Origin of the sequence: Streptomyces netropsis (assembly GCF_014203545.1) — a bacterium.
In the GTDB taxonomy this organism is placed as follows: Bacteria; Actinomycetota; Actinomycetes; order Streptomycetales; family Streptomycetaceae; genus Streptomyces; species Streptomyces netropsis.
Map to the genome: position 1 here is coordinate 186,513 of NZ_JACHJG010000005.1, position 228,976 is coordinate 415,488.

Here is a 228,976-nt window from a genome sequence, read left to right on the forward strand (position 1 = left end):
ATCGCGGCGGTCTCGGGCCGAAGCCAGGGGAGCGGCTATCTGCTGACGCCCCGGCTGGTGCTGACCGCAGCACACGTGGTGGGTGATGCGCCCGCACCCCAGGTCGTCGTGCCCGGAGGCGTCGGGCCCGTGCGGTGCAAAGTGGTGTGGGCGCGGGACGAGAAGCGAAGGTGCGACGCCGCCCTGTTGCTCGCCGAGCGGGACCTCGTGGCCGAGGACGTGGCGGGCGGCTTCGATCCGTTGCTGTGGGGGCGGGCCCGGGACCTCAGGGCTCTGCCGGGTGCGCAGGCCGTCGGGTTTCCGCAGGTGCAACGGGACGCGGACGGTGAGCTCGACACCGAGCAGGTCGTGGGGTCGCTCAAGCCGGGCAGCAATCTCCTCAGCGGTCGCCATGTGCTCGACAGTGATCACGGGGCCCCGGAGGCGCTCGCCGACGGGGGCTCGCCGTGGGCGGGGATGTCCGGGGCCGCCGTCTTCGTGGACGGGCTGCTCGCCGGGGTGGTGTGCGCGGACCCGAAGGGCTGGAACCACGGACGTCTGATGGTGACGTCCTCGGCGACGCTCTGGTCGCACTTCGACTTCCTCAGCGAGTGCCTTCGCGCGGGGCACAAGCCGGAGACGCGCCCCCTCACCTCCTCCCGCCAGCTCGAGATCGAGGCATTCGAGCGGAGGCTCCGCGACTACATCGTCGGCAAGGTCGGCGAACTGACCATCGTGGGTCTCACGCTCTCCGACGGCGAGGGCGAGACGTGGCCGCTCGACGCCGCCTACCTCAGCCTCGAACTGACCGGCGTGCCGCGCTCCACGCGTGCCGGGGGCTTCGGCGTTTCGGACGGGGACGCCGCCGTACGGCCGTCGCCGAGGCGGGCCGAAGACGCGCTGGCCGGGCAGAAGCGGGTGCTGCTGCGGGGTGCCGCCGGCTCGGGCAAGACCACGCTGCTCCAGTGGCTCGCGACGATCAGCGCACGCGGCGACCTGCCCCCGGGGCTGAGCCACCTGAGCGACTGCGTGCCGCTCACCCTGCCCCTGCGATCGCTGATCCGGAACGGCGAGCTGCCGCAGCCGGAGGAGTTCCTGGCCGCCGCCGCCCGTCCGCTGGCCGGGCTTCCCGCCGCCGCGGGGTGGGTGACCCGCAGGCTGACCGAGGGCAGTGTGCTGTTGCTGATCGACGGCGTGGACGAGGTGCCCGAAGCCGACCGCCGACGCACACTGGCCTGGGTCAAGGACCTGCTGGCCGCCTACCCCGACGCGCGGTACGTCATCACGACCAGACCGTCCGCGGTGCGCGAGGGCTGGCTGTCGGACGCGGGCTTCACCGAGCTGGAGCTGCTCCCGATGAGCCGGGGCGACGTCGCGGCCTTCATCGACCGGTGGCACACGGCCGCCGGAGCACGGCAGAACGCACAGTTGCGGGCCTTCCGGGACGCGCTCACCACGGCGGTCGTCGCCAAACCCGACCTGGGGCGCCTGGCCACCAACCCGCTGATGTGCGCGCTGATCTGTGCCCTCAACCGTTCCCGCCGGGGGTACCTGCCGCACGGCCGGATGGAGCTGTACCGCGCCGCGCTGGAACTGCTGCTCGTACGGCGGGACCGCGAGCGCGAGATCGTCGCCGGCCGGGACGGGATGGAGCTCGAACACACCCATCAGGTGGCGCTGTTGCAGAAGATCGCCTACTGGCTGATCCGCAACGGCCGGTCCGAGATCGCATGGCACAAGGCCGTCGAGATCCTCGAACGGGCGCTCCCCGCCATGCCCTCCGTCGCCGCGCGCGGCGACGCCGAGGAGATCCTGCGCCATCTCGTCCTGCGCAGCGGCCTGTTGCGGCGGCCCACCAGCGAGACCCTGGACTTCATCCACCGCACGTTCCAGGACTACCTGGGGGCCCAGGCCGCCGTGGACGACTGGGACTTCGACGTCCTCGTCAACCACGCCCACGACGACCAGTGGGAGGACGTGCTGCGCATGGCCGTCGGCCACGCCCCGCCACGCGCGCGTGCCGAGCTGCTCGACATGCTCCTGAAGCGCGGCGACGGGGAGGAGCACAACCGGTACCGGCTGCACCTGCTGGCCGCGGCCTGCCTGGAACACGCCACCGAGGTGGAGTACGACGTACGGGCACGGGTCGAGAAGGCGGCCGCGGAGCTCGTACCTCCGCGCGACCAGGAGTCGGCCAAGGTGCTGGCGACGGCGGGCCGGGTCGTGCTGGACCTGCTGCCGGGGCCCGAGGGGCTGGGCAACGAGGTGGCCCACGCCGTCGTCGTGGCGGCGACCCTGGTGGCGGACGACCGGGCCATCCCCCTGCTGTCCCGGTACGCCACCCATCCCTCCCTGGAGGTCCGTTCCCAGCTCGCCTGGGCGTGGGACCGCTTCGACACCGAGCAGTACGCGGAAGCGGTGATCGGCAAGCTCTCGTACGAGCCCAGGGGAACGGCCTCGCTCGCGTTCGTCGCGAAGACCCGGGAGCACCTGGCCGTGCTCAAGAGACTCGGCGGGCGGCCCGACGTGCAGTGGCGGGGCCCCGCCGCCCCCGAAGACCTGGCGGAGCTGGCCACACCGGCACTCAAGGACCTCTCGCTCCGCGGCTGCCAGGAGATCATCGACCTGCGAGCCCTGCGGGACTGCCCGCCGCTGCGCTCGCTGCGGATCACCGAGTCCGAGGGCGTTGCCCACCTGGGGGCGCTGAACGGCGAAGCGCTCCGGATCCTCCAGCTCTCCCTGTTCGGGTTTCCCCGGGATCTGGAGGCGGTGGCCGGTCTGGAGCGGCTGGAGTCGCTGGACTTCGAATGCACCGATCCGGGTGTCCCCGACGGGCCGGACGGTGAGCTGCCGCTGCCGCCCCGGCTCACGTCCCTGGCCCTGGGACGTGACGCGGCCGGCCTGCGGCTGGTGGGGTTGAGCCGGCACCCCCGGCTCGAAATGGTGGCCCTGAACAACCCCGAACTTCCCCTGTCGGCTTTTCCTCTGGCCACGCTGCCCCGGCTCAGCGCGTTGGGCATCCGGAGGATGGACCTGACCACGCTGCGGCACGGGGAGCCGCTGCCCGGCGTGTCCGACGTCGTCCTGTCCGGCGTCATCGGTCTGGCCGGGCTGGCTCATCTGCCGGAGATCTTCCCGGGCGCCCGGACACTGACCATCAGCAGTCACCCGCGTGCTACCAAGGAAAACCTCGACCTGGCCCACTTGGAGGGCTTGAGCCTGGAGAGCCTGTACCTCCACCACGCCGGCCCGGTCCACAACGTGGATCTGCTGCCGAGCGGCTGCGATCTCTACCGCACGTCACCTGAACTCTCACTCTGACACCCGCCGCCACACCCCCGGCAACGCCCCCGCCACCCCCATCGCCGTCAGCGGCGCCGAGCCCAGCGACCGGGCCGCCAGGCCGTGCAGATACGCCCCCACCGACGCCGCGTCCCGCCCCGGCAGGCCCGCCGCCAGCAGGGAGCCCGTCAGCCCCGACAGGACGTCCCCGCTGCCCGCCGTCGCCAGCCACGGTGTCCCCGTCGGATTCACCCGCACCGCCTCGCCCGAGGCGCAGGCCACCACCGTCGTCGAGCCCTTGAGCAGCGCCGTCACGCCGAAGCGCTCCGCCAGGGCCCGTGCCGATTCCAGGCGGGCCGACTCGACGTCCTCGCGGGAGCGGCCGAGGAGTGCCGCCGCCTCGCCGGCGTGCGGGGTGAGGACGGTCGCGGCGGACCGGGCGCGCAGGGCGTCGACGGAGACCAGGTGCAGGCCGTCCGCGTCGACGAGGACCGGGACGTCCGAGGCCAGGACGTCGTCGACGGCCCGGCGGGCGCGGGCGTCGTCGCCGAGGCCCGGGCCGACCACCCACGCCTGGACCCGGCCCGCCTTCGACGGGGGGCCCGCCGAGACCAGGGTCTCGGGGAAGTGGGCGATGACCGCGTCGGCCGCGGGGCCGACGTAGCGGACCGCGCCCGCGCCGCCGTGGAGGGCGCCCGCGACGGAGAGGACCGCCGCGCCCGGGTAGCGGTCCGAGCCGGCCACCACGCCCACCACGCCCCGGCGGTATTTGTCGCTCTCGGCGGACGGGCTGGGCAGCAGCCCGGCGACGTCCGCGTGCTGGAGCGCCTCCACGTCGGGCCCGTCCGGCAGGCGGAGACCGATGTCGACCAGGCGCAGGGCGCCCGCGTGCTCCCGGGCCGGATCGATGAGCAGACCCGGCTTGTACGTGCCGAAGGTGACGGTCGCGTCCGCCCGGACCGCCGTGCCGCGCACCTCGCCGGTGTCCGCGTCGACGCCGCTGGGCAGGTCGACGGCGACCACCAGGGCCCCTGCCGCCGCCGCGACCAGGGATTCCGCCGCCGGGCGCAGCCCGCCCCTGCCGCCGATGCCGACGATGCCGTCGACGACGAGGTCCGCGCGCCGGACCACGTGGTCGCCCTCCTCGGCGGAGGCGACCCGGCCGCCCGCCGCCCGCAGCGCCGCCAGGCCGCCCGCGTGCGCGCGGTCCGGGGCGAGCAGCACCGCGCTCACCCCGGCGCCGCGCCGGGCCAGGCGGGCGCCCGCGTACAGGGCGTCGCCGCCGTTGTCCCCGCTGCCGACCAGCAGGGCCACCCGTGCCCCGTACACCTTCCCCAGCAGGTCGGCGCAGGCGGCGGCGAGCCCGGCCGCCGCACGTTGCATCAGGGCGCCCTCGGGCAGCTCGGCCATGAGCGCGCGCTCGGCGGCCCGTACGGTCTCGACGCTGTAGCCAGTCCTCATGCCTTCAGTGTGGCCGCCGACGCTTCCGCCCGCCCGGAACATGACACCCGCGACGCCGCCCCGCGGGGGCCTGAGACACTGACGGGGATGAGTGAGACACCGATGCCGATGCGCGCCCGTGCCGTGATCGACCTGGCCGCCCTGCGAGCCAACGTGACGACGCTGCGGGCGCGTGCGCCCCGGGCGCAGCTGATGGCCGTGGTCAAGGCGGACGCCTACGGCCACGGCGCGGTCCGCTGCGCGCGCGCGGCGCGGCAGGCCGGAGCCGAGTGGCTCGGAACGGCCACGCCGCAGGAGGCGCTGGCGCTGCGGGACGCGGGGGACACCGGACGGCTGCTGTGCTGGCTGTGGACGCCGGGCGGGCCGTGGCGGGAGGCCGTCGAGGCCGACATCGACGTCTCGGTCAGCGGCCTGTGGGCGCTGGAGGAGGTGTCGGCAGCGGTGCGCGCGAGCGGTCTGCGGGCCCGTGTGCAGCTGAAGATCGACACCGGGCTCGGCCGCAACGGCTGCTCGCCCGAGGACTGGCCGGAACTGGTGCTCGCGGCCCGCGAGGCCGAGGCCGAGGGCCTGGTCCGGGTCACCGGCATCTGGTCGCACTTCGCCTGCGCGGACGAGCCCGGTCACCCCTCCATCCAGGCGCAACTGCGGGTCTTCAAGGACGCCCTCGGCTACGCCGAGCGCCAGGGGATCACCCCCGAGGTGCGGCACATCGCCAATTCCCCGGCGCTGCTCACGCTCCCCGAGACCCACTTCGACCTCGTGCGGACCGGTGTCGCGGTCTACGGCGTCTCCCCGAGCCCCGAGATCGGCACGCCGGAGGACTTCGGCCTCAAGCCCGTGATGACGCTGTCCGCGTCCCTCGCCTCGGTCAAGCGGGTGCCGGGCGGTCACGGTGTCTCGTACGGGCATCACTACACGACCCCCGGCGCCACTACTCTCGCCCTCGTCCCCGTCGGCTACGCCGACGGCATTCCGCGGGCCGCCTCCGGCACCGGGCCGGTGCTGGTGGGGGGCAAGTGGCGGACGGTCGCGGGCCGGGTGGCCATGGACCAGTTCGTCGTGGACCTGGGCGGCGACAGCGCCCGGGTGGGTGACGAGGCGGTGCTGTTCGGCCCGGGCGACCGGGGCGAGCCGACCGCCGAGGACTGGGCGCGTGCCACGGGCACGATCGCCTACGAGGTCGTCACGCGCATCTCCAACCGGGTGCCCCGCGTCTATGTCGGTGAGAACGTGAACGAGAACGAGATCGCCGAGGACGTGGACCAGAGCTAGGACACGGGGGACCGGAAATGAGCGAAGGGGAAACCACGGGCGTGGACGCCGCCGGCTGGCGGCGGGGCGCCGGGGTCGCGGGCGCCGCGATCGGGATCGTCGCCGCCGGGGCCGCGGTCGGTGTGGCGGTGGAGCGGCTGACGGTGGGCCGCGGCATGCGCCGCAAGGCGCGGCTCGCCCTGGACGCCTCGGCCCCGTACGGGACGCTGCGCGGCACCGCGGGCACGGCCGTCGCCGAGGACGGCACCGAGCTGCACTACGAGGTCGACGAGGTCGACGACACGGCCGTGGCGGAGGCCCCGGCACCCCGCCGACGGTTCTTCGGGGGCGCCGGGCGCCCGCAGGCCGAGCCGGTCACCGTCGTATTCAGCCACGGCTACTGCCTCGGGCAGGACTCCTGGCACTTCCAGCGGGCCGCGCTGCGCGGCGCCGTGCGGACCGTCTTCTGGGACCAGCGCAGTCACGGCCGCTCCGGGCGCGGTGTCGCCCAGCGGGACGGGGAAGCGCCCGTCAGCATCGACCTGCTGGGCCGTGACCTCAAGGCGGTCATCGACGCCGCCGCCCCCGAGGGACCCCTGGTGCTGGTGGGGCACTCGATGGGCGGCATGACGATGATGGCGCTGGCCGCGCAGTACCCCGAGCTGGTCGCCGAGCGCGTCGTGGGCGCGGCCTTCATCGGCACGTCCTCGGGGCGGCTCGCCGAGCTCACCTACGGCCTCCCCGTCGTCGGCGGGCTGAACGTGGCGCGCCGCGTCCTGCCGGGCGTCTTCAAGCTGATGACCGCGCAGGCCGAGCTGGTCGAGCGGGGGCGGCGGGCCACCGCCGACCTGTTCGCGGGGCTCATCAAGCGCTATTCGTTCGGCTCGCGCGACGTGGACCCGGCGGTGGCGCGGTTCGCCGAGCGGCTGATCGAGGCGACGCCGGTCGAGATCGTCGCCGAGTTCTACCCGGCCTTCGCCGAGCACGACAAGGTGGAGGCGCTGTGCGCCTTCGACCACCTGCCGGTGCTCGTCCTCGCCGGGACGAGGGACCTGATGACGCCGAGCGAGCACAGCGAGGCCATCGCGGCGGCCCTGCCGGACGCGGAGCTGGTGCTCGTACCGGACGCCGGGCACCTGGTGATGCTGGAACACCCCGGGACGGTCGACGAGCACCTGGCCGGAATGCTGGCCGCGGCCGGGGCGGGCGAGGCGGCCCGGGGGATCGAGCAGCGGCGGGCGGCCGGGGCGCGCCGGCACGGCTGAGGGGAAGGCGGGCGCGGGCGCTCGTGCCCGCCGTCGGCACGGCCGGTCCCCGCAGGGGCCCGAGCCCGTACCATCGGCGGGTATGAGCGCCCCGCACGACACGGCCCGCCACGACACGGCCGCCGACGCCACTCCCGCCACCACCACCCGGATCACCGTCAAGTCCGCCGAGGACATGCGAGGACTCGGCCGCAGACTGGCCGGGTTCCTGCGCCCCGGTGACCTGGTGCTGCTCACGGGCGAGCTGGGCGCGGGCAAGACGACGCTGACCCGCGGGCTGGGGGAGGGCCTCGGCGTGCGCGGTGCCGTCACGTCCCCCACCTTCGTGATCGCCCGCGTGCACCCGCCGCTCGGCGGCGGCCCGGCCCTGGTCCACGTCGACGCGTACCGGCTGCACGGCGGGCTGGACGAGATGGAGGACCTGGACCTCGACGTCTCGCTGCCCGAGTCGGTGATCGTCGTGGAGTGGGGCGACGGCAAGGTCGAGGAGCTGTCCGACGACCGGCTGCACGTGGTCATCGAGCGGGCCGTGGGGGCCGACGCCCCGGGCCTCGACGCCCTCGACGGCGCCGAGGAGGTCGACGACGAGCGCGGGGTGACGGTGACCGGAGTCGGCGCGCGCTGGGCGGGCGTGGACCTGACGCCGCTGGGGTAGAAGAAGGGCTGTCTGTACGTTCCGACAAGCCGTCGGCAAGATGTTGCGTCTGCGGTGTCGGGCATGGTCACATGGAGACAGAGACTCGGTTAGGTGTACCTAACTACCTGACCTTGCCCAGCTGCCCCAGGAGGCATACATGTCGGCCCAAGAGCCTGCTGCCGCCGTGGCGAAACGCTCCGAGGAGCGGCCCCCGTCGATGCGTGACCTCCTGGCCTCGTGTGCCGCGGCCGACGCGGTCTCCACCCCGCCGAAGGCACCGGGCGTCGATGCCGACAGCGAGGACGAGGCGGAGCGCGACGCGGCCTAGGGCCTGTCCGGCGGACGGTTGCCTGGCTGCCGCCTGCGGCGGTAGCGCCCTTCGGGGCGCGTCCTCAAACGCCGGACGGGCTTGATGTGCACGCCGGACGCCGATGTACCCGTATGAGTGAGCCGGGTCCGGGGCAACGCACCTACTGAACGACGACGACCTTCGTGCCGCCGGCCGCGAACGCCCACATCGCGTCGCCGTCCGCCCGCGTCTCGCGGATGCCGCCCGTCTTCTTCGCGTTCGCCGCCGGAGCCGGCATCGAGCCGTCGACGGCCGCGCTGAAGCCGAAGACGATCCCGGGCAGGCTGTGGAAGCGCACCACGTGCTCGACCGGTGTCCCGTCCGAGCCGACGACCTGGGGGCTGCGCGAGGTCACCGCGTACGTCCCCGGCTTCAGGTCGGCCGTGCTGGGCGTGACCTCGAAGGTCCGGGTGGCCTTGCCGTCGGCGCCGACCAGCCACACCCGCTTCTGCCCGAGCGCGTAGACGACCCGCTGCCCGGTGCCCGAACCGGCCGGGACCGGGGCCGCCGCCTTCTCCTGGCCCGTCTTGCCCTTGCCGGACGCGTCCTTGCCGCCCTTGGCCTTCTCCCCGGTCTTGCCGGGGGAGTCGGAGGCGGTGGCCCGGGCGGGGCGGTCGGGTGCGGCCTGTGCCTGGAAGGCGAGGAAGCCGACCGCGGCCAGTGCCGCCACCGTGAGTCCGGCGACCACGGCCCCCGCGCTGCTGCGTGCCACGCTGCGCACCCTTTCGTCCTACGTACGACTTTGCGGCTGACCGTAGCACCGCACACGCCCCCGCCGTGCCCTCGGCGGAGGCGGGCGCGCGCACCGGGCGCCCCCCTGCGCGCCGTAGGCTGTCCATGTGCTGCTGCTCGCTCTTGATACCGCCACCCCCGCCGTGACCGTCGCCCTCCACGACGGGGACACCGTCGTCGCCGAGTCGAGCCAGGTGGACGCGCGCCGCCACGGCGAGCTCCTGCTGCCCGCCGTCGACCGGGTGCTCGGCGAGGCGGGCCGCAAGCTGGACGCCGTGACCGGGATCGTCGTGGGCGTGGGCCCCGGTCCGTACACCGGCCTCCGGGTCGGCATCGTCACCGCCGCGACCTTCGCCGCCGCGCTGTCCGTCCCCGTGCACAGCCTGTGCTCGCTCGACGGGATCGCCTACGCCGCGGGCCAGGCGGGCCTGGAAGGCGAGTTCGTCGTGGCGACGGACGCGCGCCGCAAGGAGGTCTACTGGGCCCGCTACGCGGACGCGCGCACGCGCGTGACCGAGCCCGCCGTGGACCGCCCCGCCGACCTCACCGAGCCGCTCGCGGGCCTCACGGCCGTCGGCGCGGGCGCCGTGCTGTACCCCGACGCCTTCTCGGACGTACGGGCCGACCTGCCCCAGCACCAGTCGGCGGGCGCGCTGGCCTCCCTCGCGGCGGAGAAGCTGCGGACGGGCGGCGAGTTCCTGCCGGACCAGCCCCTGTACCTGCGCCGCCCGGACGCGCAGGTGCCGGCCAACTACAAGGTGGTCACCCCCAAGTGAGCCAGGCCGTGCGGATCCGTGAGATGCGCTGGTGGGACATCGCACCGGTGCTGGAGCTGGAGCGCGCGCTCTTCCCCGACGACGCCTGGTCCAAGGGGCTCTTCTGGTCCGAGCTGGCCCACGCGCGCGGGGCGAACGCCAACCGCCGCTACGTCGTCGCGGAACTGCCCGGCGGCGCGGACGGCACCGACGACGCCCCGGGCGCCGGTGACGCCGGCGTGGCCGGGCGCCACGCGAGCGCGGCCGGCGGGCCGGGCACGGGCGCCGGCATCACGCCCACGGGCGGCCGCATCGTCGGCTACGCGGGCCTCGCGGCCATCGACGGCACCGGCGACGTCCAGACCATCGCCGTGGCCTACGACCACTGGAGCACGGGCCTGGGCGCCCGCCTCCTCACCGAGCTGCTCACCACCGCGACCGACTTCGAGTGCCGCGAGGTGCTCCTGGAAGTGCGCGTCGACAACACCCGCGCCCAGCGGCTCTACGAGCGCTTCGGCTTCGAGCCGGTCGGGGTGCGGCGCGGCTACTACCAGCCGGGCAACATCGACGCGCTGGTCATGCGCCTCGCGACCGAAGCACCGTCCGACCCTTCTGCCTCCGACAGCGGCTCCGCCGCGAAGAACACCGAGCAAGGAATGACCCATGGCTGACGAACCTCTCGTACTCGGCATCGAGACCTCGTGCGACGAGACGGGCGTCGGCATCGTCCGCGGGCACACCCTGCTCGCCGACGCGGTCGCCTCCAGCGTCGACGAGCACGCCCGCTTCGGCGGCGTCGTCCCCGAGGTCGCCAGCCGCGCCCACCTCGAAGCCATGGTCCCGACCATCCAGCGCGCCCTGAAGGAAGCGGGCGTGAGCGCGCGGGACCTCGACGGCATCGCGGTCACCGCCGGCCCCGGCCTCGCGGGTGCCCTGCTCGTCGGCGTCTCGGCGGCCAAGGCGTACGCGTACGCGCTCGGCAAGCCCCTCTACGGCGTCAACCACCTCGCGTCGCACATCTGCGTCGACCAGCTCGAACACGGCGCCCTGCCCGAGCCGACGATGGCGCTGCTGGTCAGCGGCGGCCACTCGTCCCTGCTGCTGGCGCCCGACATCACCTCCGACGTCCGCCCGCTCGGCTCGACCATCGACGACGCGGCGGGCGAGGCCTTCGACAAGGTCGCCCGCGTCCTGAACCTCGGCTTCCCCGGCGGCCCGGTCATCGACCGCTACGCCCGGGAGGGGAACCCCGCGGCGATCAAGTTCCCGCGCGGTCTGACGGGCCCGCGCGACCCGATCTACGACTTCTCCTTCTCCGGTCTGAAGACCGCCGTCGCCCGCTGGATAGAGGCCAAGCGCGCGGCGGGCGAGGACGTGCCGGTCGCGGACGTGGCGGCGTCCTTCCAGGAGGCCGTCGTCGACGTCCTCACCCGCAAGGCCGTCCGCGCCTGCAAGGACAACGGCGTCGACCACCTCATGATCGGCGGCGGCGTCGCGGCCAACACCCGGCTGCGCGCCATGGCCCAGCGCCGCTGCGAGGACGCGGGCATCGTGCTGCGCGTCCCCAACCCCAAGCTCTGCACGGACAACGGCGCGATGGTCGCGGCGCTGGGCGCGGAGATGGTGGCGCGGGGACGCTCGGCGTCGTCGTGGGACCTCTCGGCCGACTCGTCGCTCCCGGTGACGGAGACGCACGTGCCGGGCACGCACGACGAGGACCACGACCACGGTCACTCACACGGTCACGGCCACGCGCACGACCACGACCACTTCCACGAGCTGAGCAAGGACAACCTCTACTCGTGACCCTCAGCCGGCCGGGTGCCCCAGCAGCATCGTCGGGGCACCCGCCACCCGGGTGAGCAGAATCGTGCAGGAGTTCGGGCCTTCGAGCTTGAGCTTCTTGCGCAGCTCCTCCGGCTCGACCGCCGATCCGCGCTTCTTCACCGTCACGACGCCCACCTTGCGCTCGCGCAGCAGGGCCTTGAGCTTCTTCAGGTTGAAGGGCAGCACGTCCGTGATCTCGTACGCCGCCGCGTACGGCGTTCCGACCAGCCGGTCCGAGGTGACGTACGCGATCGTCGGGTCGATCAGCCGTCCGTCCACCCGCTGCGCCACGTCCGCGACGAGGTGCGCGCGGATGACCGCGCCGTCGGGCTCGTACAGATAGCGGCCCACCGGGCCCGGCTCGGGGTCGGGCAGGCCCGCGCCCACCAGCGCGTGCGGGCCGGGCAGCAGCGTCGCGCGGCGGGTGCCCGGGGCCGTGCCGAACCACAGCACGGCCTCCTTCACATCACCGCCGTCCGAGATCCACTCGGCCTCCGCGTCGTCGGGGATCGCCTCGTGCGGCACCCCGGGTGCGATCTTGAGCGCCGCGTGCGGGGCGGTACGGGCGGCCCCGATCGCCCAGGACAGCGGCGGCGAATACGCCTCGGGGTCGAAGATCCGGCCCCGCCCGCCGCGCCGCGCCGGGTCGACGAACACCGCGTCGTAGCCGGCGGTGTCGACCTCGGCGACATCCGCGCAACGCACCTCGATGAGCTCGGACAGCCCCAGGGCGGCCGCGTTGGCCCGGGCGACGTCGCAGGTCAGCGGGTCGCGGTCGACGGCCAGCACGAAGACCCCGGCCCGCGCGAGCGCGATGGCGTCGCCGCCGATGCCGCAGCACAGGTCGGCGAGACGACGGACTCCGAGCGCGGCGAAGCGCCCGGCACGGTACTCGGCCACCGACTTCCGGGTGGACTGCTCGACGCCGTTGGGCGTGAAGAACATGCGGTACGCGTCCTCGGCCCCGAACTTCGCCACCGCGCGCTGCCGCAACCGCGCCTGGCCGAGCGCGGCCGACACCAGCTCGGCGGGGTACTCGCGGCGCAGCCGGGTCGCGGTGGCGAGCTCCTGGGCGGGGTCGTAGTCACGCAGGGCGTCGAGGAGCCGCCGCCCTTCGTCGGTGAGGAGCGCGGCGAAGGCGTCGGCGGGCGAGCCGGTGGATGAGTTCGGTGCGGGCACGTGTCTCATTCTCGCCGACGCCCGGCGCCCCGGCCGTCGGTGCCCGCCCCGCGGGGAACGCACCACTTGCGGGCCCCGGCCGCACCCCGTGGACTGGCCCGTATGACCGCGAACGGCTCCGCGCGCCGCGTCCTGTACCTGATCGCCTGCGCCGCCCCGCCCACCCGCCGCATCGCCGACGGCATCCGCGCCGCCCAGACGGCCGGCTGGGACGTCTGCCTGATCCTCACGCCCTACGCGCACCGCTGGCTGGCCGACGAGGCGGACGGCCTGCGGGAGCTGACCGGGCATCGGGTCCGGCACGAGTACAAGCTCCCCGACGAGCCCGACGTGCTGCCCGCCGCCGACGCCGTCCTCGTCGCGCCCGCCACCTTCAACACGCTGAACAAATGGGCGGCCGGCATCGCCGACACCCTCGCGCTCGGGCCCGTCACCGAGGCGATCGGGCTGCGCCTGCCCATGGTCGCGCTGCCGCACCTCGGCGCCGCCCAGGCCGCGCATCCCGCGCTCGGGCGCAGCGTCGCGTTCCTGCGCGAGGCGGGCGTGACCGTCCTCCTCGGCGGCGACGGCTACCACCCGGAGCGGGGCGACGAAGTCGACGCGTTCCCCTGGGCGACCGCCGTCGCGGCACTGCCGCCACCGGGGCGCTAGCGCTTGTCCGGTGGATGTTCGGGGGCCCCGACGCCCGGCGCCGGGGGCGCCTCCCGGCGGTAGCCGGGCAGTTCGCCGCGTGCCGCGCGCATGCGCCCGGTACGAGGGCGATCCTCCGCCGTGCGATCCACGTACCGGAGCCGCTCGCTGATCCACGAAGATCCGTCGGACAGGTCCTGGCCCCAAGTGCCCTCCTGAGGCAGGGGCGTCGAACACATGAACAACAATCGTGCCGGTGAGCACGACTGTTTCCGGCCTCCGGGCCGCCCTCGCCACCGCCCTTCCCGTCTGCGCCGCGACGCTTCTGCTGACCGGCCTGCTCTCGGGTTGCTCGTCCGGATCCGGCGCCGGGAAGGGGGAGCGGGCCGCCGCGTCCGAGAAGGCCGCCGCCCGGCCGCCCGCCCCCGCCCCCGAGGCCGCTTCCGACGCGTACCGCCGCTGGGGCCTCGACAAGCCCCTCGCCGCGCCCCCGGCCCCGCCCGCCCGCAAGCTGACGGAGAGCGTGCAGGCGGGCGGCGCGCCCTTGCTCGTCCGACGGGTGCCGACCCGGGACAAGGTCGTCTTCGTGACCATCGACGACGGGGCCGAGAAGGACCCGGAGTTCGTGAAGATGGCCGAGGACCTCAAGCTGCCGCTCACGATGTTCCTCACCGACGACATCGCCCGCGCCGGCCGCGGCTACCCCTACTTCGACCGGCTCCACGCCCTCGGCAACGGCGTCCACAACCACACCCTCGGCCACCCCAACCTGCGCACCCTTGACCCCGACGCCCAGCGCCGCCAGATATGCGGCCAGCAGGACGCCCTGGCCAAGCGGTACGGCGCCCGCCCGACGCTCTTCCGCCCGCCCTACGGCAACTACAACGACGCCACCCTCGCCGCCGCGGGCGGCTGCGGGGTGAAGGCGGTCGTCCTGTGGGAGGCCACGATGCAGATCAACGACATGCGCTACGCGCAGGGCGGCAAGCTGCGGCCCGGCGACATCGTCCTCGCGCACTTCCGCGGGCCGAAGGAACTGAAGGGCACGTCGATGACCCGGATGACGGCGAACATGCTGCGCAGCATCCAGAAGCAGGGCTACACCGTGGCCCGCCTGGAGGACTACGTCTGAGGAGCCCGAGAAGGATTACCCCCGGCGACGTGCGGGAAGATCCACCCCTGCGGCCGCCCGGTGCGCCTGTGCGAGTCCTGTACAAGTCCTGTACGAGTCCTGTCCGAGGGGGTCACCCCGGGGGTGGAAAGGGACGCGCACCGCACGCCGAATTGGCACTCCGCTTGACCGAGTGCTAACCGCGTCATAGTCTCGGCTCCGTTGGCACTCTCCACCGGGGAGTGCCAGACACGGCGACGGGCAGCTCCGGCACCCGCGACGACGGATCCGACCTGGTCGCCACCTCAGACAGTTAACCCCGTGAGATCTCCGAAGGGGGAGGTCGGATCGTGACGACCGCCAGCTCCAAGGTTGCCATCAAGCCGCTCGAGGACCGCATTGTGGTCCAGCCGCTCGACGCCGAGCAGACCACGGCCTCTGGCCTGGTCATCCCGGACACCGCGAAGGAGAAGCCCCAGGAGGGCGTCGTCCTGGCCGTGGGCCCGGGCCGCTTCGAGGACGGCAACCGTCTTCCGCTCGACGTTACCGTCGGCGACGTCGTGCTCTACAGCAAGTACGGCGGCACCGAGGTGAAGTACAACGGCGAGGAGTACCTCGTCCTCTCGGCTCGCGACGTTCTCGCGATCGTCGAGAAGTAGCCGGGGTCCGGGGGCAGGTCCCCCGGAAAGTACGGAACCCCAGTTTGCATTGATCTACGCCCCGGCCACCCGAGTCTGAACAACCGGGCGACCGGGGCGTAGTTCGTTCGAGAGGACACAACAGCTCCCATGGCGAAGATTCTGAAGTTCGACGAGGACGCCCGTCGCGCCCTCGAGCGCGGCGTCAACAAGCTTGCCGACACCGTGAAGGTGACGATCGGTCCCAAGGGCCGCAACGTCGTCATCGACAAGAAGTTCGGTGCCCCCACCATCACCAACGACGGCGTCACCATCGCGCGCGAGGTCGAGCTCGACGACCCGTACGAGAACCTGGGCGCCCAGCTCGTGAAGGAGGTGGCGACCAAGACCAACGACATCGCGGGTGACGGCACCACCACCGCCACCGTGCTGGCCCAGGCGCTGGTCCGCGAGGGTCTGCGCAACGTCGCCGCCGGCGCCTCCCCGGCCTCGCTGAAGAAGGGCATCGACGCCGCGGTCAAGGCCGTGTCCGATGAGCTTCTCGCGACCGCCCGTCCCATCGAGGACAAGACCGACATCGCCGCCGTGGCCGCGCTCTCCGCGCAGGACAAGCAGGTCGGCGAGCTCATCGCCGAGGCGATGGACAAGGTCGGCAAGGACGGTGTCATCACCGTCGAGGAGTCCAACACCTTCGGCCTGGAGCTGGACTTCACCGAGGGCATGGCCTTCGACAAGGGCTACCTCTCGCCCTACATGGTCACCGACCAGGAGCGTATGGAGGCCGTCCTCGACGACCCGTACATCCTGATCCACCAGGGCAAGATCTCCTCGATCCAGGACCTGCTCCCGCTGCTCGAGAAGATCATTCAGGGTGGCGCCTCCAAGCCGCTCCTGATCATCGCCGAGGACGTCGAGGGCGAGGCGCTCTCCACCCTCGTCGTCAACAAGATCCGCGGCACGTTCAACGCCGTGGCCGTCAAGGCCCCCGGCTTCGGCGACCGCCGCAAGGCGATGCTCGGCGACATGGCCACCCTCACCGGTGCCACCGTCATCGCCGAGGAGGTCGGCCTCAAGCTCGACCAGGCCGGTCTGGACGTGCTGGGCACCGCCCGCCGCGTGACCATCTCCAAGGACGACACCACCATCGTCGACGGTGGTGGCAACCACGAGGACGTCGTCGGTCGCGTCAACCAGATCAAGGCCGAGATCGAGTCCACGGACTCGGACTGGGACCGCGAGAAGCTCCAGGAGCGCCTCGCCAAGCTCGCCGGTGGCGTCTGCGTCATCCGCGTGGGTGCGGCCACCGAGGTCGAGCTCAAGGAGAAGAAGCACCGTCTGGAGGACGCCATCTCCGCGACCCGCGCCGCGGTCGAGGAGGGCATCGTCTCCGGTGGTGGCTCCGCGCTCGTCCACGCCGTCAAGGTCCTCGAGGGCAACCTCGGCAAGACCGGCGACGAGGCCACCGGTGTCGCCGTGGTCCGCCGCGCCGCCGTCGAGCCGCTGCGCTGGATCGCCGAGAACGCCGGCCTCGAGGGCTACGTCATCACCGCGAAGGTGGCGGAGCTCGAGAAGGGCCAGGGCTTCAACGCCTCCACCGGCGAGTACGGCGACCTGGTGAAGGCCGGCGTCATCGACCCGGTCAAGGTCACCCGCTCCGCCCTGGAGAACGCCGCGTCCATCGCGTCGCTGCTGCTCACGACCGAGACCCTGGTCGTCGAGAAGCCGGCCGACGAGGAGCCCGAGGCCGGCCACGGCCACGGTCACTCCCACTAGTCGCCCAGCGACGGACTTTCGGTTGCGGCTGGGCTCGGCCACATCGAGCCTGTCCGGCGATTGAGGACACCGCCGCGCAGCGGTGGTGCGGGCGATACGGCCCGCGTCCCATGTGAACGGCCGAGGCCGGCACCCCTTCGGGGGGTGCCGGCCTCGGCCGTTTCCGTGGGCATCCGGCGGAAGGCCTACCGGCGGCCCGTCCCCGACGACGCCCGCCCCAGCGCCCCGCGCGGCGCCAGCTTCGCCAGACCGCTGAACGCCTTGTACCGGGGATCGGGCACGGAGACGGTCTTGCCGCGCGCCAGGTCCTTCAGCGCCGACGTCACGAGCTTGTCCGCGTCCAGCCACAGCCAGCTCGGGATGTTCTCCGCGGGCATGCCCGCCCGCTCGTGGAACTCCGTCCGGACGAAGCCGGGGCACAGCGCCATCAGCCGCAGCCCGCTGCCCTCCAGGTCCTTCGCCGCGCCCTGGGTGAACTGCACGACCCACGCCTTGCTCGCCCCGTACGTGCCGCGCGGCACGAACGCGGCCACCGACGCGACGTTGACCACGCCGCCGCGCCTGCGCTCCCGCATGCCGGGGACGGCCGCCGACGTCAGCCGCAGCACCGCCTCGCAGTGCACCTTGAGCATCCTCAGCTCGTCGGCCATCGTGACCTCGAGGAAGACGCCCTTGTTCCCGAACCCGGCGTTGTTGACCAGCAGATCCACCGGCTGCGTACGGTCCGAGAGCCGGGCCTCGACCGCCCCGATGCCCTCGTCCTCCGCCAGGTCCGCGCGGAGCACCTCCGCTTCCACGCCGTGCCGGTCGTGGAGTTCGGTCGCCTGTTCGTTGAGCCGCTTCTCGTCGCGCGCCACGAGCACCAGATTGTGCCCGTCGGCCGCCAGCCGCCGAGCGAAGGCCGCGCCGATGCCGGCCGTCGCTCCCGTGATCAGTGCAGTCGTCATACGGGAACGTTAGTGCTCGCCGCCGTCCCGCGGGGGCCCTGCGGCGCCCCGACTGACCCTTCCGGCTGATTCCGCTGCCGCGCCAGATGCTTGTGGACGGCCTCCACGGACTCCGGGTGCAGGGCGTCACCGGCCGCCAACACCCGGGGCAACAGGGCCCGTTCGGTGGTGAGCGCGCGGAAGAGGAAGGAGATGCTCACCTCGTGGTCGGGTCGGTGCACGATCGTCACCGGATCACCCGCACGGACCTCGCCGGACTCCACCACCCGCAGATACGCGCCGGGCGCGGCCTCCTGGGTGAACCGCTTCATCCAGCCCGCCTCTCCCAGCCAGTCCGCGAAGGTCCGGCAGGGGATGCGCGGCGCGGAGACCTCCAGCACCAGATCCGCGCCGATCCGCCAACGCTCGCCGATGAGCGCGCCATTGACGTCGATTCCGCAGGTGGTGAGGTTCTCGCCGAAGGAGCCGTGGGGCAGCGCGCGGCCCAACTCCCGCTCCCAGCCGTCCAGGTCCTCGCGGGCGAACGCGTACACCGCCTGGTGGTCCCCGCCGTGATGGCGCCGATTGACCACCTCGTCCCCGGCGAGGCCGCTCCCCGCGATGCCCTTCGGCCCGGGCGGGGCCACGGCGACCGGGCCGCGGGCGGGGCGCTTGTCGATGCCGGTGTCCAGGCCGGCCGCGAAACCGGGGGCGTCGCCGGGGGCCGCCGCGGTCCGCGCACGGCCCACGTTCACAGAGATCACGTACATGGGAGCCAAGGTTAGGCGCGCGCTCCTCAAAGGGGCGAACGTATATTTTCGGCCGTCCCCCAAGAAGGCCTTATGCTCGAAGCATGATCGAGGCTCGTCATCTGAGGGTGCTGCGCGCGGTGGCCGCCACCGGTTCGTTCTCGGCCGCGGCGCGCGAGCTGGGCTGCACCCAGCCCGCCGTCAGCCAGCAGATGAAGGCCCTGGAGCAGTCCACGGGCACCCCGCTGCTGATCCGCACGGGCCGCGAGATGCGCCTGACCCAGGCGGGCGAGGCCCTCGTCCGGCACGCCTCCGGGATCCTGGCCGGGCTGACCGCGGCCGAGGAGGAGATCGCGGCGATCGCCGGGCTGCGCGCCGGGCGGGTGCGGCTGGTCTCCTTCCCCAGCGGCAGCTCGACGCTGGTGCCGGGCGCGCTCGCGGCGATGCGGGCCGCCCACCCGGGCACCCGGGTCTCCCTCGTCGAGGCCGAGCCGCCGCGCTCGGTGGAGATGCTGCGCGACGGCGACTGCGAGATCGCGCTGGCCTTCCGCTACCCCGAGGTGCGCGGCGCCGACCCCGCGGCGAGCGCGGAGTGGGACGACCTGGTCGTGCGGCCGCTGCTGACCGACCGGCTCATCGGTGTGGTCCCGGAGGGGCACCGGCTCGCCGGGGCCGACCGGGTCGGGATCGAGGAGCTGGCCGAGGAGCCGTGGATCGCGGGCTGCCCGCGGTGCCGGCGGCACCTGGTCGAGGTGTGCGAGAGCGCGGGCTTCACGCCGCGGATCGACTTCGCGACCGATGACTATCCGGCGGTGTTCGGGCTGGTCGGGGCCGGGCTCGGGGTCGCGGTGATGCCGGAGCTGGCCCTGGAGTCGGTACGCCCCAAGGGCGCCCGGATCGTACCGGTGGAGCCCGTCGTGCAGCGCGAGATCGTCGCCCTCACCCTGCCGGACCTGGCCCGGGTTCCGGCCGTCGGGGCGATGCTCGAACAGCTGGCGGCCGCCGCCCGTCGCTGAGCGGACCTGGTGAGACGTTTCTTCAGCGGTGACGCCGAGCGGTGGAACGTTTCTTCACGCGGCCGTCCCTGCGGTCTCACGCACTGAGGGCGCCGGTCACGGCGATGCTCCGGTGTCGCGCGCGCCCCATCAGCTCCTCGCGCTCGTCCTCGGTGAGGCCGCCCCACACGCCGTAGGGCTCACGCACGGCCAGCGCGTGCGCCGCGCACTCCGCGCGCACGGGGCAGCGCATGCACACCTCTTTCGCCGAGGCCTCACGGGCGCTGCGGGCGGCACCGCGTTCGCCCTCGGGATGGAAGAAGAGCGAACTGTCGACCCCTCGGCACGCCGCCAGGAGCTGCCAGTCCCACAGGTCGGCGTTGGGACCGGGAAGACGGGAGAAATCTGCCATTGCTTATCCCCTCGAAGCGATCTGTGACGCGATGTGAGCGATGTGTGAGTGGTTCCTGAGTGGTGTGCGGGTTGATCCTCTGAGTAGTTCCCAGTCATCTGCTGTGTAAGCAGATGTAAATATGACTCATTGCGAATCTAGCCATAGACACCAGCAAATGGGAAGAAAAACGGCGCCGGATGGGCAAATGGGGCATAGCTTGGGTGGTGAGCAGGGCGCCCCCAATGCGCCCTGCTCCGTGTCCGCGCCCTCACGTAGAGTGCCGAACGTGGCCGACCGAGCCCGTAACTCTTTCGGGTGACCGTCGTTGAGAGTGCGGAGGCGGTTGACGGATGAAGCAGTCGGGCAGGTGTCCGACCCAGCGGGAAATCGTTGATCGCACAGGTGACGATCAGTACCAGCCTGGAGGCTCAAGGTGACGCGCATCAGCTGCGGAGGGCGGCCATGACATCCGTCCTCGTCTGCGACGACTCCCCGCTTGCCCGAGAAGCGCTCCGTCGTGCGGTGGCGACCGTGCCCGGCGTCGAGCGTGTGACGACGGCGGCCAACGGCGAGGAAGTCCTCCGCCGCTGGGGCGCCGATCGTTCGGACCTCATTCTGATGGACGTTCGGATGCCGGGGCTCGGCGGTGTGGAGACCGTGCGCCGGCTGCTCTCCGCCGACCCCGGGGCCCGGATCATCATGCTCACGGTGGCCGAGGACCTCGACGGGGTCGCGCTCGCGGTCGCCGCCGGGGCGCGCGGCTATCTGCACAAGGACGCCTCGCGCGCCGAGCTGCGGGCGACCGTGACCCAGGCGCTCGCCGACCCGACCTGGCGCCTCGCCCCCCGGCGGCTGCGCTCGGCGGAGATGGGCGCGGCGCCCACGCTCACCGCGCGGGAGATCCAAGTGCTCGAAGGCATGAGCCACGGTCGGTCCAACGCGGAGATCGGCCGTGAGCTGTTCCTCTCCGAGGACACGGTGAAGACCCACGCGCGGCGTCTGTTCAAGAAATTGGGCGCCTCGGACCGGGCGCACGCGGTGGCGCTCGGATTCCGCTGGGGCCTGGTCCGCTAGGGCGCGGTGTGGCGCGCAGTGTCGTGAGGCCGCGGTGCGCGCCACCCGGGTGGTGCCTGCCGCGGCCTCACCGCGTCGGCGTCCGACGCCGAAACTCCGAGGAATGCCGCATCCTTGGAGTGTGACTCCTCCCCGGCAGGAGCCGAGGCTTCTCACTCGGCCCCAAAAGATCTCATGACGGACAAGCCCTGCCCGGCGCCGTACGGCACGGGCACAAGCTATCGGTGGAGTCGTGAGTGCAGGGGCGGGCATACCCGAAAGGGGGAGGCGCTAGACGTGAGTGCGAGGACACCGACGCGTAACGGTTCGATGCACAACCACGAGGGCGATGCCACGGAAGGTTCCACACCGAGGCACCATGGACCGATGCGCGACGACGACAAGGCGGGGTCTCCCATGCCCACAGCCCCAGGGGAGATCGGCGCCCTCGTCGCGCGCGCCGTCGAGGGTGACCGGCGGGCCACCCACGATCTGCTGGCCCTGGTGCACCCGCTCGCCCTGCGCTACTGCCGCACACGGCTGTCGCGGCTGCCGGGCGACGCGAGGCATTTCGTGGACGACCTGGCCCAGGAGGTCTGCCTGGCGGTGCTGTGCGCCCTGCCGCGCTACCGCGACACCGGGCGGCCCTTCGAGGCCTTCGTCGTGGCCATCGCCGCGCACAAGGTCGCCGATCTGCAGCGGGCCGCGATGCGGCACGGCAGTACCGCCGTGCCGTCCGACGAGATGCCGGAGCAGCCCGACGACTCGCTCGGTCCCGAGGAGCGGGCGCTGCTCAGCAGCGACGCCGAGTGGGCGAAGAAGCTGCTCGCCAACCTCCCGGAGAACCAGCGCGAGCTCGTCCTGCTGCGGGTCGCCATCGGGATGACGGCGGAGGAGACCGGGCAGATGCTCGGCATGTCGCCGGGTGCGGTGCGGGTCGCGCAGCACCGGGCGCTCAGTCGGCTCCGGGCGCTCGCCGAGCAGTGAGCGACTCCGGGGCCTCGGCGGGAAAGCCCGTGAACACCGTCGATTTGTATGAACGCACAAGTGATGCGGGACTCAGCCGTCGTGGAATGGGACACCTGTGACGGCCGTTAGCATGGGAGTCCGCGCTGGGGCAAGACCATTTGGGAAGGTGTCATGACTGACAACGTCGACGGAATGCCCGGAAAATTCGCGATGCTCGGTCTGACATACGACGACGTCCTGCTGCTGCCGGGCGCCTCGGAGGTACTGCCGAACGGGGTCGACACCTCGTCCCGCGTCTCGCGCAACGTCCGGGTCAACATCCCGCTGCTGTCCGCCGCGATGGACAAGGTCACCGAGGCGCGGATGGCGATCGCCATGGCCCGCCAGGGTGGCGCGGGCGTGCTGCACCGCAACCTCTCCATCGAGGACCAGGCCAACCAGGTCGACCTGGTCAAGCGCTCCGAGTCGGGCATGGTCACCGACCCGATCACGGTCCGCCCGGACGCCACGCTCGCCGAGGCCGACGCCCTGTGCGCGAAGTTCCGGATCAGCGGCGTGCCGGTCACCGACCCGGCGGGCAAGCTGCTCGGCATCGTCACCAACCGTGACATGGCCTTCGAGCTGGACCGCCGCCGTCAGGTGCGCGAGGTCATGACCCCGATGCCGCTGGTGACGGGCAAGGTCGGGATCTCCGGCGAGGACGCGATCGAGCTGCTCCGCCGCCACAAGATCGAGAAGCTGCCGCTCGTCGACGAGAGCGGCGTGCTCAAGGGCCTCATCACGGTCAAGGACTTCGTCAAGGCCGAGAAGTACCCGAACGCGGCGAAGGACTCCGAGGGCCGCCTGGTCGTCGGTGCCGCCGTGGGCGTGGGCGAGGAGGCGTACGAGCGCGCCCAGGCGCTCGTCGCGGCCGGTGCCGACTTCCTGGTCATCGACAGCGCCCACGGCCACAGCCGGGGCATCCTCGACATGATCGCCAAGGTCAAGTCCAACATCAACGTCGACGTCGTCGGCGGCAACGTCGCCACGCGCGACGGAGCCCAGGCGCTCATCGACGCGGGCGTCGACGGCGTCAAGGTCGGTGTCGGACCGGGCTCGATCTGCACGACCCGCGTCGTCGCCGGCATCGGCGTCCCGCAGGTCACCGCGATCTACGAGGCCGCGCAGGCGTGCCACGCGGCCGGTGTGCCGCTGATCGGCGACGGCGGTCTGCAGTACTCCGGCGACATCGCCAAGGCGATCGCGGCCGGTGCCGACACGGTGATGCTCGGTTCGCTGCTCGCGGGCTGCGAGGAGTCGCCGGGCGAGATGGTCTTCATCAACGGCAAGCAGTTCAAGTCCTACCGGGGCATGGGTTCGCTGGGCGCGATGCAGTCGCGCGGCCAGGCCCGCTCGTACTCCAAGGACCGCTACTTCCAGGACAACGTCCTCTCCGAGGACAAGCTCGTGCCCGAGGGCATCGAGGGCCAGGTGCCCTACCGCGGTCCCCTCTCCTCGGTCGCGCACCAGCTCATCGGTGGTCTGCGGGCCTCCATGGGCTACGTCGGCTCGGCCGATGTGCAGGAGCTGAAGGACAAGGGCCGCTTCGTGCGCATCACGTCGGCCGGGCTCAAGGAGAGCCACCCGCACGACATCCAGATGACGACCGAGGCACCGAACTACTCCCGTCGGTAGTAGTACGCGCTTCACACGGAGCCCGCGACCGAAAGGCCGCGGGCTTCGCCGCGTCGGGGATACTGGTATGCGCAGACGGAGCGCCAAGGAAAGTTGAAAGGCCACACACGTGACTGAGATCGAGATCGGGCGCGGCAAGCGCGGCCGCCGGGCGTACGCATTCGACGACATCGCCGTCGTCCCGAGCCGCCGTACGCGCGACCCGAAGGAGGTCTCGATCGCCTGGCAGATCGACGCCTACCGCTTCGAGCTGCCGTTCCTGGCCGCTCCCATGGACTCGGTCGTCTCGCCCGAGACCGCCATCCGCATCGGTGAGCTGGGCGGCCTGGGCGTGCTGAACCTCGAGGGTCTGTGGACCCGGTACGAGGACCCGGAGCCGCTGCTCGCGGAGATCGCCGAGCTGGACGAGACCGCCGCGACCAAGCGCCTGCAGGAGATCTACGCCGCTCCCATCAAGGAGGAGCTGATCGGGCAGCGCATCAAGGAGGTCCGCGACTCCGGTGTCGTGACCGCCGCCGCGCTCTCCCCGCAGCGCACCGCGCAGTTCTCCAAGGCCGTCGTCGACGCGGGCGTGGACATCTTCGTGATCCGCGGGACGACCGTCTCCGCCGAGCACGTCTCCGGTGCCGCCGAGCCGCTGAACCTCAAGCAGTTCATCTACGAGCTCGACGTCCCGGTCATCGTCGGCGGCTGCGCGACCTACACCGCCGCGCTGCACCTGATGCGCACGGGCGCGGCGGGTGTCCTCGTCGGCTTCGGCGGTGGCGCGGCGCACACCACGCGCAACGTGCTGGGCATCCAGGTCCCGATGGCGACCGCGGTCGCCGATGTGGCCGCCGCCCGCCGTGACTACATGGACGAGTCCGGCGGCCGTTACGTCCACGTCATCGCGGACGGCGGCGTGGGCTGGTCCGGCGACCTGCCGAAGGCCATCGCCTGTGGCGCGGACGCCGTGATGATGGGCTCCCCGCTCGCGCGCGCCACGGACGCGCCGGGCCGCGGCTACCACTGGGGCATGGAGGCCGTCCACGAGGACGTGCCGCGCGGCAAGCGCATGAACCTGGGCACCGTCGGCACGACCGAGGAGATCCTCTCCGGTCCGTCGCACACCCCGGACGGCTCGATGAACATGTTCGGCGCGCTGCGCCGCGCGATGGCCACCACGGGCTACAGCGAGCTGAAGGAGTTCCAGCGGGTCGAGGTGACGGTCGCGCCGTCGCAGCACGACAACCGCTGATCCAGCGCCTTCGAGGGCCCGGACCGCTTCGGCGGTCCGGGCCCTTCGGCGTCATGCGGGGTCTGCCGGGCGCTCGGGGGGTGGGTGTCAGCCGCCGAGCTTGCGGGCGGTGCTGAAGGCGCCGGCGCCGCCGAGGGCGTAGAAGAGGGCGTCCATGCCGCCCAGGTCTTCCTTCCATGCCTTGCTGACGACCTCGAAGTGGTCGAAGAGCACCTCGGTCACGGGCACGTTCAGGAAGTCGGAGAGCGCCAGGGCGTAGCCGAATATCTGGCCGAGGTAGACGCCGAGCAGTCCGAGGACCACGCCGACGGCCGGCAGGACGGCGTTGCGTCCGCCGATCTTGCCGAGGGCCGCTCCGACGAGGGCGCCCACACCGATGGCGAGGTAGCCGATCTGGGCGCCGTCGGTGGCCTTGAGGATGTAGCCGTAGACGCCGGCGCCGACGAGCATGGCCACCACGCCGAGGAGCACCGCGAGGCCCACGTTGCCCGGGCGGAACGGTGCGGGCGGCGGCGGGAAGCCGCCGGGGCCGCCGTACTGCGGGGCGGCGTGCGGGAGCATGCCGTACGGCTGCTGCGGCTGCTGCGGGCCGTAGCCGGGCGGCGGGGGCTGCTGGCCGTAGGGGCCGGGCTGCTGTGGCGGGGGCTGTTGGCCGTAGGGGTTCGGCTGCTGCGGCGGCTGCTGCCAGGGCTGATTCATGGTGGTGTCCCCGTGGGTGAAGAAAAGGAGCGCGAGAAAAGTTGCAGAGTGTGAAGTGTGGGCCACAAGCTAGCAGCCGGGCCTGACAGCGCGACAAGAAATCCCGGTGGTCCCCGAGATGACCCGGGCTGAGGTGCTGTCACCGACAGCGAGCGGGCCGCTGTGAACTCCGCATAAACGTTCGACCATAGGGAATAATGGCAACTTATGGCACAAAGCAAGTCGTTCAGCGGCAGGGACATGGGCATCGACCTCGGCACGGCGAACACGCTCGTGTACGTGCGGGGGAAAGGAGTGGTGCTCAACGAGCCATCGGTGGTCGCGGTCAACGCCGCTGACGGCGGAGTGCTCTCGGTCGGATCCGAGGCCAAGGAGACCATCGGCCGCACCCCTTCGAACATCGTGGCCATCCGTCCGCTGCGCGACGGCGTCATAGCCGACTTCGAGATAGCCGAGCGGATGCTGCGGCACTTCATCAAGAAGGTCGCGGGCAACCGCCGCTTCTCCCGCCCGCGCGTCGTGGTGTGCGTGCCGTCGGGCATCACCGGTGTCGAGCGCCGCGCGGTCATCGAGGCCGCGACGCAGGCCGGGGCCCGTCAGGTGCACCTGATCGAGGAGCCGATGGCCGCGGCGATCGGCGCGGGCCTGCCGGTCAGCGAGCCGACCGGCTGCATGGTCGTCGACGTCGGCGGCGGCACCACCGAGGTCGCCGTGATCTCGCTGGGCGGCATCGTCACGGCGCGCTCGGTGCGGACCGCGGGCGACGCCATGGACACGGCCATCACCTCGTACGTGAAGAAGCACTACGCCCTCGCGATCGGTGAACGGACCGCGGAGGAGATCAAGATGAGCATCGGCTCGGCTTCTCCCACGGCCTCCTGGACCGCGGCGGGGCTCAGCGCGCTCGCCAAGCAGCTGGAGAAGAACGACGGCCTGGAGGACGTCGGCGGCGACCCGGAGGAGACCCAGGGCCTGCTGCCCCCGGACCGCTTCACCATTCGCGGCCGCGACCAGGTCAGTGGTCTGCCCAAGACGCTGGAGCTGACGGCCGACGAGGTCCGGCACGCGCTGACGGAGCCGGTGGACGCGATCGTCATGGCCGTGCGGCAGACCCTGGACGAGACCCCGCCGGAGCTGGCGGGCGACATCATGGACCGCGGCATCGTGCTGACCGGCGGCGGTGCGCTGCTGCGCGGCCTGGACGTGCGGCTGAGCAAGGAACTCGACATCCCGGTGCTGGTCGCCGACGAGCCGCTGGACTGCGTGGCCGTCGGCACCGGCCGCTGCGTCGAGAATTTCGCCTCCCTCAGGACGGTCCTGGACGCGCAGCCGGGCCGGCTGCTCGGGACGGGCCGGCTGTAGGAGCGGGCGGGCTTTTAAGGACGGCCGGCTTCAGGGACGGATCTCAGGCCGGTCCGGTGTTCCCCCGGTGTCCCGGGGAGACGCCGGGCCGGCCTTTCGCGGCTGTGCCTCCGCGGTCTTCGTGGGGCCTCTTACAGCCGGTGGGCCGCTCCCGCAGGGCTCGCGCCGCGGGTGTCCAGCAGCAGCTGGGCCTTGACCGCCAGCCCTTGCAGGTCGTAGGTGCGGTGGGGCTGGAGAAGGACCGTCAGATCGGCGATGGCGGCGGCTTCGTAGAGACTGTCGGCGCGCGGCACGGGACGGCCGAGGACCCGCCACTGCGGGACGTAGGGGTCGTGGTAGCTGATCTGGGCGCCCAGCTCCATCAGCCGGGAGGCGATCTCACGGGCGGGTGAACCCTCCTGGTCGCCGGTGTCGGCCTTGTAGCCGACGCCGAGCAGGAGCACGCGCGCGCCGCGCGCCGACTTGCCGTGCTCGTTGAGGAGCGTGGCGCAGCGCCGGATGACGTAGCGCGGCATCCGGCCGTTGACCTCCTGTGCGAGCTCCACCATCCGCAAGGGGTGACCGAGACTGCGGCCCTTGTAGGAGAGGTAGTTCGGGTCGATGGGCACGCCGTGGCCGCCCACCCCGGGCCCCGGGCGGAACGCCTGGAAGCCGAACGGCTTGGTCTCGGCGCAGCGCACGACGTCCCACAGGTCGACGCCGATGTCGTGGCAGAAGACCGCCATCTCGTTCGCGAGCGCGATGTTGACGTGCCGGTAGTTCGTCTCCAGGACCTTGACCGCCTCCGCCTCGCGCGGGCCGCGGGCCCGGACGACCTTCTCGCAGATCCGCCCGTAGAAGGCGGCGGCAGCCTCGGTGCAGGCGGGGGTGAGGCCGCCGATGACCTTGGGGGTGTTGGTGTAGCCGTGGCGCCGGTTTCCGGGGTCGAAGCGGCTGGGCGAGTAGGCGAGATGGAAGTCCCGGCCCGCGCGCAGCCCGGAGCCGGATTCGAGCAGCGGACGGAGGTAGTCCTCCGTGGTTCCCGGGTAGGCGGTGGACTCCAGGAGAACAGTGGTGTGCGGGCGCAGCCGCGCGGCGAGCGCGCGGGCCGCGTCGCCGATGGCGCCGAGGTCCAGCGCCCGGTCCTCGCCGAGCCGGGTGGGGGCGCAGATCACCGCCGTACGGACCCGGCCCAGCTCGGAGTCCTCGGTCGTGGCGCGGAAGCCGGCCGAGAGCATGCGGCGGACGCCCGCGGCGGTGAGCGAGCCGTCGGCGCCTTCGGTGGGCAGCCGCCCGGCGCGGAGTTCGGCGACGGTGTGCGGGTCGGGGTCGTAGCCGACGGTGGAGATGCCGGCGGCCGTGGCGGCCTGGGCGAGCGGGAGGCCGAGGTGGCCGAGTCCGAGGACGGCGAGATCTGCGGGCATGGCGGGCGGTCCTTCCCGGAGGGGTCCTGCTGGCCGGTCCTTCCCGGAGGGCGTCGGTCGGAGGGCGCCTCCGGAGGTTCCGGAGGGCCCTTCCGAGGGGTGAGCCCGGAGGGGAGGCAGATGGCCCCGCGGGCGGACGGGACCGATCCCCGGACGAGTTACATCAGGTTAAGCGGATATATGACTGTTATCCGGGATTACCGCGGCGCGACTCGCTTCCGACACGGCCAAAGGAGCCGATCTGGTGCAGCATCGGAGGGGAACGGGTGCCCGGCAGTCCTGGTGCCCCCGGTGGCGGCGGTCACCGGGGGCGGCAGCGAGAGCGGTCAATCGGGAGGCAGCAGTGAGGACAGCGACACTCGGGCCGGCCGAGCGCGGCGAGGCGCTCGCCCGGATGGCGGAGCGGGAACTGGACATCCTGGTGGTCGGCGCCGGCGTCGTCGGCGCGGGCACCGCGCTCGACGCGGCCACCCGGGGGCTCACGACCGGGCTCGTCGAGGCGCGCGACTGGGCGGCGGGGACCTCCAGCCGGTCCAGCAAACTGATCCACGGCGGGCTGCGCTATCTGGAGATGCTCGACTTCGCACTCGTGCGCGAAGCGCTCAAGGAGCGCGGGCTGCTGCTGGAGCGGCTGGCGCCGCACCTGGTGAAGCCGGTGCCCTTCCTTTACCCCTTGCAGCACCGGGGCTGGGAGCGCTTCTACGCCGGCTCGGGCGTGGCGCTCTACGACGCGATGTCGGTCTCCTCCGGCCACGGGCGGGGGCTGCCCACCCACCGGCACCTCACGCGCAAGCGCGCGCTACAGGTCGCACCCGCTCTGAAGAAGGACGCGCTGGTCGGTGCCCTGCAGTACTACGACGCCCAGATGGACGACGCGCGCTACGTCACCACCCTCGTGCGCACCGCCGCCGCCTACGGCGCGGACGTCGCCAACCGGGCGCGCGTGGTCGGCTTCCTGCGCGAGGGGGAGCGGGTGGTCGGGGCCCGGGTGAAGGATCTGGAGCAGGGCGGTGAGTTCGAGGTCCGCGCCCGGCAGATCGTGAACGCCACGGGGGTGTGGACGGACGACACCCAGCAGCTCATCGCGGAGCGCGGGCAGTTCCATGTACGGGCGTCCAAGGGCATCCACCTCGTCGTGCCCAAGGACCGCATCCACTCCACCACCGGGCTGATCCTGCGCACCGAGAAGAGCGTGCTGTTCGTGATCCCGTGGGGCAGGCACTGGATCATCGGCACCACCGACACCGACTGGGACCTGGACAAGGCGCATCCGGCCGCCTCCAGCGCCGACATCGACTATCTGCTGGAGCACGTCAACGAGGTGCTCGCCGTGCCGCTGACCCGCGATGACGTCCAGGGTGTGTACGCCGGGCTGCGCCCGCTGCTGGCCGGGGAGTCGGACGCGACCAGCAAGCTCTCGCGCGAGCACACCGTCGCCCACCCGGTACCGGGGCTGGTGGTCGTGGCGGGCGGGAAGTACACCACCTACCGGGTGATGGCGAAGGACGCCGTGGACGAGGCGGTGCACGGACTGGCCCAGCGGGTCGCGGAGTGCGTCACCGAGGACGTGCCGCTGGTGGGCGCCGAGGGCTACCGGGCCCTGTGGAACGGCAGGGCGCAGATGGCACAGCGCACGGGCCTCCATGTGGCGCGCGTCGAGCACCTCTTGAACCGCTACGGCTCGATGGTCGACGAAGTGCTGGACCTCGTCACCGCCGATCCGAAGCTGGGCGAGCCGCTCGGCGGCGCCGAGGACTACCTCCGGGCGGAGGTCGTCTACGCCACCTCCCACGAGGGGGCCCGCCATCTCGACGACGTGCTCACGCGCAGGACACGGATCTCCATCGAGACCTTCGACCGGGGCACGCGCAGTGCGCGGGAGGCCGCCGAGCTGATGGCGGGGGTGCTGGGCTGGGACCGGTCGCAGATCGAGAAGGAGGTCGAGCACTACGAGAAGCGCGTGGAGGCGGAGCGCGAGTCGCAACGGCAGCCCGACGACCAGACGGCGGACGCGGCGCGGCTGGGCGCCCCCGAGGTGCAGCCGCTGTAGGGCCGTGCGGGGCCGGATGGCGGCCCGTATCCGGCCGGTTCGCCGGATGGGTCCGTCAGATGGGTTCGGCGTGCCGGTTCGTCAGGGTTTCGGGCAGAACTCGGCGCTCAGGAGAGCCCTTTCGGCCGCCTCGTCGACGGGGGCGTCGCCGTTGACGCGGTAGCTGATGAGGTGCCGCCCGTCCGCGGTGCCGAGTGTCTGGACGTACGAGCCGCTGATCTCGCCGTTGTGGCCCCACAGGGTGCGGTGGCAGGACAGCCGCACGGGGAACAGCCCCATGCCGTAGCGGCCGTACGTGGCCGTCGTGTCCCGCATCTGTCGCAGCGCCGGTGCGGGCAGGAGCGTGCCGCGCAGCAGTGCGCCGAAGAGACGGTTGAGGTCGGGGAGGGTGGAGACCAGCTCGCCTGCCGCGCCCGCCGAGGACGGGTTGAGGTCGGTGGCGTCGGAGGTGTGGCCCCCGCCCGTCGTCGTGTAGGCCCGGCCGTGCGGGGAGGGCAGCCCCGGGCGGGTGCCGGGGAAGCTGGTGCCGGTGAGATGCAAGGGGGCGATGATGCGCCGGTGGGCCTCAGTTGCGTAGGAGTGGCCGGTGACCTGACGGATGACCATACCGAGGAGGAGGTAGTCGGTGTTGGAGTAGCGGTACCGCTCACCGGGGGCCGCGTACGGCGGGTGCGCGAGGGCGGTCCGTACCAGTGCGTCGGGTTTGTGGGTCTCGAAACGGTGCGCGGCGAAGCCGGGGCCGAAGAACCGGCGGAAGAAGGCACGGTCGTCGGTGTAGGAGAACAGCCCGCTGGTGTGGGTGAGGAGTTGGCGGACCGTGATCAGGCAGCTCGGGTCGCGGCTGCCGCTGTCGCTGTCGCTCTCGCCGGGGCAGGGCAGCAGGGTGGCGGTCGGGGCGGGCAGGTGGGCGGCGACCGGGTCGTCGAGGTCCAGCTTGCGCTCGGCGGCGAGCTGAAGGGTGACGGTGGCGATGACGGTCTTGGTGATGCTGCCGACGCGAAAGCGGTCCGTGGGGCGGATGGGGCGCCTGGTTCGTACATCCGCGACGCCCGCCGTGCGGAATCGCACCCCATGAGCATCTTGTGACAGCTCTGCCGCACCGGGAACCGTCCGTGGGGAAACGAGGTCTTGGACAGGGGACCGGGCGGCGGTGCCACCGCCTGCCGACCCCGCGGACACCGTTACGGCGCAGGTCAGCGCGGTCATGGCGGAGGCGAGGCGCACGAGGGCGGTGTGCGTCGACATGTGCTCATCATCCATGGGCACTCGGACCCTGGCCTTCCGCCGGTCTGCGGATGAGAGACAATGGTCGCTCTGCCAGGGTCGGTTGGTCGCAGAGCTGATTGCCAGAGGGGACGCATGTCGGAGGCGGAGCAGACGCAGGGCACGGCAGGGCGCCTCCTGGCCGGGCGGTACCGCCTCGGGGGCATCCTCGGCCGTGGTGGCATGGGCACGGTCTGGCGGGCGACCGACGAGACGCTCGGCCGCACCGTCGCGGTCAAGGAGTTGCGCTTCCCGGCCAACATCGACGAGGACGAGAAGCGCCGCCTGATCACGCGCACGCTGCGTGAGGCGAAGGCCATCGCCCGGATCCGTAGCGCCGGTGCGGTCACCGTCTACGACGTGGTGCACGAGGACGACCGCCCGTGGATCGTCATGGAGCTCATCGAGGGCCGCTCGCTCGCCGATGTCATCCGCGAGGACGGACCGCTCAAGTGGCGACGGGCCGCGGAGGTCGGACTGGCCGTCCTCGACGTGCTGAGCGCGGCGCACCGCCAGGGCATCCTGCACCGCGACGTGAAGCCGTCCAACGTCCTCATCGCGGACGACAACCGTGTCGTCCTCACCGACTTCGGCATCGCCCAGGTCGAGGGCGACCCGTCGGTCACCTCGACGGGCATGCTGGTCGGCGCCCCTTCCTACATATCCCCGGAGCGGGCGCGCGGTCAGAAGCCCGGCCCGCCGGCGGACCTGTGGTCGCTGGGCGGCCTGCTGTACGCGGCGGTCGAGGGCGTCCCCCCGTACGACAAGGGTTCGGCCATAGCGACCCTCACCGCCGTGATGACCGAGCCGCTGGGCCCCCCGCGGAACGCGGGCCCGCTCGAAGGCGTCATGTACGGGCTGCTCGCCAAGGACCCCGCCAAGCGGCTGGACGAGGCGGGCGCCCGGGCCCTGTTGGCCGACGCGGTCAACGCCCCCGACGAGCGGCTGCCGAAGCCCCCGGAGGCCTCCCCGGCCCTGGACGCCACACAGGCGATCGCTCTGCCGTCCCCCGCCGAGATGCGCTCCGGCACCCGGCCGTCCTCCGGGGCGGGCGCGGGAGCGGCGGCGGGCGCGGCATCCGCGTCGGCGTCACGGAAGGGCGACACCCGTGCCTCCGCCAAGCCGTCCGACGGTTCGCGCGCGACGGACGGGGTGGGCGACCGGATGCGGGGCGCGTTCAAGTCCGTCCGGGGCGCTGCCCCGGACACCGGCGCGAAGCCGGCACGACCCGCGAATCCCGCTCCCTCCATACCGTCCGCCCAGCGGCAGACGGGTCTCGGCCGGCCCGGAAGCGGCAACGGCGCCCACCCCGCCCGCCCCGGGCGGGCGTCCATCACCGACGTCGTGTCGCGTCGCACGCTGCTGGCCGTGGCGGTCATCGTCGCGCTGGCCATCATCGGCACCGTGCTCGCCATCACGCTGAACGGTGACGACGACAAGGGCACCAAGGGCGGCACCAAGAGCGGTACGTCCAAATCCGTCGGGGACAAGGGGACTTCCTCCCTCACCGAACAGGGCGCCAAGGGTGCGGACGCCGCGTCACCCGCGCCTGGCAAGGACAAGGGCAAGGACGACGACGCGTCGAAGGACGAGTCGGACAAGTCGTCGGACAGTGATGACGTGCCCGGTGGATACACGGCGGTGAAGAACGCCGAGTACCACTTCAGCATCGCCATGCCCAAGGGGTGGCGGAAGACGGGCACCGCCGGGGCCCACTCCGGGGCCATCTACAGCCAGTCGGGCGGCTTCCCGCGTCTCCAGGTCGACTTCGGGTCCGAGCCCGGCTCGGACGCCGCCGCGGCGTGGCGCGATTCCGACTCCGCCGCCAAGAGCGGGGGCATGCCCAACTACCACGGTCTGGGCGTCGAAGAGGTCGACGACTGGGACGGTCACGACTACCCGACCATCGCGGACTGGACCTTCGAGCGCGACCAGAAGGACAAGCGCGTCCAGGTCGTCAACCGGGGCTTCAAAGTGGACGACAAGCGCGGCTACGCCATCATGGTGACGTGCGAGAAGGGCAAGTGGTCCGAGCCGGAGTGTCAGAAGCTGCGGGAGACGGCGTTCAAGACGTTCCAGCCCGCGTGACGGGCCGGAGCCCGGCCACGTACTGAGCCGTACGCGCCCGAAGGGACGGGTTCGGCACGTATCGTGAGTCCCCGTGAACCATACGCAGCCGCAATAAGCAGCTAAATGACCGACTTTGATGGTCATTCGAGCGATGGTGTGGATCGCGCGCTTGGGGAGGCGTCGTGGACGAGTATGCGGGTCGGGTGCTCGCCGACCGCTATCGACTGCCGCTTCCGCCGTCCGACGCGTTCGAACTGGTGGAGACGCGGGCCTTCGACACGTACAGCGGTCAGGAGGTCCTCATCCGGCAGATCCCCCTGCCGGAGATCGTCGACGCGGAAGTCGTGGGCGACGAGGGCCCGTACGAGGGTGGGCGCGCGGTCGGGTACGGGGCCGGAGACGGTCACGGCCCCGAGGACGGACCCGCGTCTGAAGGCGGACGCAGACGCGAAGGCGGGCACAGGCCTGGAGCCGGGCACGGTGAGGGACTCGGTTCGGGCGGGCTGACGGGCCAGGGGCCCGGTGATCCGGCGGTGCGCCGTGCTCTGGTCGCCGCCACCGCTGCCGCGCAGCTCCCCGACCACCCCCGGCTCGACCAGGTCTTCCACGTCTTCGTCGAGGCGGGAAGCCTATGGATCATCAGCGAGCTCGTATCGGCCCGCCCTCTCGCCGCCCTGCTCGCCGAGCGCACGCTCTCACCGCACCGGGCCGCCGAAGTGGCCGCCGACGTCCTCACCGCGCTCCGCGCCCTGCACGCCCTGGGATGGACCCACCGCAACATCACGACCCGTACCGTCCTCATCTGTGACGACGGCCGTGCCGTGCTCACCGGCCTCGCCGCGGGAGCGGCGGAGGAGGCCCTCTGCGGCCACGACCCCGTCCCGGTCGGCCCGGGCGGTGCCGAGAAGGGGACCGACGGCGGCTCCACGGGGCAGGCCGCCCCGCGACCGGGCGCCGCGACGGGCGGACGCGGGGCGATCGCGACGCCCCCCGCCGGGGACGCCCCGGCGGGCTTCTCGTACCCGCGGCTTCCTGACCAGCGACCCCCGTGGCAGGGGCCGGCGGGCGGTGGCGCGGCGCGTGCGACCGGGGAGGCGGGCACGGCCGGCATCCCGGCGCAGGCGGGACCGGTGTACCGCGACCAGGGCGCGATCGGCGGGTACGCGCCGTCCGGCGGCGAGGCGCCGGGCACCGACCGGGCGGGCGGCCACGAGCGGGACGGAGCTCCGGACGACCGGGCGCCCCGGGCCGGGGCGATCGCCGCGTACCGCGCGGGTGCCCGGGCCGCTGCCGCGCGCGCGGCAGCGGAGAGCACCCCCCGTCCGTCGACCGGCTCGTCCACATGGGGCGATGGCAGCCCCGTCGGCGGAGCCGCCGAGTCCACCGACTCCCCGTGGGGCTCCGACGCTCTCGTCGGACGCCACAGCCCCAGCGGCTCGCCCGGCTCGGGTGGCCTGGGCGGTCCAGGCGCGCCGGTTCCCCCGCAGAACGGGGCGGGCCGCCGGGACGGCACGGATTCCGCCGCGGCCGGCTGGGCGTACCCCGCCGGGCCGGGCGGCGCGCTCGCCGCCGAACGGGCGCGGCAGGCACGCATGGTGGTGGTGGGTGCCGTCACCGAACGATGGGCACCGGAGCAGGCCCATCCGGTGCAGGACAGCTGGCAGCTCGCACCCCCCGTGGGCCCCGCCGCCGATCTGTGGGCGCTTGGCGTGCTGCTCTTCCGCGCGGTTCAGGGCCACGCCCCGTACCCGGAGGAGAGCGCGGCCGAGCTCGTGCAGCTCGTCTGCGCGGAACCGCCCGCCTACGCCGAGGAGTGCGGAGCGCTCCGCCCCGTGGTCGAGTCGCTCATGCGCAAGGATCCGACCGAACGTCCCGAATGCGAGGAACTGCGCGGCTGGCTGCGGTCGCTGATCCGCTCGGCGCCGGAGCCGGACCTCGGCAGCCGGACGGTCACCGTGCCGTCGATCGGCGCGAGCCTCCCCACCGACCCGCGTCGGCTGCCGCTCATCCGGCGGCGCGGCGAGCTCGTGCGCCGCCGTCGCGGCCGCGCCTCCGGCGCCCTCGATCCGGCGACGCCCGTGCACGGGCGGCACAAGAAGACGGCCGGGGAGCCGCTGGGGGAGGAGCCCGGGGAGTGGGACGAGGCGGCGGTCGGCGGTGCGCCGGCTCGCGACCGTGGCGACGACCTGGCCGCATCGCAGGACACGGCGCCCTCCACGGGTCGGACCCGGGAGCGGCGAAGGGGCGGGCAGCGCTCACCCCGACACCTCGGGCGGCTGTTGCTCGGCCTGATCCTGCTCCTCCTGGTCGGAGCGGTGCTGTACGCGCTGCTGTTCATGCCGCGCGCCGACGAGAGCACGGACCGGGGGCAGACGGACCGTACGGGCACGGCGGGACTGCGGAGCGCCGTCCCCGACCACCCCGGGACGAACGGCAGGACCGGCACGCAGGAGGCGCGCACCGCCGAACCCCATGGCGTCGCCAAGGGATACACCCTGCGCCAGGACCCCAAGGGCTTCTCCGTGGCCGTCGCCGAGGACTGGCAGCGCCGTGGTGAGAACGACCGGGACCAGGTCTCCTACGTCGGCGGGGACTACGAGCTGATCGTCGTGCCCGGCCGGGACAAGGTGTCGGAGTTCGGCGGCGACCCGTTGGCCTACCAGCAGGGCAAGGAGCCCGAGCTGGAGCCCTACCGCTCCTCGTCCTGGTCGGGCGCCTCCGGGCTGCGCCGCAACGACGTCGGCGGCAGGGCGAGGGCGGAGGGCACGTTCAACTGGAACGACAGCAGCGGCCGCCAGGTCTATGTGCGCAACGCCGCGCTGATCCTGGCGGGCCGCTATCACGTGGTGCAGGTGATCGGCCCGATGGACGGGCAACGCTCGGTGGACGGCTTCTTCGACCAGGCCACGTCCACCTACCGGTTCACGGGCTGAGCGCCGGCCTGCCGATCCCCTCGAGCGGCCCGTCAGTCGGAGAAGCGTTCGCGCAGCTTGTACTTGAGGACCTTGCGGAGCGTGTCGTTGCGCGGCAGCTCGTCGACGAGCTCCAGCTGCTCGGGCAGCTTGTGCACGGCCAGTCCCGCGCTCCGCAGGTGAGCCGTGATGTCGTCGAGCCCCAGCGGTTCGGCGCCGGGGGGCTGCTGGACCACGGCGCAGACGCGCTCGCCGCGCGCCGCGTCGGGCAGGCCGATGACGGCGACGTCCTCGACGGCGGGGTGTTCGTGGAGCAGCCGCTCGACCTCCTGGGCGGAGATGTTCTCGCCCTTGCGGATGATGATGTCCTTGGTGCGGCCGGTGAGCACGAGGTGGCCCTCGATGGTGAGCCGGCCGAGGTCCCCGGTGATGAGGAAGCCGTCCGGGTCGAAGGCCTCGGCGGTGTGGGCGGGGTCGAGGTACCCCTGGCAGACGGCCTCGCCGCGCAGCCGTATCTCCCCTTCCGCGCCCGGTGGGAGCGGCTTGCCGCCCGGGTCGACGACGCGGATCCGCATGTCGGCCGGAGGCCGTCCCTCTGTGGTGGCCAGCTGCTCCGGCGTGTCGTCCGGCGACCCCATGGTGATCATCGGGGCTTCGGTCATGCCGTATCCGTGGGTGAGCGCGCACCCGAGCTCGTCGACGACCTCGTGATAGAGCCCGGGCGGCTTCGGCGCACCACCGCCCGCCATGAGGCGGAGGGTGGGAATGAGCCTGCGGGTCGGGTCCTTGCGCTGTTCGGCGAGGAAGAGGGAGTAGAAGGCAGTGGACCCCCCGGCGACGGTGACGCCGTTGCGGCGGTAGGCGTCGAGCGAGCCGGGCAGGGCGAAGTGCTCCAGCAGGATGCTCGGGAAGCCCCGGAGCAGCAGCATCACGGTGTAGTCGGGGCCGGCCACGTGCGCGTAGGGGAATGCCATGGAGCCGATGTCGTCCGCGGTCAGCCGCAGCGCGTCGGCGAGGCAGGCGCCGGCGGCGATGAGGGAGCGGTCCGTGTGCAGCACGCCCTTGGGCTCGGAGGTCGTGCCGGAGGTCCAGTAGACCCAGCGGACGGTGGTGCCCTCGGTGGGAGGGGGCGGGAGCGTCGAGGGGTCCGCTTCCGGGAGGCCGTCGTACGCCGTGAAGACGAGGGGCGGCGACGGGAGCGTGAGGGCGAGGCGGTAAGCCATCGCGGAGTGGTCGAATCCCCGCCAGACGCCCGGCACCGCGAAGAACTCCGCCCGGGTCGCCCGTAGCGCGTGGCCGACCTCGCGGTCGCGGTAGAAGGGGATGAGCGGTGTCTGCACGGCCCCGAGCCGGGCCAGCGCGAAGGCCAGGACCACGGTCTCGATACGGGTGGGCAACTGCCAGGCGACCCGGCTGCCCGGCCGTACGCCCAGCCCGTACAACCAGGCGGCGACGCGCTCCGCACGGCCACGCAGCTCCCCGAAGGTCAGCCGCCGGTCCTGAGCCGTGCCCTCGGCCACTGGTTCGTCGGCCTGGACGAGGGCGGGGACATCCGGGGTGAGCGCGGCTCGGCGGTCGAGGAGCTCCCACAAGGTGCGGGAGGCGACCAGGTCGGGGGCGGTGCCGGTCATGGGGGGCCTCCCAGAGTGCTGACGGATAGTCAGGCGTGGCGGGAAGCGTAGGCGCGACCCGGCTTGTCGGTCCAGGGGGCGCGGACTAACCTCGAATCTGATGGAGCGTCAGGAATGCTGGGACCGCGTCGTCCGGTAAGCGAGAGGGAGCCCCTCATGGATCTGCCGCGCATCGTCAGCGTGGACGACCACGTGATCGAACCCGCCCATCTCTTCGAGACGTGGCTGCCCGCCAAATACCGCTCCCGCGGTCCCCGCGCCCTGACGGCCGGCATCGGTGAACTGGCCTACGTGGCCGGCAAGTACGTCATCACCATGGATCCCGAGGGGCCGCCCACCGACTGGTGGGCCTACGAGGACCTCCGGTTCCCGTACAAGCGCAACATCGCCGCCGTCGGCTTCGACCGCGACGAGATGACCCTGGAGGGCATCACCCGTGAGGAGATGCGCCCCGGGTGCTGGGACCCGGCGGAACGCCTGAAGGACATGGACCTCAATCACGTTGAGGCGTCCCTGTGCTTCCCCACCTTCCCGCGCTTCTGCGGGCAGACCTTCGCGGAGGCGCACGACAAGGAGGTCGCGCTCGCGTGCGTACGGGCCTACAACGACTGGATGGTCGAGGAGTGGTGCGGCGACAGCCGAGGCCGGCTGATCCCGCTGTGCCTCATCCCCCTCTGGGACGTCGGCCTCGCCGTCGCCGAGATCCGGCGGAACGCCGCCCGCGGCGTACGGGCTGTGACCTTCAGCGAGATCCCCACCCACCTCGGACTGCCCAGCATCCACTCCGGTTACTGGGATCCCTTCTTCGCCGTCTGCCAGGAAACCGGCACCGTCGTCAACATGCACATCGGTTCGTCCTCGCAGATGCCCGCCGCCTCCCCGGACGCGCCGCCCGCCGTGCAGGCGTCCCTGTCGTTCAACAACGCCATGGCGTCGATGATGGACTTCCTCTTCAGTGGCGTCCTCGTGAAATTCCCGAGCCTCAAACTCGCCTACAGCGAGGGCCAAATGGGCTGGATCCCCTACGCCCTGGAGCGCGCCGACGACGTATGGCAGGAGCACCGGGCCTGGGGTGGTGTGCGCGATCTGATCCCCGAACCGCCCTCCACCTACTACTACCGGCAGATCTTCTGCTGCTTCTTCCGCGACAAACACGGGGTCGCCTCACTCGATGTGGTGGGCCGTGACAACGCGACCTTCGAGACCGACTACCCCCACGTCGACTCGACCTTCCCGCACACCAAGGAAGTCGCGCTCGACCATATGAAGGGCCTGGACGACGAAACCGTTCACAAGGTGATGCGGGGAAACGCGATCCGGATGCTCGGCCTGGACCTGGACACGAGGGACCTGGACACGAGGGATCCGGGTGCGGGGGGCCTGGGGGCGGAGGGTCTGGGCGCCGGGGGTCTGGACGCCCATGATCCGGGTGCGCGTGGGCGTCCGGCTGCCCCGGCGCCCGGCCTCGATCGACCGGGCGCGTGAGAGCCCATGGACCTCACCTTCACCAAGGAAGAGGAGGAGTTCCGGCGAAGGCTGCGCACGTGGCTGCGCGAGACGCTGCCGAAGCTGCCCGCGAAGCCGCCGCCCGCCCACTGGCCGGCGCGGCGCGCCTATGACTGCGCCTGGCAACGCGCGCTGTACGACGCCGGATACGCCGGACTGCACTGGCCCACCGACGCCGGGGGACAAGGCGCCACCCCCACCCAACACCTGATCTTCCTGGAGGAGACGGAGCTGGCGGGCGCGCCCTATGTCGGCGCCAACTTCGTGGGTCTCCTGCACGCCGGACCCACCATCGCCGTAGAGGGAACGGACGAGCAGCGGGCGCGCTGGCTGCCGCCGATCCTGCGCGGCGAGGAAGTGTGGTGCCAGGGCTTCTCCGAGCCGGACGCGGGCTCCGACCTGGCCTCACTGCGCACCCGAGCGGTCCGGGACGGTGACGCGTACATCGTCACCGGCAGCAAGATCTGGACCTCGCACGCCGAGGTCGCCGACTGGTGCGAACTGCTCGTCCGCACGGATGCCTCGGCCCCCAGACACCGGGGGATCTCCTGGCTCGCCATGCCCATGGACGCCCCCGGGGTGACCGTCCGCCCGCTGCGCACCCTCGCGGGCTCCACCGAGTTCGCCGAGTTGTTCCTCGACGACGTACGGATACCGCTCTCGTACCGCGTCGGTGCCGAGAACGACGGCTGGCGCGTCACCATGGTCACCCTCTCCTACGAGCGCGGCACGGCCTTCGTCGGCGAGGTGGTCGCCTGCCGCCGCACACTGGCCCGGCTGGCCCGGGCGGCGAAGGAGAACGGCCGCTGGGACGACGTGGTCCTGCGCCGTCGCCTGGGACGTCTGAACGCCGAATTCGGTGCGCTGTGGCGACTCACGCAGTGGAATGTGAGCGCGGCCGAGCGGGCGGCGCCCGGGGGTGGGAGCGCGGTGCCGGGCGTCGGCGGCTCCGTCTTCAAGCTCCGTTACTCCGAGGCGCGACAGGAGCTGTACGACGCGGCCGCCGAGGTCATCGGCCCGGAAGCGCTGGACGCCGGGCACCCGTGGACGGCGGACCGCCTCTCCGCCCTCTCCTACACGATCGCCGCCGGCACGTCCCAGATCCAGCAGAACATCATCGCCGAGCGCATCCTCGGCCTGCCCAGAGGTCGTTGACCATGGACTTCCAGCTCAGTGACGATCAACGGGCCCTGCGGACGGGGACACGGCAACTCCTCGCGGCACTGTTCCCCCGCGAGCGACTTCGGGCGATGGTGGACGCGGGTGGCCCGCCTGGTCCGGCTGGTCCGGGCAGTCCGGGGAGTCCGGGCGGTGCGACGGGGGACGGCGCCTCGGTCCGGGAGCTGTGGCGGGAACTGGGCGACGCCGGTTTCTTCTCCCTGAGGCTGCCCGAGGAGCGGGGCGGGACCGGGCTCGGACTGCCGGAGGCCGTGCTCGTCTTCGAAGAGGCGGGGCGGGTCCTGCTGCCCGGCCCGCTGGTCGCCACTCACCTCGCGGCGGGCCTGGTGGAGGGAGCGGCCGAAGGCAGGGTGCTGGTGACGGCACTGGACCGGCCGGGTCCGGTCGAGCACCTCGCCTCGGCGGACGCCGTCCTCCTGCTGGACCGCGCCACCGTCCGGATCCTGCGAGCGGGAGCGGGAGCGGGAGCGGGAGCGGGAGCGGGAGCGGGCACCGGCACGGAGACAGAGGCGGGCACGGCGACAGGCCCGCGCATGCTGGGGGCGCGGCCCGTGCAGACGGTCGACCCGACGACACCGCTGCACCTCGTCAGCCAACTTCCGGACGGCGCAGGAGCGATCCCCGCTGATCCTCCCGACGCCGCCCGACTGCGCCGGGAAGCCGCTTTGTTGACTGCGGCCCTGCAACTGGGCAGCGCCCTGCGCACGGTGGAGATGACGGTCGCGCACGTCAAGGCCCGATCGCAGTTCGGCCGCCCGATCGGCACCTTCCAAGCGGTGCAGCATCTCTGCGCCCAAATGTTCGTCCGCGCCGAAATCGCCCGTTGCAGCGTCTATGCCGCATCACTGACAGTTACATTCGGTGATATTTCCAGGGCGAAATTGCTCGCCGACGCGGCTGCTGTCCGTAATGCCCGTGACTGCCTGCAACTGCATGGCGGGTTCGGATTTACCTGGGACGCGGACGTCCATCCGCACCTCAAGCGAGCCTGGGTGAGAGCGGCCCAGTGGCAGTCGGCGGCCGAGGCCGAGGAAGCCCTCGCAGAGGAACTCCTGACCGAATTCCCCGCAGGACTGTCGACCGGTCAAGGGGAGGCGGCCGCGAACGTCGAAATTAGCTCTGAGTGAGAACTGTGACAGAAATGCCCGTTATGTCACTAATAAGTGATCACGCAGCGTCGATATCGGGTTGTGTCCTGCGCGTGACTCGTCACAGGGAGGAGTTCGCCCCGACCTCGGGTACGCTCCCTTGGATGCGAGTGGTTCAGAAGCGCAATTATCCCGGTGCCGCCGATATGGCGGCGCCGAACGCGGGATTGTCTGCCGCTCGCGTCGGCTCGGGGGCCGCGATTCCCCGATGTTCGAGTCCCCGCAGCGCGCGTCGCACAGTATGCAGTACGCATACTCCTTTGCGCCGGAATATGCCTGAAGCGCTTGTTGGGGTGACTCTACGTCAACCATGCTGTCTCGGAAGGAGATCACGTTCCGTGACCTCTCGGAGACGCGAGGCGTTGTGTCCGCCGGTTCGGATGGTGTGAGCGGTGCAGGTGCTTCAGATGCAGATGGAGGTTCGGGCCGACCCCGCGGAGGTGGGGCGGGCCCGCAGGTGGGCGCGGTCGCGCCTTGCCGGTACCGGGATAGGGGTGGACGAGCCCCTGGCCGAAACGCTGATCCTGCTCATCTCGGAGCTGGTCACCAACGCCGTGGTGCACACGGGCTGTCCAGCCGTCCTGCGCATGCTCTTCCCGGGTGAGGGCGGCTCCGCCGGGGCCGCGGCCGGGGTGTGTCCGGGCACGGTTCGTGTCGAGGTCGCCGACATCAGCGCACGTCCGCCGCGTCGCCGCTGCGCGGAGGGTGACGACACCGGTGGGCGCGGGCTGGAGTTGGTGGACGGCCTGGCCGACCGCTGGGGTTGGCAGCCGGAGGGTGCGGGTAAGCGCATCTGGTGCGAGGTCGACCGCGGAGAGCCGCTCTGGGTCGGCGCTTTTGAGCCGCCGCGCGCCGTCACAAATCGGGCGTAGTCGACAAAGTCCAGACCAGGTGTTGACGTGAAGTGTTCGCGTGATCACTCTTGGACGCAGCGATTCGTTGCGAGGGGACGTCGAGAGGTCCGTGTTGCCGGGGCCGGCTTGGCGAGTACGGGTCGCGGCCCGGCGCGACATCAGGGCATAGGCGCCGGAGCTGGGTGGCGGCGTGTGGTGCCGTGCTCGGGGTGCGCATCAGCGCGCCGCCGCCCGCCCGCCCCTCATGGCGTCCTTGCGGTGGCTTGCCTCGCCGGTGGGAGGGGCGACGGCCCGAGAGCTGCCGCCGGGGCGGCCGGAGGTCAGAGGATCGCCACGGGTGCCACCGGCGCTCCCGTCCCGCCCGTGAAGGGTTCGGGTGTCGCCGACAGCAGGAACGCATAGCGTTTCTCCTCCGCGCACGCCTCCGACAGTTCCTCCAGATTCCAGTTCTGGCCTTGCAGCATGCCCATCTCGACCAGGTCGAGTGCGTGTACGGGCAGCCAAAGATTCTCGAACTCCGGTGGGAATGCCTCGAACGTCAGGGTGTCATTGGCGACGGCGGCGACATCGCGGGCGTGGAACCATTCCGGCGTGCGAATCGACAGTCCGGGCGAAGGGAAGGCGTACGCCTCCCTATCGCCTGCCAGGTATTGCTGAATCTGCCCTGTTCGCACCAGGACGATGTCGCCCGCCCGCACTGTGACGCCGGCCAGTTCTTCTGCCGCGTCGAGGTCCTCGGGGGTCACGATGTGCCCGCTGTCGAGCCGCTCGGCACCTCTGGCTCGCGCGACATCGAGCAGAACGCCCCGTGAGACGACGGGCCCCGCCTTCTCCATGCCGCTGAAGGCGGCACGGCCGTGCGTGGTGATCGAATCCGCCGGGCGCCCGTTGTAGATCTTTCCGCTGTGGGAGACGTGGGGGAGCGCGTCCCAGTGTGTGCCCGCCTGTAGGCCCATGGTCACGGTGTCGTCGCTGGTGGCGACGGTGTCGGGTCCGAACATCTCCCAATTGACGGCGACCATCGTGTGGAGCGGGTTGACCCTGCCGGGAATCATCCCGGTCTGCACCCCGTCCTGCCGGAGCGGCAGGGCCAGCGGGATACGGCGCCCCGTCGTCACGGTCGCGGCGGCGGCGCGCACCACGGCGCCGGTGATGAGGTTGAGGGTGCCGATCTCATCGGCCGCCCCCCAACGCCCCCAGTTGTTGACGCGCTTGGCGATCTCGTGGAACTCGGACGGCAGTGGCATGGGAGCCCTTCCCGGGATCGGACCTCGTGTCGCCGCGCCAGGACTTCGTGCGGCTACTTCGGTGGCGGGTCTTGTGCTCGTGCCCGCTCTGCCCAAAAATCTAACGGGCCGTCAGAAACTCCGGGAAGGGGCAGGCCGTGGGGAACTTCTTGGCGGGCAAGGTGGTCGCCGTCACCGGAGCCGGTCGCGGCATCGGCAGGGCGGTCGCCCTGGCCTGTGCCGCCGAAGGGGCGAAGGTCGTCGTCAACGACTACGGCGTCTCCGTCGACGGCGGTGAGCCGACCAGCGCCGTCGCGGCCGCCGTGGCCGAGGAGATCCAGAAGGTGGGCGGCGAGGCGACCGCCCTCGCGGACGACGTGTCGACCATGGCGGGAGGGCAGCGGATCGTCGACACGGCGCTGGCGCGGTACGGGCGCCTCGACGGCGTCGTCTGCGTGGCGGGGATCCTCCGCGAGCGGATGCTCTTCAACATGACCGAGGAGGAGTGGGACCCGGTCATCGCCACACACCTGAAGGGGACCTTCACCGTCTTCCGCGCCGCCTCCGCGCTGATGCGCAGGCAGGGCAGCGGCACGCTCATCGGATTCACCAGTGGCAACCACCAGGGCAGCGTGTCCCAGGCCAACTACTCCGCGGCCAAGGGCGGCGTCATCTCGCTCGTCCGCAGCGCCGCACTGGGCCTGAACAAATACGGGGTCACGGCCAACTGCGTGGCTCCCGTGGCCCGCACACGGATGTCCGCGAACGTCCCGATGGAGCTCAAGGAGATCGGCGAGCCCGAGGACGTGGCACCGCTGGTCGTGTATCTGCTCAGCGAGCGGGCCCGGGAGGAGGGGATCACCGGCCAGGTCTACACGGTGGCCGGCCCCAAGATCGCGGTCTGGGCGCAACCACGCGAACTGCGCGCGGCCCACGCGGAGGGTGCCTGGACCCCTCAGCGGATCGCCGACGTCCTGCCGGGAACGGTCGGCACGGACCCGATGCCCATGCTGGCCCGACTGGAGTCCATGGCGAAGGCGGCCGCGGCCAAGGCCCGCCCGAACGCGTGATCTCCCAGGAATTTCGGATCAAGGTCTCGGCGAGGGGAGAGGGCAGGCGTGGACTTCGCATTCGGTCCCAAGGACGAGTCGTTCCGGGAGTCCGCCCGGGCTTGGCTCGCCGCACACCTCGCCGGGGAACCGGCCCGTGTCTCCGGCCGGGCCTGGGAACGCGAGCTGGGCGCGGACGGCTGGATCGGCCTCGGCTGGGACCGTAACCGCGGTTGTTTCGGCAACCGGGCCGCGACTCCGACCGAACAGGTCGTGTGGGCGGAGGAGTACGCCCGCGCCCAGGCACCCGCCCGCGTCGGCCACATCGGCGAGAACCTCCTGGCCCCCACGCTCCTCGCCCACGGCGACGACGCCCAGCGCTCCCGGTTCCTCCCCGCCATCGCCCGCGGCGAGGAACTCTGGTGTCAGGGCTACAGCGAGCCCGGTGCGGGATCGGACCTCGCCTCGGTACGCACCGCCGCCGTGCGGGACGACGGCAGCGGAACCTATCGGATCACCGGGCAGAAGATCTGGACCTCCCTCGCCCACGAGGCGGACTGGTGCTTCGTCCTGGCCCGCACCACTGAAGGGACGCAGCGCCACCACGGGCTCTCCTTCCTGCTGGTGCCGATGGACCAGCCCGGCCGCATCGAAGTCCGGCCGATCCGGCAGATGTCGGGGGCGGCCGACTTCAACGAAGTGTTCTTCGAGGGCGCGGTGGCCCGAGCCGACCACCTCGTCGGCGGCGAGGGGAACGGCTGGCGGGTCGCCATGGGCCTCCTCGCGAGGGAGCGCGGCGTCTCCACACTCGTCCAGCAGATCGGCTTCGCCGCCGAGCTGACGCGCGTGGTCCACCTCGCACTGCGAACCGGTGCCGCGGAGGAGCCGGTCGAGCGCGGTCGGCTCGTGGGCCAGTGGGCCGCGTTGCAGACCATGAGGTGGAACGCCCTGCGGACGCTGGGCGCGGTGTCGGACCCAGGGGCGCCCAGCGTCGCCAAACTGTTGTGGGGAGGCTGGCACCGGTCCCTCGGTGATCTGGCGATGCGGGTACGAGGCGCGGACGCCGCGGTCGCCCCGGAGGACTGGCGGACCGACCGCCCCTATGAACTGGACGCCGTCCAGCGCCAGTTCCTCTTCTCGCGTGCCGACACCATCTACGGCGGGTCGGACGAGATCCAGCGCACCATCATCGCCGAGCGCGTCCTCGGCCTGCCGAAGGAGTTCCGTCCATGACGGCATACGGGCACTGGATCAACGGCGCTTGGCGTACGCCGGAAAAGGGGCACTATCCAGTTGTCAATCCGGCGACCGAACAGGTCGTCGGGGAGGCCCCGGAGGCGACTCCCGCCGAAGTCGCCCATGCCGTGACCGCCGCGCGGGCCGCCCAAGACGGCTGGTCCCGTACGGATCCGCGCGAGCGCGCGGCCGTGCTGGACCGGATGGCGGATCTCCTCATCGAACGCGGAGGGGAGCTGGCGGCTCTCCTCCAGGCAGAGACGGGCGCGACGCGTCGCATCGCCTCGACGCTGCAAGTGACCCCGGCCGTCGACCGCTTCCGCCGCTACGCGCGGGGCGCGGTGGAACCGGATGTCGTCCCCCTCGGGCCGCGGGCCGTCAAAGCCAGCTCCCTCGCCCCCGGCGGCCTGATCGGCGCCGCCGCGGTCCGTCGCCCGGTGGGCGTCGTCGGCTGCATCACCTCCTACAACTTCCCGGTCGTCAATCTCGCGGGCAAGGCCGCCCCGGCCTTGGCCATGGGTAATACGGTCGTCTCCAAGCCGGCCCCGCAGGACCCGCTCAGCTGTCTCGAGCTGGGCCCGCTCTTCCAGGAGGCGGGGCTTCCGGACGGTGTGTTCAACGTCGTCACCGGCTCGGGTCCTGCTGCAGGGGAAGCGCTGGTGTCCCACCCCGAGGTCGACATGGTGAGCTTCACCGGCTCCACCGAGGTGGGAAAGAAGATCGCCGAGTCCGCGGGGAGGTCGATGAAGCGCACCCTGATGGAGCTGGGAGGCAAGGGTGCTGCCATCGTCCTGGCTGACGCCGACGAGAAAGCGGTCACGTCGGCGATCGGGGCGGTCGGTTCGGTCTGGTCCTTCCACAGCGGGCAGGTCTGCACGGCGCCGACCCGTGTGCTCGTCCATCGATCGATGTACGAGAAGGTCGTCACCGGCCTCACACACTACGCCCGGTCGCTGACGGTCGGTAACCCTGTGGATAACTCCACGGTCGTCGGCCCGTTGATCTCCGCCGCGCAGCGTGACCGTGTCGAGGCGCACATCGCCGGAGCCCGTGACCAGGGCGCCCGCATCGTCACCGGCGGCTCCCGGCCCGACCTCGAACCCGGCTTCTACGTCGTGCCCACCCTCATCGCCGACGTCACGCCCGACATGACCGTCGCCCGGGAGGAGCTCTTCGGCCCGGTCGTCGCCGTCATTCCGTTCGACGACGAGGACGAGGCGGTCCGCATCGCCAACGGCACCTCCTACGGCCTCTACGACTACGTCTTCAGCGCCGATACCGGCCGGGCCTGGGCCCTCGCCGGCCGACTGCGCAGCGGAAACATCGGCATCAACACGGCCCAGCGCCACCCCGAGACCCCCTTCGGCGGCTTCAAGGACAGCGGTATCGGCCGCGACGGTGGTTCCTTCGGGCTGCACGCGTACAGCGAACTCCAGTCCGTCGTCTGGTCCTCCTGACGGGACGACGCCCGGGAGGACCCCGCAGCCGCCTCAGCCCGTACCGCTTCCGAGAGGACAACAGTCATGCGAGGCGTCATCTTCGACGGCAAGCTGCCCCGCGTCGTCGACGACCTGGAGGTCCGCGCACCGGGCCCCGGCGAGGTCCTGGTCGCCGTCACCGCCGCCGGGCTCTGCCACAGCGACCTGTCGGTCATCGACGGGACCATTCCCTTCCCGGTCCCGGTCGTCCTCGGGCACGAAGGGGCGGGCGTGGTCGAGTCGGTCGGGGCGGGCGTCGTACACGTCGCGCCCGGTGACCACGTCGCGTTGTCCACGCTGGCCAACTGCGGCGTCTGTGCCGACTGCGACCGGGGACGGCCGACCATGTGCCGCACGTCCATCGGCATGCCCGGCAGGCCGTTCTCGCAGGGCGGCGGGAGAGTCTTCCAGTTCGCCTCCAACTCGGCCTTCGCGGAGTACACGGTCGTCAAAGCGGTCCAAGCGGTCAGGATTCCCCTCGACGTGCCCCTGACCTCCGCGGCCCTCATCGGCTGCGGCGTGCTGACCGGAGTCGGCGCCGTCCTCAACCGCGCGAAGGTGGCCCAAGGCGACTCGGTGCTCGTCATCGGCACGGGTGGCATCGGGCTCAACGTCCTGCAAGGGGCCCGGCTCGCCGGGGCGTCGACCGTCGTCGCCGTCGACGCGAACCCGGCCAAGGAATCGGTGGCCCGGCAGTTCGGCGCCACCCACTTCATCGACGCTGCCACCGCGCCCGACACCTCCGAGGCGGTCCGGGACATCCTCCCGAGAGGTGCCGACCACGCCTTCGAGTGCGTCGGCGACACCGGACTCGTCCGGCAGGCGATCGACCTGCTCGACCGGGGCGGCCAGGCGATCCTGCTCGGCGTGCCGCCCGCCGGCGCCGAAGCGGCCTTCCTCGTCTCGTCCCTGTATCTCGACAAGACGATTCTCGGCTGCCGCTACGGCTCGTCACGGCCTCAGCGCGACATCCCCCTCTACGCCCGCCTGTACCGCGAAGGCCGGCTGCTGCTGGACGAACTGGTCACCAAGACCTATCCGGTCGAGGATTTCGCCGACGCGGCGGACGACGCGCGACACGGCCGGATCGCGCGGGGTGTCCTGACCTTCACCTGCTGACCAGGCGGCTGTCCCCTCACCCCGGTGCCGGCCTCCGTCAGGTGCCGTCAGCGACGTGCGGGTGCCGCCCGGAACGTGCGCCGGTAGACGGTCGGCGAGACACCGAGCGCCGCCTGCAGATGCTGTCGCATGGATGAGGCCGTTCCGAAGCCCGCGTCCCGCGCCACCTGATCCACGGAGAGGTCACTGTCCTCCAGCAGGTGCCGTGCGCGTTCCACCCGCTGCTGCGTCAGCCACTGCCCGGGGCTGATGCCGACCTCCTCACGGAAACGTCGCGTGAAGGTCCGCACGCTCATCGCCTCCTGCGCGGCCATGTCGCGCAGCAGGATCGGCTGGTGCAGCCGGGCCAACGCCCACGCTCGGGCCCCCGTGGTCGTGGCGAACTGGGGCTCGGGCACGGGCCGCTGGATGTACTGGGCCTGGCCGCCGTCGCGGTGCGGCGGCACGACGCTGCGCCGGGCGACCTCGTTCGCCACGGCGGTGCCGTGGTCGCGGCGCACCATGTGCAGGCACAGGTCGATGCCGGAGGCGACGCCCGCCGACGTCAGCACGTCGCCGTCGTCGATGAACAGGACGTCGGCGTCCACGCGGACCGCCGGGAACAGCCGCTGGAAGTGTTCGGTGCTGCTCCAGTGCGTGGTGGCCGGCCGGCCGTCGAGCAGTCCGGCGGCGGCGAGGACGTACGAGCCCGTGCAGATGGACACCATGCGGGTGCCGGGTCGGATGCCGGCGAGGGCGGCGGCCAGGTCGTCGGTCAGCCGCCCCTCGGTATAGGCGGGGCCGAGCCGGTAGGAGGCGGGTATGACGACGGTGTCGGCCTCGGCGAGGGCCTCGGGACCCCGCTCGACGGTGATCGAGAAATCCGCGTCGGTGCGTACCGGTCCGGGAGCGAGCGCGGCGGTCACGATCTCGTAGAGCGGCTCATCGGTGGCGGAGCGGGCCCTGCCGAAGATGCGGTAAGGAATGCTGAGTTCAAAAGGGATCACACCGTCCAGAGCCAGCACGACGACCCGGTGCGGCCGGCCACCGGCAGGCGCCTCGGTGTTCTCGGCCCTCTGGGAACTCGCGTCGGACACGCGCTGGCCGAAGGGGACACCGGAACGGTCGGCGGTATCCGTTTCCCTGGTCTGCGACATGCTCCTACGCCCTTCGTGCGGTTCCCGATCGGCTCTGCCCCTGACTGACAAGGCTCCCGCGGACCGGCGCATTCCCGGCGCCCCGCCGGATGCCGCCGGCGGAGGTTTACCGGCCCTCGCGCTCCTGACGGCCGGAGGCCGCGCCTCCTCGGCAGAAACGATGGCCCGATCCTTGCGGTAGCTGTCACTTGGGCCACTCGATCCGATGAGGCGGTGCGCTTGATCCTGATGACGTGACCCAGACAACCGAACTCCCCGCGTCGTCAGGCGGCGGATCCACGCACCCCGGCCGCCGGCCGCGCGTCCACCGGGCCTGGTTCGTCGCGGCCGTGTCCTTCGTGACGATCATCGGTGCGGCCGGGTTCGCCTCCCTCCCCGGTCTGCTGATCGAGCCGTTGCACACGGAGTTCGGTTGGTCGCGGGGGACGATCGGCTTCGCGGTCTCCGTCAATCTGGCGCTCTACGGACTCACCGCCCCCTTCGCCGCCGCCCTCATGGACCGTTTCGGCATGCGCAAGGTCGTCGCCTGCGCGCTGACCACGATCGCGACCGGTGCCGGCCTGACCGTCTTCATGACGACGAGCTGGCAGCTCGTCCTGTGCTGGGGTGTGCTCGTCGGTCTGGGCAGCGGCTCGATGGCGTTGGCCTTCGCGGCGACCGTCGCCCATCGGTGGTTCGTGGCCCGCCGCGGTCTGGTCACCGGCATCCTCACGGCAGCCGGCGCGTCAGGACAGCTGGTCTTCCTGCCGCTGCTCTCCTGGATCGTCGAGCGGCACGGCTGGCGGCCCGCCGCCGTGATCGTGGCCGCCGTCGCCCTCGCCGTCGTCCCCTTCGTCCTGTTGCTGATGCGCGACCATCCGGCGGACGCGGGCCTCGCGCCGTACGGCTCGACGACGTACGTGCCGAAGCCGCTCCCCGTGGCCGGGGCTGCCCGCCGTGCGGTGACCGCCTTGCTCAAAGCGGCTCGAACCGGACCGTTCTGGCTGCTCGCGGGCACCTTCGCCATCTGTGGCGCCTCGACGAACGGGCTGGTCAAGACGCATTTCGTGCCCGCCGCCCACGACCACGGCATGCCGACCACGGCCGCTGCCGGCCTGCTCGCGGTGATCGGCGTCTTCGACGTCGTCGGCACCATCGCCTCCGGCTGGTTCACGGACCGCTTCGAGGCGCGCCGACTGCTCGCCGTCTACTACGGGCTGCGCGGCATCTCCCTGATGTTCCTGCCGATGCTGCTGGCGCCGTCCGTCCACCCACCGATGATCTTCTTCATCGTCTTCTACGGGCTCGACTGGGTCGCCACCGTCCCGCCCACCATCGCCCTGTGCCGCGAGTACTACGGTGACGACAGCGCGATCGTCTTCGGCTGGGTGCTCGCCTCCCACCAGGTGGGTGCGGCTCTGATCGCCTTCCTCGGCGGCGTGGCCCGTGACGTCTTCGGCTCGTACGACCTCGTCTGGTACGCCTCCGGCGCGCTGTGTGCGGTGGCGGCGCTGATGGCCTTGATCATCCGCCGTCGGTCGGCCGTGGTGGTGTCGCCCGGCTGACGGTCGTCGCGCAGGCGTGCTGTGTGATCCCCGTTGCGATCGTCACCGGAAGCTTTGCTTCAGGGGCTTCGCCCTGTGAGGTGGGCTCTGGTCCGACGCAACCCTTCAGCCTCTGAAGGAATCTTTCTGGGAGAGAGGGGCGTAAATGACACAGCAGGCAGAACCGGACGCGATATCGGACGGGACGACGGCGGACGGTGCGCCCGAGGAGTCCCCCGGGGCATCGCGACAGGCGGCGCACGAAGACGGCTTCGGCGCGGCGTTCTGCGCGTCGATGGCCACCCTCTGTGTGGAGGCCGCCCTCGCCGGGACGATCGCCGTCCTCACGCTCCTCTCCCGGGAGCACGACGGGCTGCCCGGCAACACCCTCGTGATCGTCGCAGCGGTGCTGGTGGCCGCGCTCCTGACCGTATTGATCAGTGGTTTCGTCACGGCGGCCGCGGTGATGCCCGCGCTGGCGCTCGCACGCCGGGCCGCGCGGCGCGCGGGAAGACCCGAGGGCCCGCTGTGGGTCCTCGGGGCCGTGACGGCCGTCTCGGCGGTGGTGGTGGCGGTGTTCGGCGGCGTGGTGGCCCTCGGGAGCCTCTCGCTCGCCCCGCTCCTGACGTACCTCCTGTGGTGGGCCGCCCTCACTGTCGGCCTGCTGCCCGGTGCCCTGATCGCCCGGGTCGCCGCCCGGCGGGTCCGCGGGGGCAGCTCCGCGCGTACGGCCCGGCGGGTCGCGCGGGACGGCGGGCTCGCCTGGCTCGTCGTCGCGGCCCTCGGCGCGGGAGCGTACGGGACCGGCCTGGTGAGCGTGTACGAGCCGCCCCGGCTCGAGAAGTCGGACCTCGCCGGCATGTGGAGCGACGGCCGCGGCGGCAAGGTCGAGCTCGCCCCCGGCGGGGTCGCGACCGCCCACGGGCTCGACAACTTCGTCTGGGACGGCATGGGCAAGGACAGGGCGACGGACTGCGACGGCTCGGGGACCTGGACGGTGGTGAAGGACGGCGGGACGGTCCAGGGCATCTCCCTGCGTATCGCCCCGTGCGAACTCTCCCGTGACTGGAGCGTCAGCGGCACCGAGAAGGAGCCGCGGATCTTCCACGAGATCGGCAAGCCGGGTTCCGGCAAACGGTATGTGCTCAGGAAGGTCGTCAAACACGACAAGGGTGAGAAGTAGCCGGAGCGTGCAGCGGGCCGGGAGGTGCGGGGAGGGCGGATGCGCCCCCAGCGACGGCCGGCCGGCGGCAGTGGTTCCGGAACCTCGGGTTCAGGGGCTGAACGTGCCGAACGTGCCCCGATGGAACAGCAGCGGCCCCGCGGCCGCCGCCCCCTCGTCCGTCCCGAGTGCCTCGACGCGTCCGACGACGATGAGGTGGTCCCCGCCCGTGTGCACGGCGTGGATCACGCAGTCGACCCAAGCGGGTACGTCCGTGAGCCAAGGCGACCCGGTCACGGGCGACGGTTCGTGAGGCACACCCGCGAATTTGTCGGCCGCGCGCGAGCCGCTGATCGCGAAGGACCGGCAGAGCCCTCCCTGCCCGGCCCCGAGGACGTTGACGCAGAAGACCCCCGCCCTGGCGATGCGCGGCCAGGTCGTGGACGTCCGGGCGACCATGAACACCACCAGCGGCGGGTCGAGGGACAGTGACGAGAAGGACTGGCAGGCGAAGCCGGCCGGCGGTTCCCCGTCCGCACCCGGCGCGGTGACGACCGTGACGCCGCTGGCGAAATGGCCGAGGACGCGCCGGAACTCGTCCGGTGTCGGCGGAAGACGTTCGTCAGCCCGTACGGCCCGCAGCTCCGGCCGGGGCAGGGGATCGACAGGCCGCCCGGCGGAGGTCGGTGACCCCGTCGATCGCAGATAGCGCACGGCCGCGGCGGCCATCCCCGCGTGTCCCATCATGGACCCATTGAATCTGATGGTCTATCAGATAGGAAGCGTCCTGACGGGCCGAGCGTGCCTGTGGCCTCCCCCCCCTACCGCCCCCGGTACGCGGGGCTGCGGCGCTCCGCGAAACTCGCCACGCCCTCGATCGCGTCCGCCGTCGTCATATTGATCTCCTGAGCGGCGGCCTCGGCCGCGAACGCGGCCGCACGGTCACCGTCGAGGGAGGCGTTGACCAGCTGCTTCGTCAGCGCGAGCGTCCGCGTCGGACCGGCCGCCAGCCGCTCGGCCCAGGACCTGGCCGCCGCGGCGAGCTCCGTCTCCGGCACCACCCGGTTGACCAGCCCCAGACGCTCCGCGTCGAGGGCGGTGAGGGCGTCGCCGAAGAACAGCAGCTCCTTGGCCCGCTGCGGTCCGACCAGGCGCGGCAACAGATACGCCCCGCCGCCGTCGGGCACCAGGCCACGCCGTACGAACACCTCGATGAACCGCGCGGACTCGGCCGCCAGCACCAGATCGCAGGCCAGCGCGAGATGCGCGCCGAGTCCCGCGGCAGTGCCGTTCACGGCGGCGACCACGGGCTTCTCGCAGTCCAGCACCGCGCTGATCAGCCGCTGCGCCCCGCGCCGGATGGTGCGGGCCACGTCGCCCGGCACGCGCTCGGCGGGGGTGGCCACGGAGGTGGCACGCAGATCGGCGCCCGCGCAGAAGCCCTTGCCTGTGGCGGTGATGACCACGGCTCGGACGCCGGGGTCGGCGGAGTCCTGATCGAGCAGTGAAATGAGACGTTCGCGCTGGTCAGGGGAGATGGCGTTGAGTACGCCGGGCCGATTGAGGGTGATCGAGGCGACGCCGTTGTCAGTGGTGTGCAGTACCAATGAGTCAACGGATTCAGCGGGTTCGGTGCCCCCGGCGGATTCGGTGGACCCGGCAACGGGTTTTCCGGACCCGGGCCGTGTGGTCGGGGTGACGGGCCCGGTGACGCCGGAGGGCTCAACAGGTGTCTCACGGGGGGAGACGGTCATGGGGGAACTCCTTGTCCTGCGGGCGGTCGGGCGCGGTTCGGCGGCGGAGGCCGAGCGCTCAGCGGCAGAAGGCGAGCGCGTCGAGGGCCACCGCGCCCTGGCCCCGCTCCAGCACCAGCAGTGGATTGATCTCCAGCTCGGCGAGGGTGTCGCCCAGCTCCAGCGCCATGCGCTGCACGCGCAGGACGGTCTCGACGAGTGCGTCGACATCGGCCGGGGGAGCCCCTCGGACGCCGCTGAGCAGGGCGTGGCCCCGCAGTTCGCCGAGCATCGCGCGCGCGTCGCCCTCGCCGAAGGGCGGGACGCGTACGGCCGTGTCGTGCAGGGCCTCCACGAGCACCCCGCCCAGGCCGGCCGTCACGGTGGGGCCGAAACTGCTGTCGGGCGTGATGCCGAGGATCATCTCGACACCGCGCCCGACGAGTTGGCAGACCAGGATGCCGTCCAAGGGCAGCCCTTCGTAGCGGGCGATGTCGGTCAGCTCGCGATAGGCATCGCGCACCTGGCTGGCGGACGTCAGGCCGATCTTGACGAGGCCGAGTTCGGTCTTGTGGGTGAGCTGCGGACCCGAGGCCTTCATCACGACGGGGTAGCCGACCTGGGCGGCCGCGCGTACGGCCGCCGCTGCGCTGGTCACCAGCTGTTCGCGGGGGACGCGTATGCCGTATGCCCGCAGCAGCTGTTTCGCCGCGTGCTCGCTGAGCTGCTCGCCCGGGCGCATGAGCGCCTGTGCCTTGCGTGCCGAGGGGGACAGCGTGCGCGGAGCGTCGTCGAACGGGGAGCGGTAGTCGGCGGCGAAGCGGTGGTGGTCGAGATAGGCGCGGACGGCGGTGACGCAGTTGGAGAAGGTGCGGAAGGTGGCGACGCGGGAGGACCCGAGCAGGGTGGTGCGGTAGGCGTCCTCGGTGCCCACGGGCGAGCCCCACACCACGCACACCGGTTTGTCCGTCTCCTCCGCCGCGGCCACCAGGTCCCGTGCGAGCCGGTCGCTCATGGGCGGGAAGGGGCCGGTGATCGGACAGACGAGGACGCCGACGGACGGGTCGGCGAGGATGGCGTCGATGATCCGACGGCCGCGCCAGTCCCCGACGGGATGGCCGCCGTTGTCGATGGGGTTCGCGACGCTCAGGTACTCCGGTATCCACTCGTGGAGCTCGCGCTGCTTCCCGGCGGAGAGGGTGGGGAGCTCCAGGCCGGCCGCCGTGGCCAGGTCGGCGAAATGGGCCCCCGTGCCGCCGGAGATCGAATAGACGGCGACACCGGTGGACCGGGGCGGACGGGCGCGGGCGAGCAGGGCCGACGTGTCCTGGAGTTCGTCGAGTCCGTCGACGCGGATCACGCCGAACTGCCGCATGGCCGCGTCCACCACCTCGTCCGCGCCGGTCAGCTTGCCGGTGTGGGAGGCGGCCGTGCGGGCACCGGTCTCGGTGCGGCCGACCTTGACGGCGACGACGGGCACCCGGTGGCGGGCCGCGCGGTCGGCGGCGAGGAGGAAGGCGCGGCCGTCCTTGATCCCTTCCACATACGCGGCGATGGCCCCGACCTCGGGCCGGGTGGCGAAGTAGGAGATGAAGTCGGCGCACTCCAGATCCGCTTCGTTGCCCGTCGGGGCCCAGTGCGAGAGTCGGATTCCGAGCTCCTGGAGGGCGAAGACGGGGCGGCCCTGGTGGCCTGACTGGGTGATCAGCGCGATGGCCGGGCCGTCGAGGTCGGTGCGGAAGCGCTCGAAGGCGTTGAGGTTGGTGTTCGGTCCGAGCAGCCGGATCCCGGACGCCCGGACGGCGGCGGTGAGCCGGGCCTGGGCGGCGGCGCCCTCGGGCCCGGTCTCGGCGAAGCCGGAGGCGAAGGCCACGGCGAAGGTGACCTCGGCAGCGGAGAGTTCCCCGATGAGGGGCGTGGGGTCGCCGACGAGCAGGACGGCGAGGTCGATCTGCTCGGGCACCGCACCGATGGACGGATGGCAGGTGAGGCCGAAGACGCTCTTGCGCGTGGGATGCACGGGGTGGACGCGGGCGCCGACGCGCTCGGACCAGGCGATGAGCTGTCGGGTGATCCCGGTGTTCGGGCGGCCCTCGGCGTCCGAGGCGCCGATGACGGCCACGGTCTCGGGGCGGAAGAACCGGTCCAGGTCGGGTACGGCCGACTGCAGTGGCCGGCCGCTGACGTCCACGTCCTGGGCGGCGTCGGCCAGGCCGTGGACGGCGGGGCGGGGACGCTCACCGCAGGCCACCACGCGGGCGGTGCGGGAGGTGGTGGTGAGGGTGCCGTGAGTCGATCCAAGCATCGTTCTCGCCCACTCCTGTCCATGACCGATAGGCTGACGTATAGTCAGGCTACTCATCTGATGGACCGTCAGGAATGGTGTTGCCGCGGCAATAAGGGAGGGTGCCCCTTTGAGCGCGACGCCTCGCCCCTCCGGTGCGACGCCACGTTTCGACGTGCCCGAGATCGACGACTTCACCCGCCCCTACTGGGAAGCGGCCGCCGAAGGGCGGCTGCTGATACGCCGCTGCCGCACCGTGGGGTGCGCCCGCCCGCACCACTACCCGCGTGAGTTCTGCCCGTACTGCTGGGGCGAGGACGTCGAGTGGGAGGAGGCGAGTGGCCGCGCCACGCTGTACACCTGGTCCGTCGTCCATCGGAACGACCTGCCGCCCTTCGGCGAACGACTTCCCTATGTCGCCGCCGTGGTGGACCTCGCCGAAGGGCCGCGCATGATGACGGAGGTCGTCGACTGCCCGGAGGCCGGGCTGGGCATCGGCATGCGCCTGCGGGTCCGCTTCCGTGCGTGCGGTGACCCCGCTGTGTCGGTGCCGGTGTTCGGCCCGTACTGACGTGGTCTCTCAGGGCCAGAGGAGTTCCCTGGCCCAGGAGCCGTCCTCGGTGCGGCGGTATGCGAGGCGGACGTGCCGGCGTTGCTCGTCTCCTTGGAAGAACTCCACCTCCTCGGCTTCGAGCACGTACAGCGTCCAACTGTCGGCAGGTGCGTCGGGCTCCCGGCGGGCCCGCTCCCACGCCGCGTCCGAGGCCCGTGCCAGGTCCGAGAGGGAGGCCAGGGCCTCGCTCTGGTGTCCCACCAGAGCGGCGGCCAGGGCGCCCGTCGACCGCTTGGCCAGATCGGCCCGGCTCTCCGCCGCGCTCGCCGCCGTCACGGTGCCCCGCACACGGACCTGCCGGCCGACCGCCGCCCAGTAGAAGCCCAGCGCCGCCTGGGGCCGTACCGCGAGGTCCTGCCCCTTGTGGCTGGTCCGGTGGGTGGCGAAGTGCCAGCCCCGCTCGTCCGCGTCGTGCAGCATCAGGGTCCGTACGGACGGCCGCCCGTCCGCGTCCGCCGTGGCGAGGGACATGGTGTGCGGCTCGGGGGCGCCCGCCTCGGCCGCCGCACGCAGCCACTGCTGGAAGAGGGGCAGGGGATCGGCGGGTGCGGAGCCGGGGTCGAACCGGGGGAGTTCGGTGTCCCATACGCGCAGGGAGCGGAGGAGCTCCCGGAAGGACTCCTGCCGGTTGTCGTGCCGGTTGTCGTCCGAATGACTGCTCATGAGCCCCATCTAACTCCCCGCGCCCCGCATCTCTCGTCGCCCGTGCGGCGGACACGCGTCTCGGCGGGCGGCCCCGGGACTCGGCGGGCGGACCCGGGACTCGTCAGTCCCGGCCCAGCACCACGGTGCCCGACGAGCAGAACCAGCCGCCCGTCCCCGAGGCGACGGCGAGCCGGGGGAGCCGCCCGCCGTCCTTGCGCACCTGGCGGCCTGCCTCCACCTCGCCGCGCAGCTGCCGTACGGCCTCGACCAGCAGGAACAGACCGCGCATGCCGGGGTGACAGGCGGAAAGGCCGCCACCGTCCGTATTGACCGGCAGCTCGCCGCCGATCAGCAGCCGCCCGCCCTCCACGAAGGCGCCGCCCTCGCCCTTCGCGCAGAAACCGAGGTCCTCCAGCGTCACGAGCGTCATGTAGGTGAAGGCGTCGTACAGCTCCGCCACCTCGATGTCCTGGGGGGTGACTCCCGCCCGCTCGAACGCCCGCCGTCCCGAGACGGCCGCCGGGGACACCGTGAAGTCGGCCCACTCGGACATCGTCGTATGGGAGACCGCCGTACCGGCGCCCAGTACCCACGCCGGAGGCTTCGCCGTGTCCGCCACGTACTCCTGTGCCGCCAGCAACACCGCGCAGCCGCCGTCCGACCGTATGCAGCAGTGGAGTTTGGTGAAGGGGTCGGCGATCAACGGTCCGCCGAGGACGTCGTCGACCGTGATCGGATCGCGGTACATGGCCTGGGGGTTGTGGGCGGCATTGGCGCGGGTTTGAACGGCGACGTCGGCAAACTGCTCGAGCGTGGTGCCGTACTGGTGCATGTGGCGGCGGGCCGCCATCGCGTACTTGGCGACGAGCGTGTGCCCGTACGGCATCTCGAACTGCGCGGGCCCCCGTGTGCCGAAGGAGAGGTTCGCTCTGCGGCGGCCCGCCTTGAGGTCGGCGCGGGCGGTGGAGCCGTAGACCAGGAGCACCGCGTTCGCGTGGCCCGCCGCGATCGCGTCGGCCGCGTGGGCGGCCATGACCTCCCAGGTCGAGCCCCCGACGCCGGTCGAGTCCACCCAGGTGGGCCGCAGCCCCAGGTACTCGCCGACCTCCAGGGGGGCGAGCGTGCCGAGCCCGGCCGAGGCGAGGCCGTCGACGACCTCCTTGTCGAGACCCGAGTCGGCCAGGGCGCGGCGGGCGGCCTGGGCGTGCAGGGCGTAGGGCGTGGCCGTGTCGACGCGGCCACAGTCCGAGAGGGCGACGCCGACGACGGCGACCTTGCGGGGTCCGGGACTCATGAATCTGACGGTACATCAGAAAAGGGCTGTGAAAGTGCGGTTGGCCTCTCTACCATGACGCCCCGTCAGTCAGGGGAGGAGCTCGCCGATGGACGCCTCGCTGAGCGAGGAGCAGCACCAGATCAGGCGCACTCTGCGTGAACTGCTGCTCAAACACTGTGGCCCGGACGACGTCAAGGCCGCGGTCCGCACCGAGATCGGCTACGACCGGAGTCTGTGGCGTCGCCTCGCGGAGCAGCTGGGGCTGCCCGGGTTGGCGGTGGAGCGGCGGTACGGGGGAGTGGGGTGCGGCCCTACCGATCTGGCGCTGGCGAGTGAGGAGACCGGCCGGGCGCTGCTGCCCTCGCCACTGCTGGCCACAGCGGGCCTGGCGGCGCCCCTGGTTGCAGCCCTGGGCACGCCCCGGCAGCGTGCGGAGCTGCTGCCGCGGCTCGCGGCCGGGGAGCTGACGGCGGCACTCGCGGTCCCGGGCTGCACCCTGCCGGCGGCCCTCGGGCTCACCGGGCCGAACGACGGCGCATGGTCCGGTGGCGGCCGGGCGGGCGGGGTGCAGGGGCGGCCGGTGGAGGGCGGCCGGAGCTGGCGGCTGTACGGCGAGGCCCGCCAGGTCCTCGACGGTCACTGTGCCGGCCTGCTGCTCGTCGCGGCACACGCCGGCGGGTACGCGCGCAGCCGCACCCTGCTGTTCGCCGTGCGGCCGCAGGAAGCGCGTGGCGTGGTCCGTACGCGGCAGACCGCCTTGGACGAGACCCGGCCGCAGGCCCGGATCGAGCTGCGGGACACGGAGGCCGAGCTGCTGGGCGCGGACCCGGACTCCGCCCCCGCCCTCGCCGACGACGTGTGCGGCGCCCTGACCGCCGTGGGTGAGCGCGTGGCGGCCGTGGTGGCGGCCGAAGCGGTGGGGGCGGCGGAAAGGGCGCTGGAACGGACGGTGGAGTACGCGCGCGTGCGGGAACAGTTCGGCAGGCCGATCGGGTCGTTCCAGGCGGTCAAGCACCGGCTGGCGGACCTTTACGTGGCGGTGCAGGCGGCACGCTCGGCCGCGTACTACGCCGCATGGGCCGTGGGCCGCGACCCGGATGCCGAGGCCGCCCCCGGGCGGGGCGAGGGACTGCGGCCCCAGGTTTCGGCCGCGGCCGTCCCGCCACCGGGGCACGAGAGCGCGCGGGTCGCCGCCGGGCTCGCGCTGGCCCAAGCGCTGGAAACGGCACGGATCGTGGCGGGAGAAGCCGTCCAACTGCATGGAGGTATCGGCGTGACCTGGGAACACGATGTGCAGCTGCACTTCAAGCGGGCCGCATCGGACGAGCTGCTCTTCGGCCCCGTGCACCGGCTGCGGGAGCGCGCGGCGGAGGCGGCGGGGCTGTTTGGCGCGGGTACGGGCCGGGAAGCGGTGGCCCTGTGACGGCCGCAGTGGAACGCTTCGTGCAGAAGATGTCCTCGACCCGCGCGTTCGCCCGGGTCGCACCGCACTTCGTGCCGGCGCTCGATCGGACCCTGCACCGGCTGACCGGCGGGAAAATACTGCTCAGCGCCCGGATGCTGCCGAGCCTCCTGCTGACGGCCAGGGGTGCGAAAAGCGGGCTGGCCCGGCGGACGCCGCTCGCCTGCATGCCCGAGGGAGACGGTCCCCGCGGCTGGATCCTGGTCGGCAGCAACTTCGGCCGTCCCGGGCATCCCGACTGGACGGCGAACCTTCTGGCGCACCCGGACGCGGAGATCAGCTGGAGGGGGCGGGACATCGCCGTACGGGCGCGGCTGTTGCGCGGGGCGGAGCGGGAGGCCGCGTGGGCGGCGGTGGTGAAGTTCTGGCCTCCGTACGCGCGCTATCAGGCGCGTGTGGAGCGGGAGATCCGGCTCTTCCGGCTGGAATGGAGGTAGCCGCGCGACATCGTGAGCGGTGCGCGGGAGACGACGTCCCCTGTCGGATTGCGCCGCGGCGGGCCGCCTGGGGCCGAGCCCGGGTGGCCCGCCGCTGCGATGACAGGACGTGCGAGGCGCGCTACGGCGCTACTTGGTCGGCTTCTTGCCCGTGATGCCGAGGTGGACGAGCAGGGCGAGGTTCGGCTTGAGTTCGGCCTGCTTCACACCCCAACTCTGGAAGCCCTTCTGGTGCGAGGCCACCGCGGCGAGCATCGCGACGAGCGAACCGGCGACGGCCGCCGGGCTGACGTCCTTGTCCACCTTGCCCTTGGACTGGAGTTCCTTGACCGAGTCCGTCAGGGAGTTGGTGACGGCGTTGAGGATCTTCATGCGGATCTTGTAGAACCGCTTGTCGCCTTCGGCCGCTCCCAGATCGACGACGCGCAGGATGGCGTCGTGCTTGCGCCAGAAGCCGAGGAAGCCGTCGACGAGTTCTTCGGCGGCCTGCCAGCCCGACTTGCCGACCCAGGAACGCCCGGCGACGAGTTCGGTGAGGGTCGCGCCTTCCTTCGCCATCTCCTCGGCGATCTCGAGGACGGCGCCCTCGACGTCGGGGAAGTACTGGTAGAAGGTCGCGGGAGAAGTCCCTGCCTTGCGGGCGACGTCGATGACCTTGACGTCGCGATAGGGCGAGGAGCTGAGCATTTCGCTGAGGCAGTCGAGCAGCTTCTGCCGCGTCGCCTGTCCGCGTCGTCCGGCCACCCGGCCGTCGACGGTGCGTACTTGTCCTGTCATGCCGTCAGCTTACCGAGGGGTGATCGGAGCGCGATTCGGCCGCATGCAAATGGGGGCGGGGGTGTGAGACCGGGTGTACCCCCTGATCAGGGGGGTTGCGGGGGCCGCGAGGGAGGTCGGAGCGGATTGGCCCGTACCGGTGAATCCTCTTATCAACAGGCTGTGGACAACGCCGTCGAGCGGCACTGCCCCGCCGTTATCCACAGGCCGCGCGGGATCCATGATCCCCCTATAGCGTGGCAGTCGTAACACCTCGGGAACGGGCATGGAAGGAGCCGACCCATGAGCACGGACTCGGATGAATTCTCGGAAGGCATGCCGTGCTGGGCGGACGTCACACTGCCGGACCTCGAAGCGGGCAAGCGCTTCTACGGTGAGCTCCTCGGCTGGACCTTCGACGTCGGCACCGCCCGATTCGGGTACTACACGCAGGCCTCCCGCGACGGCAGGAAGGCCGCGGCCCTGGTGCCCAAGACCGACGGCCGGATGCCGACGGCCTGGGGCGTCTACTTCGCCTCGTCCGACGCGGTGGCCACGGCCGGCCGGATCGAGGCCGCGGGCGGCCGGATCATCGTCGGGCCCATGGGCATCGCCGACTTCGGCCGGATGGTGGTGGCAGCGGACCCCGACGGCGCGGTCTTCGGTGTCTGGCAGGCGGGCAGCCACCGAGGCTTCGAGCTGCGCGGCGAACCCGGTTCCTACGGCTGGACCGAGGTGTACACCCGCGACCCGAAGGCGGTCGACGCCTTCTACGAAGCGGTCTTCGGCTTCGAATCGACGGATGTGAGCGAAGAGGCGGGCATGGAGTTCGCCATATGGACACCCGCCGGGAAACCGGCCACGCCGGAGCATGCTGTGGGGGGCCGGGCCGTCCTCGACGACAGCTTCCCGGCGGAGATGCCCGCGCACTTCCTGACGTACTTCGTGGTCGACGGTTGCGACGCGGCGGCGCACGCGGCGGTCGGCCTGGGCGGGCGGATACTGCGCGAGCCGCAGGACACGCCCTACGGACGCTTCGCCGTGCTGGCCGACGACCAAGGCGCGAGCTTCGCCGTCATCGACCTCGCGCGGGTGCGGCAGGGTTAGCGGAGCGGGGCCCACGGGCCGGTGCGAAGAGCGGGAACGGGAGCGGCCGAGACGACGGGGAGGGGTGCGGGACGGGCCGTTCCGCATGTGGTGGAGACACGACGAAGCGTGCCCCGGGTTCGCAACCGTGGCCTTCGCCAGGAAGAATCAGGTTGCGTACCCCGGGATAATTCGCGGTGATGCGCTGCACGGGGCTGGAACCCTTCAAGCCCCCACGGGGAGGTGGCAGGCCAGTGGTGGAGCAGCTTACGCAGCACGACCCGAGACGGATCGGCCCGTTCGAGGTGCTCGGCCGACTCGGTGCCGGCGGCATGGGGCTGGTCTATCTCGCCCGCTCGGCGTCCGGCCGACGGGTCGCGATCAAGACGGTGCGCACGGAGCTCGCGGAGGACCAGCTCTTCCGGGTGCGTTTCACCCGTGAGGTGGAGGCGGCCCGCGCGGTCAGTGGCTTCTACACCGCCGCCGTCGTCGACGCCGACCCACGGGCGGCCGTGCCATGGCTGGCCACCGCGTATGTGCCCGCGCCCTCGCTCGAGGAAATAATCAATGAGTGCGGGCCGCTCCCGGCCCAGGCGGTGCGGTGGCTGGCGGCCGGTATCGCGGAGGCGCTCCAGTCCATCCACGGCGCGGGGCTCGTGCACCGCGACCTCAAGCCGTCGAACGTGCTGGTCGTGGAGGACGGGCCGCGGGTCATCGACTTCGGCATCGCCTCCGGGGTGTCCAACACCCGGCTGACGATGACCAACGTGGCGGTCGGCACCCCCGCGTACATGTCACCCGAGCAGGCACGGGACTCCCGGAGCGTGACGGGCGCCAGCGACATCTTCTCGCTGGGCTCGACGCTGGTCTTCGCGGCGACCGGGCACGCGCCCTTCCACGGCGCGAACCCGGTGGAGACCGTCTTCATGCTGCTCCGCGAGGGCCCCGACCTCGGCGGCCTGCCGGACGAGCTGCGGCCGCTCATCGACTCGTGCATGCAGATGACGGCCGAGCACCGGCCGAGCCCCGCGGACCTCCAGTCACAGCTGGCCCCGCACCTCTTCGCCTCCGGCGGGGGCGACGACAGCGGCACCGCGTCCGCATGGCTGCCGGACAACGCCGTCTCCCTGATCGAGCAGCGCCGGGCCGGGCACCGGCCCGCGGCGGCGGGCGCGGGGGCCAGGGGCGGTGCCAGGAGCCGTCCCAGTGCCCCGCCGCGGCCTCCGCAGCCGCCGACCCCGGCGCCCGGGCCCGCCGCGTCGTACGACCCGCAGGGCGGGCACGCGAGGAGCGGCCCGGGCTGGGGCGAGGGACACGCGGCGGGCGCCGGTGCCGTCGGTGCCGGCTCCGGCCGGTCCGGCATGGTCGGCGCGCGTGACCCGCGCGGTGGCCTGGGCGGTCCGCACGTGGCCGCCGCCACCGGACCGGTCGGCGCGCAGGGCCGGCATGCCGCCGCGCCCGTCGTGTCCGCCCCCGACGGCGCCGTACGGCTCCCGGGCTCGCAGGTGCCGATCGGCCCCGGCCCCCGGGTCGCGGGCGCGGGCGAGTCGCACGCCCGGACGGGCACCGGGCCCGCGACGGGCTGGGTGCGTCCCCCGGCCGGGGCCCCCGCCGCCGTGCCCGTGCAGAACCCGGCGCCCACGCCGGACACCGGTGCCAACACCCAGGGCGAGCCGGGGCGTTGGCGCCCCTGGCGGTTCCGGATGTCCAACGACGTCTGGGGCACCCCGACGGTCGCCGGCGACCTGCTGTACGTCACGTCCTTCGAGGTGCACGCCCTCGATGTGGCCAGCGGTCGGCGGCAGTTCAAGACCCGGGACGTCGCCTGGGCGATGGCCGTCGCGGACGGCCGCATCCACGCCTCGGACGGGCCGACGCTGTACGCGCTGGACGCCACCGACGGCGCCGAGCACTGGCGGCTGGCGACGGACGGCTGGGTCTACTCCCTCAAGGCCGACCGCGGGACGATCGTCACCGGTACGCGCGGCGGTGGCGTGCAGGCGTGGGAAGCCGCCAACGGCGAATTGCTGTGGGAGGCGGGCGGTCTCCAGACCGACTTCGAGACGCCCGACTGCGGGCCGTTCGTGCAGGACGGCACGGTGTACGTGTGGGCCGACGCCCGCCTGAAGGCGCTCGAGGCCCGTACGGGCGCGGAGCGCTGGTCGTACCCGATCGGCGACGCCGCCTCGTGCGGTGGCGTGCCGGTGCGCTTGCTGGCGGCTCCGGACGGGGTCGTGTACGTCGCGGCCGGTACGCGCGTGCTCGCGATCGACGTGGCCCGCGGTGACGTGCGCTGGCGGTTCGAGGCGCCGGCGGTCTTCCTCAGCCCGCCCGCCTTCGCGCCCGGGCCCGCGGTGACGGGCGGCGGTGTCTACATCGCCGACTATCTGGGCACCGTGTACGCCTTGGACGCGGCGACCGGCCGGGACCGCTGGCGCATCGCGACGGAGGCCCGCCAGTCGACGGAGCCGGTGCTCGTGGCGGCCGGCTCCGTGCACCTGGGCAGCGGCGGGGCGCTCTACACCCTGGACGCCGTCACCGGCACGCCCAAGTGGCGCTTCGCCGCCGGCGGCGACGTCGTGGGTGCCCCGGTCGTCGCCGACGGCCGGGTCCACTTCGGTTCCGCCGACCACTGTCTGTACACGGTCGACGCGGCGGGCGGGCAGCTCCGCTGGAAGCTGGCGACGGGCGGCGAGATCACGGGCTCACCGGTGGCGACGGGCGGCGTGGTCTACGCGTGCAGCAAGGACCGCTGTGTCTACGCCCTGGACGCGGCCAAGGGCACGGGTCTGTCCCGCCGCTGAGCCGCTGACCTCGTCGGCCGGGGCAGGGCCACGGGCAGGCCACGGGCGGGGGCGATCCGGCCTGTGGCCCGCCGCGCCCGCCGTCGGCCCGCCGCGCGCCCGCCGCCAGGTCGTCATCGGGTGTCGGGAGGCGGTGAGGGCCATGGAGGCGGGGTGGTCGGCGGGGGGTAGGGGAGAGGCTGGGTGTCGTAGGGCTCCTGCGGGTCGTCGTAGGGGCCCGGCGCGCTGTACGGGCCGTACGGGTCGTACGCGCCGGGCGGCGGCTCGGGAGTCGGGGCGGGCGCGAAGGCGTGGGAGTGCCGGGGACGGCGGCGGGGCATGACGACGGCGGCCAGGAGCAGCACGGCACCGCCGGCGGCGGCCGCGGCCACGCCGGTGTTCAGCCCTTCGCCCCGCGCCCCGACCGTGAGGGAGCCCGCCGCCTGGCCCTGCCGGACGGCCCACAGCACCGTGAGGCCGAGGACCACCAGGCCCGTCAGGCCGACGAGCAGCCGTGACCGCAGCACCAGCCCCATCAGCGTCACGATTGCCGTGATCAGCATCGGTGCGAAGAGCGAGCCGGCCAACCGGGCGTGGTCCCCGGTGACACCGTCGGCGCGGAAGAGGTCCACGACGAGGTAGTCCTTGCCCCGCCGGTCGCCGTACCAGGGGCGGAAGGGGCTCCAGACAATGGCCACCACGCCGGCGAGCGCCACCAGGGAACCGATCGCGTTGCGCAACGTCGCCATGACACGACGCTACGTCCGCGCCCCGGCGCCCGCCATCCGCGGCCGCCCGTGACCGTCCGCCGCTCAGCGCAGGCGGTACTCCCGGTCACGGGCGGCGAAGAGCCCCGCCTGGCGGTCCGGCGGCAGATTGCCCAGGGAGATCAAATGCGGTGCCAGGGCGAGCGCCCGTTCGCGTGCAGCCTCCTTCGCCGCCCACAAGGCCCGCACGGTGCCCTGCACCGCCTCGGTCGGGTAGGAGGCGATGACGGCGGCGGCGCGCAGGGCCGCGGCGACGGCCTCGCCCGGCGGGGTCAGTTCGGAGACCAGACCGATCTCGTACGCGCGGCGCGCGGAGAGCCGCTCCGCGGTGCCCATCAGCGCCAGCCGGGCCGCTTCGCCGAAGGGCATGCGCTGGGCCATGTAGAGCGATTCGTAGGCGCTGACCATGCCGTACGAGGTGTGCGGGTCGAAGAACGTGGCGTTCTCCGACGCCACGACGAACTCGGCCTCGCCGAGCAGATAGAACGCCCCGCCGCAGGCCATGCCCCCGACCGCGGCGACGACCGGCTTCCACAGGTCGGCGGCCTTGGGACCGACGGTCAGGAGCGGGTCGTCCAGGCAGTACGGGGAGGCGGGCTGCGGGACGTCGACCGCGCGGTCGAGGCCCGTGCAGAACGCGCGCTCTCCGGCCCCGGTGAGCACGACCGCCCGCACGGTGTCGTCGCGGCGGAGGTCGCGCCACAGGGCGTGGAGCCGGTCGGCCGTCGCGAGGTCGATCGCGTTGTGCCGCTCGGGCCGGTCGAGGGTCACGAGGGTGACGCCGTCCCCGGCGGCCTCCGTGCGCACCGTCATGGGCGCTCCAGCAGCCAGCGGGGCACGGTGACGCCCTCCGCCAGCTCGGTGAAGGCGACGACGACGGGGGCGCCGATGCGCAGCCGGGCCGGGTCGACGGAGTCGAGCGCCGCATCGGGGGCGGCCACCAGATTGCCCACGAGGCGGATGCGCGGGTCGTCGGCCAGCTCGACGACGATGACGTTGTACGGGGCCTGGTCGGCGTAGGCGGGCAGCAGGGGCGGGTGGGGCCGGACGAACGACCAGATGCGGCCACGGCCGCTCGTCGCACGCCACTCGCTGTCGAAGGACTGGCAGCGCGGGCAGCAGGGGCGGGGCGGGAAACGCGGTTCGTGGCACCCGGCGCAGAACTGGACGCCCAGCTCACCGCGGGCGGCGAACTCCCAGAAGGGCGCGCCGTCCTCGTCCGGCACGGGCAGCAGCGGCCCGTTGTCGGTGGTGCCCCTCATGATGGAGGACATGAGCACTCAACTCCTCAGCAGAAGTGCCGAAGTGGGGACGCCCTCGCCCGCCGTGACCAGGCACGTCGTGGCGTCGGGGACCTGCGCGGTGGAGCTGCCGCGGAGTTGTCGGACGCCCTCGTTGATGAGGTTGAAGCCGTGGACGTAGGCCTCGCTGAGTCCGCCGCCCGCCGTGTTGATCGGGAGTCGGCCGCCGATCTCGAGCGCACCGCCCTCACTGAAGGCCGCGCCCTCTCCGCGTCCGCAGAAGCCGTAGCCCTCCAGGGAGAGCGGTATGAGCGGGGTGAAGGCGTCGTAGATCTGCGCGACGTCCACGCCTTGCGGGCCGAAGTCGGCGTTCTTCCACAGGTGCCGGGCGGCGGTCCAGGAGGGGCCGGTCAGCGGGTCGTCCGTCCAGTAGTTGACCATGCCGTGGTGCTGGGCGGGCAGGCCCTGGGCCACGGCATGGACGTACACGGGGCGACGGCGGCAGTCGCTGGCGCGTCGCGCGGAGACGACCACGCAGGCCAGGGCGCCGTCCGTCTCCAGACAGTTGTCGAAAAGGCACAGCGGCTCGCTGATCCAGCGCGAGTCCATGTACATCTCGCGGGTCAGCGGTCGCTCGTACATCATCGCCGCGGGGTTCTGGTTGGCGCGGTTGCGGCAGGCCAGTGCGACGTTGAAGAGATGGTCGCGGGTGGCGCCGTACTCGTGCATATAGCGGCGGGCGAGCATCGCGATCTCGTCGGCGGGTCTCAGCAGCCCGTACGGCCGGGTCCACTGGCCCGGGGTGGGGAGCTGGGTCCGGGTGTTCCGCCACGGTCTGGGGCCGGAGCCGCGCTTGCGGGAGCGCCAGGCGACGCCGACGGTCGCCTGTCCGGTGGCGACGGCCAGGGCCAGATGCGCGATGGTCGCGCAGGAGCCGCCGCCTCCGTAGCCGACCTGGGAGAAGAAGGTGACGTCGCCCGCCCCGATGGCCTTGGCGATCTCGACCTCGTCGGTCTCCTCCATCGTGTAGGAGGCGAAGGCGTCGACCTCGGAGGGCGGGATGCCCGCGTCGTCGAGCGCGGCGAGGATCGCCCGGCAGGCCAAGGTCTTTTCCGAAGCGGGGAGTTGCCGGGCGAAGGGGGTCTGTCCTATGCCGACGATCGCAGTAGCGTCCTTGAGCGTTGCCGCCATCGCCACCTCCGTGCTGTCGGTGTGCACACTGCTGACAGCGCGGAAGGCTATCGCTAATCTGACGACGAGTCAGCTATGGGGCCGGGTGCCCGGCCGGTCGGGTCGCTGCCCGCCCGAGGGGCCGCCCCGGCCGGGTGCGGGGGAGGGTGTGCGATGCGCGGCGACCTGGAATTCACCTCCATACCCCTGCTGGTCCGTACCGCCGCCCAGCGGTACGCCGACCGGGAGGCCGTGGTCGAGGGCAGGACCCGGCTCAGCTACCGGCAGCTCGGAGAGCGCGTCGAGCGGGCCGCCGCCGCGTGCCTCGCCGCCGGGGTCGAGCGGGGCGACCGCGTCGCGATCTGGGCCCCCAACACCCTGGACTGGATCGTCTCCGCCCTCGGTGCCGTCACGGCCGGTGCGGTCCTCGTCCCCGTCAACACGCGCTTCAAGGGCGCCGAGGCGGCTCAGGTGCTGGCGCGCACGCGCGCCCGGCTGCTGTTCGTCACCGGCACCTTCCTCGGCACCTCGTACGTCGCCGCACTGCGCGCCGCCACCGGTGGCGCGGCGGAGGGCGGAAAGGGCGGCCCGCTGTCCGGTCTCCCTCATCTGCGCGATGTCGTCGTCCTGGCCGAGGACGCGCCGGCCGATTTCCGTACGTGGAAGGAGTTTCTCGCCGCCGGCGGGGCGATACCCGGTTCGGTCGTACGCGCCCGGGCCGACGCCATCGGGCCGGGGGAACCCTCCGACATCATCTTCACCTCCGGCACCACGGGCGAGCCCAAGGGCGCGGTCGTCACCCATGCGCAGACGCTGCGGACCTTCGGCGTCTGGAGCGAGCTGGCCGGGCTGGCGGAAGGGGACCGCTATCTGATCGTCAACCCCTTCTTCCACACCTTCGGCTACAAGGCGGGCATCATCGCCGGCCTCATGCGCGGCGTGACGATGGTCCCGCAGCCGGTCTTCACGGCGGACACGGTGCTGGCCAACATCGCGGCCGAGCGCATCTCCGTGCTGCCCGGTCCGCCCACACTGCACCAGTCACTGCTCGACCATCCGGCCCGGTCGGCGCACGACCTGTCGTCCCTGCGGCTGGTGGTGACGGGAGCGGCCGTCGTGCCCCGCCGCCTGGTCGACCGGTTGCGTGCCGAGTTGAGGATCGCGACCGTGCTGACGGCCTACGGCATGAGCGAGGCGACCGGCGTGGTGACGATGTGCCGACGTGGCGACCCGGCCGAGGTCGTCGCCCGGACGTCGGGCCGGGCCATCCCGGACACCGAGGTCAAGGTGGTGGGGCCCGACGGTGCGGGCCTCCCGCCCGGCGAGCCCGGCGAGATCCTCGTGCGGGGATACCAGGTCATGCGCGGTTACTTCGAGGACCCGGAGGCCACCGCCCGGGCCGTCGACCCCGGAGGCTGGCTGCACACCGGCGACATCGGCGTCCTGGACGACGGGGGCAATCTCCGGGTCACCGACCGGCTCAAGGACATGTTCATCGTCGGCGGCTTCAACGTGTATCCCGCGGAGGTCGAGCAGTCGTTGGCCCGGCATCCGCAGATCGCGGAAGTCGCCGTCGTGGGAGTCCCCGACGCGCGCCTCGGCGAGGTGGGCAAGGCGTTCGCGGTGCGACGGGAGCGGGCGGCGGATGCCGCGGCCGGGGAGGGCCTCACGGCCGGTGCGCTGATCGCCTGGGCCCGTCGGCAGATGGCCAACTACAAGGTTCCGCGCGAGGTCGAATTCGTCGCCGAGCTACCGCGGAACGCCTCCGGGAAGGTCCTCAAGAGGCAGTTGCGGGAGCGTGGCCAGGCCGCGGGTCCGGCGCACGCGCCGGACGCCCCGGGCACGGGTGCGTAGGGAACGTGTGGCCTGATTTCGCTGCCCGCCGACGGGTGTCCGCCGATCGGTGTCCGCCGACGGGGCCCGCCGAAGGCGGCCATCAGGGTGCCCGTCGACGGGAGGGAGCCTGGCCGGGGCGCCTGTGGCGGCACTCGCCCCGGTGTCGGGCGGGGAGGGCGCGGTCGGGTGGACGTACCCCGTCCGGTCCCTGTGCCGACCGTGCGGAGCCGCGATGTTCACGACCGGCCGCGCCTCCCGCGGAGCGCAACCCTTCGCCGATGCCGGGCGCTTCACGCGCCCGCCGGACCGGGCTCGATCGGGCCGGGCCGGGCAGGCCGGAACCGGGCCGGGCGGGGCCGTGCCGGATCGGCGTGGGCGCGCGTCAGCCCAGTCGGACGTCGGTGGTGTGGTCGTCGGCGCCACCGGTGGTGTGGTCGTCCTGCGGACCGTTGCCCGCCGGCGACTGCAGGGCCAGCACACCGCGTTCCTGGGAGGTGGTGTGGTCGTCGGCCGCGGCCGGCAGGGCGGCGACGGCCACGCCGACCGCCGCGAGGGCGAATATGGCGAGGGCCTTCTTGGTGCGGGTCATGGTGCGCGTCATGGTGACTCCTCTGCTGGGGGTGGCTGTGCACTTCTCAGTGAACGTATCGGCGGGGAAGCGGGCATACGCGGTTTTGGGCCGGAAAGCAGCGGGTCCGGGCGCGTTGGGCCGTGCGCCGCAGCGGGGGACCCACGAGATCGTGGCTTTGCGGCGTACGGGCGTGGGCGGTGCGATGGGCACCGGCTCACTTCGCCCGTACGCCGTGGGCGACAACGCCGCAGGGGCCCGCGTCGACGGCTCCCCCTCCGTGCCGTCGACGCCGGCCCCTGTCGGTCCCCCGTTGCGAGTCCCCCCGGTGGACCTCGATCCCCCGTGTTCCCCCGTGCTCCACCGGGAGGGACTGCTGATCGGTCGGGAGTTCCGCATGCCCCCCCGGGTCGGGACCCACGACCGATCAGTCGCGCTCGATCAGAAAGGCTTCTCGGTCGTGGCGTGGTCGTCCTGCACCACGAACGGCGGCTTACCCGTCGCGTGGTCGTCCATCGGCGCGGCGAGCGTGCCGCCGGTGGCGTGGTCGTCCTGCGGTGTGGCTATGACGGGCTTGAGCGTCTTCTTCTTGTCGTCGCTCATGGCGATCAACTCCCGTTGGTCAGTGCGAGTCGTGTGGTGTGATGGGGATTGCGTAACCCGCCCGGCGACTCCCCCGAGGACCGCCGGACGGGCATGTTAGGGCTGTTCACCCTAGAGGTGAGGCCTCACCTACGACCCGCCTGCCCCCCGACGCGACGGATCGACATGGATAAGACTGACGGGCCGCGATAAACGATCGATGAACGGCCACGTGACAGGGTTTTGGCGGGGGTTGTGCGGCTGGGGAAGGCCTCGGAACCGGCTGCGGCACGGGCGGAAACGGCACCGCCAAGCCCCCGAAAACCAGGCGTCGTGCCCCCGATACGCCCCCGAAACGCGCCCTGTCCGCCGCGAAACCCTCACATGCGGCCGGGGCGGCTCCGCGGGCGGACGTCCTACCCGGCGGCTCCCCCGGCGCACCCGGGGCGCCTCGCGCCGTCGGCCGTGCGCACGCACCGGACGCCGCTTGCCGACCCACCGAGATCCGCCGGACAGCCCCTAGGCGGCCGCCGCCGGGGCCAATAACCCCCGTACGTCCGCCGCTTCCGACGAACCGAGCTGCTCGAAGATGGCCAGTGCCTCCGCCCAGCAGGCGTGGGCGCGGCCCGGCTGGCCCAGGGAGTCGAGGCAGCGGCCGAGGACGGTCAGGACGTTGCCGCGCCGCCACTCCCCGCCGATGCCGCGCAGCTGCGCCAGGGCCTGCTCCGCGTGGGCCGCCGCCTGGGCGGGCTTGCGGACGGCGAAGTACAGCTCGGCCATCCGGAAGAGCGTCATGCCCTCCCACAGCCGCTGCCGGTTGTCCCGGAAGACCGGCAGTGCCTCGGTGAGCTGCGCGAGGGCCTCGTCGTACCGCCCGGCGCGGGTCAGGGCCACGCCGTAGGCGTAGAGGCCGTTGGCGTGCCGCCAGGAGACGTTGATCTCGCGGTAGATGGCGAGCGCCTGCTCGGCGAGGCTGACCGCGGACTGGATGCGGCCCATGTCCAGGTGCGTCCGGGAGAGGTTGCTGAGCGCGCTGGCCTCGCCGGGGCGGTTGCCGTCGGCGCGGAACGCGTCGAGGGCCTGGCCGATGTAGGCCTCGGCGTCCTGGTGGCGGTGCTGGTAGATGGCGATGATGCCGCGGTTGTTCGAGGCGTAGCAGCTGGGAATGGGGTCGCCGCAGGCGCGGCCGAGCAGTACGGCGTGCCGGGCCTGTTCGTCGGCCTGGTCGAACCGGCCCGCCAGGCTGTGCACATGGGTGAGCACGGTCCGCGCGCGCCCTTCCGCCCGCCCGTCGCCCGCGGCCTGGGTGGCGGCCAGCAGGTCCGTCGCGGCCTGCTCGTACTGACGGGAGTCGGCGCCCGACTCGGCGAGGTCCTTCGCCGCGAGGAGCAGGTCGACGGCGCGGCGCAGGGTGAGGCCGGCGGTGTTCGCGTGCTGCCGTACGCAGGCGAGCAGGCAGCCGGCCTCGGCGAAGAGCCAGTCGCTCGCCGCTCCCCGGTCCGTGAACGTCAGGCCCGGGTGCGTGGTGGGCGTGAGGTGGGCGAGGAGCTGGTCGCCGGGGCGCTCGAGGACGTACACGCCGGCCGCCGTGGCCAGGTAGAAGTCCAGCAGGCGGGACATCGCGGCGTCCCGTTCGGCGGGCGGCTGCTCGTCGCGCTCGGCGCATGCACGCGCGTAGAGGCGCAGGAGGTCGTGGTAGCGGTAGCGGCCCGGAGCCGCGGATTCGAGGAGCGAGGTGTCGACCAGCGATTCCAGCAGTTCCTCGGTGGCGTCGGGGTCGAGGTCGAGTACGGCGGCCGCGGCGGCGAGGGAGATGTCGGGGCCGTCGGCGAGGCCGAGGAGGCGGAAGGCGCGGGCCTGGGCGGGCTCCAGCTGGCCGTAGCCGAGCTCGAAGGTGGCCTTGACCGCGAGGTCGCCGGCCCGGAGCTCGTCCAGCCGGCGGCGCTCGTCGCCGAGCTTGCGGGCCAGGACGGAGACGGTCCAGGTGCGGCGGGCGGCCAGCCGGGAGGCGGCGATGCGGATGGCGAGCGGCAGGAAGCCGCAGGCGGCGACGACGTCCATGGCGGCGTCGCGCTCGGCGCCCACGCGCTCCGTGCCGACGATGCGGGTGAAGAGGACGAGTGCTTCCTCGGGGCTCATCACGTCGAGGTCGACGAGGTGGGCGCCGGCGAGGTCGACCATGCGGCTGCGGCTGGTGACCAGCGCCGCGCAGCCTTCGGTGCCGGGCAGCAGCGGGCGGACCTGGGCGGCGTCGCGGGCGTTGTCCAGCAGGGCCAGCACCCGGCGTCCGTCGAGGGTGGAGCGGAAGAGCGCGGAGCGCTCCTCGACGCCGTCCGGAATAGCGGAGTCGGGGATTCCGAGGGCCCGCAGGAAGGAGCCCAGCACGGCCTCCGGCTCGGCGACCACGGGCCCGGTGCCCTGGAGGTCCACGTACAGCTGCCCGTCCGGGAAGTGGTGGCGGGCGGCGTGGGCGACGTGCACCGCCAGCGTCGTCTTGCCGACGCCGCCGATGCCCGCGACCGCGGAGACCGCCATGACCCGGCCCTCGGCGGTGGCGAGCTGGTCGCTCAGCTCGTGGACGAACGCGGTGCGGCCGGTGAAGTCGGAGACGGTCGCCGGGAGCTGGGCGGGGCGGACGAAGGTGGGCCCGGCGGTGGGGCGGTCCTCCGCGGTGAAGTGGATGTTGAGGTCGGTGTCGGCCTGGAGGATGCGCTGCTGGAGTTCGGAGAGCTCGGCGCAGGGGTCGACGCCCAGCTCGTCGGCGAGCAGCCGACGGGTGTCGGCGTAGACCGCGAGGGCCTCGGCCTGGCGGCCGCTGCGGTAGAGGGCGAGCATCAGTAGCTCGCGCAGCCGCTCGCGCAGCGGGTGCGCGGCGGTCAGGGCGGTCAGCTCGGAGACGGCCTCGGCGTGGCAGCCGACCTCGAGGTCCAGGTCGAGGCGGGTCTCCAGCAGGGTGAGGCGCCACTCCTCCAGCCGGGTGCGCTGGGTGTCGGCGTACGGGCCGGACAGGCCCGCGAGCGGCTCGCCGTCCCAGACGTCGAGCGCGTCGTTGATGAGCCGGCGGGCGCCGCAGCGGTCGCCGGCGGCGCGGGCCTTCTCGGCTTCGGCGGCGAGCTGCTCGGCGGTGTCGATGTCGAGGCCGCCGGCGCCCACGCGTATCGCGTAGCCGCCGGACTCGCTGACCAGGGCGTCGGCGTCGGGTCCGAAGGCCTTGCGCAGCCGGGAGGCGTACGTCCGCAGGGCGGCGAGGGCGGCGTGCGGGGGTTCCTCGCCCCAGAGGGCGTCGACCAGTTCGGGCGCGGTGGCGGTGCGGCCGCCGCGCAGCAGCAGCGCCGCGAGGAGCGCCCGCTGCTGGGGTGAGCCGCTGTGCAGCAGTTCGTCGCCGCGCCAGGCGCGGACGGGCCCGAGCACGGTGAAGCGCAGCTGCTGCCCGTGCCCTGTGTCGCCGGCCATCGTGACCCCCTGTGTCCTGCTCGGTCGCACCGGCCAGTCTGCCTTGTTCGGGGCCTCTACGTCAGCAGGGGTCCGGCCTCTCCACAAGGCCTGCCAAGGACCACCTCACCACATAGCTGACGGGTCGTCAGTTCAGCGCTAACGTGTCGGCCATGGAGAGCTTCCCGAAGATAATCTCGGTGGACGACCACACGGTCGAGCCCCCCAACGTCTGGCGGGACCGACTTCCGACGAAATTCCACGACGTCGGACCCCGGATCGTGCGGGCGCCGATGAAGGAGCTGACCTTCGTGGGCGGCAGGTTCGCGCCGAAGATGGGCGCCCCCGGGGACGACGGACCGGTGGCGGACTGGTGGGTCTATGAGGATTTGCACCGTCCTCTCACACGGCTTGATACCGCCGTCGGATACTCCAGGGATGACATCAAGCTCGAAGGAATCACCTACGAGCAGATGCGGCCGGGCTCCTACAGCGTGCCGGAGCGGCTGGCCGACATGGACGTCAACCACGTGCAATCGGCGCTCTGTTTCCCTACCTTTCCGCGCTTTTGCGGGCAAACCTTCACCGAGGCGCGCGACCGCGAACTGGGGCTGCTGGGCGTACGGGCCTACAACGACTGGATGGTCGAGGAGTGGTGCGGCCCCCAGGCGCACGGCCGGCTGATCCCGCTCACGCTCGTACCGCTGTGGGACGCGGAGCTGGCCGCCGAGGAGGTGCGCCGCAACGCCGCGCGCGGGGTGCGGGCCGTCTGTTTCTCCGAGATACCGCCGCACCTGGGGCTGCCGTCCGTCCACACCGACGACTGGGACCCCTTCCTGCGCGCCTGCGACGAGACCGGGACCGTCATCGCCATGCACATCGGATCCTCCTCGCGCATGCCGTCCACCTCCGCCGACGCGCCGCCCGCGGTGGGTTCGACCATCACCTTCGCCAACTGCTGCTTCTCGATGACCGACTGGCTGATGTCGGGGAAGTTCGACCGTTTCCCGCACCTCAGGATCATGTACGCCGAGGGCCAGATCGGCTGGATCCCGTACATCCTCGAGCGCGCGGACGTGGTCTGGGAGGAGAACCGGGGCTGGGGAGGCGTCGCCGAGAAGGTGCTCCGCCCGCCGTCCGAGCTGTTCGCCGAGCACGTGTACGGCTGCTTCTTCGACGACGCCTTCGGTCTGCGCAACCTCGACGCCATCGGGGCCGGGAACGTGCTGTACGAGACCGACTACCCGCACTCCGACTCCACCTGGCCCAGGTCGAAGGAGATCGGCGAGGAGCAGATGGGGCACCTGGCGCCCGAGGTCGTCGAGCGCATCGTGCGGGGCAACGCGATCGACCTGCTGGGGCTCACCCCGGAGGGCCTGTGGGCGGGAGCGGGCCGTGCCTGACACGGCGCTGCCGGGCGGCGGGCCCGGCCGCCGCCACGGACTGCGCGTCCTGCCGCCGGACCGGCTGGCGTACGGCATGCAGCTGCCCGTCCAGTCGCAGAGCACCCTCTACGCCGAGCCCTGGGAGGCCGCCGCCGGGCCCGCCGAGCTGCTGGAGATCGCCCGGGCCGCCGACCGGCTCGGTTTCGCCTACCTCGCGACCTGCGACCACGTGGCCGTCCCCGCACGGCTCGCGGCCACCATGGGCACCGTCTGGTACGACCCCGTGGCCACCCTCGCCTTCCTCGCCGCCGTCACCGAGCGGACCCTGCTGATGAGCCATGTGGCCGTCGCCGGGCTGCGGCACCCGCTGGTCACCGCGAAGCAGTACGCGACGGTGGACCGGCTCTCGGGAGGGCGGCTGGTCCTCGGGGTCGGTGCGGGTCACGTCGAGGAGGAGTTCGCGGCGCTGGGCGCGGACTTCGGGCGGCGCGGGGCGGTCCTGGACGAGACGATCGACGCGCTGAAGGCGGCGCTGGGCCCGGGGGAGTTCCCCGAGTTCCACGGCGAGCGGTTCTCCTTCCGCGGCCTCGGGCAGGCCCCGCGGCCGGTGCGGACGCCCCGGCCGCCGCTGTGGGTGGGCGGCTCCTCTCCCCCCGCCCTGCGCAGGGCGGCGCTCAGGGGCGACGGCTGGCTGTCGCAGGGCGACCGCCGCGAGCAACTGCCCCATCAGGTGGCCCGGCTGCGGCGGCTGCGCGCGGAAGCGGGGAAGGACGGGCCCTTCGCGATCGGAGCCATCACCGAGCCGCTGTACGTGGGCGCGCCCGGCTGGGACACCGGCCCGCGCACGCTGACCGGGGAGCCGGAGGCTCTCGCGGAGTCGCTGCGCGCCTACCGGGCGATCGGCGCCGACCAGATCCAGGTGCGGTTCCGCTGCCGGGACCTGCCCGAACTCCTCGACCAGATGGCGGGCTTCGCGGATGCCGTGGCCCCGCACCTCGACGACTAGGGCGTGTCCGGCGCGCTGGCCCTGCCGGGCCGTGGCGTGGACACCTCCGCTGCGCGGGCGGTGTCCACAAACTCCCCCAGCTACCGCTGGGAGGTGCCCCCCCAGCACAGCAGCCCGTCCGGCGCTTGAGGACGCGCCCGCAGGGCGCCGGCCGCCGCAGGCGGCACGAAACGGCGGGTGAGCCGCCGACCAGGATCGAAAGGGGACGTCCCTCATGGGCAAGCTGGACGGGCGCGTCGTGCTCATCACCGGCGCGGCGCGGGGGCAGGGCGAGTGGGAAGCGCGGCTCTTCGCTGCCGAGGGGGCGCGGGTGGTCCTCGCGGACGTCCTGGACGACGCGGGCACGGCCGTGGCGAAGGACCTCGGGGAGGGCGCCCGCTACGTCCACCTCGACGTGGGTGACGAGGCGGACTGGGTGGCGGCCGTCGCCCTCGCGAAGGAGACCTTCGGCACGCTGGACGGGCTGGTCAACAACGCCGGCATCCTGCGGTACGGGGAGCTGGAGGGCACCTCCCTCACCGAGTACCAGGAGGTCGTCCGGGTCAACCAGATCGGCCCGTTCCTGGGGATGCGGACCGCGGCGCCCGAGCTGGCGGCGGCGGGCGGCGGGACGATCGTCAACACGGCCTCGTACGTGGCCATGGCGGGCATGGCCACCCTCACCGCCTACGCGGCGACCAAGGCCGCCGTCGTCGCGATGACCCGGGTGGCGGCGCTGGAGCTGGCGGGCCGGGGCATCCGGGTCAACGCGCTGTGCCCGGGCGGCATCGACACCCCGATGACGAACCCGGGCGGTGACGGGGCGGCGGGGCTGGAGGAGATGTTCCGCAAGCTGGTGCCGCTGGGGCGGCCGGGGCGGCCGGAGGAGGTGGCGCGGGCGGCGTTGTTCCTGACGTCGGACGACTCCTCGTACCTCACCGGGCAGCCGGTCGTCATTGACGGCGGCTGGCTGGCGGGGGTGCCGCTCCCCTCATGACGAGGGCCCGCCCACAGGTCCGCCGGGACCCCGTCCGACCGTCTTGACGGCCTGTGCCACCGGTGCCAGAGTCTGCGTACCTGACGATGCGTCAGAATCACAGGGACGGTGAACCTCCGTGGAATTCGGGATCTTTGTGCAGGGATATGTGCCGGCGAGCCGTTCGGCGGCCGACCCCGGGGCCGAGCACCACGCGCTGATGGAGGAGACCGAGTACGTCATCCAGGCGGACGCGTCGGGCTTCAAGTACGCCTGGGCCTCCGAGCACCACTTCCTCGACGAGTACTCGCACCTCTCCGCCAACGACGTCTTCCTCGGCTACCTCGCGCACGCGACCGAGCGCATCCACCTCGGCTCGGGGATCTTCAACCCCCTGCCGCAGGTCAACCACCCCGCCAAGGTCGCCGAGAAGGTCGCCATGCTCGACCACCTCTCCGGCGGGCGGTTCGAGTTCGGATCCGGGCGGGGCGCGGGCAGCCACGAGATCCTCGGGTTCCTGCCGGGCATCACCGACATGAACCACACCAAGGAGATCTGGGAAGAGACCATCGCCGAGTTCCCCAAGATGTGGCTCCAGGAGGAGTACGAGGGCTTCCAGGGCACCCACTGGTCCCTGCCCGCCCGCAAGATCCTGCCGAAGCCGTACGGGCCGTCCCACCCGGCGATGTGGTACGCCGCCGGGTCGCCGTCCTCGTACGCCATGGCGGGGCGCAAGGGGTTGGGCGTGCTGGGCTTCAGCGTGCAGAAGGTCTCCGACATGGAGTGGGTCGTCGAGTCGTACAAGACGGCGGTCGGGCAGGCGGAGGCCGTCGGGGCCTTCGTCAACGACAACGTGATGGTGACCTCGACCGCGATCTGCGCGGAGACGCACGCCAAGGCCGTCGAGATCGCGGTGAGCGGCGGGCTGAACTACCTGCAGTCGCTGCTCTTCCGCTACCACGACACCTTCCCCCGGCCCGACGGCATCCCCGAGTGGCCGGAGCTGCTGCCCGAGTACACCGAGGAGATCATCGAGCTGCTCATCGCGGAGGAGCTGATGATCTGCGGTGACCCGGACGAGGTCTTCCGCCAGTGCAAGCGCTGGGAACAGGCGGGCGCGGACCAGCTGTCGTTCGGGCTGCCGATCGGCGTGCCGTACGAGCACACGATGGAGACCATCCGGCTGATCGGGGAGCACGTCATCCCGAAGATCGACACGGACCCCGTGCACCGCACGACGCGCTTCCGCCAGGCCGCCGGGTCCTGAGCGGACGCCCACGCGCACCGGGGCGGCGCCTCCCGGGCCGCCGCCCCGGCCCTTCCCGCCACGCGCGCGTGCCCGGCGCCCACGCACCGGAAACCGTCCCCGGCCCGCTCGGCGTGCCCGGCCCTTCTCGCCCTCTGACCGTCGGCAACGTCCGCCCCGGACCGCAGAGAGGACCCGCCATGCTCGACCACCTGATCCGGCGCGCCACCGTCGTCGACGGCACGGGGGCGCCCCCGTTCGTCGCGGACGTCGGCATCGAGGACGGGCGGATCGCGGTGGTCGGCACGACGGCGGTGCCCGGCGGCCGGGTGAACCGCCGGGCACGGACCGAGGAGGACGCGACCGGGCTCGTCCTCGCACCGGGGTTCGTCGACCCGCACACCCACTACGACGCGCAGCTCTTCTGGGACCCGTACGCCACCCCGTCCATGAGCCACGGCGTCACCACCGTCGTCGGCGGCAACTGCGGCTTCACCCTCGCCCCGCTCCACCCCGGCCGCCCCGCGGACGCCGACTACACCCGGCGGATGATGAGCAAGGTCGAGGGCATGTCGCTGACGGCCCTGGAGGAGGGCGCGCCCTGGACCTGGTCGTCCTTCGGCGAGTACCTCGACGCCCTGGACGGGCGGATCGCCGTCAACGCCGGGTTCATGGTGGGGCACTGCGCGCTGCGCCGCCATGTGATGGGTCCGGCGGCCGTGGGCGGCAGGCCCGACGCACAGCAGTCGAAGCAGCTGCTCACCCTGCTCCACGAGGCGATGGACGCGGGCGCCTGGGGGCTCTCCACGACCCAGTCGACCACCCACACCGACGGGGACGGCCGGCCCGTGGCCTCCCGGCACGCGCTCCCCGAGGAGCTGCTCGCCCTGTCCCGGGCCGTCGGCGAGCACGAGGGCACCCAGATCGAGGCCATCGTCACCGGGTGCCTGGACCGGTTCGCGGACGAGGAGATCGACCTCCTGGTGGGGATGACGGCCGCCGCCGGCCGCCCGTTGAACTGGAACGTCCTCACCATCGACGCCGCCGTCCCCGAGCGCGTGCCGCGCCAGCTCGCCGCGGCCGCGCGGGCCCGCGCGGCGGGCGGCCGGATCGTCGCGCTGACCATGCCGATCCTGACGCCCATGAACATGTCGCTCGGCACCTTCTGCGCCCTGAACCTCATCCCCGGCTGGGGCGAGACCCTGGCCCTGCCCGTGCCGCGGCGCATCGCCAGGCTGCGCGAGGCGTCCGTCCGGGCGGAGCTGCTGCGGTGCGCGCACAGCGAGGAGGCCGGGGTCTTCCGGCGACTGACCGACTTCGGGCGGTACGTGATCGGCGATACGTACGCGAAGGAGAACGAGGGCCTGACCGGCCGGGTCGTGCGCGACATCGCCGCCGAGCGCGGCACGGACCCTTTCTCGTGCCTGGTCGACATCTGCGCCGCCGACGAGCTGCGCACGGTCCTGTGGCCGATGCCGACGGACAACGACCCCGCCAGCTGGGAGCTGCGGCGGCGCACCTGGGAGCACGAGGACGTGCTGCTCGGCGGCTCGGACGCGGGGGCGCACCTGGACCGGATGTGCGGGGCGCCGTACACGACGCGCTTCCTCGGGGACTGTCTGCGCGGCCGGAAGCTGGTGCCCCTCGAGCGGGCCGTGCGGATGCTGACGGACGACCCGGCGCGGCTGTTCGGGCTGCGCGGCCGCGGCCGGATCGCCCGGGGCTGGCACGCGGACCTCGTGCTGTTCGACCCGGACCGGATCGACGCGGGCCCGGCCACGCTCGTCCACGACCTGCCGGGGGACGGCCCCCGGCTGGACGCCCCGGCGCGCGGGGTGGTCAGCGTCCGCGTGAACGGCGTCGAGACGGTGCGGCACGACGTGACGACGGGCGCGGTGCCCGGGGTGGTGCTGCGGTCGGGGCGGGACACGGAGACGGTGGGGACCACTCACTGAGACGGCCGGGGCTCCCGCACCGGGCACGGGAAATTTTCGAACCAGGACAAAAGGTGCGGCGCTACGGTTCCCGTAATCCGGTCACCTCCGGCTTACCCCTTGGTGTTACCTCCCGTAACCCGCTGTTCGCCTTCCTTTGCCAGGTCAACTCCGCCAACCGGCTTATAGGTTCAAGGCGCTCCCCCTGGACGGCGACCCTCCGGATGCGGAAACAGCAGCACTTAACGTCCTGCCCATGGTTCAGGTACATCCACGGCCCCGGGCCGGAGACACGGTAATGAGCGTCGCCGGAAGCGGTGTTGATCAAGCCGGTGACGCGGGAGACGTGCGCACCAAGGGCCTCAGCGGCAATTCCGTCGGGCTGCTCGGCAGCGCCGTCATCGGCATCTCCACCGTCGCGCCCGTCTACTGTCTGACCTCCACCCTCGGCCCGACCGTCGGCCAGGTCGGCGTGCAGATGCCCGCCGTCTTCCTGGCCGGTTTCCTGCCGATGCTGCTCGTCGCCTTCGCCTACCGCGAGCTGAACAAGGCGATACCCGACTGCGGCACCTCGTTCACCTGGACGGTGCGGGCCTTCGGCCCCCGCGTCGGCTGGATGTGCGGCTGGGGCCTGGTCATCGCGACGATCATCGTGCTGTCCAATCTCGCCGGTGTCGCGACGTCCTTCTTCTATCTGCTGCTGGGCGAACTCACCGGCAGCGAACGGCTCGCCGCCCTGGACGACAACCGGCCCGTCCAGGTCCTGACCTGCCTCGTCCTCATCGCCGTCGCGACCGCCATCAGCTATCGCGGCATGACCGCGACCAAGGGCGTGCAGTACGCGCTCGTGGGGCTCCAACTGGCCGTGCTCGCCGTGTTCATCGCGATGGCCGTGTCCAAGGCCCGCTCCGGCGACCTGCCCGGCTCCATCGACTTCTCCTGGTCGTGGATGAACCCCTTCGCCGTGCAGTCCTTCGCGGCCTTCACCGCCGGACTGTCCCTGTCCATCTTCATGTTCTGGGGCTGGGACGCCTGTCTGACGGTCAACGAGGAGACTGAGGGCAGCGCGAAGACCCCCGGCCGGGCCGCGCTCGTCGCCATGGTCGTCCTCGTCGGCTCGTACCTGCTGACCGCCGTCGCCGCCCAGATGTTCTCCGGCGTCGGGGACAAGGGCACCGGCCTCGGCAACCCCGAGACCTCCGACAACGTCTTCGCGGCACTCGCCGACCCCGTCATGGGCACGGCGCTGGGCGTCCTGCTCTTCGTCGCCGTCCTCGCCTCCGCCGCCGCCAGCCTCCAGACCACCTTCATCCCGGTCGCCCGCACGGTCCTGGCGATGAGCACCTACCAGGCGCTGCCGCCCTCCTTCGCGCGCATCCACCCGCGCTTCAAGTCCCCGGGCCTCGCCACCGTCGCGGCGGGCGTGGCCACCGGCGTCTTCTACGCGGTGATGAGCTTCCTCAGCCAGAACGTCCTGATCGACACCGTCTACGCCCTCGGTCTGATGATCTGCTTCTACTACTCGATCACGGCCTTCGCCTGCGCCTGGTTCTTCCGCGCCGAGCTGCGCCGGTCGGCGCGCGACGCGTTCTTCAAGGGCGTCTTCCCGGTGCTGGGCGGGCTGCTGCTGGCGGCCGTCTTCGGCAAGACCCTGTACGACATGTGGGACCCCTCCTACGGCAGCGGCAGCTCGGTCCTCGGCGTCGGCTCGGTCTTCGTCATCGGCGTGGGCCTGCTGCTGGTCGGCGTGGTCATCATGCTGGTGATGCGGCGCCGCAGCCCCGCCTTCTTCCGGGGCGAGGTGCTGACCCGGTCCACCCCGGCCCTGGTCGTGGAGGACTAGGGCCCGGCCGGCGGCTTCGGCTGCGGGCCGTTGTGCCGCCTGCGGCGGGGCGCCCTGCGGGTGCGTCCTCAATCGCCGGACGGGCTGCTGTGCTGTGTCCTCAAGCGCCGGACGGGCTGAAATCAGCCCGTCCGGCGATTGAGGACGAAACGGCGGGTGAGCAGCCCGCCAAGACCAGCCGGGCGGGCTACGGCCCCAGGAAGACCGGATTCGTCAGCGCGGCAAGCGCCCCCGTCCCGCCGTCGGCGGGCGGATGACGGACCTCCGCCCGGACGTACGCGGCGTACGAGGCGGTCGTCCGCCATTCCACCTTCCCGTCGGCGGGCACCGGGGTGGTGAACAGCCGGCCCTGATCGGTGACGAACGAGGCGGAACAGCCCGCCGCCCCGGTGACGTCCAGCCGCACGGTGACGGGCGCGTCCCGGTCCACGCGCAGCCGCTCGCCGATGCCCGCGTGGGCGCCGCGCCCGCCGGAGGCGGAGAAGGACAGGCCGACGGCCGAGGACTCGGCGATCCAGCAGCGGCCGGCCCGGATGCCGGCCAGCAGGGCCGTCCGGGACAGCTCCTCGGCCAGGACGACGGTCTGCGGGTGCCCGACGACCTGCGGCTCGCGGTGGGCGTCGCTGTTGCCGACGGCGGGCAGCCAGGGCCTGCCCCGCCGGACCGCGGCGACCAGGGCGTTGTCCCACTCCGCGAGGGCGATCTCGTCGTCCGGGGTGTACGGGCCGTTCCAGACCTCCACCGCGTCGGCCTCGTTGAACCCGAACTTCCAGTTGCAGCCGACGCAGGTGGCGTGCGGGTGGGCGGGGACGACGAGGCCACCCGCCTGGCGGATCCGGCGGGAGAACCGGCCGAAGGCGTTGTCGCGGGCCCGGTAGCGCCAGTCGACGAACACACCGGGATCGATGCCGAGCGCCACGACGTGGCCGTTGCGGGTCGTCACCTCCTCGCCGGTGAGGACGAGGAAGTCGTCCGCCCACAACCCCTCCCACGCGCCGTGCGACGACGTGGTGTTGTGCTCGGTCGTCGTGATCCAGTCCAGCCCCGCGGCCCGCGCCGCCGCGGCGATCTCGGCGGGGGTGCGCTTGCCGTCGGAGTGCACGCTGTGCAGGTGGTTGTCGCCCCGGTACCAGGCGCGGCCGCGTCCCTTGGCGCGCTGCGGCGGATACACCGGCGCCGGGGTGCGCCCCGGCGGCCCGTACCGCAGGGTGACCGTCACCTCGTACGCCAGGCCCTGCGGCGCCACCGTGTACGGGCCGAGGACGACGTGCCAGGTGCCGGGCCCGACCGGGCCCGGCAGATAGCCGGGGGTGGCCCGCTCGGCGCTGATCGCGAACTCCGTGCGGGCGCCGCCCGACCAGCCCCGGAAGCCCGGCCCGCCCAGCTCCGTGCCGCGCTCGTCGAAGATGCCGATGTCGCAGGCGTTGCCCTGGACACCGGCCGGTACGGCGGGTCTGTCGTACGTGTAGGAGACGGCGATCTCACGGACACCGCGCGGCACTTCCACGGGGAGGTGGACGAAGTCGGGCGCACCGGTCGGCAGCCGGCCGGTGACCTTGCGGGTCTCGGACGCGGGACCGCCGCCGGCCCCCTCGGGCGCGTCGGCGTGGGCGAACGTCACGCCGTCGAGCGTAAGCACGCCGGCCGCGCCCGCGACAGCCGCCATCCTGAGCATTTCGCGTCGGTGCATCCGTGCCCCCTGGGTCGGAAGGGTCGCCCCGTCATCGTTGTACGCCCGGGTGGCGCACAGGGGAACGGGTACGGACGGGTGAGTTGCGGCGCGCGGTCGGCCGTGGGAGGCCGCGGCGGCCGGTCGTTGCGGCCGTGTGTCCGTCGGCTGTCGACCGCTTGTCGCGCGGACCGCCGGGGGGTGGTAGAGCATACGGTTGGGACACGCCACGACGGAGGTGCCACCGCATGCGGATCGCCACCACGATCTTCCTCACCGACGAGACGATCAGCCCGGTCCGGCTCGCCCGGGAGCTGGAGCAGCGCGGCTTCGCCGGTCTCTTCCTGCCCGAGCACACCCACATCCCGGCCAGCCGGGACACCCCGTGGCCCGGGGGCGACCCGTTGCCGCGCGAATACGGCCGGTCCCTGGACCCGTTCGTCGCGCTCGCGCAGGCCGCGGCCGTCACCGAGCGGCTCGCGATCGGCACGGGCATCACGCTGGTGGCCCAGCACGACCCGATCGCGCTCGCCAAGCAGGTCGCCTCGCTCGACTTCCTGAGCGACGGCCGGCTGACCCTCGGCGTCGGCTTCGGGTGGAACGTGGAGGAGGCCGCCGACCACGGCGTGGAGTGGGGATCGCGGCGGCGGCTGGTACGGGACCGGATGGCCCTGATGCGCGCGCTGTGGACCGAGGAACCGACGCCCTACGCGGGCGAGTTCGGCTCCGTCCGGGCGAGCCTCGCGCACCCCAAACCCGTCCGGGCGCCGCGCTCCCGGGAGGGCGCGGAGCCGCTCGTGGGGCCGCGCACCCTGATCGGCGGCGGTGCCGGGCCGGGCCTCTTCGCCCACGTCGCGGAGTACGCGGACGGCTGGCTGCCCATCGGCGGCGGCGGGCTGAGCGAGGCGCTGCCCGCGCTGCGCAGGGCATGGCGGGCGGCCGGGCGGCCCGGGGAACCGGTGGTCGTGCCGTACGCCGTGCACCCCTCGGCCGAGAAGCTCGCGCACCTCGCGGACCAGGGCATCGAAGAGGTCGTGGTGGGGCTGCCCGCGGCCGACGACGCGGTCGTGGTGCGGGCCCTGGACGCGCTGGCCGAATTCCTCTAGGCCGGGCGGGCCCCGAGACCCCTGCCCCGCCCGCGAGTCGGGACGGCGCCCCTGGTCAGGTGCCGTTCCGGGGCGCGGAAACGCATGCCGGAGGCCGCCTCCGTCTGACGTGATCAGTGGCACACGGATCCGCCCCGGTGCGCTCTGGAGTTGTCGGTTCCCGCTCGTATGCTCGGACAATGACTTCCAGCGCGCAGGGATCCGAGCAGGCAGCACCGACCGCGAACGCCATGCGTCGCGCGCTCAGGCGCGCCCGGGACGGGGTCGCGCTGGACGTCACCGAGGCGGCGGTGCTGCTCCAGGCGCGCGGCGAGGACCTGGCGGACCTGTGCGCGTCCGCCGCCCGCGTACGGGACGCGGGGCTCGAGGCCGCCGGCCGCCCCGGCGTCATCACCTACTCGAAGAGCGTCTTCATCCCGCTCACCCGTCTCTGCCGCGACAAGTGCCACTACTGCACCTTCGCCACCGTCCCCGGCAAGCTGCGCCGCGCGGGCCACGGGATGTTCATGTCCCCGGACGAGGTGCTGGACATCGCCCGCCGCGGCGCCGCCATGGGCTGCAAGGAAGCGCTGATCACCCTCGGCGACAAGCCCGAGGACCGCTGGCCCGAGGCGCGCGAGTGGCTGGAGGCCGAGGGGTACGACGACACCATCGCGTACGTCCGGGCGATGGCGATCCGCATCCTGGAGGAGACCGGGCTGCTGCCGCACCTCAACCCCGGCGTCATGTCCTGGACGGACTTCCAGCGGCTCAAGCCCGTGGCGCCCTCCATGGGCATGATGCTGGAGACCACGGCCACCCGCCTGTGGAGCGAGCCCGGCGGCCCCCACCACGGCTCCCCGGACAAGGAGCCGGCCGTCCGGCTGCGCGTCCTGGAGGACGCCGGGCGCAGCTCCGTCCCCTTCACGAGCGGCCTGCTGATCGGCATCGGCGAGACCTACGAGGAGCGCGCCGAGTCGCTGTTCGCGCTGCGCCGGATCTCCCGCGCCTACCACGGCATCCAGGAACTCATCATGCAGAACTTCCGCGCCAAGCCGGACACGGCGATGCGCGGCATGCCGGACGCCGAGCTGGACGAACTGGTCGCCACCGTTGCCGTCGCCCGGCACATCATGGGCCCTTCCGCCTGCCTCCAGGCCCCGCCCAACCTGGTCGCCGGGGAGTACGCGCGACTCATCGGCGCCGGCATCGACGACTGGGGCGGCGTCTCCCCGGTCACCCCGGACCACGTCAACCCCGAGCGCCCCTGGCCGCACATCGACGAGCTCGCCGAGCGCTCCGCCGCCGCCGGCTTCGAGCTGCGCGAACGCCTCGCCGTCTACCCCGAGTTCGTCCAGCGCGGCGAGCCCTGGCTGGACCCCCGGCTGCTGCCGCACGTCCGCGCCCTCGCCGACCCGGCCACGGGCCTGGCCCGCGAGGACGCCGTGGTCGAGGGCCACCCCTGGCAGGAGCCCGAGGACGTGTTCGTCGCCGCGGGGCGCACGGACCTGCACCACACCATCGACACCGAGGGCCGCACCGCGGACCGCCGCGACGACTTCGACGAGGTGTACGGCGACTGGGAGGCGCTGCGCGAGGCCGCCGCCCCCGGCATGGTCCCGTCCCGGCTCGACGGCGACGTCAAGCAGGCGCTGAAGCAGGCCGCCGACGACCCCACCCGGCTGACCGACGCCGAGGCGCTGACCCTCCTGCACGCCGACGGCCCCGCCCTGGACGCCCTCTGCCGCATCGCCGACGACCTGCGGCGCGCGACCGTCGGGGACGACGTCACCTACATCGTCACGCGGAACATCAACTTCACCAACGTCTGCTACACCGGCTGCCGGTTCTGCGCCTTCGCCCAGCGGCGCACCGACGCCGACGCCTACACCCTGTCGCTCTCCCAGGTCGCCGACCGCGCCGAGCAGGCGTGGCAGGTCGGCGCGACCGAGGTCTGCATGCAGGGCGGCATCCACCCCGACCTGCCCGGCACGGCCTACTTCGACATCGCGCGGGCGGTGAAGGAGCGCGTCCCGGGCATGCACGTGCACGCCTTCTCGCCGATGGAGGTCGTCAACGGCGCGACGCGCACCGGCCTGTCCATCCGGGAGTGGCTGGCCGCCGCCAAGGAAGCCGGGCTCGACAGCATCCCGGGCACCGCCGCCGAGATCCTCGACGACGAGGTCCGCTGGGTCCTCACCAAGGGCAAGCTGCCGACCGCGACGTGGATCGAGGTCGTCAAGACCGCACACGAGCTGGGCATCCGGTCCTCCTCCACGATGATGTACGGGCACGTGGACCAGCCCCGCCACTGGCTGGGCCACTTCCGCCAACTCGCCGAGATCCAGCAGGAGACCGGCGGCTTCACGGAGTTCGTGACCCTGCCCTTCATCCACACCAACGCCCCCGTCTACCTCGCCGGCATCGCCCGCCCCGGCCCCACCACCCGGGACAACCGCGCCGTCACGGCCATGGCCCGGGTGCTGCTCCACCCGCACATCACGAACATCCAGACGAGCTGGGTGAAGCTGGGCGCCGAGGGCGCGGCCGAGATGCTGCGCTCGGGCGCCAACGACCTGGGCGGCACGCTGATGGAGGAGACCATCTCCCGCATGGCGGGCTCCTCCTACGGCTCGTACCGCTCGATCCAGGACCTCGTCGCCATCGCGGAGGCCGCGGGCCGCCCGTCCCGGCCGCGTACGACGCTCTACGGCGAGGTGTCCGAGGAGCGGCAGGCCGCCGCGCTCGCCTCGGACGGTCACCTTCCGGACCTGCTGCCGGTGCTGGGGGAGTAGAGAACGGGCCCGGCGCCTGCTTGTTGCCGTTTTGTCGCCGCTCGCTGGCCGGGCGGCGATGGATCGTGCATAGGGTGTCGGCCATGTCTTGGCCACAGAACCCGCAGGATCCCCAGCAGCCCCAGGGCTCGCAGCCCCCGCAGCCCCCGCAGCAGGGCTTCGGCCCGCCGCCCGGGTGGACGCCGACCGCCCAGCAGCCGGCGGTGTCACTGCCTCCGCAGCCGCCGCAGCACCAGCAGACGCCCCCGCAGCCTCCGCAGGCGATGCCCCCGCAGCCGCCTCAGCACCAGCAGGGGATGCCGCCTCAGGCGCCGCAGTATCAGCAGGGGATGCCTCCGCAGCCGCCGCAGCCCTACGGTGCGCAGCCCCCGCCGCCCCCGCAGTACCAGCAGGCGCCCCCGCAGCCCGAGCCGCCGCGTGGTGGCGGGGGCAACAAGACGATGCTCGCCGTCGTCGGCGGCGTCGTGGCGCTCGCCGTCATCGGCGGCGGTGCCTTCTTCCTGCTCCGGGGCGGCGACGAGGAGAAGCCCGAGGCGGGCAAGGGCGGCCCGCAGGCGTCCGGCGCCCCGGCGCAGCCGACGCAGGAGCCCACCCCGGGCAACGGTTCGGCGAGCCCGTCCGGCCCGCCGCCGAAGGTCGCCGGCTGGCAGACGCAGACCAGCGACGAGCACAACTACCGCTACGACGTGCCGGCCAAGGCCGACAAGTGGAACGTCGCCCCGCAGGGCACCGCCATTTCCTACACCGACAACGGCAAGCCCGTCGTCGTGATGCGGGAGATCGCGAGCTACCGCGAGGGCGGCTGCTCCTCCAGCGCCAACCCCGACTCCATGGGTGAGGCGGGCAAGGGACAGCTCGCCTCCATCGGCACCACGGGCGGCGGCAAGGACCTGGACCTCAAGGAGAACGCCCGCAACTGGGCGGGCAACTGGGGCACCATGGCCTACGGCGGCCTGAACAACAAGCCCAAGATCGAGATTCAGGACGAGAAGGCGTGGAAGGCCAACGGCATCGAGGGCTGGACCGCCACGGCCAAGGTGACCGTCAAGAACCGCCCGAGCGACTGCGTCCCGCCCACCGCGATCGTGAAGAGCATCGCCCAGAAGCTACCGGACGGCACCTTCCACGGCTGGGTGATCTACGCCGACCAGGGTGTCCCCGACGCGCTGACCGAGGCCCAGATCGACAAGATCATGAGCACGGTCCGGCCCGCGAAGGACTGAGGGCGTGAGCGGGACGCGCCCGGCGCGGGGGCCGAGCGCGAACCTCCCGGTGTGATCCGACCCGCCGCGCGGGTCAGCGCATCACTTCCCCGGCGTTCACCAGCAGCGACTGCCCGGTGATCGCCCGCGCGCGGTCGGAGGCCAGGAAGACGACGGCCTCCGCCACGTCCGCGTCCGTCGCGAGGTCCGGCAGCGCCACCCGGTCGGTGAGCCGGGCCCGTACGGCCTCCTCGGGCACCCCCTCGCTCAGGGCGGTGCGCCGGACGTGCTCGCGCACCGGCGGCCCCCACATCCAGCCGGGCTGCACGGTGTTGACCCGGATGCGCTGCGGGCCCAGTTCCCGCGCCAGCGAGTACATCGCCGAGACGAGGGCGCCCTTGGACGCGGCGTACGCGGTCTGGCGGACCTGCGTGGGGGCCGCCACCGAGGACTGGGTGCCGATGAGGACGACCGAGCCGCCGCGCTTGCCGAGCGCCGGCAGACAGGCGCGGGTCAGCCGCAGCGCGCCGAGGAGATTGACGTCGAGCACCTCCCGCCACGCGTCGAAGTCCGCGTCCTCCAGGCCGCCGAAGTGCCGGTCCAGGGCCGCGACGTGGACGACCGCGTCGAGGCGCCCGAAGCGGTCGGTGGCGGCGGTGGCCAGCGCGTCGCACCGGGCCTGGTCGGTGATGTCCGTGGCGAGATGGGCGGTGCGTTCCCCCGAGGGGTCGATGGCCGCGGCGGTCCGGGCGAGGTTCTCCCCGGTCCGGGCGCCGAGGACGACCCGGGCCCCGTCGCGGACGCACGCCGCCGCCACCCGCCCGCCGAGACCGGGGCCGACGCCGGACACGAGTACGGTCTTGCCGCGCAGCAGCATGGGACGGCACACCTCCCGTGGCAATGGGCACTGTGCCTGACGTAGCGTCAGGTGCGGTTCAGGGTAGGTCCGCACGCGGCGGTGGCGCCAGACCTCGACCCGGGCCGCCGGGCCCCTCCCCATTTGATGCCACGTCGGCTAGACCTGTGGGCCATGACGACTGACGACACCCGCGGCCGGGGCTACGGCGAGCTGGCCTCCGTCGGGCCCTACGGGGTGCGCCCCGGGCACGCCCTGATCACCCTGGTCGAGCCGGATCAGGGCCAGGAGCGCGCGTACAACCGCTGGTACGAGGACGATCACTTCATCGCCGGCGCCATGGCCATGCCGTGGATCTACGCCGGCCGCCGCTGGGTGGCCACCCGGGAGCTGCGGGAGCTGCGTCATCCGGCGGAGTCCGCCGTCGCCCGGCCGGTCACCACCGGCTGCTATCTGTCGGTCTACTGGATCACCGAGGGGCGCTACGACGAGCACATGCGGTGGACCGTCGGCATCAACAAGCGGCTGAATCGCGACGGCCGGGTCCACCAGGCCCGTCGCCATGTCTTCACGGCCTTCCAGGACCACGAGGCGACGGTCTACCGGGACGGCGCCGAGGGGCCGCGGGACTTCCACGCACTCGACCACCCCTACGCGGGTCTGGTCCTGGAGGTCATCGACGCGAACGGGCCGCGGGAGCGGGGCGAGCTGCTGCGGTGGCTGAGCGCCGAGCGGCTCCCGGAGCGCCTCGCCGGATCTCCGGCCGCGATGGTCACCGTCTTCCGGCCGACACCGCTGCCGGGCGACCGCATGAGCTATGTGCCGCAGGTCGAGGGCGTCGACACCCGGCTGACCCTGCTGTGGTTCCTGGAGCGGGACCCGCGCGCCTGCTGGGAAGAGCACTTCGCCGGGCGCGGGGCGGACGTCGAACGCACCGGCCTCGGCCGGGTCGAACTCGCCGCCCCCTTCATCCCGACCGTCCCCGGCACCGATCGCTACGTGGACGAACTGCGCTGACGACGGCCGTGGACGACGGAAGCCGACCGCGCGGTGCCTGCGTGGGGCGATGGCAAGCCCCCTCGGCCATGACGGCTTTCAGACGAGAGGGCTGTGCGCGGAACTGCGTGTCGATTTCCCAGCGGATGTATCGGATAGGTGTATCGGTCGCGTCCGCCGGCCCGGACCGTGGTCGCCGGCCGGTTCGGACGCCGGATCAGAGCCCGGTCAGAGGTCGTAGGAGCCGTCGTTGACGGTCGTCACGAACGAGGACCAGGCGTGGGGGGTGAAGGTGAGAGTGGGGCCCTGCGGGTCCTTGGAGTCGCGGACCGCGATGGCCTGCGGGAGAGGGGAGGCGACCTCCACGCAGTCGCCGTTGGCGAGCGAGTGGGAGGACTTGCGCCAGCTGGTCTTTCCCTGGTGAATAGCCATGATTACTCCGATGCCTGTGAATGCTGCCTGTCGGTTCAACGCCGGTTTCCCGAAGCGATCTCGACGTTACGCGCCAACATCACCTGATGAATGGCCTGTTCACTCGACCGGATGGCATATTCCAGGCGCCTCTTCCCAGACAGGGGCCTCGGGTGTACGGTGCGCCACCTTCGCGGTAGCGGGCCTCGTCGGGCCCCGCTCGGAGCTGGTTCGGACCTCGTTTGGACCTCGTTCGGGCCCCACCCCCGTTCAATGCGCGGAGCTCAGCTGCCCCACTCCTCGGCCACCTGGCTCATGAACTGCCGCGAGTGCTCCGCGTTGAGAGCCTGCATCCGCAAATGCTCGTACATCACGCTGTACGTCTGCACGTCGTTCGGCTTCTCCAGATAGAGATCGCTGGTGATGCCCTCCAGATAGACCGTGCTGGCGTCCTGCGGATCGTGGAACTCGAGGATGGAGAACTTCCCGTACATCCCCGGGTGCGCGCCCACGTCGTAGGGCAGCACCTGCACGGTGATGTGCGGCTGGAGGCTGAACTCCACCAGGTGTTCCATCTGTTCGCGCATGATCGCGCGGTTGCCGACGATCCGGCGCAGCGCCGACTCGTCGATGACCGCCCACAGCCGCAGCGGGTTGTCCGGGTCGGTGATGCGTTCCTGCCGGCGCATCCGCACCTGCACCCGCCGCTCGACGTCCGCCGACGTGGCCTCCGGCCAGGAGCCCTCGGTCACCGCGCTCGCGTAGTTCGGAGTCTGGAGCAGACCGGGCACGAGGGACGCCTCGTACACGCGCAGCGAGGAGGCGTCGGTCTCCAGACCGATGTACACGCTGTACGGGATGTCGCCGAAGGCGTGCCACCAGCCCTGCTGGCGCGACTCCTTGGCCATCTGCATCAGCGAATCGACGATGCGGTGGTCCTCGACGCCGTACACCCCGCACAGATCACGGACATCGCGCTGGCTGATGCTGCGGCGGCCGTTCTCCAGGCGGCTGATCTTCGACTGCGAGACCAGTAGCCGCTCGGCCACCTCCTCGGCCGTCATGCCCTTGAGTTCGCGTAGCTTGCGCAGTTCCTGCCCCAAGCGGCGCCGTCTTACGGTGGGATTGACACTGGACGCCACGGGACGCACCTCCGGCTCCGTCATGCTGCTGTCTCCTGATCCGCAGCCTGCCACCACTGGCCGGGGCGGCGCTGGAAAATGCCGACACAGAGTCCGCTTGCGGTGACCGGCGCCCGGCAGCCGGCGAGGGACGATCGCGCACAGGAGGTCACCCGCGGCGGGATCGCCGGCCTCGCACGAGGCGCGTCGCGAAGACGCGCACGCGGGGTGGTGGACCGAGCCGCCGTCCGGGACGGGCCGGCCCACCACCCCGCGTGCTGCTGCGGCTCCCGAACCGGGTCATGGGGACTGCGGTGCGGTCGGTGGAGCGGAGGGTGTAGCGAGCGGTACTGCGGTTGATCCATGGGACTGGTGTGCTCGAGGTCGGTGCTGGTCGTACGAGCGGGGCGAACGCCGACGGCAAAGCCGTCTACGAGGCCCCTGCACGGGCCATCACGGCCTCCTGGTGCGCGGGCTGCGCGGGAACCCCGGCGGACTCCACCGAGGGCCGACCGGAGGTCGACCTGCGCCCCGAACCGCCGCCGGCGCGGCCACTGCCGCCCGCACCCGCCGTGGCCGGTGCCCGCCGAGGCTGGGCAGCGACCCCGTTCTGCACGTCCATCACGGCGTGCGCCACGAGCCCGCCCATCGGGTCGTGCCTGATCAGATCCCGGAGCCGGGAGCGCGAAGAGCGGCCCTCGTTGCCCGGGTACAGATGCTTGCCCAGACCGACCGCGTGGGCCAGTGCGGCGAGCGCCGCGGTCCGCGGGTCCGGCGGCACGCCGGTGCGGATCGCGCTGTCCAGCCGGGCCCTGATCTCCCGGCTGATGGCCGTGTCCGTCGCCTGGTAGCGAGTCGTCGGCAGCACCCCGCACATCTGGCCCGCCACGGCATGCACCATGCCGCACCGCTCCAGGTGTGTGAGATACGTCTGGCGCAGCCCCAGCCGGGGCCCGCCGATCCAATGGACGGCGCGTACCGGGCTGCCGCGGCGGCGCAGCAGCTCCAGTGCGGAGTCCAAGGTCGGATCTCCTGTCGGCCGTGGCATCACCACGGCGATACGATCCCCGTCTGGGGCTATCCGTCCAGCCAGAGCCAGCTCCACTAGCTGTGCCCCGGCCAGGCCGAGGTCGAGCGACTGCGGCTGCGCCGTGGTTCCCGTGGCCGGGTCCAAGGCGAGCAGCAGAAGCTCCTCCGGAATTGTTCTGCGGCTCCTGCCCATCCATGCCTCCCCGCGTGGATGAGTGACAGGGTGACCCCTCTCACATTGGTCTGTCGAGAGTGCGTGGTGGCTTCGGGTGGGAACCGGTAGGTATGTCGTCTCGTCTAGCACGTGGATGAAGCCGGGCGAAGCCCTGTGACGGTGCGGTTGCGCTTCTGCGGCACAGGACACTGGTAGACGTTGGGAAAGTTCGGGCAGCGGGGTACTGGGTGCTCCGCCCCGGCGTATGACGTGGGAATTCGAGGAGGCATCGGTGGCGGGCGAGTCCCCCGACAAGTCGGAGCAGCGGAAGTCGTCGGGGGAGACGACTGGCGGCGAACGCGACCCGCGGCTCGGAGTTTTCCGAGAAGCGACGGTCAAGACCCCTTCTTCGGAGTCTTCGGAGCCCTCGAAGCCCTCGAAGGCCTCGGAGTCTTCGGAGTCCTCGGAGTCCCCGAAGTCTTCGGAGTCATCTGAGAAGGCCCGCCCGGCCGAGGCCGGCACGAGCTCGGCTTCCGACTCCGATCCGGTGGCATCTGCGAAGTCGGCGACGGCTTCGGGTTCCGGTGCCGCCCCGGCCAAGGGTCGGGTGGTCAATGCGATTGCAAAGCCCTCGGCTGATTCCGAAGTGACCCCCGCCCCGAAGCCCGAGGCGAAGGCGGCTGCGGAGCCCGCCGCCGGCGACGACCGGCTGAAGGCCGCCGTCGCCGCGTGGGTGGCGAACGCCGAGGACGCCGAGGGTGCCGGCGACACCGCCGGAACCGACGGCGTGCAGACCGGAAAGCCCCGGGAGTCCGCGAAGTCCGGAAAGCCCGAGGAGCCGGCGCGGTCCGCGGTGTCCGCGAAGTCCACCGACGAGCCCGCGGCGAAGCCCGCCGCCAAGGCCGCGCCCACTTCCGACGAAAAGCCTGCTGACAAGCCTGCCGCCGAGCCCGACGAGAAGTCCGGCGAGGAGAAGAAGGCTGCCGACGCTCCCGCCGGGAAGCCCGCCGACCGGCCGACCGCCGCGTTCGGCGTGGCGAAGCCGAAGAACGGCGCCGCGAAGCCCGCCGAGGCCCCGGCGAAGAAGCCGGCCGACCAGGCAGCCGACAAGCCGGCCGACCGGCCGACCGCCGCGTTCGGCGTGGTGAAGCCGAAGAACGGCACGGCCAAGCCTGCCGAGGCCCCGGCGAAGAAGCCCGCCGACCAGGCAGCCGACAAGTCGGGGGGCGACCAGCCGACGGCCCTGCTCAAGGCCCCCGCCGCCCCGGCCGCGGGTAAGGCGGGGTCCAAGGGCACCGCGGACTCGGACTCGGAGCGCACGAGCCAGTTCGTACCGCTGAAGTCCGACGCTGCCGCCGCCCCCGCGAAGCCCGCCATACCGATCAGCGTCACCCCGCCGACCGGTGTGCCGAAGGCGCCCGCCGAGGCCGAGCGCACGAAGCAGACGCCGCTGCCCCCGCAGTCCGCCGCGGGTGCGGAGCCGGCGGGCCCGGCCGCGCCGCTGGACCTGCTCGCGCAGCTGACCAACACCCCGCCGCCGCCGGAGACGCCCGTCCGCACCGCCGTGCGCCGGGTGAAGATCTGGACGCCGCTGGTGGCGCTGCTGCTGATCGTCTTCTGTGTCGTGCAGGCGTTCCGCCCGCTGCCGGACCCGACGCTGAAGCTGACGGCGAGCAAGAGCTACGCCTTCGACGGCGCCAAGCCGTCGCTGCCGTGGCCCACCGAGGGCCAGGGCTACGTCGAGGTGTCCGGGCTCGGCACGATCGGTTCGTTCGGCGAGCAGAAGCCCGTGCCGATCGGCAGTGTGGCCAAGACCATGACCGCGTACATGGTGCTCAAGAACCACCCGCTGAAGCAGGGCGAGAACGGCCCGATGATCGACATCGACGCCAAGGCCGTGTCCGACGCGGGCAAGGAGTCGGAGGGCGAATCGGTACTGAACACCGTGAAGCCCGGTCAGAAGATCTCCCTGCGGGACGCCCTGTCCGCCGTCATGATCCCGTCGGCGAACAACATCGCGCGACTGCTCGCCCGGTGGGACTCCCAGTCCGAGGAGGCGTTCATCAAGAAGATGAACGTCACCGCCAAGGAACTCGGGATGAAGAACACCACCTACACCGACGCGAGTGGCCTCATGGAGACCACGGTCAGCACCGCCGAGGACCAGGTGAAGCTGGGCAAGAAGGCGATGGAGATCCCCGCCCTGGTGGCGATCACCAAGCTGCCCTCGTGGAAGGACCCCTCCGGCACGACCCACCGGAACTACAACACCCTCGTCCCCTTCGACGGCGCGATCGGCATCAAGACCGGCAGCACCACGAAGGCGGGCGGCAACCTGCTCTTCGCCGGCCAGAAGGAGATCGGCGGGACGACGCAGCTGATCGTCGCCGCGGTGCTCGGGCAGCACAAGGCCCCGATCATCGACACGGTCAACGCGGTCAGCAAGAAGGTGCTCATCGCGGCGCAGGGTGAGCTGAGGGACCACAAGGTCGTCAAGAAGGGTGACGTCGTCGGCCGGGTGGACGACGGCCTCGGCGGCACGACGCCGGTCGTCGCGACCAAGGACGTCACGGCCGTCGGCTGGTCCGGCCTCACCGTGAACATCACGCTCAACGACGCCGGCCGCAAGCTCCCGCACTCGGCGAAGGCCGGGACCGAGGTCGGACAGCTGACCGTGGGCAGCGGGCCGGGTCAGGTCCGGGTGCCGGTGACGCTGAAGAAGGACCTGGCGGAGCCGTCGTTCGGGTCGAAGCTGACCCGCCTCGGCTGAGCGGCACAGGTGTGACGCGGCCGGGTCCGGGCACCGGATCCGGCCGTGACGGGTGGCGCGGCTCCTGGCCCGTACGAGTGCGTACGGGCCGGGAGCCGTTTCACCGTCCAGGGCCCGTCGCGACGGCGTGTTAGCGTCGCGAAGGTTTACGTATGGCACGGCCCGGCCGAAGGGAAGACGTCGGGGGAAGACGGGGAGAACCGCAGTGACCACCGTGGGGCCGGCGCGCGCAGACAAGCCGCAGGAACCGGACGACAGGGGCGACGGCGCCCCGTCCCGGATAGAGAAAGCGGAGCGTGACGTCGCTGACGCAGGCCCACCCGCGCCCTGGTGGCGCCGAGCGGGCCGGCTGGCTCTGACGCGCCCCGTGGCGACGACACTGATCGTCGCCGCCGTGCTGCACATGATGTGGTTCTGGCTGTTCGCGAACAGCGGCGGCGACCTCGCGGCGCAGGACGCGTGGGCGGAGTTCGCCCTCCAGCACCCCGACTCGGCGTACAACCTGGCGTGGTACGGCGGTATGCATCCTGTCTCGTACAGCGTCATCTCGCCGTATCTGATGGCGCTGATCGGTGTGCGCTCGACGATGATGGTCGCGGGCACGCTCTCGGCCGGGCTGATCGCGATGCTGCTGGTGCGCAGCCGCTCCGTCCGTCACCCGCTCTGGCCCGCGCTGTACGGCGCCTTCGCGCTGACCTGCAACGCGATCTCTGGACGTGTGACCTTCGGGCTCGGCATGATGTTCGGCCTGGCGGCCGTCGCCGTGATCTTCGCGTGGCCGGTGCGCTGGCGCAGCGAGGGCAAGTACCGCTGGGGCCGGGCCGCGCTCGCGGGCCTGCTGGCGGCGCTGGCGACGGCGTCGAGCCCGGTGGCGGGCCTGTTCGTGGGCATAGTCGCGGCCGCGCTCTTCCTGAGCGCCCGGCGCCCGGCGGCGTACTCGCTGGGGGTGACCCCCGTCGTGGTCGTCGGGCTGTCCGCGTGGCTGTTCCCGTTCTCCGGGCAGCAGCCGATGGGGTTCCCCTCGGCGATCCTGCCGCTGCTCAGCGGCGTCTTCGGGATGGTCTTCCCGCCCAAGCACTGGCGCACGGTCAAGATCGTCTCGACCCTGTACGTGCTGGGGGTGCTGCTGGTCTGGCTGATCCCCTCCCAGATCGGCACCAACATCTCCCGGCTCGGCATGGTCTTCGGCGGTGTGGTGCTGGTCGCCGCGCTGCCGGAGCTGAAGGTGCCGTCCTGGTCCGAGCTGCTGACCGCGGGCCGCAAGTGGTTCGCGGTGGTCCTCGCGGTCGTGACGATCACGGTCTGGCAGTCCGTCAACTCCATCAGCGACATCGTGCACACCACCCCCGCCGCGTCCTGGGCCCGCGAGGTGGCACCGCTGGTGGACAGGCTGCAGCGGGTCGAGGCCGAGCGCGGCCGGGTCGAGGTCGTCCCCGCGCGCAGCCACCGCGAGGCGTCGGCCCTCTCCCCGTACGTGAACCTGGCGCGCGGCTGGAACCGCCAGGCCGACATGAAGCGCAACCCCCTCTTCTACGACGCGCCCAGCAGGCTGAACGCCACCACCTACCGCGCCTGGCTCGACCGCTGGGCGGTGCGCTACGTGGTGCTGCCCACCGACGAGCCGGACCACGCCGCGGTCGACGAGGCCAAGCTGGTCGCCGGGGGACTGCCGTATCTGCGGCAGGTGTGGTCCGACGATCACTGGCGGCTGTACGAGGTGCAGGACCCGAAGCCCATCGCCGATCCCCCGGCGATGGTGGCGCGCACGGACGCGGACGGAATGACGATCACCGTGAACAACGCGGGCCGGGTGCTGATACGCATCCCGTACTCGCCGTGGCTGGCCCTGATCGACGAGCACGGCAAGACCGTCGCGCCGCCGCGGATCGGCCCGAAGGGCGAGCCGCCGGTCAACCTCAACGGCTGTCTGACCAAGCACCCCGAGCGGGCGGGCGAGGACGAGCCGGAGGACAACTGGACGGTCCTCCACGCGCCGCACGGCGGTACGTACCGGATCGCGGCCCCGTACAAGCTGCCGCGCGGCACGGGCTGTCCGGACGACCTGGTGAAGTAGGCCGGCTGAAGCGCGAGCGGGTGAACCGAGGCGAGGTTCACCCGTTCGCCATTTCTGGGTACGCACGTTCGGTAGTCGCGTCGTTGCGTCCAGTGACCTGCCCTTATGTGATCGGGCAGGCCTGGTCGCCGTGCCTCGGACGGCCTATCTGATGTGACGTCAGGGTGCAGGCGGGGCGAAACGCCGTTTCGCTCGGTTTGAGGAGCGTGGAACCCCGACTTCATGTGGCACATCGGTGTGTCACGGCCGCGCTCGCGGAGGAACGAGCATGCGTACAGCACGAGTGTTCACCGGGACCGCCCTGTCCATAGCCGCCGTCGCTCTCGCGGGCGCTCCCGCGTTCGCCGCCGCCGGCACCTTCGAGAAGCTGGAGGTCTCGCCGGGCAGCGTCCAGCCCGGTGCGACGGTCACGGTGAGCACCACCGCCTGTGGCCGCGGCGGCGTGGGTACGGGGGATGCCAGCGCCGTCGGCGGCCCCGCGTCGTTCCAGCTCAAGCCGGGCACGCACAAGGAAGTCGTGGTCGGGCAGTTCAAGGTCCCGATGAGCGCCAAGTCCGGCACCTACGGCATCGGCGTCAACTGCAAGAGCGGCCGGGAGGCCACGGGCGACCTGGGCGTCACCAAGGGCTCGACGCCTCCGTCCGCGCCCGCCTCCGCGCCCGCCTCCGCTCCCGCCGGCCCTGCCAACGCCGCCGGCCCTGCCAACGCCGCCGGCCCTGCCGGCCCCGCCAGCCCTGCCAGCCCCGCCAAGCCGCCGACGGGCGGCATGATGACCGGTGTCGGCGGTGCGAGCGAGAGCGGTTCGGGCACGGCCGAGATCGCGGCCGGCGCGGCCGTCCTGACCGCCGCCGCGCTCGGCGGCTCCTGGTTCCTGCGCCGCCGCCGGAGCGGCGACCGCCTCTGACGCCGGCCGCCTCCGGGCGGCCGAATCCGTCCCCCGGCTCCCCGGACGCGCGCGGCGTCCGGGGGCCGGCCACGGCCACGGCCCCCGCCTTCAGATCACCCTGTTCCGCCGCGGTGGAGGACCCGGATGCCTCAGACGCGACACAAGCGCAAGAAGTACCAGAGGCGCCGGGAGCACCAGCGCCAGGCGGCGCGGCGGCGCGCGGCCGACCGGGTGGTCCTGGCCGGCGAGGCGGGCCAGGTGGTCCCGGTCGGCCACGGGGTGCGGGCGGACCGGGCCGGCCGGCCTGTTCTGGCCGGCCCGGCCGGTCCGGCTGGCCCGTCCCGTCCGTCCGGCCCGGCTGGTTCGGTCGGTCCGACGCGTCTGCGGCGCGTTTCCCGCGGCAGGGCCGTGGTCGCCGTGGTGGCGACGGCCGCGCTGTGCGTCGGGACCTGGCTCATCGTCCGCGGCGCGGAGTCCGGCGGCCCGCCGCCGCAGCCCTCGAAGGCGCAGGCGTTCCCCCGGACCGACGGCGGCCGCGGCGCATCGTCCTTTCCCCCGCTGCCTCCCTCGACCCCCATCCGGGTCCGCGTTCCCGAGATCAGGGTCGACGCCCCCGTGAAGCCGCTGGGCCTGCTGCCGGACGGCAGCCTCGACAGCCCCCCGGACGACAACAGGAACCTCACCGGCTGGTACGCCGCCGGCACCCAGCCCGGCGCGGCAGGTACCGCGATCGTCGCCGGGCACGTCGACACGGCCGCCGGACCGGCCGTCTTCTACGGCCTCGGCGCCCTCAAGAAGGGCAACACGATCGAGGTGCGGCGCGCGGACGGTCGTACGGCCGTCTTCACGACGGACGCGATCGAGGTGTACGACCGCAAGGAGTTCCCGTCGAAGAAGGTGTACGGGGCGTCGTCGCGGGCGGAGTTGCGGCTGATCACCTGTGGTGGCGGCTTCTCCGAGGAGACCGGCTCCTACCTCGGCAACGTCGTCGTCTTCGCCCACCTCACGGGGGTGAAGACCTAGCTGCGGGGGAGGGGGAGCCGGTTCACCAGTCGATCTCGGGCTCGGGTTCGGGCCCGAAGTCGGGCTCGGGGCCGAAATCGGAGTCGTGCCCGAAGGCCGACTCGGGCTTCGGCCCCGACTGCGCGGGCCGCCCGGGCTGACCGGTCCGGCTCGACTGGCCCGACCCCGACCCCGACCCCGACCCCGACCCCGACCCCAGGTCCGCGAGGACGTCGAGGATCGGCTGACCGTACTTGGCGAGCTTGTTCTCGCCGACGCCGCCCACGGTGCCGAGCCTGTCCAGGGAGTCGGGCATCACGGTCGCGATCTCGCGCAGCGTCGCGTCGTGGAAGATCACGTATGCCGGGACGCCCTGCTCCTTCGCGGTGGCCGCGCGCCAGGCGCGCAGCGCCTCGAAGACCGGCACGGCCGCCTCGGGCAGATCGACGGGCGCGGCACGCTTGCCCGAGCCGCTCTTCGACGAGCTCTTCGCCGCCCGGCCCGGCTTCTCCGGCTCGCGGCGCAGCAGTACCTGGCGCTGCTTGCCCAGGACCTCGGCGCTGGCGTCGGTGAGCACGAGCGTGCCGTAGTCGCCCTCGACGGCCAGCAGCCCCTGCGCCAGCAGCTGCCGCACCACGCCCCGCCACTCCGCGACGCTCAGCTCGGTGCCGATGCCGAAGACGGTGAGCCCGTCGTGGTCGTGCTGGATGACCTTGGCGGTCTTCTTGCCGAGCAGGATGTCGATGATCTGCCCCGCGCCGAACTTCTGCCGCCGCTCCCGGGCCAGCCGGAGCACGGCGGAGAGGAACTTCTGGGCGGCGACGGTGCCGTCCCAGGTGGTCGGGGGCGTGAGGCAGGTGTCGCAGTTGCCGCACGCGGTGCTCTGCTGGCCGAAGTAGGCGAGCAGCTGGATCCGGCGGCACTCGACCGTCTCGCACAGCGCGAGCATGGCGTCGAGATGTGCCCCGAGCTTGCGGCGGTGGGCCTCGTCGCCCTCCGAACCGTCGATCATCTTGCGCTGCTGGACGACGTCCTGGAGGCCGTACGCCAGCCAGGCGGTGGAGGGCAGACCGTCACGCCCGGCACGGCCCGTCTCCTGGTAGTAGCCCTCGACGGACTTCGGCAGATCGAGGTGGGCGACGAACCGCACGTCGGGCTTGTCGATGCCCATGCCGAACGCGATCGTGGCGACCACGACCACACCGTCCTCGCGCAGGAAGCGCGACTGGTTGGCGGCACGGGTGCGTGCGTCGAGACCCGCGTGGTACGGCACGGCGTCGATGCCGTTCTGCGCGAGGAAGGCGGCCGTGTCCTCGACACCCTTGCGCGACAGGCAGTAGACGACGCCGGCGTCACCGTCGTGCTCGGTGCGCAGCAGCTCCAGCAACTGCCGCTTCGGGTCGTTCTTCGGCGCGATGCGGTACTGGATGTTGGGCCGGTCGAAGCTGGCGACGAAGTGCCGGGCGCCCTGGAGGCTCAGCCGCCCCGCGATCTCGCCGTGGGTGGCCTCGGTGGCGGTCGCGGTCAGCGCGATCCGCGGCACGTCCGGCCAGCGCTCGTGCAGCGCGGACAGCGCGAGGTAGTCGGGCCGGAAGTCGTGGCCCCACTGCGCCACGCAGTGCGCCTCGTCGATGGCGAAGAGGGAGATCTTGCCCCGGTCCAGCAGCCGCAGGGTGGCGTCCACGCGGAGCCGCTCCGGCGCGAGGTAGAGCAGATCCAGCTCCCCGGCGAGGAACTCGGCCTCGACCATCCGCCGCTCGTCCATGTCCTGCGTGGAGTTCAGGAATCCGGCCCGCACACCGAGCGCGCGCAGCGCGTCGACCTGGTCCTGCATGAGCGCGATCAGCGGCGAGATGACGATGCCGACGCCGGGCCGGACGAGGGCCGGGATCTGGTAGCAGAGCGACTTGCCGCCACCGGTCGGCATCAGGACGAGCGCGTCACCGCCGTCGACGACGTGCTCGATGATCTCCTGCTGATCCCCGCGGAAGGCGTCGTAGCCGAAGACGCGCCGCAGGACGCGCAGGGCGTCGGAGTCGTCCGTGATCTCGGCGGTGACGGTGGTGTCGGCGGGCGCGGTGGGCTCAGCGGGATCGGCCATTCGGGCAGTCTACGAGGATCCACCGACACCGAAGGGCGGTCGATCATGAGGCGATCAGGATCGGCCATTTCGGGGCAGGTCACGGCACGGGGACGCACGGAGGAGTGACGCGAAGCACGGCGACACCGCCCCCGGTGCGGGGCGTCGGGGGCCCGCGAAGGTCCGCCGGACAGGCCTAGGCGACCTCTATTCCGTACTCCTGGACCAGCGCCTCCAGCCCGCCCGTGTATCCCCGCCCCCCGATGACGAAGTCCCAGTCGCCGCTCGCGCGCCTGCGGAAGGAACCGAGGACGAGGGCGGTCTCGCCGGGCCGGCCGTCGGACACCTCCAGCTGTCCCAGCTCGGCGCCCGAGGCGTCCGACAGCCGGATACGGGCGTCGGTGAACCCCGACAGATCCGCCTGCGGATCGGCCTCCGGGTCTATCGCCGCGACGAGGACGAGCCGGTCGGCACCCTGCGGCAGGGCGTCGAAGGTGACCCGCACGGCGGCCTTGTCGGCGGCCGAGGCGGGTACGGCGCGAACGGATCCGTCGGGGGTGCGGGGGTTGTTGTAGAAGACGAAGTGCTCGTCGCTGAGCACGCGCGTGCCGTGGCAGACGAGGGCGCACACGTCCAGGACGACACCACCGGACCAGGACATGCCCAGCACGTTGTAGTCACCGTCGGCGGGCTCGGCCTCGGGTACGGCGGGTGCGGCCGCCCCGGCGCTCGCACCGCTCCCACCGCCCAGCCGCCCGCGCAGCCCGTGCTGCCGCAGCAGCTCCACCAGCTCCTCCCCGGACACCAGCGTCAGGGGCTTGCCGTTGGCGAAGGCGTACGAGCCGGGGCCGAACTTCGAGGTGGTCACGAGGACCCCCTTGTTGGCACCCGCGCCCTGGACCGTCCCGTACAGATCGCGGACGGCGGTCGGCGGCACGGTCTTGCGGTACCGCTTGACCTGCACGATGATCCGCCCGCCGCTGATGGGATCCGGGTCCAGGGCCTCGACGTCGACACCACCGTCATTGGAACGCTGGGTCATCACCGCCCGCATCCCCCGGGCCCGGAACAGCTCGGCCACCAGCCCCTCGAACTCGACCGGATCCATCGCGAACAGATCCGGGTCGTCACCACCGCCGTGGGAGACGACCCCCCGCCCGACCTCGTCGGGCAGCCGCCCCGGCCGGACGGCGGCCAGCTGGTCGGGACGGGCGGACAGCAGCCCGCCGAGCCCTTCGGTGAGGCACTCGACGGCACTCACCTGCTCCAGATGGAGCTGACCGAAAACGGAACGGGGGACGGTGACGGCGGCGAGGAAGATCTGGGCGAGCCGCCCGGTGACGGGGTCGTGCTCGTCGACGAACCCGTTCAGCGCCACGGACTCCAGCGCCCCGAACTCGTCCGCCGCGAACAGATCACGCAGCGCCAGCAGCACGCACTGCGCCAGCACGTCCCGGTACAGCGCCCGCCGCTGGGTGACCGGCCGGGCGACCTCCTTCTCCTGGTCCGCGTTGAGCATGTACCGCACCGACTTCGTCTCCGGCACGATGTCGAACCCCGGCAGCTCCCAGTTCAGCACCAACTGCCGGGCGCCCGGGTCGTACGAGGCCGACAGCTGGTGCGGGAAGTCCTCCGGCCAGGCGGTGGAGGCGTACAGCGCCGCCGAGAAGTACTCGACGACCGCGTCCGGATCCCCCTCGCGCAGCGCGGACGCCATCTCCGCGATACCGGCGTTGTACCGCCGGATCTCCGCGAGCTGCGCGACGGCCCACGCGTCGTACTGCCGCCGGTACGCGGCCAACTGCTGCTGCCGCTGCGCCTCGGCGGCCTGCGCCGCGTGCCAGTCCCGCTCGAACTCGGCCCGCGCGAACCGGTACTGACCCGGATCCGGCATGGGCACGGGCTGTGCGAGGTGCCCGGGGGCGAACGGCTCCACCTGCTCGGCCCGCGCGAGCGCTCCCGTGGTGAACCCCGGCGCCCGGCACCCCACGACGAGCAGCCCGGTCAGCTCCTCGACCCGGGCCTCGATCTCCTCGGTCCGCAGCCGCGCCTCGGCCTCCCGGGCCTGCCGATAGGCGGCCCGCTGCTCCCGATCGAGCCGGGCCGCTTCCCGCTCGTGGGCCCGCTGCTCCCGCTCCTGCCGCCGCTGCTCCTGCACCTCCGCCCGATGCCGAGCCTCCACCTGCCGCTGCTGCTGCCGCTGCGCCTCGGCCCAGACGCCGATCAGTCCATTGGAGCGACGACTCATACGGAAACATGCCCTCCCCTCGGGACGCGGGACGTCCCGGAACCGCGTACTGGCCCCACAACCAGCGGTAATGAGATCCGACTTTAGTCGGTTTGAGGCGGTGCGATCATCAGGTTGGTGAGAGCCTGCGGTTCCCGGAGGCCGGTGAGCGCTCGTGCGGGAGGGCCACGTACTGACAGTGCGGGGCGCGGTCGACGGCTCCCCGCACGGTTGTTCAGAGCGGCCGTGCCTCGTGGGCTGCCGCGATCGCGTCGATGCGCTTGGCCAGGTCGAAGTCCGCGACGGTGAGCCGGTGGCCGGCGTCGTGGGTGGTGATGCCGAAGCGGACGCGGTCCCAGCGGAGGTCGATGTCCGCGTGGTGACCGATCAGCCGCTCGATGTCCGCGACGTGCACGATCAGCGCCACGCCTCCGTGGTACCGGATTCCGAAGGTGCGGGTGATCTCATCACCCGACCGCTGCCAGCCGGGAAGCTTCCGCAGGAGCTCCGTGATCTCCGCGTCCGTCAGTGGGACGATTGCCTCCGCCACGTCATCCCCTCGCTGTCACAGACGCCAAGACCTCGTCGAGGTCGTGGCCTACGGGGGCATCGTGCCACGGGCTCATCCTGTGCCGCAGCGTCGTCAACTCTCTTCGCATCCGCTCCGATCCGGTGTCGACCGCGATCAGTACCGCCTCGCGTGTGATCGCGACGGCGTGGTCCGGCTCCTGCGCGATCGCCGCTGCCGTCGCATGTCGTGCCAGATACACACCGCGATCACGCCGGGCGGTGGCCGGCACCCTGTCGAGCACCTGCCTCCACAGGGAGTCGGCCTCGGCGCCCAGCCCCAGTCGGCCGTAACAGGTCGCCCTCTGCACTTCGAGGTAGCAGGGGGTGCGTCGGCACGCATTGCCCCAAGGCAGGTCGTCGTCGACTCGGGCGAGGAGCCCATCGGCTTGATCGATGAGGCGGTCGACGGCCGCACGGTCATTGATGAGGCTGGCGCCGTGAGCCTGTTGCTGAAGTGCCATCACCTTGACCTTCGGAGCGAGCTGGCCGGATCCGTCGAGGGCTGCCTCGCACAGGTCGACGACTCCGTGCCCGTCGCCGAGGTCGGTGCGCACCTGCGCCTGGTTCACCAGCGAATAGGCGATCAGGTGGCGGTCCCGGGACCGCATCGCGATCTCCTGTGTCGTCCCACGCCAGAACGACGCGCCCCCGAGGTCACCGGCGTCCTGGTAGAGCCAGCCCACCAGTGCCGCGTAAGCGGCGCCCACGCGCAGCAGGCCGCGACGGGTTTCGCCAGTAGCCACACGTACCAGGCGGTCGATCAGCTCGTACTGCGCGGACACGGTGCCGATGAGGTCGTGTGGGCCGAGCAGCATGTCCGCGCGGTAGTGGCCCTCAAGCTGTTGCTGGAAGTAGTCGATGAGAGCGGGGTCGACGTGTCGCGGTGCGATCGGTCCGGCGGTGAGGGCGGCGGCGGTCACCGATACGAACGCGCGTCGATTCACCTCTGCCACCCCTTCCTGGTGGTCTGCGCGGATCCATCCGGCCGGAACGGAGAACCCGAGGTCTTCGGGCCAACGGCCGAACGCGGAGTGGAGCGCAACGGCGTAGTCCTCGCGTGGCCAACCGGGTCGACCGGACTCCCATCTCCGCCAGGTCCGGGCCGACACCTCGAAGTGCGGGTCGCCGAGTGCCGCGCGGCGCCCTGCGGTCACTCCCCGAGCCGCAGTCCCGCCCGACCGCCATCCGCGTTTCAGCCCCCCGCGGTGATCCGCACCGGTATCCACTTCGAGGCGGTCCGCTTGCCCGCCGATCTCGTCCATGACCTCGCTGCGACGGTGGCGGATGAGGCCGTGTCGCGGCAGAGCGTCGAGAGGGCTTTCCATGGGGCGGGCATCCACGGTGCGGTCATCGCCGACCCGGTCCGCCGCTGGTATTACGCACTCGTACCGCCCGGTACCGCCGAGGCGTGGGCCGATCCCGGCTTCGAGTGTCTGGGCCGCGATCACTACCTCGGGGTCCCCGCCACGCACCGCGCCGATCCGCCCGGTACGCACTGGCTGCTGTCGCCTCCGGAGGGTCAAGAAGATCTATGCGATCCGGATGCCGTGCGGAGGCTGACCGGAGCCCGAAACGAAGGCCGAACGCGGTGAGCCGCCGACGGCTCACTACGCGTGCCGGCCTCCGCCCCACGGGCCGTGCAGGTGGAGCACGTGGTGCCGGTGTCCGGCGTGGACCCGGTCCGGGTGGTCGACCTGATCGGCGTGCCGCTCATGGAGGTTGGGGACGGCGTTGCTGAAGGTGAAGTCGACGATGCGCTCGTCGCGGCGGGCGTCCAGGGCGTAGATCGCGAAGACCACGACGGCGGCCATCAGAACGATCACGGCCAAGCTGATGACGAGAGTCATCGTTCTCACATCCCTTGGGCAGGGACCGGTTTCCGGGCGCGTGGGTGCCGGTGGTTCCAGGCTACTCCGACCGCCGGGCGGCGCCTCTTATCGCTCGGTCCGCTCTCCCGGCCAGTCCAGCAGCAGACGTTTCGCCCGCGGCAGGGCGGCGACGACGAGGTCGTACGAGTCCTCGATCAAGTCCCGCACGAAGGGGTCCGGCAGGGAGCTGCTCCCCAACGTGACCGTGTTCCAGTGCCGCTTGTTCAGGTGGTAGCCCGGGACGATCTCCGGGTGCGCGGCCCGTAGCCGCACCGCGAGTTCGGGGTCGCACTTGAGGCTCACGGTCAGCGGGGAGGTGGTGAGGGTCGTCAGGGCGAAGACCTTGCCGGCGACCTTGAAGGTGCAGACCTCGGGGTGGCGCGGGAAGGGGAATTCCTCCGTGGCGCCGTTCAGGTCCAGGCACGTCGCCCTGAGTTCGTCCGGGGTCATGGGGTCAGTATGCCGCCCGAGTGCTCCGGCCCGGCGGGGAGAGATGAGCGCTGGGGCGTTGGCCGCTCGCTCCCCGCCCGGGTCCGTCCCCCGCGAGGGGACGAAAAAGCCCCCCGGACACGGTCCGGGGGGCTTTCGTCAGGCGTTTTGCCTGGTCAGGCTATGTGCCCCCGGGCAGATTCGAACTGCCGACACCCGCTTTAGGAGAGCGGTGCTCTATCCCCTGAGCTACGGAGGCGGGGCCGCCGTCAGTGTAGCGGGTGGTGGGGTGGGAGGGTCAGGGTGCCGGGCATCTTGACGTCGGGGGTCATGCGCGGCGGGGGTGGGCGGTCGTCGTCAGCCTTACCTGCCAGTTGCCCGCCTCGTCCTGGCCCAGGACCTCGATGGTGACGCCCGCCGCCGCGCAGCGCTGGCCCGCCACGTAGGTCGCGTCGCTCAGGCCCGCGTTCACGTTGAGGTCCTCGGTGTAGCAGCCGGGGCTCTTCGGGGTGGCGTCCGAGGTGCGGATCGGGCCGGAGCCGGTGTGGATGTCCGAGGCGATGGTGGTTACGAGGACACCGGGGCGGCAGACCGTGTGGTCCAGGAGGCCGGGGGCGCGGGCTTCGATGGTGAAGGCGCGGGTGGGGGAGAGGGGGACGACGATCAGTTTGGGGCCGCCGTCGGCCGAGGTGGGGGTGAGGGTCAGGGTGCGGATGCCGGGGGAGTCGATGCAGTGGACCTGGTCGGGGGCCAGCCAGCCGAGCTTCCACTTGTGCCAGGCCAGGAAGTCGTTGGACGGGCCCCAGTCCTCGTCCATGAGGTCCCAGTGGCCGACGGGTGTGTCCAGCGGGTTGTCGTTGCGGGCGTAGTAGAGGTCGGGGAGTCCGAAGCTGTGGGCGTTCTCGTGGTTGAGGACGCGGTAGGGGCTGTTGCCGGTCTGGCTGCTCCAGATGAAGGAGACGTTCTTGAAGTGGGCGCCGTCGTCCGCGCGCAGCCCGGTGGGGGTTCCGGCGAAGGTCACCGACCGTACGTCCTCGACGGCGGGCGGGCCGGCGTTCGCCGTGGCCAGGACGTTGATGAGGTCGAACCGCCGGAAGTCGACCTCGTGGTCGACCGCGGCCAGGATCTCGCGGGAGATGGCGTGGTAGCCGTCGTCGCGGTCCGCGTCGAAGGGGGCTCCGCGCTCCAGCCCGTACGACGCGTAGGGGTGTGACATCCGGATCCAGCGCATGACCGGGGTGGGGCGGTAGTCGAGCCGGCCGTAGGAGCTGGCGCGGTAGTAGTCGGTGACGGCCGGGAAGAACTCGGCGTAGCGCTCCTGCGGGGGGACCTCGGCGGGGGCGTCGGGGAAGTCGATGAAGAAGGTGACGGCCCGCACCGTGCCGCTCGACCGCGCGTAGCCGCGGGGCGTGCGGGAGCCCTCGGACACGTCGTCGGTGACCGTGGTGAGCGCGCAGGGGCCGGTGGGGGGCCGCCCCGTCATGTCCACCATGCGGCCGGCGGCGTCGTCCTCGGTGACCGCCAGGGGCGCGTCCGCCTGGGAGGGCACGGGGGAGGTGAGCGCCAGCGCGGTGATCACCATGACCACCATGGCCAGGGCTTTCATGCTGGTCACCTCCGTGGCGCACGCGACCCGAGACCCGGGTGCTCTCTGTGTCCACCCTGTGTCGCTCCGTGTGCGTCCGCCCGCTGGAGTGCGGCAGATGGGGCATGCGGGGACGTCATCCCGCGCGAGACGCAGGTCACATCCGGAGCCGAAATATCCGGGGAGGTTCTCCCCGTTTAACGAAGCGTTCCAGCGAAACGGGGAAGTTCTCCCCGGTTACGTCCATGGATCGACATCCACGGATCGAAAGGAGTGCCCGCCGTGGCAGCACCGCAGCCCCGCCTCCGTGCCGACGCCCTGCGCAACCGGGAGCGGATCATCGCCGCCGCGCGCGAGACGCTCGTCGAGCACGGGGCCGATGTCCACCTCGATGAAATCGCTCGACGGGCCGGGGTCGGTAATGCCACGCTGTACCGGCACTTCGCGGATCGCCATGAGCTGATCCACCATGTCACCCTCTCGGTGATGGCCCGCATCGCGGAACAGGCCGAGACTGCACGAGCTGAGGAGCCCGATGCTTTCCTGGCGTTGAGGCGCTTCGTCCACGCCGCGGCCGACGAGCGCATCGGTGCGCTCTGTCCGTTGCTCGCCGACGGCGTCGACCATGAGCACCCGGACCTGGTCGAGGCCCGTGACCGACTCGAGCGTGACACCGAGGCGTTGATGGCCGCGGCCCGCGCCGCCGGGCAGTTGCGCGACGACATCGCGGCCGGCGATCTGATGGTTGCCCTCACTCAGCTCACCAGGCCGTTGCCCGGCAGTGGCTGTGTGGACTTCGACCAGTTCGTGCACCGGCATCTCCAGCTGTTCCTGGACGGGTTGATGGCACCGGCGCGTTCCCGGCTCCCCGGCTGCGCCGCGACCCTGGAGGACCTGCGCCACAAGTGAAACTGCGCCACAAGTGAGACCGCGCCACAAGTGAGACCGCTTCACAACTGAGGCCGCGTCACACGTGTGACCGCGTCATGAGTGAGGACCCGCGCCCATCAGTAGTTCCGTCCGGCACGGGGGCCGGGCCGTGCATTTCACGGCCGTGCCACCCACGTCCGTCGTTCCCGCGCGCGCCGCGCCGCTTCGATCCCTGACCGCCTTTGACTTCGCTTCACCCCCCTCGTACCGCCCTTCGCACCGTTTAGGCAGGCCGTTCCATGCAAGACTCCGCCACCACCCCTGACCCCAGGCGCTGGAAAGCGCTCATATTCATCGCCCTGGCCCAGCTGATGGTCGTCCTCGACGCGACCATCGTGAACATCGCGCTGCCTTCCGCCCAGGACGACCTCGGCATCTCGGACGGCAACCGTCAGTGGGTCATCACGGCCTACGCCCTCGCCTTCGGCGGACTACTGCTCTTCGGCGGCCGCGTCTCCGACCTGTGGGGCCGCAAGCGCGCGTTCGTCGTCGGCCTGATCGGCTTCGCGGCCGCCTCCGCCCTCGGTGGTGCCGCGGTCAACACCGGGATGCTGCTGGGCGCCCGTGCCTTGCAGGGCGCCTTCGGCGCGCTGCTCGCACCGGCGGCGCTGTCGCTGCTCGCCGTGCTGTTCACCGAAGCGAAGGAGCGCGCCAAGGCGTTCGGCATCTTCGGTGCCATCGCCGGTGCCGGTGGTGGTGTCGGCCTCATCCTGGGCGGTCTGTTCACCGAGTACCTGAACTGGCGCTGGACGTTCTTCGTGAACATCCCCTTCGCCGTCGTCGCCGCGCTCGGCGCGATCGCCGTGATCCACGAGCCCGCCGGCAGCCGCAACCCCTCGAAGCTGGACATCCCCGGCGTCATCCTGGCCACCCTGGGCCTGGTCTCGCTCGTCTACGGCTTCACCCGCGCCGAGTCCGACGGCTGGACGGCCGGCATGACCCTCGGCCTGTTCGTCGCCTCGGCGGTGCTGCTGTTCGCCTTCCTGGTCGTGGAGAAGAAGGTCAAGGCACCGCTGCTGCCGCTGCGCGTGCTGACCGACCGCAACCGCGGTGGTGTCTACATCTCCCTGGGGCTCGCCGCCATCGCGATGTTCGGCCTGTTCCTGTTCCTGACCTACTACCTGCAGGTCGTCCGGGGCTACTCGCCGGTCAAGACGGGTCTCGCGTTCCTGCCGATGATCGTCACGATGATCGCCGGTTCCACGCAGATCGGCGCCCGGCTGATGACCCGCGTCCCGGCGCGCTGGCTGATGGGCCCGGGCTTCCTGACCGCGGCCGTCGGCATGCTGCTGCTCACGCAGATCAGCCTGGACAGCTCGTACACCTTCGTGGTCCTGCCGGGTCTGCTCCTGATGGGGCTCGGCATGGGTACGGCCTTCATGCCGGCCATGAGCCTGGCCACGCACGGTGTCCAGGCCCGTGACGCCGGTGTCGCCTCGGCGATGGTCAACACCTCGCAGCAGGTCGGCGGCGCCATCGGCACCGCGCTGCTCAACACCATCGCCGCCAGCGCCACCACCGCGTACGCCACCTCGCACGCGGCGGGCGCGAGCAACCCGAAGCTGCTCCAGCTCAACTCGATGGTGCACGGCTACTCCACCGCCATCTGGTGGGCCGTGGGCATCCTCGCGGTGTCCTCGTTCATCGCGGTCGTGTTCGTCAACGCCGGTCAGGGCGGTCCGTCGGCCTCCGGCAAGGGCGCGGCCGAAGGTGCCGACGAGGGCATCGAGAAGGCCGTCCCGGTCATGGCCCACTGAGTGACCGGTTGAGTCCCACCGCGCAAGAACCCCTGAGCCCCGCAGGACCTGCGGGCACAGGCAAGGCCCCTCGCCATGACGGCGGGGGGCCTTCGCGTTGCCCGGGGGTGACCCGGCGGTGCGGGGTCGTTAAGTACCTCAGCGGGTCCACGGGAGGTCGCCGCCCTCGGGCTGGAGACCCGCCTGGATGGTCCGGCAGATGTCGCCGAGCTGGGCCACCTGCTCCGGCGCGAGACGGTCGAAGATGGCCGCGCGGACGGCGGCGACATGGCCGGGGGCCGACCTCTTCAGCATCTCGTAGCCCTCGTCCGTCAGAACGGCCAGCTGGCCGCGCTTGTCGGAGGGGCACTCCTCGCGGCGGACCCAGCCGTTCTTCTCCAGGCGGGCGACCGCGTGCGAGAGCCGGGAGCGGGTGATCTTGGCGTCCTGGGCGAGCTCGGTCATCCGGAGCCGGTGGCGGGGCGCCTGGGAGAGGTGCACCAGCAGGCCGTAGTAGACGTGCGGCATTCCGGCGTCGCGCTGGAGCTGGCGGTCGAGATGGTCCTCGAGGAGCGTCGTGGCGTGCAGGTACGCCCGCCAGACGCCTTGCTCCTCGTCGCTCAGCCAGCGGGGCTCGGGCGGGCCTCCCGCAGATTGGTTGGTCATGCCATCCACTGTGTCATCCGTGCTTCCTCCGGAGTCAATGCTTGAACTTTCAACGAGGCAGGTTTATGGTCAAGGGTAGAGCTTGATAGTTCAAGTATGAGCACTCTGGAGGGTCCATGTCGGCCACCGTGACCCCGACCGGCGGGCGGATGCCCGCTCTCTACCTCTCCCACGGCGCGCCGCCCCTCGCCGACGACGAGCTGTGGCCCGGCCAGCTCGCCGCCTGGTCCGCCGGGCTGCCCCGGCCTACCGCCATCCTGATGATCTCCGCTCACTGGGAAGAGGCCCCGCTCGCGCTCGGTGCGACGGAGACCGTGCCGCTCGTCCACGACTTCTGGGGCTTCCCGGAGCACTACTACCGCGTCCGGTACGCAGCCCCCGGCGCCCCGGAGCTCGCCGAGCGGGTGCGCAAGACGCTGCGCGGCGCCGGTACGCCCGTGCAGGACATCCCGGACCGGGGTCTCGACCACGGCGCCTACGTGCCGCTGGTGGAGATGTACCCGGGCGCCGAGATCCCCGTGCTCCAGGTGTCCATGCCCACGCTCGACCCGCGGCGGCTGATGGAGATCGGGCGCAAGCTGGCGCCGCTGCGGGACGAGGGGGTGCTGATCGTCGGCAGCGGGTTCTTCACCCACAACCTGGCGGCGCTGCGGCACGCGGGGTCCGGGCCGCCCGCCTGGTCGGCGGAGTTCGACGCGTGGGGGCGCGAGGTCCTGGACGGGCGGGACGTCGACGCGCTGCTGGACTTCGAGAACAAGTCCCCGGCGGGGCGCCTCGCGCACCCGCGCACCGAGCACTTCGCCCCGCTCTTCGTCACGTTGGGCGCCGCCGAGGACGAACTCGACCGGCAGCGCAGCGTCATCGACGGATTCTGGATGGGACTCGCGAAGCGCTCGGTGCAGTTCGGCTAGGGTCCGCGCGGCGGAAGCGCGCCACGGGCCCGCGAGGATCCGCCGGGCGCGCCACCGGCCTCGGTCGCTGATGCGACCGGGGCCGGTGAACTTCCTTGCGGTGGGCCGGGGGAGGGGCCGTCGCGCGCTCAGTGCTCGTGCATGTAGAAGACGTAGTACGACGCCACGGCCATCGCCCCGCCCAGGAAGAACCCGAACAGCGAGGCGCGCAGCACCGAGACCTGGGTGAGGCTGTAGAGGAAGCCGAGGCTGATGCCGAACAGTGCGCCGAACGCCGCGGCCCTGACCTCGGCGATCATCCTGGCCCGCTCCTTGATCAGGACGTATCCGGCGCCCATGGCGACCAGCCCCGCGACGAGGCCGGTCATCCAGGCGCCGAGCGTGGAGGCGCCGTTGTCGTCGGCGAGGAAGACGGTGTACAGGCCGAGGACGACGCCGCCGGTGACGGGCACCGCCCAGGCGGACCGGGACGTGCTGTGCGAAATCCGGGTGACCGGGCCCGGGCCTTCGTGACGGTGGTGGCCGGGCAGAGCCGGGTGCGTCGACATGGCGGGCTCCTCTCTCTCGCCCCACCCTTCCCACCAGGGCACACCCGCGTCCGGGCGGCGGCAACTCGATCACAGGTGGCCGATGGTGGCCCGGCATCGGGCTGTCGCGCGTGAGAATCCGACCTTCCGGGACTTCTGGGGCAACCGGAAGGCGGTGCGGGCCGTCTTGTGGGGTAGGAGAGCAGCCGGTGGCGGCGCTCTTCCGTAGTGAACGTCAGTGCCGTCGAAGGTGACGGCCGTCTCACGGGCCCGGTGGTGGTGCGGGTCCGCAGGGGCGGTGAGGCCGACCTCGGAACCGGGTCTGACCTGCACTTCCGTTGGCTTCCGCAGCACCTGTCCGCCCGCTGCGGCCGGACAGGGTACTGCATGATCAGAAAAATGAAGAAGACTCGCGGGAATTCTGTCCGGATTCCAGTCGTTCTTTCCATCGGATGGGGCACCCGAGAAGAGGCTGTACCTCTCGGGTCTCCCGGGATCTCCCCGGATTTCCGGGGCGCTCCGCGGGGGTCCCACCGTCCCGCGACCGACTCATCGCAAGGGAGCACGCATGGCAACCCGTGCCGTCGCCCGCCGTCAGACCGCCGACAAGGGGCCTGACAGGGCAAGCAGTGTTCGCGCCGTAGGCGGGGAGATCGCCGACCGCGACCTGGTCGGCATGTACCTCGACGAGATCGCGCGTACACCCCTGCTCGACGCCGCGAAGGAAGTGGAGCTGTCCCAGACCATCGAGGCGGGCGTCTACGCCCAGCAGCTCCTCGACGGCCTCGTGGAGAGCCCCGACGGCGATTCCGCGGCCGCGTCCGCGTCCCGCGAGGAGCTCGAGGCGATAGCCGCCGAGGGTGCCCGCGCCAAGGACGTCTTCATCAAGTCGAACCTGCGCCTCGTCGTGGCCGTCGCCCGTCGCTACCCGCGCAGCGGACTTCCGCTCCTCGATCTGATCCAGGAGGGCAACGCCGGCCTGGTGCGCGCGGTGGAGAAGTTCGACTACGCCAAGGGATTCAAGTTCTCCACGTATGCCACGTGGTGGATCCGCCAGGCCATCACCCGGTCCATCGCCGACCAGTCCCGGACGATCCGGCTGCCCGTGCACCTGGTCGAGGAGCTGGGCCGCATCCGCCGGGTGCAGCGCGAGTTCAACCGGGAGAACGGCCGGGACCCCGAGCACGCGGAGATCGCCGCCGAGCTGGGCTCCACGCCCGAGCGCGTCGGCGACGTGCTGGACTGGGCCCGCGACCCCGTCAGCCTCAACATGCACGTCGACGACGAGGGCGAGACCCAGTTCGGCGACCTGCTGGAGGACACCTCCGCCGTGTCCCCGGAGCAGTCCGTGCTCACGCTGCTGCGCAGCGAGGAGCTGGAGGATCTCATCAGCCGTCTCGACCACCGCACCGCGTCGATCATCAAGGCGCGCTACGGCATCGAGGACGGGCGGGAGCGCACGCTGACCGAGGTCGGCAAGCAGCACGGCCTCACCCGTGAGCGGATCCGGCAGATCGAGAAGCACGCGCTGCTGGAGCTGAAGAAGATGGCTCACGACACCGGTTTCGACGCGGCGGCCTAAAAGGGCATATCCTAGGCATAACCCCATAGACCGGGCCCCGGCGCTACCCCCCCTGCGTCGGGGCCCTTCCCTTTCCCGGCCCTCTCTTCCGACGGCCTTTTCCGGGCCCCTCAGGCCATTTTTCGGGCCCCTCGGGCCCATGGCGCCCGTACGGCGGTGTGCGCGGCCGTGTCCGCCGCCCTACGGTCTGCGGGCATGACGTCGGGTTCGCGAAGGGCGGGACACCCCGCCCGGCCGTACGGGTCAGGGCCCTGTCGCACCCGCCGCGCGGGTGATGCGGGCGCCGAGTTCACGCAGATGGTCCACCAGCTCGGGCGGCTCGTGCGCCTCGAACTCGCAGTCGATCAGTGCGAGCCGGAAGGCCACCCACTCCAGCGTGTCCGTGACCGTGGCGTCCAGCCGGCAGGTGTTCTCGTCGATCGGCACCGGGGTGCCGAGGGAGGACTGCAGCCGGGCGGCGACGAACGCGGCCGGCGCGTGCAGCGTCGCCACCACCCGGTAGGTCGGCTGGAGGCGGGACAGGGACCGGCTCATGAACTCGGCGGCGTTCGCCGCCGGCAGCTCGCGCGGAGTGAAACGCGCCCCGGTGGCGAGCGGTTCGCTGACCCGGTCGACGCGGAAGGTCCGCCAGTCGTCGCGGTCGATGTCGTACGCCACGAGGTACCAGCGGCGCCCCGTGCTGACCAGCTGGTGCGGCTCCACCAGCCGCCGGGTCCCGGTCCCGTCGCCCTTGCGGTAGGCGAAGCGCAGCCGCTCGTGCCCGGTGGCGGCCGAGGCCATCACGGTCAGCGTGCGCGGGTCGACGCTCGCGCCGTCGCCGCCCACGAGCGGCACGGTCGCGGCCTGGAGGGCGGACACGCGGTGGCGCAGCCGGGACGGCAGTACCTGCTCCAGCTTGGCGAGGGCCCGTACGGACGCCTCCTCGATGCCGTCCACGGCGTGCCCGGCACCGGCCCGCAGGCCCACGGCGATGGCGACGGCCTCCTCGTCGTCCAGGACGAGGGGCGGCATGGCGGCGCCCGCGGCCAGCCGGTACCCGCCCTCCGCGCCCATCGACGCCTGCACGGGATAGCCGAGGTCCCGGAGCCGCTCGATGTCCCGGCGGATCGTCCGCGAGCTGACCCCGAGCCGCTCGGCGAGCTCGCTGCCCGGCCACTCACGGGGCGTCTGGAGCAGCGAGAGGAGATTCAGCAACCGTGCCGGTGTGTCGCTCATGACACTCAGCTTGGCAGGCATATGGGACACAAGGTGTCCTACATGGAAGTTAGCGTCGTCGACGTCCCCGGAAGAGAAGTGCCAGGAAAGGCCGTACAGCAATGACCACCGATTCGCCGCCCGTCGACCGCCGCCGCTGGCTGGCGCTCGCGGTGGTGATGACCGCGTCCTTCATGGACCTGGTCGACGTCACCATCGTCAACATCGCGATGCCCAGCATCAAGCGCGACATCGACGCCTCCTTCAGCGCCTTGCAGTGGCTCAGCGAGGGGTACGCGCTCGCGTTCGCCATAGGCCTGATCACGGGCGGCCGGCTCGGCGACATCTACGGCCGCAAGAAGGTCTTCCTGCTGGGCATGGGCGGGTTCACCCTCGCCTCGATGCTCTGCGGCGTCGCGGCCGACCCGCAGCTCCTGGTGGCCTCGCGGGTGCTCCAGGGCGCGATGGGCGCGCTGATGGTGCCTCAGGTGCTGTCCATCGTGCACGTGACCTTCCCCGCCCACGAGCGTGGCAAGGTCTTCGGGATGTTCGGCGCCGTCATGGGTCTCGGCGCGGTCTCCGGCCCGCTGCTGGGCGCGCTGCTGACCCAGTGGAACCTCTTCGGCCTGGAGTGGCGGCCGATCTTCCTGATCAACGTTCCCGTCGGCATCGCCGGACTGCTCCTGGGCCGGCACTTCATCACGGAGTCCAAGGCCCCCAAGGCGCTGCGCCTGGACATCGTCGGCGTGGCCCTGGCCAGCGTCGCGCTGCTGATGCTGCTCTACCCCCTCACCCAGGGCCGGGAGCACGACTGGCCGCTGTGGGGTTTCGTCTCCATGGCCGGGTCGGTGCCGATGCTCGCGGCGTTCATCGCGTACGAGCGGTACAAGACGCGCAAGGACGGCTCGCCGCTCGTCGAGCTGTCGCTGTTCAAGGTCAAGAGCTTCGCGGCGGGCATCGGCGTGCAGCTGACCTTCGGCGTCGCGTCCGGCATCTTCTTCCTGGTCTGGACGCTGTACATGCAGCTCGGGCTGGGCTGGTCGGCGCTGCGCTCGGGCCTGACGGGCATTCCGTTCTCGCTGGCGATCTCGGTGGCGGCGGGCATGTCCGTGCAGAAGCTGGTGCCGAAGTACGGGCGCAAGGTGCTCCAGGCGGGTGCGCTGGTGATGGCGGCGGGCGTGCTGACCTACATCTGGGAGGCCGACCGCTACGGCGCGGACATCGAGTCCTGGCAGATGGCGCTGCCGCTGGCCGTGATGGGCCTGGGCATGGGCCTGATCGTCGCCCCGATCACGGACGCCGTGCTGTCCGAGGTGCCCCGCGACCACGCGGGCTCGGCCTCCGGCCTGATCAATACGACCCAGCAGCTCGGCAACGCCATCGGTCTGGGCCTGGTCTCCGTGGCCTTCTTCGGCGTCGTGGACGACGCCGACCCGCGCCGCGAGACGCCGTCGGACATCTTCGGTGGAGCGTTCACGCACGCCATGTGGTGGGTCGCGGGTGCTCTGCTCGCGGTCTTCGCGCTGATGTTCCTGCTGCCGAAGCGGTCGAAGCACCACGAGACGGCCGAGGGTGATGGGGAGGAGACGGTCGCTCCCGACGTCGCCGCCGCCGAGGCCGTGGCGGTCGTCCCGGCCCAGGAGGGCGAGAAGGAGCTGCTGAAGCGGTAACGCCTTCGCGCGCACTCCGGGACCCCGGGGGGAGCAGGGGACAGGGCCCGGTCGGTGATCCGACCGGGCCCGTTTCCGTCTGTTCGATGCCCGAGTCTGTTTACTTTCCGGAACCGTGGCCGTAATCTGGCGGCGAAACCACAGGGTCGGGCATGGAACGGATGTAAAACCACATGTACGCACCGGAGCGCCAGCAGGAGATCCTCCGCCTCGCCCGCGAGAGCGGCCGGGTGGACGTGCTGTCCCTCGCCGAGGAGTTCCAGGTCACCTCCGAGACCGTCCGGCGCGACCTCAAGGCCCTGGACCGGGCCGGGCTGCTGCGCCGGGTGCACGGCGGTGCGATCCCCGTCGGACGGCTCGACTTCGAGCCCGACCTCGCCGAGCGCGAGAGCACGGCGGCGGACGAGAAGGACGCCATCGCACGGGCCGCGCTCGCCGAACTGCCCGCCGGCGGCAGCGTGATCATCGACGCCGGTACGACGGCCGCGCGGTTCGCGGGCCTCCTCCCGCTGGACCGCGAACTCACCGTCGTCACCCACGCCCTGCCCGTCGCCGCCCGCCTCGCGGACCACCCCGGCATCTCCCTCCACCTCGTCGGCGGACGGGTGCGGCACCGCACCCGCGCGGCCGTCGACGCCTGGGCGCTGCGCGCGTACGCCGAGATCAACGCCGACGTCGTCTTCCTCGCGACCAACGGCTTCTCCGTGGGCGACGGCCTCACCACCCCGGACCTGGCCGAAGCCGCCGTCAAGCGGGCGACCGTCGCCGCCGCGCGGCGGGTGGTGCTCCTCGCCGACTCCGGCAAGTTCGGCCGACGGCACTTCGCGCGCTTCGGGGACCTCGCCGACGTGGACGTGCTGATCACCGACACCGGCCTCGCCCCCGAGGACGCCCTCGCCATCGAGCGCGCCGGCACCCGGACGGTACGCGCGTGATCCTCACCGTCACCCCCAACCCGAGCCTGGACCGTACGTACGAGGTCCCCCGGCTGGAGCGCGGCGCGGTGCTGCGCGCCGCCGCCGACCGGGTCGACCCCGGCGGCAAGGGCGTCAACGTCTCGCGCGCGGTGGCCGCCGCCGGGCACCGCACGGTGGCGGTGCTGCCGCTCGGCGGCCCGGAGGGCGCGCTGCTGGCGCGGCTGCTCGGCGACCTCGGCATCGACGTGGCGGGCGTGCCCGTGCGGGGCTCGACCCGGGTCAACATCGCGGTCGCCGAACCGGACGGCACCCTCACGAAGGTCAACGCGGCCGGCCCCGAACTGGGCCGCGCCGAGGCGGAGTCGCTGCTGACGACCGTGCGGGACCGGTCGGCGGGCGCCGACTGGATCGCCTGCTGCGGCAGCCTCCCGCGCGGGCTCCCGCCCGAGTGGTACGGGCAGTTGGTGGCCCGCGCCCACGACGCCGGCGCCCGCATCGCCCTGGACACCTCCGGGCCGGCCCTGACCGCCGCGCTGCGGATGCGCCCGGACGTCGTCAAGCCCAACGCGGAGGAACTGTCGCTGGCCGTCGGCCGCCCGCTCGCCACGGTCGGCGACGCGGCCGAGGCGGCGGCGGAACTGCGCGGCCTGGGCGCGCGGGCGGTCCTGGCCAGCCTCGGCGCCGACGGCCAACTACTGGTCGACGACTCCGGTACGTACTTCGGCACCGCCCGCGTCCCGTCCGTGCGCAGCAACGTCGGCGCGGGCGACGCGTCACTGGCCGGCTTCCTCGCCGCGGGCGGCACGGGCCCCGAGGCCCTCGCCGCCGCCCTCGCCCACGGCGCGGCGGCGGTCCAGCTCCCGGGCAGCGCCATGCCGACACCGACGGACCTCGACCCGTCGTCGGTGACGGTGACCTCCGAGGTTCCCTCCGTCCGTGCCCTGACGGAGCCGGTGCGGTGACCGGGGCAGGGGGCGGGCACCGGACTCTCCGCAGCCGCCGATTACGGCACGCCCTGACGCCGGGGAACCACCCGGCACCGATGCGGGAGTCCGCACCCGCCGTCCCCTGACGTCCCTCCCCCCCACCGCCCGCAGGGCGCTACCGCGAGCAAAGGAGCCCGCGATGAGTGAGCTGATCACGGCTGACCTGGTCGATCTCGACCTGTCCGCCGAGACCAAGGAAGCCGCGGCGAGATCGCTCGCCGAACGCATGCGGGACCTGGGACGCGTCACCGACCTCGACGGCTTCCTCGCCGACGTCGCCGCGCGCGAGGCCCAGATGCCCACCGGTCTCGACGGGGGCATCGGCATACCCCACTGCCGCAGCGAACACGTCACCGAACCGACCCTCGCCTTCGGCCGCTCCGCCGCGGGCATCGACTTCGGCGCCCCGGACGGCCCGGCGGACCTGATCTTCCTCATCGCGGCCCCGACGGGCGGCGACGCCGACCACCTGTCGATCCTGTCCGCGCTGGCCCGCCACTTGATGGACCCGGAGTTCACGTCCGCGCTGCGCGCGGCGGGGGAGCCCGGCGTGGCGGCGGCCTTGATCCGTGGCGACGAGCCGGAGCCGTCGGTGGACGGCGACGCGGCACCGGGGGCCGACGACGTGCCCGCGCCTGCGGCGGCCGAGGTTGCCGCGACGCCGTCCGACGGCGGTGACACGGCCGGTACGGGCGAGCGCCCTGCCACCGGCCCCGGGCCGGCCGCGTCGCCGACTGCCGACGCCCACCCCTTCCGTATCGTCGCCGTCACCTCCTGTCCCACCGGTATCGCGCACACCTATATGGCCGCCGAGGCCCTGGAGTCAGCCGGGCGGGCCGCCGGGGTGGAGGTGGTGGTCGAGACGCAGGGATCCGCCGGGTTCGTGAAGCTGGACCCGGCGGTCGTCGCCGCGGCGGACGGAGTGATCTTCGCGCACGACGTCGAGGTGCGGGACAAGGACCGCTTCGCGGGGCTGCCGACCGTGGACGTCGGGGTCAAGGCCGGGATCAACCGGCCCGGCGAGCTGATCGCCGAGGTGCGGGAGAAGGCCGCGCGCGGCGAACGCGTCGCTCCCGCCGCCCCCATGGACGCGGGAGCCGACGCGGGGGACGGCTTCGCGACCCGGCTGCGCAAGTGGCTGATGACCGGGGTCAGTTACGTGGTCCCCTTCGTCGCGGCGGGCGGGCTGCTGATCGCGCTCGCCTTCGCCATCGGCGGGTACGGGATCGACAAGGCGCCTTCCGTGGCCGACCACTTCGCGTGGACCGAGTCCGCGAGCTGGGCCGCGCTGCTGTTCCAGATCGGCGGCGTCGCGTTCGCGTTCCTCGTGCCGGTCCTGGCCGGGTTCATCGCGTACGGCATGGCCGACCGCCCCGGTCTCGTCCCCGGGTTCGTCGGCGGCTCCATCGCGCTGACGGTCGACGCGGGCTTCCTCGGCGGCCTGACCGCGGGTCTCCTCGCGGGCGCGGTCGTCATGGCCGTGCAGCGGATCGACGTACCGGCCGCGCTGCGCGGCATCATGCCGGTCGTGGTGATTCCGCTGCTGTCCTCGGCGGTCGTCGGCTTTCTGATGTTCCTGGTGGTCGGCAAGCCCGTCGCCGCGTTGCAGAAGGCACTGACCGACTGGCTGGGCGGACTGTCCGGGACCAACGCCGTCATCCTGGGCGCCCTCCTCGGCCTGCTCATGGCCGCCGACCTCGGCGGTCCGCTCAACAAGGTCGCGTACGCCTTCGCCGTCGGCGGCCTCGCCGACCCCAACGAGGGCAGCCTGAAGGTGATGGCCGCGGTCATGGCGGCCGGAATGGTCCCGCCGCTGGCGATGGCACTGGCCACGACCGTGCGCGGACGGCTCTTCACCGCCTCCGAGCGGGAGAACGGCAAGGCGGCCTGGGTGCTCGGGGCGTCCTTCATCACCGAGGGCGCGATCCCGTTCGCGGCGGCGGACCCGCTGCGGGTGATCCCCTCGGCGATGGCGGGCGGCGCGGTCACCGGCGCCCTGTCCATGGCCTTCGGCTGCACACTGCGCGCCCCGCACGGTGGTGTCTTCGTGGTGCCGCTGATCGGCTCGCCGTTCCTCTGTCTGCTCGCCGTCGTGGCGGGCACGGCGGTCAGTGCCGCCGTGGTGCTCCTGCTCAAGGGCCTCCGCAGGCCCGCCCCGCCGCAGGCCGCCCTCCCGGCCGAGGACGGGGCGCCGGTCGCCGCGGCTGTCTGACCCCGGCGCGAGGCCCCGTCCGGGCCCGCTCAGTCGCCGTACAACTCGCGGTAGGAGGGGAAGACGCCGCCCGGGCCGTCCACCCCCTCCGCCGCGAGCACGGCCTTCGCCACGGACCGGGTGAGGACGTCCGCGCCCGCGGCCAGGATCTCGTTGAGAACGCCGAGTTCGAGAACGCCGCGTTCGAGATCACCGAGCTCCCCCGCGGTGCTCCCGGCGATCATCGGCCGCTCGCCCGTGGCCAGGGCGAAGACCGTGTCACCGTCGGTCAGCAGATGCACGGGCCGCACGGCGCGGGCCAGGCCGTCGTGGGACGTGCCCGCCAGCTTCTGCGCCTGGGCGCGGGTCAGGACGGCGTCCGTGGCGACGACGGCGATCGTGGTGTTGAGCGGCGGCCGCGCGGACGCGGCCGAGCGCTTCGCCGACTCCTGCCGTGCGGCGTCCAGGGCCTGCTGGGCGGCGACGTGGCGGTCCGCCGAGGGGTACTCGACCCGGCCCTCGAAGAGCCGCCCGTACAGCGCTCCCGTCAGTGGATCGGCCGCCGACCCCACCGCGTTGACCGCCGCGACGGCCGCCACCGTCACCCCCGAGGGCAGCACCACGCTCGCCGTGCCGATGCCGCCCTTGAGGCCGCCGACCACCGCACCCGTGCCCGCGCCGACGTTGCCCTGCGCGACGGGCGCCCCCGGCTTCGTACGGGAAGCCGCCTCGGCGGCCTCCCGGCCGAGCGCCGCGTCGGGGCGGGCCCGCCAGTCACCGCCGCGGCCCAGGTCGAACAGGGCCGCCGCGGGCACGACGGGCACCACCTGGGCGGGGTCCGGGCCGACGCGGAAACCACGACCCGCGTCCTCCAACCAGCCCACCACCCCGGACGCGGCGTCCAGCCCGAAGGCGCTGCCGCCGGTGAGCACGACCGCCTCGACGCGCTGGACGAGATTGCGCGGGTCGAGCGCGTCCGTCTCCCGCGTCCCGGGCCCACCACCCCGTACGTCCACGGCCGCGACCGCGCCGCCTTCCTCGGTGAGCACCACAGTGGTCCCGGTCAGCGCCCCGCCCTCGGTGCGCTGCGCGTGGCCCACCCGCAGTCCGGCCACATCGGTCAGGGCGTCCAAGGGGCCGGGGCGTGGGCCGGAGGTGGGGGAAGCGAAGAAAAGGGCATCGGTGCTGTCGGCGGTCTGCGCGGTCCGGTCGTCAGTCATGGGGCATGCGTATCACGTGAGCTGAATGCCCGTCAGGCCCTCACCCCGCCTCCTGTGCGCGTCCGTTCGCCTCCGCCCTCCGTGCCGCCAGCGTGACCCCCACCGCGACCGTCAGGGTCGCCACCAGCCCGGTGAACAGCACCGCCGTCCGGCCCGCGTACGTACAGGCCAGCACGAGCACGGCCGAGACGGGCAGGACCAACTGCTGGGCCATGCCCCGCTTGTGGTGCCGGGAGTGGATCATCCACACCGAGAACATGAACAGCGCCGTGGGCAGCGTGACGGCGCCGGCCGCCGCAAACGCCGAGATGTGCGCCTTGCCGATGGTCTCCTCGATCGCCACCTCGATGCCCGCCCCGATCGCCGCCGCCGAACCGAAGACCAGATAGTGCCCGTACCCCCAGGCGAACGCCTGTCGGTTGGAGGCCAGATGGAGATGGATGGGCACGGCGAAATAGATCCAGTAGGCGGCGAAGATGATCAGCAGGCCGCCGCCCGCGATCGGCAGCAGGGTGTCCAGCGCCTCGTCGTCGTCCAGGGCCGACTGGACGGCCACCGTGGCCGCGAGGACGGTCTCGCCCAGCACGATGATGGTGAACAGGCCGTACCGCTCCGCGATGTGGTGTGGATGCCAGCCCGTCTGATGCCGGCGCTCGGCGATCGCGGGCACCGACATCTCGACGATCGCCATCCCCAGGAAGAGCCACGACTTGGCGTCGTCGGGCAGGAGCAACAGGCCCAGCCAGCCGACCTGGCACAGGCTCACCCCCGCCGCGTACATCAGCGCCGTGCGCCGCTCCTCGCCCCGCGTCGAGTACGCCGCCCGCAGCCACTGGGTGACCAGCGCCAGCCGCATCACCAGGTAGCCGAACCAGACCACCGTGAAGTCGCTGTCGTTGAAGGCCCGGGGGATGCCCGCCGCCAGGATCAGCACCCCGGCCATCTGGACCAGCGTCACCACGCGGTACGGAACGTCGTCCGTGTCGTACGCGGAGGAGAACCAGGTGAAATTTACCCAAGCCCACCAAATCGCAAAAAACATCATCAGGTAGCCCGGAATGCCGGTCCCCGGGTGCCCCTCGGCGAGCGCGTGCACCAGCTGTCGGCCCGCCTGCGCCACCGCGGCCACGAAGCACAGGTCGAAGAACAGCTCCAGCGGGGTCGCGGCGCGGTGCTCCTCCTCGCGACCGCGCGCGGCCATCGGGCGCAGCAGCGAGGTGTGCCGCACGTGCGGGTGGCCGCTCATCGGCGACGGTCGCCGCGCGCCGGTCCGCCGCCCCCGCGCGCGGCGGGTCCGGCGGCTCGCGGAACGGGTGTGGGCGACGTCACATGACTCATGCGGCGATTGTCACCGCTGTCGACGTCCGCCGCGCGCGGAAGGCGCCCCGGCCCCGCACGGGCGACCGCGGGGCCGTCGCTCGCGCGGGCGACCGTACCCTGGAGGCATGAGCACCGCCCCCGAGCCCACTCCCAAGCCGCGCAACCCCGCCGCCCTGATCTTCGACGACCCGCTGTCGCAGCAGTCCTCGGACGACACCGACCGCGGCTGGGGCGACCGGCCGAGCGGCGGCGACAGCGCGGGCGACCTGGCCCGGTTCCTGGCCGAGAAGCCGCCCCACCACATCTGACGCCCGGCCGCCCGGGGGACGGCCCCGCCGCTACCGCTGGACCGGGACGGTCTCCGAGGCCGGGCCGCGGCGCTGCTCGACGAGCGCGTCCCGGATCTGCTCGAGCAGCTCGATCTCCGTCACCTGCGCCGGGGTGGCCTCCGCCGGAGCCTTGGCGGCCTGGCGGTCCTGCCAGCGCTTCATCGGCAGCAGCATCAGGAAGTAGACGACCGCGGCGGTGATCAGGAAGGTCAGCGCGGCGCTGAGCACCGAGCCCCACTGGATGTAGACGCCGCTGGTCACCTCGCCCGCCTTGTTCATGGCGCAGGGGCCCTTGAGGCACGAGGCGTAGCTGGTCAGGTCCTTGGTGCCGAAGGCGCCGACGATCGGGTTGATGACACCCTTGACCACCGAGTTCACGATGTTGGTGAACGCCGCGCCGATGACAACGGCGACCGCGAGGTCTATCACGTTGCCCCGCATCAGGAATGCCTTGAATCCTCCAAGGACCCCTGTCTTCTTCTCGCTCACCGAAAAGCCTCTCTCTGTACGCACCTGTGGCGGAATGGTTGGTTCCATAACCTACGAGAGAGTCTGGCAGTCCTGTCCAATCGGCAGGCTCGATCAGGCGAACCGGAGCTGCGTCAGCGCGGGGGCGCACAGGATCACCGCCCCGGCGGCCGCCACGATCCCGACCCCCAGCAGCCGCCTTCTGCGCCGCCCGGCCCGGCCCGGCCGATACCGCCCCCGGCCCACCCGGACCGGTGCGAAGTGCGGCACCCCGCGCGTCGGCGGCGGTGTGTAGGCGTACGCCCCCGAAGCCGATGGCGGTGCGAAGGCCGAAGGCGGCGGAGAGAAGGGGAGCGACGAGGGTAAGGAGGGCGACGAAGGAGAGGGGAGCGGACCAAAAGGGGACACGAGCGACCACCGCCTGCGGTGAGGAGCGCCAACCGGACGCTCCCCACGATCCAGGCAACCGCCCGATCCCGCTGGGCCCTGTGGACTACCGCCCGGTTGTGGACAACCTCGTCACCCCCGCGAGCCAGGCCCCGGCCCCGCGAACCGCCCGGCACGCGCCCGCAACCGCCCCGCAACCGCCCCGCAACCACCTCGCACACGCCCCGCACGCACCTACGGCAGCGTGATCCCCAGGTCCCAGCCCTCGTGCACCCGGGTGCACAGGCAGGTCCGCCCGTCCGTCTCCGGCAGGGCGCAGACCGCCGCGAAGATCACCTCGCGCAGCCGCCCCACGTTCTCGGCGAAGACCCGCATCACCTCGGCGTGCGACACGCCGTCACCCGTCTCGGCCCCGGCGTCCAGGTCCGTGACCAGTGCCATCGAGGTGTAGCAGAGCTCCAGCTCGCGGGCGAGCACCGCTTCCGGATGCCCGGTCATGCCGACCACCGACCAGCCCTGGGCGGCGTGCCAGCGGGACTCGGCCCGGGTCGAGAAGCGCGGCCCCTCGACGACGACCATCGTCCCGCCGTCGACGACCGGGTCCCAGCCGTGCCCGCGTGCCACCGCGACCGCCACCGCGCGCCCCGTGGGGCAGTACGGGTCCGCGAAGGTCGTGTGCACCACGTTGGGGGCCGACCCGTCGGGCAGCGGCTCACCGTCGAAGAAGGTCTGCTGACGCGTCTTCGTGCGGTCCACCAGTTGATCGGGCACGAGCAGGGTCCCCGGCCCGTATTCCGGCCGCAGCCCGCCCACCGCGCAGGGGGCCAGCACCTGCCGTACGCCGAGGGAGCGCAGGGCCCACAGATTGGCCCGGTAGTTGATGCGGTTCGGCGGCAGACGGTGGTCACGGCCGTGCCGGGGCAGGAAGGCGACCCTCCGCCCGGCCAGCTCGCCGACGAAGAGCGAGTCGCTCGGATCCCCGTAGGGCGTCTCCACTGTGACCTCGGTCACGTCGTCGAGGAAGGAGTAGAACCCCGACCCGCCGATCACGCCTATGTCCGCCCGCATCGCGCTCGTGTCGATCATGAGGTCACCCTAGCGGCGCACCCGCGTCGGCCCCAGGGGGCGACGCCGTGTGCCGCCCCCGTACGCGACGCAGCCCGCCACCTCGGTGCGAGGCGACGGGCTGCGTCGTGCGCGGGGACCGCGCGAAGTGATGCGGGAGGCGCGTCAGGCGGCCGAAGAGCTGCTGCTCGACGAGGCCGGAGCCGACGCGGTGCTCGTGGAGGTGCTGCCCGCGCTCGACCCGGAGGCCGAGGACGAGCCCGTCGACGAGGACGAGTCCGAGCCGCTCTTGGCGGTCGTGGACTTCGCCGGGCTGCTGCTGGACGACGCGCCACGGCTGTCGTTCCGGTAGAAGCCGGAGCCCTTGAAGACGATGCCGACGGCGGAGAACACCTTCTTCAGGCGTCCGTCGCAGCTCGGGCACACGGTCAGGGCGTCGTCGGTGAATTTCTGCACCGCCTCGAGGCCCTCGCCGCACTCGGTGCACTGGTACTGGTACGTCGGCACTTGCTCCTCCTGGCACTCTCACTCGATGAGTGCTAACGACGATCCATAGTGCAGTATTCCGGCGCGTCAGTCCACCGAAACAGGCTCGCGGTGACCCACCCCACGTGCGGCGATCCGCGACTCGCTCTTCGGGGAGAGCGCCTTGCGCAGCGTCAGCAGGACCGCCAGGGCCAGTGCCGTACCGGCCAGCGGCACCAGGAAACCGGTGCTCGCGGAGTGTCCGTCGATCAGCTTGCCGCCGATGCTGGCACCGGCCGCCTGGCCGAGGCCCACCGCGCCGGTCAGCCAGGTGAACGCCTCCGTACGGGCGGTCGGGGGCACCAGCGACTCCACCAGCGTGTAGCCGGTGATCAGCGCCGGGGCGATGCACAGGCCGACGAGGAGGCCGACCCCGCCCAGCACCGGCAGCGCGTGCGCGGCCCACAGCGGGGTGGTGGCCAGGACCAGCAGCGGGTAGGCGATCAGCAGCCGGCGCTGGGGGGTGACCTTCCAGGCAATGGCACCGCAGACGAGGCCCGCGATCATGTTTCCGGCCGCGAACGTGCCGTACAGCAGACCGTTCAGGCCGGGGTCGCCGATCTCCTTGGTGAAGGCCGTCATCGACACCTGCATGCCGCCGAAGACGGAGCCGATGCCGAGGAAGGAGATCGCGAGGACGCGGACGCCCGGGACGGACAGCGCCGACGCGCTCTTCACCGCGGGGCCGGCGGCGGAGCGGCTCGGCTCCGGCTGCGTGCGCCGCTGGGCGGCGAACAGCAGACCGCCGACGAGGGTGAGGACCGCCTCGGTGACCAGACCGGCCGCCGGGTGGACGCCCGTGCACAGTGCGGTGGCCAGCACCGGGCCGATCACGAACGTGAACTCGTCGGTGACCGACTCGAAGGCCGCCGCCGTGGACATCAGCGGCGAGCCCTCGAGCTTCGCGGCCCAGCGGGCCCGCACCATGGGGCCGATCTGCGGGGTCGAGGCACCGGCGGGCACCGCCGCGGCGAACAGCGCCCACAGCGGTGCGTCCGCCAGCGCCAGCGTGATCAGCAGCGAGATCGCCGCGGCGTGCACGACGACGCCGGGCACCAGCACCCTGCCCTGCCCGAAGCGGTCCGCGAGCTTGCCGCTCTGCGGCGCGAAGAGCGCCATGGAGACGCCCGCGGTGGCCGAGACGGCGCCCGCGATGCCGTAGGAGTCCGTGGTGTGCTCGACCAGCAGCAGGATGCCGATGGTCAGCATCGCGAACGGCTGCCGGGCCAGGAAGCCGGGCAGCAGGAACGTCCAGGCACCGGGGGTGCGCAACAGCTGGCCGTATCCGGGGCGTGCCTCGGTGCGGTCGTTGACCGTGGATGCCACGGCCGGGCCTTTCTGCCGCCTGGTAGCGCACTCCAGACGGGATCGCCGCACGGAGCGCGCCGAGAGCTGTCCTCTCGCGCAGGACCGTGGTAGATGCCGTGCCGGCCGCCTTGTGACGCGCGACCGCGGCCGCCGTGCGGTCGCGCCAGCCCTGCATCAGGCAGAGTTGGTTCGGTTTGGGAGTGGTGGTGCAGAAGCAGTGCGAAAGCGGTGGTTCAGCGCCGGAAAACAGGGCGCGAACCAGCCGCTCACTCAGGCGTCCGCGCAGGTAATCCCGTAGGCAACACTGAGCAGACCGAGTCAATTGAATGCACTACTTCCCCTTTATCGTACCTGTAGCACCCAGCCATCCCGCAAGCTTTCCGCCCTCGGAGACCGCCCGCAGCCGCTTCTCGGCGGCGTCGCGCACCGGGTCGGTGGCCACCACCAGCAGCTCGTCGCCGTGCCGCAGCACGGTCGTGGGCGCCGGGACGAAGCTGGAGCCGTCCCGGACGACCAGCGTGACGGCGGCCCCGGGGGGCAGCCGCAGCTCCCCGACCTCCACGCCGTGCATCTTCGAGCCGTCGGGGATCGCCACGGACAGCAGATGGCCGCGCAGCCGCTCGAGCGGGGCGGACTCGATGCCCAGGTCCTCCGGCTCGGTCTCGCGGAGCTTCAGATGCCGGGCGAGCCAGGGCAGCGTCGGGCCCTGGACCAGGGTGTAGACGATCACCAGCACGAAGACGATGTTGAAGATCCGGCGACTGTCGGGGACCGCGGCCACCATCGGGATGGTGGCCAGCACGATGGGCACGGCCCCGCGCAGCCCGGCCCAGGACAGCAGGGTCTTCTCCTGCCAGCTCATCCGGAAGGGCGCGGTACTGAGGAAGACCGACACAGGCCGCGCCACCATCGTCAGCACCAGTCCGACGACGAGCGCGGGCATGATGTCGTCGCCCAGCTCGTGCGGGGTGACCAGCAGGCCGAGCAGGACGAACATGCCGATCTGCGCTATCCAGCCGAGCCCCTCGGCGAAGCCGCGGGTGGCGGGCCAGTGCGGCAGCTTGGCGTTGCCGAGGACCAGGGCCGCGAGATAGACGGCGAGGAAGCCGGAGCCGTGCGCGAGCGCGCCGCCCGCGTAGGCGACGGTCGCGATGGCCATCACGGCGATCGGGTAGAGGCCGGAAGCGGGCAGGGCCACGTGCCGCAGCCCGTACGAGCCGAGCAGGCCCACCGCGATGCCGACGGCCGCGCCGATCGCGAGCTCCAGGGCGATCTCGCCGATGAGCAGATACCAGTGCTCGACCGGGCCGGCGGCCGAGAAGGCGACGACGAGGATGACGACCGGGGCGTCGTTGAAGCCGGACTCGGCCTCCAGGACACCCGTCAGCCGCGAGGGGAGGGGAACGTTTCGCAAGACGGAAAAGACCGCCGCGGCATCCGTGGAGGAGACCACCGCGCCGATGATCAGGGCCTGCCGCCACTCGACGCCGGCCAGATAATGCGCGGCCGCCGCGGTGACGCCCACGCTCAGCGCGACGCCCACGGTGGAGAGCGCCGCCGCGGCGGGCAGCGCCGGTTTGATCTCGTGCCACTTCGTGCCGAGACCACCCTCGGCGAGGATCACCACAAGTGCGGCATAACCGATGATCTGGGTCAGGCCGACATCGTTGAAGGAGACGCCGATGCCGTCCTGGCCTATCGCGACGCCTATGCCGAGGTAGATGAGCAGGCTGGGGAGCCCGCTGCGGGAGGAGATCCGGACCGCCGCCACCGCGATGAGCAGGACGAGCGAGCAGATCAGCAGGAGTTCGTTGAGGTGGTGGACAGTCAGGGGCCAGGTCCCTTCACGAGGTCTTTCATGCACTATCGACCGGAACGTTCTACCGTCCGATCAGAACTTCATTTCCTAATCTAATCTTTTACGGGTTCTTGACGCGAGCTCGTGACGGCGGTGACCGTGCCATGACCCTTCGGCGGCGGTGCGACGACCGGCCCGCGGCCGTTTCAGGGGGCTGGTGGTGACACCGCGTCCGGTCGCCCGGTGCCCTGCGCCTATGGTTGCTCCAGCACCCCAGGACCACCCTGCCCCTCTAAGGACAGCGATGCCCGCCAACAAGACCGGCCCTTCCGGCAAGAAGAAGTCCGGTAAGAAGAAAGGCCGACGCGCCCGGCTGCTCGTGATCACTCTCGTGCTGCTGATCGTGGCGGGCGTCGGCTTCGGCGCGTACTGGAGCGTCAGTACCGTCCGTGCCTCCTTCCCGACGACGAACGGCACCCTGCAGCTCAAGGGCCTGTCCGCGGACGTGAAGGTCCAGCGCGACGGAAACGGTATCCCGCAGGTCTACGCGGACAACGCCGAGGACCTCTTCCGCGCCCAGGGCTTCGTGCAGGCGCAGGACCGGTTCTGGGAGATGGACGTCCGTCGGCACCTGACCGCGGGCCGTCTCTCCGAGATGTTCGGCTCCGGGCAGGTGGAGACCGACGCCTTCCTGCGGACCATGGGCTGGCGGAAGGTCGCGCAGGAGGAGTACGACACCAAGCTCTCGGCGAGCGCCAAGAAATACCTCCAGGCGTACTCCGACGGTGTCAACGCCTACCTCAAGGACCGCAAGGGCAAGTCGCTGTCCGTCGAGTACGCGGCCCTGGAGTTCGAGAACGACTACAAGCCCGAGAAGTGGACCCCGGTCGACTCGGTGGCTTGGCTCAAGGCCATGGCCTGGGACCTCCGCGGCAACATGGAGGACGAGATCGATCGCTCGCTCGCCGCGACGCGGCTGAGCCCCAAGCAGGTCGAACAGCTGTACCCGGGCTACCCGTACAACCGGAACAAGCCGATCGTCGAGGGCGGCGCCGTCGACCCCGCCACCAAGCAGTTCGACCCCAAGGGCACTCCGGCCGCCCCGCAGAGCGGTGCGGGCCAGACGCCCGTCGGCTCGGGTGCCGCCGCCGGCGGTCTGCGCACCGGGCTGACCTCGCTGTCCAACACCCTCGACAAGATCCCGGCGCTGCTCGGTCCGAGCGGCAACGGCATCGGCTCGAACTCGTGGGTCGTCTCCGGCCAGTACACGACCACCGGCAAGCCGCTGCTCGCCAACGACCCGCACCTCGCGCCGCAGATGCCCTCGCTCTGGTACCAAATGGGCCTGCACTGCAACAAGGTCGGACCCTCGTGCCCGTTCGACGTGGCCGGCTACACCTTCTCCGGTCTGCCGGGCGTCGTCATCGGCCACAACCAGGACATCGCCTGGGGCATGACCAACCTCGGCGCGGACGTCTCCGATCTGTACCTGGAGAAGGTCACCGCCGACAGCTACCTCTACGACGGCAAGCAGGTCCCCTTCACCAAGCGCACGGAGACCATCAAGGTCGCGGGCGGCAAGTCCCGGGACTTCACCGTCCGCTCCACCAACAACGGCCCGATCGTCTCCGACCGCAACGACGAGCTGGCCAAGGTCGGCCAGAGCGCCCCGGTCAAGGACCCCGCGCCCGACCGCGCCGACGGCTACGCGATCGCGCTGCGCTGGACGGCCCTCGACGCCGGCAAGACCATGGACGCCGTCTTCGGGATCAACGCGGCCACGGACTGGAAGTCCTTCCGCAAGGCCGCCGCCGACTTCGAGGTCCCCTCGCAGAACCTGATCTACGCCGACACCAAGGGCAACATCGGCTACCAGGCCCCGGGCCGGATCCCGGTCCGCGGCAAGGCCCCCGCCAAGGGTGACGGCACCGGCCCGAACGCGGGCGGCACCGCCGGTACGGACGGCAGCACCGGTACGAACGGCACCGCCGGTACGAACGCCGACGGCAAGGCCGACGCCAAGGCCGTCGTGCCCGACGGCCGCTACCCCGCACCCGGCTGGGACCCCGCCTACCGGTGGACCGGCTGGATCCCGCAGGGCGAGCTGCCCTGGGACTTCAACCCCAAGCGCGGCTACATCGTCACCGCCAACCAGGCGGTCGTCGACAAGAAGTACCCCTACCCGCTCACCGGCGACTGGGGCTACGGCGCCCGCAGCCAGCGGATCAACGACCTCATCCAGTCGAAGATCAAGGACGGCGGGAAGATCTCGACGGATGACATGCAGAAGATGCAGATGGACAACACCAGCGAGATCGCCAAGCTGCTGACGCCCTACCTGCTCAAGATCGACGTCAAGGGCTCCAACGAACGCGAGACGAAGTACGTCCGCGAGGCGCAGAAGCTCCTGAAGGACTGGGACTACACCCAGGAGGCCGACTCCGCCGCCGCCGCGTACTTCAACGCGGTGTGGCGCAACACCCTCAAGCTCGCCTTCGGCAACAAGCTCCCCAAGGAGCTGCGGGTCAAGGGCCAGTGCCTGCGGGTGCGCCCGGCCAACGACTCCGGGCCGCAGGAGGACCTCGACGGCAACTCCCGGCTCGTCCAGGAGTGCGGCGAGCGCGACCCGGACAGTGCGCAGCCCGACGGCGGCGACCGCTGGTTCGAGGTCGTCCGCAGCATCCTGGACAAGCCGAACGACGACTGGTGGAAGACCAGCGGCACCCGCGCCAACCGTGGCGCCGGCAACCGGGACGAGCTGCTCCAGCGCGCCATGAAGGACGCCCGCTGGGAGCTGACCTCCAAGCTCGGCAAGGACGTCAATTCCTGGAGCTGGGGCCGGCTGCACCAGCTGACCCTCAAGCACCAGACCCTCGGCAAGGAGGGCCCCGGCATCGTCCGCTGGATGCTCAACCGAGGCCCCTGGAACCTGGCCGGCGGCGAGGCGGCGGTCAACGCGGCCGGCTGGAACGCGGCGGGCGGCTACGACGTGATCTGGGTCCCGTCGATGCGGATGGTCGTCAACCTCGGGGACCTCGACAAGTCCCGCTGGATCAACCTCACCGGCGCCTCCGGGCACGCGTACAACGCCCACTACTACGACCAGACCGACAAGTGGGCCAAGGGCGAGCTGCTCCCCTGGGCGTACAGCGCCGAGGCCGTGAAGCAGGCAACGGACGACACGCTGACGCTCAAGCCGTAGCGGCGTCCGCCGCCCTTGCAAACGCCGGACGGGCTTGATGTGGCTGACCTCAGCCACATCAAGCCCGTCCGGCGTTTGAGGACGCGCCCGCAGGGCGCCCGCCGCCGCAGGCGGCAAGACGACCCGCCGTCGGCAGGACAAACCGCATCAGCCGAACCGCCGCACCCCGCCAGGGGTGACCACCGCGTGCACGGGGTGGTCGTGCGGTTCCTCCGGGACCCGCGCGACCACCTCGTCGTCGTAGAGGAGCACCACCCGCGCGGGCGTGGCGCCCGCGCGCTCCAGCCGGGCCAGCACCCGGTCGTACGAACCGCCGCCGCGGCCGAGCCGCATCCCGCGGCCGTCCACGGCCAGGCCCGGCAGCAGCACGGTGTCCGCCCCGGTCACGGCGTCCGGGCCGAGTCGCTCGCCACCGGGCTCCAGCAGCCCCCGCGACGCCCGTACGAGAAGATCGGCACCCCGGTAGAGACCCCAGTCCAGGTCGTTGTCCGGAAGCAGCACCGGCAGCAGTACGCGCACGCCCCGGGCGCGCAGCGCCTCGAGCAACGCGCGCGTGCCGGGCTCGCGCCCCACCGAGACATAAGCCGCCACCGTCCGCGCCCGCGCGAGCTCCGGCAGCTCCAGCGCCCGGCGCCCGAGCGCCTCCTCGGCCACCTTTACGTCATCCGAGGTCAACCCCGCTCTCACCGCCAGGAGGGCCTGTCGCAACTCACCCTTATTACCGTCGTACTTGATCACTGTTTCCGTGCACTCCTCGACTCAGGTCCACTCGGTGGAGCCTCTCGGTGGAGCCTCATCTTCCTGTCAATCCCAGCGGCTAGGGTTCCGTTTATGACTCAATCGCGTCCTCGGATCAGCAAGGCTGTCATCCCTGCCGCCGGACTCGGGACCCGCTTTCTCCCGGCGACCAAAGCCACCCCCAAGGAGATGCTGCCGGTCGTCGACAAGCCGGCGATCCAGTACGTGGTCGAAGAAGCGGTGCACGCCGGGCTGTCGGACGTCCTCATGATCACCGGGCGGAACAAGCGCCCCCTGGAGGACCACTTCGACCGGAACTACGAGCTGGAGGAGGCCCTGCGCCGCAAGGGCGACGAGTCCCGGCTCGCCCGCGTCCAGGAGTCCAGCGACCTGGCCACCATGCACTACGTCCGCCAGGGCGACCCGCGCGGCCTCGGCCACGCGGTCCTGTGCGCCGCGCCGCACGTGGGCGACGAGCCCTTCGCCGTCCTGCTCGGCGACGACCTCATCGACGCCCGCGACCCGCTCCTCTCGCGCATGGTCGACATCCAGCGCAAGCACGGCGGCAGCGTCATCGCCCTCATGGAGGTCGACCACTCCCAGATCCACCTCTACGGCTGCGCGGACGTCAAGCCCACCGACACCGAGGATGTCGTCGAGGTCACCGGGCTGATCGAGAAGCCCGACCCCGCCGACGCCCCCAGCAACTACGCCGTCATCGGCCGCTACGTCCTCGACCCCGCCGTCTTCGACGTACTGCGTGAGACGCAGCCCGGGCGCGGTGGCGAGATCCAGCTCACCGACGCCCTCCAGGCCCTCGCCGCCGCGCCCGGTCTCGGCGGTCCGGTGCACGGCGTGGTCTTCAAGGGCCGCCGTTATGACACCGGGGACCGTGGTGATTATCTGCGTGCCATTGTCAGACTGGCGTGCGAACGTGAAGATCTGGGACCGGACTTCCGAGCCTGGCTTCGAAGGTATGTCACCGAGGAGATGTAGCCCTTGAGCAGCACCGCCGACAAGGCCGCCGCACCGGACCGCTTCTGGTCGGTGGACGAGCACCTCGACGACATCCTCGGGAAGATCCGCCCGCTGGAGCCGATCGAGCTGCAGCTCCTGGACGCCCAGGGTTGTGTGCTCGTCGAGGACGTCACCGTCCCCGCCGACCTGCCGGGCTTCGACAACAGCTCGATGGACGGCTACGCGGTCCGCACGACGGACGTCGAAGGTGCGAGCGAGGAGTTCCCGGCGGTACTCACCGTCATCGGCGACGTCGCCGCGGGCAGCGGCGAGCTGCCCACCGTCGGCCACGGCGAGGCCGCCCGCATCATGACCGGTGCGCCGCTGCCGCCCGGCGCCGAGGCCGTCGTGCCCGTCGAGTGGACCGACGGGGGCACGGGCGGCGGCCCCGCCGCCGGCATGGCCGCCCGCAGCGCCGCCCCGGACGGCGCCTCGGGCGAGGTCCGGATCCACCGCCCCGCCGTCGCCCGCGCCCATGTCCGCGCGGCCGGCAGCGACGTCGCCGCGGGCGCCCTCGCCCTGCGGACCGGCACCGTCCTCGGCCCGCCCCAGATCGGCCTGCTCGCGGCGATCGGCCGCGCCACGGTCCGGGTCCGCCCCCGCCCGCGCGTCGTGATCATGTCGACCGGCAGCGAGCTGGTCGCCCCCGGCGAGAGCCTCGGCCCCGGCCTCATCCACGACTCCAACAGCTACGTGCTCACCGCCTGCGCCCGGGACGCCGGGGCCATCGCCTACCGCGTCGGCGCGGTCGCCGACGACGCCGACACGCTGCGCTCCACCCTGGAGGACCAGCTCGTGCGCGCCGACGCCGTCGTCACCAGCGGCGGTGTCAGCGTCGGCGCGTACGACGTGGTCAAGGAGACCCTCTCGGAGCTCGCGGGCGAGGAGGGCAGCGTCGACTTCCGCAAGCTGGCCATGCAGCCCGGCAAGCCCCAGGGCTTCGGCCGCGTCGGCCCCGACCGCACCCCGCTGCTCGCCCTGCCCGGCAACCCGGTCAGCGCGTACGTCTCCTTCGAACTCTTCGTCCGCCCCGCCATCCGCGCCCTGATGGGACTCGAGCCGCACGACCGCGAGACGGTCCGCGCGGTGTGCGCCGAGGCCGTGGCCTCCTCGCCCGAGGGGCGCCGCCAGTTCCTGCGGGCCCGCTACGCGGACGGCAAGGTCACCACCGTCGGCGGCCCGGGGTCGCACCTCGTCAAGGCCCTCGCGGAGGCGAACGCCCTGATCGTCGTTCCCGAGGAGACCACGGCGGTCGAGGTGGGGGCCGAGGTGGACGTCATACTCCTCGGCTGACCCGGCCGAGGTCAGCCCCCGCGTGGCCCCTGACGTGGTCCTTCCCGACCGGCCGCCCGTCCCGCCCGGTACGGTGTCTGCCCACAAGGACCGGACCGGGAGAACGATGAGCAGCGCCCAGGACCCTTTGCCCCCCGCCATCCCCCAGAGCCTCACCCATCTCGACGACGCGGGGGCGGCCCGCATGGTCGACGTCTCGGAGAAGGCCGTCACCACCCGCACCGCCCGGGCGAGCGGCCGGGTGCGCGTCTCCCCGCGCGTCGTGGAACTCCTGCGCGGCGAGGGCGTCCCCAAGGGCGACGCCCTCGCCACCGCCCGCATCGCGGGCATCATGGGCGCCAAGCGCACCCCCGATCTGATCCCGCTCTGCCACCCGCTCGCGGTCTCCGGGGTGAAGGTCGACCTGTCGGTCGCCGACGACGCGGTCGAGATCCTCGCCACCGTGAAGACCACCGACCGCACGGGCGTGGAGATGGAGGCCCTGACCGCCGTCACCGTCGCCGCCCTGACCGTCGTCGACATGATCAAGGCCGTCGACAAGGACGCCGTCATCACGGACGTCCGGGTCGAGGAGAAGACCGGCGGGAAGTCCGGCACCTACCTGCGGGCCCCGGCGGCGGGGGAGACGGCATGAGCGGCACCTCCGGTACGCGCCGCGCGCTCGTCGTCACCGCCTCCAACCGCGCCGCCGCCGGGGTGTACGAGGACAAGGGCGGCCCGATCCTCGCCGAGGGCCTGGCCCGGATGGGCTTCACCGTCGACGGCCCCCGCGTGGTGCCCGACGGCGACCCCGTCGAGGCCGCCCTGCGGGACGCGGTGGCCGGCGCGTACGACGTCGTCCTGACCACCGGCGGCACGGGCATCTCGCCCACCGACCGCACCCCGGAGGCCACCCGCCGCGTCCTCGACTACGAGATCCCCGGCATCCCCGAGGCCATCCGGGCCGAGGGCCGTAAGAAGATCCCCACGGCCGCCCTCTCCCGGGGGCTCGCCGGGGTGGCGGACCGCACCCTGATCGTGAACCTGCCCGGTTCGACGGGCGGGGTCCGCGACGGGCTCGCCGTACTGGAGCGGCTGCTGGTCCACGCCGTCGACCAGATCCACGGCGGGGACCACCCGAGACCGGCCGGGAGCCCCAGCTGAGCGCCGGGTGGCCCGCCCGGCTGGCGGACGGCGACGTCGTCCTGCGCCCCATAAAGCTGCGTGACCAGCGGGACTGGCGGGAGGTCAACGGACGCAACCGCGACTGGCTGCGCCCCTGGGAGGCGACCGTCCCGCCGCCACCGCCCGGCGGGACGGTCGCCCGGCGTCCCACCTACCGGCAGATGGTCCGCCATCTGCGGGCGGAGGCCCAGGCGGGGCGCATGCTGCCGTTCGTCATCGAGTACCGGGGGCAGTTGGCCGGGCAGCTGACCGTCGCCGGCATCACCTGGGGCTCGATGTGCTCGGCCCACGTCGGCTACTGGGTGGACCGGGCCGTCGCGGGCCGGGGCGTCATGCCGACGGCCGTCGCCCTGGCCGTCGACCACTGCTTCCGCGCGGTCGGGCTGCACCGGGTCGAGGTGTGCATCCGGCCGGAGAACCTGCCCAGCCGCCGGGTCGTGGAGAAACTCGGATTCCGCGAGGAGGGACTGCGCCCGCGCTATCTGCACATCGACGGCGCCTGGCGCGACCACCTCGTCTACGTCCTGACCGCAGAGGAGACGGGGGAGGGGCTGCTGGCCCGCTGGCACCGCGTCCGGCCGGCCGAGCCCGGCGACCCGCGCGGTCCGGGCAGCCGACAGCTCCCGAGTAATTGAATAAACGTTCGAATTTGACTGTCAATTGACGGTATTCGACGCTCTTCGCGCTCAACAATCACAAAAAAAGTTCGAGATATCAGCCGGATCGTGCGACACACCGGGCCAATTGGCGGAATCCCATGTGCGGTCCCCTCTACGGTGTGAAGTGTGAGCAGCAGCGGCCTCATCTACGCAGTCATCGTCGGGGCCTGGGCCGCCTACTTGGTGCCGATGTGGCTCCGTAGGCAGGACGAGCTCAATGAAGCCCGTCCGACGGAACGCTTCAGCACGGCCATCCGGCTGCTGTCCGGACGGGCGGGCATGGAGCGCCGTTACGCCAAGGACCTGGAAGTGCGCGCGACCGACGACGCGCCGGCCTCCGCCGACCCGGCGGAGCCGGAGTTTCGCGCGCCCGCGCCGGACGCGGCGACCGAAATGGTCGACGTCCGGTCCTTCGGCGCGCCCTCGCCCACCCCGATGCCCTCGGCTGCCGAGCGCGCCCGGCGTTCGAAGGTCCTCGCGCGGCGGCGGCGCACCACCGTGCTGCTCTTCCTCGCCTTCACCCTCGGCGCGATCGTCGCGGGCGTCGGCGGTCTGGCCTTCCTGTGGGCGCCGGCCGTGCCGGCGGCGCTGCTGAGCGCGTACATCGTCTATCTGCGGGTCCAGGAGAAGCGCCGCTTCGCCTTCACCATGGACCAGCGCCGCGCCGAACTCGCCGCGCAGCGGCTCCGTGAGGGCCGACCCCACCCTCGTCCGGCGGCGCCGGACCCCGCGACCGCCGCCGCCCCCGTTGACCCCGAGGCCGCCGCGGCGCCCGCGCCGGCGGCGCAGCCCGAGCCCTCGGCGCACAGCGCGGGCCGTCGCGCGCTCGTCGAGCAGACCGACCACGCCGAGTGGGTCGACCAGCAGCGTGACCGCGACCGCGGCACGGGCGAGGGCTGGGAGCCCGTGCCCGTACCGCTGCCGACGTACGTCACCGCGCCGGTCGCCCCGCGCGCGGCCGGCTCGGCCGATCTCGGCGCCCCGGACACCTGGAGCTCCGCCCGCTCCAGTACCGCGGAGCCGGCCGCCGGTCGCAAGCCCGCCGAGGAGCGCCGCGGCGGCCGCTCCCGCCGCCGCCCCCGCGAGCGCGGGCGCACCCCGCTCTTCGACCAGTACGCCGACGACGACCGCCCGCGCGCGGCCAACGAGTGACGGCGGTCACCTCCCGCCACCTCCGCTGACCAGCGGGGGAGCGGCCGGTGAGCGGATTTCCGAGCACCCGGATGGAGGTGCTAGAGTTTCACTCGTTGCAAGGGCCTGTGGCGCAGTCCGGTAGCGCACCTCGTTCGCATCGAGGGGGTCAGGGGTTCGAATCCCCTCAGGTCCACAGCACAGACGGAATCCCGTCCGATCATCACGATCGGGCGGGATTCCGTCGTTGTGGGGGTTGTTGGGGGACGGTCGCCGGGGTGCGGCCTCACGCTCCTTGGGCGAGGAGCGGTTCGTCGGAGAGGTAGGGCGGGGCGGGCTCGTACTGGATGTAGCGGCGGACCGCGCGGGCGTGCTCGCGGCCGTGGATCCGGCCGATCAGCCACAGCGCCATGTCGATCCCGGCCGAGACGCCCTGACTGGTGATCAGGTTTCCGTCCACGACGTAGCGCGCGTCGCGGACGACGGTGACGTCGCCGCGGGATTCCAGGGTGTCCTCGAAGGCGTAGTGGGTGGCGACCCGTCGGCCGCGGGCCGGGCCGGCCTCGTGGAGGAGGAGGGCGCCCGTGCACACGCCGGTGACCCAGGAGGCATCGCCGGACGTCCGTGTGATCCATTCGATCAGTGCGGGGTTGTGCACCTGGTGGCGGGTGCCGTTGCCGCCGGAGACCAGGAGCACGTCCAGCGGCGGATGGTCGCCGAAGGTGTGGTCGGGGAGCACCCGCATGCCCTTGTTGCAGCGGACGGGGCCGGGTCGCTCGGCTATCAGGACCACGGTGTCGGCGCGGTCGCGCAGCATCGAGGAGGCCGTGAACACCTCCCACGGCCCGGTGAAGTCCAGCTCCTCGGCGCCTTCGAAGATCAATAGGCCGTAGGTGGTCATGCGTGCTCCTTCGACGACCGGAACCGGTCGCGGTAGTCGGACGGCGGGACGCCGAGATGGCGGTGGAACGCGCGTCGCAGGGTCTCGGCGCTGCCGAGGCCGCAGCGGCGGGCGATGGTCGCGACGGGGGCGTCGCCCTCGGCCAGCGCGCGCCGGGCGGCCTCGATGCGGACCCGCTCGACGTACTCGGCGGGCGGGACGCCGAGCTCGGCGGTGAACCTCCGCTGGAGATGGCGGGGGCTGAGTCCGGCGCGGGCGGCCAGATCACCGATGGAGTGCGGGCCGCCGGGGTCGGCGTGGACCGCCGACACCACGGCCCGGATGGGGTCGGTGGACGGCTGGGCCGACCACAGGGGCACGCTGAACTGCGCCTGGCTGCCCGGTCGGCGCAGGAACAGCACCAGCTCCTGGGCGATCGCGTGGGCGACCTCCCGCCCGTGGTCGTCCTCCACCAGGGCGAGCGCCAGATCCATCCCGGCGGTCACCCCCGCCGAGGTCCACACCCGGCCGTCGCGGATGAAGATCGGATGGGTGTCGACGGCCAGCTCCGGGTACTCCCGCCGGAGTTGGCCGTCGCGGCTCCAGTGGCTGGTGACCCGGTGCTCGGCGACCAGCCCGGCGGCGGCGAGCAGGAACACGCCACTGCACACCGAGGCCACCCGACGGGCCGTGGCGCCGGCGGCGGCGATCCACGCCACCAGCGCCGGGTCCCCGCGGGCCTCGTCGACCCCGCTGCCACCGGCCACCACCAGGGTGTCGATCCCGAGCGGGTCCAGATCGGCGATGCCGTGGTCGGCGTGCACCCGGAGCCCGCTGTTCGACCGCACCAGCCCCGCGGCCGGTCCCACGGTCTCGCAGGAGTAGCCGGGGCGGAGCCGGGCGGCCTGTTGGAACACCTCGAACGGCCCGGTGAGATCGAGGAGCTGAAACCCCTCGAAAGCGACGAAAACGATGCGTTGCTGATCCACGGTTTCAGCCTGCGGCTGCCGTGAGGTGGCGTCAACGACAGTGACCCCACGGTTTGCGCCATGGCCTTGCCGGCTGCGGGCGCCCTGCGGGCGCGTCCTGAAAAACGCCGGACGGGCTTGATGGGGCTGAGGACACCGCCGCGCGGCGGGGACCGTGGCTACAGCTTGTTCGCCACCGTGCGCGCGATGCGGACGATGTCACCCGTGGGCTTCGCGGAGTAGCCGGGGTGACGGCGGGTCCAGCGGTCCTCCAGCGCGAACCAGTCGATGGCCTTCGGCTTCCGGCCCGCCGCCAGTGCCGCCTCCAGTTCGTCGAAGTACGTCTTCCAGCGCAGCCGGTAGAGCCCGCCGACCAGCCCGGACCACTCGCGGTTGGCGTAGTCGTGCAGCTTGCCGCGGGTCGCCGCATCGCGCGGGCCCCAGGTCGTCAGCAGGGACACGGCGTCGTATTCGAGGCGGTCGCGCTCGGCGGCGGAGGAGCCCCAGGCGCGGGCGTCGGCGATCCAGCGGCCCAGCAGATGGCGCTCGTCGGTGGCGACGGCCTGCTCCAGAAGGGTCATCCAGTCCAGCCATTGGCGGGTGAGGTCGCGGAAGAGGGGCTTGTCGCGGGCGTCGTAGGCGGCTTTGACGCGCGGAAGCAGCAGCCGGCCGCGGTTGGAGACGGTCTGCCGGGTGACGTCGAGCAGGTCGTAGCGGTAGGCCGTGCTCCGGCGCAGCGTGGGGGCCACGGCGAGGAGTTGGGGCAGCGCCTTCTCGAACTCCGCGGCGTCGTAGCGCAGCTGCTTGGGCGACCAGCTGGCCGCGCGGTTGGCGGCCAGGTCCGGGCGGGCGCCGAAGAGGCCGTCGGCCGGTTCGCTCCAGCCGTCGGCGCGGGTGGTGCCGTAGGCGGTGCGGCGCAGCACGTCCCAGGCGCCGACGGCCTGGGGGTCGGCGGCGCCGTAGCGGTAGTGCGGCCACTGGCGGAACCAGTCCGTCAGATCGACCCGGCCCTGCGTCCAGGGCAGGTCGCTGAAGAGGGCGAGGGCGGCGGGGTTGTTGTCGGCGGCCTCGGGCATCAGCGCGATGCCCGTCAGGGCGCTGCCGTCCTTCGTGCGCCACCGCTCGTAGAGGTCGGCCCAGTCGCGGGTGTTGGCGCCCAGCGCGGTGTGGCCGCCGAAGTTCCAGATCGAGCCGAAGGCGTACGGGGTGCCGGACCAGTCCGCTTCCCGGTCGGTGACGTTGGGGTAGTGGTCGGAGATCCCGTCGAGGATGAGCATCCGGGATCTGTCGACGGCCTGGATGATCTCGCGCCGGGGGTTGTCCTGCCAGCCGAGGATGACCCACGTCGCGTCCGGGTGCGCGGCCCGCAGGGCCTTCTCCACGGCCCGGGCGGCGTCGCCGACGGGGACGTTCCCGGGTTTGCCGCCCTCGTGCAGCAGATCCATCTTGTACATCGACGTCGCGCCGTACAGCTCCTGCTGCACCTTGTAGAAGGTCCGCGCGACCCGGCCGAAGGCGGCCGTGCGGGGGTCGAGCCAGTCGGGGCGGGGGAAGCCGCCCCAGTCGCCCTGGGGGACGACCCGCGCGCCGGGCTCGCGGCTCGTGAAGCCGGGCGGCACGGTGCCGAAGTAGCCGGGGAGGACGGGGGTCATGCCCAGCTCGCGCAGCCGCCGCACGATCTTCTGCGCGAGCGCGGTGCGCTGGTCCAGGAGGCCGCGGGAGACCGGGCCGCCGAAGTCCGACATGTTCTGCAGCAGCCACCACGGCTGGTGCGCCGGCCCGGGAACCCACCGGCGGACCTCGGCGTCGCTGTAACCATGTTCGATAAATGTGCGGTGGTAGACGGCGTCGGCGCCGGCGTAGACCAGCACCTCGTTGAAGCCGTGCAGCGCCAGGACGTCGAGTTCGCGTTCCCAGTACGCCCAGCCCTGGTACGGGCCGGTGTAGCCGTCGTTGGTGTCGTTGAGGACGAACCGGTGCTTGACGTTCGAAGCCCGGACGACGGGGGTACGCACGCCGGGGAGGCGGTCGGGGAGGTCGGTCTGCGCGCCGGTCCAGGAGAAATGGGCGTGCGCCACATGTCTGAGGTACCAGTGGAAGCCGGTCAGCCGGACGGCCGGAGTGCTGCCCTCCACGAGGATCGCGCCTTCCTGCCCCGAGACCCGGAAGGCGTCCACGCCGTTCTTGGGCGGGACGGTGCGGAAGGTGACCTGGCCGTGGTGGCGGGGCAGCAGCCGGGCCAGCGCCGCCGCGGCCGCGTCGCTCGCGGCGGCCGGGGGTGCGGCCTGGGCCGCCGACCGGTCGGACGTTGTGCTCGCAGCCGCGGATCCCATGGCTCCGGATGCGGCCGAGGCGGCGGGTGCGCCCGCCGCGGTGAGGGCGGCGGTTCCCGCGAGGGCGCCGAGGATCGAACGTCGGGCGATGTGCATGAGTGACCTCCACCATGGCACTGCGGCGACTGGACTGGACCACTTGAGCGCGAAGATCCTATGAGCAAACGAACGAACGGGGCCAAGGGCACGGGCGGCAATCCAGCCACGCCGGTTACATTTGGCACGAATGGCCCCACGGGACGTGACCAACCTGCGGGGCGTGATCGACGCACCGCAGTTCAGACAGCTCGCATCAGCCCGCTCCGTCCCATCGGCATGAGGAACCCCGTGCGACCACTCACCGCGACCGTCGGCGTCCTGGCACTCGCCGGCGGGCTGCTGGGCGCGTCGCTGTGCGGGTGCGCCGACCCCGGAGGGCTGAAGGTGTCCGGTCCCGCGCAGAGCCCTTCGGTCACCAGCGGCCCGGTCTTCGTGGCCCAGGCCGGGCCGAAGCCGCGGCTGCGACGGCCGGAGTCCTTCGACATCGGCAAGGACGTCACGCTCACCGGACTGCGCTGGCGGACCTGGGGCGGGCCGGCGGCCGAGGCGACCGGCGAGGTGGCGGGCGCCCGGTGCGCACCCGCCTGCCGCGACAAGCCGGTCAAGGCCGAGATCACGTTCACCGGGCTCGTCCGGCACGACCGCGTCGGCTACTACAGCCGGGCCACGGTCAGCGCCCGGGGACTACCGCCCGAGCAGCGTGAGGAGCTGCGCGACCTGCGGCTCCTCGTCCCCCAGGGCTGACCGAGGACGGACCCGGAGCCGATCCCCGACCGCCCCCGAGCTGATCCCCGAGCCGATTCCAGAGCTGATTCCCGAGCCGACCCCGAGCTGATCCCAGAACCGAACGCCGAGCCGACCCGCCGAGGAGCCCGATCCCATGGGACTGCGTACGAAGATCGGCGTGGTGATCACCGCCACCGCTGCCCTGGTCGCCGTCATCATGGGTCTCGTCGTGCACCACCGCACCGCCGTGAACCAGCTGGAGACCGCCCGCGAGACCCTCGACGCCCGGCTCGGCACGGCCGTCGAGGACCACGCCGCCGGCGTCGACCGGCACCGCACCCCCGACCGGCGCCGCGCGCTCCTGAACCCCGAGCGCATGCCCGAGCCGCTGCGCGAGGCCGCCGAACGCGGCAGACGCGCCACCTACCTGGACCGCAGCGGCGGCCGCCCGGTCCTGTGGGCGGCCAGCCGTGTCGGCGACGACATCATCGCCCTCAGACACCCCTACGAGCGCCAGACCCGCAACCTCCGGGACCTCGACGAGGTCCTCTGGCTGGCGGGCGGCCTCGGCACCGCCTTCGCGGGCGTCGTCGGGGTGACGCTGGCGACCGTGGCCGGGCGCCGCCTCAACGCCTCCGCCCGCATCGCCGAGCGGATAGCCCGGGGCGACCACAGCGCCCGGCTCCGCCCGCGCGGCGGCAAGGACGAGATCGCCCGGCTGACCATCGCCGTCAACACCATGGCCGACGCCCTCTCCGCCCGCCTCCAGGCCGAGCGCGAGGTCACCGCCAACATCGCACACGAGCTGCGCACCCCCGTCGCGGGCCTGATCGCCGCCGCCGGGCTGCTGCCGCCGGGCCGGCCGACGGAGATGGTGCGAGAACGCGCCCAGCGGGTACGCGGCCTGATGGAGGACGTCCTGGAGGTGGCCCGCCTGGACGGCTCCGCCGAGCGCGCCGACACGGACGTACGGGAGCTGGGCGAGCTGACGCGGCGGGCGGTCGGCACGGTCGTCACGGACGGCCGGGAAGCGGCGGAGGTGCACATCGAGCGCGACTGCGTGGTCGAGACCGACGCCCGGCGCGTCGAGCGCATCCTGGCCAACCTCGTCACCAACGCCTTCCGGCACGGCAGCGCGCCGGTCGTCGTGGAGGTCGACGCCGGTGTCGTCCGGGTGCGGGACAAGGGCCCGGGGTTCCCGCCGGACCTGCTCGCGCGGGGGCCGCAGCGGTTCCGTACGGGCTCGGGTTCGGGGCTCGGCCTGGGGCTGACGATCGCGGCGGGACAGGCACGGGTGCTGGGGGCGCGGCTGGCGTTCGCGAACCCGGAGGGCGGGGGAGCGGAGGCGACGCTGGACCTGCGGGCGTCGGTGGCCGGGCAGGGCGACAGCTGACGTGCGCGTCCGGGCGGCAGCCCCAAGAGTGGAAGCGTTCGGAAGAAGACCGGAAGAAGAGAAGCCTTCGGAAGAGGGGAGCGACAGATGGACGAGAACGTCCTGTTCATGAACGTCGACGGGCCCGAAGCGGGCCACCGGGCGCTCGACGCGCTGCGCAAGGCGCACGCCGACGACGACATCAGGCTGCGCGAGGGGGCGGTGATCGCCCGGGACGGGGACGGCACCCTCGACTTCCCCGACGCCGTCGACAACACCGGCACCGCGCGCGCCTTCGCCGTGGGCGGCCTGATCGGCGGGCTCCTCGGCATCCTCGGCGGCCCGCTCGGCATCATGATCGGATTCGGCGCGGGAGGTCTGATCGGGGGCGTGCGCGACGCGCGCGAGGCCACCGCCGACAACGCCGCGCTGGAGATGCTCGCCGCCGAGGTGCCGCCGGGCAGCACGGTCCTGGTCGCCGAGCTCGACGAGAACGGCCCGGACATCGTCGACGACATCCTCGCGCCGTACGGCGCGGCCTCCACGCGCTACCCGGCGGACCGGGTGCGCGAGGAGGTCGAACGGGCGATGGCCGAGGGGCGCTCGTAGGACGCCGTCAGCCGTTCGGCAGGACGAGCGGCTTGGCGAAGCAGCGGCTGCTGTCGTAGCCGCGGTACAGCCCGAACTTCGGCACCTCCGGGGCGTAGCCGCTCGACAGGTACAGGGCGATCGCCTCGGGCTGCCGGTCGCCGGTCTCCAGCACCATGCGACTGCGCCCCGCCGCCCGCGCGCTGTCCTCCAGCGCCACCAGGATCCGCCGCGCCAGCCCGAGCCCGCGCGCCTCGGGGACCACGTACATCCGCTTCAGCTCGGCGTCCCCGTCCGCGTACCCCTCCTCGTTGCGCTCCTGCGCCCGCCAGCCGCCGGTGGCGACGGGGGTGCCGTCGGCGTCGTACGCGATGAGATACAGGCCACGCGGCGGGGCGAACTGCGACGGGTCCAACGGCGTGAGATCACCGTCGCCGTATCGCTCCGCGTACTCCAATTGCACCTGGTCATTGAGCTTCACGGCATCGGGATGGTCGTACGCGGCGGTCACGATCTGCATCCGGAAATCGTAAGGTCGTACGGGCGGAGTGCGGCAGGGGTGTCTCAGAGGTCGGTATCGTGCCGGAATGCTCACCGTGACCACCGTGAACGTCAATGGCCTCCGCGCCGCCGCCAAGAAGGGCTTCGTCGACTGGCTGGCGCAGACCGAAGCCGACGTCGTCTGCCTCCAGGAAGTGCGCGCCGAGCCGCACCAGCTCCCCGACGAGGTGCGCGAGCCCGCCGGCTGGCACACCGTGCACGCCCCGGCGGCGGCCAAGGGCCGCGCGGGCGTCTCCGTCTACTCCCGGCGCGAGCCGGAGCGGGTGCGGGTCGGCTTCGGCTCGGCGGAGTTCGACGGCAGCGGCCGGTACGTGGAGATCGACCTGCCCGGCGTCACGGTCGCGAGCCTCTACCTCCCTTCGGGCGAGGTCGGCACGGACCGGCAGGACGAGAAGGAACGCTTCATGGCGGAGTTCCTGCCGTACCTGGTGGGCCTGAAGGCCCGCGCCGCGGCGGACGGGCGCGAGGTGCTGGTCTGCGGTGACTGGAACATCGCCCACACCGAGGCCGACCTCAAGAACTGGAAGGCCAACCGCAAGAGCGCGGGCTTCCTCCCCGAGGAGCGGGAGTGGCTGACGAAGGTCTTCGAGGAGTACACGGACGTGGTCCGCGCCCTCCACCCGGGTGTGGAGGGCCCGTACTCCTGGTGGTCCTACCGGGGCCGCGCCTTCGACAACGACTCCGGGTGGCGCATCGACTACCTCGTCGCGACGCCGGGCCTGGCGGAGCGGGCGCTCAAGGCGGTCGTGGAGCGGGCGGCGACGCACGACCTGCGGTGGAGCGACCACGCACCGGTGACGGCGGTCTTCGACCGCTGAGTCCCGGCTGCCCCGCCCGCGCGCCTCTCGGGGGAGGAACGCGGGCGGAGCCACGGCCGTCCGGCTCAGGCGAGGCCCACTCCGGCCTGGGCCTTGATGGTGTCCACGGCCTCACTGGTGAGCAACCGAAGCGGCACGACCGTCCAACGGTCGCCCTTGCGCATGATCACGGCGTTGCCGTCCTTGGTGCGCCCGATGTGCACGAAGCCGTGATCACGCCGCAGGTCCCTCGCCAGGTGCTCGCCGTGGATCATGCGCTACTTCCCTTCGCGCTCCTCGTCATCGGCCATGCTGCTGTAGACGTTACCGTTCTGGGAGACCTGCGTATCGGGGTCGGTGACCTGGTCCCTGTTGTCGTTCGGGTCCCACTCGTCGTCGCTCTTCTTGCCCATTTTCACGCTCTCCTTCCGGACCGGCACTGTGCCGACACAGGGACCGCCCCCGTGTCCTGGTGCGGGTGGTGCGCCGCCCGGCCTTCCAAGCCCGGCGGACGACCGGGCGGGGGTCTACCGCCCCCTGCACCTTGCAGATGACGCATTCGCCCCAAGCCTTCAGCGCGCTCATCGACCGTCCTTCGTCGGGCCGTGGCACTGCGCCAGGTGGCGGCGCGTCAAGACAGTCACGTCCGTCTCCCGGCTCCTGTTCCGGTCGTCCCGTGCCTTGGCCATTTCGGCGGTCAGCCGGAAGCACTCGTCACAGGCGGTTTGACGGGTCTCGGTGGTCCGATCCATGCCGACGACCCTAGAAACGCAGCCTGGGCAGCCTCAATAAACATGCGCGGACTTGCAATGGGTCATCCGAGAGCGTCGATGGCCGCGGTGATCAGCGACCGTGCCGGAGCGCCGTACAGGGCGATGGCAGAGAGTTCGTTGAACGACGCCGCGTAGTCGCGGATCTCTCGTGGCTGGGTGATGGTCAGGTGTGCCGAGACCAACTCGACGTTCACTTGGGCGTCGTCATACATGGTGAACGACTCGACAGGCCACCCTGAGCCGCGCGGAGCACCCATGGGAATGACTCCCACGCTCACGGAGGGCAAAGAAGCCACGGAGATCAGATGCCCTAGCTGCCCAGCCATGACGCCTGCACCCCCGATCATGGTGTGCAACACCCATTCCTCCACGAGGACAGCGAAGCGGTGGTCGCCCGACCGCAGAATGTGCTGCCGCTCCATGCGGACAGCTACCGCCTCCGCGACATCATCCGGGGTTTGCCGAAGGCTCACGATCGTGTTCAGTACAGCCGTGGTGTACGCGGCGGTTTGTAATAGGCCAGGAATCACCCATGACTGATACATGCGGAAGCGGTGGGTTCGCTCGAAGAGCGGCAATGCGGCTTCTTGGACGGCTTTCAGCCCAGCTCGCTCCGTGCGCCGCCATTCCACGTACATGCCATCGATATTGCGAGCGGTCGCGATCAAGTCGGCGGCCTGCTCCTGCACGCCACAGTGCATTGCCCAGGACCTGATGTCCGCATCCGAAGGAAGGGTGCGGCCATGCTCGACTCGGGAGCATTTCGACTCGTGCCACCCCGCGAGCGCAGCCAGCGCCCGCGCAGTCAAACCGGAATCTTTTCGGATCTCGCGCAGACGCTGGCCGAGTGCATGCCGGGCTTGCTGAACGCTGGACGACGAGGGCATGTGTCGATCAGGCCGGCCGGTACTTCTCGTGCGGCGTCGCCCGTTCCCATACAGCTTCGAACGCTGATGTGCACAGCTTGACCAGTGCGGGTTCAGTGGCGACTTCCTCACCGGTGAACTGCCCGTCGCCGCCGAAGTGATGAACCATCACCAGGGTGTCGTCCAGCAGCCAGAAGTCATTGCCGGGCAACGCCAGGTCGGTAGTGCGATGGCGAGGAAGCCAACGAACCTGTTCGCCTGCCGCGACGTTGGAGAACGTGACGTCGTACTCGAACTGCACGTAGTCGGATACTGGTTCGCTGATGACACGTGCCCGGCGCACGTCCACCCCACGGGCCGTTGTCTGCTGGATGAGGCTCAGCCAAGGGCGCCACCACGAATTCCGGTCAGCTGGATCGTCCCGGTGCCCCTTCTGCCACGCTACGAACATCGGATCGTCGCGCATGTAACCGTCGCGCGTCTCCAGGTGGACAGCAGAGCGCTCGCACCGGCGCAGGAGATCCTCAAGCGTCGGAGCTGCCACCGTTCACCTCCGGGAAGAACCGCATCATCCGCCGCGGAAACTCGATCACAGTCTCGTGGTCGGGGATGTCCATCTGGGTCAAACGCTCCACGTCAAGGACCCGCCATCCCTGAAGCACGTAGTTGTCTGTCTGGTCGTCGTAGTACACAGTGGGCGACTTACCGTCGGGGCTTTCGGGGTCCTTGCCCAGCCTGTGGAGAGTCATGCTGTGCCTCCAATGCCTGGAGTGGGATTCGATATGATCGAGCTTGCGCCGGATTGGCTGGGGCGCGCCACTGACTTGCACAAACTTCTAAGCATGGTCCGTATGGAAGGCTGCAGGTCTTCGCGTCAGCACGGCCGTGATCACGCCAGCGGTCGACACGGCGTGGGTGTGCCCCTGGACCACAGTTCCTCCGTGTGTTCCGCGAAGCGGGAGAACATTCCGGTGCGCCCTTGGTTGTGCAGGTGCAGCAGCGGGGAGTCGTGCCCGACCAGCCGGGCGAGGTGCGGCGTGACCAGGGCCTGGTCATCGAAGCGGAACACCGACAGGGACACGTGATTGATCGCGTCCGACGGTGCCGAGAAGCGTGTTTCCAGTCCCTCGACCGGCCCGAGCTTCCCCAGGTGTTCCAGGGTGATCCTGATGCGCGTCGAGACCGTGAGGGCGACGTCCTCGATCTGCTCGCGCTGACGGGCGACCTCCCCCTCCGGGTCGCCCAGGAGGAAGCGGATCCGGCAGCCCTGTTCCGCCTTGCGGCGCAGGGTACCGACGAAGTCGGGCTGGTCCAGCCAGAGGAAGTAATTCGTGAACCCCGCGAAGAACAGTTCCTCGGCCGCGTTCTCGATCAGCTCGCCCCAGACCGTCGACGGGCAGGCGGACCGGTACGGGTAGCTGTGGACGATCTCCCTGTCCGTTCCGGTCTTGATGCGGTCCTTGACGGCCTTGGGCCACAACATCTCTTCGTCAACTCCCAACGCGACGCAGGCATCCTGGCGGTTTCTGGGATGGGGGATCAGCTCGGGATCGCTGATCCAGCGCTCGACCGTCTTGCCCGACACCCCCACCCGTACGGCTAGTTGCCGAGGAGAGAGGCCGACATCGGCCATAGCCGATCGTAGGGCAGTGTTCAAGGGCTCCCCTCCGGACGTTTGGGACGTTTTCACGCTAGCGCCGTCACGGCCCAACTGTCCGTGGAATGGCGCTGATACGCCCCTGAGGGGCATCGATAGTGGGACGCCACGGACCGAGCTCCTGCCTTGAGCAGGGCCGACCGGCCCGGAGACCGCTGACAAGGAGCGTCGATATGCGAGACCTCATGGCCCGCTGGTTCGGATGGGTGAGAGCGCTGTCCGGGGCCGGTGAACCTCCTGGCCCCGCTCCCGCAGCCCCGCAGCCGGAGCCGAGCTCCCCGTACCACCTGTGGGTGACCCCGCACGGTATCGACGTCCGGCCGCGCCGGAGCTACGAGGGGCAGGTGGCTCCGCCCGGGAAAACCTACGAGCCCGAGCCCGGTGACCTCGTGCACGACACTGTCAGGGACTGCGCAGGCATCGTCATGGGCCACGAAGGGCCCCGGTTCCAGCTCCGCCCGCTCGGCGGCGGCGTCGAGTGGGAGGTGGCTCCCGTGGACATCCGGCCTCTGAGTCAGGTGGAGAGGCTCAGCGCGCGCGTGGCCGAGGCCAACAACCGCAGCACGTGGGGGGCGGTGCACCGGGTGTGACCGAAGGGATGGTGCGCCAGTGGGCGGCCTCCGGGGCCCGGCGTCATCCGTGTGCGGAGTGCCGGGACATCAAGCGCACATGGGTCCGCGCCCTGGACGCCGGTGATCGTCCGCAGGCCGAAGCGGTGATCGTGGCCATGGGCCTGCATCAGCGCGTCGCGCACGCGTGAGCGTCGTGCGGGCGGGGTCGGCTCAGCCCTGACGCCCGCCCGTCCCGGGCGTCAGGGCTTGGTCACCGGTGCCTGTAGTTCGGTCACCCAGGCGTCGCGGTCGTCCGGGCACTCCAGGTTGATCTCCCGCGCGTATCCGGCCGACCGGTAACCGTTTTCGTCGATCCAGACGGCCAGGGCCTGGGCCGTGGGCAGCATGGTGTCGATCGAGCCGCGGTGCACGATGGTCGCCGCCTGGTCGACGGGCGGCAGGTCGAGCACCCGGAAGGCGCCGTCCTGGAGCGGGGCCGCGACCTGGACGCCGGCGTGGACGCTGATCCTGCCTCCGCCCTCCGGGGAGTCCTCGTAGTAGGCGACACCGGGCCCCGTGGGCGTGACGCCGGCCGCGTCCAGGCGCCGGAACAGCTCGTCGTAGAGCGGCCCGATGACCGGGCTGATGGCCTCGGGCTCGAAGCTCGCGGCGGTCGCGGTCAGCTCCGCCACCCGGATCGCCGGGATGCCCTTGATGACGACGTCGTTCGTGGGCATGTGCCCCTCGCTCTCGATCGACCGGAGCCTCGCCTCGACCTGGACCAGCCGCGCCGCCGCGGCGGCCATGGCGTCCTCCAGCTCGGCCCGTCGTAGTCGCAGCATGGCGCGCAGTTCCTCGGTGGTGACCCTCTCGTCCAGGATCTGCCGGACCTGCTGGAGGGTCAGGCCGAGGTCCTTCAGCGCGATGACGCGGTTCAGGCGGGCCAGCTGGGCAGCCGAGTAGTACCGGTAGCCGGTGGCGGGGTCGACGTGGGCCGGGGGCAGAAGTCCCGTGGCGTCGTAGTGACGCAGCATGCGGACCGATACGCGGCCGTGCCGGGCGAAGTCTCCGATGGTGAACATGATGTCTCCGAGTTCAGCCCCTGACACGGTGTGAGGGTCAATAAACCAGAGCGGCGTGGGAGGCGGCTCCCGGGAGGGCTCAGTCCGGCGGCGGCGGTGGGGCCGGGGCCGGCCAGGTCTCCAGTTCCGCCCGGACGCGGCGGTCCATCGCCATCGAGATCTCCGCGTCGACCACCGTCTTCACGATCGGGCGCAGCTGGTCCAGGGCCTCCGTGACGCGGGCGATCTCGGCGGGTGGGAGGGGGGCGCCCGAGGCCGCGTGGGCGAGGACGTCCGCCAGGACGTGGCGGCGGACCAGGGTGGTGAACGTGTCGGCCAGGGCGTCCGCGTGGGTGCGGACCTCTCGGCCCGCCGCGATGACGGCGGACAGCGGAACGCCGTTGCGGACGAGGGCCGTTGACGCGTCCAGGAGGCGACGGCTGGTGTGGACGAGGTCGTCGCCGTCCACGGCCAGGTAGCCGAGGTCCAGGGCGGCCGTCAGGTTCTCCTCGGTGTCCTCGCCCGGGAAGTGGCCGGCCAGGGCGTCGGAGGTGAGGCGGACCGGGGATTCCCGGGACCAGGGGGCGGCTATCGCGCCGCTGAGGCCGAGGAGGTCACCGACGTCGCGGCCGCATTCGAAGGCGCTGAGGAGTTCGGCGATGCCGCCGAGGGTGTGCCCCCGGTCCAGGAGGGCCGCGATGGTGCGCAGCCGGGCCAGGTGGTGGCCGTTGTACCAGGCGATGCGGCCCTCCCGGCGCGGCGGCGGGACGAGCTTGCGCTCCCGGTAGAAGCGGAGCGTGCGGACGGTGATGCCGGCCGCCTCGGCCAGCTCCGCCACGCGGAATTCGCGCTCCTCGCCGGGGGTGCCCGCACCACCGCTCTCGTCGTTCGCCACCCTCGCAGCCTAGGCCCTGGGCATCCGGCCGCCGAGAGGTGCGACCGGCGGTAACTTCCTTGCCCCTGCCCCCTATCGCTCCTCGAACGTCTGCCCTACGCTCCCCACCATGCCAGTGACTGCTGGCACGGTCGAGTCGATCCGGAGGCGGCGGCATGGTCGGCGGTAAGGGCGAGCACGTACGGGTGGCGGTGATCGGGGCCGGCTTCGGCGGGCTGGGGGCGGCCGTGCGGCTGCGCCGCGAGGGCGTCACCGACTTCGTGGTCCTGGAGCGGGCCGACGGCGTCGGCGGGACCTGGCGGGACAACACCTACCCGGGCTGCGCCTGCGATGTGCCCTCCCACCTCTACTCCTTCTCCTTCGCCCCCAACCCCGACTGGCCGCGCGCCTTCTCCGGCCAGTCCCACATACGCGCCTATCTGGAGCGGGTCGCCGACACCTTCGGCCTCCGGCCCCATCTGCGGTTCGGCGCCGAGGTGCGGTCCATGCGCTGGGACGCCGACGAGCTGCGCTGGGAGATCGACACCGCCGCAGGTCCCCTCACCGCCGACGTCGTCGTCTCCGCGACCGGCCCGTTGTCCGACCCGAAGATCCCGGACGTCCCCGGCCTCGGCACCTTCCCCGGCAAGGTCTTCCACTCCTCGCGCTGGGACCACGGCTACGACCTGCGCGGCAAGCGCGTCGCGATGATCGGCACCGGCGCCTCCGCCGCCCAGATCGTCCCGGCCGTCCAGCCCGACGTGGAGCGCCTCACCCTCTTCCAGCGCACACCCCCGTGGGTCCTGCCGCGCTTCGACCGCCGGATCACCGCCGCCGAGCGCTGGCTGCACACCCACGTCCCCGCCACCCGGGCGGCCCGGCGCGGACTGCTCTGGGGGGTGCGGGAGTTGCAGGTCGGCCTCTTCACCAAGCGACCGAACCAACTCGGCCTCGTCGAGAGCCTCGCCAAGGCCCATCTGCGCCGAGCGGTCAAGGACCCGGCGCTGCGGGCCCGGCTCACCCCCGACTACCGCATCGGCTGCAAGCGCGTCCTGCTCTCCAACGACTACTACCCGGCCCTCGCCCGGCCCAATGTGGACGTCGTGGCGTCCGGACTCGCCGAGGTGCGCGGCTCCACGCTCGTCGCCGCCGACGGCACGGAGACCGAGGCCGACGCCATCGTCTTCGGCACCGGCTTCCACGTCACCGACATGCCGATCGCCGATCGGGTGACCGGCGCGGACGGCATCACGCTCGCCGAGTCGTGGAAGGACGGCATGAAGGCCCTGCGCGGCACCAGCGCCGCCGGGTTCCCGAATTTCCTCACCCTCATCGGGCCCAACACCGGCCTCGGGAACAGCTCGCTGATCCTCATCGTCGAGGCGCAGTTGAACTACCTGGCCGACTACCTGCGGCAGCTCGACACCCTCGGTGGAAGAGCCGCGCTCGACGCCCGCCCCTCGGCCGTCAACGCCTGGGCCCGGATGATCCGGACCCGCATGGAACGCACGGTCTGGAACTCCGGCGGCTGCGACAGCTGGTACCTGGACGAGCACGGCCACAACACCACCCTCTGGCCCGGCACCACCGCGGAGTTCCGCAAGGTCACCCGCCGGGTGGACCTCGCCGAGTACCGGCTCCTGCGGATGCCGCGCCGGGCGCCCGGCGCTCCCGTCGCGGCCGGGGCCGGCCGATGAGCCGCCGGGGCGGTCTCGAGGGGCAGGTCGTCGTCGTCACCGGCGCGGCCCGCGGCGTCGGCGAGCTGCTCACCCGCAAGCTCTCCGCGCGCGGCGCGAAGCTGGCCCTCGTGGGCCTGGAACCGGACGAACTCCGGCGCGTCGCGGAATCGTTGTACGAGGACGCGGCGCACTGGCACGCCGACGTCACCGACCACGAGGCGATGGTCCGCGTCGCCCGCGAGGTCAAGTCCCGCTTCGGCAAGGTCGACATCGTCGTCGCCAACGCCGGTGTCGCCGCCGGCGGCCCCTTCGCCGACGCCGACTTCGAGGACTGGCGCCGGGTCGTCGAGGTCAATCTGATCGGCAGCGCCGTCACCGGCCGCGCCTTCCTGCCTGTACTGGCCGAGAGCCGGGGCTATCTGCTCCAGATCGCCTCGCTCGCCGCCCTCGCCCCGGCACCGATGATGAGCGCCTACTGCGCCTCGAAGTCGGGCGTCGAGGCGTACGCGCACTGCCTGCGCGCCGAGGTCGGCCACAAGGGCGTACGGGTCGGGGTCGGCTATCTGAGCTGGACCGACACCGACATGGTGCGCGGCGCCGACCAGCACGAGGTGATGCGGGAGCTGCGGCAGCGGCTGCCCTGGCCCGCGAACCGCACCTACCCGCTGGGCCCGGCCGTCGACCGGCTCGTCGCGGGCATCGAGCGGCGCTCGGCGCACGTGTACGCGCAAGGGTGGCTGCGCGGCATGCAGGCCGTACGCGGTTACCTGCCCGGCATCCTCGCGATCGGCGGACAGCGCGAGATGCGGCGCTTCGAGCCGCGGCTGACCGGGATGCGCGGCGGGCTGGTGGGAGCCGGGGGCGCCGCCGACGAGAAGGCCCGCGCAGGGCAGTCAACAGGGCGATAACCCCGGGGTATAGCGCAGCGTAGTCGTACGATATGCGTGCCGTGATGGCCCGTGCCACGCTGATTCGGGGCCGCTCGACGGCTCCGAACACTCACCCTCACTAGGAGTGAACCAGCATGGGCATCAAGGACGAGATGCAGGAGAAGGCCCAGAAGGCCAAGCAGAAGCTGCAGGCCAAGCAGGACGAGTCCTCCCAGCGCGGCCAGAGCGAGCAGGAGCGCCTGCGCCAGCGCGCGGACGAGCAGCGCCAGCAGGGCCAGCGGTCCTTCGACGACATCCAGGACGAGATGGACGACCGCCGGTAGGCAGCCACCGGTACCGGTAAGGGGCGCATCCCACGGGGGTGCGCCCCTTACCCATGCCCTTTTCGGTGCGCGGCTTGAATCGGCGAGGCGATCAGCGCGGCGGCAGCTTCGGCCGACGCAGGTTCGGGACCGCCGAGTAGTCCGCCGGCGGCTTCGAACAGCCGTGGCGCTCCAGCAGATCCAGCGCCACCCGCACCGCGTCGTCCAGCTGCTTGTGCCGGCCCTCCGCCCAGTCGAGCGGGGTGCGGTCGACCTCGATGTCGGGTTCGACCCCGCGGTTCTCCACGTCCCAGCCGTACGCGTCGAACCACGCCGCGTTCATCGGCACGGTGATCGCGCTGCCGTCACCGAGCCGGTGCCGGCCGGTCATCCCGACCACCCCGCCCCAGGTGCGCAGGCCCACCACCGGTCCGATGCCCTGGAGCTTGAACGCGGCGGTGATCATGTCGCCGTCGGAGGACGTCATCTCGTCGGCGATCGCCACGACCGGGCCGCGCGGGGCGTTGCTCGCGTACGACACCGGCTGGGCGCCGCGCGTCAGGTCCCAGCCGATGATCGTGCGGGTCAGCTTCTCCACGACCAGCTCGCTGATGTTGCCGCCCGCGTTGCCCCGGACGTCCACGATCAGTGCCTGGCGCGACATCTCCATCCGCAGGTCCCTGTTGAACTGCGCCCACCCGGAGCCGCCCATGTCGGGGATGTGCAGATACCCGCACTTGCCGCCGCTCAACTCCCGGACGACCGCGCGGCGCTTGGTCACCCAGTCCTGGTAGCGCAGCGGGCGTTCGTCGATCAGCGGCACGACGGCCACCCGGCGGGCGGGCGGGGGCGTGGCGTCGTCCGCCCCCTCCTCCGGTGGCGCGGGGCGGAATGTCAGCTCCACCGTGGTGCCGCCCGCCGCCGCCAGCAGCGGGTACGGGCCGGTGACCGGGTCGACCGGCCGCCCGTCGACGTGGGTGAGCGCCGCACCCTCGCGGATGCCCGAACCGGCCAGCGGCGAACGGGCCTTGGAGTCCGAGGAGTCGCCGGGCAGGATGCGCCGCACGGTCCAGGAGCCGTCCTTCTGGTGCGTGAGGTTGGCACCCAGGAGGCCGATCGCGCGCTGGTAGTGCGGCGGGCCCTCGTTGCGTCGGGCCGCCGCGACGTAGGCGTGCGAGGTGCCCAGCTCGCCGAGGACCTCGCGCAGCAGGTCCGCGAATTCGTCGGGGGAGGCGACCCGCTCGACCAGCGGCCGGTACTGGTCCAGCACCCCGTCCCAGTCGATCCCGCACATGTCCGGTTCCCAGAAGTAGGCGCGGACGATCCGGCCCGCCTCCTCGTACGCCTGCCGCCACTCGGCCGCCGGGTCGACGTCGTGCAGGATGCGCCGCATGTCGATGTAGACGGTCGAGTCGGAGTCGCCGACGTCCGTGGCGGGGACGGCCCGCAGCTCGCCCTCGTCGTTGACCACCAGCCGGGTGCCGTCGCCGCTGACCGAGAACCAGTCGACGGAGCTGGTGAGTTCGGTGCGCTTGGCCTTGCCCAGGTCGAAGTGTTCCAGCGTCGGGCGGCCCGAGGTGTCGGCCGGGTTGGCGAACGTCTCGCCGAGCGCGCCGGAGATCGGCCAGCGCAGCCACACCAGACCGCCGCCGCTGACCGGGCACAGCGCCGAGTACTTGGAGGCGGCCACCGGGAACTGCGTCACCCGGCTCTCCAGCCCCTCCACCTCCACGATCACCGAGCCGTCACCGCCGCCGTCGTCCGCGTCGAGGCCGCCCGCCGCGGGCCTGCCCTCCGCCGACAGCGCGAACGGCGAGGGCGTCGCCGACGACAGCGGCACGAGATAGGGGCGGCAGCCCAGCGGGAACGACAGATCGCCGGTGTGCACGTCGTAGACCGGGTCGAAGCCGCGCCAGGAGAGGAAGGCGAGATAGCGGCCGTCGCGGGTGAACACCGGCTGCTCGTCCTCGAACCGGCCGTTGGTGACGTCCACGACCATCCGGTCCGACAGCCGGGCGATCTTGATCTGTCGCAGGGAACGGCCGATGCCGGGGTGCGACCACGTCAGCCACGCCGAGTCGGGGGAGAAGGCGAGGTCGCGCACCGGCCCGTTGACGGACCGGATCAGCTCGGACACCTCGCCGTCCCCCTCGGGCGAGGTGTCCACGAGCAGCAGCCGCCCGTCGTGCGCGGCGACCGCCAGCAGCTCGCCGTCCGGCGAACCGAGCGTCTCGTGCACCCGCCCGATCAGGCCCGCCGCCAGCCGGCGCGGCTCGGCCGGCCCGGTCGCGCGCGGCAGCTGCGCGATCTCGATCGCGTCCTCGCCCTCCGCGTCCGTCACATAGGCGACCTGCCCGGTCGACCCCAGCATCTCCGGCAGCCTGACCCGTACGCCCGCGGTGTCGGCGATCGTGCGGGCCGGGCCGTCGCGGTGGGTGAGCCAGTACAGGCTGCCGCGCACGTTGACCGCGCTCGCCCGGCCCGTCGCGTCCACGGCCAGCGCGTCCACGTGCGACGCGGCCTGCACCTGGTACGTACGCCGCCCGGCCCGCGGCCCGCCGAGCCGGACCTCCAGCTTCCGCGGGGTGGCCGCCGGGCCCAGGTCGTCCACCAGCCACAGGTCACCCGCGCACTGGTAGACGACCCGTGAGCCGTCGGTGGAGGCGTGCCGGGCGTAGAAGTCCGCGTGGTCGGTGTGCCGGCGCAGATCGGAGCCGTCGGGCAGGCAGGAGTACAGATTGCCGACGCCCTCGTGGTCGGAGAGGAACGCGATCCGGCCGCCGACGAACATCGCCGCATCCAGATGCCCGCCCAGATCCGGCACCAGCCGCTGCCCGTGCAGCCACAACCGGCCCGTCGCCCCGCCCCGGTAGCGCTTCCATGAGGCCGGCTCGTGCGGCGGCTTCCCCGTGAGCAGCAGGGTGCGGTGCTCCCCGTCGAGCTCGCCCACCGCGATGTCGGACAGCGGGCCCCACGGCAGCCGCAGGCCCGGGCTGCCGTCGGTGGGCAGCCGGTAGGCCCAGGAGAAGTACGAGAACGGCTGGCCGTGCGAGGAGACGGCGAGGACGTCATGGCCCCCGTCGCGGTCGGAGGGCGCCCAGCCGCAGACCCGGGTGTCACTGCTGCCCCAATAGGTGAGCCGGCGGGCCGGGCCGCCGTCCACCGGCGCGAGATGGATCTCGGGGTCGAGGCTGCGCCAGCTCGTGAACGCGATGTGCTGCCCGTCGGGCGAGAAGCGCGGATGCCCCGCCCGCGTCCGGTCGACGGTCAGCCGCCAGGCCCGCCCGGTGTCGCCGCCCGCCCCCTCGGGCGACAGCGGAGCCACCCAGAGATCGTCCTCGGCGATGAAACAGAGCAGATCGCCGTGGAGGTGGGGGAACCGCAGATACGCATCGCTCACCCGACCATCGTTTCGGGCCCCGCACCCCGCGGCAACTCGGTTCGTGACGCAGAACACCATCGAAACGAACCCGTTTCGCTCGCCCGCGGCGTACGCTCATGGTGTACGAAACCGTTTCGTTTAATGTGACCCGAAGGGAGGCGCGGCATGCCGACGGAATCACCCAAGCCACCGGCGCGGCGCACCCGGCTGACGTCCGAGCGAGCGGGAGAGCTCTACGACGCCGTGCTCGATCTGTTGCGCGAGGTCGGCTACGACGCCCTGACCATGGACGCCGTCGCGGCCCGTGCGCGCTCCAGCAAGGCCACCCTCTACCGCCAGTGGAAGGGCAAGCCGGAGCTGGTCGCGAGCGCTCTGCGGCACGGCAAACCCGTGCATCTGGGGGAGATCGACACCGGCAGTGTGCGCGGTGACCTCCAGGCGATGGTGTGCAGTGCCGACAAGGCTCAGATGGAGAAGGACACGGCCCTCATGCGGGGGCTCGGCCACGCCGCCCACACCAACCCGGAGCTGCTCCGGGCGCTGCGTGAACTGCTGGTCGAGCCCGAGATCGCCGCACTGAACGCAATGCTGCAACGCGGGATCGACCGGGGTGAGGTCGCCCCGGACGTCCCCGCGCTGCGCTATGTCCCGCACATGCTGTTCGGGGCCTTCATCACCCAGCCGCTGCTCGAGGACCGGCCGGTGGACGCGGAGTTCCTCGCCGCGTACGTAGACGCCGTGATCGTCCCCGCACTCGGTCTCTAGTACCCACACCCCCACCGACCCACCTGACGCGCCGCTCTCGTCGTCGGGCTGGTACCCCACGCCCTGTTCCGTATCTCGACCCGACGGGAGCACAACTCCTCGTGGCCACGTTCCTTTACAAACTGGGCCGTCTCGCCTTCCGGCGACGCCGGCTCGTCGCCCTCATATGGGTGGCGCTGCTGGCGATCGCCGGTGTCGGCGCCGCCACCGCACCCAGCCCCGGCAGCACCAGCTTCTCCATCCCGGGCACCGAGGCGCAGCGCGCCTTCGACCTGCTGGAGAAGCGCTTCCCGGGCCAGAGCGCGGACGGCGCCGCCGCCCGCGTCGTCTTCAAGGCCCCCGACGGCCAGAAGATCACCGACCCGAAGAACAAGGCCACGGTCGAGAAGGCCGTCGGCGAGCTGACGGGCCCGCAGGTGGCCTCGACCGTCAACCCCTTCCAGGCACAGGCCGTCAGCAAGGACGCCACCACCGCCTATGTGTCGGTCACCTACAAGGTCGACGCCAACAGCCTCACCGACGACTCGCTCGACACCCTCAAGGGCGCCGCGACGCACGGGCGGGACGCCGGGCTGACCGTGGAGACCGGCGGTAGCGCCCTCCAGGCGATACCCGAGGCCGGCGGGGCCTCCGAGATCATCGGCATCGCCGTCTCGGCGGTCGTGCTGGTCATCACCTTCGGCTCGCTGATCGCCGCCGGAATGCCGCTGCTCACCGCGATCATCGGCGTCGGCATCGGCGTGTCCTCGATCGCCGCCCTGGCCTCCGCGCTGGACCTGGGCTCCACCACCTCGACGCTCGCCACGATGATCGGCCTCGCGGTCGGCATCGACTACGCGCTGTTCATCGTCTCCCGCTACCGCGCCGAGCTGGCCGAGGGCCGCGAGCGTGAGGAAGCCGCGGGACGCGCGGTCGGCACCGCCGGCTCGGCGGTCGTCTTCGCCGGTCTCACGGTCGTCATCGCCCTGGCCGGACTCGCCGTCGTCAACATCCCGATGCTGACGAAGATGGGCATGGCCGCCGCCGGTACGGTCGCCATCGCCGTCCTCATCGCGCTCACCCTCATCCCCGCGCTGCTGGGCTTCGCGGGCCGCAAGGTGCTCGCCCGCAAGGACCGCAAGGCCGAGCCGGGTGCGGCGAAGGACGAGGACAAGCCCAACATGGGCACCCGCTGGGCCCGCTTCGTGCTGCGCAAGCCGGCCCTGGTGCTGGTGGCCGGTGTGCTCGGGCTCGGGGCCGTCGCCGTCCCCGCCGCCTCGCTGGAACTGGGCCTGCCCGACGACGGGGCGCAGTCGACCTCCACCACCCAGCGCAAGGCGTACGACCTGCTCTCCGAGGGCTTCGGCGCCGGTATCAACGGCCCGCTGATGGTCGTCGTCGACGGGGCCGGCAGCGACGACCCCAAGGCCGCCGCGCAGGCCGTCGCCAAGACCGTGGCGGGCCTGGACAACGTCGCCGCCGTCGCCCCGGTCACCCCGGCGAGCTTCGACAAGGCCGGTGACACGGCCATCGTGATGGTCATCCCGAAGTCGAAGCCGAGCAGCTCGCAGACCGAGGAACTGGTCCACGCGATCCGCGACAAGGGCGCGGCCACCGCCGCGGACGCCGACGCACGGGTGCTGGTCACCGGTCAGACGGCGATGAACATCGACGTCTCGCAGAAGCTGAACGACGCACTGCTGCCCTACCTCGGGCTCGTCGTCGGCCTCGCCTTCCTGCTGCTGATGGTCGTCTTCCGGTCGGTGCTCGTGCCGCTCAAGGCCGCGCTCGGCTTCCTGCTGTCCGTGGTCGCCGCGCTCGGCGCGGTCGTCGCGGTCTTCCAGTGGGGCTGGCTCGGCGGTCTGTTCGGCGTCGAGGAGACCGGGCCGATCATGAGCATGATGCCGATCTTCATGGTGGGTGTCGTGTTCGGGCTCGCGATGGACTACGAGGTCTTCCTCGTCACCCGGATGCGCGAGGCGTTCGTGCACGGGGAGCGGCCCGGCCAGGCGATCGTGACCGGCTTCCGGCACGGCGCCCGGGTCGTCAGCGCCGCCGCCGTGATCATGATCAGCGTCTTCGCGGGCTTCATCGGCTCCTCGGAGTCGATGGTCAAGATGATCGGCTTCGGCCTGGCCGTCGCGGTCTTCTTCGACGCGTTCATCGTCCGCATGGCCATCGTGCCCGCCGTCCTCGCCCTGCTCGGCAAGTCCGCCTGGTGGCTGCCCGGCTGGCTCGGCAGGATCCTGCCGAACGTGGACGTCGAGGGCGAGGGCCTGCAGAAGCAGCTCGGCGCCGACGCGGACGTGCTGACCGACCGTGACTCCGACCCCGACCCGAAGCGGGAGCCCGTCAGCGTCTGACCCGAACGTCCGGGGCCGTCCGACCCACCGGGTCGGGCGGCCCCGGCGACCGCGCCGACCCCGTGGGGACGGGGGCCGTGCGCGGGCCGCCCGGCGGCGGCCTCCGGATGACCGAGGAGGCCGCCGCCGGGCCTTTTCGTACCCCGGCCCGAGCGCCGCCGCCGTTCATCGTTCCGGTTCGCCCCATCGGGTCCACTCGCCGGGGTCGGCATGTGGCGTACGCCACGAAAGGGAACCGTTGGTCCTTCTACGGGCGTTTTCCCCAGTCCACACCTGTGGGCGCGATCGGGGGGCGCGTACGACGGAAAGGGCTCCCCGCGTTGAACCTGCTCGATCTGCTTCTGTTGCTGGTCGTCGTCGGTTATGCCGTCTCCGGCTACCGGCGGGGCCTCGTCGCGAGCGCCGTGCTGCTCGCCGGGTTCCTCGGCGGGGCGGTGCTCGGCGTCTGGGCGCTGCCGTACGCCCTGGAGCCCTTCGATGCCGGGACGACGGCCGCGGCCGTCGTCGCCGTCCTGGTGGTCCTGCTCCCCGCGGCGGTCGGGCACGCGCTGGCCGGGCGGCTCGCCTGGCGGCTGCGCCGCCGGCTGACCTGGGCGCCCGTGCGCGGCGTCGACGGCATCGGCGGAGCGGCCGTCAACTCCCTGGCGGTACTGCTGGTCGGCTGGGTGGCCGCGAGCGTCCTCGTCTCGGCGAACTCCGCGCTGCTGACCAAGGAGATAAAGGATTCCACCCTGCTCGGCGCGGTACAGAAGTCGATGCCCGAGCAGGCGCCCACGTGGTTCAGCCGCACCACGGACGCGCTGGCCGGCGCGGGTTTCCCGCAGGTCTTCAACCCCTTCGAGAACGAGCCAGCGACCAGCGTCGCCAAGCCGTCCGGTGACGCGGTCACCGCCTCGGCGACCCGCGCGGCGCGCGACAGCGTCGTCAAGGTCGAGGGCGTCGCCGACGTCGGCGACGGGCGGCGCGGCCAGGAGGGCAGCGGCTTCGTCTACGCCGCGCACCACGTGATGACCAACGCGCACGTCGTGGCCGGGGTGAGCGACCCGACCGTACGGGTGGGCGGCGTGGGGCGGGCGTACCGGGCGAAGGTCGTCCACTTCGACCCGAGGACCGATGTGGCCGTCCTCGACGTCCCCGGCCTGGACGCGCCCGCGCTGGCCTTCGACAAGGGCGCCGGGCGCGGTGACGCGGCGGTCGTCGCGGGCTTCCCCGAGAACGGCGGCCTCGACCTGCGGGCGGCCACCGTCGCCAACGAGGTCCGCGCCAAGGGCCAGGACATCTACGGCGACGGCGTCACCACCCGCACGGTCTACTCCGTCCGCTCCACGGTCCGCCCCGGCAACTCCGGCGGCCCGCTGCTGACCCCCACCGGCAAGGTCTACGGCGTCGTCTTCGCCCGCTCCACGTCGAACTCCGAGACGGGCTACGTCCTGACCGCCGACCAGGTCGCCACCGCCGCCACCCGCGCGGCCACGGCCACCGCCCCCGTCTCCACGGGGAGCCGCGCGGCGCTTTAGTGGCTTCGGCTGCCACCCGGTCGGCGCCTGCGGCGGCGAGCGCCCTGCGGGCGTGTCCTCAATCGCCGGACGAGCTGAAAGCCCGTCCGGCGATTGAGGACACCGCCGCGCAGCGGTGGTGCGCCCCCTGCCGGAGTCCCGCCTCGCTACACCGCCAGGTGTTCCCGTTCCTCCTCGTCCTCCTCCAGCAGCCGTTCCGCCATGTTGTTCAGCGCGCGGTCCAGGCGGGCGCGGTCCTCGGGGTCGGTGACGTCCCAGTCCTCCAGGCGGGTGTCGAGCCAGTGGCGCCAGGCCGCGCTCAGGCGTTCGATCTCCGCCTCGCCCGCCGGGGTCAGGGACAGCCGGTCGCCGTCCAGACGGGCGTAACCCGCCTCGGCCGTGCGGGTGAAGGCCGGTTCGAGGACCTCCGGGGGCATCCGGTGGGCGGCGGCCACCGCGCTGAGGGACGCCCCGCCCAGGATGCGGTGGCGCCAGTGGATCTGGCCCAGCGTCCACGCGTCGGCGGGGCCGAGCGGACTGCCGGACTCCGCGAGGATCTCCCGGCTGACCGGGCGGCCCTTGGCGTGGCTCATGACGCTCGCCACCGCGCGTTCCAACTGCTGGTCCGCCTCGGCCGAGGACGGCGCCGCGAAGGCCTCGCCCATGTCGGACGCCCCGGCCCGGGCACTGTCGCGCAGCGGCACCTCCTTGAGGAACCACGCCACCAGGAAACCGACCAGTGCGACCGGCACGACCCACAGGAAGACGTAGTTGATCGTCTCCGCGTAGGCGTCGATGACGGGCCGTGCCTGTTCCGGGGAGAGCCGGGCGAGGTCCTGCGGGCTCTGCACCGCCGACGGCGGGATTCCCGGGGTGCGGATGAGCGCGTCCTCCAGATTGGGCCGGAGCTGCTTGGTGTAGAGCGTGCCGAAGATGGCCGTGCCGAAGGCGCTGCCGAGCGTGCGGAAGAACGTCACGCCCGAGGTCGCCGTGCCCAGTTCGTGGTACGGCACCGTGTTCTGCACGGCGATCGTCAGCACCTGCATGGCCAGCCCGATGCCGGCGCCGAGCACGAACATGTAGAGCGACTCGAGCCACGAGCCCGTCGTCGCGCCCATCGTCGACATCAGATACAGGCCGAGGGCCATCACGGCCATGCCGACGATGGGGAACACGCGATAGCGGCCGGTGCGGCTGATGACGATGCCGGAGAGCAGGGAGGCGCCCAGCAGCCCCGCGACCATCGGCAGGGCCCGTACGCCCGACATGGTGGCCGACACCCCGTCCACGTACTGGAGATAGGTCGGCAGATACGTGAGCGCCCCGAGCATCGCGAAGCCCACGATGAAGCTGAGCACCGAGCAGATGGTGAAGACGGGGTTGCGGAAGAGATGCATGGGGAGCGTCGGTTCCTTCGCCCGACGCTCCACCAGGACGAACGCGACCAGCAGCGCGATCGCGCCCAGGAAGAGACCGATGATGACGGGCGAGCCCCACGCGTACTCGTTGCCGCCCCACTCCAGGCCGAGGACCAGGCCGGAGGCGCCGAGCGCCACCAGGGCGATGCCCGCGTAGTCGATGACCGGCCGTACCGCCGAGCGGACGACGGGGATCGTCCGGGCCGCCATGATCACCATGACGATCGCCACCGGCACGTTGACGTAGAAGCACCAGCGCCAGGTGGCCTGGTCGGTGAAGATCCCGCCGAGGGTCGGGCCGACGACCGTGGTCACGCCGAAGACGGCGCCGAGGGCACCCTGGTACTTGCCGCGCTCGCGCAGCGGGATGACGTCCGCGATCAGTGCCATGGCGGTGACCATCAGCCCGCCGCCGCCGACGCCCTGGACGGCGCGGGCGGCGATCAGCATGGGCATGGAGTCGGCGGCGCCCGCGAAGACCGAACCGCCCGTGAAGACCACCGCACTCAGCTGGAAGACGATCTTCCGTCCGAAGAGGTCGCCGAACTTGCCGACCAGCACCGTCGAGACCGTCTCGGCCAGCAGGTAGGCGGTCACCACCCACGCCATGTGCCCGCCGCCGCCCAGATCCGCCACGATCGTCGGCAGCGCGGTGGAGACGATGGTCTGGTCGAGGGCGGCGAGCAGCATGCCGAGCACGATCGTGACGAAGACGAGATTCGTCCGGCGGCGGCCGAGCGCGGGCGGGGCCGCGGGTACCTCCGCCGCTGGTGCGGTGGCCGTGGTCATGTGACGTACCTCCCGACCTCAGCATTTGGGGAGATGTCCGCTCTCGCCACCTTTGCTGCTGCGGGGGAGGGCCCGGACGGGCGAGGGGCGTGCAGAAGCGGTGCGCACGCTCTTGCGAGGTATTCGCAGAGGGCCCCTATCATCGGACGACTTCAGCGTGGCTCACGGCTGAACGAACCGGGCCCGGACCGGGCCGCCCGGTCCGATGCCCGATGTCCCGACGGCCCCGACGACCCGACCGCACGATCCAGCAGAGCGGAGCCCCGCATGCACGTACCCGACGGATTCATCGACGCCCCCGTGTCCCTGGCGACCGGCGCCGTCGCCGCCGCGGCCGTCGCGGTCAGCCTGCGCGGCGCCCGGCGCGAACTCGGCGGCACCGCCCCCGCCGACGGCCTCGGCGGAGAGCGCACCGCGCCGCTCGCCGGACTGGTCGCGGCCTTCGTCTTCGCCGTCCAGATGCTGAACTTCCCCGTCGCGGCGGGCACCAGCGGCCATCTGCTGGGCGGCGCGCTCGCCGCGATCCTCGTCGGCCCGTTCACGGGAGTGCTCTGCATATCCGTGGTGCTGCTGATGCAGGCCGTGCTCTTCGCGGACGGCGGCCTCACCGCCCTCGGCGTCAACATCACCGACATGGCGGTGGTCACGACGCTCGTCGCGTACGGACTGTTCCGGCTGCTGCTGGGGGTGCTGCCCCGCCGGCGCTCCTCCGTCACCGCCGCCTCCTTCGTGGCCGCGCTCGTGTCCGTACCGGCCGCTGCCTGCGCGTTCACCCTGCTCTACGCCCTCGGCGGCACCACCGACGTGCCGATCGGCAAGGTCTTCGCCGCGATGACCGGCGTGCACGTCCTGATCGGCATCGGCGAAGCGGCGATCACCGCGCTGACCGTCGGCGCCGTCCTCGCCGTACGGCCCGACCTCGTGTACGGCGCCCGGGGGCTCACCGCGCCGCTCCAACTGCGCACCTCGCCCCTGCGACCCGGGACCGACGCCGCCCCGGCGCCCGATGCCGCCCCGGCGCCCGGCACCCCCGAGCCCGCCCGCTCCACGCGCCGCTTCGCGCTCGCCGGCCTGCTCACCGCCCTCGCGCTCGCCGGCGTCGGCAGCTACTACGCCTCGGCCAGCCCCGACGGCCTGGAGAAGGTCGCCCACGACAAGGGCATCGACAGCAAGACCGAGGAGCACGCCGCCAAGGACTCCCCGCTCGCCGATTACCAGGTCGCGGACATCACCGACGGCCGGATCTCCGGCGGCCTCGCCGGCGTCATCGGCGTCGGCGCGACCCTCCTCGTCGGCACCGGCGTCACCTGGGTGGTGGTCCGCCGCCGCCGCGACCGGGCCGCGGCGGCCGCGGCCGAGACCGCCTGACATGGGCGCCGGTCACAGCCACCAGCTCTACGTGCGCGGGCACTCGCCCGTGCACCGGCTGCCCCCGCACTGCAAGATCACGGCCGTTCTCTGCTTCGTCCTGGTCGTCGTCGCGACCCCCCGCGAGGCACTGTGGGCCTTCGGCGCGTACGCGGCACTGCTCGCCGCCGTCGCCGCGACGGCCCGGGTGCGCCCGGGTTTCCTGCTCCGGCGGCTGCTGATCGAGGTGCCGTTCGTGGCCTTCGCCGTGCTCATGCCCTTCGTGGCCGAGGGGGAACAGGTGCGGGTGCTGGGCCTCTCGCTCAGCGAGTCCGGCCTGTGGGGCGCCTGGAACATCCTCGCCAAGGGCACCCTCGGCGTCGCCGCCTCCGTGCTGCTCGCCGCCACGACCGAGCTGCGCGACCTGCTGCTCGGCCTCCAGCGGCTGCGGCTGCCCCCGCTGCTCGTCCAGATCGCGTCCTTCATGATCCGCTACGGGGACGTCATCACCGACGAGATGCGGCGCATGCGCGTCGCCCGCGAATCCCGCGGCTTCACCGCGCGCGGCGTCCGCCACTGGGGGGTGCTGGCCAAGACCGCGGGGGCGCTGTTCATCCGCTCCTACGAGCGGGGGGAGCGCGTCCACCTGGCGATGCTCAGCCGCGGCTACACCGGCACCATGCCCGTGATCGACGACGTGCGGGCGACGCGTGCCCAGTGGACGTACGCCGCCGCGCTGCCGCTGGCCGCGCTCGCGGTCTGCCTGACCGGACGGACCCTGACATGACCCCTCCTTCCCTCGAGGTCTCCGGCCTCGCCTTCGCCTACCCCGACGGGCACCAGGCCCTCTTCGGCGTCGACCTGACCGTCGGACGAGGAGAGCGCGTCGCCCTCCTCGGACCCAACGGCGCCGGCAAGACCACCCTCGTCCTGCACCTCAACGGCATCCTCGGCGGCGGCGTGGGCAGCGTCCGCGTGGCGGGACTGCCGGTGGACCGCAAGCACCTCGCCGAGATCCGCCGCCGGGTGGGCATCGTCTTCCAGGACCCCGACGACCAGCTCTTCATGCCGACCGTGCGCGAGGACGTCGCCTTCGGTCCGGCGGCGGCCGGGCTGCGCGGCGCGGAGCTGCGCGCGCGTGTGGCCGAGGCCCTGTCCCGGGTCGGCATGGAGGCCTTCGCCGACCGGCCCCCGCACCACCTCTCCTTCGGGCAGCGGCGGCGGGTGGCGGTGGCGACCGTCCTCGCCATGGAGCCCGAGATCCTCGTCCTGGACGAGCCCTCCTCCAACCTCGACCCGGCCTCCCGCCGGGAACTCGCCGACATCCTGCGCTCCCTGGACGTCACCGTCCTGATGGTCACCCACGACCTGCCGTACGCCCTGGAGCTGTGCCCCCGCGCGGTGGTGCTCAGCGACGGCGTCATCACGGCGGACGGCACCACCCAGGAGCTGCTCTGCGACGAGGAGCTGATGCGCGCCCACCGGCTGGAGCTGCCGTTCGGCTTCGACCCCCGGTCGGTGGTGGTCCCGGGCCGGTAGAGCTTCAGTGCCGTGTCCTCCATCGCCGGACGGGCCGATCAGCCCGTCCGGCGATGGAGGACGAAACGGCGGGTGAGCCGCTGACCGGGATCAGCCGGACATGACGTTTCAGGGCCCCCGGCCCAAGCGCATGGACGACCGCGTTGCACCATGGTGGAGGGATTTGTAGCGATCGGCACAGTGGGAGCAGGCAACAGTGGACGTCCAGGGCACGGTGGCGGACGGTTTTGAACCGGTCCGGGACGCCTTCGCGGGCAATTTCGCGCGGCGGGGCGAGCGTGGCGCCGCCGTGGTCGTCTACCGCGCCGGGCGCAAGGTCGTCGACCTGTGGGGCGGTGCCAAGAACGCCGACGGACCTTCCGACGGGGCCTGCGGTGACGCGGCGGCCGAGCCCTGGACCCCGGACACCGCGCAGGTCGTACGCTCCGCCACCAAGGGCGTCGCCGCCGCCGTGCCGCTGCTGCTGCACCAGCGCGGGCTGGTCGACCTGGACGCGCCCGTCGGCACGTACTGGCCCGAGTTCAAGGCGGCCGGCAAGGAGCGGCTGCTCGTCCGCCATCTGCTCTCGCACCGCGCCGGGCTGCCCGTCCTGGACACCCCGCTCACCCCCGCCGAGGCCATCGACGGCGTCAGCGGCCCCCGCGCCCTCGCCGCGCAGGCGCCCGCCTGGGAGCCCGGCACCGCCCACGGCTACCACGCGCAGACCTACAGCTGGCTGCTCGGCGAGCTGGTCCGGCGGGTGACCGGACGGTCCATCGGCCGCTGGGTCGCCGAGGAGATAGCCGGGCCGCTCGGCCTGGACCTGTGGATCGGCCTGCCGGACGCCGAGCGGGCCCGGGTCGGCCGGATCGCCGACATCGCGCCCCCCGCCGAGCCCGCCACCCCCGGCCTTCGGATGCGCCCCAAGCGGTCCGTCTCCGACGCCTACAGCGACCCCGGCTCCCTGACCCGCCGCGCGTTCGGCGCGATCGACCCGCAGGCCGACGAGAACGACCCCGCCTACCGCGCCGCCGAACTCCCCGCCTCCGCGGGCATCGCCACGGCCGACGCCCTCGCGCGCTTCTACGCGTCGCTGATCGGCGATGTCGACGGAGCACGGCGGCTCTTCGCGCCCGCGACCCTCACCCTGGCCCGCACGGAGGAGTCCGCCGGGCCCGACAAGGTGCTCGTGGTGGGCACCCGCTTCGGCCTCGGCTACATGCTGCACGGCCCGGCCTGCCCGCTGCTGGCCCCCGGCTCCTTCGGCCACCCCGGCCGCGGCGGCTCCCTCGCCTTCGCCGACCCCGAGTCGGGCACCGCCTTCGGCTACGTCACCAACGGCATGCAGAAGAACGTCACCGCCGACCCGCGCGCCCAGGCGCTCGTCCGGGCGGTCGGCAAGGCACTCGCGGGCTGAGGGGCAGGCGGCCCCGCCGTTCCGGGGTGCTTGCCGCCGCCCCGGCTGGGTATCGCTTGCCGCATGGCACTACGGTTCGACGGCTACGCGGTACTGATCACGGGCGCCGGACGCGGCATCGGCGAGGCCACCGCCCGCCGCTTCGCGGACGAGGGCGCCCGGGTGCTCCTCACCGACCTCGACGGCGCGCGGGCCGAGCGGGCGGCCAAGGGGCTGCGGGCGGCCGGCCTCGCCGCCGACTGGCTCGCCTGCGACGTCGGCGACCGCACGGCCGTCGAGGCGGCCGTGGCCCACGCGGCGGAGCGTTTCGGACGGCTCGACGTCCTGGTCAACAACGCCCTGTCCTGCCACCCCGACGCGCCCCTCGTCGAGGACCAGCCGGACGACACCTGGTTCAAGGACCTCGACATCACCCTCACCGGCGCCTTCCGGTGCGTACGGGCCGCCATGCCGCACCTCGCCGCGGCCGGCGGGCGCGGATCGGTCGTCAACATCGGCTCGGTCAACGGCGAACAGGACTTCGGCAACCACGCCTACAGCGCCGCCAAGGCCGGTCTGGCGAGTCTGACCCGCACCCTGGCCGGGCACTGCGCCGCCCGCGGCGTGCGCGTCAACCTCGTCGCGCCCGGCACGGTCCACACCCCCAACTGGGAGGGCCGGGAGGAGGCGTTGGAGCGGGCCGCCGGGCACTACCCGCTGGGCCGGGTCGGCCGGCCCGAGGACATCGCGGCCGCCGTCGCGTTCCTGGCGTCGCGCGACGCGTCGTGGATCACGGGGGTGACGCTGCCCGTCGACGGCGGGATCCTGATCGGGAACCAGGAGCTGCGCGGGGCGCTGCGCGGCGAGTGACGGCGGCTCACCTTCGCCTCCGCCCCCGCCTTCACCCTCAGCCGAGCAGCATCAGCCCGATCCCCACCACCATCAGCCCCGCGGCGGCGATGCGCGGCGTACCGAACCGCTCCTTGAAGAACACCGCCCCGATGGCCGCGCCCACGATGATCGACGACTCCCGCAGTGCCGCGACCGGGGCGAGCGCCGCCCGGGTCTGGGCCCACACCACGAGCCCGTACGCGAAGAAGGACAGCACCCCGCCGATCAGGCCGCGCACGGCCTCGGGGCGCACTTCGGCGAGGAGGCGGCCGCGCCGGGTGGCCAGCGCGTAGAGGGGGATCGGCAGCCCTTCGACGACCATCAGCCAGGCGATGAAGCCCAGGGACGTGCCGGAGGCGCGGGCGCCCAGGCCGTCGATGACCGTGTACGAGGCGATGGCCAGGCCCGTCGCGACCGCCGCGGTGATCGCGGCCCAGTGCGGCGGGGCGCCGCTGCCCCGGATGCCCCACAGCGCGAGGCCGACCAGCCCGGCCGAGGCCACCGCGACCCCGGCCAGCTGCGGGGCGCCGGGGAGTTCCGCGGCGAAGACCGCCGCGAGGACGGTGACCACCAGCGGGGCGGTGCCGCGCGCGATCGGGTACATCTGGCCGAAGTCGCCGAGCGTGAACGACCGCATGAGCAGGGCCTGGTAGACGACGTGCACCACGACGGAGGCGATCAGATACGGCCAGGCCCCGGCGGCGGGCGTCTCCACGAACGGCAGCATCGCCAGCCCGCAGAGCGAACCGCCGCTGCCCACGAGCGTGAAGGCGACCAGCTTGTCCTTCGTGCCGGCCGCCAGGGCGTTCCAACCGGCGTGCGTGACCGCGGCGGTGAGGACCGCCGCGGCTATCAGGGGGGTCATGCGCCGCTCTCACGGGAGAGGCGCGGGGGACGGGTGGGGGCTGCGGTGCGCATGCCTGGACGCTAGCGTCCGGTGCACCACCGCTGCGCGGCGGTGTCCTCAATCTCCCCCCAGCTACCGCTGGGAGGTGCCCCCAGCGGGCTGCTTGTGGCTGAGCCGAGCCGCCGGCCGGACCGCTGTGTGAGGGCACAGCACAGCAGCCCGTCCGGCGATTGAGGACGCGCCCGCAGGGCGCTCGCCGCCGCAGGCGGCACCGACGCGCCCGCAGCCGAAGTCCCGTCGGACACGCCCTGGCCCGGTGAGCCCGGGGCGCCCCCGCCCCCACCGCGGCCTTGTCACCCCGCCCGGAGGACCGCCGCCACGATCGGGCCGGCCGAGTCGCCGCCGTGCCCGCCCTGGGGCACGACGGCCGCGGCCGCCACGTCGCCCCGGTAGGCGGTGAACCACCCGTTGGGCTGGGGCTGGTTGTCGACCTCGGCCGAGCCGGTCTTGGCGCCGACGTCACCGCCGAGGCCGGCCATGGCCCGCGCGCCCGTGCCCGAGAGCGCGGTGAGCCGCATCATCGAGCGCAGGTCCCGCGCGACGGGGGCCGGCAGGGGCCGGGCCGCCCGGGCGAGTTCCCGGTCGTCCACCGACGGGGCCACGAGATAAGGCTGGTGGAACGATCCGGTCCGCACGGTCGCGGCGACGGAGGCCATGTTCAGCGGGCTCATCTGCACCCGCCCCTGCCCGATCATCGCCGCCGCCTTGCCCGCCCCGGCGTCGGCGGGCACGCTGCCGTCGAAGCTCCCGATGCCGGTCTTCCACTCCAGGCCGAGCCCGAAGACGTCCCTGGCCTCGGCGGCGAGCGCGCCGTCGGGGATGTCGTCGGCGAGCGAGATGAAGGCGGTGTTGCAGGAGGCCGCGAAGTCCTGCGCGAAGGTCGCCTTCGGGTTCTCGCTCTCCTCCACGTTGTGGAAGCGCATGCCGTACGTGGCGTACTTGGGGCACGGCAGCGGCTTGCCCGGCGCGGCCTTGCCCTGCTCCAGCAGCACCGCCGCCGTGACGACCTTCATCGTGGAGCCGGGCGCGGTCTGCCCCTGGAGCGCCGGATTGAACTCGGTCTTCTTGGAGTTGGCCACGGCCAGGATCTCGCCCGTGCTCGGCTTGACCGCGACCACCGACGCGTCGGCACGCTTGGCCACGGCTGCCTCGGCGGCCCGCTGCGCGTCCGCGTCCAGCGTCGTGTGCAACGTCCCCGGCTTTCCCTTGGAGACCACGTGCAGGGTCCGGGCGCCGGCGCCGCCGTCCGGTCCCTCGGCCCGCACCTCCACCGCCGGCTCGCCGCCCGCCTTCTCCCCGAAGCGCTTGCGCAACTGCGGCAGTACGGGCGCGAGCGAGGGGTGGTCCTTGGCGTCCAGCACCGCGCCGTCCCGGTCGAGGGCGGTGACCTCCGGGGCCCGGACGGCATCCGTCCGGAGCGTCCCGCCGGCCCTGAGCTCCGGGTGGACCACCGTGGGCTGCCAGTCGACCAGGGCCTTCCCGCTGGTCCTGCCCCGGACGACGTCGAGCGAGGACGCGTACTTCCACGTCGAGTGCTGCTTGCCGTACGTGATCTCGGCGCTGACCGTGAACGGCACCTTCGCGCCCGTCGCCGCGCCCGGCTCCAGCGTCACCTTCTCGACGTGGGCGCTATCGCGGTATCCGGTCAACGCGGCCGACGCGGCGGACGCGTTGTCGGTGAGGGTGGCGGCGTGCTCGGTGTCGCCCGCCGCCCACGCCGCGAGGAAGTCGTGGGCGGCCTTGTCGACCTCGTCCCCGGTCGGCGGTCCGGTGCGCACGGGTGCCGCCTCGTTCGTCCCCGCCCCGTCCGCGACCGCGTCCACCAGGTTGTACGCACCCAGCCCCGCCGCCCCCACCATCGCGACGGCCACCCCGCCCACCGCGATCTTCGCGCCCTTGCGCATGTCCATCCCCCTCCAGGCCCCCGCCCAGTTCCCGGCGTTTTAATCAGTTGATCAAAACGTCTGTATCGGAACTCTACGGGACGGGAGTGACGCATGGAGTGACATGGCCGGAAGCGGCTGGTGGGGCGCCGACGGCGGCCATCAGATCCAGGTGTCGAACCACATCCGGTTGCGCCACGCGTCCAACGGGATCGCCTGGCCCGTGTAGATGGGGAAGAAGTAGACGAAGTTCCAGGCGATCAGCAGGACCAGTGTCCCCGCGCCGACCGCGCCCGCGATCCGCCGCCGCTCCGAGGAGCCCGGCGGCCCCAGCAGCGCCCCGATCATCATCGCCACCGCCAGACACAGGAACGGCACGAACACCACCGCGTAGAACACGAAGATGGTCCGCTCCTGCCACATGAACCACGGCAGATAGCCCGCGGCGACCGCGCACAGCACCGCGCCCGCCCGCCAATCACGCCTGAAGGCCCACCGGTAGAGCAGATACACCAGCGCGAAGCACGCCGCCCACCACAGCAGCGGGGTGCCCAGCGCGAGCACCTCCCGCGCGCACTTGTCCGCCGCGTCGGCCGGGCAGCCGTCCTGGCCCGCCGTCGGGGACTCGTAGAAGTACGACACCGGACGGGACTGGACCAGCCAGCTCCACGGATTGGACTGATACGTGTGCGGCGAGGAGAGGTTCGTGTTGAAGTCCCACACGTCGTTCTCGTACTTCCACAGGCTGCGCAGCGGGTTGAGGATTCCCGCGAGGAAGCCGTCCGGGCTGTGGCCGCCCTCGGTCTCCGCCCAGTGCCGGAGGTAGCCGCTGTGCTGCCAGCCGCCCTCCTTGGTGTACGTCCCGCTGTTGGCGAACCAGCCGGTCCAGGACGCGAGATAGACGCCGAAGGCCACCGGCACGGTCGACAGGAACGCCCACGGCACATCGCGCCGCAGCGTGGCGAGGTACGGCCGCCGGGCACCGGCCAGCCGGCGCGCGCCGAGGTCCCACAGGACGACCAGCAGACCGAACGCCGCCAGATACACCGCGCCGTTCCACTTCGTGGCGCACGCCAGGCCCAGGAAGACCCCGGCCGCGAGCCGCCACGGCCGCACGCCCAGACGGAGCCCTTCGCCGACCTCGGCGTCCGGCCGCGCGACGCCCCCCTCGTCGACCGGCAGCGCCGCCGCCAGCCGGGCCCGGGCCTTGTCCCGGTCCACCAGCACACAGCCGAACGCCGCCAGCACGAAGAACATCAGCACCGAGTCGAGCAGGGCCGTGCGGCTCATCACGAAGTGCAGACCGTCCACGGCGAGCAGGGCCCCCGCGAGACAGCCGAGGAAGGTGGAGCGGAACAGCCGCCGTCCGATGCGGCACAGCATCAGCACCGACAAGGTGCCGAGCAGCGCGACCATGAACCGCCAGCCGTAGGGGTTCAGGCCGTGCAGCCACTCGCCGATCCCGATGACCCACTTGCCGACCGGCGGGTGCACCACGAAGGTGGGGACGTCGGCGATGTCGGTGTTGCCCTTGAGGATCGCCTCATTGGCGCCGTTGTCGGGCCACTTGGCCTCGTAGCCGTGCTTCCACAGCGCCCAGGCGTCCTTGGCGTAGTACGTCTCGTCGAATATGACGTCCCTCGGGCTGCCCAGGTGCCAGAACCGCAGCAGCCCCGCGAACAGGGCGACCAGCAGCGGCCCGATCCAGCCCATGCCGCGCGCCAGCAGCAGCGCCGCCCCCGGGCGTACCCCGAGCGCCCCCCACAGCCGGATACCGGGCTCGGGGTACGGCGGCACCAGCCGCTCCCGCACGTCCGGCTCGGGGCGTCCCGCATACCCGAACCGCCGCAGCCTGCGCTGCCACGGGGGCGGCTGCCCGTCTGCCCTCTGGCCCTGCCGGCCTCGCGTCGCGGTGTCACTGGTCACCGCGCCATCGTAGGGAACCCGCCTGTGCGAGTCCCGATGACCGCGCGGCACCCCCTGCGGGTGAGCCTTTCGAGGAGAGGCGCCCGAGCGTGTCGGGGGCGGACCCGGGTGCCGGCGAGCGCCCGGGCAGGCCGCCGCCCGGCCCGTGGGGGCGAGCGCTCCGCGACCGTGCATACGACGTGTCGCCGCTCGGCGCATCCCGCCCGGTACGGGAGCCGGGCCCGTGCGATCGCCCGCAGCGGCGCGAACATCCCCCGGCGGCCCGGGTCAGCCGCCGTCGGCACCCCGCATGTTCCGCGCCATCGCCTCCTCCACCACCCGCAGTTCCGCCGTCGGGCTGAACTGCACGAGTTCACTGCCGGCCGTGGCCAAGGGGACGTGGCCGCGCGGCAGATAGAACGCGTCGCCCTCCTCGAACGTCTCCTCGTGGTCGGCGAAGCGATAGGTCAGGCTGCCCTTGAGGACGTAGCCCCAGTGCGGGCAGCTGCAGCTGTCCTCCGGCAGGCCCTTCATCAGCGGGGTGCCGTCGACGTCCTCGTTGAAGGTCACGAAATTGACCGTGTAGCCGTCGACGTCCTCGTGCCGGTCCACCACGACGCCGTGGTCCTCGACCTGGGCGGCGCTCTCCTTCGACACCTTCGGCATGGCTCCGACCTCCTCCTCGGGGTCCTCGGGGGCCCCGGAAGGGGTACGCGAAGGACCTCTTCCAGCGTGCCCCCTCTCCCGGGCCGCGGCCACGTCACCGCCGCGCCCTGCGAGGATGGGAGCGTGACTGGAACGCTCGTACTCGCAGGTACCCCCATCGGTGACGTCGCCGACGCGCCCCCACGGCTGGCCACGGAGCTGCTCGCCGCCGAGGTGATCGCCGCCGAGGACACCCGGCGGCTGCGCCGGCTCACGCAGGCCATGGGGGTGCACACCACCGGCCGCGTCGTGTCGTACTTCGAGGGCAACGAGTCCGCCCGTACGCCCGAGCTGGTCGAGGCGCTGCTGGGCGGGGCGCGGGTGCTGCTGGTGACCGACGCCGGGATGCCGTCCGTCTCCGACCCCGGTTACCGGCTGGTCGCCGCCGCCGTCGAGCACGACATCAAGGTGACGGCCGTGCCGGGGCCGTCCGCCGTCCTCACCGCGCTGGCGGTGTCCGGGCTGCCGGTGGACCGCTTCTGTTTCGAGGGGTTCCTGCCGCGCAAGGCCGGTGAGCGGCTCGGGCGGCTGCGGGACGTCGCGGACGAGCGCCGCACGCTCGTGTACTTCGAGGCCCCGCACCGGCTGGACGACACGCTGGCCGCCATGGCCGAGGTCCTCGGCGAGGAGCGCCGGGCGGCCGTCTGCCGGGAGCTGACCAAGACGTACGAGGAGGTCAAGCGCGGCCCTCTGAAGGAGCTGGCCGAGTGGGCCGCCGAGGGCGTCCGCGGTGAGATCACCATCGTCGTCGAGGGAGCGCCCGAGCCCGGTCCGCAGGACCTCGACCCCGCCGAGCTGGTCCGCCGGGTGCGGGTCAGGGAGGAAGCGGGGGAGCGCCGCAAGGAGGCCATCTCGGCCGTGGCGGCCGAAGCGGGGCTACCCAAGCGCGAGGTCTTCGATGCCGTCGTAGCGGCGAAAAACGCGGCAAAGTAGGGCGCTTCGGAAGGTAATAGGGTTATCGTGAAAGGCAAAGCTTAGGCATGGCAGCCTGGCGCTTCGGATATGAAGCCGCCAAGTTTGGCCCAATTCGAGGCCCGGGCTGCTGCGTCATCGCCGTGATGGGCGTTCCCTGGATAGCGGGACGTCCGGTCCCGGAGAGACTTGTCCAGCGGACAAGAGGAGCTGCCATGAGCGAGACCGCGGGTACCTCGAGCGGTGTTCAGCCGATAGCCCAACCCCGCACGCTGACCGAACCGCGCACACCCCGACCGGGGCCGGCGGGCGATGTCGGGCACGAGTCCTACGCCTTCGCGTGCATGCGCTGCGCATACGGCTGGGAGCAGTCGTACGAGATCGAGCACCACACCGACGCCGAGGGCCGGGCGTTCGTCACCTACTACGCGGACGGCGAGCGCGTCCCCTCCCCGCTGACCCGCCCGACCTGCGTGAACTGCGGCGGCCACGTCGTGCGGATCATGCGGTCCGGCCAGGTGACCCAGGTCGCCGACGCTCTGCACATGCCCACCGGCTCGGTGGTGGCCACCACCGGTCCCCTCCCCACGCGCGACACCCGCGACACCGGCGCCGAGCCGCGCCACGACGACGCGGACCGGTCCAGGGGCCACTGGCACCTCTCGGACCTGCTGAAGCCCTTCCACCGGAAGTGAGCCCCGCCCCGGGCGATCTCTAGAATCGCGTCATGGCGGCAACAGCATCGAACAGCGGCACGACCGGCGGCGAGCGGAAGAAGAACGACGACAAGGACGTTCCCCCGCCCCTCCCGGCGCCCCTGAACGTACCGGTCGCCGACTCGCACACCCACCTGGACATGCAGAAGGGCTCCGTTGACGATGCGCTGGCCAAGGCCGCGTCCGTCGGCGTGACCACGGTGATCCAGGTGGGGTGCGACCTGGCCGGATCCCGCTGGGCGGCCGAGACCGCCGCCGCGCACGACGCCGTCTGGGCCACCGTGGCCCTCCACCCCAACGAAGCCCCCCGCATCGTCCTCGGCGACCCCGACGGCTGGTCGCGGCAGGGCGCCCGCGAGCCCGGCGGCGACGCCGCCCTGGACGCGGCCCTCGCCGAGATCGACGCGCTGGCCGCACTGCCGCACGTACGCGGCGTCGGCGAGACCGGCCTCGACTACTTCCGCACCGGCCCCGAAGGCATGGCCGCCCAGGAGCGGTCCTTCCGGCGTCACATCGACATCGCCAAGCGGCACGGAAAGGCCCTGGTCATCCACGACCGCGAGGCGCACGACGACGTGCTGCGGGTCCTGGAGGAGGAGGGCGCGCCCGAGACGGTCGTCTTCCACTGCTACTCCGGCGACGCCGAGATGGCCAAGATCTGCGCCGCCGCGGGCTACTACATGTCCTTCGCGGGCAACATCACCTTCAAGAACGCCCAGCCGCTGCGCGACGCCCTCGCCGTCGCCCCGCTCGACCTGGTCCTCGTCGAGACGGACGCACCGTTCCTGACCCCGATGCCGTATCGCGGACGGCCCAACGCGCCCTACCTCATTCCGGTCACCTTGCGGGCGATGGCCGAAATCAAGGGGGTCCACGAGGACGCTCTGGCCACGGCGGTCGCCGCGAATACCGCACGCGCCTTCGGCTATTAACTCTCACGGCGCGACACAGTGTGACTATACGACTTTGGAGAGTGAGCATCACTCCGCTACAGTCCCGGCCCGATAGCTCGGACCCAGTGGAGTGTCGTGAGTCATGCACAGGGCAGCCCCCGCGCTGCACACCGCGGGGCGGCCGAAACGCCGACGTACGAGCGGTACGCGCCCTACGAGCCGCAGACGCCGTACGAGCCGCAGGTCCCGTACGCGCCGCAGGTCCCCTACGAGCCGTACGGGACCTACTGCCCCGAGCCCCGCGAGCCCGAGTCCTACGGCTCCGGGGCCTACGGGTCCGAGTCCTACGGAGCCGAGTCCTACGGGTCCGGCGCCCCCTACAGCGCGTACGAGTCCTACGAGCCGTATCTGCCCCGGCAGTCCGCCTCCCCGGACGCCTACGCGAGCACGGCCACCCCTGACGCCCTCTACGCCCCGGCCGCGCCCCACGACCCGGCGCCGCCCACCGCGCCCTACGAGACCCCGGGCGCCTTCGGGCCGCCGCTCCCGCCCGAGGACCTCGCGCCCCGCCCCGCCCCCGGGCGGCGCAAGAGATCCGGTGACCGGCCCGACCGGCTGCGCCGCCTCGTCCCGCAGGCCCTCGTCGTGGCCTTCCTCGCCGGCGGCACGTCCTCCTTCATCGCCAGCGACAAGACCGTCCGGCTCAGCGTCGACGGCGCCCCCCGCACCCTGCACACCTTCGCCGACGACGTCGAGGAACTCCTCGCCGACGAGCACATGACCGTCGGCGAGCACGACATCGTCGCCCCCGGCCCGCACCACGACCTCGCCGCGGGCGACGAGATCGTCGTCCGCTACGGCCGGCTCCTCGCCCTCACCCTCGACGGCGAGCACCGCCAGGTGTGGACCACCGCCCGGACCGTCGACGGCGCCCTGCGCCAGCTCGGCGTGCGCGCCGAGGGCGCCTATCTGTCGGCCTCCCGCTCCGCCGCCATCTCCCGCCAGGGCCTGGACCTCGACGTGCGCACCGAGCGGACCGTCACCTTCATGGCCGACGGACGCGAGCGCACCATCCGCACCAACGCGGCCACCGTCCACGAGGCCATCGAACAGGCGGGCATCACCCTGCGCGGCCAGGACACCACCTCCGTCGACCCCGACAGCTTCCCCCGCGAGGGCCAGACGATCTCCGTCATGCGCATCACCGGCAGCCAGGAGGTCCGCGACTTCCCCATCGACTTCACCACCGAACGCCGCGAGGACCCCACCCTCCAAAAGGGCACCGAGGTCGTCGCGCAGCGCGGGGAGAAGGGCGTCGAACGCGTCACCTACGCACTGCGGACCGTCAACGGCGTCCGGCAGAAGCCGAAGCGGATCAGCTCGGAGATCGTCCGGCAGCCCCGCACCGAGATCGTGAAGGTCGGCACCAAGGCGGTACCCGCCTCCGTGCAGGGCGGGGACGGCCTGAACTGGTCCGGACTCGCGCAGTGCGAGGCCGGCGGGCGGCCGAACGCGGTCGACCCCTCGGGCACCTACGGGGGCCTCTACCAGTTCGACGTCCGTACCTGGCAGGGGCTCGGCGGCAGCGGCCGACCGCAGGACGCACCCGCCTCCGAGCAGACCTACCGGGCCAAGAAGCTGTACGTGAGCCGGGGCGCGAGCCCGTGGCCACATTGCGGCCGTAAACTTCACGGGTGAGTTCCAGCCCCAGCACAGACGAGTCCGGCGCCCTGCTCGGCCCCGCCGACATCCGCGAGCTGGCCGCAGCCTTGGGGGTACGCCCCACCAAGCAGCGCGGCCAGAACTTCGTGATCGACGCCAACACGGTCCGGCGCATCGTACGGACCGCCGAGGTGCGGCCCGACGACGTCGTCGTCGAGGTCGGACCCGGGCTCGGGTCACTGACCCTGGCCCTGCTGGAGGCCGCGGACCGGGTCACGGCCGTGGAGATCGACGACGTGCTCGCCGCCGCCCTCCCCGCCACCATCGCCGCGCGCATGCCCGCCCGCGCCGACCGCTTCGAGCTCGTGCACAGCGACGCCATGCGCGTCACCGAGCTCCCGGGCCCCCCGCCCACCGCGCTCGTCGCCAACCTGCCGTACAACGTCGCCGTGCCGGTCCTGCTGCACATGCTGGAGCGGTTCCCCACCATCGAGCGCACCCTGGTGATGGTCCAGTCCGAGGTCGCCGACCGGCTCGCCGCCCGGCCCGGCAACAAGGTCTACGGCGTGCCCTCGGTCAAGGCCAACTGGTACGCCGAGGTCAAGCGCGCCGGCGCCATCGGCCGCAACGTCTTCTGGCCCGCCCCGAACGTCGACTCCGGCCTGGTCTCCCTCGTCCGCCGGTCGAAGCCGATCGAGACGACGGCCACCCGCGAAGAGGTCTTCGCCGTCGTCGACGCGGCCTTCGCCCAGCGCCGCAAGACGCTGCGCGCCGCCCTCGCCGGCTGGGCGGGCTCCGCGCCCGCCGCCGAAGCCGCGCTGGTCGCCGCCGGAATCTCCCCGCAGGCGCGCGGCGAGGCGCTGACGGTGGAGGAGTTCGTGGCCATCGCGGAGAACAAGCAGTAGCGACGCCGCACCACCAGGCAGCACCCCCGTACGAGCCGAGGAGCCCGCACCCCGTGACCGCGTCCGTCACCGTCCGCGTACCCGCCAAGGTCAACGTCCAGCTCGCGGTCGGCGGGCTGCGCCCCGACGGCTTCCACGACCTGGCCAACGTCTTCCTGGCCGTCGGCCTGTACGACGAGGTCACGGTGGCCCCCGCCGACGAACTGCGCGTCACCTGCACCGGCCCGGACGCCGGTCAGGTGCCGCTCGACCGCACCAACCTCGCCGCCCGCGCCGCCCTCGCCCTGGCCGAGCGGCACGGACGCGACGGGCGCGGCGGAGGTGTCCACATCCACATCGACAAGGACATCCCGGTGGCCGGCGGCATGGCCGGCGGCAGCGCGGACGGCGCGGGCGCGCTGCTCGCGTGCGACGCCCTGTGGGGCACCGGCGCCTCCCGCGAGGAACTGCTGGAGATCTGCGCGGAGCTGGGCAGCGACGTGCCCTTCAGCCTCGTCGGCGGGGCCGCGCTCGGCCGCGGCCGGGGCGAGCTGCTCACCCCGCTCGAGGTCGGCGGCACCTTCCACTGGGTCTTCGCCGTCGCGGACGGCGGACTGTCCACCCCGGCCGTCTACGCCGAGTGCGACCGGCTGCGCGAGACCTCCGGCACGGGAGCGGGCGTGGCGGACGTCCCCGACCCGGAGGCGTCGGCGGCCCTGCTGGACGCGCTGCGCACCGGTGACGCGGCCGCTCTGGCCGCCGCCGTGTCGAACGACCTCCAGGCCGCCGCCGTCTCGCTGCGGCCGTCGCTGGCCGCGACGCTGGCCGCCGGCACCGAGGCGGGCGCCCTGGCCGCGATGGTCTCCGGGTCCGGCCCCACGACGGCCTTCCTGGTGACCGACGAGGCGGAGGCGGCGAAGGTGGCGGACGCGCTGAGGGCCTCCGGCACCTGCCGGTCGGTCCGCGTGACCTCGGGCCCGGCGGCGGGCGCGACGGTCCTGCGGGGCTCAAATTGAGCCCGTCCGGCGTTTGAGGACCGGGGGCCGGGGCGGAGCCCCGGTACTCAGCCCGACATGAGTACCTGAGCCGTGGCGCGGCAGCGCCTGCGTGCGCAACGGTTCGCACATGCCCTCGAACACCCGCGTGCGCGACCTCGCCGCCGCGACACCCACCGCGCGCGACCGCTACATCGACCTGCTCCGCGTCGCCTCCCTCGGCACCGTCCTCCTCGGCCACTGGCTGATGGCGGCGGTGACCGTCGACGCCGACGGCCGCGCGAAGGTCGGCAACCTGCTCGCGGTGGAGCCGGGGCTGCAACTCCTGACCTGGGTGCTCCAGATCATGCCGGTGTTCTTCTTCGTCGGCGGCTTCTCCCACGCCCTCTCCTACCGGTCCCTCGCCCGCAGGACCGACGGCCCGGCCTACGCCGCCTTCCTGCGGGCCCGGCTGCAGCGCCTGCTCCGGCCCACCATGGTCTTCATAGCGGTGTGGGGCACGGGCGCCCTCGCCGTGCAACTCCTCGGCGGCGACGGGCCGCTCACCGACGTCGCGGCCCGGCTCGTCGCCCAACCGCTGTGGTTCATCGGCATCTACCTGGCCATGGTCGCGTTCACCCCGCCGCTGCTGCGGCTCCACGAGCGGTACGGCTGGGGCGCGTTCGCCGCCCTCGTCGCCGCGGCGGCCGGTGTCGACGCGCTGCGCTTCGCCGTCGGCGTCCCGTTCGTGGAATTCCTGAACTTCGCCTTCGTCTGGCTCGCCGTCCACCAGCTCGGCTTCCTGCGGGCCGACGGGCGCCTGGGCGCCCCCGCCGTCCCGGCCGCACTGGTCATCGCCGGCCTCGCCTCGGCCGCCGCGCTGGTCGCGTTCGGCCCGTATCCGCTGTCCATGGTCGGCATGCCCGGCGAGAAGATCAGCAACATGTCGCCGCCCACCGCCGCCCTGCTCTGCCACGGCCTGTGGCTGGTCGGTGCGGTCGAACTGCTGCGCGGGCCCGGTGCGCGGCTCGTGGCCCGGCCCCGCGTGTGGCGCGGCGTGATCGCCGCGAACGGTGTCGCGATGACCGCGTTCCTGTGGCACCTCACCGCGATGCTCGGGGTGTACGGGGCGCTGCTCGCCCTCGATGTGCCGCTGCCCGCCCCGGCGAGCGCCGCCTGGTGGGCGCAGGTCCCGCTCCGGATCGCGGCCGCCGCCGTCGTCACCGCGGTGCTGGTGGCCGTCTTCCGGAAGGTGGAACAGCCCGCCGCGGCCAGGCCCGCCGGCAGCGCCCGCCGGGTCTCCGGGCCCGTCGCCGCCCTCGGCGTCACCCTCGCCCTCTTCGGTGTCCTCGGCCTGTCCATGGTCGGCTTCGGCGGTCTCCTGGAAGGCCACACGGCCATGCTCGTCGCCGTGCGCGTCACCGCCCCCGCCGCCGTCGTCATGGCCGCCGTCGGCTGGCTCCTGGTGGAGGCGGCGGCGCCCCGCCGTCCGCGACCGGGCGGTGGCGCGACGGCCGGTCCCGTGCCGGTGGCCACATCCGGCGAGGGCTGAGTCCCCGCCGCCGGGCCGCCCCGGCGGCGTCCGTCCGCCCGCGGCCGGTGGCGCCGCCGGACGCCGGGACGAGGACGACGGCCGCACCCGGACCGCTGGCCCCCGTGGGAGACGCGTGGTAGGGCTGCCCCCACCCCCAGGACACCCGCTCGTCCCATGGGACTGTGCACGCCTCATCCCTAGCGTGAAGTCAGGCAATCAGCGTGACCAAAGGGGTGGGCGTGAACAGCAGGACGACCGGCGGCGCAACAGCCGGAGCCACCCCGTGATCACCAAGCTCGCGCTGCGTTCGCTGCGCCACCGCATGGGCGGCTTCACCGCCACGTTCCTCGCGCTCTTCCTCGGTGCCACGATCGTGATGGCCTGCGGCGGCCTCATGGAGACCGGCATCCGCGACAACGCCCCGCCGCAGCGCCTGGCCGGCGCCGACCTCGTCGTCACCGGGGACCGCACTTACGAGCGCCCCGGGAGCAAGAAGAAGCAGCTCGCCCTCCCCGAACAGGCCGGGCTCCCCGCCGCGCTGACCGACAAGGTCCGCGCGGTGCCCGGGGTCCGCACGGCCGTCGGGGAACGGACCTTCGACGCCGCCGTACTCGGCGCCGGCCGCGGCGCCGACCAGGCGGTCGGCCACGGCTGGGACTCCGCCGCCCTCACCCCGTACGCCCTCGACACCGGCGCCCCGCCCCGGCGGACCGGCGAGGTCGTCCTCGACGCGGGGCTCGCCCGGCGCGCGGGCGCGAACGTCGGCGACACCGTACGGATCGCCGCGCACGGCGGCTCGGCCGCGTACCGCGTGAGCGGCATCGCCCGCCCCGCCGCCGGACGCGACGTCCCGCAGCCCACCCTGTTCCTCTCCGCACCCGACGCCCAGCGGCACTCGCCCCGCGCGGACACCGTCGCCGACATCGCCGTCACCACCGAGCCCGGCGCGCACCCCGCCGCCGTCCGCAAGGGCATCGCCACCGCACTCGACGGGCAGCCCGTCTCCCTGCTGACCGGAGACGACCGCGGCAGCGTCGAACACCCCGAGGTGATCACGGGCGGCGAGGACCTCGTCGCGCTCTCCGGAGTCTTCGGCGGCCTGGCCATCAGCATCGCGGTGTTCGTCGTCGCGGGCACCGTCGGCCTCTCCGCCCGGCAGCGACGACGCGAACTCGCCCTGCTGCGCGCCGTCGGCACCACCACCGGACAGCTGCGCCGGATGCTGCTCGGCGAGACCCTGATGGTCGCCGCCCTCGCCGCGGTGGCCGCCTGGCCCGCCGGGCCGGTCCTCGGCCGGTGGCTGTTCGAACAGCTCGCGGGCGGCGGCATGGTCGCCGACACCACCGAGTTCCACCAGGGCTGGATCCCGGCCATGCCCGCCTACGGCGGCCTGCTCCTCACCTCCGTCGTCGGCGGCCTCCTCGGCACCCGGCCCGCCGTACGCGCCCGGCCCGTCGAAGCCCTCGGCGAAGCCGCCGTCCAGGAACGCTGGTGCCACCCCGTCCGCCTCGCCCTCGGGCTGCTGTTCCTCGCCGGAGCGACGGCGCTGGCCCTCGTCGGCGCCCTCGTCCTGCGCGGCCCCTCGGCCGCGGGCACGGCGGGCCCCACCGTGATGTGCTGCGCCACCGGCTTCGCCCTGCTGGGACCCTGGTTCACCAAGGTCGTGACCGTCCCGCTGCACTGGCCCGTCCGCCTGCTGGCCGGTCCGGCCGGCCGACTGGCCGCCCTCAACTGCCGTGCCGCCACGGTCAGGACGGCCGCCGTCGCCACCCCCGTCATGCTCGCGACCGCCATCACCACCGGCATGCTCTACCTCCAGACCAGCGCGGCCGACGCCACCGAGCAGGCGTTCACCGAGAACCTGCGCGCCGACGCCGTGCTCACCTCCGTCACCGGGGGAGTGGACCCCACGCTCCTGGACACCGTGCGCCGACTGCCCGGCGTCGACGGCGCGAGCGCGTCCGTCACCAGCGCCGCCTGGACCGAGCGCCCGCACTACGACGGCGAGGCCAAGCGCGGACTGCGCATCGAGGGCGTCAGCGCGGACGGCGCCGCGCGCACCCTCGCCGTCAGGACCACCGCCGGCAGCCTGGCCGACCTCAAGGGCAACACCGTCGCCCTCCCCGAACACGTCGCCCGCCGGACACACCGCGGCCTGGGCGACACCCTGCGACTGCGCCTCGGCGACGGCACCCCCGCCGACGTCCGGGTGGTGGCCCTGTTCCAAGGGCGCGAAGGCTTCGAATCCGCCCTGACGGACGTCGCCACCCTCGCCCCGCACACCACCCGGGGCCTGCCGGACCGGATCCTGGTGCGCGCCGCCGCCGGCACCGACCGGCAGCACCTCGTGAGCGAGCTCACCACGCTCACCCGGCGGCACCCCGAACTGAAGGTCACCGACCGGGACGCCCTGACCGCACAGCACGCCGAGAACACCCGCACCCAGACCTGGGCCAACTACCTCATCATCGGGATGCTCGTCGCCTACACCGCACTCGCGGTCGTCAACACCACGGCCGTCGCCGTCGGCAACCGCCGCAAGGACTTCGCCCTCCAGCGCCTCACCGGAGCCACCCGCGGCCAGGTGCTGCGCATGATGACGGTGGAAGCCACCTTCGTCACCGTCGTCGGCCTGCTGCTCGGGACCGTCGCGGCGGCCACGACGCTCGTCCCGTTCGCCCTGGCCGTGACGGACGGCTGGCTGCCCACCGGGCCGCCGTCGGTCTACCTCACGACGGCCGGCACGGCCTGGGCCCTGACCCTGGCCGCCACCCTGATCCCCACGTGGGCGGCCCTGCGGGCCCGCCCGGTGGAGGCCGCCGGAGTCTGAGTCCGGGGCCGCGGCCGGGCGTGGGATCCTGGAGACAGTCCCCTGGAGCAAGGAGTGGAATGGCAGCCAACCTGGTCAATCTGGAGGCCGTCGACAAGGTGTACGGCACCCGTGCGCTGCTCGACGGCATCTCCCTCGGCGTCAGCGAGGGCGACCGGATCGGCGTGGTCGGCCGCAACGGCGACGGCAAGACCACGCTCATCCGCATCCTCGCCAAGCTGGAGACGGCGGACAAGGGGCGCGTCACCCATGCCGGCGGCCTGCGCCTCGGCGTGCTGACCCAGCACGACTCCCTCGACCCCGCCGCCACCGTGCGGCACGAGGTCATCGGCGACCTCGCCGACCACGAGTGGGCGGGCAGCGCCAAGATCCGCGACGTGCTGACCGGCCTGTTCGGCGGCCTCGACCTGCCGGGCTTCCCGCAGGGGCTCGACACGGTCATCGGCCCGCTCTCCGGCGGCGAGCGCCGCCGCATCGCGCTGGCCAAGCTGCTCATCGCCGAGCAGGACATGATCGTCCTCGACGAGCCCACCAACCACCTCGACGTCGAGGGCATCTCCTGGCTCGCCGCCCATCTGCGGGCCCGCCGCTCCGCGCTCGTCGTGGTCACCCACGACCGCTGGTTCCTCGACCAGGTCGCCACCCGCATGTGGGACGTCCAGCGCGGCGAGGTCCACGAGTACGAGGGCGGCTACAGCGACTACGTCTTCGCCCGGGCCGAGCGGGAGCGGATCGCCGCGACCGAGGAGGCCAAGCGACAGAACCTGATGCGCAAGGAGCTGGCCTGGCTGCGCCGCGGCGCCCCCGCCCGCACCAGCAAGCCGCGCTTCCGCATCGAGGCCGCCAACGAGCTGATCGCCGACGTGCCGCCGCCCCGCGACACCGCGGAGCTGATGAAGTTCGCGAACTCCCGGCTCGGCAAGACCGTCTTCGACCTGGAGAACGTGACCGTCCAGGCCGGACCCAAGGTCCTCATCCAGCACCTCACCTGGCAGCTGGGCCCCGGCGACCGCATCGGCCTCGTCGGCGTCAACGGCGCGGGCAAGACCTCCCTGCTGCGCACGCTCGCCGAAGCCGCCCGTACCAGTGGTGAGAAGCAGCCCGCGGCCGGCAAGGTCGCGGTCGGCAAGACCGTCAAGCTGGCCTACCTCTCCCAGGAGGTCGCCGAACTCGACCCCACCAAGCGGGTGCTGGAGGCCGTCCAGCAGGTCCGCGACCGCGTCGACCTCGGCAAGGGCCGGGAGATGACGGCCGGGCAGCTGTGCGAGAAGTTCGGCTTCACCAAGGAGAAGCAGTGGACGCCCGTCGGCGACCTCTCCGGCGGTGAGCGCCGACGGCTGCAGATCCTGCGGCTGCTGATGGACGAGCCCAACGTCCTCTTCCTCGACGAGCCGACCAACGACCTCGACATCGAGACGCTGACGCAGCTCGAGGACCTCCTCGACGGATGGCCCGGATCGATGGTCGTCATCAGCCACGACCGGTACTTCATCGAGCGGACCACCGACAAGGTCTTCGCCCTGCTCGGCGATGCCGCCCTGCGGATGCTGCCGCGCGGCCTGGACGAATACCTGGAGCGCCGTCAGCAGGTCATCGACGCCGCCGTGCCCGCCGTCGCCGTCGCCGCGACCGAAGCGGCCGCCGTCAAGCAGAAGTCGGCCGGGGACGCCCGCGCGGCGAAGAAGGAACTCCAGAAGATCGAGCGCCGCCTCGACCGCATCAGCGAGCAGGAGGGCAAGCTCCACGCCCAGATCGCCGAGCAGGCCACCGACTTCGAGCGCGTCGCGAAGCTGGACGCCGAGCTGCGCGAACTCGCCGGTGAGCGCGACGAGCTGGAGATGCGTTGGCTGGAACTGGCCGATGATGTGTAACGGGCGGGGCGCACGAGACGGCGCAACAACCGCGCCGTAAGGCGGCAACAGTCTCGTCACGGGCCGGTCTCAGCTGGTGGATACCGCTGGAATCGGCCCGTGTGCCGTCCGTGCCGGGTGATACAAAGAACACCCGCTCGCCTGCCGTTGACCTGTGGGATTTCTACTCGATTCGCTCCTTCCCGGTGATTTTCGGACACCGGGATCGCGGGGGAGACCGGTCGGGTCATGCGCCCACGTAAAGAGGAAAGCTGATGTCACAGCCGCCGCAGCCGCCCAACCAGCCGCCACAGGGCCCGCCGCCCGGCTTCGGGGGCGCCCCCGGCGGCTTCCCCCCTCAGCCGCCCCAGGGTCAGCCGTCGCAGGGTCAGCCCGCGTACGGCTACCCCCAGTCGCCGCCGCCCCCGCCGGGCGCGCCGCAGCCGCCGCCCGCACCCCCGGCCGCCCCCCAGGGCCCGCCGCCCCCGCCCCCGGGCGCACCGCAGACACCGCCGCCCCCGCCGGGCGGCTACGGCTACCCCGGCCCCGCGGGACCGGGCGCGCAGGGCCCGCAGGACTTCCCCACCCAGGCGTTCGGCGCCGCGCAGCCGCCGCAGTTCGGCGCGCCGTCGCAGCCGTACGCCACGCAGCCGCAGTTCGGCGCCTACCCGCCGCCGGCCCAGTACCCCGGCACCCCGGGCGGCGGCCCCACCGGCGGCGGCTCCAAGAAGCGCATGGCGATCATCGTCGCCGCCGTGGTGGCGCTGATCCTCGTCGCCGGTGGCGGCGTCTGGTTCCTCACCAAGGGTGACGGCAAGGACGACGAGGCCAAGAGCGAGACCGGCAAGAGCCAGGGCGGGACCGGCGAGCAGGGCGGTGGCACGGGCGGCGGCGGCAAGGCCCCGCAGACCATCGACGGCAAGCTGCTCTTCAGCGTCGACCAGCCCAAGGTCGACGACCTCGTCACCGTCAAGGGCATGTGGGTCACCGACAAGGTCTTCGCCAAGGCCGACGTCTACAAGATCGTCGGCTACGGCCTGTCCGGCGGCCAGAAGTGGGAGATCCCGCTCGACGGCGAGCTCTGCTGGTCCTCCCAGCACGTCACCGCCGACGGCAAGACCGCGGTCCTCGTCAAGGACGCCAAGCCCAGCGCCGAGAAGAAGTACGGCGGCCAGTGCACCCAGGTCGTCGCCCTCGACCTGAACAACGGCAAGAAGCTCTGGCAGGAGTCCGCCAAGGTCGCCGACCAGGACATCCGCTTCGAAGAGGTCACCGTCGGCGGCGGCACCGTCGCCGCGGGCGGCACCAGCGGCGGCGCCGCCTGGTCGCTCGACGGCGGCAAGTCCCTGTGGAAGCCCAAGGCGGGCGAGGACTGCAAGGACGACGGCTACGGCGGCGGTGGCGACAAGCTCGTCGCGGTGCGCCGCTGCGGCGACTACAAGCGCCCGCAGATGAAGATCCAGACCCTCAACCCGAAGTCGGGCGCCATCACGTCCGAGTACAAGGTCCCCGAGGGCATCTCCTACGTCCACGTGGTGTCCACCTCCCCGCTGGTCATCGGCCTCGACGCGGGCGGTTCCACGGGCAGCGGCGCCTCGGACCTCATGGCGATCGACGACAGCGCCAAGGACGGCAAGATGCGGTCCAAGATCTCCACGGGCAACGGCAAGTTCCAGATCAAGTGCCCCTCGACCGACGTCGAGGGCTGCACCAAGGTCGCCGTCGGCAAGGACGCCGTCTACATGCCGTCCGAGGAGCACCAGAGCGGCAACACCCAGAACCCGGGCCGGCTGAACGACATCGTCGCCTTCGACCTGGCCACCGGCCAGTCCAAGGGCAAGACCGAGGGCATCCCGAACTCCGAGCTGCTGCCGCTGTCGGTGGACAAGGACGGCTACGTCATCGGCTACCAGTCGCCCACCTACCGGGACGGCGGCGCGGTCGTCCGCATCGACCCGAAGACGTTCAAGAAGGACGTCCTGCTGAAGAATGCGGCCTCCTCGGCCGTGGCCGAGCGCTCGCTCTCGCCCTCCTACCAGCAGGCGCTCTACGCCCAGGGGCGGCTCTACCTGGGTGACGGGTTCGCCGACAAGCCGAGCAAGTACAGCACCGACAAGGAGTACTTGACGCTCGTCTTCGGCGGCAGCTGACCCCACCGGGCGAGCCGAAATTGATCATTTCGGCGAACGCTCACGCCCCATCCCTGCCCATCGCGTGTACATGCCTGAACGATCCGTTTCAGTCGCGAAGTACACGTGATTGGCAGGGATTTCGGCATTCCGGGGGACTTCTCACGGGTAAGGGGCGCGCGACGTCGAACAAGCGTGTAGCTTCCGGGGGCAAGAGGGAGCCCAGGAGACGTACGCGGGCGACAGGGGGGACGCGCATGGGCGTGCGGCTCATGGTGGTCGACGACCACCGTCTGCTGGCTGAGGCGCTCGCCTCGGCACTGAAGTTGCGCGGGCACCGGGTGCTCGCCGCGGCCGCGCCGAGCGCGGGCGCGGCCGACCTGGTGGTCAGCCGCGCCCCCGAGGTGTGTCTGCTGGGCACCGCCACCCCCGCCGAACCGGGTGCCTTCGACCCGGTCGTGCGGATCAAGCGGGACCGCCCCCAGGTCGCCGTCGTCGTCCTCGGCCCCGTGCCGAGCCCGCTCGGCATCGCCGCCGCCTTCGCCGCCGGAGCCTCCGGCTACGTCCGGCACAACGAACGCATCGAAGGCGTCGAACGCGCCATGATCAAGGCCCGCGCCGGGGAGGCCGCGGTCGACCCGCAGCTGCTCCAGGGCGCGTTCGCCGAACTGCTCAACCCGGCCGCCCAGCCCGACGACGAGGGCGCCCGACTGCTCCAGCTGCTGACCCCGCGCGAGGTCGAGGTCCTGGTGCGGGTCGCCGAGGGCGAGGACACCCGGCTGATCGCGGCGGGCATGGGGATAGCGCCCAGCACCGCCCGTACGCACGTGCAGCGCGTCCTGATGAAGCTGGGCGTCGGCTCCCGGCTGGAGGCGGCGGCCCTCGCGGCCCGCACGGGCCTGCTGGACCGCGCCGCGGGCAGCTCGGCGCTCGGCGTTCCTCGGGCGCGGACGCCCGACGTCGGCCGTTAGCCCGGCCGGCGGTTCGTCGGCTGCGGCTGTCTGCCGCTTGCGGGCCTCTGTGCCGCCTGCGGCGGCGGGCGCCCTGCGGGCGCGTCCTCAAACGCCGGACGGGCTGGTGCGGGCTGAGCTCAGCCCACACCAGCCCGCTGGGGGCACCTCCCAGCGGTAGCTGGGGGAGTTTGAGGACACCGCCGCGCAGCGGTGGTGCGCCCGACCGGGAGGAGGGCTCCTCATTGACCCTCGGCGTTCGGTCGTGATTCGTTGTGTTCAGTCCTGTTGGTTTGGTGGCCCCCAGGGAGCTGTTCGTGAAGAAGACGGCGACCCGGCTCGCGGACGGCCGTGAGCTCCTCTACTACGACTCCCGCGACGACGCCGTGCGCGACGCCGTCGACCTCCGGCCGCTCGACCCGGCCGACCACCGCACCACCGACATCCGCCGCGACCCGCTGCTCGGCGACAGCGTCGCCATCGCCTCCCACCGCCAGACCCGTACGTACCACCCGCCCCCCGACCAGTGCCCCCTGTGCCCCTCCCGCGACGGACGGCTCACCGAGATCCCCGCCGCCGACTACGACGTCGCCGTCTTCGAGAACCGCTTCCCCGCGCTCACCGGCGACGCCGGCCGCTGCGAGGTCGTCTGCTTCACCGACGACCACGACGCCTCCTTCGCCGACCTCGGCGAGGAACGCGCCGCCCTCGTCCTCGACGCCTGGACCGACCGCAGTGCCGAACTCGCCACCCACCCCGGCGTCGAGCAGGTCTTCTGCTTCGAGAACCGCGGCCGGGAGATCGGCGTCACCCTCGGCCACCCGCACGGCCAGATCTACGCCTATCCCTTCGTCACCCCGCGCACCGACCGCATGCTCGCCACGGCCGCCGCCCACCGGGAGACCACCGGGCGCAACGTCTTCGACGACACCCTGGCCGCCGAGCGGGCCGACGGGCGGCGGATCGTCCTCGACGGGCCGCACTGGACGGCCTTCGTGCCCTACGCCGCCCACTGGCCGTACGAGGTCCACCTCTACCCCCGGCGCCGGGTGCCCGGCCTGCCCGACCTCGACGACGCGGCACGCGCCACGTTCCCGGCGGTCTACCTGGAACTCCTGCGGCGCTTCGACCGGATCTTCGACGGACGGGACGGCGCGGAGCGTGCCACCCACGACGTGCCGCCCACCCCGTACATCTCCGCCTGGCACCAGGCCCCCGTCCACCACACCCACAGGAGTGAATTCGGACTTCACCTCGAGCTTTTCACCAACCGCCGCACTCCCGGCAAGCTCAAGTTCCTCGCCGGTTCCGAATCCGGCATGAACGTGTTCATCAACGATGTGCCGCCCGAGTCCGCGGCCGAGCGACTGCGAGAGGTAGCGAGCGAATGAGCGAGTATCTGGTCACGGGCGGCGCCGGCTACGTCGGGAGCGTCGTCGCGGCCCATCTGCTGGCCGCCGGACACGCCGTGACCGTCCTCGACGACCTCTCCACCGGCCACCGCGACGGCGTCCCCGACGGGGCGCGCTTCATCGAGGGCCGTGTCCAGGACGCCGCCCGCTGGCTCGACGGCTCCTACGACGCCGTCCTGCACTTCGCCGCCTTCTCCCAGGTCGGCGAGTCCGTCGCCCGCCCCGACGCCTACTGGCGCAACAACGTCGGCGGCACCACCGAGCTGCTCGCCGCCATGCGCGACGCCGGCGTCCGCACCCTCGTCTTCTCCTCCACCGCCGCCACCTACGGCGAGCCCGCCACCGTCCCCGTCACCGAGGACGCCCCCACCGCCCCCACCAACCCCTACGGCGCCACCAAACTCGCCGTCGACCACATGATCAGCGGCGAGTGCGCCGCCCACGGCCTGGCCGCCGTCTCCCTGCGGTACTTCAACGTCGCCGGGGCCCACGGGAGCCACGGCGAGCGGCACACCCCCGAGTCGCACCTCATCCCGCTCGTCCTCCAGGTCGCCCGGGGCGAGCGCGCGGCGATCTCCGTCTACGGCGACGACTACCCCACCCCCGACGGCACCTGCGTCCGCGACTACATCCACGTCGCCGACCTCGCCGAGGCCCATCTGCTCGCCCTGGACGCCGCCCGCCCCGGCGAGCACCTCATCTGCAACCTCGGCAACGGCAACGGCTTCTCCGTCCACGAGGTCATCGACACCGTCCGCAAGGTCACCGGCCACCCCGTCCCGCACGTCGTGGCCCCCCGCCGTGGAGGCGACCCGGCCGTGCTCGTCGCCTCCGCCGAGCGCGCCCGCGACCACCTCGGCTGGCGACCCACCCGCACCGACCTGGCCCACATCGTCGCGGACGCCTGGGAGTTCGCCCGGCGCGCGGACGACGCATGAGCGCCGAGCGGGCCGCCACGGCCTTCCACGAGGTGTACGGCACGCCGCCCGCCGGGGTGTGGGCCGCGCCCGGCCGGGTCAACCTCATCGGCGAGTACACCGACTTCAACGACGGGATGGTCATGCCCCTCGCCCTGCCCCGCCGCACCTGGGCCGCCGCCTTGCCCCGCACGGACGGCCGGCTGCGGCTGCACTCCGCCGCCGCACCGGGCGGCGTCGTCGAACTGCGGACGGCGGACCTCGCCCCGGGCGCGGTGCACGGATGGGCGGCGTACCCGGCGGGAGTCGCCTGGGCGCTGCGCGAGGCGGGGCACGCCGCCGGGGGAGCGGACCTGCACATGGAATCCGACGTGCCCGTCGGTTCGGGACTGTCCTCCTCCGCCGCCCTGGAGGTCGCAACAGCCTTCGCCCTGACGGAACTTCACAACCTGGAGCTGCCGCCCGACCACCTGGCCCGCCTGGCGCAGCACGCCGAGAACGCCTTCGTCGGCGTCCCCTGCGGAATCATGGACCAGACCGCGGCGGCCTGCTGCGCCGAGGGCCACGCCCTGCACCTCGACACCCGCGACCTCTCCCGCCGCCACCTGCCCTTCGCCCCCGACCTCGAGGGGCTGCGGCTGCTCGTCGTGGACACCCGGGTCCGGCACGACCTGGGCGACGGGGCGTACGCGCGGCGGCGCGCGGGCTGTGAGGAGGGCGCGCGGGCACTGGGCGTGCCCGCGCTGCGCGATGTCGCGTACGGGCAACTCGCCGACGCCCTGGACGCGTTGGCGGGCGACCCGGTCGTGCGGGCCCTCGTGCGGCACGTGGTCACGGAGAATGACCGTGTGGCCCGCGTCGCGGGTCTGCTCGCGGCGGGCGACCTCCGCGCGATCGGCCCGGTCCTCACCGCCGGCCACGCCTCGCTGCGCGACGACGTCGCCGTCTCCTGCGCGGAGCTGGACCTGGCCGTCGCTGTCGCGAACGGCGCGGGCGCCCTCGGGGCGCGGATGACCGGCGGCGGTTTCGGCGGTTCGGCGGTCGTCCTGGTCGAGACGGCGGGCGTCGATACGGTCGCCGAGGCCGTCACCGGCGCCTTCGCGTCGGCCGGGCACCGCCCGCCGCACGTCTTCCCGGTGCGCCCGGCGGCGGGCGCCCGCAGGGAACTGTGAGGCGCCAGCCCTTCGGCCGCCCTCAACCCTCCTGCGGTCGCAGGGACTTGACCAGCAGATAGTTGGTGATGCCCGGTGGGTAGTCCTCGGTCACGCAGACCGTGCGGTAGCCCGCCTTCCCGTAGAAGCCCGGGGCCTGGAAGTCCCAGGTCTCCACGCGACTGCCGATGCAACCGCGCTCGTTCCCGGCCAACTCCTCGGCGCGGGCCAGGAGTCGGCTGCCCAGACCCGCTCCCCGGTGGTGCTCATCGACCCAGAGCAGGTCGACATGGAGCCAGCCCCACTGGGTGTGGCCGACCAGGCCCCCGGCCAGCGTGCCGTCGGCGCCCGTCGCGTACACCTGGAGAGGGTCCTCCTCGTCCAGCGTGCCGCGCATCCCCCTTAGCCTCGCGGAGAGTTGGGAGTTGGACTGCCGCAGACGCGCATGGACCACATCGCGTCGTTCCTCGTCGTTCACCGCCTCAATACTGAACATAAAGCTCACGATAAACAGCTGGGTCAAGCAGTTTTGTCAATCGGCTTCCGATGTCGTACCCCCGCCGTACGCTGATGCACAGCGTTCGGTGGGGGCCGACGCTGATCAGGGGGCGAGACAGGCAGGTACGACGCCCGGGGTGGGGTAGATGTCAGGGGCACGGCGGCGGCCGTGCGCGTGTGGCGACCCCGTTCCGGGCGCCGTGCCCGCACTGCCCGCCTCCCGGGATATGGGGGTGGCTGTGGCACGTATTCGGGTTCTGGTGGTCGACGACCACCGCATCTTCGCCGAGTCGCTCGCCGCCGCCCTCGCGGCCGAGCAGGACGTGGACGTCTCGGCGGCCGGCAGCGGGCCGGCGGCACTGCGCGCCCTGGAGCGCGCGGCGGGCGAGGGGCGGCGCTTCGACGTGCTGCTGATCGACGCCGACCTGGGCGCGGCGGCGACGGACGTCGCGCAGGTACCGGGACAGCTCCGGGGGCCGGGGCAGGAGGGCGGCGGGCCGGGTGAGGGCGTGGTGGACGGCATTTCCCTGGTGGCCGGGGTCCGGTCAGGGCAGCCGGCGGTACGGACGGTGGTGCTCGCCGAGCGCGACGACCCCCGGCGGGCCGCCGCCGCACTGCAAGCCGGGGCCAGCGGCTGGGTCGCCAAGGACTGCTCGTTGTCGCGGCTGCTGTCCGTCATACGGGGGGTGCTGCGGGATGAGACCCATCTGCCGCCCGCCCTGCTGACCGGCGTGCTGCGGGAGCTGACCGCCGCGCGCAAACACCGTACGGAGAGCGAGCGGCTGGTGGAGTCGCTGACCCCGCGCGAGCGCGAGGTGCTGCGCTGCATGGTGGCCGGGCTGGGCCGCAAGGCGGTCGCCGAGCGGCTCTATCTCTCCCCGCACACGGTCCGCACCCACATGCAGAACGTGCTGGGCAAGCTCGGGGTGCACTCCACGCTGGCCGCGGTGGCGCTGGCCCGGCGGGCCGGGGTGGGCCCGGTGGACCTAGCCGGGGATGTTGTCGAACGGGGCGGTCAACTGGCGTAGCAGACCGGCCAGTTCCAGACGCTGGGCGTGGGACAGCTCGGCGAGGATCGCCCGTTCCTGGGCGAGCAGGCCGGCGAGCGCCTGGTCGGCGCGGTCCCGGCCCTCGGCGGTCAGCCGCACCAGCACGCCGCGCCGGTCGCTGGGGTCCGGGAGCCGCTCGACGAGGCTCTTCTTCGCGAGTCGGTCGATGCGGTTGGTCATGGTGCCCGAGGTGACCAGGGTCTGGGTCAGTAGCTGGCCGGGCGAGAGCTGATACGGCGGCCCGGCGCGGCGCAGCGAGGTGAGGACGTCGAACTCCCAGGGCTCGAGCTGGTGCTCGGCGAAGGCGATCCGCCGGGCCCGGTCGAGGTGGCGGGCCAGCCTGCTGACACGACTGAGCACCTCGAGCGGTTCCACGTCGAGGTCCGGGCGCTCCCGGCGCCATGCTGCGACCAGCCGATCGACCTCGTCCTCCATGACGATCAGTGTAGAGGGTCTGTCGACATGAAGTCTCTTGACGTCAAGATATAACGGGGGGAATGCTGGACAACAGGTCGCCGGCAGCGCCACCACGCCCCGGTCGCCCCGGCATGTCCACCCCGCAGGGAGGCCCCTCATGCACAGCGCACCCACCTGGGACCCGCAGCAGTACCTCCGCCACGCCGACCACCGGACCCGCCCCTTCCAGGACCTGCTCGCCCGGGTCCCCGAGCTGCCGGCCCGCTCCCCGCGGATCGCCGACCTCGGCTGCGGCCCCGGCAACGTCACCACGATCCTCGCCGAGCGCTGGCCGACCGCCCACATCACCGGCTTCGACAACTCCGCCGCGATGCTCGCCGACGCCCACGCCTACGCGGGCCGCACCCTGCGCGGCGGCCTGCTCGACTTCCGCCACGCCGACCTCGACCACTGGGTGCCCGACGAGCGCTACGACCTGATCATCTCCAACGCGGCCTTCCAGTGGGTACCCGGCCACGCCGCGTCCTTTCGCACCTGGACCGATGCGCTGACCCCCGGCGGCACCTTCGCCTTCCAGGTCCCCGGCAACGCGGACGCCCCCAGCCACGCCATCCTGCGCGAGCTGTGCTCCAGCAAGCGCTGGAGCACCCGCCTGGGAGAGGCCGGCCGCCGCCGCGTCGCCGTCCTCGACCCCGCCGACTACCTGGAGCGACTGGCCGGCCCCGGCCGCGAGGTGGATGCCTGGGAGACCACGTATCTGCACCTGCTCACCGGCGAGGACCCCGTCCTCGACTGGGTCAAGGGCACGGGCCTGCGCCCGGTCCTGACCGCCCTGGACGGCGACCCGGCGGCCACGGAGGAATTCCTCGCCGCGTACCGCACCCGCCTCCGCGAGGCCTACCCGCCGGGCCCGCACGGCACGGTCTTCCCCTTCCGGCGGATCTTCGTCGTCGCCCGCCACCTGGGCTGACCCACAGCCGCCAGGCGGCCCGGCCCGGCCCCCGGGGCCCGGCCCGGCGTCGTCAGGACCGCCGATGCCCGATCAGCCGGGGCTTCGGCTCCAGACCGTCCAGCCCGTGCCAGGCCAGATTCACCAGATGAGCCGCCACCTCGGCCTTCTTCGGCTTACGGACGTCCAGCCACCACTGACCCGTCAGCGCCACCATGCCGACCAGCGCCTGCGCGTACAACGGGGCCAGCTTCGGATCGAAGCCGCGGGCCTTGAACTCCAGCCCCAGAATGTCCTCGACCTGGGTAGCGATATCGCTGATCAACGACGCGAACGTGCCCGTCGACTGCGCCACCGGCGAATCCCGCACCAGGATGCGGAAGCCGTCCGTATACGTCTCGATGTAATCCAGCAGGGCGAACGCCGCCTGCTCCAGCAGCTCCCGCGGATGCCCCGCCGTCAGCGCCCCCGTCACCAGATCCAACAGCTGCCGCATCTCCCGGTCCACGACCACCGCGTACAGCCCCTCCTTGCCGCCGAAGTGCTCGTACACCACCGGTTTGGAGACCCCGGCCTTCGCCGCGATCTCCTCCACCGACGTGCCCTCGAACCCCTTCTCGGCGAAGAGTGTGCGACCGATGTCCAGCAGCTGCTCACGGCGCTCCGCGCCGGTCATCCGCACCCGGCGGGAGCGACGGCTCCCCGAAGCCGGGGTCCGGTCCTTGTTACTGGTGGTGTTGCTATCGATCGCCACGCTGTCAATCATGCCGCGTGCGCGGCATCTTCCTTCCGTCGGGATTCGATGCGGCCGGCATCGGGCCACCGCACGTCATACGCCCAGCCCGCCTTCTCGAACCAGCGGATGATCCGGGCACTGGAATCCAGCTGCCCCTTCAGCACACCGTGCCGCGCCGACGTCGGGTCGGCGTGGTGGAGGTTGTGCCAGGACTCCCCGCAGGACAGCACCGCCAGCCACCACACATTGCCCGACCGGTCACGCGACTTGAACGGACGCTTGCCCACGGCATGACAGATCGAGTTGATCGACCAGGTCACATGGTGCAACAACGCCACCCGTACCAGCGAACCCCAGAAGAACGCCGTCACCGCGCCCTGCCACGACCACGTCACCAGACCGCCCACCACCGGCGGGATCATCAGCGACACCACCGTCCACAGCGCGAACTGCCGCGACACCTGCCGCAGCGCCGGATCCTTGATCAGATCCGGGGCGTACTTCTGCTGCGACGTCTGCTCCTCATCGAACATCCAGGCGATGTGCGCCCACCACAGGCCCTTCATCAGCGCCGGCACGCTCTCACCGAACCGCCACGGCGAATGCGGATCGCCCTCCGCGTCCGAGAAACGGTGGTGCTTGCGATGATCCGCGACCCAGCGCACCAGCGGTCCCTCGACCGCCAGCGACCCCATGATCGCCAACGCGATCCGCAGCGGCCGCTTGGCCTTGAACGAACCATGCGTGAAATAGCGGTGGAAGCCGATCGTGATGCCATGGCAACCGATGTAGTACATCGCCACCATCAGCCCCAGATCCAGCCAGCTCACCCCCCAGCCCCAGGCCAGCGGGACCGCGGCGAGCAATGCGACAAAAGGGACGGTGATGAACAGCAGCAACGCGATCTGCTCGACCGAACGCTTACTGTCGCCACCCAGCGTGGCGGAGGGGAGCGAAGTTTCCTGGGCCATCGGCGCATCTTCCATCACGTCGGGGCTTGCAGTCATTGGGTTCCCTCGTGGGGCTCGGGGCAAGGCTACGGTTCCGTAACCTACGGCTACGTAAGTATGGCAGGACCGGCGGCCCGACCACGAGGGCTGTGGACAACCGCGCGTCGAGCGGAGACCTATGCTGGGGATCGCCGGACAGCGCGGTCCGCAACCCCTCCAGACGTGCTCAGAAATCTGCAAGGAGCCGCACCTGTGAGCAGTGCCGACCACACCCCCCTCGCCCCCGCCGACAACCGGGAGAGCGACGGCGAAGCACAGCGCAGCGCCGCCCTGCGCGCCGACATCCGCCGCCTCGGCGACCTCCTCGGCGAGACCCTCGTCCGCCAGGAGGGCGAAGAACTCCTCGACCTCGTCGAACGCGTCCGCGCGCTCACCCGCAGCGACGGCGACGCGGCGGCCCAGCTCCTCGGCGAGACCGACCTGAACACCGCCGCCAAGCTCGTCCGGGCCTTCTCCACCTACTTCCACCTGGCCAACGTCACCGAACAGGTACACCGCGGCCGCGAGCTGCGCGCCAAGCGCGACGCCGAGGGATCCATCCTCGCCCGCACCGCCGACCAGCTCAAGGACGCCGACGCCGACCACCTCCGCCAGACGGTCGAGCACCTCGGCGTACGCCCCGTCTTCACCGCACACCCCACCGAAGCCGCCCGGCGCAGCGTCCTCAACAAGCTCCGCCGCATCGCCGAACTCCTCGACACCCTCACCACCGGTGCCGGCGCCGGCGACCAGCGCCGCACCGATCTCCGCCTCGCCGAGAACATCGACCTGCTCTGGCAGACCGACGAGCTGCGCGTCGTCCGCCCCGAGCCCACCGACGAGGCCCGCAACGCCATCTACTACCTCGACGAACTCCACGCCCGAGCCGTCGGCGACGTCCTCGAAGACCTCGCCGCCGAACTCGACCGCGTCGGCGTCGCCCTGCCCGCCACCACCCGCCCGCTGACCTTCGGCACCTGGATCGGCGGCGACCGCGACGGCAACCCCAACGTCACCCCCCAGGTCACCTGGGACGTGCTGATCCTCCAGCACGAACACGGCATCACCGACGCCCTCGAACTCGTCGACGTCCTCCGCGGCGCCCTCTCCAACTCCATCCGCAACAGCGGCGCCACCGAAGAACTGCTCGCCTCGCTCCAGCGCGACCTCGAACTCCTCCCCGAGATCAGCCCCCGCTACAAGCGACTCAACGCAGAAGAGCCCTACCGCCTCAAGGCCACCTGCATCCGCCAGAAGCTCGTCAACACCCGCGAGCGCCTGGCCCGCGACACCCCCCACCAGGACGGCCGCGACTACCTCGGCACCGCCGAACTCCTCGCCGACCTCCAGCTCATCCAGGACTCCCTCCGAGCCCACCGCGGCCGCCTCATCGCCGACGGCCGCCTCGAGCGCGCCATCCGCACCCTCGCCGCCTTCGGCCTCCACCTCGCCACCATGGACGTCCGCGAACACGCCGACGCCCACCACCACGCCCTCGGTCAGCTCTTCGACCGACTCGGCGAGGAATCCTGGCGCTACGCCGACATGCCCCGCGACTACCGCCGCAAGCTCCTCGCCAAGGAACTGCGCTCCCGCCGCCCCCTGGCCCCCAAGCCCGCCCCCCTCGACGCCGACGGCGCCAAGACCCTCGGCGTCTTCCACACCATCCGCGAAGCCCTCGCCCGCTTCGGCCCCGAAGTCGTCGAGTCCTACATCATCTCCATGTGCCAGGGCGCCGACGACGTCTTCGCCGCCGCCGTCCTCGCCCGCGAGGCCGGACTCATCGACCTCCACGCCGGCTGGGCCAAGATCGGCATCGTGCCCCTCCTGGAGACCACCGACGAGCTCAAGGAAGCCGACCGCCTCCTCGACGAAATGCTCGCCGACCCCTCCTACCGACGCCTCGTCGCCCTCCGCGGCGACGTCCAGGAGGTCATGCTCGGCTACTCCGACTCCTCCAAGTTCGGCGGCATCACCACCAGCCAGTGGGAAATCCACCGCGCCCAGCGCCGCCTCCGCGACGTCGCCCACCGCTACGGCGTACGACTGCGCCTCTTCCACGGCCGCGGCGGCACCGTCGGCCGCGGCGGCGGCCCCACCCACGACGCGATCCTCGCCCAGCCCTGGGGCACCCTCGACGGCGAGATCAAGGTCACCGAACAGGGCGAGGTCATCTCCGACAAGTACCTCATCCCCGCCCTCGCCCGCGAGAACCTGGAACTGACGGTCGCCGCCACCCTCCAGGCCTCCGCCCTCCACACCGCCCCCCGGCAGTCCGACGAGGCCCTCGCCCGCTGGGACGCCGCCATGGACACCGTCTCCGATGCCGCCCACAGCGCCTACCGCAAGCTCGTCGAGGACCCCGACCTCCCCGCCTACTTCTTCGCCTCCACCCCCGTCGACCAGCTCGCCGAACTCCACCTCGGCTCCCGCCCCTCCCGCCGCCCCGACACCGGCGCCGGACTCGACGGACTGCGCGCCATCCCCTGGGTCTTCGGCTGGACCCAGTCCCGCCAGATCGTCCCCGGCTGGTTCGGCGTCGGCTCAGGCCTCAAGGCCGCCCGCGAAGCGGGACTCGACACCGTCCTGGACGAAATGCACGAGCACTGGCACTTCTTCCAGAACTTCCTCTCCAACGTCGAGATGACCCTCGCCAAGACCGACCTGCGCATCGCCCAGCACTACGTCGACACCCTCGTCCCCGACGACCTCAAGCACGTCTTCGACACGATCCGCGCGGAGCACGAGCTGACCGTGCAGGAAGTTCTGCGCATCACGGGGGAGCGGGAACTCCTCGACGCCAGCCCGGTGCTGAGGCAGACGTTCCACATCCGGGACGCGTATCTGGACCCGATCTCGTATCTCCAGGTGACGCTGCTGCACCGCCAGCGGCTCGCTGCGGAGCGGGGTGAGCCGGCTGATCCCACGCTGTCGCGGGCGCTGCTTCTCACCGTGAACGGTGTGGCGGCTGGGCTGCGCAACACCGGCTGACGCCGCGGGGCGTGGTGCCGGCTGCGCCGGCGAGCGCCCTGCGGGCGCGTCCTCAAACGCCGGACAGGCTGGAAACCCAGCCTGTCCGGCGTTTGAGGACAGGTAATACCGCTACGAGTTGTACGTGCCCTGCGCACGCTCCAGGCCGTCCACGATCAGCGTCTCCACCGCGTCCGCCGCCCGGTCCACCTCGAAGTCCAGCTCCTTGCGCTCGGTGGACGAGAAGTCCTTGAGCACGAAGTCGGCGACCTGCATACGGCCCGGCGGCCGCCCGATCCCGAACCGCACCCGGCAGTAGTCCGGCCCCAGCGCCTTGGTGATCGACTTCAGACCGTTGTGGCCGTTGTCGCCACCGCCCAGCTTCAGCCGCAGCTGCCCGTAATCGATGTCCAGCTCGTCATGGACGGCGACGATCCGCTCCACCGGCACCTTGTAGAAGTCCCGCAGCGCGGCCGTCGGCCCACCCGACAGATTCATGAACGACATCGGCTTGGCGATGACCACCCGCCGGCTGGACGGACCCGGCGCACCGAGCCGGCCCTCGACGACCTGCGCCCGCGACTTGTGCGCCTTGAACTTCGCCCGCATGCGCTCCGCGAGCAGGTCCGCGACCATGAAGCCCACGTTGTGCCGGTTCGCCGCGTACTCGGGACCGGGGTTGCCCAGGCCCACGATGAGCCAGGGACTCGTGTCGTCCGTCATCTGCATACCTCCTTATAGCCAACCGCCGCCCCGCTCCGTGCGGAGCGGGGCGGCGGCGGCAAAGAAAAACCTCAGCAGGCGAGGATCAGGCCTCGGTGCCCTCGGCCTCGGCCGGGGCCTCGGTCTGAGCGGCCAGGACCTGCAGGACGACGGCGTCGGCGTCGACGGCGAGGGTGGTGCCGGCCGGCAGGACGATGTCCTTGGCGAGGACGGAGGCACCGGCCTCGAGGCCCGCGATGTTGGCGGTGACGGACTCGGGGAGGTGGGTGGCCTCGGCCTCGACCGGCAGCGCGTTCAGCACGTGCTCGAGCAGGTTGCCGCCCGGGGCCAGCTCGCCCTCGGTGTGGACCGGAACCTCGACGGTGACCTTCTCGCCCTTGGAGACGACCAGCAGGTCGACGTGGACCAGGAAGCCCTTGAGCGCGTCACGCTGGACGTCCTTGGGGATGACCAGCTCGGTGCGGCCCTCGATGTCCAGGGAGAGCAGAACGTTCGGGGTCTTCAGCGCCATCATGAGCTCGTGGCCCGGCAGGGTCACGTGGACCGGCTCGCCACCGTGGCCGTAGACGACGGCGGGAACCTGGGCGGCGGCACGGGCACGGCGGGCGAAGCCCTTGCCGAACTCGCGGCGGACCTGTGCGGGGATCTTGACCTCGGACACGGGGCACTCCTCGTAAGCGATGGGATCTGCGGCCGTTACCCGGCCCACGACAGACCTGCTACGAAGAGCGCGTCGATAACGGACCGCCGCACACTGCGAACAGCAGTGCGGCCTCCCTCGCCGAGCAACTCGATGAGTCTACCCGGCGGGAAGGCCGCACTGAAATCGATCTATGGAGCGGGTTACGCCTGCTCGTCGAAGAGGCTCGTGACCGAACCGTCCTCGAAGACCTCGCGCACCGCGCGGGCGATCGTCGGCGCCATCGACAGCACCGTGATCTTGTCGAGCTCCAGGTCGCCCGGGTCGGGCAGCGTGTTCGTGAAGACGAACTCGCTCACCTTGGAGTTCTTCAGACGGTCCGCGGCGGGACCGGACAGGATGCCGTGCGTGGCCGTCACGATGACGTCCTCCGCACCATTGGCGAACAGCGCGTCCGCCGCGGCGCAGATCGTGCCACCGGTGTCGATCATGTCGTCGACCAGGATGCAGATGCGGCCCTTCACGTCACCGACGACCTCGTGGACGGTGACCTGGTTGGCGACGTCCTTGTCACGACGCTTGTGCACGATCGCCAGCGGCGCGTCCAGACGGTCGCACCAGCGGTCGGCGACCCGCACCCGGCCGGCGTCCGGCGAGACGACCGTGAGCTTGGAACGGTCGACCTTCGCACCCACGTAGTCGGCGAGCACCGGCAGCGCGGAGAGGTGGTCCACCGGACCGTCGAAGAAGCCCTGGATCTGGTCGGTGTGCAGATCGACCGTGAGGATGCGGTCGGCACCCGCGGTCTTCAGCAGGTCCGCGATCAGACGGGCCGAGATCGGCTCGCGACCACGGTGCTTCTTGTCCTGACGGGCATAGCCGTAGGACGGGATGATCACGGTGATGCTCCGGGCGGAGGCCCGCTTCAGAGCGTCGATCATGATGAGCTGTTCCATGATCCACTTGTTGATGGGAGCCGTGTGGCTCTGCATCAGGAAGCAGTCGGCGCCGCGCGCCGACTCCTGGAAGCGGACGTAGATCTCACCGTTGGCGAAGTCGAATGCCTTGGTCGGGACCAGGTCGACACCCAGCTGGTGCGCGACCTCCTCGGCAAGCTCGGGGTGGGCGCGGCCGGAGAAGAGCATCAGCTTCTTCTCGCCGGTCGTCTTGATCCCGCTCACAGCACAGTCTCCTTGGATGTCCATTTGTGTGCGCTTATCACGGTACGCCCCGCACGGCGTGCCCGTGTCACGGTCACTGCTCGCCGTCGGGCTCCTGGCGAGCAGTGGAAGCGGCCTGTGCGGCCGCGCTTCCGGGACGCTTACGGGCGACCCAACCCTCGATATTCCGCTGCTGACCACGGGCGACAGCCAGCGAACCCGGGGGCACATCCTTGGTGATGACGGAGCCGGCGGCGGTGTACGCGCCGTCCCCGACCGTGACAGGAGCCACAAACATGTTGTCCGACCCGGTCCGGCAGTGCGAACCGATCGTCGTGTGGTGCTTGTTCACACCGTCGTAGTTCACGAAGACGCTCGCCGCGCCGATGTTCGTGTACTCACCGATGGTCGCATCACCGACGTACGACAGGTGCGGCACCTTGGTGCCCTCGCCGATGTCGGCGTTCTTCATCTCGACGTACGCCCCGGCCTTCGACTTGCGGCCGAGCTTCGTACCCGGCCGCAGGTACGCGTACGGACCGACGGTCGCTCCCTCGCCGATCAGCGCGCTGTCGGCGACGGTGTTGTCCACCACGGCGCCCGCACCGACGGACGTGTCCTTCAGGCGGCTGTTCGGACCGACCTCGGCGCCCGTGGCGACGTGCGTCGCCCCGAGCAGCTGCGTACCGGGCTGGACGAGCGCGTCCGGCTCGAAGGTGACCGTGACGTCCACCCAGGTCGTGGCGGGGTCGACGACCGTCACACCACTCATCATCGCGTCGTGCAGCAGCCGCTCGTTGAGCAGTTTGCGGGCCTCGGCGAGCTGGACGCGGTTGTTGATGCCCAGGATCTCCCGGTGATCACCCGCGACGGCCGCACCCACCCGGTGACCGGCCTCGCGCAGGATGCCGAGCACATCGGTGAGGTACTCCTCACCCTGGCTGTTGTCCGTACGGACCTTGCCGAGCGCGTCGGTCAGGAGCTGGGCGTCGAACGCGAACACCCCGGAGTTGATCTCACGGATGGCGCGCTGCGCGTCGGTGGCGTCCTTGTGCTCGACGATCGCGGTCACGGCGCCGCTGCCGGCGTCGCGCACGATGCGGCCGTAGCCGGTGGAGTCGGGCACCTCGGCGGTCAGCACGGTGACGGCGTTGCCGTCGGCGGCGTGGGTGTCGCTCAGGGCCTTGAGCGTGGCGCCGGTCAGCAGGGGGGTGTCGCCGCAGACCACGACGACGGTGCCGTCGAGGACGACCCCGCTGTCGCTCAGCGACTCCAGGCCCATCCGCACGGCGTGGCCGGTGCCGTTCTGCTCGTACTGGACGGCGGTGCGCGTGGCCGGGTCGATCTCCGCCAGATGCGCGCTCACCTGCTCGCGGGCGTGCCCGACGATCACCACGAGGTGCTCGGGGTCCAGCTCGCGGGAGGCGGCGACGACGTGTCCGACGAGGGAGCGGCCGCAGATGGCGTGCAGGACCTTGGGGGTCGCCGACTTCATGCGGGTGCCCTCACCCGCTGCGAGGACGACGACGGCTGCCGGGCGGTTGGCGCTCACGGGTGTGCCCTTCGGCTTCGAGTGGTGGACACCCGAAGGATACCGGTGCGTATGGAAGCCGAAACGCGGGCGGGTCCTGACCTGGAGGTCAGGACCCGATGTATTCGAACTTTGAGCTCCCGGGGAAGGAATCGAACCCTCATTCAATGGACCAAAACCATTTGTCCTGCCATTAGACGACCCGGGATGGTTCGCCCGTTACGCCCGATTTTCTTGGTCGGGCTTTCGTGCAGCCACCACTATGCCGTACCACCAGCCTTCGATGCGACGGTATAGGTCGGCGCTTCCGAGGACGCGGACCACCAGGCAACCCCGATAGCTCTCCCCGACGTTCTTGCGGACGGTCTTCGGGTTGTGTTTCTTGAGGCTCGTCTTGCCGAAGGTGCCGCCGCCCACGTGCGCGGCCCAGAAGTGCTCCGCTCCGGTTACGTCGGCGGACTCGTGGATCATGACATGGAAGCGCAGGCGGTCCTCGTCGACGCCCAGTACGCGCAGCCAGGCCAGGTAGAGGCTGATCATGTCCGGGTCGCTGTTCACGAACGTGGCGCGCTCGCTCGGCCGGTGGGTCTTGCTCTTCGTTCCCTCGGCCCAGTAGAGCCCGACCCCGATCAGCAGGAGTTCGCGGTCGCTGAGCCGGCCTATCTCCTGAGTGGCGATGTCCTTGGTCTGCTGGCGCTCCAGATCCCGCGCCTTACGGATCGGCTCCCAGCGGGCCTCGGCCATCATGCGGCAGTGCTCCGCCACCTTCCGTTCCGGCTTCGGCAGATCCCGCACCCACAGCGACACCGAACTCTTCGACACGCCGAGCTCCGCGACGATCTCGTCGTACGTCTTCCCCGCCCGCCGCAGCTCCCGTGCGCGGGCCTTCATGTCTGTTTTGGCTTGGACCATGCCCCGCAGCCTCGTCGTACGTGCGTGCACATGTGCCGAAAATCTGGCCGATTCAACAGTTCGAGGGAAAAGCTCGCTATTCGTCCTTGTTCGCACACCCTCCGTGCCGCTGTGCGCACCGGAAAACCGGTGGCCGCCGCCCTTAGTCTGGGAGGTATGACCACAACGGGGGCAATCGCGGAGGCGGGCGCGCGGGGCGCGCCCTCGGGGCCTTGGTGGTGGGCCCGGCGGCGGAGTATGGCGCTGGATGTCGCGCTGGCTCTGGTGTCGGTGCTGGAGTGTGTGCTGGAGGGGGTCCAGTTCGCCGACGAGCACGGGCTGCCGGGGGCGCTCGGGGCGGTGGTCGGGGTGCCGGCCGGTGCTTCGTTGCTGCTGCGGCGGCGGTGGCCGGTCGCCGTGGTGCTGGTGTCGATCGCGATCACGCCGGCGGAGATGGGTTTCCTGCTCAGCATCGTCGGTCTGTACACGCTGGCCGCGTCGGAGGTGCCGCGTCGGATCACCGCGGTGCTGGCGGGGGCGTCGCTGGCGGGGACGCTGATCGTGACGTTCGTGCGGTTCGAGCAGGACATGGCGCAGGACGGCTATCAGCCGGGCCTGTGGGTGGTCGTGGCGTTCACGGTGGCGATGGCGCTGGGGCTGACGGCTCCGCCCGTGCTGCTGGGGTTGTACGTGGGTGCGCGGCGCCGGTTGGTCGACAGTCTGCGGGAGCGGGCGGACGGGCTGGAGCGGGAGCTGTCGCTGCTGGCGGACCGGGCGGAGGAGCGGGCGGTGTGGGCCCGTAACGAGGAGCGCACCCGGATCGCCCGGGAGATGCACGACGTGGTGGCGCACCGGGTGTCGTTGATGGTGGTGCACGCGGCGGCGTTGCAGGCCGTGGCGTTGAAGGATCCGGAGAAGGCGTCGAAGAACGCGGGTCTGGTCGGTGACATGGGCCGGCAGGCGCTGACGGAGTTGCGCGAGATGCTCGGTGTGCTGCGGACGTCGTCGGACGGGGTGGTGGCGGAGAAGCCGGCGGCGGCGCAGACGCAGCGGTTGGCGGCGGTGGCGGCGGTGGCGTCGGCGCGGGTGTCGGCGGGTGCCGCGGGTGGTCATGACGACGACGGGGGTCCGGTCGGTGACGGTCCGTGTCTGGACGGTCTGGCGGATCTGGTGGGGCAGTCGCGGGCGGCGGGGATGGCCGTGGAGCTGTCGGTGGAGGGTGAGGAGCGGGCGTACGGGCGGCGGGTGGAGCGTACGGCGTACCGCGTGGTGCAGGAGGCGCTGACGAACGTCCACAAGCATGCTCCGGGTGCGAAGGCGCAGGTGCGGCTGGCGCATCGGGAGGGTGAGGTGGCGTTGCAGGTGGAGAACGGCCCGTCGGACGGTGGTGCGGATGCGGGGCTGCCGAGCGGGGGCAATGGTCTGGTGGGGATGCGGGAGCGGGTGTCCGCGCTCGGTGGGGTGTTCGTGTCGGGGCCGACGGAGGCGGGTGGTTTCCGGGTGTCCGCGGTGATTCCGGATCGGGTGCGGGCGGCCTGACGGGCGCTCTGGACAGAGCGCCGGTGTCAGCGGCGTCCGGCGGAGAGCCGGGCGGGGCGGGTGCCGGTGACCAGGGTGCCGATGGCGTGGTCGATGTCTGGGCCGAGGTACCAGTCGCCGGTGTGGTCGAGGCTGTAGACGCGGCCGTGGGTGTCGATGGTGAGCAGGGCCTGGTTGTCGGCTTCCTGGCCGAGGGGGCAGACCTCGGTGCCGAGTGCGCGGCCGAGGTCGGCGACGGTGCGGGCGAGGTGGAGTCCGTGCAGGGGGTCGATGTGGAAGGGCGTGGGGGCGATGTGGCGGCCCGCGCCGGGGGCGGCGATGCGCAGTCCGCCGAATTCCGCCCAGGCTTCGACGGCGGCGGGGAAGACCGTGTGCCGGTGGCCGGCGGGGGAGACGTGGGCGCGTAGGGCGTCGGCCCAGTTCTCGGCGGCTTTGATGTCCCAGCGGCCGGGCTGCCAGCCGGCTTCGCGCAGGGCCGCGTCGACGGCTACGGGGAAGCGGGTGGCGGCGGTGCGGTCGAAGGCGCGCATGTGTGTCAGCTCTTGCCGTTGGTGGGGGCGGCGGGGTCGACGGACCGTACGCCGAAGTGGGAGAGGAGGGCGGTACAGGACCGGCAGGGGGCTGCGTAGCTGCCGTGTCGGGGGTCGCCGTCCTCGCGGATGTGGCGTGCGGTGAGTTTGGACTGTTTGAGTGCGCGTCGGGCTTCGCCGTGGGTGAGGGGTTTGCGGGAGGCGCGTTTGCTGCGGCCGGCTTCGAAGGCGCTGAGGTAGCGGGTGAGGAGTACGGCTTCGGGGCAGCGGCCGGTGAAGCGTTCGCGTCGTTCGCTGGTGAGGGTGTCGAGGAAGTCCTGGACGAGTGGGTGCAGGGCGGGTGGTTGGTCGGATCTGCCCGCGGTGCAGGTGAGGGTCTCGCCGCGGACGGAGAGCGCGGCGGCCACGGCGGGGAGTATGCCGTCGCGGCGGTGGAGCAGTGCGGGCGCGCGGTCGGCGTCGTCGGTGGCGCTCCAGGTGAGCCGGGGGTCGCCCGGTGTGCCGCCGTCGGTGTGGCGGTCCTGCGTCGTGTGCATGGTGGTTCTTCCCTCCCGTGCAATCCCCCTGTTGCGGGGATCAGACTGCCAAATGGGATGCGGGGTGTGGAAGTCAGGGCGGTGTTGTGCGCGCGTCGTGTGACGGATGTGCCTGATGAGGTCAGGGGTGGTGAGGCTGTGCGGGCCCTTGGCGCGCTGGGGGCGGGCGGGGTGGAACCGGAGGCTCCGCGTGGGCGGGGGCGGGGGCGGCTCTTGCGCCACCGCATAGGCTGTCCGCCACGAGGTGTCCTCGGCCATGGGGACACCGACCGGCCGAGCCGCCCCGTGGTCCGGCCGGGGATCTGGTGGCCCGCGGCGTCCGCCGCATCTGTCCGGGCCTCCAGGAGACACAGTCAGCAGGGGGCATCCGCCATGACGACAGGTCGGCTCGGGCAGCAAGCCGCGCCACCGAACACGGCCTACGCAGGGCAGGTCGTGCACTTTCCGGACCCGGTCCGGGCCAGCCGCTACCCCAAGGGTGTGCGGATGGACGAGGACGGTTTCCCGGACTTCTCGCCGTACGCGCGTGCCGCCGCGGAGATCGCGGAGCCGCCGGAGGGTTTCGGCGTGGACGAGCTGCGGCTGACCGACTACGTGTCGGCGAACGCCGCCCTGCACGCGGACGGTCACGAGCTGTGGGCGAGTCTGCCGCCGGTGGCGACACCGCACGGCTGGACGTGGCACCACTCGGTCCGCAGCCGCCGTCTGGAGCTGGTCCCGGTGGAGGTCAAGGCGCTGTTGCGGCACCACGGCGGGCTGGCGACGGCCCCGGTGGACCAGGACAAGCGCGGTACGCGGCCGTTGGCGGAGACCCGGCCGGTGCACTTCGCGCTGCCGCAGCGGGACCTGGCGGTCTCGGAGGAGCAGGTGCGGGGGGTCGAGGAGGACCTCGGCTACCGGCTGCCGGGCGCCTACCGGGCGTTCCTGAAGGCGGCCGGCGGCTGCGCCCCGGTGGGTGCCGCGCTGGACGCGGATCTGGGGCTGCTGCTGGACCAGCCGTTCTTCACGGTGCGGGACGAGGCGGCGGTCAACGACCTCGTGTACGTCAACAAGTGTCTGCGCGACCACTTCACCAAGGACTATCTGGGTGTCGGGTTCGTGCAGGGCGGTGTGATCGCGGTCAAGGTGAAGGGCGAGGCCATCGGCTCGGTGTGGTTCTGCCCGTACGACGACGCCCGTGACCAGGACGGTTTGACGGTGCAGGAGCGGGTGGAGCGGCTGCTGTTGCCCTGCGGTGAGGATTTCGACGCGTTTCTCTCCCGGCTGGCGGGTGGCCCGCCGGAGCTGGAGACCGTGGCGAATCTGATGGTGGACGGCGGCTTCGCTTACGCCGTCCCGGTGGAGGGGTGAGCGCGATGGTGACGTTCGCGCAGGCGCAGGAGCGCGCGGAGCGCTGGGTCAACGGCGACGTACCGGCGTATCTGCACCGTGAGGTGCGGGTGCGGGAGTTCGATCTGGGCTTCGTGGCCTGGGCCGAGGACCGTGCGGACCGTCCGACGACGGACGGCGGACGGGCGCGCCTGGTGATCGCCCGTGACAGCGGGGAGACCACGCTGTGGCCGGGGCTGCCGGTGGGTGAGGTGATCCGTCGGTACGAAGAGGAGTACGGGGCCGTGGACGAGTCGGTACCGGTGGCGGACACTCCGCCGAAGCGGTTGGACCTTGAGGCGACGTCGTTCCTGCTGAGTCCGCCGCAGTGGTTGCAGGACGCGGCGGACGCGATCGGGATCCCGGACCGGAGGTCGGGGTCCTCTTCGGCTGCTTCCTCCTCGGACGCGGACGCCCCGGCGCCTTCTCCGGCTGCTCCGTCCGTGCCCGCCGCTCGTGCGGACGCGGGCCGGCTGCCCGCTGAGGCCCCCGTTGAGGCCCCTGCTGCGGCCGCTCCGGCTCCGAGCGCCCCCGCTCCTTCGGCCCCTGCTCCGGAGGCAGCTGTTCCGCCGGGGGCGACCCCGTGGGCCGGTGCCGACACGAACACGGGGGCGGACGACAGCGACCGTTCGGTCGGTCTGCCCGCCACGGTCTTCGCGCCCGCGCTGGAGGACACCGGCGCGCCGGACGCCGCGTCACCCGCCGTGCCGGCGGACGCCAAGACGGCGCTGATGGCCACGGGCAGTGCGCTGCCCCGTACGGCGATCGCCCCCGCGATCGAGGACCCCGCCGCGCCGGTTCCCGGCGCGCCCGCGCCCGTTGCCGCTCCCGAGCCGCCGGCCGCCCAGTCGACCGCACCGCCGAGTGCGCCCCCGGCCGCCGCGCCGGCCGCTCCTCCGGCCGCGCCGCCGGGTGGGTACGCACGCACGCAGCTTGTTTCCCAGCTCGACGACAGCCTCGCCCCGGGCACCCCGGGCACCCCGGGCACCCCGGACGTGCCGGGCGGTGCGCAGGTGCCCGGTGCGGCCGGTGCCCCTGGTGCCCCCGGTGCGCCGCAGGTGCCGAGTGCCCCCAACCCGCCGCAGGCTCCCGGTGTCCCCGGTGTCCCCGGTGGCGGTGCGCACGCGGCGGCCACGATGCTCGCGGGCCCCGGTACGCCGGGCCAGCCCGGTGCGCCGGTGCCGCCCGGGCCCCCCGGTGCCCCGGGCCAGCCGCCCGCGTTCCCGGGCGCTCCCGGTCAGCCCCCGGCCGCCGCGTACCCGGGTCAGCCCGGTGCGCAGCCTCCGGCGGCGCCCGCGCCCGGTCAGCCGCAGGGTGTGCACGCGGCGGCGACGATGCTCGCCGGTCCCGGCACGCCGGGCATGCCGGGTGCTCCCGGTGCGGCCCCGGTGCCTCCGGGCCCGCCCGGTGCTCCCGGGCAGGGGCACGTGCCCGGCCGTCCGCAGGCGCCCGGTGCCCCCGGCCAGCCCGGTGCGCAGCCTCCGGCCGCGCCCGCGCCCGGCCAGCCGCAGGGTGTCCACGCGGCGGCGACGATGCTCGCCGGTCCCGGCACCCCGGGCATGCCGGGTGCTCCGGGTCAGCCTCCCGGTGCGCCGATGCCCCCGGCGGCTCCCGTGGGTGCCGCGGCTCCGGCCGCCCCGGGCGGGTACGGGTATCCGCAGGCCGCTCCCACGGGGGTGCCGACCGTCGGCCCCGGCTACATGGCCGTGCTGCGCTATCGGGCGCAGGACGGTTCCGAGCAGCAGATCATCCGGCGCAGCGCGCCGGGTACGCCGCATCCCGAGTGGCAGATCCTGCACGAGCTGCGGGCGATGAACGTGCCGCCGCAGCAGGTGCTGGAGCTGCACACGGAGCTGGAGTCGTGTGATCTGCCCGGTGGTTACTGCGCCCGGATGGTGCGGGAGACGTGGCCGCAGGTGCGGATCAGCCATACGGCCGCGTACGGGCGGGATCATCTGACCCGTCAGCAGGGTGTGCGGCACCTGGTGGAGCATCAGGGCGAGCTGCACCAGGTCGCGGACGGGCCGGCGCGTCCGGCGCCGAACCGGGTGCCGTTGCCGCACCCGGGCCAGGTGCAGCAGGCGCCGCCGGTCGCTCCGGACGGCATCGCGCGGGAGCTGGTGGAGGCGTTCGGCCCGCAGGGGATCTTCCGTTTCGACCAGCGGGCGGTCTCGCGCCAGGGCGTGCCGGACATCGTGGCGCAGACGTTGGTGTGGGCGGGTCTGCCGATGGACTTCGGCCCGTTCTTCTGGGGTCAGGCGCAGCCCGGTCGTCCGGTGCCGACGCTGGCGGAGCTGGCGGCGGAGCGCGGGGTGCGGCCGTCGCCGGACGCCGGTTCGTATCTCGTCATGGGCAGTGATTTCGGCCGTCAGCTGTGTGTGCAGTACGGGACGGCGCACATCGTGGCGGTGCCGGTGGAGGCGGGTCCGGACGGCGGTTCGGTGGCGCCGCAGTTCGTCAACACGAGCCTGCCTCAGTTCGTACGCTGTTTGGCGCTGCTCGGGAAGATGTGGCGCTGGCGCTACGGGCTGACGCCGGAGCAGGCCGGGCGCTGGACCGTGGATTTCCAGGCTCAGCTGATGGCGTTGGACCCCGCGGCGCTGTCGTCGCCGGAGAACTGGTGGGCCGTACTGCTGGAGCAGATGTGGGACGGTCTCTTCTAGCGACCGGCCGGCGTAGGTGAGGGCACAGGGCGCTCGACCCGGGTGAGGGGTCGGGCGCCCTGCGTCGTGGGTCGGCGCATCCTTGAGAGATGAATAGGGCGGAGTGTCGCGTTTTGGGCGCTTCGGTGGTCCAGGAAATGATGTGCGCCGGATCGCGTCGCATACCGGATATCCGGATATAAGGGGCTTCAAGGATGAGTGCATCGGTGTCTCCCGACGGTTTCACTGTCGTGCGGGGCCGCGGCTACCGGCCTGAGCAGGTCGAGCGCGCGTCGGCGGAGTTCGCACGCCAGCGGGACGGTGCGTGGGAGCGGGTGGCGCGACTGACCGTGCTCGCACGGGAGATGGAGAGCGAGGTGGAGCGCCTCGCCCAGGTGGTGGCGCATCTTCCGCCGCAGACGTACGAGTCGCTCGGTTCGCGCGCCCGGGGGCTGCTGGTCACCGCGGAGGCCGAGGCGGCGGGGCTGCGTGAGCGTGCCGACGCGGCGGCGGCCGAACTGCGGGAGTCCGCCGAGGCCCATGCCCGCGTGGTCCGGGACGAGGCGCAGGCGCACGCCGTGGCGGTGAAGGCGGAGTCGGAGGGCTGGGCGCGGCAGGTGGTGCTGGCCGCGCAGTCCGCGGCGGACGAGCTGCGGGCGGAGGTGCGCCGGGAGGTCAAGGCGCGGCGGGGGGAGTCGCTGGCGGCGCTGCGGGAGATGCGGCAGCACACGGCGGGTCTGCTGGCGGAGCAGGAGAAGGACCAGGCCGAGCGGTGGGACGCGGCGGGCCGCGAGATCGCCGAGCGGGAGGCGGCGATGGACGTGCGGGTGGCCGCCCTGGAGGAGTACGCGCGCTCGACGCTGGGGGAGGCGCAGCGCCGGTTCGCGGAGGCGGAGGAGGCGGCGCGGCACGGTCAGGAGGACGCGGAGGCACAGGCGGGGGCGTTGCTCGCGCAGGCGCGGGTGCGCGAGGAGCGCATCAACCGGGAGACCGAGCGGCTGCTGCGGGAGCACGAGGAGCGCCGTGAGGAGCTCCGCTCGCACATGGCGCATGTGCGGCACAGTCTGGCGGCGTTGACGGGCAAGCCGGTCGCCGAGGACGCGGGCGCGGGCGATCTGTAGGAGCTGACGGCCCCACAGGGGCCGGGCCGCGGTCCCGCCCGGTCCCCGCGAGGCGGGGGCGGGCGGGACGGGGCGCGGTCTCAGGCCTTCGGGGTGCCGCTCGGGGTGGCGGGCGGCGTGGTGGACGGCTGCTGCGTGGACTCCGCCGCCAGCACGTTCAGGTGCACGATGAGGACCTGGCCGTCGGTGCTGACGATGCGGAGGGTGAAGCCACCGGACTTGTTGTCGGCGAAGAGCTCCGGCAGTTCGAGCTGGCCGTCCTTGCCGGTCTTGCCGAGGTCGACCTCGCGGACCGGCTTACCGTTCTCGTCCTTGAAGTACGGGCCGGACTTGACGGTGCTCTCGCCGTCGGCGGCGGCCACGGTGGCCGTCATGCCGATGCCGGGCATGGCCTTGCCCCCGTTGGAGGCCTGGATCACGACCTTGTCGGCGAAGGCGCTGTTCGGCTTGGCCTCCAAGCGCTTGTTGCCGACGCGGACGATCTTGTCGGCGTGCACCGGGGCGGCCTTGACCGTCGCATTGATGTCGACGGGCGCGAGGTCCTTGCCCTCGACGGTGATGCGCAGGGTGAACTGGCCGGCCTGGTCGCCCGCGAGGACACGGGGTGCGGCGGCCTTGCCGTCCTTGGCCGTCGGGACGGTGACCTTGGTGGTGTTGCCCAGGAAGCGGGCCCCGGTCCTGCCGATGATCTCGAAGCGGACCCGGGTGCCGGCGACCGGCTTGCCGGCCTTGTCGAGGGCCCGGACGCTCGCGGGTTCGGCGAAGGTCTCACCCGCCGTGGTCTCCCACTCCGCCGCGCCGATCCGCTCCAGGCGGGCGACGGGCGCGGGGGTCGGCTTGGTGGGATCGGGCTTCGGCTCGGGCTTCGGGGTCGGCTTCTGCGGGTCAGGCTTCTGCGGATCCGGCTTCGGGGTCGGCTTCTGCGGCGTGGGCGTCTGCTTGCCGGGGCTGGGCTTGTTGCCCGACGGCGTGGACGAGCCGGTCCCGGGCGTGGTGCCGGGGGAGGGGGTGGTGGGGGTCGTGCCGGAGGTGTCGCCCGACGGGTTGTGCGGGGTCGTCGGGGTGTTGTCGGGGACCGTGCCGACATTGCCGCTCTGGTACGTGCGCATCCAGGCCAGGACCGCGTTGACGTACTCGCGGGACTGGTTGTAGCTCAGCACGGCCTTGTCGAGGTCCGCGCTGCTGTTCAGGTCCCGGTTGTTCGCGCAGAGGTAGTGGGCGGTGCCCAGCGCGGCGTCGAAGATGTTGTTGGGGTCCTTGATGCCGTCGCCGTTGCCGTCGGCGCCCGACATCTCCCAGGTGGAGGGGATGAACTGGGTCGGGCCGACGGCCCGGTCGTACTCGGTGTCGCCGTCCCAGCGGCCCTTGTCGGTGTCCCGGATCTCCGCGAACTGACCACCGGTCAGCCGCGGTCCGCGGATCGGCTTCTCCGTCGAGCCGTCGCTGCGCAGCCCGTAACCGCCGGCGTGCACCGACTCCACACGGCCGATGCCCGCGATCAGCTCCCACGGGATGTGGCAGCCCGGCAGCTGGGTCGCGGCGAGGCGCGCGGCGTTCTGATAGGCGGCCAGGGCGGTCTTGGGGATGCCTGTGTTGCCGTCCGGGGAGTCGCCGCCGGTGCCGCCGCCGGGCTTGCCGGCGTTGCCCGGCTTCTTCGGGGCGAGGTCGGGCAGGGCGAGGTTGGGGACGCCATGCGGCTTGCCCTGGGGGTCGGAAGGTCTGGGTGAGGAATCGTCGGCACCGGCGGTGTTGTGCGGCGGACTGACGCCGACAGCCGCCGTGAGGCTGGCGACGAGCAGAGCAGTGCACAGTCCCTGCCGGGAGACGCTGGCAGCGCGAGTACGAAGTATCTTCACGGAGGCTGCTTCCTTGGGAGACCGACTGGCCGGTGCGAGGAGGGTCGCACGTGCCCCCCACGGCCATAGACCCGAACACTAATTCCCTCTGGCCCCAATTGTCTTGTCCCGGGACTGGCTTCACGTATTCTTCGCTCTTCGTTCCCCCTCAGGGGCCCGTTTCCCCCCTGTTACCCCCTGTCTTCGACTGTTCGTCCGCCCCGCGACCCCGAGGCGGAGGCGGCTCGACGGGGCCCGTCCCCTAGGGGTGGATCCGTACATCCCCCCAGCCCCGGCTCGTACCGCAGCAGGATGCTCCGAGCGAGGGCGATATCTAGCCTTTTTATGGGTGGCCGGAGGGACGCCGGTAGGGCTGGCACCACCCCGAAGACAGGGACGGGCCCCATCGTGGCCGCGTCCGGATTCCCGCAGGCTTGAGGCGTGTCACCCCGTTGCGGCGGGATGCACCCAGACGCAACGAATTGCATAGAAACAGGAGACTTACCGTGAAAACGGCTGTATCGATTCCCACGACCGGGGGCAGTGGAGGACATGCGGCCGTCGCGGCGAGGGCCCGTCAGGTCCTCAAGGCGTACGGCGCGGGGGAGACCCGGGTCGTCGCGCTCGACCACGTGGACGTGGACATCGCCCGTGGGCAGTTCACGGCCATCATGGGCCCCTCCGGCTCCGGCAAGTCGACGCTGATGCACTGCCTGGCCGGCCTCGACACCGTCACCTCCGGGCAGATATTCATCGACGAGACCGAGATCACCGGGCTCAAGGACAAGAAGCTCACCCAACTGCGCCGGGATCGGATCGGCTTCATCTTCCAGGCGTTCAACCTGCTGCCGACGCTGAACGCCCTGGAGAACATCACGCTCCCCATGGACATCGCCGGCCGCAAGCCGGACCGGGCGTGGCTGGACCGCGTCGTGGAGACCGTGGGCCTCGCGGGCCGCCTCAAGCACCGGCCCAACCAGCTCTCCGGCGGCCAGCAGCAGCGCGTCGCCGTGGCCCGCGCGCTCGCCGCCCGGCCCGAGATCATCTTCGGTGACGAGCCCACCGGAAACCTGGACTCGCGGGCCGGCGCCGAGGTGCTGGGCTTCCTGCGCCGCTCGGTCGACGAGCTGGGCCAGACCATCGTCATGGTCACCCACGACCCCGTGGCCGCCTCGTACGCGGACCGGGCACTGTTCCTGGCGGACGGGCGGATCGTGGACGAGATGTACCAGCCGACCGCCGACCTGGTCCTCGAGCGGATGAAGCACTTCGACGCGCGCGGGCGGGTGTCGTGACCGTCCTCAAGACCTCGCTGCGCAACTTCGTCGCCCACAAGGGGCGCATGGCGCTGTCCGCCGTCGCGGTGCTGCTGTCGGTGGCGTTCGTCTGCGGCACGCTCGTCTTCACCGACACCATGAGCGCCACGTTCGACAAGCTCTTCGCCTCCACCGCCTCCGACGTCAGCGTCGCCGCGCCGAAGAACGACAACGCCCAGCAGACCGGCAGGCCGCAGACCGTCCCCGCGTCGCTCCAGGCGAAGCTCGCCAAGGCCGACGGGGTCGCGAAGGTCGAACCGCACGCCACCAACCAGCAGATCACCGCCGCCGACGCGAAGAACAAGAACATCGGCCCCACGTCCGGCGCCCCCACCGTGGGCACCAACTGGGACGACAGCCAGAAGAAGTCCGTCGACATCACCAGCGGCCACGAGCCGCGCGGCCCCACCGAGGTCGTCCTCGACTCCGACACCGCCGACAAGCACGGTCTGAAGCCGGGCGACACCCTGCGCGTGATGGCCGCCCCGGGCGACTTCAAGGTCACGATCATCGGTCTCGCCACGTACAAGACCACCAACCCGGGCGCGGCGATCCTCTACTTCGACACCGCGACCGCCCAGAGCAAGCTCCTCGGCACCACGACCGGCTACAGCGGCTACGGCCTGACGGCGGCCGCCGGGGTCAGCGACGAGCAGCTCAAGAAGAACGTCACCGCCGCCATCGGCACCGGCTACACCGTGCACACCGCCGCCGAGACGAAGGCGGAGAACAAGAAGGACGTCGGCTCCTTCCTCGACGTCATGAAGTACGCGCTGCTCGGCTTCGCCGGCATCGCCGTGCTCGTCGGCATCTTCCTCATCGTCAACACCTTCTCCATGCTGGTCGCCCAGCGCACCCGTGAGATCGGCCTGATGCGGGCCATCGGCTCCAGCCGCAAGCAGGTCAACCGGTCGGTGCTGGCCGAGGCGCTGCTCCTCGGCGTCGTCGGCTCGCTCCTCGGCATCGGCGGCGGTGTCGCCCTGGCCGTCGGGCTGATGGAACTCATGGGCTCCATGGGCATGAAGCTCGACACCTCCGAGCTGACCATCAAGCCCACCACGCCGCTGATCGGCCTCGCGATCGGTGTCGTCGTCACCGTCCTCGCCGCCTACCTCCCCGCCCGCCGGGCCGGGAAGATCTCGCCCATGGCCGCCCTGCGCGACGCGGGAACCCCCGCCGACGGCAAGGCCGGCAAGGTGCGGGCCGCCATCGGCCTGCTGCTCACCGGCGCGGGCGCGGCCGCCCTCGTCGCGGGCGGCACGGCGGACCAGGCGTCGGCGGGCTCGGCGTTCCTGGGCCTGGGCGTGCTGCTGACCCTCGTCGGCTTCGTCGTCGTCGGTCCGCTGCTGGCCTCCGTCGTCGTCCGCGGCCTCAGCGTGGTCGTGCTGCGCCTCTTCGGCCCCGTCGGCCGCCTCGCCGAGCGCAACGCGCTGCGCAACCCGCGGCGTACGGGCGGCACGGCCTCCGCCCTGATGATCGGCCTCGCGCTCGTCGCCGCCCTCTCGGTGGTCGGCTCCTCCATGGTCGCCTCGGCCACGGACCAGCTCGACAAGTCGGTCGGCGCGGACTTCATCATCGGCGGCGACACCGGACCGCTCAGCCCCGCCATGGTCAAGGCCGTCAGGTCCGCGGACCACGTGGCGCACTTCACCGAGTACACCGGCGTCAACGCCAAGATCACCACCCCGGACGGCACGACCGCCACGGAACGGCTGACCGCGGCCACCCCGACCTACGCCCAGGACCTGCGGATCGAAACGGTCCGGGGCAAGCTGTCGGACGCCTACGCCAAGGACGCCATGTCGGTGCCCGAGGGCTGGGCGAAGGACCACGGCGTCAAGCTGGGCGACCGGCTGACCGTCGCCATGGTCGACGGCCGGACGGCGAAGCTCAAGATCAACGCGATCACCACGGACGACACCACGTTCGACAAGGGCGCGATGTACACGGACATCGCCACCGCGAAGCGGTACCTCCCGGCGGACAAGGTCCCGGCGATCTCGATGATGTTCGCCAAGGCCGAGGACGGCCAGGCGAAGGAGGCGGCCGCGGCCCTGAAGGCGGCGGTGGAGGACTACCCGCAGATCGAGGTCCGTGACCAGGCCGACTACAAGGAGCTCATCAAGGGCCAGGTCGACCAGCTGCTCAACATGATCTACGGCCTGCTGGCCCTGGCCATCATCGTCGCGGTCCTGGGCGTCGTGAACACCCTCGCCCTGTCGGTCGTCGAGCGGACCCGCGAGATCGGCCTGATGCGCGCCATCGGTCTCTCCCGCCGCCAGCTGCGCCGCATGATCCGTCTGGAGTCGGTGGTCATCGCCCTCTTCGGCGCCCTCCTGGGCCTCGGCCTCGGCATGGCGTGGGGCATGACGGCCCAGAAGCTGCTGGCCCTGCAGGGCCTGGGAATCCTGGAGATCCCCTGGCCGACGATCACCGCGGTCTTCCTCGGCTCGGCACTGGTGGGCCTGCTCGCCGCCCTGGTCCCGGCGTTCCGGGCGGGCCGGATGAACGTCCTGAACGCCATCGCGACGGACTGACCACCGGCGGGGGAACGACCCGGCCCGGACGCGCCACGGGGGTGCGCGTCCGGGCCGGGTCCTTTGCGTGCGTGCGTGCGGTCGGTCCGTCGGAGGTCCGTGTCCGCCGTCCGGCCCATCCGGCACGATCGGTTGCCGTACGGTGATCGGGGCACCCTTGGGAGGACGTATGACCACGCAGCCCGTTCACGACGGTGGGGCGCTGATCCCCAGACCCGAGAAGACGTTCCCCGCGCTGCGGGCGGCCCTCGCGCAGGTCGCGCCGTCGCGGCTGGCGGAGATGACGACCGAGCGCGACACGGTCTTCACGATGGCCACCCAGTCCAACAGCTTCGGGCCGATCGCCATGTTCCAGCTCAAGTGGGCCACGGTGATCGAGATCGAGCGTTTCCCCGATGTCGCCCGGCGGCTGCGCGCGGCCGAGTACGCCGCCCAGACGCTGGACCACGAGGACCCGGCATGGCGGGCCGCCATGGACGACATCCGGCAGATCATGGACGGTGCCCGGGCGCAGGTCGCCGGTGGGTGACTGGCACTGGGAGTACGACCCGGACCCGCGGCACGTCATCGGTGAGACGCCGAACCTCGCCTTCGTCGCGTTGGTGGAGGAGCGCGCGGACGAACTGGTACGGGCTGCGGCAGCGCTCTACCTGGACGGTGCCGCTCATCAGGGGGCCTCTCCCGGTCTGCGTGAGGAGGTCCTCCCGAACGGGATGTTCCAGTACCTGACGATCGTGCGGCAGCGGTGCCTGTACATCGTTCAGGTCACGCCGTGGCCGCTCTGAGACGAGGCTGACCGGGGGCGATCGGGCCTGCGGCGGGGACGTCCTGGGGCGTTCGTGGTCCGACCGCGGTTGTCGGCCCGCCGTCGTAGGCTGGGGGCACCCCGGCCCGTATCCCACGTGTCGGGTGGTTCGCGTTGTCCCCCGACCTCGTCACCTTGCCATCCTCTGTTCGAACCGGGACGGAAGCCCCTCATGAGCCTGCACGGTCTGCTCGACGCCGTCGTCAATGATCCGGCGCTCGCCGAAGCGGTGAAGGCCGCGGCCGACGGGAACCGGCCGCACGTCGACCTCGTCGGCCCGCCCGCCGCGCGCCCCTTCGCCATCGCCGCGCTCGCGCGGTCCGCCGGGCGGCCCGTGCTGGCCGTCACCGCCACCGGGCGGGAGGCCGAGGACCTGGCGGCGGCGCTGCGGTCGCTGCTGCCGCCCGACGGCGTCGTGGACTTCCCGTCCTGGGAGACGCTGCCGCACGAGCGGCTGTCGCCGCGCTCGGACACCGTCGGCCGGCGGCTCGCCGTGCTGCGCCGGCTCGCGCACCCGAGCAAGGACGACCCGGCCGCGGGGCCCGTCAGCGTCGTCGTCGCGCCCGTGCGGTCCGTGCTGCAGCCGCAGGTCAAGGGGCTCGGTGACCTGGAGCCCGTCGCCCTGCGCAGCGGGCAGAGCGCGGACCTCGGCGAGATCACCGAGGCGTTGGCGGCCGCCGCGTACGCCCGGGTCGAACTGGTGGAGAAGCGGGGCGAGTTCGCCGTCCGCGGCGGGATCCTGGATGTGTTCCCGCCCACCGAGGAGCACCCGCTGCGCGTGGAGTTCTGGGGCGACGACGTCGAGGAGATCCGTTACTTCAAGGTCGCCGACCAGCGGTCCCTGGAGGCCGCCGAGCACGGCCTGTGGGCGCCGCCCTGCCGGGAGCTGCTGCTGACCGACGCCGTGCGGGCGCGGGCCGCGGAGCTCGCGGAGGAGCACCCCGAGCTCGGCGAGCTGCTCGGCAAGATCGCCGAGGGCATCGCGGTGGAGGGCATGGAGTCCCTCGCCCCGGCCCTGGTGGACGACATGGAGCTGCTGCTCGACGTCCTCCCGGCCGGGTCCATGGCGGTCGTCTGCGACCCCGAGCGGGTGCGGACCCGCGCCGCGGACCTCGTCGCGACGAGCCAGGAGTTCCTGCAGGCGTCCTGGGCGGCCACGGCGGGCGGCGGCGAGGCGCCCATCGACGTCGACGCGGCGTCCCTGTGGGGCATCGCGGACGTCCGGGACCGGGCCCGTGAGCTGGGCATGATGTGGTGGTCCGTCAGCCCCTTCGCGGCCGACGAAGATACGGACGCGGACACCCTCAAGCTCGGCATGCACGCCCCCGAGGTCTATCGCGGCGACACCGCCCGCGCCCTGGCCGACACCAAGGGCTGGGTCGCCGACGGCTGGCGCACCGTCTTCCTCACCGAGGGCCACGGCCCCGCGGCCCGTACGGTCGAGGTGCTCGGCGGCGAGGGCATCCCCGCCCGCCTCGACGCCGACCTGGCCGAGCTGTCCCCGTCCGTCGTCCACGTCTCCTGCGCGAGCCTCGACAGCGGCTTCGTCGACCCCGGGCTGAAGATCGCGGTGCTGACCGAGACGGATCTGACCGGTCAGAAGTCGGCGAGCAAGGAACTGGGCCGGATGCCGGTCCGCCGCCGCAAGACGATCGACCCGCTGACGCTCCAGGCCGGTGACTACATCGTCCACGAGCAGCACGGCGTCGGCCGCTACATCGAGATGGTGCAGCGCACCGTGCAGGGCGCGACCCGCGAGTACCTGCTCGTGGAGTACGCGCCGGCCAAGCGCGGCCAGCCCGGCGACCGGCTCTACATCCCGACCGACCAGCTGGAGCAGGTCACCAAGTACGTCGGCGGCGAGGCCCCGACGCTGCACCGGCTCGGCGGCGCGGACTGGACGAAGACCAAGGCGCGCGCGAAGAAGGCCGTCAAGGAGATCGCCGCCGACCTGATCAAGCTGTACTCGGCGCGGATGGCCGCCCCCGGGCACTCCTTCGGCGCGGACACCCCCTGGCAGCGGGAGCTGGAGGACGCCTTCCCCTACGCCGAGACCCCCGACCAGCTCACCACCATCGCCGAGGTCAAGGAGGACATGGAGAAGTCCGTCCCCATGGACCGCCTGGTCTGCGGCGACGTCGGCTACGGCAAGACGGAGATCGCGGTCCGGGCCGCGTTCAAGGCCGTGCAGGACGGCAAGCAGGTCGCCGTGCTGGTGCCGACCACGCTGCTGGTGCAGCAGCACTTCGGCACGTTCTCCGAGCGGTACGCGCAGTTCCCGGTGGTCACCAAGGCGCTGTCCCGCTTCCAGAGCGACACCGAGGCGAAGGCCGTCCTGGAGGGGCTGCGGGACGGCTCGGTCGACATCGTGATCGGCACGCACCGGCTGTTCTCCTCCGAGACCAAGTTCAAGGACCTGGGCCTGGTCATCGTGGACGAGGAGCAGCGCTTCGGCGTGGAGCACAAGGAGCAGCTGAAGAAGCTCCGTGCCAACGTCGACGTGCTGACGATGTCCGCCACCCCCATCCCCCGCACGCTGGAGATGGCGGTCACCGGCATCCGCGAGATGTCGACGATCACCACGCCGCCGGAGGAGCGCCACCCGGTGCTGACCTTCGTCGGCCCGTACGACCAGAAGCAGATCGGCGCGGCCATCCGGCGGGAACTGCTGCGCGAGGGCCAGGTCTTCTACATCCACAACCGGGTGGAGTCCATCGACCGGGCGGCCGCGCGGCTGCGCGAGATCGTCCCGGAGGCGCGGATCCAGACGGCGCACGGGCAGATGGGGGAGGGCGCCCTGGAACAGGTCGTGGTCGACTTCTGGGAGAAGAAGTTCGACGTGCTGGTCTCCACGACGATCGTGGAGTCGGGCATCGACATCTCCAACGCCAACACCCTGATCGTCGAGCGCGGCGACAACTTCGGTCTGTCGCAGCTGCACCAGCTGCGCGGCCGGGTCGGCCGCAGCCGCGAGCGGGGTTACGCCTACTTCCTCTACCCGCCGGAGAAGCCGCTCACCGAGACCGCGCACGAGCGGCTCGCCACCATCGCCCAGCACACGGAGATGGGCGCGGGCATGTACGTGGCGATGAAGGACCTGGAGATCCGCGGCGCGGGCAATCTGCTCGGCGGCGAGCAGTCCGGGCACATCGCGGGCGTCGGCTTCGACCTCTACATCCGCATGGTCGGCGAGGCCGTGGCGGACTACCGGGCCTCGGTGGAGGGCGGGGTGGAGGAGGAGCCGCCGCTGGAGGTGAAGATCGAGCTGCCGGTCGACGCGCACGTCCCGCACGACTACGCGCCGGGGGAGCGGCTGCGCCTCCAGGCGTACCGGTCCATCGCCTCGGCCAACAGCGAGGCGGACATCAAGGCCGTCCGCGAGGAGCTCACCGACCGCTACGGCAAGCTGCCGGAGCCGGTGGAGAATCTGCTGCTCGTCGCCGGTCTGCGGATGCTGGCCCGCGCGTGCGGGGTCGCGGACATCACGCTCCAGGGTCCCAATGTGCGCTTCGGCCCGGTCGAGCTGCGCGAGTCGCAGGAGCTGCGGCTGAAGCGCCTCTATCCGCGTACGGTCATGAAGCCCGCCACGAACCAGATCCTGGTGCCGCGTCCGGCGACGCGGCCCATCGGCGGCAAGCCGCTGGTCGGCCGGGAACTGCTGGCGTGGACGGGCGAGTTCCTGACGACGATTCTGGGTTCGTAGCGAAGGCTCGTAGCGAGAGTTCGTAGCGGAGGTTCGTAGCGAGGGTTCGTAGCGGAGGTTCGTAGCGAGGGTTCGTCAGCAGCCTTCCAGCGCCCGCGGTCGTGCGATCCCCTGGCAGGGGGGCGCAGCCGCGGGCGCTGTGGCATGGGTGGATGTGCGCCTTCGCGCCGTTTGTGACCGTCTGAACCGGGACAAATTCCCTACGGCCCGGTGGGCGCCCGCCGGGTGGCCACGGGATCAGGTTCATGCCGCCTCACAGACGGGACGTCTCCCTTGCCCCGGTCCATGCTGCACGCGTCCACCGCCGTTCGCACCGCCGCCTCCGCCGTCCTCGCCTGCGCGGTGCTGTTCGCCGCCGCCG

The 228,976-nt window shown here is 72.1% G+C and carries 189 protein-coding genes, 3 tRNA genes and 1 pseudogene (2 of these 193 only partly in view); 113 read left to right on the forward strand and 80 right to left on the reverse strand.

What is annotated here, in order from left to right:
* On the forward strand, positions 1–3,300 hold the 3' portion of the coding sequence (locus tag FHS38_RS14390) for a serine protease (RefSeq protein ID WP_184733915.1). It extends 21 nt beyond the left edge of the window; the window shows 3,300 of its 3,321 coding nt (coding positions 22–3,321); its start codon lies beyond the left edge, outside the window; it ends in the stop codon at positions 3,298–3,300.
* On the opposite strand, the gene FHS38_RS14395 is transcribed toward FHS38_RS14390, so the two are convergent.
* Positions 3,292–4,722, reverse strand: coding sequence for an NAD(P)H-hydrate dehydratase (locus tag FHS38_RS14395; protein WP_184733916.1), 1,431 nt, complete (start codon positions 4,720–4,722; stop codon positions 3,292–3,294). The two genes, FHS38_RS14390 and FHS38_RS14395, sit on opposite strands and share 9 nt — an antisense overlap.
* A gap of 87 nt (positions 4,723–4,809) precedes the next feature.
* Here FHS38_RS14395 and alr point away from each other — a divergent pair, with 87 nt between their 5' ends.
* From alr to FHS38_RS14415, 4 genes are all read left to right on the forward strand, one after another.
* Entirely contained in the window at positions 4,810–5,994 is a 1,185-nt protein-coding gene (alr, locus tag FHS38_RS14400) for an alanine racemase (protein ID WP_184733917.1), read from the forward strand.
* Between the two features lie 17 nt (positions 5,995–6,011).
* Positions 6,012–7,238: an alpha/beta fold hydrolase gene (locus tag FHS38_RS14405; protein WP_184733918.1), complete on the forward strand. Its 1,227-nt coding sequence runs from the start codon at positions 6,012–6,014 to the stop codon at positions 7,236–7,238.
* A gap of 82 nt (positions 7,239–7,320) precedes the next feature.
* Positions 7,321–7,893, forward strand: a complete 573-nt coding sequence (gene tsaE, locus FHS38_RS14410) for a tRNA (adenosine(37)-N6)-threonylcarbamoyltransferase complex ATPase subunit type 1 TsaE (RefSeq protein WP_184733919.1) — start codon at positions 7,321–7,323, stop codon at positions 7,891–7,893.
* A 139-nt stretch (positions 7,894–8,032) separates the two neighbouring features.
* Positions 8,033–8,203, forward strand: coding sequence for a hypothetical protein (locus tag FHS38_RS14415; protein ID WP_184733920.1), 171 nt, complete (start codon positions 8,033–8,035; stop codon positions 8,201–8,203).
* 142 nt (positions 8,204–8,345) lie between these two features.
* Here the strand turns inward: FHS38_RS14415 and FHS38_RS14420 are convergent, their stop codons facing one another.
* On the reverse strand, positions 8,346–8,936 hold the full coding sequence (locus tag FHS38_RS14420; RefSeq protein ID WP_184733921.1) for a hypothetical protein: 591 nt from the start codon (positions 8,934–8,936) through the stop codon (positions 8,346–8,348).
* A gap of 127 nt (positions 8,937–9,063) precedes the next feature.
* Here FHS38_RS14420 and tsaB point away from each other — a divergent pair, with 127 nt between their 5' ends.
* Genes tsaB through tsaD form a run of 3 tightly spaced genes read left to right on the forward strand, consistent with a single transcriptional unit; the run spans position 9,064 to position 11,517 of the window.
* Positions 9,064–9,732: a tRNA (adenosine(37)-N6)-threonylcarbamoyltransferase complex dimerization subunit type 1 TsaB gene (gene tsaB, locus FHS38_RS14425; RefSeq protein ID WP_184733922.1), complete on the forward strand. Its 669-nt coding sequence runs from the start codon at positions 9,064–9,066 to the stop codon at positions 9,730–9,732.
* Positions 9,733–9,755: 23 nt separating this feature from the next.
* The gene (rimI, locus tag FHS38_RS14430) at positions 9,756–10,382 is read left to right on the forward strand and encodes a ribosomal protein S18-alanine N-acetyltransferase (protein WP_184734174.1); all 627 of its coding nucleotides are present in this window, start codon (positions 9,756–9,758) and stop codon (positions 10,380–10,382) included.
* Positions 10,375–11,517 (forward strand): tRNA (adenosine(37)-N6)-threonylcarbamoyltransferase complex transferase subunit TsaD, encoded by a 1,143-nt coding sequence (tsaD, locus tag FHS38_RS14435; protein WP_184733923.1) that lies wholly within the window; start codon positions 10,375–10,377, stop codon positions 11,515–11,517. Before rimI ends, tsaD begins: the two co-directional genes overlap by 8 nt.
* A 3-nt stretch (positions 11,518–11,520) precedes the next feature.
* Here tsaD and FHS38_RS14440 read toward each other — a convergent pair whose 3' ends face one another.
* A complete protein-coding gene (locus tag FHS38_RS14440) occupies positions 11,521–12,717 on the reverse strand; it encodes a THUMP-like domain-containing protein (protein WP_229822464.1) in 1,197 nt (398 codons plus the stop codon).
* Between the two features lie 102 nt (positions 12,718–12,819).
* On the opposite strand from FHS38_RS14440, the gene FHS38_RS14445 reads away from it, so the two are divergent.
* The 4 genes from FHS38_RS14445 to groL all read left to right on the forward strand — a co-directional run bounded on the left by FHS38_RS14445 (position 12,820) and on the right by groL (position 16,869).
* The gene (locus tag FHS38_RS14445) at positions 12,820–13,368 is read left to right on the forward strand and encodes a flavoprotein (RefSeq protein ID WP_184733925.1); all 549 of its coding nucleotides are present in this window, start codon (positions 12,820–12,822) and stop codon (positions 13,366–13,368) included.
* Positions 13,369–13,603: 235 nt separating this feature from the next.
* Positions 13,604–14,479: a polysaccharide deacetylase family protein gene (locus FHS38_RS14450; protein ID WP_229822466.1), complete on the forward strand. Its 876-nt coding sequence runs from the start codon at positions 13,604–13,606 to the stop codon at positions 14,477–14,479.
* A 329-nt stretch (positions 14,480–14,808) separates the two neighbouring features.
* Positions 14,809–15,117, forward strand: a complete 309-nt coding sequence (gene groES, locus FHS38_RS14455) for a co-chaperone GroES (RefSeq protein ID WP_010986397.1) — start codon at positions 14,809–14,811, stop codon at positions 15,115–15,117.
* Between the two features lie 129 nt (positions 15,118–15,246).
* Positions 15,247–16,869 carry a chaperonin GroEL gene (gene groL, locus FHS38_RS14460; protein ID WP_184733927.1) on the forward strand — a complete coding sequence of 541 codons (1,623 nt, stop codon included), beginning with the start codon at positions 15,247–15,249 and terminating at the stop codon, positions 16,867–16,869.
* Positions 16,870–17,054: 185 nt separating this feature from the next.
* Here the strand turns inward: groL and FHS38_RS14465 are convergent, their stop codons facing one another.
* Together FHS38_RS14465 and FHS38_RS14470 are read right to left on the reverse strand one after the other, a co-directional pair.
* Entirely contained in the window at positions 17,055–17,816 is a 762-nt protein-coding gene (locus tag FHS38_RS14465) for an SDR family NAD(P)-dependent oxidoreductase (protein WP_184733928.1), read from the reverse strand.
* Positions 17,813–18,565, reverse strand: coding sequence for an MOSC domain-containing protein (locus FHS38_RS14470; RefSeq protein ID WP_184733929.1), 753 nt, complete (start codon positions 18,563–18,565; stop codon positions 17,813–17,815). The genes FHS38_RS14465 and FHS38_RS14470 overlap by 4 nt, the downstream gene beginning before the upstream one ends.
* An 83-nt stretch (positions 18,566–18,648) precedes the next feature.
* Here FHS38_RS14470 and FHS38_RS14475 point away from each other — a divergent pair, with 83 nt between their 5' ends.
* Positions 18,649–19,560, forward strand: coding sequence for a LysR family transcriptional regulator (locus FHS38_RS14475; RefSeq protein WP_184733930.1), 912 nt, complete (start codon positions 18,649–18,651; stop codon positions 19,558–19,560).
* A gap of 76 nt (positions 19,561–19,636) precedes the next feature.
* Here the strand turns inward: FHS38_RS14475 and FHS38_RS14480 are convergent, their stop codons facing one another.
* Positions 19,637–19,951 carry a WhiB family transcriptional regulator gene (locus tag FHS38_RS14480; protein ID WP_130879036.1) on the reverse strand — a complete coding sequence of 105 codons (315 nt, stop codon included), beginning with the start codon at positions 19,949–19,951 and terminating at the stop codon, positions 19,637–19,639.
* Between the two features lie 444 nt (positions 19,952–20,395).
* On the opposite strand from FHS38_RS14480, the gene FHS38_RS14485 reads away from it, so the two are divergent.
* The 4 genes from FHS38_RS14485 (at position 20,396) to FHS38_RS14500 (ending at position 24,866) form a co-directional block, all read left to right on the forward strand.
* Complete coding sequence (locus tag FHS38_RS14485) at positions 20,396–21,007, forward strand: response regulator transcription factor (RefSeq protein WP_003948568.1); 612 nt, start codon at positions 20,396–20,398, stop codon at positions 21,005–21,007.
* Positions 21,008–21,373: 366 nt separating this feature from the next.
* The gene (locus FHS38_RS14490; protein ID WP_130879037.1) at positions 21,374–21,973 is read left to right on the forward strand and encodes a sigma-70 family RNA polymerase sigma factor; all 600 of its coding nucleotides are present in this window, start codon (positions 21,374–21,376) and stop codon (positions 21,971–21,973) included.
* 153 nt (positions 21,974–22,126) lie between these two features.
* The gene (gene guaB / locus FHS38_RS14495) at positions 22,127–23,629 is read left to right on the forward strand and encodes an IMP dehydrogenase (RefSeq protein WP_184733931.1); all 1,503 of its coding nucleotides are present in this window, start codon (positions 22,127–22,129) and stop codon (positions 23,627–23,629) included.
* A gap of 109 nt (positions 23,630–23,738) precedes the next feature.
* Positions 23,739–24,866 (forward strand): GuaB3 family IMP dehydrogenase-related protein, encoded by a 1,128-nt coding sequence (locus tag FHS38_RS14500; RefSeq protein WP_184733932.1) that lies wholly within the window; start codon positions 23,739–23,741, stop codon positions 24,864–24,866.
* 87 nt (positions 24,867–24,953) lie between these two features.
* Here the strand turns inward: FHS38_RS14500 and FHS38_RS14505 are convergent, their stop codons facing one another.
* The gene (locus FHS38_RS14505; RefSeq protein ID WP_184733933.1) at positions 24,954–25,565 is read right to left on the reverse strand and encodes a hypothetical protein; all 612 of its coding nucleotides are present in this window, start codon (positions 25,563–25,565) and stop codon (positions 24,954–24,956) included.
* Between the two features lie 207 nt (positions 25,566–25,772).
* Here FHS38_RS14505 and FHS38_RS14510 point away from each other — a divergent pair, with 207 nt between their 5' ends.
* Complete coding sequence (locus FHS38_RS14510; protein WP_184733934.1) at positions 25,773–26,927, forward strand: rod shape-determining protein; 1,155 nt, start codon at positions 25,773–25,775, stop codon at positions 26,925–26,927.
* 131 nt (positions 26,928–27,058) lie between these two features.
* Here FHS38_RS14510 and FHS38_RS14515 read toward each other — a convergent pair whose 3' ends face one another.
* Entirely contained in the window at positions 27,059–28,330 is a 1,272-nt protein-coding gene (locus FHS38_RS14515) for a nucleotide sugar dehydrogenase (protein WP_184733935.1), read from the reverse strand.
* A 343-nt stretch (positions 28,331–28,673) separates the two neighbouring features.
* Between FHS38_RS14515 and FHS38_RS14520 the strand changes: the two genes are divergently transcribed.
* A complete protein-coding gene (locus tag FHS38_RS14520; protein ID WP_184733936.1) occupies positions 28,674–30,380 on the forward strand; it encodes a glycerol-3-phosphate dehydrogenase/oxidase in 1,707 nt (568 codons plus the stop codon).
* A gap of 81 nt (positions 30,381–30,461) precedes the next feature.
* Here FHS38_RS14520 and FHS38_RS14525 read toward each other — a convergent pair whose 3' ends face one another.
* Positions 30,462–31,448, reverse strand: a complete 987-nt coding sequence (locus tag FHS38_RS14525) for a serine hydrolase domain-containing protein (protein WP_229822468.1) — start codon at positions 31,446–31,448, stop codon at positions 30,462–30,464.
* A 291-nt stretch (positions 31,449–31,739) separates the two neighbouring features.
* Here FHS38_RS14525 and FHS38_RS14530 point away from each other — a divergent pair, with 291 nt between their 5' ends.
* Together FHS38_RS14530 and FHS38_RS14535 are read left to right on the forward strand one after the other, a co-directional pair.
* On the forward strand, positions 31,740–33,731 hold the full coding sequence (locus tag FHS38_RS14530) for a protein kinase domain-containing protein (protein WP_184733938.1): 1,992 nt from the start codon (positions 31,740–31,742) through the stop codon (positions 33,729–33,731).
* Between the two features lie 164 nt (positions 33,732–33,895).
* Positions 33,896–36,646, forward strand: a complete 2,751-nt coding sequence (locus FHS38_RS14535) for a serine/threonine kinase C-terminal domain-containing protein (RefSeq protein WP_184733939.1) — start codon at positions 33,896–33,898, stop codon at positions 36,644–36,646.
* A gap of 32 nt (positions 36,647–36,678) precedes the next feature.
* On the opposite strand, the gene FHS38_RS14540 is transcribed toward FHS38_RS14535, so the two are convergent.
* A complete protein-coding gene (locus FHS38_RS14540; RefSeq protein WP_184733940.1) occupies positions 36,679–38,256 on the reverse strand; it encodes a class I adenylate-forming enzyme family protein in 1,578 nt (525 codons plus the stop codon).
* Between the two features lie 156 nt (positions 38,257–38,412).
* On the opposite strand from FHS38_RS14540, the pseudogene FHS38_RS14545 reads away from it, so the two are divergent.
* From FHS38_RS14545 to FHS38_RS14560, 4 genes and pseudogenes are all read left to right on the forward strand, one after another.
* A pseudogene (locus FHS38_RS14545) lies at positions 38,413–39,597 on the forward strand (amidohydrolase family protein); the annotation flags it as partial.
* 150 nt (positions 39,598–39,747) lie between these two features.
* A complete protein-coding gene (locus FHS38_RS14550) occupies positions 39,748–40,917 on the forward strand; it encodes an acyl-CoA dehydrogenase family protein (protein ID WP_184733941.1) in 1,170 nt (389 codons plus the stop codon).
* A gap of 2 nt (positions 40,918–40,919) precedes the next feature.
* Positions 40,920–42,068, forward strand: coding sequence for an acyl-CoA dehydrogenase family protein (locus tag FHS38_RS14555; protein WP_184733942.1), 1,149 nt, complete (start codon positions 40,920–40,922; stop codon positions 42,066–42,068).
* A gap of 413 nt (positions 42,069–42,481) precedes the next feature.
* A complete protein-coding gene (locus tag FHS38_RS14560; RefSeq protein WP_184733943.1) occupies positions 42,482–42,961 on the forward strand; it encodes an ATP-binding protein in 480 nt (159 codons plus the stop codon).
* Positions 42,962–43,263: 302 nt separating this feature from the next.
* Here FHS38_RS14560 and FHS38_RS14565 read toward each other — a convergent pair whose 3' ends face one another.
* Entirely contained in the window at positions 43,264–44,190 is a 927-nt protein-coding gene (locus FHS38_RS14565) for a cyclase family protein (protein WP_184733944.1), read from the reverse strand.
* A 137-nt stretch (positions 44,191–44,327) separates the two neighbouring features.
* Between FHS38_RS14565 and FHS38_RS14570 the strand changes: the two genes are divergently transcribed.
* The 4 genes from FHS38_RS14570 (at position 44,328) to FHS38_RS14585 (ending at position 49,051) form a co-directional block, all read left to right on the forward strand.
* Positions 44,328–45,239: an SDR family oxidoreductase gene (locus FHS38_RS14570; protein ID WP_184733945.1), complete on the forward strand. Its 912-nt coding sequence runs from the start codon at positions 44,328–44,330 to the stop codon at positions 45,237–45,239.
* 48 nt (positions 45,240–45,287) lie between these two features.
* A complete protein-coding gene (locus FHS38_RS14575; RefSeq protein WP_184733946.1) occupies positions 45,288–46,451 on the forward strand; it encodes an acyl-CoA dehydrogenase family protein in 1,164 nt (387 codons plus the stop codon).
* Complete coding sequence (locus tag FHS38_RS14580) at positions 46,448–47,911, forward strand: aldehyde dehydrogenase family protein (protein WP_184733947.1); 1,464 nt, start codon at positions 46,448–46,450, stop codon at positions 47,909–47,911. Before FHS38_RS14575 ends, FHS38_RS14580 begins: the two co-directional genes overlap by 4 nt.
* A 66-nt stretch (positions 47,912–47,977) precedes the next feature.
* Entirely contained in the window at positions 47,978–49,051 is a 1,074-nt protein-coding gene (locus FHS38_RS14585; protein WP_184733948.1) for a Zn-dependent alcohol dehydrogenase, read from the forward strand.
* Positions 49,052–49,098: 47 nt separating this feature from the next.
* Here FHS38_RS14585 and FHS38_RS14590 read toward each other — a convergent pair whose 3' ends face one another.
* Complete coding sequence (locus FHS38_RS14590; protein WP_184733949.1) at positions 49,099–50,187, reverse strand: GlxA family transcriptional regulator; 1,089 nt, start codon at positions 50,185–50,187, stop codon at positions 49,099–49,101.
* A 233-nt stretch (positions 50,188–50,420) separates the two neighbouring features.
* On the opposite strand from FHS38_RS14590, the gene FHS38_RS14595 reads away from it, so the two are divergent.
* Both FHS38_RS14595 and FHS38_RS14600 read left to right on the forward strand, forming a co-directional pair.
* Positions 50,421–51,731, forward strand: a complete 1,311-nt coding sequence (locus FHS38_RS14595; protein WP_184733950.1) for an MFS transporter — start codon at positions 50,421–50,423, stop codon at positions 51,729–51,731.
* 145 nt (positions 51,732–51,876) lie between these two features.
* Positions 51,877–52,893: a hypothetical protein gene (locus FHS38_RS14600; RefSeq protein WP_184733951.1), complete on the forward strand. Its 1,017-nt coding sequence runs from the start codon at positions 51,877–51,879 to the stop codon at positions 52,891–52,893.
* Between the two features lie 90 nt (positions 52,894–52,983).
* On the opposite strand, the gene FHS38_RS14605 is transcribed toward FHS38_RS14600, so the two are convergent.
* From FHS38_RS14605 to FHS38_RS14615, 3 genes are all read right to left on the reverse strand, one after another.
* Positions 52,984–53,619 (reverse strand): flavin reductase family protein, encoded by a 636-nt coding sequence (locus tag FHS38_RS14605; protein ID WP_229822472.1) that lies wholly within the window; start codon positions 53,617–53,619, stop codon positions 52,984–52,986.
* A gap of 74 nt (positions 53,620–53,693) precedes the next feature.
* The gene (locus FHS38_RS14610) at positions 53,694–54,626 is read right to left on the reverse strand and encodes an enoyl-CoA hydratase/isomerase family protein (RefSeq protein WP_184733952.1); all 933 of its coding nucleotides are present in this window, start codon (positions 54,624–54,626) and stop codon (positions 53,694–53,696) included.
* A gap of 58 nt (positions 54,627–54,684) precedes the next feature.
* Positions 54,685–56,910, reverse strand: coding sequence for an acetate--CoA ligase family protein (locus FHS38_RS14615; RefSeq protein WP_184733953.1), 2,226 nt, complete (start codon positions 56,908–56,910; stop codon positions 54,685–54,687).
* A gap of 109 nt (positions 56,911–57,019) precedes the next feature.
* Here FHS38_RS14615 and FHS38_RS14620 point away from each other — a divergent pair, with 109 nt between their 5' ends.
* A complete protein-coding gene (locus FHS38_RS14620; protein WP_184733954.1) occupies positions 57,020–57,460 on the forward strand; it encodes a Zn-ribbon domain-containing OB-fold protein in 441 nt (146 codons plus the stop codon).
* A gap of 9 nt (positions 57,461–57,469) precedes the next feature.
* Here FHS38_RS14620 and FHS38_RS14625 read toward each other — a convergent pair whose 3' ends face one another.
* Positions 57,470–58,165: a pyridoxine/pyridoxamine 5'-phosphate oxidase gene (locus FHS38_RS14625; RefSeq protein ID WP_184733955.1), complete on the reverse strand. Its 696-nt coding sequence runs from the start codon at positions 58,163–58,165 to the stop codon at positions 57,470–57,472.
* A 103-nt stretch (positions 58,166–58,268) separates the two neighbouring features.
* Positions 58,269–59,441, reverse strand: coding sequence for a thiolase C-terminal domain-containing protein (locus tag FHS38_RS14630; protein ID WP_184733956.1), 1,173 nt, complete (start codon positions 59,439–59,441; stop codon positions 58,269–58,271).
* 88 nt (positions 59,442–59,529) lie between these two features.
* Here FHS38_RS14630 and FHS38_RS14635 point away from each other — a divergent pair, with 88 nt between their 5' ends.
* Both FHS38_RS14635 and FHS38_RS14640 read left to right on the forward strand, forming a co-directional pair.
* Complete coding sequence (locus FHS38_RS14635) at positions 59,530–60,846, forward strand: acyl-CoA dehydrogenase family protein (RefSeq protein ID WP_184733957.1); 1,317 nt, start codon at positions 59,530–59,532, stop codon at positions 60,844–60,846.
* Between the two features lie 29 nt (positions 60,847–60,875).
* Positions 60,876–61,322, forward strand: a complete 447-nt coding sequence (locus FHS38_RS14640) for a nitroreductase family deazaflavin-dependent oxidoreductase (protein WP_184734176.1) — start codon at positions 60,876–60,878, stop codon at positions 61,320–61,322.
* Between the two features lie 129 nt (positions 61,323–61,451).
* On the opposite strand, the gene FHS38_RS14645 is transcribed toward FHS38_RS14640, so the two are convergent.
* Positions 61,452–62,099: a TetR family transcriptional regulator gene (locus FHS38_RS14645; RefSeq protein ID WP_184733958.1), complete on the reverse strand. Its 648-nt coding sequence runs from the start codon at positions 62,097–62,099 to the stop codon at positions 61,452–61,454.
* 282 nt (positions 62,100–62,381) lie between these two features.
* Between FHS38_RS14645 and kbpA the strand changes: the two genes are divergently transcribed.
* Both kbpA and afsK read left to right on the forward strand, forming a co-directional pair.
* The gene (gene kbpA / locus FHS38_RS14650) at positions 62,382–63,185 is read left to right on the forward strand and encodes an AfsK-binding protein KbpA (RefSeq protein WP_184733959.1); all 804 of its coding nucleotides are present in this window, start codon (positions 62,382–62,384) and stop codon (positions 63,183–63,185) included.
* 233 nt (positions 63,186–63,418) lie between these two features.
* Positions 63,419–65,968, forward strand: coding sequence for a protein serine/threonine kinase AfsK (afsK, locus tag FHS38_RS14655; RefSeq protein ID WP_184733960.1), 2,550 nt, complete (start codon positions 63,419–63,421; stop codon positions 65,966–65,968).
* A 113-nt stretch (positions 65,969–66,081) separates the two neighbouring features.
* Here the strand turns inward: afsK and FHS38_RS14660 are convergent, their stop codons facing one another.
* The 4 genes from FHS38_RS14660 to FHS38_RS14675 form a co-directional block, all read right to left on the reverse strand.
* Positions 66,082–66,696: a hypothetical protein gene (locus FHS38_RS14660; RefSeq protein WP_184733961.1), complete on the reverse strand. Its 615-nt coding sequence runs from the start codon at positions 66,694–66,696 to the stop codon at positions 66,082–66,084.
* A 63-nt stretch (positions 66,697–66,759) separates the two neighbouring features.
* Complete coding sequence (locus FHS38_RS14665; RefSeq protein ID WP_184733962.1) at positions 66,760–67,527, reverse strand: enoyl-CoA hydratase/isomerase family protein; 768 nt, start codon at positions 67,525–67,527, stop codon at positions 66,760–66,762.
* A complete protein-coding gene (locus tag FHS38_RS14670) occupies positions 67,524–67,988 on the reverse strand; it encodes a Zn-ribbon domain-containing OB-fold protein (RefSeq protein ID WP_184733963.1) in 465 nt (154 codons plus the stop codon). Before FHS38_RS14670 ends, FHS38_RS14665 begins: the two co-directional genes overlap by 4 nt.
* A 6-nt stretch (positions 67,989–67,994) precedes the next feature.
* Positions 67,995–69,146 carry a lipid-transfer protein gene (locus tag FHS38_RS14675; RefSeq protein WP_184733964.1) on the reverse strand — a complete coding sequence of 384 codons (1,152 nt, stop codon included), beginning with the start codon at positions 69,144–69,146 and terminating at the stop codon, positions 67,995–67,997.
* 153 nt (positions 69,147–69,299) lie between these two features.
* Here FHS38_RS14675 and FHS38_RS14680 point away from each other — a divergent pair, with 153 nt between their 5' ends.
* Complete coding sequence (locus FHS38_RS14680; protein WP_184733965.1) at positions 69,300–70,979, forward strand: FadD3 family acyl-CoA ligase; 1,680 nt, start codon at positions 69,300–69,302, stop codon at positions 70,977–70,979.
* 364 nt (positions 70,980–71,343) lie between these two features.
* Here FHS38_RS14680 and FHS38_RS14685 read toward each other — a convergent pair whose 3' ends face one another.
* The 3 genes from FHS38_RS14685 to afsR all read right to left on the reverse strand — a co-directional run bounded on the left by FHS38_RS14685 (position 71,344) and on the right by afsR (position 75,594).
* On the reverse strand, positions 71,344–71,562 hold the full coding sequence (locus tag FHS38_RS14685) for a hypothetical protein (RefSeq protein ID WP_184733966.1): 219 nt from the start codon (positions 71,560–71,562) through the stop codon (positions 71,344–71,346).
* 408 nt (positions 71,563–71,970) lie between these two features.
* Positions 71,971–72,132: a hypothetical protein gene (locus FHS38_RS14690; protein WP_184733967.1), complete on the reverse strand. Its 162-nt coding sequence runs from the start codon at positions 72,130–72,132 to the stop codon at positions 71,971–71,973.
* Positions 72,133–72,630: 498 nt separating this feature from the next.
* Positions 72,631–75,594 (reverse strand): SARP-family global regulator AfsR, encoded by a 2,964-nt coding sequence (afsR, locus tag FHS38_RS14695; protein ID WP_466984019.1) that lies wholly within the window; start codon positions 75,592–75,594, stop codon positions 72,631–72,633.
* Positions 75,595–75,716: 122 nt separating this feature from the next.
* Here afsR and FHS38_RS14700 point away from each other — a divergent pair, with 122 nt between their 5' ends.
* From FHS38_RS14700 to FHS38_RS14725, 6 genes are all read left to right on the forward strand, one after another.
* Positions 75,717–76,946, forward strand: a complete 1,230-nt coding sequence (locus FHS38_RS14700) for an amidohydrolase family protein (RefSeq protein ID WP_184733969.1) — start codon at positions 75,717–75,719, stop codon at positions 76,944–76,946.
* 76 nt (positions 76,947–77,022) lie between these two features.
* The gene (locus FHS38_RS14705) at positions 77,023–77,934 is read left to right on the forward strand and encodes a TIGR03619 family F420-dependent LLM class oxidoreductase (RefSeq protein ID WP_184734177.1); all 912 of its coding nucleotides are present in this window, start codon (positions 77,023–77,025) and stop codon (positions 77,932–77,934) included.
* Positions 77,935–78,148: 214 nt separating this feature from the next.
* On the forward strand, positions 78,149–78,910 hold the full coding sequence (locus FHS38_RS14710; protein ID WP_184733970.1) for an SDR family NAD(P)-dependent oxidoreductase: 762 nt from the start codon (positions 78,149–78,151) through the stop codon (positions 78,908–78,910).
* 118 nt (positions 78,911–79,028) lie between these two features.
* Positions 79,029–80,156 (forward strand): LLM class flavin-dependent oxidoreductase, encoded by a 1,128-nt coding sequence (locus FHS38_RS14715; RefSeq protein ID WP_184733971.1) that lies wholly within the window; start codon positions 79,029–79,031, stop codon positions 80,154–80,156.
* Positions 80,157–80,335: 179 nt separating this feature from the next.
* On the forward strand, positions 80,336–82,090 hold the full coding sequence (locus FHS38_RS14720; RefSeq protein WP_184733972.1) for an N-acyl-D-amino-acid deacylase family protein: 1,755 nt from the start codon (positions 80,336–80,338) through the stop codon (positions 82,088–82,090).
* A 235-nt stretch (positions 82,091–82,325) separates the two neighbouring features.
* On the forward strand, positions 82,326–83,912 hold the full coding sequence (locus FHS38_RS14725; RefSeq protein WP_184733973.1) for an APC family permease: 1,587 nt from the start codon (positions 82,326–82,328) through the stop codon (positions 83,910–83,912).
* A 187-nt stretch (positions 83,913–84,099) separates the two neighbouring features.
* On the opposite strand, the gene FHS38_RS14730 is transcribed toward FHS38_RS14725, so the two are convergent.
* Positions 84,100–85,602 (reverse strand): CehA/McbA family metallohydrolase, encoded by a 1,503-nt coding sequence (locus tag FHS38_RS14730; protein ID WP_184733974.1) that lies wholly within the window; start codon positions 85,600–85,602, stop codon positions 84,100–84,102.
* Positions 85,603–85,829: 227 nt separating this feature from the next.
* Between FHS38_RS14730 and FHS38_RS14735 the strand changes: the two genes are divergently transcribed.
* From FHS38_RS14735 to FHS38_RS14745, 3 genes are all read left to right on the forward strand, one after another.
* Positions 85,830–86,687 (forward strand): TIGR03619 family F420-dependent LLM class oxidoreductase, encoded by an 858-nt coding sequence (locus FHS38_RS14735; RefSeq protein WP_184733975.1) that lies wholly within the window; start codon positions 85,830–85,832, stop codon positions 86,685–86,687.
* Between the two features lie 179 nt (positions 86,688–86,866).
* On the forward strand, positions 86,867–89,461 hold the full coding sequence (locus FHS38_RS14740) for a bifunctional FO biosynthesis protein CofGH (RefSeq protein WP_184733976.1): 2,595 nt from the start codon (positions 86,867–86,869) through the stop codon (positions 89,459–89,461).
* Positions 89,462–89,544: 83 nt separating this feature from the next.
* On the forward strand, positions 89,545–90,684 hold the full coding sequence (locus FHS38_RS14745) for a DUF8017 domain-containing protein (RefSeq protein ID WP_229822507.1): 1,140 nt from the start codon (positions 89,545–89,547) through the stop codon (positions 90,682–90,684).
* A gap of 73 nt (positions 90,685–90,757) precedes the next feature.
* Here FHS38_RS14745 and FHS38_RS14750 read toward each other — a convergent pair whose 3' ends face one another.
* Positions 90,758–91,540, reverse strand: coding sequence for an SDR family oxidoreductase (locus FHS38_RS14750; RefSeq protein WP_184733977.1), 783 nt, complete (start codon positions 91,538–91,540; stop codon positions 90,758–90,760).
* Positions 91,541–91,693: 153 nt separating this feature from the next.
* Between FHS38_RS14750 and FHS38_RS14755 the strand changes: the two genes are divergently transcribed.
* The gene (locus FHS38_RS14755) at positions 91,694–92,536 is read left to right on the forward strand and encodes a hypothetical protein (protein WP_184733978.1); all 843 of its coding nucleotides are present in this window, start codon (positions 91,694–91,696) and stop codon (positions 92,534–92,536) included.
* Positions 92,537–92,743: 207 nt separating this feature from the next.
* On the opposite strand, the gene FHS38_RS14760 is transcribed toward FHS38_RS14755, so the two are convergent.
* From FHS38_RS14760 to FHS38_RS14770, 3 genes are all read right to left on the reverse strand, one after another.
* Positions 92,744–92,947: a DUF397 domain-containing protein gene (locus tag FHS38_RS14760; protein ID WP_184733979.1), complete on the reverse strand. Its 204-nt coding sequence runs from the start codon at positions 92,945–92,947 to the stop codon at positions 92,744–92,746.
* A gap of 263 nt (positions 92,948–93,210) precedes the next feature.
* Positions 93,211–94,068 carry a type II toxin-antitoxin system RelB family anti-toxin gene (gene relB, locus FHS38_RS14765; protein ID WP_184734179.1) on the reverse strand — a complete coding sequence of 286 codons (858 nt, stop codon included), beginning with the start codon at positions 94,066–94,068 and terminating at the stop codon, positions 93,211–93,213.
* Between the two features lie 409 nt (positions 94,069–94,477).
* Positions 94,478–95,269, reverse strand: a complete 792-nt coding sequence (locus tag FHS38_RS14770; protein ID WP_184733980.1) for a GOLPH3/VPS74 family protein — start codon at positions 95,267–95,269, stop codon at positions 94,478–94,480.
* 607 nt (positions 95,270–95,876) lie between these two features.
* Between FHS38_RS14770 and FHS38_RS14775 the strand changes: the two genes are divergently transcribed.
* The 4 genes from FHS38_RS14775 (at position 95,877) to FHS38_RS14790 (ending at position 101,983) form a co-directional block, all read left to right on the forward strand.
* On the forward strand, positions 95,877–98,000 hold the full coding sequence (locus FHS38_RS14775) for a serine hydrolase (protein ID WP_308433536.1): 2,124 nt from the start codon (positions 95,877–95,879) through the stop codon (positions 97,998–98,000).
* Between the two features lie 403 nt (positions 98,001–98,403).
* A complete protein-coding gene (locus tag FHS38_RS14780) occupies positions 98,404–100,074 on the forward strand; it encodes a DUF8823 domain-containing protein (RefSeq protein WP_184734181.1) in 1,671 nt (556 codons plus the stop codon).
* 268 nt (positions 100,075–100,342) lie between these two features.
* Positions 100,343–100,978, forward strand: a complete 636-nt coding sequence (locus FHS38_RS14785; RefSeq protein WP_184733981.1) for a GVDTG sorting domain-containing protein — start codon at positions 100,343–100,345, stop codon at positions 100,976–100,978.
* Between the two features lie 363 nt (positions 100,979–101,341).
* Positions 101,342–101,983 (forward strand): class F sortase, encoded by a 642-nt coding sequence (locus FHS38_RS14790; protein WP_229822497.1) that lies wholly within the window; start codon positions 101,342–101,344, stop codon positions 101,981–101,983.
* 22 nt (positions 101,984–102,005) lie between these two features.
* Here FHS38_RS14790 and recQ read toward each other — a convergent pair whose 3' ends face one another.
* From recQ to FHS38_RS14810, 4 genes are all read right to left on the reverse strand, one after another.
* Positions 102,006–104,063 (reverse strand): DNA helicase RecQ, encoded by a 2,058-nt coding sequence (gene recQ / locus FHS38_RS14795; protein ID WP_184733983.1) that lies wholly within the window; start codon positions 104,061–104,063, stop codon positions 102,006–102,008.
* A 175-nt stretch (positions 104,064–104,238) separates the two neighbouring features.
* Positions 104,239–106,290: a restriction endonuclease gene (locus tag FHS38_RS14800; protein WP_184733984.1), complete on the reverse strand. Its 2,052-nt coding sequence runs from the start codon at positions 106,288–106,290 to the stop codon at positions 104,239–104,241.
* A gap of 214 nt (positions 106,291–106,504) precedes the next feature.
* Positions 106,505–106,819 carry a 4a-hydroxytetrahydrobiopterin dehydratase gene (locus FHS38_RS14805; RefSeq protein WP_184733985.1) on the reverse strand — a complete coding sequence of 105 codons (315 nt, stop codon included), beginning with the start codon at positions 106,817–106,819 and terminating at the stop codon, positions 106,505–106,507.
* A gap of 1 nt (position 106,820) precedes the next feature.
* Complete coding sequence (locus tag FHS38_RS14810) at positions 106,821–108,164, reverse strand: NsdA family TPR-like regulatory protein (RefSeq protein ID WP_506417199.1); 1,344 nt, start codon at positions 108,162–108,164, stop codon at positions 106,821–106,823.
* On the opposite strand from FHS38_RS14810, the gene FHS38_RS14815 reads away from it, so the two are divergent.
* The gene (locus FHS38_RS14815; RefSeq protein WP_184734198.1) at positions 108,045–108,431 is read left to right on the forward strand and encodes a hypothetical protein; all 387 of its coding nucleotides are present in this window, start codon (positions 108,045–108,047) and stop codon (positions 108,429–108,431) included. The two genes, FHS38_RS14810 and FHS38_RS14815, sit on opposite strands and share 120 nt — an antisense overlap.
* 15 nt (positions 108,432–108,446) lie before the next feature.
* Here FHS38_RS14815 and FHS38_RS14820 read toward each other — a convergent pair whose 3' ends face one another.
* From FHS38_RS14820 to FHS38_RS14835, 4 genes are all read right to left on the reverse strand, one after another.
* The gene (locus FHS38_RS14820; protein ID WP_184733986.1) at positions 108,447–108,686 is read right to left on the reverse strand and encodes a hypothetical protein; all 240 of its coding nucleotides are present in this window, start codon (positions 108,684–108,686) and stop codon (positions 108,447–108,449) included.
* A gap of 87 nt (positions 108,687–108,773) precedes the next feature.
* Positions 108,774–109,157, reverse strand: a complete 384-nt coding sequence (locus FHS38_RS14825) for an MmcQ/YjbR family DNA-binding protein (protein ID WP_184733987.1) — start codon at positions 109,155–109,157, stop codon at positions 108,774–108,776.
* 165 nt (positions 109,158–109,322) lie between these two features.
* Positions 109,323–109,395: transfer RNA gene (locus FHS38_RS14830), tRNA-Arg, on the reverse strand.
* Positions 109,396–109,464: 69 nt separating this feature from the next.
* Positions 109,465–110,742, reverse strand: a complete 1,278-nt coding sequence (locus FHS38_RS14835) for a M6 family metalloprotease domain-containing protein (protein ID WP_184733988.1) — start codon at positions 110,740–110,742, stop codon at positions 109,465–109,467.
* A 261-nt stretch (positions 110,743–111,003) separates the two neighbouring features.
* On the opposite strand from FHS38_RS14835, the gene FHS38_RS14840 reads away from it, so the two are divergent.
* Both FHS38_RS14840 and FHS38_RS14845 read left to right on the forward strand, forming a co-directional pair.
* Positions 111,004–111,630: a TetR/AcrR family transcriptional regulator gene (locus FHS38_RS14840; protein ID WP_184733989.1), complete on the forward strand. Its 627-nt coding sequence runs from the start codon at positions 111,004–111,006 to the stop codon at positions 111,628–111,630.
* Positions 111,631–111,890: 260 nt separating this feature from the next.
* Positions 111,891–113,408, forward strand: a complete 1,518-nt coding sequence (locus FHS38_RS14845) for an MFS transporter (protein ID WP_184733990.1) — start codon at positions 111,891–111,893, stop codon at positions 113,406–113,408.
* A gap of 138 nt (positions 113,409–113,546) precedes the next feature.
* Here the strand turns inward: FHS38_RS14845 and FHS38_RS14850 are convergent, their stop codons facing one another.
* A complete protein-coding gene (locus FHS38_RS14850) occupies positions 113,547–114,053 on the reverse strand; it encodes a MarR family winged helix-turn-helix transcriptional regulator (RefSeq protein ID WP_184733991.1) in 507 nt (168 codons plus the stop codon).
* 116 nt (positions 114,054–114,169) lie between these two features.
* Here FHS38_RS14850 and FHS38_RS14855 point away from each other — a divergent pair, with 116 nt between their 5' ends.
* On the forward strand, positions 114,170–114,964 hold the full coding sequence (locus FHS38_RS14855) for a dioxygenase family protein (protein ID WP_184733992.1): 795 nt from the start codon (positions 114,170–114,172) through the stop codon (positions 114,962–114,964).
* Positions 114,965–115,092: 128 nt separating this feature from the next.
* On the opposite strand, the gene FHS38_RS14860 is transcribed toward FHS38_RS14855, so the two are convergent.
* Entirely contained in the window at positions 115,093–115,512 is a 420-nt protein-coding gene (locus FHS38_RS14860) for a hypothetical protein (RefSeq protein WP_184733993.1), read from the reverse strand.
* 547 nt (positions 115,513–116,059) lie between these two features.
* Here FHS38_RS14860 and FHS38_RS14865 point away from each other — a divergent pair.
* Positions 116,060–117,073, forward strand: coding sequence for a sigma-70 family RNA polymerase sigma factor (locus tag FHS38_RS14865; RefSeq protein ID WP_184733994.1), 1,014 nt, complete (start codon positions 116,060–116,062; stop codon positions 117,071–117,073).
* Between the two features lie 243 nt (positions 117,074–117,316).
* Here the strand turns inward: FHS38_RS14865 and FHS38_RS14870 are convergent, their stop codons facing one another.
* Positions 117,317–118,288 (reverse strand): helix-turn-helix transcriptional regulator, encoded by a 972-nt coding sequence (locus FHS38_RS14870; RefSeq protein WP_184733995.1) that lies wholly within the window; start codon positions 118,286–118,288, stop codon positions 117,317–117,319.
* Positions 118,289–118,389: 101 nt separating this feature from the next.
* On the opposite strand from FHS38_RS14870, the gene FHS38_RS14875 reads away from it, so the two are divergent.
* The 4 genes from FHS38_RS14875 (at position 118,390) to FHS38_RS14890 (ending at position 124,052) form a co-directional block, all read left to right on the forward strand.
* Positions 118,390–119,937 carry an MFS transporter gene (locus FHS38_RS14875; protein ID WP_184733996.1) on the forward strand — a complete coding sequence of 516 codons (1,548 nt, stop codon included), beginning with the start codon at positions 118,390–118,392 and terminating at the stop codon, positions 119,935–119,937.
* Positions 119,938–120,110: 173 nt separating this feature from the next.
* Positions 120,111–120,872 (forward strand): DeoR/GlpR family DNA-binding transcription regulator, encoded by a 762-nt coding sequence (locus FHS38_RS14880; protein WP_184733997.1) that lies wholly within the window; start codon positions 120,111–120,113, stop codon positions 120,870–120,872.
* The gene (gene pfkB, locus FHS38_RS14885; protein WP_184733998.1) at positions 120,869–121,816 is read left to right on the forward strand and encodes a 1-phosphofructokinase; all 948 of its coding nucleotides are present in this window, start codon (positions 120,869–120,871) and stop codon (positions 121,814–121,816) included. Before FHS38_RS14880 ends, pfkB begins: the two co-directional genes overlap by 4 nt.
* Positions 121,817–121,979: 163 nt before the next feature.
* Positions 121,980–124,052, forward strand: coding sequence for a PTS fructose transporter subunit IIABC (locus FHS38_RS14890; RefSeq protein WP_184733999.1), 2,073 nt, complete (start codon positions 121,980–121,982; stop codon positions 124,050–124,052).
* A gap of 29 nt (positions 124,053–124,081) precedes the next feature.
* On the opposite strand, the gene FHS38_RS14895 is transcribed toward FHS38_RS14890, so the two are convergent.
* Both FHS38_RS14895 and FHS38_RS14900 read right to left on the reverse strand, forming a co-directional pair.
* Positions 124,082–125,251, reverse strand: coding sequence for a P1 family peptidase (locus FHS38_RS14895; RefSeq protein WP_184734000.1), 1,170 nt, complete (start codon positions 125,249–125,251; stop codon positions 124,082–124,084).
* Between the two features lie 40 nt (positions 125,252–125,291).
* On the reverse strand, positions 125,292–126,497 hold the full coding sequence (locus tag FHS38_RS14900) for a low temperature requirement protein A (RefSeq protein WP_184734001.1): 1,206 nt from the start codon (positions 126,495–126,497) through the stop codon (positions 125,292–125,294).
* Positions 126,498–126,564: 67 nt separating this feature from the next.
* On the opposite strand from FHS38_RS14900, the gene FHS38_RS36335 reads away from it, so the two are divergent.
* Positions 126,565–126,879 carry a hypothetical protein gene (locus FHS38_RS36335; RefSeq protein ID WP_373301814.1) on the forward strand — a complete coding sequence of 105 codons (315 nt, stop codon included), beginning with the start codon at positions 126,565–126,567 and terminating at the stop codon, positions 126,877–126,879.
* 30 nt (positions 126,880–126,909) lie between these two features.
* Here the strand turns inward: FHS38_RS36335 and mscL are convergent, their stop codons facing one another.
* From mscL to FHS38_RS14930, 5 genes are all read right to left on the reverse strand, one after another.
* A complete protein-coding gene (mscL, locus tag FHS38_RS14910; RefSeq protein ID WP_184734003.1) occupies positions 126,910–127,389 on the reverse strand; it encodes a large conductance mechanosensitive channel protein MscL in 480 nt (159 codons plus the stop codon).
* A gap of 600 nt (positions 127,390–127,989) precedes the next feature.
* Positions 127,990–128,841 carry an S-methyl-5'-thioadenosine phosphorylase gene (locus tag FHS38_RS14915; protein WP_184734004.1) on the reverse strand — a complete coding sequence of 284 codons (852 nt, stop codon included), beginning with the start codon at positions 128,839–128,841 and terminating at the stop codon, positions 127,990–127,992.
* Positions 128,842–128,985: 144 nt separating this feature from the next.
* On the reverse strand, positions 128,986–129,327 hold the full coding sequence (locus FHS38_RS14920; RefSeq protein ID WP_184734005.1) for an FmdB family zinc ribbon protein: 342 nt from the start codon (positions 129,325–129,327) through the stop codon (positions 128,986–128,988).
* 66 nt (positions 129,328–129,393) lie between these two features.
* Entirely contained in the window at positions 129,394–130,671 is a 1,278-nt protein-coding gene (locus FHS38_RS14925; protein WP_184734006.1) for an MFS transporter, read from the reverse strand.
* A 313-nt stretch (positions 130,672–130,984) separates the two neighbouring features.
* A complete protein-coding gene (locus FHS38_RS14930; RefSeq protein ID WP_184734007.1) occupies positions 130,985–132,517 on the reverse strand; it encodes a potassium/proton antiporter in 1,533 nt (510 codons plus the stop codon).
* Between the two features lie 238 nt (positions 132,518–132,755).
* Between FHS38_RS14930 and FHS38_RS14935 the strand changes: the two genes are divergently transcribed.
* Entirely contained in the window at positions 132,756–135,653 is a 2,898-nt protein-coding gene (locus FHS38_RS14935; protein ID WP_184734008.1) for a penicillin acylase family protein, read from the forward strand.
* Positions 135,654–135,800: 147 nt separating this feature from the next.
* Here FHS38_RS14935 and FHS38_RS14940 read toward each other — a convergent pair whose 3' ends face one another.
* Positions 135,801–136,391: a 5-formyltetrahydrofolate cyclo-ligase gene (locus FHS38_RS14940; protein WP_184734009.1), complete on the reverse strand. Its 591-nt coding sequence runs from the start codon at positions 136,389–136,391 to the stop codon at positions 135,801–135,803.
* 93 nt (positions 136,392–136,484) lie between these two features.
* On the opposite strand from FHS38_RS14940, the gene galU reads away from it, so the two are divergent.
* From galU to FHS38_RS14975, 7 genes are all read left to right on the forward strand, one after another.
* Positions 136,485–137,387, forward strand: a complete 903-nt coding sequence (gene galU, locus FHS38_RS14945; RefSeq protein ID WP_130879116.1) for a UTP--glucose-1-phosphate uridylyltransferase GalU — start codon at positions 136,485–136,487, stop codon at positions 137,385–137,387.
* A 3-nt stretch (positions 137,388–137,390) separates the two neighbouring features.
* Positions 137,391–138,701: a molybdotransferase-like divisome protein Glp gene (gene glp, locus FHS38_RS14950; protein ID WP_184734010.1), complete on the forward strand. Its 1,311-nt coding sequence runs from the start codon at positions 137,391–137,393 to the stop codon at positions 138,699–138,701.
* A 106-nt stretch (positions 138,702–138,807) separates the two neighbouring features.
* Complete coding sequence (moaC, locus tag FHS38_RS14955) at positions 138,808–139,335, forward strand: cyclic pyranopterin monophosphate synthase MoaC (RefSeq protein WP_184734011.1); 528 nt, start codon at positions 138,808–138,810, stop codon at positions 139,333–139,335.
* The gene (locus FHS38_RS14960; protein ID WP_184734012.1) at positions 139,332–139,844 is read left to right on the forward strand and encodes a MogA/MoaB family molybdenum cofactor biosynthesis protein; all 513 of its coding nucleotides are present in this window, start codon (positions 139,332–139,334) and stop codon (positions 139,842–139,844) included. The genes moaC and FHS38_RS14960 overlap by 4 nt, the downstream gene beginning before the upstream one ends.
* The gene (locus FHS38_RS14965) at positions 139,841–140,500 is read left to right on the forward strand and encodes a GNAT family N-acetyltransferase (RefSeq protein ID WP_184734183.1); all 660 of its coding nucleotides are present in this window, start codon (positions 139,841–139,843) and stop codon (positions 140,498–140,500) included. The genes FHS38_RS14960 and FHS38_RS14965 overlap by 4 nt, the downstream gene beginning before the upstream one ends.
* A 150-nt stretch (positions 140,501–140,650) precedes the next feature.
* Positions 140,651–141,676, forward strand: coding sequence for a divisome protein SepX/GlpR (sepX, locus tag FHS38_RS14970; protein ID WP_184734013.1), 1,026 nt, complete (start codon positions 140,651–140,653; stop codon positions 141,674–141,676).
* Between the two features lie 101 nt (positions 141,677–141,777).
* Positions 141,778–141,851, forward strand: a tRNA-Ala gene (locus FHS38_RS14975).
* A 90-nt stretch (positions 141,852–141,941) separates the two neighbouring features.
* Here FHS38_RS14975 and FHS38_RS14980 read toward each other — a convergent pair.
* From FHS38_RS14980 to FHS38_RS14990, 3 genes are all read right to left on the reverse strand, one after another.
* The gene (locus FHS38_RS14980; protein ID WP_184734014.1) at positions 141,942–142,556 is read right to left on the reverse strand and encodes a DJ-1/PfpI family protein; all 615 of its coding nucleotides are present in this window, start codon (positions 142,554–142,556) and stop codon (positions 141,942–141,944) included.
* Positions 142,553–143,524 (reverse strand): GlxA family transcriptional regulator, encoded by a 972-nt coding sequence (locus tag FHS38_RS14985; protein WP_184734015.1) that lies wholly within the window; start codon positions 143,522–143,524, stop codon positions 142,553–142,555. Before FHS38_RS14985 ends, FHS38_RS14980 begins: the two co-directional genes overlap by 4 nt.
* Before the next feature lie 158 nt (positions 143,525–143,682).
* Positions 143,683–145,932, reverse strand: coding sequence for an alpha-N-acetylglucosaminidase (locus tag FHS38_RS14990; RefSeq protein ID WP_184734016.1), 2,250 nt, complete (start codon positions 145,930–145,932; stop codon positions 143,683–143,685).
* A 231-nt stretch (positions 145,933–146,163) separates the two neighbouring features.
* Between FHS38_RS14990 and FHS38_RS14995 the strand changes: the two genes are divergently transcribed.
* From FHS38_RS14995 to FHS38_RS15005, 3 genes are all read left to right on the forward strand, one after another.
* Positions 146,164–146,619: a hypothetical protein gene (locus FHS38_RS14995; RefSeq protein ID WP_184734017.1), complete on the forward strand. Its 456-nt coding sequence runs from the start codon at positions 146,164–146,166 to the stop codon at positions 146,617–146,619.
* 136 nt (positions 146,620–146,755) lie between these two features.
* Entirely contained in the window at positions 146,756–147,994 is a 1,239-nt protein-coding gene (locus FHS38_RS15000) for an ATP-binding protein (RefSeq protein WP_184734018.1), read from the forward strand.
* An 87-nt stretch (positions 147,995–148,081) separates the two neighbouring features.
* Positions 148,082–148,582, forward strand: coding sequence for a DUF1269 domain-containing protein (locus FHS38_RS15005; RefSeq protein ID WP_184734019.1), 501 nt, complete (start codon positions 148,082–148,084; stop codon positions 148,580–148,582).
* 7 nt (positions 148,583–148,589) lie between these two features.
* Here the strand turns inward: FHS38_RS15005 and FHS38_RS15010 are convergent, their stop codons facing one another.
* Entirely contained in the window at positions 148,590–149,081 is a 492-nt protein-coding gene (locus FHS38_RS15010) for a GNAT family N-acetyltransferase (protein WP_184734020.1), read from the reverse strand.
* 67 nt (positions 149,082–149,148) lie between these two features.
* On the opposite strand from FHS38_RS15010, the gene FHS38_RS15015 reads away from it, so the two are divergent.
* Positions 149,149–149,940, forward strand: coding sequence for an exodeoxyribonuclease III (locus FHS38_RS15015; RefSeq protein WP_184734021.1), 792 nt, complete (start codon positions 149,149–149,151; stop codon positions 149,938–149,940).
* Between the two features lie 65 nt (positions 149,941–150,005).
* Here the strand turns inward: FHS38_RS15015 and FHS38_RS15020 are convergent, their stop codons facing one another.
* From FHS38_RS15020 to FHS38_RS15040, 6 genes are all read right to left on the reverse strand, one after another.
* A complete protein-coding gene (locus FHS38_RS15020) occupies positions 150,006–150,194 on the reverse strand; it encodes a hypothetical protein (protein WP_184734022.1) in 189 nt (62 codons plus the stop codon).
* 3 nt (positions 150,195–150,197) lie between these two features.
* Positions 150,198–150,332 (reverse strand): hypothetical protein, encoded by a 135-nt coding sequence (locus tag FHS38_RS35320; RefSeq protein ID WP_260420742.1) that lies wholly within the window; start codon positions 150,330–150,332, stop codon positions 150,198–150,200.
* A gap of 401 nt (positions 150,333–150,733) precedes the next feature.
* A complete protein-coding gene (locus tag FHS38_RS15025) occupies positions 150,734–151,579 on the reverse strand; it encodes a DUF5753 domain-containing protein (protein ID WP_184734023.1) in 846 nt (281 codons plus the stop codon).
* Between the two features lie 7 nt (positions 151,580–151,586).
* Positions 151,587–152,102: a DUF6879 family protein gene (locus tag FHS38_RS15030; protein WP_184734024.1), complete on the reverse strand. Its 516-nt coding sequence runs from the start codon at positions 152,100–152,102 to the stop codon at positions 151,587–151,589.
* Positions 152,083–152,307: a hypothetical protein gene (locus FHS38_RS15035; RefSeq protein ID WP_184734025.1), complete on the reverse strand. Its 225-nt coding sequence runs from the start codon at positions 152,305–152,307 to the stop codon at positions 152,083–152,085. Before FHS38_RS15035 ends, FHS38_RS15030 begins: the two co-directional genes overlap by 20 nt.
* A gap of 140 nt (positions 152,308–152,447) precedes the next feature.
* Positions 152,448–153,191 carry an XRE family transcriptional regulator gene (locus FHS38_RS15040; protein ID WP_184734026.1) on the reverse strand — a complete coding sequence of 248 codons (744 nt, stop codon included), beginning with the start codon at positions 153,189–153,191 and terminating at the stop codon, positions 152,448–152,450.
* A 197-nt stretch (positions 153,192–153,388) separates the two neighbouring features.
* Between FHS38_RS15040 and FHS38_RS34845 the strand changes: the two genes are divergently transcribed.
* Both FHS38_RS34845 and FHS38_RS15050 read left to right on the forward strand, forming a co-directional pair.
* Positions 153,389–153,805 (forward strand): hypothetical protein, encoded by a 417-nt coding sequence (locus FHS38_RS34845; RefSeq protein ID WP_221495063.1) that lies wholly within the window; start codon positions 153,389–153,391, stop codon positions 153,803–153,805.
* On the forward strand, positions 153,802–153,975 hold the full coding sequence (locus tag FHS38_RS15050; RefSeq protein ID WP_184734027.1) for a hypothetical protein: 174 nt from the start codon (positions 153,802–153,804) through the stop codon (positions 153,973–153,975). Before FHS38_RS34845 ends, FHS38_RS15050 begins: the two co-directional genes overlap by 4 nt.
* 51 nt (positions 153,976–154,026) lie before the next feature.
* Here the strand turns inward: FHS38_RS15050 and FHS38_RS15055 are convergent, their stop codons facing one another.
* Positions 154,027–154,848 carry a MerR family transcriptional regulator gene (locus FHS38_RS15055; RefSeq protein WP_184734028.1) on the reverse strand — a complete coding sequence of 274 codons (822 nt, stop codon included), beginning with the start codon at positions 154,846–154,848 and terminating at the stop codon, positions 154,027–154,029.
* Between the two features lie 79 nt (positions 154,849–154,927).
* Positions 154,928–155,722 carry a MerR family transcriptional regulator gene (locus tag FHS38_RS15060; RefSeq protein WP_229822474.1) on the reverse strand — a complete coding sequence of 265 codons (795 nt, stop codon included), beginning with the start codon at positions 155,720–155,722 and terminating at the stop codon, positions 154,928–154,930.
* Positions 155,723–155,877: 155 nt separating this feature from the next.
* Here FHS38_RS15060 and FHS38_RS15065 point away from each other — a divergent pair, with 155 nt between their 5' ends.
* The 3 genes from FHS38_RS15065 (at position 155,878) to FHS38_RS15075 (ending at position 158,593) form a co-directional block, all read left to right on the forward strand.
* The gene (locus FHS38_RS15065; RefSeq protein ID WP_184734029.1) at positions 155,878–157,398 is read left to right on the forward strand and encodes a flavin-containing monooxygenase; all 1,521 of its coding nucleotides are present in this window, start codon (positions 155,878–155,880) and stop codon (positions 157,396–157,398) included.
* On the forward strand, positions 157,395–158,288 hold the full coding sequence (locus FHS38_RS15070) for an SDR family oxidoreductase (RefSeq protein WP_184734030.1): 894 nt from the start codon (positions 157,395–157,397) through the stop codon (positions 158,286–158,288). Before FHS38_RS15065 ends, FHS38_RS15070 begins: the two co-directional genes overlap by 4 nt.
* Before the next feature lie 116 nt (positions 158,289–158,404).
* Positions 158,405–158,593, forward strand: a complete 189-nt coding sequence (locus tag FHS38_RS15075) for a hypothetical protein (protein ID WP_184734031.1) — start codon at positions 158,405–158,407, stop codon at positions 158,591–158,593.
* Between the two features lie 91 nt (positions 158,594–158,684).
* On the opposite strand, the gene FHS38_RS15080 is transcribed toward FHS38_RS15075, so the two are convergent.
* Positions 158,685–162,032 (reverse strand): S41 family peptidase, encoded by a 3,348-nt coding sequence (locus FHS38_RS15080; protein ID WP_184734032.1) that lies wholly within the window; start codon positions 162,030–162,032, stop codon positions 158,685–158,687.
* An 87-nt stretch (positions 162,033–162,119) separates the two neighbouring features.
* On the opposite strand from FHS38_RS15080, the gene FHS38_RS15085 reads away from it, so the two are divergent.
* From FHS38_RS15085 to FHS38_RS15095, 3 genes are all read left to right on the forward strand, one after another.
* A complete protein-coding gene (locus FHS38_RS15085; RefSeq protein ID WP_184734033.1) occupies positions 162,120–162,719 on the forward strand; it encodes a TetR/AcrR family transcriptional regulator in 600 nt (199 codons plus the stop codon).
* A 101-nt stretch (positions 162,720–162,820) separates the two neighbouring features.
* Positions 162,821–165,061 (forward strand): MMPL family transporter, encoded by a 2,241-nt coding sequence (locus tag FHS38_RS15090; protein ID WP_184734034.1) that lies wholly within the window; start codon positions 162,821–162,823, stop codon positions 165,059–165,061.
* A gap of 320 nt (positions 165,062–165,381) precedes the next feature.
* Entirely contained in the window at positions 165,382–166,578 is a 1,197-nt protein-coding gene (locus tag FHS38_RS15095; RefSeq protein WP_184734035.1) for a MarP family serine protease, read from the forward strand.
* Between the two features lie 146 nt (positions 166,579–166,724).
* Here the strand turns inward: FHS38_RS15095 and FHS38_RS15100 are convergent, their stop codons facing one another.
* Positions 166,725–168,764 carry an MDR family MFS transporter gene (locus tag FHS38_RS15100; RefSeq protein ID WP_184734036.1) on the reverse strand — a complete coding sequence of 680 codons (2,040 nt, stop codon included), beginning with the start codon at positions 168,762–168,764 and terminating at the stop codon, positions 166,725–166,727.
* Positions 168,765–169,031: 267 nt separating this feature from the next.
* On the opposite strand from FHS38_RS15100, the gene FHS38_RS15105 reads away from it, so the two are divergent.
* The 5 genes from FHS38_RS15105 (at position 169,032) to FHS38_RS15125 (ending at position 173,895) form a co-directional block, all read left to right on the forward strand.
* Positions 169,032–170,132 (forward strand): energy-coupling factor ABC transporter permease, encoded by a 1,101-nt coding sequence (locus FHS38_RS15105; protein ID WP_184734037.1) that lies wholly within the window; start codon positions 169,032–169,034, stop codon positions 170,130–170,132.
* A 1-nt stretch (position 170,133) separates the two neighbouring features.
* Complete coding sequence (cbiQ, locus tag FHS38_RS15110) at positions 170,134–170,898, forward strand: cobalt ECF transporter T component CbiQ (protein ID WP_184734038.1); 765 nt, start codon at positions 170,134–170,136, stop codon at positions 170,896–170,898.
* Positions 170,895–171,650, forward strand: coding sequence for an energy-coupling factor ABC transporter ATP-binding protein (locus FHS38_RS15115; RefSeq protein WP_184734039.1), 756 nt, complete (start codon positions 170,895–170,897; stop codon positions 171,648–171,650). Before cbiQ ends, FHS38_RS15115 begins: the two co-directional genes overlap by 4 nt.
* Positions 171,651–171,846: 196 nt before the next feature.
* Positions 171,847–173,046 (forward strand): serine hydrolase domain-containing protein, encoded by a 1,200-nt coding sequence (locus tag FHS38_RS15120; protein ID WP_184734040.1) that lies wholly within the window; start codon positions 171,847–171,849, stop codon positions 173,044–173,046.
* A 63-nt stretch (positions 173,047–173,109) separates the two neighbouring features.
* On the forward strand, positions 173,110–173,895 hold the full coding sequence (locus FHS38_RS15125; RefSeq protein WP_184734041.1) for an SDR family NAD(P)-dependent oxidoreductase: 786 nt from the start codon (positions 173,110–173,112) through the stop codon (positions 173,893–173,895).
* A 37-nt stretch (positions 173,896–173,932) separates the two neighbouring features.
* Here FHS38_RS15125 and FHS38_RS15130 read toward each other — a convergent pair whose 3' ends face one another.
* The 4 genes from FHS38_RS15130 to FHS38_RS15145 form a co-directional block, all read right to left on the reverse strand.
* A complete protein-coding gene (locus tag FHS38_RS15130) occupies positions 173,933–174,781 on the reverse strand; it encodes an EamA family transporter (RefSeq protein ID WP_184734042.1) in 849 nt (282 codons plus the stop codon).
* 335 nt (positions 174,782–175,116) lie between these two features.
* The gene (locus FHS38_RS15135; RefSeq protein ID WP_373301815.1) at positions 175,117–176,733 is read right to left on the reverse strand and encodes a penicillin-binding transpeptidase domain-containing protein; all 1,617 of its coding nucleotides are present in this window, start codon (positions 176,731–176,733) and stop codon (positions 175,117–175,119) included.
* Between the two features lie 135 nt (positions 176,734–176,868).
* Complete coding sequence (locus FHS38_RS15140) at positions 176,869–178,632, reverse strand: dolichyl-phosphate-mannose--protein mannosyltransferase (protein ID WP_229822475.1); 1,764 nt, start codon at positions 178,630–178,632, stop codon at positions 176,869–176,871.
* Between the two features lie 267 nt (positions 178,633–178,899).
* A complete protein-coding gene (locus FHS38_RS15145; RefSeq protein WP_184734044.1) occupies positions 178,900–179,277 on the reverse strand; it encodes a cupin domain-containing protein in 378 nt (125 codons plus the stop codon).
* A gap of 123 nt (positions 179,278–179,400) precedes the next feature.
* On the opposite strand from FHS38_RS15145, the gene rsmI reads away from it, so the two are divergent.
* From rsmI to galK, 14 genes are all read left to right on the forward strand, one after another.
* A complete protein-coding gene (gene rsmI, locus FHS38_RS15150) occupies positions 179,401–180,249 on the forward strand; it encodes a 16S rRNA (cytidine(1402)-2'-O)-methyltransferase (protein WP_184734045.1) in 849 nt (282 codons plus the stop codon).
* 194 nt (positions 180,250–180,443) lie between these two features.
* Positions 180,444–180,923 (forward strand): hypothetical protein, encoded by a 480-nt coding sequence (locus FHS38_RS15155; protein WP_184734046.1) that lies wholly within the window; start codon positions 180,444–180,446, stop codon positions 180,921–180,923.
* Between the two features lie 32 nt (positions 180,924–180,955).
* Positions 180,956–181,876, forward strand: coding sequence for a TatD family hydrolase (locus tag FHS38_RS15160; RefSeq protein WP_184734047.1), 921 nt, complete (start codon positions 180,956–180,958; stop codon positions 181,874–181,876).
* Positions 181,877–181,972: 96 nt separating this feature from the next.
* Positions 181,973–183,535, forward strand: coding sequence for a resuscitation-promoting factor (locus FHS38_RS15165; protein ID WP_184734048.1), 1,563 nt, complete (start codon positions 181,973–181,975; stop codon positions 183,533–183,535).
* Positions 183,532–184,404: a 16S rRNA (adenine(1518)-N(6)/adenine(1519)-N(6))-dimethyltransferase RsmA gene (gene rsmA / locus FHS38_RS15170; RefSeq protein WP_184734049.1), complete on the forward strand. Its 873-nt coding sequence runs from the start codon at positions 183,532–183,534 to the stop codon at positions 184,402–184,404. Before FHS38_RS15165 ends, rsmA begins: the two co-directional genes overlap by 4 nt.
* 53 nt (positions 184,405–184,457) lie before the next feature.
* On the forward strand, positions 184,458–185,399 hold the full coding sequence (locus FHS38_RS15175) for a 4-(cytidine 5'-diphospho)-2-C-methyl-D-erythritol kinase (protein ID WP_184734050.1): 942 nt from the start codon (positions 184,458–184,460) through the stop codon (positions 185,397–185,399).
* 109 nt (positions 185,400–185,508) lie between these two features.
* On the forward strand, positions 185,509–186,909 hold the full coding sequence (locus FHS38_RS15180) for an acyltransferase family protein (protein ID WP_184734051.1): 1,401 nt from the start codon (positions 185,509–185,511) through the stop codon (positions 186,907–186,909).
* A 265-nt stretch (positions 186,910–187,174) separates the two neighbouring features.
* Positions 187,175–189,721 carry an FtsX-like permease family protein gene (locus tag FHS38_RS36060; protein WP_268246192.1) on the forward strand — a complete coding sequence of 849 codons (2,547 nt, stop codon included), beginning with the start codon at positions 187,175–187,177 and terminating at the stop codon, positions 189,719–189,721.
* 59 nt (positions 189,722–189,780) lie between these two features.
* The gene (locus FHS38_RS15190) at positions 189,781–191,592 is read left to right on the forward strand and encodes an ABC-F family ATP-binding cassette domain-containing protein (RefSeq protein ID WP_184734052.1); all 1,812 of its coding nucleotides are present in this window, start codon (positions 189,781–189,783) and stop codon (positions 191,590–191,592) included.
* Between the two features lie 254 nt (positions 191,593–191,846).
* Positions 191,847–193,721, forward strand: coding sequence for a flagellar basal body-associated FliL family protein (locus tag FHS38_RS15195; RefSeq protein WP_184734053.1), 1,875 nt, complete (start codon positions 191,847–191,849; stop codon positions 193,719–193,721).
* A gap of 236 nt (positions 193,722–193,957) precedes the next feature.
* Positions 193,958–194,671: a response regulator transcription factor gene (locus tag FHS38_RS15200; protein WP_184734054.1), complete on the forward strand. Its 714-nt coding sequence runs from the start codon at positions 193,958–193,960 to the stop codon at positions 194,669–194,671.
* A gap of 296 nt (positions 194,672–194,967) precedes the next feature.
* Positions 194,968–196,041: a galactose-1-phosphate uridylyltransferase gene (gene galT / locus FHS38_RS15205; protein WP_184734055.1), complete on the forward strand. Its 1,074-nt coding sequence runs from the start codon at positions 194,968–194,970 to the stop codon at positions 196,039–196,041.
* Positions 196,038–197,000: a UDP-glucose 4-epimerase GalE gene (gene galE / locus FHS38_RS15210; protein WP_184734056.1), complete on the forward strand. Its 963-nt coding sequence runs from the start codon at positions 196,038–196,040 to the stop codon at positions 196,998–197,000. Before galT ends, galE begins: the two co-directional genes overlap by 4 nt.
* Positions 196,997–198,151 carry a galactokinase gene (galK, locus tag FHS38_RS15215; protein ID WP_184734057.1) on the forward strand — a complete coding sequence of 385 codons (1,155 nt, stop codon included), beginning with the start codon at positions 196,997–196,999 and terminating at the stop codon, positions 198,149–198,151. The genes galE and galK overlap by 4 nt, the downstream gene beginning before the upstream one ends.
* Positions 198,152–198,173: 22 nt before the next feature.
* On the opposite strand, the gene FHS38_RS15220 is transcribed toward galK, so the two are convergent.
* Positions 198,174–198,626 (reverse strand): GNAT family N-acetyltransferase, encoded by a 453-nt coding sequence (locus FHS38_RS15220; protein WP_184734058.1) that lies wholly within the window; start codon positions 198,624–198,626, stop codon positions 198,174–198,176.
* A 241-nt stretch (positions 198,627–198,867) separates the two neighbouring features.
* On the opposite strand from FHS38_RS15220, the gene FHS38_RS15225 reads away from it, so the two are divergent.
* Positions 198,868–199,656 carry a response regulator transcription factor gene (locus tag FHS38_RS15225; protein WP_130879158.1) on the forward strand — a complete coding sequence of 263 codons (789 nt, stop codon included), beginning with the start codon at positions 198,868–198,870 and terminating at the stop codon, positions 199,654–199,656.
* Here FHS38_RS15225 and FHS38_RS15230 read toward each other — a convergent pair.
* Positions 199,615–200,112 (reverse strand): MarR family winged helix-turn-helix transcriptional regulator, encoded by a 498-nt coding sequence (locus FHS38_RS15230; RefSeq protein ID WP_184734059.1) that lies wholly within the window; start codon positions 200,110–200,112, stop codon positions 199,615–199,617. The two genes, FHS38_RS15225 and FHS38_RS15230, sit on opposite strands and share 42 nt — an antisense overlap.
* 139 nt (positions 200,113–200,251) lie before the next feature.
* Here FHS38_RS15230 and FHS38_RS15235 point away from each other — a divergent pair, with 139 nt between their 5' ends.
* On the forward strand, positions 200,252–201,064 hold the full coding sequence (locus FHS38_RS15235) for a trans-aconitate 2-methyltransferase (protein WP_184734060.1): 813 nt from the start codon (positions 200,252–200,254) through the stop codon (positions 201,062–201,064).
* 52 nt (positions 201,065–201,116) lie between these two features.
* On the opposite strand, the gene FHS38_RS15240 is transcribed toward FHS38_RS15235, so the two are convergent.
* Together FHS38_RS15240 and FHS38_RS15245 are read right to left on the reverse strand one after the other, a co-directional pair.
* Complete coding sequence (locus FHS38_RS15240) at positions 201,117–201,809, reverse strand: TetR/AcrR family transcriptional regulator (RefSeq protein WP_130879161.1); 693 nt, start codon at positions 201,807–201,809, stop codon at positions 201,117–201,119.
* Positions 201,806–202,786: an acyl-CoA desaturase gene (locus FHS38_RS15245; RefSeq protein WP_184734061.1), complete on the reverse strand. Its 981-nt coding sequence runs from the start codon at positions 202,784–202,786 to the stop codon at positions 201,806–201,808. Before FHS38_RS15245 ends, FHS38_RS15240 begins: the two co-directional genes overlap by 4 nt.
* A 195-nt stretch (positions 202,787–202,981) precedes the next feature.
* Between FHS38_RS15245 and ppc the strand changes: the two genes are divergently transcribed.
* Positions 202,982–205,759 carry a phosphoenolpyruvate carboxylase gene (ppc, locus tag FHS38_RS15250; RefSeq protein ID WP_373301816.1) on the forward strand — a complete coding sequence of 926 codons (2,778 nt, stop codon included), beginning with the start codon at positions 202,982–202,984 and terminating at the stop codon, positions 205,757–205,759.
* A 111-nt stretch (positions 205,760–205,870) separates the two neighbouring features.
* Here the strand turns inward: ppc and pth are convergent, their stop codons facing one another.
* From pth to FHS38_RS15280, 6 genes are all read right to left on the reverse strand, one after another.
* Positions 205,871–206,461, reverse strand: coding sequence for an aminoacyl-tRNA hydrolase (gene pth / locus FHS38_RS15255; RefSeq protein ID WP_184734062.1), 591 nt, complete (start codon positions 206,459–206,461; stop codon positions 205,871–205,873).
* Between the two features lie 85 nt (positions 206,462–206,546).
* Positions 206,547–207,122, reverse strand: a complete 576-nt coding sequence (locus FHS38_RS15260) for a 50S ribosomal protein L25/general stress protein Ctc (RefSeq protein ID WP_184734063.1) — start codon at positions 207,120–207,122, stop codon at positions 206,547–206,549.
* A 182-nt stretch (positions 207,123–207,304) separates the two neighbouring features.
* Positions 207,305–208,282, reverse strand: a complete 978-nt coding sequence (locus FHS38_RS15265; protein WP_184734064.1) for a ribose-phosphate diphosphokinase — start codon at positions 208,280–208,282, stop codon at positions 207,305–207,307.
* Between the two features lie 73 nt (positions 208,283–208,355).
* Positions 208,356–209,813 carry a bifunctional UDP-N-acetylglucosamine diphosphorylase/glucosamine-1-phosphate N-acetyltransferase GlmU gene (glmU, locus tag FHS38_RS15270; protein ID WP_184734065.1) on the reverse strand — a complete coding sequence of 486 codons (1,458 nt, stop codon included), beginning with the start codon at positions 209,811–209,813 and terminating at the stop codon, positions 208,356–208,358.
* Positions 209,814–209,929: 116 nt separating this feature from the next.
* Positions 209,930–210,000 (reverse strand) — tRNA-Gln (locus FHS38_RS15275).
* A gap of 11 nt (positions 210,001–210,011) precedes the next feature.
* Entirely contained in the window at positions 210,012–210,704 is a 693-nt protein-coding gene (locus tag FHS38_RS15280; RefSeq protein ID WP_184734066.1) for a hypothetical protein, read from the reverse strand.
* A gap of 156 nt (positions 210,705–210,860) precedes the next feature.
* Between FHS38_RS15280 and FHS38_RS15285 the strand changes: the two genes are divergently transcribed.
* On the forward strand, positions 210,861–212,222 hold the full coding sequence (locus FHS38_RS15285; protein WP_184734067.1) for a sensor histidine kinase: 1,362 nt from the start codon (positions 210,861–210,863) through the stop codon (positions 212,220–212,222).
* A gap of 26 nt (positions 212,223–212,248) precedes the next feature.
* Here the strand turns inward: FHS38_RS15285 and FHS38_RS15290 are convergent, their stop codons facing one another.
* A complete protein-coding gene (locus FHS38_RS15290; protein ID WP_130879167.1) occupies positions 212,249–212,752 on the reverse strand; it encodes an SUKH-3 domain-containing protein in 504 nt (167 codons plus the stop codon).
* A gap of 5 nt (positions 212,753–212,757) precedes the next feature.
* Complete coding sequence (locus FHS38_RS15295) at positions 212,758–213,288, reverse strand: YwqJ-related putative deaminase (protein ID WP_184734068.1); 531 nt, start codon at positions 213,286–213,288, stop codon at positions 212,758–212,760.
* A gap of 372 nt (positions 213,289–213,660) precedes the next feature.
* Here FHS38_RS15295 and FHS38_RS15300 point away from each other — a divergent pair, with 372 nt between their 5' ends.
* The 3 genes from FHS38_RS15300 (at position 213,661) to FHS38_RS15310 (ending at position 218,419) form a co-directional block, all read left to right on the forward strand.
* Positions 213,661–214,638 (forward strand): SMI1/KNR4 family protein, encoded by a 978-nt coding sequence (locus tag FHS38_RS15300; RefSeq protein WP_184734069.1) that lies wholly within the window; start codon positions 213,661–213,663, stop codon positions 214,636–214,638.
* A 5-nt stretch (positions 214,639–214,643) separates the two neighbouring features.
* Entirely contained in the window at positions 214,644–217,319 is a 2,676-nt protein-coding gene (locus FHS38_RS15305; protein WP_184734070.1) for an SUKH-4 family immunity protein, read from the forward strand.
* Between the two features lie 194 nt (positions 217,320–217,513).
* On the forward strand, positions 217,514–218,419 hold the full coding sequence (locus tag FHS38_RS15310; RefSeq protein WP_184734071.1) for a coiled-coil domain-containing protein: 906 nt from the start codon (positions 217,514–217,516) through the stop codon (positions 218,417–218,419).
* An 80-nt stretch (positions 218,420–218,499) separates the two neighbouring features.
* Here the strand turns inward: FHS38_RS15310 and FHS38_RS15315 are convergent, their stop codons facing one another.
* Positions 218,500–220,275 carry a lytic transglycosylase domain-containing protein gene (locus tag FHS38_RS15315; RefSeq protein WP_184734072.1) on the reverse strand — a complete coding sequence of 592 codons (1,776 nt, stop codon included), beginning with the start codon at positions 220,273–220,275 and terminating at the stop codon, positions 218,500–218,502.
* Positions 220,276–220,760: 485 nt separating this feature from the next.
* Between FHS38_RS15315 and FHS38_RS15320 the strand changes: the two genes are divergently transcribed.
* The 6 genes from FHS38_RS15320 to FHS38_RS15345 form a co-directional block, all read left to right on the forward strand.
* The gene (locus FHS38_RS15320) at positions 220,761–221,549 is read left to right on the forward strand and encodes an ABC transporter ATP-binding protein (RefSeq protein WP_184734073.1); all 789 of its coding nucleotides are present in this window, start codon (positions 220,761–220,763) and stop codon (positions 221,547–221,549) included.
* Complete coding sequence (locus tag FHS38_RS15325; RefSeq protein WP_184734074.1) at positions 221,546–224,107, forward strand: ABC transporter permease; 2,562 nt, start codon at positions 221,546–221,548, stop codon at positions 224,105–224,107. Before FHS38_RS15320 ends, FHS38_RS15325 begins: the two co-directional genes overlap by 4 nt.
* 169 nt (positions 224,108–224,276) lie before the next feature.
* The gene (locus FHS38_RS15330) at positions 224,277–224,636 is read left to right on the forward strand and encodes a hypothetical protein (protein WP_184734075.1); all 360 of its coding nucleotides are present in this window, start codon (positions 224,277–224,279) and stop codon (positions 224,634–224,636) included.
* A complete protein-coding gene (locus FHS38_RS15335) occupies positions 224,629–224,892 on the forward strand; it encodes a hypothetical protein (RefSeq protein ID WP_184734076.1) in 264 nt (87 codons plus the stop codon). Before FHS38_RS15330 ends, FHS38_RS15335 begins: the two co-directional genes overlap by 8 nt.
* Positions 224,893–225,084: 192 nt before the next feature.
* Complete coding sequence (gene mfd / locus FHS38_RS15340) at positions 225,085–228,615, forward strand: transcription-repair coupling factor (protein ID WP_184734077.1); 3,531 nt, start codon at positions 225,085–225,087, stop codon at positions 228,613–228,615.
* Positions 228,616–228,900: 285 nt separating this feature from the next.
* On the forward strand, positions 228,901–228,976 hold the 5' end (the start) of the coding sequence (locus FHS38_RS15345) for an HNH endonuclease family protein (RefSeq protein ID WP_184734078.1). Its footprint extends 650 nt past the window's final position; the window shows 76 of its 726 coding nt (coding positions 1–76); it begins with the start codon at positions 228,901–228,903; the stop codon falls past the right edge of the window.

What these genes read in the sequence shown, in the direction of transcription:
- FHS38_RS14395 (WP_184733916.1), bottom strand. Translation starts at nt 4,722, where the DNA reads ATGAGGACTGGCTACAGCGTCGAGACCGTACGGGCCGCCGAGCGCGCG.
- alr (WP_184733917.1), top strand. Translation starts at nt 4,810, where the DNA reads ATGAGTGAGACACCGATGCCGATGCGCGCCCGTGCCGTGATCGACCTG.
- FHS38_RS14405 (WP_184733918.1), top strand. Translation starts at nt 6,012, where the DNA reads ATGAGCGAAGGGGAAACCACGGGCGTGGACGCCGCCGGCTGGCGGCGG.
- tsaE (WP_184733919.1), top strand. Translation starts at nt 7,321, where the DNA reads ATGAGCGCCCCGCACGACACGGCCCGCCACGACACGGCCGCCGACGCC.
- FHS38_RS14415 (WP_184733920.1), top strand. Translation starts at nt 8,033, where the DNA reads ATGTCGGCCCAAGAGCCTGCTGCCGCCGTGGCGAAACGCTCCGAGGAG.
- rimI (WP_184734174.1), top strand. Translation starts at nt 9,756, where the DNA reads ATGCGCTGGTGGGACATCGCACCGGTGCTGGAGCTGGAGCGCGCGCTC.
- tsaD (WP_184733923.1), top strand. Translation starts at nt 10,375, where the DNA reads ATGGCTGACGAACCTCTCGTACTCGGCATCGAGACCTCGTGCGACGAG.
- FHS38_RS14445 (WP_184733925.1), top strand. Translation starts at nt 12,820, where the DNA reads ATGACCGCGAACGGCTCCGCGCGCCGCGTCCTGTACCTGATCGCCTGC.
- groL (WP_184733927.1), top strand. Translation starts at nt 15,247, where the DNA reads ATGGCGAAGATTCTGAAGTTCGACGAGGACGCCCGTCGCGCCCTCGAG.
- FHS38_RS14465 (WP_184733928.1), bottom strand. Translation starts at nt 17,816, where the DNA reads ATGACGACTGCACTGATCACGGGAGCGACGGCCGGCATCGGCGCGGCC.
- FHS38_RS14470 (WP_184733929.1), bottom strand. Translation starts at nt 18,565, where the DNA reads ATGTACGTGATCTCTGTGAACGTGGGCCGTGCGCGGACCGCGGCGGCC.
- FHS38_RS14475 (WP_184733930.1), top strand. Translation starts at nt 18,649, where the DNA reads ATGATCGAGGCTCGTCATCTGAGGGTGCTGCGCGCGGTGGCCGCCACC.
- FHS38_RS14480 (WP_130879036.1), bottom strand. Translation starts at nt 19,951, where the DNA reads ATGGCAGATTTCTCCCGTCTTCCCGGTCCCAACGCCGACCTGTGGGAC.
- FHS38_RS14485 (WP_003948568.1), top strand. Translation starts at nt 20,396, where the DNA reads ATGACATCCGTCCTCGTCTGCGACGACTCCCCGCTTGCCCGAGAAGCG.
- FHS38_RS14490 (WP_130879037.1), top strand. Translation starts at nt 21,374, where the DNA reads ATGCGCGACGACGACAAGGCGGGGTCTCCCATGCCCACAGCCCCAGGG.
- guaB (WP_184733931.1), top strand. Translation starts at nt 22,127, where the DNA reads ATGACTGACAACGTCGACGGAATGCCCGGAAAATTCGCGATGCTCGGT.
- FHS38_RS14505 (WP_184733933.1), bottom strand. Translation starts at nt 25,565, where the DNA reads ATGAATCAGCCCTGGCAGCAGCCGCCGCAGCAGCCGAACCCCTACGGC.
- FHS38_RS14510 (WP_184733934.1), top strand. Translation starts at nt 25,773, where the DNA reads ATGGCACAAAGCAAGTCGTTCAGCGGCAGGGACATGGGCATCGACCTC.
- FHS38_RS14515 (WP_184733935.1), bottom strand. Translation starts at nt 28,330, where the DNA reads ATGCCCGCAGATCTCGCCGTCCTCGGACTCGGCCACCTCGGCCTCCCG.
- FHS38_RS14530 (WP_184733938.1), top strand. Translation starts at nt 31,740, where the DNA reads ATGTCGGAGGCGGAGCAGACGCAGGGCACGGCAGGGCGCCTCCTGGCC.
- FHS38_RS14540 (WP_184733940.1), bottom strand. Translation starts at nt 38,256, where the DNA reads ATGACCGGCACCGCCCCCGACCTGGTCGCCTCCCGCACCTTGTGGGAG.
- FHS38_RS14550 (WP_184733941.1), top strand. Translation starts at nt 39,748, where the DNA reads ATGGACCTCACCTTCACCAAGGAAGAGGAGGAGTTCCGGCGAAGGCTG.
- FHS38_RS14555 (WP_184733942.1), top strand. Translation starts at nt 40,920, where the DNA reads ATGGACTTCCAGCTCAGTGACGATCAACGGGCCCTGCGGACGGGGACA.
- FHS38_RS14565 (WP_184733944.1), bottom strand. Translation starts at nt 44,190, where the DNA reads ATGCCACTGCCGTCCGAGTTCCACGAGATCGCCAAGCGCGTCAACAAC.
- FHS38_RS14580 (WP_184733947.1), top strand. Translation starts at nt 46,448, where the DNA reads ATGACGGCATACGGGCACTGGATCAACGGCGCTTGGCGTACGCCGGAA.
- FHS38_RS14585 (WP_184733948.1), top strand. Translation starts at nt 47,978, where the DNA reads ATGCGAGGCGTCATCTTCGACGGCAAGCTGCCCCGCGTCGTCGACGAC.
- FHS38_RS14590 (WP_184733949.1), bottom strand. Translation starts at nt 50,187, where the DNA reads ATGTCGCAGACCAGGGAAACGGATACCGCCGACCGTTCCGGTGTCCCC.
- FHS38_RS14600 (WP_184733951.1), top strand. Translation starts at nt 51,877, where the DNA reads ATGACACAGCAGGCAGAACCGGACGCGATATCGGACGGGACGACGGCG.
- FHS38_RS14605 (WP_229822472.1), bottom strand. Translation starts at nt 53,619, where the DNA reads ATGATGGGACACGCGGGGATGGCCGCCGCGGCCGTGCGCTATCTGCGA.
- FHS38_RS14610 (WP_184733952.1), bottom strand. Translation starts at nt 54,626, where the DNA reads ATGACCGTCTCCCCCCGTGAGACACCTGTTGAGCCCTCCGGCGTCACC.
- FHS38_RS14615 (WP_184733953.1), bottom strand. Translation starts at nt 56,910, where the DNA reads ATGCTTGGATCGACTCACGGCACCCTCACCACCACCTCCCGCACCGCC.
- FHS38_RS14625 (WP_184733955.1), bottom strand. Translation starts at nt 58,165, where the DNA reads ATGAGCAGTCATTCGGACGACAACCGGCACGACAACCGGCAGGAGTCC.
- FHS38_RS14630 (WP_184733956.1), bottom strand. Translation starts at nt 59,441, where the DNA reads ATGAGTCCCGGACCCCGCAAGGTCGCCGTCGTCGGCGTCGCCCTCTCG.
- FHS38_RS14635 (WP_184733957.1), top strand. Translation starts at nt 59,530, where the DNA reads ATGGACGCCTCGCTGAGCGAGGAGCAGCACCAGATCAGGCGCACTCTG.
- FHS38_RS14640 (WP_184734176.1), top strand. Translation starts at nt 60,876, where the DNA reads ATGTCCTCGACCCGCGCGTTCGCCCGGGTCGCACCGCACTTCGTGCCG.
- FHS38_RS14645 (WP_184733958.1), bottom strand. Translation starts at nt 62,099, where the DNA reads ATGACAGGACAAGTACGCACCGTCGACGGCCGGGTGGCCGGACGACGC.
- kbpA (WP_184733959.1), top strand. Translation starts at nt 62,382, where the DNA reads ATGAGCACGGACTCGGATGAATTCTCGGAAGGCATGCCGTGCTGGGCG.
- FHS38_RS14660 (WP_184733961.1), bottom strand. Translation starts at nt 66,696, where the DNA reads ATGGCGACGTTGCGCAACGCGATCGGTTCCCTGGTGGCGCTCGCCGGC.
- FHS38_RS14665 (WP_184733962.1), bottom strand. Translation starts at nt 67,527, where the DNA reads ATGACGGTGCGCACGGAGGCCGCCGGGGACGGCGTCACCCTCGTGACC.
- FHS38_RS14670 (WP_184733963.1), bottom strand. Translation starts at nt 67,988, where the DNA reads ATGTCCTCCATCATGAGGGGCACCACCGACAACGGGCCGCTGCTGCCC.
- FHS38_RS14675 (WP_184733964.1), bottom strand. Translation starts at nt 69,146, where the DNA reads ATGGCGGCAACGCTCAAGGACGCTACTGCGATCGTCGGCATAGGACAG.
- FHS38_RS14680 (WP_184733965.1), top strand. Translation starts at nt 69,300, where the DNA reads ATGCGCGGCGACCTGGAATTCACCTCCATACCCCTGCTGGTCCGTACC.
- FHS38_RS14685 (WP_184733966.1), bottom strand. Translation starts at nt 71,562, where the DNA reads ATGACGCGCACCATGACCCGCACCAAGAAGGCCCTCGCCATATTCGCC.
- FHS38_RS14690 (WP_184733967.1), bottom strand. Translation starts at nt 72,132, where the DNA reads ATGAGCGACGACAAGAAGAAGACGCTCAAGCCCGTCATAGCCACACCG.
- FHS38_RS14700 (WP_184733969.1), top strand. Translation starts at nt 75,717, where the DNA reads ATGGAGAGCTTCCCGAAGATAATCTCGGTGGACGACCACACGGTCGAG.
- FHS38_RS14705 (WP_184734177.1), top strand. Translation starts at nt 77,023, where the DNA reads ATGCAGCTGCCCGTCCAGTCGCAGAGCACCCTCTACGCCGAGCCCTGG.
- FHS38_RS14710 (WP_184733970.1), top strand. Translation starts at nt 78,149, where the DNA reads ATGGGCAAGCTGGACGGGCGCGTCGTGCTCATCACCGGCGCGGCGCGG.
- FHS38_RS14720 (WP_184733972.1), top strand. Translation starts at nt 80,336, where the DNA reads ATGCTCGACCACCTGATCCGGCGCGCCACCGTCGTCGACGGCACGGGG.
- FHS38_RS14725 (WP_184733973.1), top strand. Translation starts at nt 82,326, where the DNA reads ATGGTTCAGGTACATCCACGGCCCCGGGCCGGAGACACGGTAATGAGC.
- FHS38_RS14730 (WP_184733974.1), bottom strand. Translation starts at nt 85,602, where the DNA reads ATGCACCGACGCGAAATGCTCAGGATGGCGGCTGTCGCGGGCGCGGCC.
- FHS38_RS14735 (WP_184733975.1), top strand. Translation starts at nt 85,830, where the DNA reads ATGCGGATCGCCACCACGATCTTCCTCACCGACGAGACGATCAGCCCG.
- FHS38_RS14740 (WP_184733976.1), top strand. Translation starts at nt 86,867, where the DNA reads ATGACTTCCAGCGCGCAGGGATCCGAGCAGGCAGCACCGACCGCGAAC.
- FHS38_RS14745 (WP_229822507.1), top strand. Translation starts at nt 89,545, where the DNA reads ATGTCTTGGCCACAGAACCCGCAGGATCCCCAGCAGCCCCAGGGCTCG.
- FHS38_RS14750 (WP_184733977.1), bottom strand. Translation starts at nt 91,540, where the DNA reads ATGCTGCTGCGCGGCAAGACCGTACTCGTGTCCGGCGTCGGCCCCGGT.
- FHS38_RS14755 (WP_184733978.1), top strand. Translation starts at nt 91,694, where the DNA reads ATGACGACTGACGACACCCGCGGCCGGGGCTACGGCGAGCTGGCCTCC.
- FHS38_RS14760 (WP_184733979.1), bottom strand. Translation starts at nt 92,947, where the DNA reads ATGGCTATTCACCAGGGAAAGACCAGCTGGCGCAAGTCCTCCCACTCG.
- FHS38_RS14770 (WP_184733980.1), bottom strand. Translation starts at nt 95,269, where the DNA reads ATGGGCAGGAGCCGCAGAACAATTCCGGAGGAGCTTCTGCTGCTCGCC.
- FHS38_RS14780 (WP_184734181.1), top strand. Translation starts at nt 98,404, where the DNA reads ATGATGTGGTTCTGGCTGTTCGCGAACAGCGGCGGCGACCTCGCGGCG.
- FHS38_RS14785 (WP_184733981.1), top strand. Translation starts at nt 100,343, where the DNA reads ATGCGTACAGCACGAGTGTTCACCGGGACCGCCCTGTCCATAGCCGCC.
- recQ (WP_184733983.1), bottom strand. Translation starts at nt 104,063, where the DNA reads ATGGCCGATCCCGCTGAGCCCACCGCGCCCGCCGACACCACCGTCACC.
- FHS38_RS14800 (WP_184733984.1), bottom strand. Translation starts at nt 106,290, where the DNA reads ATGAGTCGTCGCTCCAATGGACTGATCGGCGTCTGGGCCGAGGCGCAG.
- FHS38_RS14810 (WP_506417199.1), bottom strand. Translation starts at nt 108,164, where the DNA reads ATGGAAAGCCCTCTCGACGCTCTGCCGCGACACGGCCTCATCCGCCAC.
- FHS38_RS14820 (WP_184733986.1), bottom strand. Translation starts at nt 108,686, where the DNA reads ATGACTCTCGTCATCAGCTTGGCCGTGATCGTTCTGATGGCCGCCGTC.
- FHS38_RS14825 (WP_184733987.1), bottom strand. Translation starts at nt 109,157, where the DNA reads ATGACCCCGGACGAACTCAGGGCGACGTGCCTGGACCTGAACGGCGCC.
- FHS38_RS14835 (WP_184733988.1), bottom strand. Translation starts at nt 110,742, where the DNA reads ATGAAAGCCCTGGCCATGGTGGTCATGGTGATCACCGCGCTGGCGCTC.
- FHS38_RS14845 (WP_184733990.1), top strand. Translation starts at nt 111,891, where the DNA reads ATGCAAGACTCCGCCACCACCCCTGACCCCAGGCGCTGGAAAGCGCTC.
- FHS38_RS14850 (WP_184733991.1), bottom strand. Translation starts at nt 114,053, where the DNA reads ATGACCAACCAATCTGCGGGAGGCCCGCCCGAGCCCCGCTGGCTGAGC.
- FHS38_RS14855 (WP_184733992.1), top strand. Translation starts at nt 114,170, where the DNA reads ATGTCGGCCACCGTGACCCCGACCGGCGGGCGGATGCCCGCTCTCTAC.
- FHS38_RS14860 (WP_184733993.1), bottom strand. Translation starts at nt 115,512, where the DNA reads ATGTCGACGCACCCGGCTCTGCCCGGCCACCACCGTCACGAAGGCCCG.
- FHS38_RS14865 (WP_184733994.1), top strand. Translation starts at nt 116,060, where the DNA reads ATGGCAACCCGTGCCGTCGCCCGCCGTCAGACCGCCGACAAGGGGCCT.
- FHS38_RS14870 (WP_184733995.1), bottom strand. Translation starts at nt 118,288, where the DNA reads ATGAGCGACACACCGGCACGGTTGCTGAATCTCCTCTCGCTGCTCCAG.
- FHS38_RS14875 (WP_184733996.1), top strand. Translation starts at nt 118,390, where the DNA reads ATGACCACCGATTCGCCGCCCGTCGACCGCCGCCGCTGGCTGGCGCTC.
- FHS38_RS14880 (WP_184733997.1), top strand. Translation starts at nt 120,111, where the DNA reads ATGTACGCACCGGAGCGCCAGCAGGAGATCCTCCGCCTCGCCCGCGAG.
- FHS38_RS14890 (WP_184733999.1), top strand. Translation starts at nt 121,980, where the DNA reads ATGAGTGAGCTGATCACGGCTGACCTGGTCGATCTCGACCTGTCCGCC.
- FHS38_RS14895 (WP_184734000.1), bottom strand. Translation starts at nt 125,251, where the DNA reads ATGACTGACGACCGGACCGCGCAGACCGCCGACAGCACCGATGCCCTT.
- FHS38_RS14900 (WP_184734001.1), bottom strand. Translation starts at nt 126,497, where the DNA reads ATGAGCGGCCACCCGCACGTGCGGCACACCTCGCTGCTGCGCCCGATG.
- FHS38_RS14915 (WP_184734004.1), bottom strand. Translation starts at nt 128,841, where the DNA reads ATGATCGACACGAGCGCGATGCGGGCGGACATAGGCGTGATCGGCGGG.
- FHS38_RS14935 (WP_184734008.1), top strand. Translation starts at nt 132,756, where the DNA reads ATGCCCGCCAACAAGACCGGCCCTTCCGGCAAGAAGAAGTCCGGTAAG.
- galU (WP_130879116.1), top strand. Translation starts at nt 136,485, where the DNA reads ATGACTCAATCGCGTCCTCGGATCAGCAAGGCTGTCATCCCTGCCGCC.
- moaC (WP_184734011.1), top strand. Translation starts at nt 138,808, where the DNA reads ATGAGCAGCGCCCAGGACCCTTTGCCCCCCGCCATCCCCCAGAGCCTC.
- FHS38_RS14960 (WP_184734012.1), top strand. Translation starts at nt 139,332, where the DNA reads ATGAGCGGCACCTCCGGTACGCGCCGCGCGCTCGTCGTCACCGCCTCC.
- FHS38_RS14980 (WP_184734014.1), bottom strand. Translation starts at nt 142,556, where the DNA reads ATGACCACCTACGGCCTATTGATCTTCGAAGGCGCCGAGGAGCTGGAC.
- FHS38_RS14990 (WP_184734016.1), bottom strand. Translation starts at nt 145,932, where the DNA reads ATGCACATCGCCCGACGTTCGATCCTCGGCGCCCTCGCGGGAACCGCC.
- FHS38_RS15000 (WP_184734018.1), top strand. Translation starts at nt 146,756, where the DNA reads ATGGGACTGCGTACGAAGATCGGCGTGGTGATCACCGCCACCGCTGCC.
- FHS38_RS15005 (WP_184734019.1), top strand. Translation starts at nt 148,082, where the DNA reads ATGGACGAGAACGTCCTGTTCATGAACGTCGACGGGCCCGAAGCGGGC.
- FHS38_RS15010 (WP_184734020.1), bottom strand. Translation starts at nt 149,081, where the DNA reads ATGCAGATCGTGACCGCCGCGTACGACCATCCCGATGCCGTGAAGCTC.
- FHS38_RS15015 (WP_184734021.1), top strand. Translation starts at nt 149,149, where the DNA reads ATGCTCACCGTGACCACCGTGAACGTCAATGGCCTCCGCGCCGCCGCC.
- FHS38_RS15020 (WP_184734022.1), bottom strand. Translation starts at nt 150,194, where the DNA reads ATGATCCACGGCGAGCACCTGGCGAGGGACCTGCGGCGTGATCACGGC.
- FHS38_RS35320 (WP_260420742.1), bottom strand. Translation starts at nt 150,332, where the DNA reads ATGGGCAAGAAGAGCGACGACGAGTGGGACCCGAACGACAACAGGGAC.
- FHS38_RS15025 (WP_184734023.1), bottom strand. Translation starts at nt 151,579, where the DNA reads ATGCCCTCGTCGTCCAGCGTTCAGCAAGCCCGGCATGCACTCGGCCAG.
- FHS38_RS15035 (WP_184734025.1), bottom strand. Translation starts at nt 152,307, where the DNA reads ATGACTCTCCACAGGCTGGGCAAGGACCCCGAAAGCCCCGACGGTAAG.
- FHS38_RS15040 (WP_184734026.1), bottom strand. Translation starts at nt 153,191, where the DNA reads ATGGCCGATGTCGGCCTCTCTCCTCGGCAACTAGCCGTACGGGTGGGG.
- FHS38_RS34845 (WP_221495063.1), top strand. Translation starts at nt 153,389, where the DNA reads ATGCGAGACCTCATGGCCCGCTGGTTCGGATGGGTGAGAGCGCTGTCC.
- FHS38_RS15055 (WP_184734028.1), bottom strand. Translation starts at nt 154,848, where the DNA reads ATGTTCACCATCGGAGACTTCGCCCGGCACGGCCGCGTATCGGTCCGC.
- FHS38_RS15065 (WP_184734029.1), top strand. Translation starts at nt 155,878, where the DNA reads ATGGTCGGCGGTAAGGGCGAGCACGTACGGGTGGCGGTGATCGGGGCC.
- FHS38_RS15070 (WP_184734030.1), top strand. Translation starts at nt 157,395, where the DNA reads ATGAGCCGCCGGGGCGGTCTCGAGGGGCAGGTCGTCGTCGTCACCGGC.
- FHS38_RS15075 (WP_184734031.1), top strand. Translation starts at nt 158,405, where the DNA reads ATGGGCATCAAGGACGAGATGCAGGAGAAGGCCCAGAAGGCCAAGCAG.
- FHS38_RS15080 (WP_184734032.1), bottom strand. Translation starts at nt 162,032, where the DNA reads ATGGTGTTCTGCGTCACGAACCGAGTTGCCGCGGGGTGCGGGGCCCGA.
- FHS38_RS15085 (WP_184734033.1), top strand. Translation starts at nt 162,120, where the DNA reads ATGCCGACGGAATCACCCAAGCCACCGGCGCGGCGCACCCGGCTGACG.
- FHS38_RS15100 (WP_184734036.1), bottom strand. Translation starts at nt 168,764, where the DNA reads ATGACCACGGCCACCGCACCAGCGGCGGAGGTACCCGCGGCCCCGCCC.
- FHS38_RS15105 (WP_184734037.1), top strand. Translation starts at nt 169,032, where the DNA reads ATGCACGTACCCGACGGATTCATCGACGCCCCCGTGTCCCTGGCGACC.
- cbiQ (WP_184734038.1), top strand. Translation starts at nt 170,134, where the DNA reads ATGGGCGCCGGTCACAGCCACCAGCTCTACGTGCGCGGGCACTCGCCC.
- FHS38_RS15115 (WP_184734039.1), top strand. Translation starts at nt 170,895, where the DNA reads ATGACCCCTCCTTCCCTCGAGGTCTCCGGCCTCGCCTTCGCCTACCCC.
- FHS38_RS15125 (WP_184734041.1), top strand. Translation starts at nt 173,110, where the DNA reads ATGGCACTACGGTTCGACGGCTACGCGGTACTGATCACGGGCGCCGGA.
- FHS38_RS15130 (WP_184734042.1), bottom strand. Translation starts at nt 174,781, where the DNA reads ATGACCCCCCTGATAGCCGCGGCGGTCCTCACCGCCGCGGTCACGCAC.
- FHS38_RS15135 (WP_373301815.1), bottom strand. Translation starts at nt 176,733, where the DNA reads ATGGACATGCGCAAGGGCGCGAAGATCGCGGTGGGCGGGGTGGCCGTC.
- FHS38_RS15145 (WP_184734044.1), bottom strand. Translation starts at nt 179,277, where the DNA reads ATGCCGAAGGTGTCGAAGGAGAGCGCCGCCCAGGTCGAGGACCACGGC.
- FHS38_RS15155 (WP_184734046.1), top strand. Translation starts at nt 180,444, where the DNA reads ATGAGCGAGACCGCGGGTACCTCGAGCGGTGTTCAGCCGATAGCCCAA.
- FHS38_RS15160 (WP_184734047.1), top strand. Translation starts at nt 180,956, where the DNA reads ATGGCGGCAACAGCATCGAACAGCGGCACGACCGGCGGCGAGCGGAAG.
- FHS38_RS15180 (WP_184734051.1), top strand. Translation starts at nt 185,509, where the DNA reads ATGCCCTCGAACACCCGCGTGCGCGACCTCGCCGCCGCGACACCCACC.
- FHS38_RS15190 (WP_184734052.1), top strand. Translation starts at nt 189,781, where the DNA reads ATGGCAGCCAACCTGGTCAATCTGGAGGCCGTCGACAAGGTGTACGGC.
- FHS38_RS15195 (WP_184734053.1), top strand. Translation starts at nt 191,847, where the DNA reads ATGTCACAGCCGCCGCAGCCGCCCAACCAGCCGCCACAGGGCCCGCCG.
- FHS38_RS15200 (WP_184734054.1), top strand. Translation starts at nt 193,958, where the DNA reads ATGGGCGTGCGGCTCATGGTGGTCGACGACCACCGTCTGCTGGCTGAG.
- galE (WP_184734056.1), top strand. Translation starts at nt 196,038, where the DNA reads ATGAGCGAGTATCTGGTCACGGGCGGCGCCGGCTACGTCGGGAGCGTC.
- galK (WP_184734057.1), top strand. Translation starts at nt 196,997, where the DNA reads ATGAGCGCCGAGCGGGCCGCCACGGCCTTCCACGAGGTGTACGGCACG.
- FHS38_RS15220 (WP_184734058.1), bottom strand. Translation starts at nt 198,626, where the DNA reads ATGTTCAGTATTGAGGCGGTGAACGACGAGGAACGACGCGATGTGGTC.
- FHS38_RS15230 (WP_184734059.1), bottom strand. Translation starts at nt 200,112, where the DNA reads ATGGAGGACGAGGTCGATCGGCTGGTCGCAGCATGGCGCCGGGAGCGC.
- FHS38_RS15235 (WP_184734060.1), top strand. Translation starts at nt 200,252, where the DNA reads ATGCACAGCGCACCCACCTGGGACCCGCAGCAGTACCTCCGCCACGCC.
- FHS38_RS15240 (WP_130879161.1), bottom strand. Translation starts at nt 201,809, where the DNA reads ATGATTGACAGCGTGGCGATCGATAGCAACACCACCAGTAACAAGGAC.
- FHS38_RS15245 (WP_184734061.1), bottom strand. Translation starts at nt 202,786, where the DNA reads ATGACTGCAAGCCCCGACGTGATGGAAGATGCGCCGATGGCCCAGGAA.
- pth (WP_184734062.1), bottom strand. Translation starts at nt 206,461, where the DNA reads ATGACGGACGACACGAGTCCCTGGCTCATCGTGGGCCTGGGCAACCCC.
- FHS38_RS15280 (WP_184734066.1), bottom strand. Translation starts at nt 210,704, where the DNA reads ATGGTCCAAGCCAAAACAGACATGAAGGCCCGCGCACGGGAGCTGCGG.
- FHS38_RS15285 (WP_184734067.1), top strand. Translation starts at nt 210,861, where the DNA reads ATGACCACAACGGGGGCAATCGCGGAGGCGGGCGCGCGGGGCGCGCCC.
- FHS38_RS15290 (WP_130879167.1), bottom strand. Translation starts at nt 212,752, where the DNA reads ATGCGCGCCTTCGACCGCACCGCCGCCACCCGCTTCCCCGTAGCCGTC.
- FHS38_RS15295 (WP_184734068.1), bottom strand. Translation starts at nt 213,288, where the DNA reads ATGCACACGACGCAGGACCGCCACACCGACGGCGGCACACCGGGCGAC.
- FHS38_RS15300 (WP_184734069.1), top strand. Translation starts at nt 213,661, where the DNA reads ATGACGACAGGTCGGCTCGGGCAGCAAGCCGCGCCACCGAACACGGCC.
- FHS38_RS15305 (WP_184734070.1), top strand. Translation starts at nt 214,644, where the DNA reads ATGGTGACGTTCGCGCAGGCGCAGGAGCGCGCGGAGCGCTGGGTCAAC.
- FHS38_RS15310 (WP_184734071.1), top strand. Translation starts at nt 217,514, where the DNA reads ATGAGTGCATCGGTGTCTCCCGACGGTTTCACTGTCGTGCGGGGCCGC.
- FHS38_RS15330 (WP_184734075.1), top strand. Translation starts at nt 224,277, where the DNA reads ATGACCACGCAGCCCGTTCACGACGGTGGGGCGCTGATCCCCAGACCC.
- mfd (WP_184734077.1), top strand. Translation starts at nt 225,085, where the DNA reads ATGAGCCTGCACGGTCTGCTCGACGCCGTCGTCAATGATCCGGCGCTC.